Genomic DNA, 228,120 nt, shown 5'->3' with positions numbered 1-228,120 from the left:
TGCGGTCGCCGGCCTTGATCGATTCGCCGCCACCGATCACCACCGTACCCGCCGACGGTTCTTCGAGGCTGTTGAGGCAGCGGATGAAGGTCGATTTGCCCGAGCCGCTGGGGCCGATGATCACCACCACTTCGCCTTCGCCGACGTCCAGGTCCACGCCCTTGATCACCTCGTGCCTGTCGAAGCGCTTGTGCAGGCCGCGCACAGTCAGCATGGTGTTGCTCGCTGTGGCGTTCAGGGCTTGGGCGCTCATAGCCCGGCCCTGGCCCGAGTCAGGGTCTGCAGACGTAGATTGGCCGCGCTCAGACGCTCGCGCCTGGCCAGATTGGCATTACGTTCGGCGGCCAGGCGCTGGCCGGCGCGGGCCAGGCTTGGTTGCAGCGATGCCAGCGACGGCCCGCCCGCGGAGCTGCGGCCCTGCACGTTGGCGGTCGGGTCCAGGCAATCACGGACTTTGTCGGCCGGTAAATGCAAGGCGTGGCCCAGTTGTTCCAGCGCGCAGGCGTCCACCATGGCGGTGTCGATCTGATGCGCAGGCAGACCCGCGTCCATCGCCATGCGCACCGCGCCGCCAACCACATGATGGGCTTCACGAAACGACAGGTCGGCCTCGCGCACGATCAAGTCGGCAAGGCCGGTGGCCGTGGAGAAATCCTCACCGGCGCGCTTCACCGCCAGTTCGGCGTTCGGCGTGGCGGTCCGCAGTACCAGGTCGAGCAGTTTCAGACAGCGCAGGCTTTCGTCGGCCGCTTCCCAGAACCCGCGGGTTCCTTCGCGGTTGGCATCGCCGGTATGGGAAAAGTTGCTGCCCTTGATGGTGATGCTGGCTCCCATCAGCAGCCCGACGATATGTCCGGTGCGGCCCTTGAGGTATTCGAGCACCGTCGGATTCTTCTTTTGCGGCATGATGCTCGATGTGGCGGCAACACTGTCCGGGAAGTCGATCAGGCTGAATTCGTGGGTACTCCAGACGAAATAATCCTGGGCCACACGGCTCCAGAACACCGCCAGCAGGCTCAGGTGCGACAGGCTCTCGATCATGAAGTCCCGCGAGCCGACCGCGTCCAGCGCGTTGTCCAGGTAGCCGTCGAAACCGAGCAGTTCGGCGGTCCGCGCCCGGTCGATAGCAAACGGGGTTCCGGCGAAGGCTGCGGCGCCCAGCGGGCTCTGGTTCATGGACTCCAGCGTTTGGGTCAGACGCTTGCAATCACGTTCCAGTGCCTGTTCCACCGCCGAGAGGTAGTAGCCGTAAGTGATCGGCTGCGCCGGTTGCAGGTGGGTGTAGCCCGGCATCACGGTTTCAGCGAACATCTCGGCGTTATTCAGGGCGGTCTGGCGCACCTTGATCAGTTCGTCGATCAGGTCCATCAGCACTTCCCGGCAGCGCAGGCGGTCGACGGTGGCCAGAATGTCGTTGCGGCTGCGCCCGGTGTGCAGGCGCCCGCCGATGTCGGTGCCGATCTGCTCGATCAGGTGCGCTTCGTAGTTGAAATAGGCATCTTCGCGGGACGGGTCGAGGGTGACTTCACCCGGACCGGCCGCTTCCATGTCCAGCACGCCTTTGGCCAGTACCGTCGCATGCTCGTCGCGAATCAGGCCCTGCTCGGCGAGCATCACGATGTGCGCCTTGTTGATGTTGCCCAGGATGTCGAACCCTTCGGCAAAACCCTGCAGACGCGGCCGGTAGATGAACTCGTTGACTTCCGGGGCGGTGGTTTCCTTCAGGCGCCGGCTGACTTTGGATTCTTGCATGTTGAAACCTCTTCAGGAGTGGCACGCGTCACCGGGCGACCCAGGCGACGTTCGAGATAACGGCTGAGCCAGCTCAGCAACGAACAGATAACGAAGTACACCAGCAGCACCAGGCCGTAGACGGTGAACGCGGGGCTGACCCCGGTCATGACCGTGTCGCGCTCGATGATGATCTGGCCGACTTTGAGAAACTCGCTGACACCCACCAGCGCGCCCAGCGACGTAGCCTGCACCAGCATGGTCAACAGCCCGGTGTAGGCTGGAAGGATGGCGCGCATCGACTGCGGCGCAATCACGTAGAGGTAGATCTGCCAGGGCCGCAGCCCCAGCGCCCAGGCGCTTTTCCATTGATGGCGCGCCACCGATTCCAGGCCGCCGCGCACGATCTCGATGCCGTTGGCGCTGCCCCATAAGGTCAGGCCGGTGGTCACCGCGGCAAACGGACTCAGGTCCAGCCCCAGCATCGGTGCGCCGAAGAAGATGAAGAACACGTTGACGATCAGCGGGATCGAGCGAAACAGCTCGACATAGGCATGGATCGTCCACCACAGGAAGCGGTTCTTCACCGTCGCCAGCACCCCGAGCACCGTAGAGATCAGCGTGGTGAACAGCAGCACCACCAGCGCCAGGCGCAGGGTCATCCACAGGCCTTTGCACACGAAGGCCCAGTTTTCGATCAGGAAATTCATGCTTGCCTCACTGCCGGAATGGTCGTTGCAAATGAGCCGAGAGCCGGCCCGTCAACAGCGCCAGAATCCCCACCAGCACCAGGTACATCACGCAGATCGCGCTGAACATCTCGATGGCGCGGAAATCCGTGGCGATGCGATCCACCGCCACGAAGGTCAGCTCCGCCAGGCCGATAGCCTGCAGGTACGAGGAGTTCTTGAGCAGCGAGATCGAGGTGTTGAGCACCGCCGGCAGGCTGGTGCGGAACGCGATGGGCAAGGCCACCAGGCAGAAGTAATGCCTGGGTTTGAGGCTCAGCGCCTGACTGGCTTCGCGCATGCCGTGCTCCACGGTCGCCAGGCCGCCGCGCACATTCTCGATCTGATAGGCCCCGGCCCACAGCGACAGGCACATCACCCCGGACCAGAACAGCGACAGCTCCATGCCCACCGCCGGCAGGCCGTAGAAGATGAAGAACAACTGCACCAGGATCGGTGTGTTGCGGATCAGCTCCACGTACAGCACGACGATCTGCGAGATCACCGGCACTTTCATGACCCGCGCCGCGCCGCCGAGCACACCGATCAGCAGCGAGAAGACGATGGCCAGCACCGTCACCCGCAGCGTCATCAGCACGCCGTCGAGCAGCGCCGGCCACTGGGCCAGCAGATAGTTGAAGTCGAAGTCCATGAGTGACGCCCGGTCAGAGGGCTTCGGCAGGCTTGGGCTGCTCGAAGACGCTGATGTAGTAGCTCTGGATGTTTTGCGGCACGAACTGCTGGATCCAGACGCGGAACAGCTTTTCTTCGTGCATGCGCGCCACGGCGGCACTCAGGTAGTCGCGCCATTGCTCGTCGTTCTTGCGCACGCCGATGGCGGCATCGGAAATCTGGAACGGCTCGTTGAGCAAACGTGCGTCCTTATCGTTGTCGGCGACCACCACCAGGGTTGCGGCGTCGTGGGTGTAGGCGTCGGCGCGGCCCTGGCGGAACGTCTGCAAGGCATCGGCGGCACTGTTCATGCGCAGGGTCTTGACCTCGGGCATGTGGTCTTCGAACCACTTGGCCTGGACCGAGCCTTTCAGGGTGGCAAGGGTCTTGCCCTTGAGGTCGGCGATTTTCTTGATTTCGCTGTCCTTCTTCACCACCACGTCACTGGCGCCCCAGCGATACGGCGTGCTGAAGTCGATGACGCGCAGGCGCTCCGGGGTAACGCCGAGGGTGGCGATCAGCAAGTCGACCTTGCGACCGATCAGTTGCGGAACGCGGTTTTCAGCGGTGACGCAGGTGAACGACACCTTGTCCCTGGAACCCAGCGCCCACAGTGCGACCTGCCTGGCCATCTCCACTTCGACCCCGGCGAATTGCCCGCTGTTGTCCTGGAAACCGTAAGGCGGCTGGTCGCAACGCACACCGGCACGCAGCTGGCCGGCCTCTTTGATTGCATCGGGAACCGCAGGAAGCTCGGCCGCCTGGGCCTGGGCAAGACAGCCCACTGCCAGGCACGAGAAAGCCAGCGCACTACCAAGGTTTTTGATCGAAAACGACATGATGCCTCCTGGTTACATATGAGCATCGTCCAACGCGCATGCGCTGGCCGACACCATGGAATACAAGGGCAGAAATGAGATAAATCAGGCTGGGTGAAGACTGCTGCGCCAGGCCTGATGTGGCGGCGTTTTTTTATGCTTATGTCTGCCGTTTACTTGAGCTGCATCGCGTCCCGTCTTCGCGGTGACGTCGATGGAAAAGATTTATAAAGCTTCCAGTTCATGCAAACAAATGATAATTCATCAGTCACTCATACCAAATTGATATGGCCTTCCATGAACTTCAAACAAGTCGAAGCCTTCCGCGCGGTGATGCTCAGCGGCTCGATGACGGCGGCCGCCGAGTCGCTGCACACCTCACAACCCAACATCAGCCGACTTATCGCGCAGCTGGAGCGCAATACCGGTTTCAAGCTGTTCGAACGGGTCGCCGGGCGGCTGTTGCCCACCGATGAAGGCGCGGCGCTGTTCGAAGATGTCGAGCGCGCATTCATTGGCTTGCAGGGCCTGGAGAAATCAGCGCAGAACATCCGCCGGGGCGGCACCGGGCGGCTGCGGATCGGCGCGGTGCCTTCGCTGACCCTGACGATATTGCCCAGGGTCATCCAGCGCTTTCGCCAGCAGAACCCGGATGCCGCCATTTCGATCCACACCAACGATTCGCCCACCGTGGGGCACTGGGCGGCATCGCGGTTTTGCGACATCGGGCTGGCGTCTTATGTGGGCGAGGAAATGCCGGGGGTGACGACCCAGGTGATCTGCAACGTGCCGGGCGTATGTATATTCCCCAAGGGACATCGGTTGAGCGCGCTGAAATCGGTGACGGTGGAAGATCTAAAGGGTGAGGAATTCATATCCCTGTCGCAGAACGATGGCTCGCGGATTCGCATCGACCGCGCGTTTCCCGATGACAAGGCGTATCGCAAGATGAACCTGGAAACCCACCATGCCGCGACGGTCTGTTCGCTGGTGGCGTTGCAGCTGGGCGTGAGTATCGTGAGCCCGCTGGTGGCGGCCGAATACCTGCACACCGGAATCGAAACCCGGCCCTTCCACCCGCAGATCCGTTTCACGACCTACCTGCTGCTCCCCGCCGACCGGCCACAGAGTCTGTTGTCACAGCGGTTTGCAGCACTGATCCAGGAAATGCTGGCCGAAGCCGCCGCAAATCTGTAGGCGCCACCTTGGTTCGGGCGGCGATCCAACGAAGAGGCCGGTACAACCGAAGGGTTTCAGCGTCTCAGACACCGTCTTCGCCACCAAGGTGGCTCCTACAAAAAGCTACGTTTTTCAGCCTGCCGCGATGACGGTGATTTCCACCAACAGATCCGGCGCGGCCAGGCGTGACTCCACGGTGGCACGTGCCGGTGCGTGGCCGTCAGGTGCCCAGGCATCCCAGACCTCGTTCATGCCGGCGAAGTGGGCGTTGATATCCGACAACCACACCTGGGCACTCAGGATGCGGGTCTTGTCGAGGCCGGCCTTGGCCAGGAAATTGTCGATCTTCTCCAGCACCTGTGCGGTCTGACCCTTGATGTCCAGCGTGCGGTCGGTCGCAGTCTGGCCGCCCAGGAAGGTAAAGCCGTTGCACTGCACGACGCGGCTCATGCGCTGGTTGGTTTCGATACGGGTGATGTCCAGCATGGGAACTCCTCAATGTTGCGGGATGGATGCAGCGAAAATGGGCGGCGTCAGCGACGCCGGTTTGTCGAAACGGTCAACGGCGAAGGCGTCCAGAGAAATGTCCGAAGTCTCGCCGAGTATTTCCTGCGCCAGTCGTCGCCCGGTGCCCGGACCCATCTGGAAACCGCTGCCGCAAAAGCCGAACGAATAACTCAGGCTGGCGGCCTTGCGACTGGCGCCGATCACCGGCAGATCGTCGGCGGTAAAGGCTTCTACTCCGGCCCAGACGCGATTGACGCCCAAGTGTTTGAGATGCGGAAAGAGGTCGGTGACGGTGCGCGCGCTGGTGCCCAGCCGGGTCATGTCGACTTCGCCATGCCGCGCAGCAAAGTCCAGCGCGCCGATCAGCTTGCCGCCGATCACCACCGTGCCGTTGGCGAACTGCTTGAATGACAGCGAGCGTCCCGTGGCCCCGAGCACCGGGGTGCAGAACGGTGCCACGCGGTGGGTGACCATCAACATCAGGCCTTCGGGGTGAACCGGCACCGGCTCGCCGACCTGCGCCGCCAGTTCCCCGGCCCAGGCACCTGCGGTCACCACCAGGTGTTCGGCGCTGAACGCACCTTGCTCGGTATTGACCCGCCACCGTGTGCCAACCTGCTCCACACGCCGCGCCGCGCACCCTTCATGGACCCGGACACCAAGGCGTTGGGCCGCCAGGCGAAACGCGGTGACGGTCTTGTATGGCACCGCGTAGCCGTCGTCCTTGACCCAGATTCCGCCGACCACATGCCGCGCCACGGTAGGAATGATGTCGAAGACCTGCTCGCGGTCGACCAGCACTTCGTGACTGAAACCCAGGGCGTTGAGTTGTTCGACCCGCTGCCGGCATTCCTCCAGCTCGGCTGGCGTTTCCGCCAGTTTCAGCTGGCCGCTGGGCACGAAGCCGCCGTCGTCGCCCAGTACCTGCGGCAGTTGATGCCACAACTCGCGAGAAGACAGCGCCAAGGGAATTTCCGGGCTGTGTCGCCCCAGCGTGCGCACGCCCCCGGCATTGACCCCCGATGCGTGGCGACCGCAATAGTCGGCTTCCAGCACCGTCACCTCGACCCCGCGTTGAGCCAGGTGAAACGCGGTGCTCAGCCCGTGAATGCCGCCGCCTATCACCAGTACCTCGCCCTGGCGTCGGCGCACGTCATTCACCGGCCAGTTCCCCAAGGGTGATGGGTTTGATCGGCGGCCGAATCCGGTAGTAACCGACTTCCTGCGCCGATACGCCCCGTGCCTGGGCGATCAATTCGGTCACCGTCAGGCCGCACATCCGTCCCTGGCACGGCCCCATGCCGCAGCGTCCGAACGACTTGGCCTGGTTTGGCCCGCTGCAGCCCAGGGCGACAAAGCTGCGCAGATCTGCGGCGGTGACTTCTTCGCAACGGCAGACCATGACCTCATCCGCGGGAATGCGGTTTTCTTCCTTGGGCTGGTACAGCGCATCGAGAAATGGCCGGATACGCAGATTGCCGGCAAGCTTTGCCCGCAGCGGCCCGGCGTCGCGGTCACGCTGCGTGCGGTCGAGTGCGCCCAACTGCGCGGCGATGCCCAATGCCGACAGTTGCCCCTGCAAAGCGGCAGCCTGGGCACCGCCGATGCCGGCGCCATCGCCCGCCACATAAATCCCCGGCACGTCCAGTTCGCCCCACGGGTCGGCGACCGGACTGAAGCACAACTGATCAGCGTCCCATTCATGACGGGCGCGCAGTGACTGGCTGAACTGAATGTTCGGCACCACGCCCTGGTGCAGCAGCACACAGCGAGTGGCGATGCGCTGCGGTTTGCCGGATACCGTGAACGTCAGCGCCTGCGCGGCCTCCTCGCCTTCGATGGCCAGTTGCTCGGCACCGGTGTAATGGGCAATGCCCGCACTTCGCAGGCTGCGCATCAGATCCAGGCCCTTGCGCAGGTACGGCCAGGCGCGCAGTGCCGCGAGCAGATGCCGCCGCGCGCGCCAGTAGTCCTCGGCTCGGGTGGTATCCACCAGCGCCCTGATCGGCACACCGGCGCGCAAGTATTGCCAGCCGAGCAGGTACAGCAACGGCCCGCAGCCGGCCAGCACCACCGGCTCGCTGGGCGCCAGGCCGGAACTCTTGAGCAGGATCTGCGCGGCACCGGCGCTCATCACGCCCGGTAACGTCCAGCCGCGAATCGGGAACGGCCGCTCCATGGCGCCGGTTGCCAGCAGCACGACCTTGGCATCCAGGGTCTGCAAACGTCCATCGCGCAGGTAGCTGACCTGATGATCGCGCGTCACCTGCCACACCGAGGCGCCTTTTTCGTAATGCACGGTCGATGCTGCCAGCGCCTGGGCCAGCGCGTTGCCCTGGGCGTAATCCGGACCAAGCATGTCCCGGCGCGCCAACGGAGCCAAGGTGATGCCGCGATAGATCTGCCCACCGGGGCTGCCCTGCTCGTCCAGCAGCACCACTTTCAGGCCTTTGCCGGATAACGCCACCGCCGCGCTCATGCCGGCCGCACCGGCACCGATCACCACCACATCGGCTGTCTGCGGGTTCATGACTGCACCTCCAGGATCCGGACCGGGGTTGGCTGGAAGATCAGGTCGCGGGCGCCCTCCTGGGAGCGGACGCGCATGCCGTCGGTCACTTCGATCAGGCAGCTCTGGCGGTTGGGCACGCCGTCGATCTCCACCAGGCATTCGAAACACACGCCCATCATGCAATAAGGCGCCCGCGGCGCTTCGCTGACCGGCGTGGCGCGAAAGCGGCTGATGCCGGACATCAGCAGCGCCGCCGCGACGCTGATGCCCGCGGGCACGACCAGCGTTGCATCGTTGAAGGTCAGGCTCACCGTGCGCGTCGATGCGACTTCGCTGGCGACCGGTTGAAACAGCGGATCAGTGCGCATGGGAAAACACCTTGTCGGTTAGGAAACGCTCACCGGCAAACACCGCCAGCTCGTCAGGCCGGCTGCCGCCCAGGACCCACGGCGCAATGCGCAGCACATGAGCCGCGGCCAGGGTGACGCCGCTGTGGCAGGTGACCACGAAGGCGCCGGGGTGGGCGTCGGATTGCTGATAAATGGGAAAGCCGTCCGGGCTCATGACCCGTAACGCCGCCCAGGCACGTACCAGGCGCACGTCCTTGAGCAACGGAAAAGTCGCCACTCCGCGTCGGGCGATGGCTGCCAGCACGTGGGTGGATGTGCCGTCGTCGAAACCCACTTCTTCCATGGAATCACCAAACTGCACCGTGCCTTCGTCGGTCTGGCGCACGTTGATGGTCGGGTAGTCGAGGAACGGCCGCACCCGCTCGCTGATCAACACCTGGCCGCGATTCGGCGCGACCGGTGCGTGCAGGCCGACCTGTTTCGCCAGGCCGGGATTGCCGAGCCCCGCCGCCAGCACGATGCGCCCGGCCACGAACTGACGCGAACCTGCGCTGACACGAAACTCGCCCGGCCCGCAATCGATGCGTTCGACCTGGACACCGCCGAACAGACGCGCGCCTTTGGCCTGGGCCGAACCGTGCAGCGCTCGCAACAGCTTGAGCGGATTGACGTGCCCGTCCTGCGGCGTGTAGCTGGCGCCGACCACCGAAGGGCCAATCAGCGGCAGGCGCGCCTTGAGTTCAGCGGCGTCGAGCATCTCGAACGGATAGTTGCCGACCGCATCCTGCAAGGTCTGCAATCGGGTCTGGCGTTCCAGCAGCTCTTCATCGCTGAAGCACATGTGGAAGCCGCCGGGCTGACGCAGCTGCACGTCCACCCCGCTGTCGGCCAGCAGCGCCTCGGCCAGGCTTGGCCAGCGGGTCGCCGAAGAGCGGGTCCAGCGCGAGTAGTCCGGCAGGTCATGGCCTTTGCCCTGCACCCAGACCAGCCCGAAATTGCCCCGCGAAGCGCGGAAGGCATCGTCGCCCTGATCCAGAACTACCGTGTCGGCGCCGCTGCGCGCCAGCCCGTAAGCCACGGCGGTGCCGACCAGCCCGCCGCCGATCACGATGACGTCGCAGTGGATGACTGTGTGCGAATCCCGGTTCATTTGCCTTCCCCGATCAAAACCCGATCCAGGCCGACCATGCGGTCGAGAATCAGCATCAGCAGCAAGGTCCCGACAATCAGCACCGTGGACACGGCAGTGATCAGCGGGTCGATGGTCTGGGAAATCTGGTTGTACATCGCCACTGGCAACGTGGTGGTGCCCGGTGTGGCGACGAACACGGTCATGGTCAGCTCGTCGAAACTCTGGATGAACGCTAGCATCCAGCCGCCGATCACCCCGGTACGGATGCGCGGCAGCACCACGCGGTAGAACGCTGTCCAGCGACTGGCGCCCAGGGACAGCGCGGCCTGTTCGACATCGCGTTCAAGGCCGATGGCCGAGGCCAGGGTCAGGCGCAAGGCATATGGCAGGACGATGATCACGTGGGTCAGGGTCAGCGCCCAGAACGAGCCGCCGATCTGCGCCAGGGAAAAGAAGCGCAGGAATGCGATCCCCAATACCACCGACGGAATCATCAGCGGCGACAGCAGAAAACCGGTGAGTGCGCCACGGCCGGGGAAGTCATAGCGACTGATCGCCAGCGCCGCGGGGATCGCCAGCAACGCCGCAATGGTCGCCGAGGCCAGGCCGAGTTTGATCGACAGGGTAAAGGCGTCGAGCATTTCCCGGTTATCCAGCAGCGCCTCGAACCAGCGCAGCGAAAGGCCGTCGGTGGGCAGCGACAGATAGCCCTTGTCGGTGAAGGCCATGGCCATGACCACCACCAGCGGCGCGACGATGAAGGTCACGAACGCGATGTGATACAGCAGCGAGAAAAATCCGTTCTTGTGCATGGCGGCTCACTCGAAGACTTGCTTGAAGCGGCGCTCGGCCAGCTTGCTGCAACCCAGGATGATGATCAGGTTGGCCACCAGCAGCAGCACGGCGATCGCCGCGCCGAGGGGCCAGTTGAGGGTGCCGAGGAATTCGTCGTAGGCGGCGGTAGCGACCACTTTCAAGCGTCGTCCGCCAATGATTGCCGGAGTTGCGAAAGCTGACGCGGCCAGCGCAAAGACGATGATCGAGCCGGACAGAATGCCGGGCATGATCTGCGGCAGGATGATCCGCCGGAACACCGTCAGCCGCGACGCGCCCAGAGACAGTCCGGCCCACTCCACTTGCAGGTCCAGGCGTTGCAGCGTGGCCCAGACCGCGATGACCATGAACGGCACCAGCACGTGGGTCAGGGCGATCACCACGCCAAGCTGGGTGAACAGCATTTTGACCGGCTGGTCGGTGATGCCCAGCGCCTGCAAGGCGTCGTTGATCAGGCCGTTATTGCCCAGCAGAATCGCCCAGCCCAGGGTGCGCACCACCACTGAAATCAGCAAAGGGCCGAGCACCACCAGCAGAAACAACGAACGCCAGCGCGGCGCCATACGAGCGATGATGATGGTTTCCGGCACGCCGAGCAGCACGCACAACACCGTGACCGCCAGGGCCATGCCGCCAGTGCGCAGGAAGATCTGGTGAAAGTAATCGTCCTTGAACACTTCGATGTAGTTGCTGAAGCTGTACACCGGCACCACGCCCTCGGTGTCGCTGAACAGGTTGAGCGACAGCACGCCGGTCAGCAGCAAAGGCGCCAGCAACAGCGCGATAAACACCAGCAGCGCCGGACCGCTCAGCAGCCAGGGCGCCGCACCGACGTGTTCGGCGTCATACCTGGCCATGGGCGACCTCCCGGTCCAGCAGGCGCAGATCGTCGTCGAGCCAGTCCAGACCGACTTCGCTGCCTTCATCCGGCGGCGGCACGCCGAGATTGGGCTGGGTCATGTGCACCAGCCCCAGGTGGCTTTCCACGGCGATCAACCACAGGTTGCCGAGGAACACGCGCAAGCGGATGCGCCCGCTCAGTCGACCGGCGCCGGCTTCGGTAAGGCGGATTTTCTCGGGCCGAATGTAGACGTTGACCTCATTGCCCTGGGTGCGGTCTTCATGGGGCACATGCAGCATCGTGCCGCTGACCTGCACGTGGCAGCAGCGTGCATTGCGCAACTGCACGGCACCGGCGAAGGCGTTGGTCTTGCCCAGGAACGCTGAAGCAAACGGCGAGTGCGGCCGCTCGTAGGCCTCGAACGGCGTATCGATCTGCACGATCCGGCCCTTGTGCATCACCGCAATGCGGTCGCTCATGGTCATGGCTTCGACCTGATCGTGGGTCACCAGAATGGTGGTGATGCCCAGCTCACGCTGGATCGCCCGCAGTTCGATGTGCATCTCCTCGCGCAGCTTGGCGTCAAGGTTGGACATGGGTTCATCGAGCAACAACAGATTGGGGCGGATCGCCAGTGCCCGGGCAATCGCCACCCGCTGCCGCTGGCCGCCGGACAGCGCCTTGGGGTAGCGCTCGCCCAGGCCGCCGAGGCGCACCAGGGCCAGCGCTTCCTCAACCCGCTTGCCGCGCTCGGCCCTGGCCACGCCACGCATTTCCAGGCCAAAGCTGATGTTCTGCGCCACGGTCATGTGTGGAAACAGCGCGTAGCTCTGGAACACGATGCCCAGGCCCCGCTGTTCAGGACGGACATGGGTAATGTCGCGCCCGTCCAGGACGATGCGCCCTTCGGTAGGCTGGACGAAGCCGGCGATCGATTGCAGGGTGGTGGTCTTGCCGCAGCCTGAAGGCCCGAGCAAGGCGACGAATTCGCCGTGCCGGACCTCCAGGTCCAGGCCGTCAATCGCCTTGAAACTGCCGTAGCTCTTGACGAGGCCTTCGAGTGTGAGAAATGCCATGGGCTTGCCACGCAGGCACAGGCCTGCGTCTCCTGAAGGGTTTCGGGAAGGTTCGCAACCGAGGTTCAGCGGGTGTTCTAACGCTCGACCGTGCGATTCCAGCGTGTCGTCCACTCACTGCGCTGCTGATTGATCGTGTCCCAATCGACCTTGATCAAGGCGTTGACCTTCTCCGGCCCATACGGCATGCGGGCGGCGACTTCCGGGGTCAGGGTGACGGTCTGGTTGACCGGCGCGAAGCCGTTCTGACTGGCCTGGATGGCCTGGACTTCCGGCGACAACACGTACTGGATGAACGCCTGGGACAGTTCGGACTGCGCGTTGGGCGTAACGCCGCAGGCCGCGACCTGCAGGGCGATCCCGCCTTCTTTCGGGTAGATGAACTTCAGCGGAAAACCGGTGCCTTGCAAGGCCACGGCGCGGCCGCTGCCATAAACGGCCATGACCACATCGCCGTTCTGCATCATCCCGTCCATCTCACCGGGCGCCGACACCCAGGCCAGCACGTTCGGGCCGATTTCATCCTTGAGCGCCTTGAAGCCAGGGTCGATGTTCTTCTCGCCACCGCCGCGCAGGCGGGCCATTTCCACCAGGGTGTGCAGGCCATAGGTGTTGGTCACCGGCGGCATGCCGAGCAATTGCTTGTAGCGCGGGTCGGTCAGGTTTTCCCAGGAATCGGGCGGCGCCCAGCCACGCTTCTTGAAAGCTTCTTCGTTGTAGCCGATGCCGGTCGCCACCACGCCGATACCGGTGGCCTCAGGGCTGAGTCGCGCCAGCGGGTACAGATCCTTGTAGACCGGTGCGTCAGCAAGCTTTTCGCACAGGCCCATCTGCAACGCCTGGTACATCGGACCGTCGTCCATCATCGCCACGTTGATCTGCTGGCGGCCCTTCTGCGCCTGGAGCTTGGCCAGGGTTTCGGTGGAGTTTCCGGCGACATAGATGACTTTGACGTTGTGCTGTTTTTCGAAGGCGGGAATGACCCTGGTCTTGTACATCTGCTCGGTGGAACCGCCCACACCTGCAACATACAGGGTGGTCTCGGCAAACACGGTGCCGCAGCTCAACCCGGCGAGGGTGACAGCAACAGTGGCGATGCGGGTCAGCGGGCGAAACGGCTGTGGGGCTGGGGATGCGTTCAGACTGTTCACAGACTATCTCCGAAGTGCGTAGGGGCAGATCGAACAATGCGTCAGTGGCTTCGACGAGGCCGAAGTCATGCATGCACGGTGCATGCTCCCGGAAATCCATCCCGGGCTGCGCATCTTGACGTGCGCTGGGCTTGCTGGATTCGAGTATTGCGATAGCGCGTCCATATGGTCAAATACGGATATCCGGGTTAGCTATTCATATTCGACATGGAGTGACGTGATGAACCTCAGGCAGATCGAAGCGTTTCGCAGTGTGATGCGGCTAGGCTCCATGACCGCGGCGGCCGAGGTGCTGTACACCTCGCAACCCAATGTCAGCCGGCTGATTTCCCAGCTGGAATTGAGCACCGGGCTGACGCTGTTCAAGCGCGCCGGGGTGCGACTGATCCCGACCCAGGAAGGCCAGGCGTTCTTCCAGGAAGTGGAGCGCGCGTTCGTGGGCCTGGACAGCCTCAAGCTTTCGGCCAAGAACATTCGCAACCTCGGCACCGGGCGTCTGCGAGTGGCGGCGGTGCCGTCCACCGGTTTGAGCCTGATTCCCAGGGCGCTCAAGGCTTTTACCGAAACCAGGCCGGAGCTTACGGTGTCGTTGCATGTGAACTCGTCGCAAACCGTCGAGCAGTGGGTCAAATCGCAGTTCTGCGACATTGGCATCGTGGTTCATCCAGGCGACGCCGGCGGCCAGCAGGTCGAATTGCTGGCCGAAATTGCGGCGGTGTGCGTCGTGCCGGCCGGGCATCGCCTGGCATCGCATTCGCACATCACATTCGGCGATCTGGAGGGCGAAGCGTTCGTCTCCCTGTGCCACGGCGACGGCACGCGCTCCCTGGTGGACGGGCTGTTCGAACAGGCCGGGGTCGAACGGGTCATGGCCGTCGAAGCCCAGTACAGTGCGATCAACTGTGAAATGGTGGCGCTGGGCATGGGCATTACCCTCGCCCATCCACTGGTGGCCAACGATTACCTGCACCGCGAGCTGGTGGTCCTGCCGTTTCGCCCGGACATCCTGCTGCCGACCTACGTCATCTGGCCCACGGCCCAGACCCGAACCCGCCTGGCTGAAGAATTCGTGGAGACCTTGAAGGGGTTTTATCGGCAGGCGTTTGCCCAGAAACACCACTGAAACCCTGGAGGGCAGCTTGCTGATCAAGGGCGGCTGTCCAGGCTTCGCCAGCACGCTGGCTGCTACAGATCACGGTTCGTCGCAAACCGGTACGGGCCAGCCGGCTTGTGAAGGCGGCCCTCAGGGTTTCGCTCCCGCCGAACCCACGTTAAGGTGGGACCCGGATGCCCACAAGGAATACCCCCATGTCCGTACGTCGCGATGCTGTCTGCTCACCGCCCCAAGGCACCGGCTTCGTTCGCGTGCGTGGCGCCCGGGAACACAATCTCAAGAACGTCGACGTCGACATACCCCGCGATGCCCTGGTGGTGTTCACCGGCGTGTCCGGGTCCGGCAAATCGTCGCTGGCCTTTTCCACGCTGTACGCTGAAGCCCAGCGGCGCTACTTCGAATCCGTCGCGCCTTATGCCAGGCGCCTGATCGACCAGGTGGGCGTGCCGGATGTGGATGCCATCGAGGGTCTGCCGCCGGCCGTGGCCCTGCAACAGCAGCGCGGCAGCCCCAGCGCCCGGTCTTCGGTGGGCAGCGTGACCACCTTGTCCAGTCTGATCCGCATGCTCTATTCCCGTGCCGGCAGCTACCCGGCCGAGCAGCCGATGCTCTACGCCGAGGACTTTTCGCCCAACACCCCGCAAGGCGCTTGCCCGGCATGCCACGGGCTTGGCCGGGTCTATGAAGTCACTGAAGCGTCCATGGTGCCCGACCCCTCGCTGACCATCCGCGAACGTGCCGTGGCCGCCTGGCCGATGGCGTGGCAAGGTCAGAACCTGCGCGACATTCTGGTGACCCTGGGTTATGACGTTGACACCCCGTGGCGCGACCTGCCGAAAAAGCAGCGCGACTGGATTCTGTTCACCGAGGAAACGCCCACCGTTCCGGTCTATGCCGGGCTCACCCCGGCCCAGACCCGCACCGCCCTCAAGCGCAAGCTCGAACCCAGCTACCAGGGCACGTTCAGCGGCGCGCGGCGTTACCTGATGCACACCTTCATGCATTCCCAGAGCGCCCAGATGCGCAAACGCGTTGCCCAATACATGCGTGCCAGCGCCTGTCCGGTGTGTGACGGCAAACGGCTCAAGCGTGAAGCACTGACCGTGACCTTCGCAGGCCTGGATATCGCCGAGCTGTCGCACATGCCACTGCTGGAGCTGGCGCAGGTCCTCAAGGCCGTGGCCGACCCCGCTTATCTGGAGCAGCCGGAGGAAACCAGCCAGGTTCTGAGCCACGATCAGACCCGCCAAGCGCGTCAGCAGCGTGCCGCCAAAGGCGAGAATCCACACAGTGGCGGGCCGGACGCCCGGCATACGCCAAACCTGTCGGTCGAAAAACGCCTGGCCGCGCAACGCATCGCCAGCGAATTGCTGGAGCGAATCGTGACCCTGATTGACCTGGGCCTCGGTTACCTGGCCCTGGAGCGCAGCACGCCGACCCTGTCCTCCGGGGAGCTGCAACGCCTGCGCCTGGCGACGCAGCTCAACTCGCAATTGTTCGGCGTGATCTACGTGCTGGACGAACCGTCGGCAGGCCTGCACCCGGCTGACAGCGAGGCGTTGTACGGCGCGTTGCAGCGCCTCAAGGCGGCGGGCAATTCGGTATTCGTGGTCGAGCATGATCTGGACACCATGCGGCGTGCCGACTGGCTGATCGATGTCGGTCCGGACGCCGGCGAGCAAGGCGGCCACATCCTGTACAGCGGCCCGCCGGCAGGTCTGGAGCAGGTCGCCCAATCCCGCACCCGCGCCTATCTCTATGCCGAACAGCGTCAGGCCGCCCGTGCTGCGCGCCAGGCCACGGACTGGTTGCGTCTGGACGGCGTCACCCGCAATAACCTCGACAACCTCAGCGCGGCCTTTCCCATCGGCTGCTTCACGGCGGTGACCGGGATTTCCGGCTCGGGCAAATCCAGCCTGATCAGCCAGGCGCTGCTGGATCTGGTGGGCGACCATCTGGGCCAGCCCACCCAGGCGGTAGACAGTGACGAACCGAGCCTGGAAGACGAGCCGGTCCAGGCCAGCGGCGGGCACATCAGCGCGGGGCTGGAACATATCAAGCGGCTGGTGCAGGTCGACCAGAAGCCCATCGGTCGCACGCCGCGTTCCAACCTGGCGACCTACACCGGGCTGTTCGACCACGTGCGCAAGCTGTTTGCCGCCACCGAGCAGGCAAAACAACTGGGTTTCGATGCCGGACGGTTTTCCTTCAATGTCGCCAAGGGCCGCTGCGAGACCTGCGAAGGTGAGGGGTTCGTCAGCGTGGAATTGTTATTCATGCCCAGCGTGTACGCGCCCTGCCCCAAATGCCACGGTGCCCGCTACAACCCCGAGACCCTGGCCGTGACCTGGCAGGAGCTGAACATCGCCCAGGTGCTGCAACTGACCGTGAATGAAGCGTTCGAGGTTTTTGCCGAGCAACCGGCCGCACGACGCGCATTGCACGTATTGAAGGACATCGGGCTGGGCTACCTGCGACTGGGGCAGCCCGCCACCGAGCTGTCCGGCGGCGAAGCGCAGCGGATCAAGCTGGCGACTGAATTGCAGCGCCTGGCCCGCGGCGCGACCCTGTATGTGCTGGACGAACCCACCAACGGCCTGCATCCGCAGGACGTGGATCGCCTGCTGGTGCAGCTCAATCGCCTGGTGGACGGCGGCCATACCGTGGTAGTGGTCGAGCACGATATGCGCGTGGTGGCGCAGAGCGACTGGGTAATCGACATCGGCCCTGGAGCCGGGACCGCCGGTGGCAAGGTGGTGATCAGCGGAACGCCGCAGACCGTCGCGGCCTGCGATGAAAGCCGGACTGCCGAGTTTCTGGCCCGGGCGCTGTAACGAGCCAGTTCCATAGCCGCAGCCAGCCGGCTCCAGCCGCTACCGGTGCTGCCGCTCCGTAGCGGCCCGCACCGCCAGTACATAGCGAACAGGCACCACCGCAGCGGCGGCAGGAAAGGCCGCGGCGATGATATAAGCTTCAAGGCTGTTGCAGGCACCCAGCGCGGTCAGCAGGTAAATGCCACAGGCAAATATCGCCACAGGAATCATCCCGAGCAGCGCGGAAACCGCCCCCTTGCCACGTTCGCTGGAAAATAGCGTAAGCCGGTACAGCGTAGCGTTGCAGATGCCCACGCCGAAGGCGTACAGGGCAAGACCAGCGGCCAGCGCGATAATGTGGCCGGTGATCAGCGTCATGATCAGCGCCAGGCCCAACCCGCCGATCACCCACCTTATTCCCATGGACAACAGGCACTCAATGCTCATGGTCTGCGCCGCTTTGTTTAGCACCACACTGCCCAGGATCATCCCGCCGAAGACCGGCAGTTGCCAAAGTGCGTATTGGCCAGTGCTCAAGTCAAGCTGGTGGATCAGCAACACCGGGGACAATGCTATCCAGGCCAACAGCGGGAGCCCGATCAGACCCAGCGCGATGCTCCCCGCCATGAACGCGCGGTTGTTCAACAGCCCGCCGTAAATGCGCAGCAGCTCAGCCATGCGCAACGCGTGCGGTTGCAGTCGGGTGCCATCCCGGCGCAGCACGCCGATGGTTTCAGGCATCCATCGATAGAGGCCGAGCCAGACCAGCGCGCCCGACGCCGCGATCACGATGAACAGCGTCCGCCAGGAAATGACGGACAGCAACGCGGTGCCCAGTAATGGACCGAGCAGCGGAGAAAGCAATCCGATGGTCGAGAAAATGGCAAAGAGCCGCACCGAACCGGTTTCGCTGAAGCTCTCTTGCAGCGCCGGGTAACCCACCGCAATCACGAAACCCATCCCTATCCCCTGAACAAAGCGCAAGGCAATGAACTGGTCGATATTCACCACCGAGGCGCTGAGCAGGCTGGCGATAATGAACACCGCGCAGCCAATCAACATCAGGGGACGCCGACCGAAACGGTCTGACAACGGGCCGATGAGCCACTGAAATGCAACACCGCCCATGAGGTAGGCATTCAGCGACCAGGGTACGTAATGCACCTGGGCCTCAAGGTTCGCGATAACGGTCAACATGCCGGGCATCACCATATCGCTGCCGGCATAAACCAACAGTTCGAACAGCGAAAGCATCAGGCAGAACAGCAAGGCGTGGCGCGCGGAAATGAACAGCAATGAACGGGGCATCAGTGAGTCCTTGTGCGATGCAGGTCAGATGCACGGACCTGACAACAGGCGCTCGTCCTTGAGCGCGGCAAACCTTACCGCTCAGACAAGGCACGACTCCACTGCCGGTTTGTCACCGCATCTTTCCGCTCGCAAGCTCGCACGCACGCAAAACACTCCCTGCCCCCACAAGAGACCCAAAGATTTTTCGTAGCCGGTCAGGTGAAGAACCCGATGCAAGCAAAGCGGTCTGCCTAGCGCGCCAGTGCGTTTCGGATCACTTCCCGCAGGCCGCGTTCGGTAAAGGGCTTCTGGATCACGGTGCAGTCATTGAGGCCCAAAACGTCGGTGTCGGCATAGCCGGTCACGAAGATCACCGGCAGTGCCGGGTTGGCGTCATTCAGCAAGGAGGCCAGTTCGCCGCCGGTCATGCCCGGCATGGCGTAATCGGTGAGCACCAGATCCACGTCCGGCGTCAGGACGTCCAGCGCCTCCACGCCACTGGCGGCCTGGATCACAGTGAGCCCGAAGGATTCCAGAAGCGTCGCGGTCAGGCCGCGTACCGCATCGTCATCATCCACCAACAGGATTTTCGATCCGTCCACGTCCCGCGGCTCGTGAGCCTGGGGCGGCTCTTCGATCGCCGCGTTCTCGTCACTGCTGACCCTGGGCAAATAGACGCTGACAGTGGTGCCGACGCCCAGCGCCGTCTCGATCCTGACGCCGCCGCCGGATTGCTTGGCGAAACCGAACACCTGCGCCAGGCCCAGCCCCGAGCCGTGGCCCACCTGTTTGGTCGTGAAGAACGGTTCGAAGACCTTTTGCAGGATCTCGTCGCTCATGCCGCTGCCGGAGTCGGCCATGGAAAACACCACATAGCTTCCGGGGTCCGGGTCTTCGGGGCGGGTCGGAGCCGTGGTGACCACTTCGTTGCTGGTTTGCAGCTTCAACGAACCGTTGCCCTGGGCCATGGCGTCCCGCGCGTTGATGGCCAGGTTGAGGATGATCATTTCCGTCTGGGTCGGGTCCGCCGAAGCGGTCCACAGATCCTGCGCCAGCGAGGTCTCGACCCATATCGTGGCGCCGAGTGCCTTGAACAGCAGGCCCTGCATGCCAAGAATCGTCGCGTTCAAGTCCACCGGGCGCGGTTGCAGGCGCTGGCGCCTGGAGAACGAAAGCAACTGGGCCGTCAGCCGGGCGCCCCGCTCGCCCGCTTCCTTGATGTTGTTCAGCCTGGCCGGCAGCTTGTCGAAGTTGCCACGATCCGTGTCCCGGGCCGCGAGGGTCGAGCTGGTCAGGATGACGGTCAGCAGGTTGTTGAAGTCATGGGCGACGCCCGCCGTCAGCTGGCCGACCACTTCCAGGCGCTGCATCTGCTGCAAGGTTGCCTCGACACGCTCGCGCTCGTCCATCTGCTCGCGCAGCCTGCGGTTGGTGGAAGCCAGTTCCTCGACCACGGCCCGTTCTTCGGTGATGTCTCGCACGGCGGCATACATCAGGCCGTTTTCCGGAACGATGGTCCAGGACAACCAACGGTACTCGCCGCTGGCGTGGCGCATGCGGTTGACGAATCGGGTCGAGACATTGCCCTCGGCAATGCTGCGGGTTTCCTTGATCGTGGCCTCCAGATCGGCCGGATGGATCAGCTCCCACAAGCGCAGCCCGCTGATTTTTTCCCGCGACCAGCCCAGCGCGGCTTCCCACGCGGGGTTGAAGTTGATGGGCGTCATGTCGAAACGCAGCACACCCAGCAATTCCCGGGACAGTTCCCAGGTCCGGTCCCGTTCGCGGGTGCGTTGCTCGACACGTTCGCCCAGGGTTTCGGTCAGTTCGACCAGTTCCTGGGTCGCGACCTTGCGCTCGCTGATGTCCTGCAGAACGCCGCTGAACCTCACGCACCGGCCATCCTTGAACAGCGAGCGACCATTGGAATTGAGCCAGCGGACCCGGTTGCCCGGCAGGATCACCCGGTACTCGGCATTGAACCCTGACTCCTCGGCCATCGCCTGGTCGATCTTGCGCTGCAACAATTCCCGGTCATCCGGATGGCAACGCTCCACCACATCGCCCATGGACACGAACCCCGTGGGCGGCAGCTGGTACAGCTCCCGACAGCGCTCGTCCCAGAAGACTTCGCCGGTCCGCAGGTTGAATTCCCACACGCCCATTTCCGCAGCTTCGATGGCCAGCCGTGCGCGAACCTCGACTTCTTCCAGGGCGGTTTCCGCGGCACGGCGTTTTTCGCGCTCGCGAACTTCAAGCACCGCCCGCATGACCGCCTTGGGCAGCACCTTGAGGTTTTGCTTGAGCACATAGTCCACGGCGCCCAGGCGCATGGTTTCGACGGCCTGTTGCTCGCCGAACATGCCGGACAGGAAGATGAACGGGGTCTGAGGCGCGACCTGTTTCGCCACCTCCAGCACCTGCACCCCCGACGAGGACGGCAGCAGCACGTCACACACGATCGCATCGAAGCTCTGCGCCAGCAACGCACTGCGCGCATTATCGTGGTCGTAGACCACGACCGGATCGATCAGCAGCCCGCTGGACTCCAGCGTCAGCAGCGTCAGCTCGACGTCGTGGGCGCTGTCCTCGACCAGCAGCAGCTTGACGGTGGCAAGCGGCGTATCGATAGCCGGTTCGGTTGCAGACATGGGCAGGCTCAAACCTTGGGTCGGCGCGGCACGCGCATCGATCCGGACGGCGGCTCGTTGAGCAAGGCCCAGAACACTCCCAGGTCGGAGATCGCACTGACGAACTCCTTGAATTGCACGGGCTTGACCACGTAGGCATTGACGCCCAACTGATAGGCCCGATCCAGATCCGGTTCTTCACGGGACGAGGTCAGCATGACCACGGGAATACTGCGCAGCTGCTCGGTCTCGCGGATCTTCTCCAGTACCTGCAGGCCGTCGACCTTGGGCAGTTTGAGGTCGAGCAGCAGCACGGCCGGATTGCCTTCATCGCGGTCCGAGAACTGATTCCTGCGCAACAGATAATCCAGCGCTTCGGAGCCATCGCGGACCACTACGATATCGTTTGCCAGGTTGCTGCGCTCCAGCGCGATCAGCGCCAGTTCCAGGTCATTGGGGTTGTCTTCTACCAAGAGTATTGGCTTTAGCATGGGAATCTCGTATCAATGGTTCGGCCGAAGCGCTCGCTTGGGCAGTGAAAGGTAAAATGTAGCGCCGCTACCCACGACGCCCTCGGCCCAGACCGTGCCGCCGTGGCGCTCGATGATCCGCCGCACGTTGGCAAGGCCGATCCCGGTGCCTTCGAATTCGTCCATGCGGTGCAGCCGCTGGAATACGCCGAACAGCTTGTCGACATACTGCATGTCGAAACCCACGCCGTTATCCCGAACGCTGATGACGGTATCGGCCTCACGCTCCTGGACGCCGACCTCGATGGTCGCCACAGGCTGCTTACGGGTGTACTTGATGGCATTGGCAATCAGGTTGCGCATGGCCAGGTGCAGAAAAGCCGGGTCTGCTACGACAACCGGCAGCGAGTGAAAGGTCCATTCGATCTGGCGTCCTTCGTAATCCGGGCGCATTTCCAGCTGGATGGAGGCCACCATGGCGGACAGGTTCACATCCGAAAAGCGCATCGCGCTGCGGCCCATCTGCGAGAAACTCAGCAGGTTGTCAACCAGGGTGCCGGCAAACTTTGCCGAATCTTCGATGGTGCCGAGGAAGCGCAAACCCCGTTCGGACAGGTTCGAACCCTCCATTTCACCCAGCAGCTCGGCGTAACCGGCGATATGACGCAACGGCGCGCGCAGGTCATGGGAGACGCTGTAGGAAAACGCTTCCAGTTCCTTGTTCGAGCGCTCCAGGTCTTCAGACAGCTGGGCCAGTTCTTCGGCCTTGCGCAGCACGATGCCCAGAATCGCCAGGCGCAACTCCTGGACGCCATCGATCTCGCTGACGCTCCACGGCGTGGAAAAGCCTTCGACCACCTGCTGCCACTGCTCGAAACTCTGCCTGGGGCTCAGCGAGCCGCTTTGGCCGATGCTCTTGTCGGGGCGGCCCGCCCAGTTGACGATCTGCGATTGCGCCGGCTTGAACCACACCAGGTAATGAGGATGGATCTCGGAAATAGAGACCGCCAGCACGCCACTGGCGACCCCGCTCAAGGCGGCCAGTGGCGGGATATCGCGGCTGATGTTGTCGCTGTGAAACAGGTCCTCGTGGCGCTGGGTCAGCCAGGCGGCCAGCGCCATCACCTGAGGTTTGGGCGGCGTATTGCCGTGCAGCTCGCAACCGGAACCGGACACCACTGCCGCCCCCGCCGCGCCCACGAAATGGACGAAGACATCGGGCATGGCGCGTACGCCCAGCAGCACGCTGTCGTGATCGGCGATGGCCCCCAGCAGTTGCACGATGCGTTGCCGGATTTCCAGCATCCGCTCGTTGCGCAGGTGCGTTTCGCGGCTTTCGACCTGAAGCGACAACACGCGCCCCAGCAGTTCACAGGCCGAACGGATGTGGAAACGCACCGAGCGTGGCGCGTTATGGTGGCAGGAAATCAACCCCCACAAGGCGCCGTTGACCACGATGGACACCGACATGGACGCCAGCGTCTGCATGTTGCGCATGTACTGCAGGTGCACCGGCGACACGCTGCGCAACGCCGAGAAACTGAGATCCAGCGGTTGCCCGGTCAGCGGGTTGCTGGACGGCACCAGGCGCGCCGGCTCGTAAGTGGCATCTTCGATGACCCGGATACGGTTCAGGCAGTACAGCTCCCGTGCCTGGGCGGGAATGTCCGAGGCGGGAAAACACAGGCCCTTGTAGCTGGGATAGCCCTCATCGACCAGCTCGGCATTGACCAGCCCGTTGCCCTCATTGTCGAAGCGATAAGACTTGACCCTGCCGAACCCGGTCAGCCGCTTGAGCACACGCACCGCACGTTCGCACAACTGGTCGACCGATTCCGCTTCGGAAGCGCCGCTGATGAACGAGCGCAGCACCGGATACAGGCTGGTGCCTGAAATCGAGACGGCATCGGGGCGCTGGAACTCGGCGATGAGCATCCGGTCATGCCGGTGCAGCATCATCGGAATCGATTCTGCTGCCCGCTCGCCGATCAGGAAAGTGATATCCCCTACGTGATAGGGGTGGGTCTGGTCCTCATCCAGGCCGTCGAACTGCTCGATGACGTCCGCAGCCCTGGCCACCACCGCATCCAGGGGCGCGCCCAACAGCGCGTCACTGTCGACACCAAGCCACTGCGGCAGATTCTCGCTGATCTGCCGGATCACCAGCCCCGGCTCTTCCACCACCAGCATGAAGCCCTGCGGCTGAATGCTGCCGGGCGTGCGAATCGGCTCACGCGCGCAGTTGTCCAGCGCGGCTTGGAAGGCGTCGGGCGTTGCGGGGGTAGTCAAGGTATCCCTCCAGAAAAGTGTGGGCGAAAGTCGGAGGTCGGCGAACGCTATCAAGGTCGCGATAAAAAATCCGCACACACAGTATCAAATTTGCTTGCCGGACTTGGGAAAACTTTCACAAGACTTGTACAGCGCGTCGTAGCGAAACTGTACAGCTGAGATAAGAAACAGGCAGATAAGTTTCCCGCCGCATCTTTGAAGTGTCTGGATACAACCGCAACGGTCGTGCCAGGAAGTCGATGGAATTGTTGAACCCGGCCCGCGGACTAAAGGTTATCCGTTCGGCCTGCTCCCAAAGCCTGGCCGTGAGTAGGCGACAAGGAGTATCTGCGTGCCGAGCAAGCATGAATCGCAATCGACCGTTACCACCTGCATGCAGTGCGCATTCCTCGGTGTGCTCGTGGTACTGGGCTGGAATCCGGCTGACCGCAGTACCTGGCTGATGGAAAACAGCCTGGTGGCCGTTGGCGCCTGCGCAGTCTGGATCACTCGGCATCGGTTCTACTGGTCACCGCGTTCATGGGCACTGGCGCTGCTGTTTCTCTGCCTGCACCAGATCGGCACGCACTACACCTACCCCAAGGTGCCTTACAACGCGGCCTTCGCCGACCTAACCGGCCTCGACATCGACCGGCTGTGCGGCTGGACCCGCAATCAGTACGACCGTTTCGTGCACCTGTGCTACGGACTGCTCACCGCCCTGCCCATCCGCGAAATCGTCACCACCCAATGCCGTTTGAAAGGCGCCTGGGCGTCCTTGATCGCGTGGTCGTTCGTCCTGTCCACGTCAATGCTGTACGAACTGATGGAATGGGTCGGCGGTCAGTACATCGGTGGCGGCAATTCATCCTTCGTCGGCGCTCAGAACGATTTCTGGGATGCGCAAAAAGACATGGCCGTCGCGGCGGCCGGCGGGCTGTTGGTGCTCGTCTTTCGCGGCCACGCGATCTGGAATCGTGCGTTGCTCGCCGCCCGCAACTGACACAGGTGGCAGGCAAGCGCCACTTCCTCTTACGCAAAAGGCCCGCAGAGAACACAATGGCCTCCTTGTCAGAGGAGACCGATATGACACTCGATCAGATCACCATGCCCGATGCCGTGCGCTCACAGGTGAGCAGCATCCTCATCGAAATTGCCGAGGCCGAGGGCGTGCTTGAGTTGTCACGCCTGGGCGGCATCAGCGAAGGGTTCTGCATGGGCCTGGGCTGCTGTGGCGCGATGGCCGCGGCCGACGTCGATGCACTGGAAATGCTCTTCACTCAGGCCATCGGCCGAAGGATGGCGGATCTGCGTCACGCCTGAGGGCTGGGCCTCAGCTGGACGACAGCTTCATCATCACCAGCCCGCTGACGATCAGCACCGCAGCGACAATCCGCAGCGCATTGACCGGTTCGCCCAGTACCGTGATGCCGACCACGAATGCCCCTACCGCTCCGATGCCCGTCCAGATGGTGTATGCCGTACCCAGCGGCAGGCTTTTCATCGCCACCGCCAGCAAGCCGAAACTGGCGAGCATTGCCACCAGCGTGATGATCGAGGGCGTCAGTTTGCTGAAACCTTCCGAGCTTTTCATGGTGAACGCCCAGACCACTTCCAATACGCCTGCCAGCAACAGATAAACCCAAGCCATGCTCGGTTCTCCCGGTCAAAGAACCGGGCCGTCCCGGAAAGTGATGCCCATGATGGGTGAGGTCGTCCTCAAAGCGGCACAACGGCATTGCACCGTAGGCCGTGCGCGGTGTTCTCCTGAAACCGCGAGAAGGAGGATAGAACGAAAACCGCCGATCACCAAACCGAACCTTTGGGCGCCCTGCGGCACCCAATGGCTGCGACCGGACTTACCGCAGATCGAAGCGGTCCAGGTTCATGACCTTGGTCCACACCGCGACGAAGTCCTTGACGAACTTCTCCTGAGCGTCATCACTGGCATATACCTCGGCAATCGCCCGCAATTGCGCGTGGGAGCCGAACACCAGGTCAACCCGGGTGCCGGTCCATTTCAGCGCCCCGCTGGCACGATCCCGGCCTTCGAACTCGGCCTTGGCATCGGAAACAGGTTTCCACTCCACCCCCATGTCCAGCAGGTTGACGAAGAAGTCGTTGGTCAACTGGCCGGGACGCTCGGTGAACACGCCATGCTGACTGCCGCCATAGTTGGCGCCGAGCACGCGCAAACCGGCCAGCAGCACGCTCATTTGCGGCGCGGTCAGGGTCAGGAGCTGCGCTCTGTCCACCAGCAGCGCTTCTGCGCTGGGTTTGAGCTGGCCGCGCAGGTAGTTCCTGAACCCGTCGGCCATCGGTTCCAGCACCGAAAACGCCTCCACATCGGTCTGTTCCTGCGAGGCATCGGTGCGGCCCGGACTGAAAGGCACCTTGACCGGTTGCCCGGCATCCTGGGCGGCCTTTTCCACACCGACGCAACCGGCCAGGACGATCAGATCGGCGAGGCTGATTTTCTTGCCGGTGCCTGAAGCGTTGAAATCGTTCTGGATGGCCTCGAGTTTACTCAGCACCACGCCCATTTCTTCCGGCTGGTTCACCTGCCAGAACTTTTGTGGCGCCAGGCGAACCCGCGCGCCGTTGGCCCCGCCACGCTTGTCGGAACCGCGGAAGGTCGAAGCCGCGGCCCAGGCCGTGCTGACCAGCTGCGACACCGAAAGCCCCGAGGCCAGGATGTGACCTCGCAGCGTCGCCACTTCGATATCGCCCACCAGCGGGTGATCGACCTCGGGCAACGGGTCTTGCCAGATAAGCTCCTCGTCCGGCATTTCCGGCCCCAGGTAACGGGACAACGGCCCCATATCGCGGTGGGTGAGTTTGAACCAGGCGCGGGAGAAGGCATCGGCCAGTTCCTCAGGGTTGTCCTTGAAGCGCCGGGCAATTTTCTCGTAGGTGGGATCGAAGCGCAGCGCCAGGTCCGAGGTGAGCATGCTCGGCTGGTGGCGCTTGGTGGGGTCATGGGCATCGGGTACGGTACCGGCGCCGCCGTTGTTGGTCGGCCGCCATTGATGCGCGCCGGCCGGGCTCTTGGACAGCTCCCACTCGAAATTGAACAGGTTTTGCAGGTAGTCATTGCTCCAGCGGGTGGGCGTGGACGTCCAGGTCACTTCCAGACCGCTGGTGATGGTGTCGGGGCCCTTGCCGGTGCCGTGGCTGTTGCGCCAGCCAAAGCCCTGCTCTTCCAGGCCCGCCGCTTCCGGCTCGGCGCCGACGGCGGTGGCCGGACCCGCCCCGTGAGTCTTGCCGAAGGCGTGGCCGCCGGCGATCAATGCCACGGTTTCTTCATCGTTCATGGCCATGCGGCCGAAGGTCTCGCGGATGTCCTTGGCCGACGCCACCGGATCGGGGTTGCCTTCAGGGCCTTCCGGATTCACGTAGATCAAGCCCATCTGGACTGCCGCCAGCGGGTTTTCCAGCTCACGGCCCGGCGCTTCGTTACGGCTTTCTTCGCTGCCGTGCAACTGCGGCTCTGCCACCAGAGGACCCTGGCCACTCTTACCGTAGCGCGAGTCGCCGCCCAGCCAGGTGGTTTCCGAACCCCAGTACACGTCTTCGTCCGGTTCCCACACATCCGGGCGACCGCCGGAAAATCCGAAGGTCTTGAAGCCCATGCTTTCCAGGGCCACGTTGCCGGTGAGGATAATCAGGTCGGCCCAGGAAATCTTGCTGCCGTACTTCTGCTTGACCGGCCAGATCAGGCGGCGCGCCTTGTCGAGGCTGACGTTGTCCGGCCAGCTGTTGAGCGGTGCGAACCGCTGTTGACCGGCGCCCGCGCCGCCGCGGCCGTCGAAAATCCGGTAGGTGCCGGCGCTGTGCCAGGCCATGCGAATGAACAATGGCCCGTAGTGACCGAAGTCAGCCGGCCACCAGTCCTGAGAATCGGTCATGAGTTCGCGCAGGTCTTGCTTGACGGCCTCGAAGTCCAGGCTCTTGTAGGCTTGGGCATAATCGAAATCCGGCCCCATGGGGTTGGACAACGACGAATGCTGATGCAGGATCCTGAGGTTCAGTTGCTTGGGCCACCAGTCGCGATTGGAAGTACCGCCCCCGGCTGCATGCTGGAACGGACATTTTGATTCGTCTGCCATGATAGGTCTCTCTTGTCATGTTCATCAGGACACGCCGGCCTGCGCCGGGCCGGTATGGAAAAGCACGAAAGTGACGGGCAGGATGCCAGGCCGGGATGACCTTGCGATGACGAATCGGTGTCTGACTCAGGGGTACGCCCAACGCACTCGCGCACTTGCTCGTGCAAGCGTAGCCAAAGATGCACCGGCGTCTAATAACGTGAGTATTGCGCGGCGATAGGCAACGGCTATGGTCGGCAATCCCGTTGCGCACGAAAACGCCGGGGCGACGCGGCAGTCTTGAGAACTGCGGCGTCGGCCCGGCGGTTATGTGGCTGACTAATCAGGGACGCTGGTACGCCCCGGATGGTCGGGCTTACTGATTACGCGTGACGCGCCATACCGTGTTGGCCAGGTCGTCGGCGATGATCAATGCCCCCTTCGGGTCGACCGTCACGCCCACCGGGCGCCCGCGGGTCTTGCCGTCGCTGCCGCGGAAACCGGTGGCGAAATCAATCGGCTCGCCCGCCGGCTTGCCATTGCTGAACGGCACGAAGATCACCTTGTAACCCACCGGATTGGGCCGGTTCCAGCTGCCGTGCTCGCCGACGAACACGCCGTTGGCGAACTTGTCGCCCATGGCCGGGATGGAGAAGTCCACGCCCAGCGCCGCAACGTGAGAGCCCAGGCTGTAATCGGGCTTGATCGCCGAGGCAACCTTGGCCGGATTCTGCGGTTGCGCGCGCGGGTCGACGTGCTGGCCCCAATAGCTGTAGGGCCAGCCGTAGAAACCGCCCTCCTTCACCGAGGTCAGGTAGTCCGGCACCAGATCCGGCCCCAGTTCGTCACGCTCGTTGACCACGGTCCACAGCTGCCCGGTTTCCGGCTGAATGGTCAGCGCTGTCGGGTTGCGCAGGCCGGTGGCGTAAGGCTTGTGCGCGCCGGTCTGGGCGTCGATCTGCCAGACCATGGCCCGATCGATCTCGACCTCCATGCCGCGCTCGGTCACGTTGCTGTTCGAGCCGATGCCGACATAGAGGAAGCGGCCGTCCGGGCTGATGGTCAGCGCCTTGGTCCAGTGGTGGTTGATGGCCGACGGCAGGTCGGTGAGCTTGGTCGGCTCGCCGCTGGCCTTGGTCTGGCCGTCCTGATAATCGAAGCGAACCAGAGCGTCCTGATTGGCCACGTACAGCTTGCCGTCAGCGAAAGCCAGGCCATACGGCGCGTTGAGGTTCTCGGCGAAGACGGTCTTCATCTCGTAGGTGCCGTCACCGTCCGCATCGCGCAGCAGGGTCAGGCGATTACCGCCCTTGACCTGAGTGTTGCCCTTGGCCTTGATGACGCTGGCAATCACATCCTTGGGTTTTAGCTTGGCAGCGCTGCCGCCACGGCCTTCCGCGACCAGAATGTCACCGTTGGGCAGCACCAGGGTCTGGCGTGGAATTCTCAGGTCGGACGCAATCGGGGTGATGCTGAAACCTTCCGGCACCGTGGGTTTCTGGTCGCCCCAGGCCACCGGCTCGGCAATCTTCATGCTCGGCAGAATCGTGCGCTGCTGTTCCGGCATTTTCGGATCAGGCCCCAGGGCCTGGGTACTTTCCCCGTCGGCACCACAAGCGCTCAACAACAGGGCCATGCTCAGGGCGGACAAAGCGATTTGAGGTCTCATTGCGCACCTCCCGAACGAAGGTTGGTCAAGCCGGTCCACGCCGCCACAGTGGCCAGCGCGGTGACGATCACCGACAGAATCAACCCTGACGGCATGGCGGCCCAGGCATCCTTGGCATGTTCGAAGGCATTGAACAGGCCCAGCACCCAGGTGACCAGCAACAGCAGGAAATACGCGACGGGGCGACCTGCCTTGCGATCCGCACGGATCAGGTTGACCAGGGCAAACAGCAACGCCAGGCCGCAAAAGAGCAACCCGCCGGCAATCAACCACGAGGCAAAGTTGCTCCACTGGATTTGAAAGGTTTGATAGTAGGCAATGTCACTCAGCAGACCGCCGAGAAACAATGGCACGGTCCCGGCCAGCAAGATGGCATGTAACGGACCTGGCGTGATTCGGTAATGGGGATGGTCGGTAACAGTCACGGCGACTCCTTAACATTCGACGGCTCTGGACTGATGTTCAGGGCAGATGCGCTGGTCCATCAGACTCGCGCTGCTTGCGCATAGGAAGGGAGCCTGTCGCCGTCTCGTTAGTTCCCCGCCAGAGGCGCGGTAAATGTTTTAAAAGATTAAGCACTCGACAGTGAATCCACAGACGCTCGCGAAGAACGGGCTGTGTCGCCTCGTGATCCCGTTGCAGGCCGCCAGCGGTAGCCTGGCCTGCCCGGCGCGTCTTCTCTTGAAAACGCTGGCACGAATCGGGCCTGAGACGCACTGTTTCATGAGACTTACAACGCCCTCATCCCGCCGTGCACCTTCGGTATAGCCCCCAGCCAGCGCACTTCAGCGGTTCTCCAAGGCGTGCCTGGGTCATCGATAAATCCAGTATGACCACAGCAATATGCCAAGTAATTGGCGTTATTTAAAACTCCTTGAAAACCGTCAAAAAGTCTACTAACCCTACATCCCGGGGGCAGTAGAGCGGTGAACGGATGGATCTTATGAAGGATGATTGGGATGCAATTGACGCGACGGAGTGTCCTTGCCGGGTTGGCCGTGACCAGCGCCCTGGTGCCTGCCGCTTATTTCGGAGCGCGCAAGGTCAGCAGTTACCTCGAAAAATTCGACGGGACACCGCCGCCGGCTCAGGTCGAGCAGGCCGGCCGTGACACTCGGCGCCTGAGCGGGCGCCTGAGCGGCATCTGGACACTGAAGATCGCCGGCAATGCCGCAGCCATCTTCGGCCTGCCCGCCGCAGGACTGGAATTGCTCCTGGACACCGTGGAGCGCGGCCGGGCGCTGCGCGGCTTCATTGACACGCCGGAAAATCTGCGCGCAGCGCCATTGCCGCGTTACAAGGTGGTGGGTGATCTGATGGACGCCACGCCGGCCTTGATCCGCTGGCGGCTCATGGACCGTGACTCGGTGCGCTATGCGCCGGTCTACGAATTCACGGTCATGCTCGATGACAGCCATGCCCTGCACCTTGAATCGGGGCTGGATGTACTCACCGGGCATATCCAGTTCATCGATTCGCAGCACGGGCTGATCGGCCCAAGGCTCGATGTGGTGATGCTCAAACACGCCACGCCCACCGCCCGCCAGCGCATCGAGCTCAGCCCGCAGCTCCAGGCGTGGGCGACGGCTCCGGAAAACCGCTTGTACCACCAGCTCTGGCATGCGTCCCGGGACCGATGGCACGAGCTGTCGGAGTCGCGCCGCGATGCCCTGCGGGGGCTGGGCTGGCAACCGGGGCCTTTGGGCCAGGAACGTCACGCCCGTGGGCGCAACATGGACCGCAACGGTGCCGGCGTGGATTTTTTCTTCATGCACCGTCACATGATGACCATCGCCCGCGCCCTGAATGCCCCGCCCGCCTGGCGGCACTTCCCGCTTCCGCAGCCGGCCGTCGAGCAGGACCGGGCAGGTTTCGTACGCTACTTCGAAAACGCCGACGGGTTTTCAGTGCCCCCGATGTGGCTCAGCCCTTCCGACGAGTTCTTTACCGAAGGCACCGAGCTGCTCAAAACCCCCGAAGCCTTTCACGCCAATTTCCAGATGTGGGATTCGCGCTATCGCGACGCCGACTACCTGTCACGCCTGACCCTGGGGCAATTCGGCTCGGAAATGGAGCTGGGCCTGCACGACTGGCTGCACATTCGCTGGGCCAGCGTCCCCCGCGACCCGAGCGACGGGGCTGCGGTTCCGGCCGGCCGCAAACCCGTAGACTTCTCCCAACGCTGGTTCAGTCCGGAATACGACTGCCTGGTCGATGCCCTGTCCTCTCACGTCAACCCGCTGTTCTGGTGTTTCCACGGCTGGATGGACGACCGCGTGGAGGACTGGTTCGACGCTCACCAGCGCGCGCATCCAGGCCAGGTGGTAAGACGCCGTCTCTATGATGTGGAATGGTTCGAGGCCGGACCCTGGGTCGAGGTGGCTGAACCCTGGATGGGGCCACCGACCCACGGCTGTTTTTCCCAGCCAGGCTCCAATGGCATCAAGCCAATGGAAGCGGACATCGAGTTGATGAAGCTGGCGCTGGACATCGCCTGCAATACCGACGAACCGACTGACGCCCTGAACAAGGTCCCGCACCGACCGGCGTATGCGCGCAACCTGCCGATGCGCGGGCGACAGGAGCTCTAGCGGGACGAGAATGACGCGGCTGGCTGCAGACGACGCACCGGCCTGTTCGCCGGCACGCCGGCGCCTGCACACGCCTCGCCATGAGCGCCTGCATTATCAGTGGCGCAAGGCGCCGGACATTCCGGCGAGGCCGGGTATGAATCGATCAGCTCTCGGCCGCGACAGTCGAATCCTGATCAGCCGCGGCCGCCAGCTTCAACCGGTCAGCTTTGCTGATGTAGCGGGTCTTGCTCTTGGGTGCCAGTTTGGCGCTGGCCTTTTTGGCCTTGGCTTTGAAGAGTTGCTGGAGCTTTTTCTGGCGATTCATGGCGTTTTACCGGGGTTGAAATGAGGCGAATGATATCAGCTGGACTGCTTGCCCGCTGAAGCGGTGCTGGCCGTTTTCAGTTTCGACTCCGGCCTATACCGCATCCACCAGAAGCAGCCGTCCATCCCGGCCCAGCTGATAGCGCTGCAGATCCCCCGCCACCAACAGCTGCCCGCGGTAATGCCCGAGTGCCTCCTCGCAAATGTCGTCAATCGACGGGCTGCGCCGAGGATTGTCCTGGTAGCGGGCGCTGAAGTGGGTCAGGGCCAGGTTGGGTATTCCGGCGGTTTCGGCGAACTGTGCCACGGCTGCGGCGGTGCTGTGGCCATGGCTGGAACCAGCGCGTTCGACGACAGGCTGGGTGAAGGTCGCCTCATGCACCAATACGTCCGCGCCCTTCGCAACCTCGGCCAGTAACTCGGGGCGATCATTGTCGCCGCAGAGGATGATGCGTCGCCCCGGCCGCGAGGGCCGCAGGTAATCATTGGCATTGAGCAAGCGCCCATCGTGTTCCACATCACGTCCCTTGGCGAGATTGCCCCACAGTGGGCCGCGAGGAATACCGTCAGCCTGGAGGCGTTCCATGTCCAGTCGTGGATCGGGATTGATCTCGGCGAAAACATAGCCGTAACTGGGCACGCGATGTGACAGCTCGATGGTACTCACCTCGACCACGTCATTACGCCAACTGCCGACGGTTTCCAGTGCATGCAAAACCAGCTCGAAAGGCAGGTACGTCTCGCTCACCGCCAGGCTCTGGCGAACCCAGGCATGCAGCGCGACGGGCAGAATGAGGTCCAGGGGTTCGCGCCGTCCGGACATACCGGCGCTGGCGAGCAGTCCCGGCAGGCCGAAGCAGTGGTCACCGTGCACATGGGTGATGAAGATCGCGCGCAGCTCACTGACCGACAGCGACGTGCGCAGCAGCTGATGCTGGGTGCCTTCGCCGCAGTCCACCAGATACCAGCGTTTGCCGGACGCTTCAATGACGGCCGTGGCGCTGACATTGCGGGCTTTGGTGGGCACGCCGGACGACGTGCCGAGAAACTGCAGGAACATAAGCGGGCCTCAGGGGCAAAAGCGGCATTCTACCGTTCTTGCCGGTCGCCGCCGACTGTGCGAAACAGCGCGCGTCGGCACCGACGAACAGGTGCAGGCAACTGGAGCGGTCCCTTCGCCACCGAGGTGGCTGCTACGTGTACAGCGTACGCCGCGAGTGCACAGGAGCCAGCTTGCTGGCGAAGGGGTTATACAAAATCGGTCGTCTCTTTCAAGACACCGCTCGGCGCACCGCGTCTTCCACGACTTCTCCCGCCTCCGCCGCCGCGTCGGTTTCCCGCTCGTGGTCCATCACCGCTTGCGCCAGGTCTTCGGTCAGCCGCAGTTCGACCCCGACCGGCGACATTTGCGCGGCAGCAGTGAACGGTGCCGCCGTTACCGGTTCGGTGCGTTGCGTGCGGCGCCACAGGAACAGGAACACCAGACAGACATTGAGCGCGGCCATGGCCCAGAACAGACCGCCCTCACCCACTTTGGTCATCAATGGCGAAATCATCAGCGGACTGATGGCAGAACCCAGCGAGTTGATCAGCAGCAACCCCTGGATCATCCGCACGATGGCACCGGACGGCGCACTGTCGGCGGCGTGGCTGACCGCCACCGGGTAGACCGCGAACACCCCGCCGCCGAGCAGGAACAACGCGACGATCAGCAGCGGCGAAGACGGCGGCAGCATGAGGATGACCAGCGACAACAGCGCACAGGCGATGCCCAGCACCACCAGCACCATTTGCCGGTCCTGGTGGTCCGACCAACGTCCGACCGGGTACTGCAAGAGCATCGCGCCGAGAATCACCGCCGCCATCATGTGACCGACTTCGGTCACATCCATCCCGACTCGTTGCAGGTACAGCGGCAGCAACGTGTAAATCGCGGCGATGGCGATACCCGAACCGAAACAGCCCACCACACCGGTGGGCGTCACCCGCAGCAGCTGCATGGGCATCAGCGGCTCGGCACGTTCGACGATGGGCGTCGCACGCGGGATCATCACGATGGGCAACAGCGACAACGACGCCAGGATCGCCGCGATCATGAACGGCACCGTGCCGCCCGCCTCGGCGATCGCACCCAGCTTGGCCTGGCCGATGAAACCGGCGCCGTACAGGGCGATCATGTACAGGGCCAGCAGACGACCACGGATCTTGGGGTCGGCGGCCATCAGCAGCCAGCTCTCCACCACCAGAAACACGCCGACCATGGCCCAGCCGTTGATCAGGCGCAGGGCAAACCAGGTCCAGGGATCGGACGACAGCCCCTGAAACAGAATCGTCGTGGCGATCAGCGCCGCGAAACAGCTGTAGGCCCGGATATGCCCGATCCGCACGATCAGGCGGTCGTTGAAGATCGAACCCAGGGTCAGGCCGATGAAGTAGGCAGAGGACACGATACCGACCATCGTGGCCGACTCACCCAGGCTGTCGAGCCGCAGCGTGGTCAACGACGACAGCATTCCGTTGCCGATACTGATGATGAACAGCCCAAGTAACGGCGCCAGCGCCATGGCCAGCAATTGCACAGACATAAAGACCTCAAAACCTCAAAGCTCGATAGAAAACAGAAGTGACGGTGCAGGCGGGCTGCCCATTGATGACGCACCATCGCCTCACACCAGAGTCACGCGCGAGGGCGCGTCTGCGATGGACGGGAAGGCTGCATGAACGGGGATGTCTGGTTCGGCTGAGTGGCAGGCGAGGATCAGGGCACGCTGGGCGTCATTCTTGCCGCGGCCTGAGGGGCGGCGACAAGGCGCGCATATTAGCGACACAGCGCTGCAAGTTGAAGAGACGGCAGTCGGAATAAAAGGGGATTTTACAAATCGGCTTCCAGACACGCTCGGCCTTCGATGGCGGGCTCTGGACAGGCATTGCAACCGCATACGGCGCGATATCCATCCATACGACCATTGGCGTTGATTTACAGCAAGCTTTTGAATGGCTTTTCTGTTCCAATCCACACCGCCAGCCCGCCGGAAAGGCGCATCAACGCTCGTTCCGGAATGCCCCACGCCCTTTTTGAAACCCGAATGTCCGACATGGAGTCCAGGATCGTGGCACCACTCGATGCACTGCGCACCCAGCTACAGCAAGCTGAATCCGTCCTCAAGACGCTGGACACGGAGCTGGCAGGGATTACCTGCGATCCTGCCGAACCGCGCAGCATCAAACTGGCGATCAGTCAGATCATCGAAGCCATCGACACTCGATTCGAGCATTTCAAGTCCAACCCTGTATTAGGGCCGTTGGCAGAAAAGCTGAAGGCGCAATACGTGGAAAACATCCGCTCACAGGTGGCCGAGGCTGCCGCCTCGCAAAGGTGACGCCATCGGTCGTCGGTTGACCTATCGCCCGGCACCAGCGGCGGCGCCCTCGCCCACACATTCTTTGAGCAAGGTCCTGATCGGGCCACGTACCTTGCGTTTTTCCAGATCCTCGGCGCTGAACCAGCGGCAATCCTCGATCTCGTTGCATGGCCGCGCAACCTGCTGACCCGTGCGGCGCGCCTCGAAGAGAAAGTGGATGACGCGCTCTTCCTGATACTGAGCCACGTAGGACAGCTGATCGAAGGTCATGCCGGTTTCTTCGGCCATTTCGCGAATCGCGGCCTGCAACGGCGTTTCACCGGTTTCCACACGGCCACCGGGCAGATTCCATTTGGCGTTGCGCTTGCGCACGAAGAGAATCTCGCGCTCATCGCGGCAAATCACCGTCGCCCGTCTTTTGAGACCGGTCTGTTTCGAGCTCACTGACTCCATTGCCCCCATGTTCGATGCCTCTGGCCTGCTTACGCTTGAAAGACCAGGCACCATGGATACTCTCGACCCATGGTGCGCCCCCTGGGTGTCGATATGATGACCGTCCGCGCCACGGCGAAGTTCAGCGCGATGGCCTGGTGATGAACGATATCGGGGAGATGGACGGAATCTTGAGGGCGCTCGCGGGGAGGCCAGCGCCTGGATTGGGTAATAAGCGGCGTCCCGCAGGCTTCAGGCCCTCTCTGCAAACCGGCCCGCCGAGTTTTTCAGCAGGCTTGCCGGGCTGCTGCTTCGGCCGCCGCCTGGTACTGGCGACGCGAGGCTTCGATGGTTTCTCTATGCCGCTCAGCCCATAGCCAGACACCGCAGAATGCTTCACCCAGGCTCATGCCCATTTCAGTCAGGCGGTATTCGACCTTGGGCGGCACCACCGGATACACCGTGCGGGTCAGCAAACCGTCGGCTTCCATCTGCCGCACAGTCTTGGTCAGCATTTTCTGGCTGACATTGCCGACCTGCGCCGCCAACTGGGTAAAGCGCAGGCAACCCTGCTCGGCCAGTGCTTCAATCACCAGCATGGTCCACTTGTCCGCGATCCGACCGATGATTTCGCGCACCAGCGCTTCGAGCTCAGGATCAACGGCGTGCGCGCCATGGGGCCATTGCGGGTCGCGTCTGGCAGGTTGCAACGGGTCAGGCATGTTCATGGTTTCCTTGCGGTAAGTAGTGCACTTTTGCGCGCCTACTTCCCGCAAGCGCTCGACGCCCCTATCGTAGATCAGGTCAGCCCGAACCGGGCAAGTCTCTCTCAACCAGTGGAGCTCGATATGCATATCACAGGTAACACACTGTTGGTCACCGGCGGCGGCAGCGGCATCGGCCGCGCCCTGGCCGAGGCATTTCTGGCGGCCGGCAATCAGGTCATCATCGCCGGGCGACGCGAGGCGTTATTGAAGGAAGTCTGCGAGGCCAATCCCGGCATGCAGCATGCGGTACTGGACATCAGCGACGCCGAAGATACCCAGCGAGCAGCCGCCGCGCTATTGGCGGACTATCCTGGGCTGAACGCAGTCATCCACAGCGCCGGGATCATGCGCAACGAACGCCTGACAACCGGGCCGTCTGCGCTGGACGAAACCGTGGCGACCAACCTCCTGGGGCCGATTCGCCTGGATGGTTTGCTGCTGCCGCATTTCCTGAAACAGCCCCATGCGGCGATTGTCACTGTGTCATCCGGCCTGGCCTTCGTGCCGCTGGCGATGAACCCGACGTACTGCGCCACCAAGGCGGCGGTGCACTCCTACAGCCAGTCGTTGCGCTATCAGCTCAAGGACACCTCGGTCAAAGTCCACGAACTGGCGCCGCCCTACGTGCAGACCAGCCTGATGGGCGAGCGGCAGGCCAACGATCCCCACGCCATGCCGCTCAAGGAGTTCATCGACGAAGTCATGGCAATTCTCCGTAGCTCGCCGGATGCCGAGGAGATTCTGGTGGAGCGGGTCAAGCCGCTGCGCTATGCCGAAGCGAAGGGGGATTACGCGGCGTTCTTCAAAAGCTTCAACGATCAGATGGCAGCCGCGCGGGCCGGTGAGTAGAGCCGGACACCGGGCCGGCTGTGGAAGACATGCGGAGCGTCGAGGAACACTCCGCATGGCCGGCCTGGTGCAGCGCGGTCAGGCCCTGACCCGCTCCAGTTGCCGCTCGATCATGTACTTGGTTGCCAGCCGCCGTTCCTTGAGAAGCCGGATACCATCGTCGTCGATATTGCCCGCCGAGATGGACTCCGCCGCCAGTACCTGATTGTCGATGTCGACGTAGGCGTCCAGCAGACGGTCCAGTTCAGGATCATGCTGACGACGTTGTTGCACGATTTCTCGAGGGTAATGCAGATCCTGATACAGATCATGGGAAACAGGCATGGGCGTTCTCCTTTCGTACGCGGAATGCTGAAGTCACCTGTTTAGAGCGGTCCGGAGCAGTTCGGTTGATGCCGGATCAGCATGGATCGACGAACGGTCATCCGTCCGTCGAAAATGCGCGGGCGTTCAGACGCGTTGCCAGTGCTCGGGGCCGACAAAAAATGCGCGGGCGTTGCTCTCAAGCCTCTCCAGGTGATAACCGCCTTCCTGAACGATCACCGTCGGCAGCGCCAGGCTGCGAATCCTTTCACCCAGCCGTGCGAAACCTTCACGGGTGACGGCGACTTTGGTCTGCGGGTCCAGCTCGTAGATGTCGAAACCCAGTGACAGGACCAGCACCTCGGCACCGAACGCCCTGACCGCCGCAAGCGCCTGTTCCAGCTTGTCCATGAACACCGCCTCGCTGGAGCCGTGGGGCATGGGCAGATTGACGTTGAAGCCCTCGCCTGCGCCTGCGCCGCGCTCTTGCTCAAAACCGGCCACGCCGGGATAGAAGTTGGTCGGGTCGCCGTGGATCGAGACATACAACACGTCGTCACGGTCGTAGAAAATTTCCTGAATACCCTGACCATGGTGCATGTCGGTATCCAGCACCGCGACGCGCTGGTATCGCTCGCGCAGTACCTGAGCAGCCACCGCCGCGTTGTTGAGGTAGCAGAACCCGCCGGCCGCTTCATATCGAGCATGGTGGCCGGGCGGACGGCACAGTGCGTAGGCCGCCGGTTCGCCGTCCAGCACCGCTCTGGCTGCGGCCACTGCGCTTTGCGCCGACCAGTACGCCGAACGCCAGGTCAGCGCGCCGACCGGGCAACTGCCGTCGGCCAGATAGCGGCCTGCCTGGGCGAGAATCCCGCGCAAGGCATTGGGTTCGCGCACGAAAATGTTCGACATGACCTCCTCGCCCCAGTCTTCGGGCACTTCCTTCCAGCGTCGATGGGCTTCTTCGAGAAAGGTCAGATAGGCCGCGCCGTGCACCGCCAGCAGCGGTTCGAGCCCGTGATCGGCAGGCTGGGCGACATCGAAGCCCAGGTTCTTCGCGGCGATCAGCAGATTCTGCGCCCGCTCGGGCACTTCCTGCGGCGTGCGCATCTGCCCACGGGAGTAATAGCTGCGCGGATGGTGCAGGAGTTGTTCGGGATGAAAAAAGCTGCGCATCGGGATTTTCCTTATTCAGACCGGCCGGCACGCGCCAGCACGGCATTGAGCAATACGTCGGTGCCCTGACGCACGTCGTCAGGCAGGGCATCTTCGGCTTCGTTGTGGCTCAGACCGCCTACGCACGGGATAAACACCATGGCCGTGGGGCAGAACCGCGCCAAATGGATCGCGTCGTGCCCGGCACCGCTGACGATGGACTGATGGGCATAACCCAGTGCCTCCACGGCCTGTTGCACGTGGCCGACGCATTCGGCATCGAACGGTGTGGCCGGGCTGATCCAGTGCGGCGCAATGCCCACGTTCAGACCGCGCTGGGCGGCAATGTCCTGCAAACGCAGGCGCACCTGCTGTTCCATTGCCTCGATGGCGTCATCGTGGTGGTGACGCAAATCCACGGTGAACTTCACCACGCCGGGAATGGTGTTGCGCGATGACTTGGCAATATCCAGTTCGCCGACCGTGGTCAGGCCTTGCGGGGCAAAATCGGCTGCCAGGGTTTCCAGCGCCTGAATCATTTGCGCGGCGCCGTACAGCGCATCCCTGCGCAGCGCCATGGGCGTGGTGCCGGCATGGGCAGCCATGCCTTCGACCTGCACGTCCAGCCAGCGGATCGCCTGGCCGCCGGTCACCACGCCGATGCTGTTGCCGTTGTCTTCCAGGATCGGACCTTGCTCGATGTGCGCCTCGAAATAGGCATCCACCGGCACGCCCAAAGCCCGGTCGCCGTCGTAGCCGGTACGGGCCAGCGCCTGAGCGACACTGATCCCGTCGGCATCCGTGGCTGCCAGGCCTTTTTCCAACGCCATGGCGCCGGTGAACACCGCCGAGCCGAGCATCGCCGGTGTGAAGCGCGCGCCCTCCTCGTTGGTCCATACCGCCACTTCCAGCGGTTTGCGGGTCTTGATTCCCAGATCGTCAAGGCGCCGCAGCACTTCAAGCCCTGCCAGCACGCCGTAGACGCCGTCGAACCGCCCGCCTTCGGGCTGGGTGTCCAGATGGCTGCCCATCATCACCGGCGCGGCATTGGCCTGGGTTCCGGCGCGGCGGGCGAACAGGTTGCCGATGGCATCGACACTAAGCGTCAGGCCTGCTTCCCGGCACCAGCCTGCGAACAGCTGGCGCCCGGCCTTGTCCTCTTCGCCAAGCGCCAGGCGGCAACTGCCACCCCGAGCGGTGGCGCCGACTTCGGCCATGTCCATCAGACTTGCCCACAGGCGGTCCGCATTGATTGTCAGCATCGCGATGTCTCCTCGATTCAGGACTGAGGTGCCATTTCCAGGCGGTTGGCGTCGGCATGGCGGCGCGCGAGGATCATCACGCAGACCAGCGAAAGCCCCGAGATCACGCTGTAGAACACCGCCATCGGCCACCACTGCCCGACGTACTGATGCGCCAGCCAGGTGCCGATCAACGGTGTCAAGCCGCCGGCCAGTGCGCCGCAGACCTGATACGCCAGCGAGATCGCGGTGTAGCGCACGCGGGTCTCGAACATGCTGCTGACGTAGCCGGCGATCACCGCGTAGAAGGACGCCATACACACCACCGCCAAGGCGATGCCGACGATGATCAACGGTGCCTCACCGCTGCTCACCAGCACGAACATCGGGTACGGCGAAGCCATGGCCAGCAACGACACCACGCACAGGAACCGGGTAGCGCCGACTTTCTCGGCGATCCACGCGGCCACCGGCTGAATGCAGAACTGAATGATGGCGACGACGAACAGACACTCCAGAATCAGCGAGCGCGGCAGGCTCAACTGTTGGGTGGTGTAGGCGATCATGAAGGTGTTGGTGAAATACACACCGGCAATGCCCAGCGTATTGGCGCCGATGCACAACAGCAGCGGCCGCCAGGAGGACTTGAGCACTTCCAGTACCGGCGCCTGCTCTTTCTTGACGGACTTGGCGCGGGTCTTGTCGGCCAGTTCCTTCTCAGCCAGAAACTCCGGCGACTCGCTGACACCCAGACGAATCGCCAACCCGACCACCAACAACAACGCGCTGGCCAGGAACGGCAGACGCCAACCCCAGCTCATCAGGTCTTCCTCGGGTAGCCGCGTGACGGCACTGAACGCCAGCAAGGACAGGATCAATCCCGCCGGGCTGCCCAGTTGTGCGAACGAAGCGAAGAAATTACGCCGGCCCTTGGGCGCATGCTCGCCGGCCATCAATACTGCGCCGCCCCACTCGCCGCCCACCGCGATGCCTTGCACGATACGCAACAGAATCAGCAACACCGGAGCGGCGGCGCCGATCTGCGCGTAGGTCGGCAGCAAGCCGATGCAGACGGTGACCACGCCCATCATGATCAGGGTAATGACCAGGGATTTCTTGCGACCGATGCGATCACCGATATGGCCGAACACTACACCGCCCAACGGCCGGGCGAAGAACCCCACTGCGAAGGTGCCGAACGCGGCCATGGTGCTGAACAGTTTGTCGTCGGAGGGAAAGAACAGCTGGCCGAACACCAGCGCCGCAGCGGTGGCATAGATATAAAAGTCGTACCACTCGATCATCGTACCGATGAACGCGGCAGCCGCAGCACGGCGTGGCTGAGGCGAAGCGGTTGGCTTCATGGGTCAGGCTCCTTTGAAGGGTGTCTGACAACGACTGCGCTCGCAACGTTGTCACACCGCCTTCGTCTTTGGGTTTGTTGTTTTGGCAGGAGAAAAAGGGTGTCGCACGACGCGCTCTGACGGCGCTGGTCGGTGACGAGATTTATCGTCTCGGGGCTATGATTAGTCAAATTTCTATTTATTATTCCGACTATAAATGCTGCTTATTATTCGAGACTTGCCATGCCCGACCTTCGCCGCGACGCTCATCCGCTGCTCAATGACCGCCTGGACTGGAACCTGCTGCGCACCTTTCGCGTCATCGGCCAGGAACTGAGCATCAGCCGTGCCGCCGCGCGTTTGCACGTTACCCAGCCGGCGATCAGCCAGGCCCTGCGGCGTCTGGAAGAACAACTGGGCTGCCAGTTGATCGCGAGACGCGGACCGCGCTTCGACCTGACCGAAGCCGGCGAGCAGATCTTCGCCATCGCCGGCGAGATGTACGGCCAGGTGTCGCAACTGGGCAGCGCGCTGCAGCAGCCCGGCGACGAAGTGATCGGCAAGGTGCGCCTGCTGATGATCAGCCGCATTTTCTCCGACCGGTTCGATGAGTTTCTGGCCGACTTTCACCGCCGGCATCCTCGCGTGGACCTGGAAATCGACGTGATGCGCAGCTCGGACATCGTCAGCGCCCTGCTGGAAAAGACCGCCACCCTGGGCCTGAGCCTCAATCGCCGCCCGCAACCGCGACTGGAGCAACGCCTGTTTCTGCGCCAGCGCTATGCGTTCTATTGCGGCCGCCATCACTCACTGTTCGGCCGCAGCAATCTGAGCGACACCGACCTGCAATCGGAGAACTTCGTCAGCTTCACCAGCGACCAGATCGGCGGCATGCTCTCGCCGCTGACCATCTTCCGTGACCAGCAAGGCTTCAGCGGACGCATCGTCGCGTCTTCACCCAGCCTTGAAGAGGTGCGGCGGCTGGTGATCGCCGGTTTCGGCCTGGGCTGCCTGCCGGAACACGTGGTGGCCGACGACGTTGCCAATGGCCTGCTCTGGCGCCTGCCGCCGGATGACGGGATCGCCGATGTCGACATCCACCTGCTGTGGAACCGCGAGCAGAAACTGAGCCGCGCCGAACGGGTGTTTATCGAGAACCTGGAACAGCGCCTGGCCCAGAATTAGCCGCCGCTCAGACTGAATAATTTTGTCCGCACCGAGCACTCCAGATAAGCTTGAGCGCTGATTCAGTTCCCCGTATCGCGTTACAGCGGATGAGAAAAACCTTATGAGCACCTCTTTCCAGCGACAGCCTGCCCTTCCATTCCAATGCGTCGCGGCCATTTTCGGGACACCAGCATGATCGAGGTCACGGAAGTTTCCATCGCCCGACTGCGTGCTGCGCTGGAGTCCGGCGAAACCACCGCCGTTGAACTGGTGCAGGCATATCTGGCACGAATCGACGCCTACGACACGCCCGACACCGCGACGGCGCTGAACGCCGTGGTGGTGCGTAATCCTGCTGCGCTCGACGAAGCGCTGGCCTCCGATGCGCGTCGCGCACTCGGCAAACCGCTGGGACCTCTGGACGGCATTCCCTATACCGCCAAAGACAGCTATCTGGTGACCGGTCTTACGGCCGCGTCGGGCAGCCCGGCGTTCGTCAATCTGGTTGCCCAGCGTGATGCGTTCACCATCAGTCGGCTGCGCGCCGCCGGTGCCATCTGCCTGGGCAAGACCAACATGCCGCCCATGGCCAACGGCGGCATGCAGCGCGGTGTGTATGGCCGTGCGGAAAGCCCGTACAACGCCGGTTACCTGACCGCGCCGTTCGCCTCCGGCTCGTCGAATGGCGCCGGAACCGCCACTGCCGCCAGTTTTGCCGCGTTCGGCATGGCCGAGGAAACCTGGTCCAGCGGCCGAGGCCCGGCGTCGAACAATGGATTGTGCGCCTACACCCCGTCGCGTGGGGTGATCTCGGTGCGCGGCAACTGGCCGCTGACCCCGACCATGGACGTGGTCGTGCCCTACGCCCGCAGCATGGCGGATCTGCTGGAAGTGCTGGATGTCATCGTCGCCGAGGATCCCGACACTCGCGGCGACCTCTGGCGCATGCAGCCCTGGGTGCCGCTCCCCAGTGTCGCCTCGGTGCGCCCGGCGTCCTACGCCGAGCTGGTCGCCGTCCCGCACGACCTGGCCGGCAAGCGCTTCGGCGTGCCGCGCATGTTCATCAACGCCGATCCCGAAGCAGGCACCGCCGAGAAACCGGGCATCGGCGGCCCGACCGGGCAGCGCATACACACTCGCGCTTCGGTGATCGACCTTTGGCAGCAAGCCCGACAAGCACTTGAGGCCGCAGGCGCGCAGGTGATTGAAGTGGATTTCCCGCTGGTGTCGAACTGCGAAGGCGACCGGCCGGGCGCGCCTACGGTTTTCTCGCGCGGGCTGGTGTCCAAAGAGTTTCTCCATGACGAACTGTGGGGCCTGTCGGCCTGGGCGTTCGACGACTTCCTGCGCGCTAACAACGACCCGGCGCTGCATCGCCTGGTCGACGTCGACGGCGCGCAGATCTTCCCTCACGACCCCGGCACCCTGCCCAATCGTGAAGACGAGCTGGCGGCCGGCATGGACGAATACGTGCGCATGGCCGAGCGTGGCATCCCGGCCTGGAACCAGATCCCGACTCTGGCCGATGGCCTGCGCGGGCTGGAGCAGACGCGTCGGATCGACCTGGAAGACTGGATGGAAAACCTGGGTCTGGATGCCGTTCTGTTTCCGACCGTGGCTGACGTAGGGCCGGCGGACGCCGACGTCAACCCGGTGTCTGCCGATATCGCCTGGAGCAATGGTGTGTGGGTCGCCAACGGCAACCTTGCCATTCGCCACCTGGGCGTGCCGACGGTGACCGTGCCCATGGGGGTGATGGCGGATATCGGCATGCCGGTCGGGCTGACGTTTGCCGGGCGCGCCTATGACGACTCGAATCTGCTGCGCTTCGGCTCGGCGTTCGAGTCCCTGGGCAACAAACGTGTCATCCCGCCGCGTACCCCGCCGTTGTCGTCCAGCGGCGAGAGCTGATGTGAAGAGAAAAGCCGACCTGCCTGTGAAGACCTGCGTGGTCTGCGGGCTGCCTTTCAGTTGGCGCAAGAAATGGGCGCGCTGCTGGGACGAAGTCCGCTATTGCTCGGAGCGTTGCCGTCGGCACAAGGCTGTGTGCCGCGGCGCTACTCCGGTGCAAGCGCCAGAACGCTAATCGTAGAACGGCTCCACCAGCGTTCGGCTGCCCACGAAAAAGCTGTCTGCCACCAGGCGCAGCGGTTGCAGGTCCATATCGCTGGCCTTGTCGGTGATCAGTTGCTGGAAGTGGCGATACACCGCTGCGTACTCGCCCTCTTCGGACACCGCCTGCTGGACGCCGTCGATGCTCAACAGCGCGCCGCCGTTGTCCAGACGCAGCACGCCTTCGGCACAGCGAATCTCGATGCTCCACAGCTCATCCTGACCGTGGTCGAAATCAAACCCGGCGTGCACCGTGAGCCGCTGCGCGTCGGACATTTCAATGTCGGCGGCGATCGGCGACTGGCAATTATCGGGAACCCGCAGTGCGGCGGACTTCACGAACAGCGGGAGCGGCAGCAGATGGGTGATGATGGACAAGGCGTTGATGCCGGGATCGAACACCCCCAGGCCGCCGGGTTGCCAGATCCAGGCCTGACCGGGGTGCCACTTGCGCACGTCTTCCTTCCAGTCGATCTGCACGCTTTGCACAGTGCGGCTGCCTAGCCAGTCGCGCGCCGCCGCGATGCCTGGCGCGTAACGCGAATGCCAGGCGAACAACCCGCTGACGCCTTGCTTGCCTGCCTGATCCACCAAGGCCATGGCTTCGCCCAGCGTGGCGCATGGCGGCTTTTCCACCAGCACGTGCTTACCGGCAGCCAGCGCCTCTTGCACCAGAGCGAATCGACCTTGGGGTGGTGTACAGAACGCAACGGCGTCGACCTGCGGACCGTTTTCCAGCAGCTCTTTCAATGACCGAAAATTCTCGACGTCGGCACAGGGCTGGCCTTGGGTGGCGACGGATATCAGTTTGAAAGCGGGGTTGGCGAGGATCGCCGGAACGTGCTGGTCCTGGGCAATCTTGCCGTAGCCCACCAGACCGAGACGGATCGGTTGCATCTGTGACTCCTGTTTATTGTATTTGTGTAGGGGCAGCAGCGACCTACTCTAGCAATAAACAGCAACCTCGTGGGAGCGGACCGGGCGGCGCTCCGCTTGTCCGCGAAGGGGAGCTTTGCGGGCAGTGTTCATGCCGCGGCGTTGCGGTGGATGTTCTGCTTTTACTGCCGCTGCGCGCCAGATCGCGACCAAGGTTGCTCCTACAGTGATCGTGGCGATCTACCGCGCGGCGCTCCAAACTTCCCGACTGGCCGCGAACCCGCGCTGCAGGTCGTTGGTCAAAGCCCGCGCGTCGTCCAGACCGATGTGCAGCCGCACCGCGGCGCGACGTCACCTATTACCTGTGGGTCCGCCGCAATGCGGTCAACCCACTGGTGCAACGGGCCTATGAACTGATTCGCGCCAGGCAGGGGCTGTAGTGGCGGCCTGGCGGGCTGCTCCGGGATCGATCAGGGGATCAGTTTTCGCGCCCGCATGTCGTCCAGATGCGCCAGCAGAACCTCGTCGGAGCGCAGGGTCATGGCATCGAAGCCGGCCTGACGAGCCTTGGTGACGTCGAAAAACGCATCTTTCTCGACATGAAAAATGAAGTCACCAAATGAGCCCAAGGCGATCTGGTCGGTATCGGCCTGGGCCAGCCCTTCTCGCTGTGCCAGACCGCTCCACACCGGCTGCAACGCCTTGATTCGCTGCTGCAGGGAAATGGGCTGTGGCTCGCCGACTTCCAGGCCGAACCACTGGGCCAGTTTCGGCCACACATGACTCCAGCGAAACACGTCGCCGTTGGTGAGGTTGAACGCGCCGTCGGCGTCAGTCTGCGCGGCCCACACTGCGGCCTGGCCGATGAGCCCCGCGGCCGTGACGTTGACCACGGCATTGCGGTAGGCCTGCTCCGGGCCGGGAAACTGCATGGCGGTACCGGTTTCCCGGCACAGCGCACCGTACACCCCAATCAGGTTCCCCAGGTTCATGGCCGACCCCAGTGAATGGCCGATGACGATGTCCGGGCGCAAGGCGGTCCATTTCACTCCTTCTTTTTCCAGCGACCTAGCGAAGTCTTCATGTCGAAAATACAGATTGGGCGGAAAATGCCGGCTGTCATCCTCCCGCGCCGGCGTCTTGTAAACGCCCAGTTGGGCGCCGTACACCTTGCCGCCCTGAATGAAGGTGATCCGCTCCAGATCGGCTCCCGCCTTGCGCACCGCCCCGACGAGGTTCTCGAACATGGCGGCGTTTTCATCCGCTTCTACACCTGGATCCGGGTTGGGCTTGAGCGCACTGTAGAACAGATGGGTCACGCCCTTGAGGCTGTCACGGGCGCTGTCGAGGCTGCCGGGTGCAAGCAGATCGGCCACCAGATGCGGGCAGTCGCCAGGCGGGGTTGCAGCTCGCCCCACGGTAGTGATCCGCCACCCGGCGTGGGTGAAACTGTCGAGTACCGAGCGACCGATCACGCCGCTGGCGCCTGCAATGAGTACGTGTTTTTCAGACATGTGCCGTCCTCCATTCAAGTTCGCAGTGAACCTAGACAGACAGCAACCGGTGGGCTTTGTCCATTCTTTCGCCACGCCCGCCCACAGACAGTACCGTTCGTCCGTCAATGGAAACCATTGGATCCCACTTCGCCCAAAAAATCAGGACCTGACGTGAGCCTGATGTGAAGGAGAGCAGCATGACTCAAAAGCACGACACCCTGACCACCCGCCAGGGGCACCCCGTGACCGACAACCAGAGCCTGCGCAGCGTGGGAGAACGCGGCCCGGGCACCCTGGAAAACTACCAGTTCATCGAGAAGATCACCCACTTCGACCGCGAGCGTATCCCCGAGCGCGTGGTGCATGCGCGCGGCACCGCCGCCCATGGGTACTTTGAACCCTATGGCACGATCGGCGACGAGCCGGCCAGCAAATACACCCGGGCCAAGGTGCTGACCAAAACCGGGGTCAGGACACCGATCTTTCTCCGCTTCTCCACCGTGATCGGCGCCAAGGAGTCACCCGAGACCGCTCGCGACCCACGTGGCTTTGCCATCAAGTTCTATACCGAAGACGGCAACTGGGATCTGGTCGGCAATAACCTGAAGGTGTTCTTCATTCGTGACGCCATCAAGTTTCCTGACATGATCCACGCCTTCAAGCCCGATCCGGTGACCAACCGCCAGGAGCCCTGGCGGTTCTATGACTTCGTACAGCACCATCCCGAAGCGCTGCATATGGTCACCTGGGTGAAAAGCCCTTGGGGTATTCCGGCCAGTTACCGGGAAATGCAGGGTTCCAGCGTCAACACCTACAAGCTGGTAAACGAGGACGGTGTGGCCGTGTTGTGCAAATTCTCGTTCGAGCCCAAGCAAGGCGTGCGCAACTTGACCAGCGAGCAGGCCGCGCAGATCCAGATGCATGACATCGGACACGCCACCAAAGACCTGTATGAAGCCATCGACCGCGGCGATTTCCCGGAATGGGAAATGTGCGTGCAGGTGATGTCGGACGATGCCCATGACGAGCTGCCGTTCGACCCGCTGGACGACACCAAACGCTGGCCCGAGGATCAGTTCCCGTTGCTGCCGGTAGGCCGCATCGTACTCGACCGCAACCCGTCCAACGTGTTTGCCGAAACCGAACAATCAGCGTTCGGCACCGGGGTGCTGGTGGACGGCATCGACTTCTCGGACGACAAGATGCTGCAGGGCCGCACCCTGTCCTATTCCGATACCCAGCGTTATCGCGTGGGACCTAACTACCTGCAACTGCCCATCAATGCACCGAAATGCCCTTACGCGACCAACCAGCGCGACGGCCAGATGACCTACAAGGTGGACGGTGCCGGCGAGAACCCCCACGTCAATTACGAGCCCAGCTCTGAAGGCGGTCTGCATGAAGCACCGCGCAACGGCCCCGATTACAAGCAATGGGTGGAAGGTCACGTGGGCCGCTACCAGACCAGCAAGACCGCAGCGGACTATCAGCAGACCGGGGAGCGCTATCGCACGTTCGAAGACTGGGAACGTGAAGACCTGATCGCCAATATCGTCGGCGACCTCAAGCAGTGCCCGGAGAACATCCAGTTGCGGATGATCTGGCACTTCTGGCATTGCGATCCGGACTACGGTCAGCGGCTCGCGCAGGGTGTCGGTGTCGATCTGGAGAAGGCCAAGGCCCTGCCGCCGCTGCCCAACCGTCCGGCACCGGGTCAGGACCGCCCTGCCCCCACACTGGTTGACGGCCAGCGGGAAGCTGCGGACAAATCAACGCCCACGCAGCGAGCGTGACCTCCTGACCCAACGCGGCATCGACGATGTCCGGCCGCTGCGCCGGGCATCGTCAACTCATATTGCCAACGCCTGCTGGACTGCTGCCGAGTGCTTTCCGGCAACGTGGCCCTGACCTCAGAACCCCGCCGCGTGCCCATCCCGACGGCTGTCGCTGGCCGCCACGTAGCCGTGGTCGGCGTCGTCGGACAGCTTCCAGATGAACTGGCCCGAGCCAAAATCCATGTACGGGTCCTCCACCGATTTCAATCGATGGCCTTTTTCCGCCAGGCCCTGTACTGCCGCGGTGTTCATGCTGGCTTCCAGGTCCACCGAGAAATCCTGATTCACTTTCCAGCGTGGCGCATCGCACGCCGCCTGGGGTTGCTGCTGGTAATCGAGCATGCGCACCAGGGTCTGGACGTGGCCTTGCGGCTGCATATCACCGCCCATCACGCCGAAGCTCATCTGTGGCACGCCGTTCTTGGTGAGGAACGCCGGGATGATGGTGTGGAACGGCTTCTTGCCCGGCGCCACGACATTGGCCGAGGCCGGATCGCTGGAGAAACCGGCGCCGCGATTCTGCAAACTGATGCCGTAACCGGGCACCACGATGCCGGAACCGAAGCCCATGTAGTTGGACTGAATGAACGAGACCATCATGCCGTCCTCGTCGGCGGCGCTCAGGTACACGGTGCCGCCGGATCTGGGCATGCCGAAGCCAGGATGGCTGGCCCTGGACGGGTCGATCAGTCTGGCGCGGCTGGCCAGATACGCAGGGTCAAGCATCTGCTCGGGCGTCACGTCCATGCTGGTTGGATCGGCCACATAACGGTACACATCAGCGAAGGCCAGCTTCATGGCTTCGATCTGCAAGTGCTGGGACTGCGCGCTATCCACTGGCAGGCTCGCGAGGTCGAAATGCTCCAGCATGCCGAGGGCGATCAATGCTGCGATGCCCTGCCCGTTCGGTGGAATCTCGTGTACGTCGTGGCCGCGATAGCGCTGGGAAATCGGCTTGACCCACTCCGGCTGATAGCTGCGCAAATCATCCAGCGTCAGTGAACCGCCGGTGGCTTTGGCGTAATGGGTTATCGCCTCGGCGATCTCGCCTTCGTAATAGGCCCGCCCACCTTGCTGCCCCAACAGACGCAGGGTGCGCGCGGCGTCCTTGAATTTGAACAGCTCGCCGGTCTTCGGCGCTCGGCCGCCGGGCATGAAGGTATCGGCAAACCCCGGCTGATCGTGCAGTGCAGGAATGGCCGCGGCCCATTTGTGGGCGACAATGGGCGCCAGGGTGATGCCGCGTTCGGCGATCTCGGCAGCCGGTTCCAGCACGTCGGCAAACGGCAGCTTGCCGAAGCGTTCGTGCAACGCGGCCCAACCAGCGACGGCGCCCGGCACGGTGACCGCGTCCCAGCCGCGCACCGGGCGTTTCACATGGCCGTTGCCGTCTTCACCGTAACGCTTGCGGAAGTGATTCAGGTCCCAGGCTTTGGGTGCGTGCCCGGAGGCGTTCAGGCCGTGCAACTGCTTGCCGTCCCAGAGGATGGCAAAGGCATCGCTGCCCAGCCCGCACGACACCGGCTCGACCACCGTCAATGTCGCGGCGGCGGCAATCGCTGCGTCAACGGCGTTGCCGCCGGCCAGCAGGATGCGCACGCCGGCCTGAGCGGCAATCGGATGGGAGGTGGACACTACGTTGCGCGCAAACAACGGGATACGCGTAGTGGGATAAGGGTTTTGCCAGTTGAAAGACATGAAATGCTCCATTAACGCTTGCTTTGACGAGCCGCTCCGGGCTCCCAGAAAATGACCCGGCGTTGCAACCAGCGTACCGTCTGCGCACCGCACAGCCCGATCAACGCCAGCAGCACCACGCCGGAAAACATGGTCGACAGGCTCATGCTCACCGAGCTTGAGGCGATCATGTAGCCCAGCCCGCGCTGCGCAGACAGGAACTCACCCACCACGGCACCGATCAGCGCCAGGGACACGCCGATCTGCAATCCGGCAAAGATTTCTCCCGCCGCCGAGGGCAGCTTGACGTGGATCAGCAGGTACAACCGCGACGCCGAGAAGGCGCGACACGCATCCAGCAGTTCGGGATCGGTACGGCGAATGCCGTTGACGGTATTGACGAACAGTGGAAAGAAACACACCAGCGCGACCAGCACGATCTTGGACGCCAGCCCGAAGCCGAACCACACCAGAATGATCGGCCCCAACGCGACCTTCGGCGTGGCTTGCAGGCCGATCAACAGCGGATAGACAAAGCGCTCGAACGTCTGCGATTCGGCCAGCAACGCTCCCAGCCCAATGGCCAGCACGCAACCGATCAGATAGCCGCTGAGCATCTCGGTCACGGTCGCGCCGATATGCGGCCACAGCGTGCCGCTGGCAAAACCGTCGGCCAGGGCATCAAACACGGCCATGGGTGGCGGCAGTACGTAATCCGGAATCTGGAGCAGCACCACGGCCGCCTGCCAGATGGCAACCAGCACCGCCAGGCTGATCAGCGGATACAGCACAGAGTGCAGTCTATTCATGGGTAAAGTGCCTGCGCAGGTGGTGGCAAAGCGCCGTGAACTCGGGGTCGGCCAGGGTTCCCAGGGTGCGCGGCCGCGGTAGCGCAATGGGCAGCTCATCGATGATCCGCCCCGGTCGCGGCGACATCACCAGCACCCGGTCGGCCAGGAACACCGCTTCCTGGATGCTGTGGGTGATGAACAACACCGATTTGCGCTGCTGGCTCCAGATGCGTTGCAGCTCCAGGGTCAGCAGTTCGCGTGACAACGCATCCAGCGCGGCGAACGGCTCATCCATCAGCAGCAGGTCCGGATCGTGCAGCAGCATGCGGGCGATGCCGACGCGTTGCTGCATGCCGCCGGACAGTTCGAACGGGTAGTCGTTGGCAAACGCCGCCAGGCCCACCAGTTCCAGCAGTTGCATCGCACGCTCCACAGCCGGCCGGCGCTCCAGGCCTAAAGTCCGGGCCGGCAGCAACACGTTGTCCAGCACGGTTTTCCAAGGCAGCAGATTGGGTTTCTGGAACACCACGCCGGTTTCCGGGCTAGGGCCTGCAACGCCTTTGCCCGCCAGTTCGATCTGCCCACTGGACGCCGCGAGCAAGCCCGCCGCCAGCTTGAGCACCGTGGATTTGCCGCAACCGGAAGGCCCGAGCAGCGCGACGAATTCACCGGGAGCGATGCTCAGGTCCACGTCAGCCAGGGCCTGGATTTCCCCGCGGCGAGTGGCGTAGGTCAGGCCCACGTCACGCAGTGCCAGCGCGGCACTCATGACTGCGCTCCCTTGGCGTCCACGGCGGCAGCCAGAAAATCCAAGACGCGGGCCCAACTGTGGCGGTTGGCGGCGGCATTGGCGGCCGGCGTTCCACCGCCGCTGATCATCACGCCGGCCACCGGATGGCGCCTGGCGATCTGGGTGGTCGGCACATAGGGCAAGCCGATGGCATGGCCAGCCCCTTCGTTGCGCACATGCTCCACCGGCCAGGGATGATTGCCTTCAGACAGGTCGGCCGCGATGCGCGCGCTGTACTCGGTGGACGGCCAGAAGCCGTCGTCGGTGCCGGAAATCAACAGCAGCGGCCCGTTGATCTGTTCCACCGCAATACGTGCCGCCGCAACGAACTCTGCCCCACGCTCCACGTTGCTGAACGCCGGCGCCTGGCGAATCGCCGCGCCAGGCGCCGGCGGTTGATCGAACCAGCGCCAGTCAGCAAAGGGGTTGTCGCGCCAGACATTGCGCAGCGCCCGACCTTGCCAGGTCCACGCGTCGGCATCCCGCGGCTGATCGGGACGCCCCGCGCGCAAGGTGCCATGCACCACTGCACTGGGCACATAGCCGATCACCGCCGACACCCGCTCGGGAAAAGTGGCACCCAGAATCAACGCCAGTTCGCCGCCCCGGGACAACCCGGCCACGGCAATGAAACCGTGCCTGGGCGCCAGGGTTCGCGCAACCCAGTGCAGCGCCGTCTGGAAATATTCCAGCGGCGTATCGGAAATGTGGTCGGCCAGGCCCGGCGCCTTGAAATAGGCCAGCGCAAAGCCGATGTAGCCATGGGCCGCATACAGCGCGGCGCGTTGCTCCGGCGTGCCGCCGCCCGAGCCGTTGAGAACGATCACCACCGGATGCGGGCCTTCGCCAGCAGGCAGGAACAACAGGCCGGACAAACCGTCGTCCGTCACCTGACGCCAGGTCACGCCCGGCGCCAGAAAGCGTTGGGTAAAGGCACCCGACGCCGTGTTGCTTTCGGCATCCTGAAGCTCGACGTCGAAGGTCAGCGGCGCAATGCCCTCGCTGAGCGCGGGCGTTACCGGCGGCGCCAGCTGCTGCAACGCCCAGACCGGCGCCATCGGCTCCGACTCGCTCCAGTCGCCGGAGTGTGGCCGCTGAGCGTCGACATCCAGCTGTCCGTCGTGGCCGATCTCGTAGCGCGCCTGGCTGCGCCAGTGACTGCCGTCCGGATGCGCCAGGCGGGTGACGAGGGTCGCCGGCCCCGTTGCCAGACCATTGGCCGTGATCCGCCGCGGCTGATCGATCAGACCGTCCGGCAGGTCGATGGTCAGGCGGATGCTCATTTGGCGGCCTCCGCACGCTTGCGCAGTGCCGCCTGGTCGAAATCACTGAACGACGCCACGAATTCGTTGGAGAAGATCTGCTCCACCGGCACCTCGGCGGTGGGAAACTCGCCGGCCTCGGCCATGGCTGCAATGGCCTTCTTGATCACATCCAGGTCGTATTCGCCGGGAATCCGGGCGCTGCCGTCAGGCCGATACAGAGTTCGTTGCAGGCGTCGTTCCAGCAGCGTTCTGGCATCCGCCAGGCCTTTGCCTTCGGCATCCGCCGGTTTGCTTTCCGGATGCTGACGCCAGAACGCCTGCACGCAGAAGGTCGGATTGGCTTCACAGACCCGCTGCGCCTCGGTGTAGGCGCGGCCGAAGCGGCGGATCAGGTCCGGGTTGTCGCGGAAGGTGTCCTGATGGGCGACAAAGCCGTTGCCGGGGTTTTCCTGGAATACCGCCGGGTAGGCGATGCGCCGGATCGCGGTGCCGGACAGTTCCAGCATGTCGTCCCAGCTGTTGTTGAAGTTCAGCGCGTCCACCTGCTTGTTGCGCAGCGCCTGGAACCCCGCGCCCAGTGCGCCGACGGCCACGAACTCGACATTCTCGCCCGGCTTCAGACCGGCGACTTTCAGCGCGGCGCGACTGTTGGGCAGAGTGCCCCAGGTCAGCGCGCCAACGCCGATCTTCTTGTCTTTCAAGTCCGCCAGGGTCTTGATCGGCGAATCGGCCAGCACTGCGTATTCCAGGGTCTGGCTCGGTACGCCGTTGTAGAAATAGCGCACCGGCAGCGGGTTCTTGCCGTTGAAGTAGCTGGAAATGACTGGCTCGGCGACCGGAAAACCGAAGGTCACGCGCTTGCTGGCGACCTGGGGCAACAAGGCGCCGGCGCCCTGAAACACCACCACCTCGACCGACAGGCCCTGGTCCTTGAACAGCCCCAGTTCCTGGGCGGCGGCATACGGCGCGCCGTCGTGCACGGCGGGCGGGATCGCCAACGCGACCGTGACCTCGTCCAGCGCATAGGCCGAACCTGCGCATGACAATGTAAAAGCAGCGCACGCCAGTGCAAGCGGCGACAAACGGGTAAGGCGCATAGACAGATCCTTGAATGATGGGTGATCAGGAATTAACGGGCTGACGTGCTTGTTCCGCGCCCGCCTGTTGCAGACGCCGATGAGCGTCGGCCAGCAAGGCGGGCCTATCGATCTTGTTGGTGGTAGCCAGCGGCAGCGCGTCGACCAACCACACGCGCCTGGGATGCTGGTACGCCGGCGCGTGTTCAAGGGTGAAGGCCTTGATCTGCGCTTCGCTGGCTTCAGCGCCGTCACGCAGCACCACGAACGCCATGGGTTTGAAGCCCTTGATCTCGTCTTCCACCGGCACGACGCAGGCCTGTTGAATGGCCGGGTGGCGTTCCAGCAGCTTTTCGATTTCGCCGGGATAGATGTTCTCGCCACCGCTGACGAACATGTCATCGCGGCGCCCGACAAAGGTGTAGAAACCGTTTTCGTCACGGCGAAACACATCACCGGTCACGTAGAAACCATCGGCGGTGAACGGCGTGCGCAGATCGGGGCGGTTGTGGTAACCGGACATCAAACCGGGGCTTTTCAGCTCCAGCACGCCTTCGCTGCTCTCTTGCCCGGCTTCGTCACGCAGACGCAACTGCACTTGCGGATGGGCATAGCCCACTGACAACGGCGGATTCGGCAAGCCATCCGGATGCGCGCCGAACACCACCGGGCCGCCTTCGGTGGTGCCATAGGCGTTGATTACCCGGGCGTTGGGCAGCAACCGATGGATCTGTTCAAGCAGGCTGGCGCTGACCGGTGCCGAGCCCATCCTGACCACGCGCACCGAACTCAGGTCGGCGTTTGCCAGACGCTCGCGTTCGCGCAGCATCATGGCAATCATCGGCGGCACGGCGGTCAGCCAGGTGCAGCGGTAGCGCTTGATCGCGTCGATGTAGCTGGAGGCGGTGAATTGCGGCAGCAGCAAGGCCGTTGCGCCGCTGGCCAGTGTCAGCAGCGCCAGTGCCAGGGCATTCATGTGATACAGCGGCGCGGCGATCAGTGCCCGCTCCTGCTCCAGGGAGGTCGCCAGCAAGCGGGTGCGCACCACCCACAAGTGGGCGGCATGGCTGAGCAATACGCCCTTGGGTTGGCCCGTCGAACCGGAGGTATAAAGCATCATTGCCGGTTCATCGGCCTTGGGCTGGAAGGCGTCGAAAGGACCTGGATCGATGAACTGATCCAGCCCATCTTCAGTGCGGCGCACCAGCGATACCTGCGGCAGGTTCGCCGGGCAGGACGACGCACGGTCCGGATCGCAGAACACCAGGCGTGCGCCGCTGTCGGCCACGACATATTCGATCAATGCATCGGGAAAACGGTAGTTGAGCGGCACCGCCACCAGCCCGGCGCGCATGATGCCCAACACCACGGCGATGAACTCCACGGAGTTGGCGGCCAGCAATGCGATGCGCTCGCCCTGGGCATAGCCGCGAGCACTCAAGGCTCGGGCCACGGCGTTGGCGAGTTGGTCCAGCTCGTCGAAACGGTAGCCGCACGCCAGGCTATCGGCATCCAGGCCGATGAACGCCAGGCGCTCGCTCGGGCTGTGCGCGCCGATCACCTCGCCCAGATTACGAACAGCGTTATTCATGGGATGAACTCAAGCAAGGTGTCGAACGTCGCAATGGCAACCGTGACGCGCGAGGACTCGGCCCGATGCGCCAGACCCATGCGCGCTGCGCGTTGTGCCAGATCTTTGAGGTCCGCGCCACGCAACGTGATGGCGGCGAAGCGTTCGAAACGGGGTGTGAAGCCCTGAGCCAGATCGCCGAAGCGCTGATCCAGGGTGGCGACATCAATCACATCGAGCTGAAAACGCTCATCGAAAACCCCGAGTCGGGCGTACTGCTCGCAGGTCTGCTGCGGGTTTTCGCTGACGATGGTCAGGCCGCTGACCGCCGTGGCGCCGTTGGCATGGCCGAGCCACTCTGGTCGCCAGACCAGCTCGGGTGTTTCGTGATGACAGAAGTAGACCCGCCCGGCCGCGAACTGCCCCGGCACCAGGCGTACCGTGCCGAAGCGAGCTTCTTCGTTCGCACCGTCGATCTCGACAGGCCGCGAGAAATGTTGCACCGGCTGGACCAGAAAACCCTGGCGCACCAGTTCGGCATGGGTGGCTTTCGGGTCAGCGCTGGCCAGCACCAGACCGTCGATCCCCTGCGGGCTGTCGAGCACTTCCTGACGCAGTCTGTCGGTGCCCAGCGGCAGCCCGATCAACTCCAGGTACCCATCGGCAAACATCATCAGGTGGTTGATCGAACCCAGGGAATGATGCCCGCGCGGCGTCAGGGTAAAGCCCAGCGCGGTGAACAGCGCCGCAGCGGCATCCGTGTCGAAGCGAGTGTTTATGACCAGATGGTCCAGTGCGGCGCTCATGGCTCAGGCCTTCGCTACAGGTGTCGAGTACAGGCCGCGGCCGCTGGCCACCAGGTTGCCTTCGGTGTCGAACACCTGGGCTTCGGCCACCGAGAACTGCTTGCCGGACTTGATCACTTTGCCGGTGGCGCGCAGGTCGCCCTTGGCGGCGCGGTGGTAATCGACACGCAGGTCGATGGTCGGCACGCCCTTGCCGGTTTTCGAGACCAGCGCCCAGTCGGCCGTCAGGTCGACCAGTGCCGCGAGAATGCCGCCATGGGTGTAGCCGCCATCCACGTTGACCACCCATTCTTCGCGCCACTTGGCGCTGAGTTCGATGCTGCCCTCGCCCACCTCGAGTACCTGCAGGCCCAGCCACTGGTGGTATGGGCCTTTGAGCAGACGTGCCTGGATATCTTCAGCGGTTGGCAGTGTGTTGTCGGTCATGGTGTGTTCCTTCAGAGCGAATGGGGTCGGTAATCCTGCGCACCGGCTTGCGGAACGCAGGCGCAAAAGGCGCAGGCGTGGCGTCAGGGTTTGACGACCACCTTGCCCAGCACTTCGCGGTCGCGAATCAGCGCCAGGCCTTCGGCGGCCTGTTCCAGCGGCAGCACGCGGTCGATGATCGGGTCGATCCTGCCTTCGGCGATCAGGTCGAGCAGGCCGACCAGGTTGTCCTCGTAGAAGCTGTTCGAGCCCTTGATGTTCAGCTCGAAGCTCCACACGTAACGCAGGTCTTCCTTGGGGTCGTGGCCTGCCGTCGCGCCGCAGACCAGCAAAGTGCCGCCGCGCTTGATGCACTTGAGCGACGGCAGCCAGGTGTCGCCACCGGTGAAATTGATGACCACATCCACGCCGCCTTCGTGGGTGCGACGCTGCGGCTTGCCGTATTGGCCGATGGCCCATTTGGAGAAATCGGTATCGCGGTAGTTGATGACATGATCGGCACCCAGCTCCTTGAGGCGCGCGGCCTTTTCGTCACTGCCGGCGCAGGCGATGACTTCGGCACCCAGCAGTTTGGCGAGCACGATGCACGCGGTGCCGACGCCGCCGCTGGCACCCAGGATCAGCACCCGGTCGCCGGCCTTGACCGTGTTGTGGGTGATGAGCATGCGATGCGCGGTGCCATAGGCCACCGGCAATGCCGCTGCCTGTTCGAAGCTGACCGCCTCGGGCAGGCGGATCAACTGACGGGCATCGACCAGCGCGTACTCGGCCATGCCGCCGTCGACCATTTCGCCCATCAGGCCGACATCCGGCTTGAGCGGATTGATCAAAACCCGCTCCCCGACTTCCCAGCCCTCCACGCCCTCACCGATCTCGCTGATGGTGCCTGCCAGATCCAGGCCAATGACCACCGGCAGCGGCACCTTGATGCCCGGCATGCCTTTGACGGTAAACACGTCGTGGTAATTGAACGACGAGGCACCTACGCGGATCAGCACATGCCCGGTGGCGACTGCCGGGACCGGCTTGTCGGAGACCACCTGCAACCGGTCAAGGTCGCCGTGTTCGTTGAGTACCAGGGCTTTCATGGTTTTGCTCACAGTCGTTGTCTCCGTGATTACTTGAGGGTTTTCGATTGGATGTAGGGTTGGGTGACGAACAGGTCCGGCTTGAGCTCGCCTTTGATCAGGCCGCCCTTGGCGAACACTTCATGCTCACGACGCAGGGTTTGCAGATCCTGAGGCTCGAACGCCAGACGGTTCATGGCGTTCCACTGGCCGACGTAAACCCGGGCGTCGTTTTCCGGGAGGTTTGCGCTTTTCTTGAGGATGGAGACCACTTCGTCGGGGTGGGCATCGCCCCACGCCAGGGTGTCGCGCAGCGCGGCGATGACTTTGGTCACCGTTTCGGGATGGGCGTCGACCAGCCTGGCGCTGACCGCGCCGACGCCGATGTACGGCACCGCTTCGGACTGGGTGAGGGTTTTCCACTCATCTGCAAAGCTGCCCAGGCGCTTGAGCTTGAGCTCGTCGCCCAGCTGGGCGATGGTCACTGAACGCAACGCTGCGCCGTCGACCTGCTTCTGCGCCAGGAACTGCGCCAGACGCGCTTCGTTGCCGCCCACCAGCGAGAAATCGTTGACGCCGATGCCGTGGTTACCTTCCAGCACCGCGCTGGCGATCACCGCCACCGAGGAACCGGCGGGCGACATGCCTATTTTTTTACCCTTGAGTTCGCTGATCGAGTTGATCGGCGAATCGGCCGGCACCACGAACTGCACATCCGCCGGTTGGGTCGCGGCGAAAATTCTGATCGGCACGCCTTCCGCCGCCGAGCTGAACACCCCGGCCAGTGGCGCGCCGAAGGCCAGGTCGATGGAGTCCGCGGCCAGTGCCCGAATCGGCGCATTCACGTCCGGGAAATGGAAAAATTCGGCTTCGATGCCACGCTTGGCCAGGAAGTCCTTGGCTTCCAGCACCGAGCCGTAGCCCAGGCTGACGCCGCTGGTCCAGTAGCCGATCCGGACTTTCTCCGCCGCCTGGGCAGCCAGGGGCAACAAAGCGGTCGCAGCCAACGCGGCGACGGCAATCAATTTACGCATGAGGGCAGAACCTTTAGTGGTGTGTGACGGGGTTTAGAGGCTGGGTTCAGGAACTGTGAGGTTTCCAGCGGAACAAACGGCGCTCCAGGGGTTTGAGCACCCCGGCTTCGAGCAGCAACATCAAGGCGACCAGCAAAACGGTCCAGGCGAACACCTGATCGCTTTGCACCAGATCCGCCGCCTGCCGCAGGCGATAGCCGATGCCGTCGGACGCGCCAAGGGTTTCGGCGACCAGTGACACCCGCCAACCGAAACCGAAAGCCAGGCGTGCACCGGAAAAGAAATACGGCAGGATGCTGGGCAGGGAAATCTTCAGCAGGATCTGCAACCGCGACATGCGGAACGACCGAGCCAGTTCCACGTATTGCCGCTCCACGGCCTGGGCGCCCTGCCAGACATTGGTCAGCACCAGCGGCATGGCAGTCATGAACACCACAAATACGGTGGTGGCGTCGGAAATGCCGAACCAGATAATGGCGAAGATCGCCCAGATCGCTGACGACACGGTGTTGAACACCGCCAGCATAGGCTCGAAAAACCGCGCCAATACGCGGCTGGTGCCCAATGCCAGCCCCAGCGGCGTACCAATCGCCACCGCCAGCAGGAAGCCGCTGAACACCCGGCCCATGGTTGCGCCAATATCGTGGAGGAACGTCTGGCTATGAATCAGTCCGTCTAGCGCCGTGAGCACTTTTTGCGGGCCGGGCAATACAAATGACGGCACCTTTCCAGCGGCGTACCACCAGAGCACGGCGAAAAACGCGACCAGTGCGAGTCGTTGCAGGGCCAGGCTGGAAAAACGTTTGGCGGTTTCCATCTCACACCTCCAGGCGCAGCTGGCGAATCTGCTCGGTCACTGCTGCATCGGTCGGGATGCGCGGTCGCGACAGACCCGGTTGCTTGACGGCACGGATGCGTCCGGGACGGGGTTCGAGAACGACGACCCGGTCCGCCAGCACCACGGCCTCCTCCACGTCGTGAGTGACGAATATGACGGTCATGCCGGTCAACGCCTGCAGGCGCAGCAGCTCTTCATGCATCTGGCTGCGGGTGTGCGGGTCGAGTTTGGAAAACGGTTCGTCCATCAACAGGATGGCGGGCTGCACCACCAGGCTGCGCGCCAGGGCAACGCGACTGCGCATGCCACCGGAAAGCTGGTGCGGCCAGGCGTTGGCAAAATCGGCAAGGCCCACCAGTTGCACAACCTGCGCGACCCGCTGCTCACGCTCGCGCTTGCCCAGCGAGGTCGCCTCAAGCCCGAACGCCACGTTGGCCTTGACGCTGCGCCACGGCAGCAGACGGTCTTCCTGGAACATGTAGGCGATGCGTTGCCAGTCGCGAAATTGTCCGGCCGGTTCGCCGTCGATGGCCAACGAGCCACGGTCGGCACGCAGCAGGCCGGAGATGATGTTGAGCAAGGTGCTTTTGCCGCAGCCCGAGGTGCCCAGCAGCGCAATGATTTCGCCTTGCGCCGCGTCGAAACTGATATCGCGCAGCACTTCAAGGCCGTCGAAATGCTTGCCGATACCGCTCAGGCTGATGGCCGCCACGGCGGATTTCACGTCCAGCGTGGCCTGGACCTGCAACGCGGCATTCATCGTCCGAACCTCGCGGCCAGCAACGGCAACGACGCGCCGGCTTCACTGAGGCTGGCGTAGACTTTTTCCAGGGTCATGGCCTGGAACGTTTCGATATGGCGCCGGGCGATCAGCTCGGCGCGCTTGCAGTCGCCCTCTTCGAATGCCGCGATCAGTGCGTTGTGGTCGTGCTTGATCTCGGGCTTGGTGCCCTGCACGTTGAAACCCAACGCCACCAGCCGGCTCATTTCATCCATCAGGCTGGACAAGGTGCGCAGCAGCCGTTCGTTGCCGGTGGCCCGGGCGATTTCCAGGTGGAACGCCTTGTTGGCGTCCATGAACACATCGATCTGATCCGGCAGCGGCACCCGATGCCGAACCCGGCAGGCCGCTTCCAGTTCTTTCAAGCGAGCGATGTCGACCCGGCCGGTGGCCAGCCTGGCGGCCAGCGGCTCCAGCTGCACACGCAGAGTGAAAACCTCTTCGACGTCTTTAACGGTGACCGACGCGACCTGATAACCCTTGCGTGGGCGAGACGTCACGAGGTGCTCGTGGGAAAGCCGGGTCAGCGCGATCCGGCAGCTGCTCTTGCCGATCTGGTAGGTTTCCATCAGCCCCGGCTCGGTGATGTTCACCCCCGGCATCAACCGGCACGAGAGAATGTCACGACGTATACGTGCATACGCCGAATCTCCCTGACTGGCAGCATCGAAAACAGTGCCTTGAGCGGCATCGGACATGAGCATCGCGGCCTCGCGGAAAGAGTGTGGGCAGCTCACAGAGGCTGTCTGTGGGGCTTACCGATGGCCGCTAAGCTAGAACAAATGTTCTTGAACTCGAACGATTTGTTTCCGATATGCATATGCCATCCGCGCATAACGTAAGCGGCCCAGACGGCAATTCAGTGATAAAGGATTCGGGCGACGCATGTACTCGGGCGGGCCGCTCTCTGGAGAAGCCCGCATGCCGGCGAAGAGGCCTGTAAGCGTCACTTAGGCAATTTTTTATTCTTTTTCAAACACGCGTCATATACCCGCAGCCCGCGTCAATCAATACCCGTGGAACTTTGTGCCTATGCGTCGATAAGTCACAGGTGGCACTTCGTCACATGCTGTATCAAGTTGTACGATCACACGCCGATAGGGTCAGACAAACCACCCTACAAAAAGTGATACGTCGCATGAATTTGACCGTGAAAACCAAGCTGCTATGCCTCGCCATTGTCCCCGCGCTGTTATTCGCTCTGATTCTTAGCGGCGTAGCCTCGTGGATGTTGCAAAGCAGCGCCGATCAGGAAATGCAGGAAACCCGCGCCAAGCTGGTGGAGCGCAATCGGCAAGTGCTGGAAAACTACGTGCAAGTTGCCTACACCGCCATCAAGGGGCTGCATGACGCGTCGGCTACCGGCGACATGGCCGCGCGGGACCAGGCCATCGAACTGCTCAAACCCATGAAGTACGGCGAAGACGGTTACTTCTTCGGCTACGACACCAAGGGCGTGCGCACCTTCCGTGGCGACAGCCCGGCCGGTGTCGGCAAGAGCTTCTGGGACACCCGCGACCCGGATGGTTCGTACCACTACCAGACCTTTGTCGAAGTGGCGAAAAACGGTAAGCACTACGTCGACTACATGGCGCCCAAGCCCGGCGACGAAGCGGTGCAGGTCCCCAAACTGGGTTACACCCTGTATCTGGACAAATGGGACATGGTGCTGGGTAGCGCCATCAACATGGACGACATCGATGCCACGATGGCCCTGGAACAGCAAGCCGTAGCGAGCCGCACTCGCGCCATCCTGCTCAGCGTGTTCGCGGTCACTGTTGTGCTGTTGCTGATCACCGCCGTCGCTGGTGTGTTGACCGCCAACGGCATCGTGCGCCCACTGCGGGTTCTCAAGACCAACCTGGATGACATCGCAGCCGGCGACGGCGATCTGACCCACCGCCTGAAAGTGACCAGCCGCGATGAGCTGGGTGACCTTGCCACCTCCTTCAACCGGTTCGTCGACAAGATCCACTCCATGGTGCGCCAGGTTGCGCACATGACCACCGAACTCGGCGGCCTCGTCGAGCAGGCGACGCAGCAGACGTTGCGCTCGGAACAGGCCATGCAACGTCAGCGCGACGAGACCGATCAGGTCGCGACCGCGATTCACGAAATGTCCGCCGCCGCCCAGGAAGTTGCCCTCAGTGCCCAGCGCGCTGCCGAGGCCGCTGCGGAAACCGATCAGCAAGGCCAGGCCGCCCGCAAGGTGGTTGCCAGCAACATCACCGGTATGGATTCGCTGGTCAGCGACATTCGCCGGAGCGGTACCAGCCTCGATAGCCTGCAACAGGATGTGCGCTCCATCGTGTCGGTGCTCGATGTGATTCGTTCGATTGCCGAACAGACCAACCTGCTGGCGCTCAACGCGGCCATCGAAGCGGCACGCGCCGGTGAAGCCGGGCGTGGTTTTGCGGTCGTGGCCGATGAAGTCCGCGCTCTGGCCAGCCGCACACAGCAGAGCACTCAGGAAATACAGGGCATGATCAGCCGCCTTGAAACCGGCACCCATGCTTCGGTCGAGGCCATGCGCCGCTCCACTGAAGCCGGTGAAGGCGCCAACCAGCAGACCAACAAGGTCGGCGTGTCGCTGGATTCCATTTCCGAACTGATCGGCACCATCAACGCGATGAATGCGCAAATTGCCAGTGCCGCTGAAGAGCAGACTTCGGTATCCGAAGAGATCAACCGCAGCGTCACCCAGATCGCGACCGCCGTGGAAAATCTCGCCGATGAAACCGAGCAAAGCGCGCGAACCATGCGTGACGTTTCGACCCTGGGTGGCAACCTCAGCGCCTTGGTGGGTCAGTTCAAAATCTGATGAATCGTTTCACCTTGCCGCCTCGATAGTATCGGGCGGCAATTTCTGTTTTAGTTACATCCGGTTACTTAGCTTGCTCATGATTAGCTCGCAACCTATTGCTCTTTGTTCGCTGGAACATCGGCACTCCATAACAAGAAACCAGGCACTAAAAAAATAACCAGGCACACCCGTGTTCAGTCTCAGGAGTATTGAAAGATGTTCGAGGACGACCTTTCTTCGGCGCGTCGCGATTTTCTTCGCAAGTCGCTGACCCTTATCCCCGTTGTAACCCTGGCCAGTACCGGCCTGACCTCCGCAGCCTTCGCCCAGACACCCGCCACCGATGCCGTCAAGGACGCACCCGGCGCAGCCGCGCGCCCTGCAGGCGACTACAAGCCGAGCTTTTTCACCGCCCAGGAATGGGCGTTCGTCGTTGCGGCCTGTGATCGGCTGATCCCGTCCGACCACGTCGGGCCGGGCGCGGTCGAGCTTGGCGTGCCGGAATTTCTCGACCGGCACATGCAGTCGCCTTATGCCCACGGCGCCATCTGGTACATGCAGGGTCCGTTTCTGGAAGCTGCGCCCGAATTCGGCTATCAGGGTCGCCTGAATCTTCGCGAAACCCTGCGCGTCGGGATCAAGGCCGTCGATGCCAGCTGCAAGAAGAACTTCTCCGGCAAGGTGTTCGCCGAGCTTTCCCCGGCACAGCAGGAAGACCTGCTCAAGGCCGCCGAGGGCGGCAAGCTGGCGCTGGAAGACATCTCCTCGAAGCTGTTTTTCACCAACCTGCTCAATGAAGTTCGCAACGGTTACTTCGCCGATCCTTCCCACGGCGGCAACAAGAACATGGGCGCCTGGAAGATGATCGGTTATCCCGGCATGCGCGCCGATTACATGGACTGGATCACGGTGCGCGACAAGCCCTATCCAATCGGGCCGGTGGATCTTGCCGGACGCAGGGGTTGAGCATGGCGAACGTCAAACCGAAAGTAGATGCTGTCATTGTCGGCATGGGCTGGACCGGCGCGATCATGGCCAAGGAACTCACCGACGCAGGCCTGCACGTGGTGGTACTGGAGCGTGGCGCGGACCGCGACACCCAGCCCGATTTCGCCTACCCCAAAGTGGTCGACGAGCTGGAAGGTTCGGTGCATCGCCGCTATCTGCAAAGCCTGTCCCAGGAAACCGTGACAGCGCGACACAACCTGACCTCCACCGCCGTGCCTTATCGGCAGATGGGCTCGTTCAAGCCCGGCACCGGCGTTGGCGGTGCGGGCAGTCACTGGTCAGGCTGCCACTTCCGTGCCCTGCCGGAAGACTTCAAGCTGCGCAGCAACATCGAGCAACGCTACGGCGCCAAGTTCATTCCTTCGGACATGAGCATCCAGGACTTCCCGGTCACCTACGAAGAACTGGAACCGCATTTCGATCACTTCGAATACGTCTGCGGTACCTCCGGCAAGGCTGGCGTGATCAACGGTCTGAAGCAGCCCGGCGGCAACCCGTTCGAAGGCTCGCGCTCGCGGGAATTCGCGCTGGGACCAAACCCCAATTACCTGGGTGCGGAAATGTTCTACGGCGCGGCCCGGGAAATGGGCTGGGACCCGTATCCGATCCCTGCGTCCAACGCATCGGCGCCCTACGTCAACCCTTACGGTTGCCAGATGGGACCGTGCAACGCCTGCGGTTTCTGTAGCGACTACGGCTGCCTTAACTATTCCAAGGCCAGCCCGAACATCAGCATTCTGCCGGTCCTGCGCCCGCGCAAGAATTTCGAGTTGCGCACCAACGCTCAGGTGCTCAAGGTCAATCTGGACAGCGACGGCAAGAAAGCCACCGGCGTTACTTACCTTGACGCTCAGGGTAGCGAAGTCGAACAACAGGCCGACCTGGTCCTGCTGTGTGCATTCTCGCTGTACAACGTGCATCTGATGCTCCTGTCAGGCATCGGCAAGCCTTACGATCCGCACACCGGCGAAGGCACCATCGGCCGCAACTATTCCTACCAGAACCTCAATCGCGTGGTGCTGTTCTTCAACAAGGATGTGCAGGCCAACGGCTTCATCGGTATCGGCGGCTCCGGCACCACGATGGACAACCTCAACGGCAACCAGCTGGACAACGCCAAGGCCGGTTTCGTCGGCGGCGGCATCATCTGGGCGCGCCAGCCAGGTTCGGGCCCGGTGCGCGGGATCAACGTACCGCCCGGCACACCGGCATGGGGCACGGCCTGGAAGCAGGCGGCGAGCGACTCGTTCCGGCACTCGTTCTACTTCGAAGTCCAGGGTGCCTGCATGTCTTACAAGCAGCATTACCTGAGCCTCGATCCGACCTACAAGGACGGCTTCGGTCGACCGTTGTTGCGCATGAACTTCGACTGGCACGACAACGAGATCAAGGCATCGCAGTACCTGGTGGGCAAGGCGATGGAGATGTCGAAGATTCTCAATCCGGTGGCCATGTCCGGCGACGCCAAGAAGCCGGGCGAGCACTACAACATCACCAGATACCAGAGTACCCATACCTGCGGCGGCGCGATCATGGGCAGCGACTCGAAAACCTCGGCGTTGAACCGTTATCTGCAATCGTGGGACGTGCACAACGTATTTGCCATCGGCGCGAACGCGTTTCCGCAGAACAACGGCTACAACCCGACCGGCATGGTGGGTGCGCTGGCGTACTGGTCTGCCAGGGCCATTCGCGAGCAGTACCTGAAAAACCCCGGCCCGCTGGTTCAGGCATAAGGAGAAGACCATGAAAAAGCTTTTCCTGACCCTGATTGCGGTCGGCGTGGTGGTGTTCGTCGGTCTGCTAACGTTCGCCCTGTGGCCGACCTCCACCCCGGCCCTGACGGAATCCGCCAACGTCGATCAGGCGCTGGTCGACAGAGGCCGCTACCTGGCGGACGCCGGCGACTGTACCGCCTGCCATACCGCCAAGGGAGGCAAGCCGTTTGCCGGCGGCCTGCCGATTGCGTCACCGATCGGCGAGCTGTACAGCAGCAACATCACCCCGGACAAGGAGACCGGGATCGGCAACTACTCGCTGGCCGACTTTGATCGTGCGGTCCGCCACGGCATCGCCGCCAACGGCACCAGCCTGTACCCGGCCATGCCCTACCCGGCTTACGCGCGCACCAGCGATGACGACATACGCGCGCTGTACGCCTACTTCATGCGCGGCGTGGAACCGGTGAAAGCCGAAAACCGTGCCAACGACGTGCCCTGGCCGTTGTCGATGCGCTGGCCGCTGGCGATCTGGCGCAAGACCTTTGCGCCGACACCGCAAGCGGTCGCGTTCGATGCCGGTTCCTATGGAGACCCGCAAGTGGCTCGCGGCGCGTATCTGGTTCAGGGTCTTGGCCACTGTGGCAGTTGCCACACGCCTCGGGCAGTGACCTTGCAGGAAAAAGCGCTGGATGAATCCGGTGCCGAGTTCCTGTCCGGCGGGCCGGTGATCGATGGCTGGCTGGCGGTCAATCTGCGCGGCAATGCGGCCGACGGCCTGGGCAGCTGGAGCGCCGACGATATCGTCGCCACCCTGCGCAGCGGTCGCAGCACCACCCACGCCGTATTGGGTGGTGCGATGAACGATGTGGTGGTTCACAGCACCCAGCACCTGAACGATGAAGACCTGCACGCCGTGGCGGCGTACCTGAAAACCCTGAAGCCCAATGCCCGGGAAGTGTCAGCGTTCAAGGCCGATCCGACCACCGCCAAGGCCCTGGCCGAAGGTCGTGAAGACGATCGTGGTGCCGAGCTGTACATCGACAACTGCGCCGCCTGCCACCGGACCAACGGCCAAGGCTATGAGCGGGTGTTCCCGAAAATCGCCGGCAACTCGTCGGTGCTCTCGGAAGATCCGGTGTCGATGATTCGTCTGGTACTGGCCGGCAGCAAGTTACCGTCAACCGCAGCCGCTCCGTCGCAGCTGGGCATGCCCGGCTTCGCCTGGCGCATGTCGGATGAAGAAGTGGCCCAGCTGCTGACCTTCATCCGCAACAGCTGGGGCAACAAGGCCCCGGCGGTCACGGCCCGACAGGTCAAGGAACTGCGCGCGACCCTGCCGCAGGAATCGCCGGCCGTGAGCCGTACCGATATCGCCAAGCCTTAAGGAAACGGTGGGCCACGCAGGCTGTCGGGTGACCGACAGCCTGTTTTTTTGCCTGAAGGTTTAGCGCCGCGGCATGTCTGTGAAGGAGTTCTGGCTGTGGGCTCTTGCCGGGTCCCAGACCAGGCCCATGTCCACGTCCATGGCTGGAATCGGCCAAGAGGGTCACTCCTCGCCCGGAAAACAGGCTAGTCAGGCAAGCGTTGACCGAGTGGGATGTGCGATGACCGGTACTCAACGGCAGGACGAGGATGCTCAGCCTTTGCAAACGCCGGCGGCCGCAGGATCGTCGGGCACGAACGAGTCCGGCGCGCCTGGCTTCAAGACCACGTACCCGCGACGCCAGGGCTGGTCGTCGACCAGTTTCCAGCGGTGGCCGGAACCGGTGTTGTCTTCGGCCACCAGTACTTCACCGGGGTGCAGGGTAAATGTTTCGCCGGTGCGGGTCGCGAAATCCAGGGTGCCGGAGAGTGTAATGACGTACTGCGGTTCAGGGTCCTTGTGCCAGTCATAAGCGGCGTGCGCGGGGGTCTGTTTGAAGTGCACCGCCGTCACGTCGTTGCGCATCTTCTGGTTGATGGTGCCTTGCAACACATGGGAATTATCGTCTGCGCCGGTGCACAACTTGAATGCCTTGATTACATCCGCCGCCGGCGTGGCTGCCTGGGCGCAACCGAAGGTCGCAAGACTGACCGCAAGCACGGCGGCGCTTCGCAGCGTCAGGTCGCACAGGCTCTGCAGGGCAGGATGTCGCGGCGAAGGTCTTTTCTGATGCATTGAACAGGTTTCCTCGAGCAAAGGCGGGATGGACGTTAATTGCGCAGGCATGTTCCCTGCCGGACCGGCCTGCGACAATTAACAAATGTTTCACCCGCAACCACCGTGCTAGAGCGGTCCGGGCCACATCCGCCCTGCTCCCGGACCGCAAAGGTGCCGGGAGAACGAGGCGCCGACCCACTTAGTAACGCTGATAGCCCGAACCGAATTCCTTGCGGTTTTCAGCGACCACCACGCGACCGGTCGATTGGCTGTCGAACGGTGTGACGCGTGGGTTCGACGCCACCTTGCTGTCGGACGCCACCGTGCTGCTGACGGCCGCGACAGGACGTTGCGGCGTGGGGTCAGCACTGGCGAACGCTGCTGTGGGTGCCAGGATCGAGAAGGCCAGGGCCAATGCGAGAGATGCTTTCATGATTGATTACTCCAGTGAGTCGGGGTTGAACCGTTGGGTTGGAGCCACTGTATGGCGACGGGCCGCCTGTGAAAAACCACTGCGATGCATCCTGAATATCGACATCGCTGATAGTGCCGAGCGGCGTCTCTGTTACGCGGCTTGCATGTCGCCCGGCCAGCGCTAGGCGTGACGTTGGCCGAAGATTCGCAGTCAGGCATCAGGGCAATATCAGGCATCGCTCGAATATGTTTATTCCATTTGAGTATTTAAAGCGCATCACTTATATCGCTAAAGTCGTTAGCTGTGTGATGCGCATGAGGCGCGTCCTGGTCGATTACGGAGCACGCTATGTTCAGGGAACGTTTGGGTTTACCCAGATTTGGGCGATTCAGCGCAGCGGCGCTTTTGGCCGTGAGCGTCGCGGCGGCCAGCCTGGTCGCGCCGGGCGATGCCAAGGCTGAGGGGCAACTGCGGATAGCTGAACAGTTCGGTGTGGTTTACCTGTTGCTTAACGTCGCCCGCGACCAGCAACTGATCGAAAAGCATGGCAAACAGGCCGGCATCGATATCAAGGTGGACTGGACGCAACTGTCCGGGGGTTCAGCGGTCAACGATGCGCTGCTCAGCGGCGCGGTGGACATCGCCGGCGCGGGCGTCGGGCCGCTGCTGACCATCTGGGACCGTACGCATGGGCGGCAGAACGTCAAGGCGGTGGCCTCGCTGGGGAATTTCCCCTATTACCTGGTGAGCAACAATCCGAACGTCAAAACCATTGCCGACTTCACCGAGAAGGACCGCATTGCGGTGCCGGCGGTGGGCGTGTCGGTGCAATCGCGCTATCTGCAACTGGCGTCGGCCAGACTGTGGGGTGATGCGCAATATGCGCGGCTGGACAAGTACACCATCAACCTGCCCCATCCGGACGCCAGTTCCGCGATCCGTTCCGGCGGCACCGAACTGACCGGCCACTTCTCCAACCCGCCGTTTCAGGAGCAGGAACTGGAGAACAAGAACGTACACGTGGTGCTCAGTTCCTATGACGTGCTGGGCCCCAACTCCCCGACCCTGCTGTTCGCGACGGAAAGGTTTCGCGAAGACAACCCCAAGACCTACCAGGCCTTCATCGAAGCGCTGGTTGAAGCCTCGGAATATATCCAGCGGGATAAAGCGGGAGCCGCGGACACCTATATTCGCGTGACGCGCTCCAGCATCGACCGCGCACAGTTGACCAAAATCATCGACAACCCGCAGTTCGAGTTCACCATCAACCCGAAAAACACCTACCCATTGGCCGAGTTTCTGCACAGGGTCGGAGCGATAAAGAACAAGCCGGCCTCATGGAAAGATTACTTCTTCCAGGACAGCAGACTGCTGGAAGGCAGTTGACCGACTGCGGCCCGGTCAGCCGACGGGCGCCGCTTCTCTCTCCGCAATCTGCATGAGGCGTGCTTCGTCCTGTTGAAAGACATGGATCATGCGCCGCACGGCGTCGGCATCGACAGAGTTGCCTGCCATGTCGAGCCTGTCGGCGATTCGGGAAAGTTCGACCGCAGACCATTTAAGGTCTGCGCTGATTCCCCTGAGATCGCGGCGGTCTTGAATAGTCGTGGCGTCTGTTGTCATCGCGATCCGGGTCTCTTGCTGCAAAAAAAGATGGCTGTATATCCATACAGCCGGCGAATGTACCCTACCGCTTCCTCCGGTTCAAGCGTGGAACGCCCAGACGCAGGCGCCTGCCGGCTTCGTCTGGCCCGGCACAAATGCCCCGCACCCATGGAACGAGCCGCTGCCGCCATCGTCCAACGCAACGTGACCCGCAGCGGGCAGCACAATCCATGAGCAACGCCGCCCTGCCGCGCAGGCCACGACAATCCCTTCAAGACCCTCACACTTACTGCATGCCGGGTAAAGCTAATGACAGACGCCGTCGATCCTCACGTCACTGCGCTTTCCCCTGACTGGAAAAGAACCGCGGTCGCATCCCCCATCGGCGACAGCGAGATGGCGCTGCGCATCCGCGACCTGGACTGGACAGCGACGCCGTTGGGCCACTTCAGCACGTGGCCGCCGGCGCTGTTTACCCTCGTCGAGATCATCCTGGGTTCGAGCCAGCCCATGTTCGTGGTCTGGGGGCCGGCACATACGCTGTTCTACAACGATGCCTATGTCGCGATCCTGGCCTCCAAGCACCCGGCCGCGCTGGGGCGCTCGTTTCTGGATGTCTGGGATGAAATACGTGCGGATCTGATCCCGATCGTGAACATGGCCTACGACGGCAAAGCGGTCAGCATGGATGACATCACCTTGATGATGCAGCGCAAGGGGTATGCCGAAGAAACGCACTTCACCTTTTCCTACACGCCAGCGCGAGGCAGTGACGGCCTGGTCCAGGGTTTCTTCTGCGCCTGTATGGAAATCACCGCGCAGGTGATGGCCAAGCGCGCCCAGCAACACGCCGAAGAGGCGCTGCGCCGCCTCAACGAAACGCTGGAGCAACAGGTTCAGCTGCGCACATCCGAGCTGAACCGCTTGTGGACAACGTCGCCCGACCTGTTGCTGGTGCTGGATTTCGAAGGCGTGTTCCTGCGGGTCAATCCGGCCTGGACAACCTTGCTCGGCTACCTGCCGGAAGAACTGATCGGCCACCACGTCAATGAGTTCGTGCTGCCGGACGATCACGACCAGACCGTGGACGCCTACACCCTGGCGGCCGCGGGCGGTCTGCCGCGGCTGATCAATCGCTATCGCCACAAGAACGGTGGCGTGCGCTGGATTTCCTGGGTGGCCGCCCCGGCCGACGACGTCACCTTCGCCACGGGGCGCGATATCACTCTGGAAAACGAACAGGCAGCGGCCCTCAAACAGGCCGAGGAAGCCTTGCGCCAATCGCAGAAGCTGGAAGCCATCGGCCAGCTGACCGGCGGCGTGGCTCACGATTTCAATAATCTGCTGACGGTCATCAAGTCGTCCGCCGACATGCTCAAACGGCCGGACCTTCCCGATGCGCGGCGCCTGCGCTACATCTCGGCGATTTCCGACACCGTCGACCGGGCGGCGAAGCTCACCGCACAGCTGTTGGCCTTTGCCAGACGCCAGGCCCTGCAACCTGAAGTGTTCGCGGCCTGCGACAGCGTACGGGCGCTGTCCAGCATGATGGAAACGCTGACCGGCCCGCTGATCGAGATCGTCACCGAACTTCCGGAAGAGCCCTGCTTCGTCACCGCGGACCCCAGCCAGTTCGATACGGCACTGGTCAACATGGCGGTCAATGCCCGGGATGCCGTCAAGGGTCAGGGCCGGGTCACGATCCGCATAGAAGCCGCGGAACAGATGCCGGGTATCCGGGCGCATGCGCCTGTCACCGGTTCCTTCGTGGCGATTTCCATCACCGACAACGGCGGCGGTATCCTGAAGGAACACCTGGACAAGATCTTCGAACCGTTCTTCACCACCAAGAGCGTCGGCCAGGGCACCGGGCTGGGGCTTTCCCAGGTCTTCGGCTTTGCCAAGCAGTCGGGCGGCGAGGTCATGGTGCGCAGCACGCCCGGTGAAGGCAGCACGTTCACGCTGTACCTGCCGCGCGCCGAGAAACCACTGCAGCTTCCGGACGCCGAGAAACTGGAACCTTTGGTGGACGGGCACGGCACCTGCGTGCTGGTGGTGGAAGACAATGTGGAAGTTGGCGCCTTTGCTGTTCAGTCACTGACCGATCTGGGTTATTTGCCGGTGCTGGCCAACAATGCCAAAGAAGCGTTGGCCGAGTTGGCCACCGATGCCGACCGCTTCGACGTGGTGTTCACGGACGTGGTGATGCCCGGCATGAACGGCATCGACCTGGCGCATCTGATCCGGGAACATCACCATGACCTGCCCGTACTGCTGGCTTCCGGTTACAGCCATGTCCTGGCCAAGAACGGCACCTACGGTTTCGAGTTGCTGCACAAACCCTATTCGATCGAGCAGCTATCGCGCCTGTTGCGCAAGCTGGCCACCTGGCAGCGTCGCAAACGCATCCTTGGCCAATGAAGCGCGATCGGGTGCGGCGGCGTCATCTGGCGACGCCGCTGGCTCGATGAGGCAGAACAGGTCCTGAAATCGCGGGACGGCGGCGCGTCGATGGCAATGCGCTCGTAGTCCTGGGATAGCACCACGGGCAAACGACGCGGTTTGTTGATCCTGAATCTCGCCCCGAACCGGGACAGCGGGTCGGCCAGCTCGGCGCGGGCGGTGAGCAGATGCCGGTTGTCGAAGCGAGTCGGCCATCGCCACCCGTCGCCGTCCGCCGCTGGCCGTTCGGTTGTCACCAATGCGTCACATTTTCTCTCTAGCGTCCATGGTTTGAACCCTGCGCACCTGCCGGTATTGCTGTCCGGTGGGCAGAGGTCCGCGCCGGCAATCGTCCTCACGTTGGAGAATGGTCTTGGAAATCGACATCTTCAGAGAATTGCTGGTCCCGGTCATCGGCGGCCTGGGCATTTTCCTGCTCGGGCTGGAGTTCATGTCCGATGGGATCAATAACCTGGCGGCCAATCGCATGCGCGCCTGGCTCGCGAAGCTGGCCGGCACTCCGGTGAAGGGGCTGGCCGCCGGGACCATGATCACCGGCGTGCTGCAATCGAGTACCGCCATGACGGTGATGGTGGTCGGCCTGGTCAACGCCGGCGTGGTGGGGTTGCGACCGGCGATCAGCGTGATCATGGGTGCCAACATCGGCACCACGCTGGGCAACGGCCTGATCGCCATGCCGCTGGGGCCGTTGGGGCTGATTTCCGCGGGCCTGTTCGCGTTGGTCTATGTGTTCGGCAAAAGCGAGCGGACGCGCAACATCGCCCTGGCCGTGATCGGCTTTTCGCTGATTTTCTACGGGCTGAACCTGCTGACCGGCGGCCTGAAACCCTTGCGCAACCTGCCCGAGGTGATGACCGCGATCTCCAGCCTGCAGGCCGACAGCTTCGGCGGCCTGGCGATCTGCGTGCTGACCGCGGCGGGCATCACGGCAATGATCCACTCGTCCTCGGCAACCATCGGCATCGTCATGGGCCTTGGGGCGGCGGGCATTCTGGACTGGCAGACCGCCGTGGCCTTTTCCCTGGGTGCCGACCTTGGCACGACGGTTACCTCCTGGATGGCGTCGCTCAATCTGTCGAAAAACGCCAAGCGCGCGGCCTATGCGCACATCTCGTTCAACTTCATCGGCGTGGCCGTGATGTTTCCGCTGTTCTTCCTGTCGGTGGACGTACTGCAATGGACCATGAGCCTGTTCGGCATGGAGGTCGGAAAATCGGTGATGGTCGACGGCAAGGAGACCTTTCCGCTGGTGCCGGTAGCGGTCGGCCTGTATTCCATCGGCTTCAACATTTTCAATACGGCGCTGATGTTCCCGTTCATCGGGGTGTTCGACCGTGTCCTGTCGCGTATCGGCGCTGGCAGGAGCAGCGAGCAAGACTACGCGGTGCCGCGCTACCTGGATCGCGGGGCGCTGCGCGATGTGAACACAGGCGTTGCGGCGGTGAGCCAGGAGCTGGCGCGCTACACCCAGGGCGCCAGCCTGCTGCTGGCGGCGGCAAGGGGCCAGGCCGACGCGTTGAAGAATGTGGCCGAGCATGAGCAGGCACTCGATACCCTCAGTCAGGAAATCCGCGCCTACACTGCGCAGATGTTCAACAACGATTTGAGCGCGCACGAGACCCATCTGCTGGCGAGCCTGATCGAGGAGCAAGACTTCAGCGCCAGCCTGACCGAAACCCTGTCGCAAATCACCCGACGCATCGAACGTCAGCTGTTTTCCGCAAACGGCCAGGCCATTGTCACGGCGATCCTCGACATCGTGGAACCGGCGGTGAAAAACGGCCCTCAGGGCACCTACCTACCCCACGCCTACACCGGTCAGATCGCCGAGCTGCGTGAGCGCTGCCTGCAAACCGAGCAGAAACTGGGCTGGGACGAACGGGGCGCGATCCTGACACTGCTGGGCAGTGCGGAGCGTGCCTTGAACCTGGTGCAGCGCATCACCGACGAGCGCCGGACAGTGTCCCGCGAACTGGGTCAGACCGAACCGAACCAGGCCGCCGACCATCCGCCCGCCGGCCTGCTCGCCAAACCCGTCTGAGGTCGGCCATGGACCTGTTTTGCGCACAACCGGTTACCCGTCGTCGCCTGCTGCAACTGGCTGGCGTCGGCCTGCTGGGCGGCTTCGCCTTGTCGAGGGCCGTGGCGCAGGATGCATTCGGCCAGGCGTTGCTCAGAGGCGCAGGCTCCACGTTCGTTCTGCCGTTGGTCGAACAATGGCTCAGGCTCTACCGGGGCGGCACGTCAGGCGTCGCGTTCCAGGCAGGCAATGCCGGGCTCGACGACGATGCGCTGGGCCGCGCCGCCCTGGACTACGAGGCCATCGGCTCGCAGGCGGGCCTGCTGCGCCTGCAGGCCAAGGCTGTGGATTTCGCGTTCAGCGAGTTGCCCCTGTCGGCTGCAGAACTCACCCGACTTGAACTGATCCAGATGCCCGTCGTGGTGGGTGGTGTCGCCATCGCCACCCACCTGCCGCGGTTCAAGGACAATCTGCGGCTGGACGGCCCGACGCTGGCAGCCATCCTGCGTGGCGATATCGTTCGCTGGAATCATGCAAGCATTGCTGCGCTCAATCCGAATGTTGCACTGCCCGATCAGACCATCATGCCGATCCACCGCGCAGACGGTTCAGGCACCACTCACACCTTGACCCGCTACCTCGCCACTCAAGACCCCGAATGGCCGGTTGCGATAGGCGTGGACGCGGTGGTTCGCTGGCCGGTCGGCAAAGCCGTGCGCGGCAGCGGCGCAATGGCGCAAACCCTGGCTTCGACACCGGGCAGCATCGGCTACCTCGACGCCGTACAGGCCCAAGCCGCAGGTCTGGGTATCGTTCAACTGAAGAACGGCACCGGACACTTCGTAAAGCCAGACCCCGGTTCCATCGAAGCCGCCATTCAGGCGGTGCCCTGGCAGGCCGGCCAGGACGCCCAGCCGCAGTTCATCAACGCTCCCGGCGCGGCCAGCTACCCGGTGGTCGCCACTGTTCTTGCGGTGCTGAACAGACGAGCCATCTCCAGGCAAGATCGCCGCGCCCGCGCGTTTCTGGCCTGGGCGCTGACCAATGGACAGCATAGCGCTCGCGATCTGGGCTACGTGCCACTGCCCGCTTCTCTGGCGCAGCAGGTTCGTGAGCTGCTGGTGACCTCGGTGCAAAGCCCGCGCTCGCCCTGAGTCAGCCCAGCTGCTGGGCCAGGAACCTGGTCAGCGATCTGGACGGTGCGGGTTCCGACAGGCATCGCCCGGCATTGCGGCCCGTAGACCTGTGGGTTACCGTCAACGGCGATCAGGCGAAACTTGGGCATTCAGGGAGACTCAATGGCAGTTCCGGCACGCATTCGGCCCCATCTCATGGGCATGCTTCTGATGGGTTCGGTCGGGTTGGTGTTCGCCGCTCACGACACGCTTTCCAAGACGCTGATCATGTCGCTGCCGGTGATATTCGTCGCCTGGGTCAGGTACCTGATTCACAGCTGCATCATCAGCACGGTGATTCTGGCCGGCAAACAGCGGGCGCTGCCCAAGACCCGGCGCCCATGGCTGCATGTCTGTCGTGCGCTGTGCCTGCTGGCGGACAGCCTCACGTTCATGTACGGCCTGACCCACGTGCCTCTCGCGGAGTCCACCGCGCTGGTGTTCCTGGCACCTGCCTTCGTCACGCTCCTGTCGCCGCTGGTATTCGGCACGCGAATCGACCGGTCGCAGTGGTTGCCGGTAATCATCGGTTTCGTCGGTGTGCTGGTGATCATCAATCCCCAGGGTCAGGGGTTCACGCCATGGCTGCTGTTCCCGCTCGCTACTGCATTCTTCTTCGCGCTGTACCAGATTCTCACGCAACTGGCGGGCGAAACGGACAGCCCTTCCACCAGCAGTTTTTACGTCGGGGTTTTCTCCACGCTGATCCTGACTGTGTCCGTCCCGTTTTACTGGGCGCAGGCCAGCACGATCCAGTGGGGTCAGTTAGTCGTTCTGGGTAGTCTGGGGCTTGCGGCGCATTTTCTGATTTCGAAGTCCTACAGCTACGCGTCCTCAGCGGTGCTGGCACCGCTGGGCTATTTACAAATCGTCTTTGCGACGCTGTTCGGGATCGTTGTGTTCAGCGACTATCCACCAGCCTCGTCGGTGATCGGCATCGCGCTGGTGCTGCTGAGCGGGTTTCTCGTGTACGCCAGACGAAACCCGGAGCTGAGCGCTGGAACGGCCGGCGGCTGAAGCCTCGCCTCCCACCCGCGCTCACCCTCCGTGCACCGCCTGCGCCGGACACATGCTCCGGCGGGTGCCGGCCTCAGTCGCTTTCCGGCCACTGGTCGTCGGGAATGTCGTAGATATCGCCGTGCGGCACGCCGTCTATCTCGTATTGGGTCAGGTAGTCGCCCAACAGGCTGCCGAACTTGTCCTGGCTCGCCTGTTTCTTGCCCTCCTCGATCAGGCCGGGCAGCAGCAGGGCAAAACCGGCCACCACGCCGGCCGTCATGCCCAGAATCCCGGAGATCGGCGCGAGCGCAGCGCGAATGGCGGTTCTGCCGAGCACACCGGCAGCACCTTCGGCGGCAGAGGAAAGCCCCGCCAAAGCCCCGATGGAGCCGGACGTGATGCTGAACCCACCGGCGACCGTTTCACCTTTGCGGATCGACTGCACGCCGTCGAAAATGCCGTAGGCCCCTGCCACGATACCGGCCAGACCACCGACACCCTTGGCGCCGTCTTCGAGGGTGCTGAGGGTGTCGGTCACCGATTTGGCCGGGTTAGTGAAAAACTGTTTCTGCTGCTCCGTGAGTTTGGCGCCGGCATCCTTCACGTAGGTCTTGAGGTTCTTGGTGCCGCCCTCGGTCAGCAGCGTGGCGCTGAGCACCGAGCCGGTGGTGATATCGACAATGGCGCGTTCAGTCAGCTTGCCGCCGCTCTGCGCACCCTTGGCGATGGTGACACCGGACATGAAGATACCGCTGACGCCGTGCAGCACGCCGCGGTCGGACAGGTCCTTGAGGTCCGGGCTCAGCCAGTCGGATTTCAGTTCCGCCAGGGACTTGGTGCCCTGGCGCAGCACGTCCCAGCTGCCGCGCACGCCCGCAAGCACTTGGTCAGCGGTGGCCACGGTACCGTCCGGGTTGGTCAGCAGTTCGGGGTTGGTCTTGAGGACCTCCTCGATCATCTTTTTGACTTTTTCCTCGTCCAGCTGATCGCCGCCGTCGATACCCAGCGCAGCCTTGAGATCATCGAAGGAACCGTCTTTCATGGCGTTGTCTTTCGCGACACGGCTGAAGTTGTCGCTCAGTTGCGTGTCGAATCCGGCGGTGAACTCCGGGTCCAGCGCGGCGTTGTAGAGCGCCACTTCGCCGGAATAGGTGGCGACTGCTTCCTCGTAACTGCCGGTCTTCATCAGTTCTTCCAGCCGCGAACCCGAGGCCAGAGAGTCCTTGTAGTAATCCTTGAGCGCCCCGGCATGGGAAGAATCGCCGAGCGCTTTCTGGATTTCGCCCAGGTCGTCGATGCCCAGCGCCTCCTGCTGCAACTTGGCGGTCGAGAAAAACTCCGACAGCGCGGCGGTCTGGTCGGTCTTGCCGTCCTTGGTATGGGTTTCCCAGATCTTGTCCAGCGCAGCCCCGGACAGGCTGTCGTCATAATTCTTCTGCACCGCATCCTTGAGCGCCGGATTGCCTTCGAACAGCGTGCTCATCTGGCTGGAGGTGCTTTCGTTAAGGAACTTCACCACTTCCGGATCGCCCTGCAACCGGGCAATGTGGTCGTTGACGTCCTGAAGCAGTTTTTCAGGGTCCGGATGCCCCTGGACGCGGTTGGCAATGCTGACCTTGCCGTAGTCATCACTCCACATCCCGGCGCCTGCGCCGTCGATGATCAATTGCTGGGCCTTGAGCAGATCCTGCAGGACAGCTGCCCGCTCTTCGACGGTGTAGTTCTGGGGATTGTCGAAAACATCCTTGCCCAGCTTGCTGGTGTCCACGCTGGAAGTGGCATTGTTGTTGGCGACCTTGTTAAGGAACAGGATCGCATCGGCGGCCGTCTTCGGGTTATGGGTCTTGACCGAGTTGTTGATGTCGTCCTTGCTCAGTTTGCCGTCCGGAGCGTCCTTGAGCGGGTTTTTGCCGGTCTCCAGTACCGAGAATGCACCCGGCTGCAGCCAGAAGGTGATGGCCTGCTTGAGTTCATCGCTGATGCCGGTGTTTTCGTCGAGGAATTTCTGCAAGGCCTCACGGGTCAGGTGTTTGCCGCTGTCGGTGCTTTTACTGATGATGTCGAAGTTTTCGCTCAACAGCGCGCCATTCTTGGCGATCTCCCTGGACGCCGCGTCGGCATCCGGGTTGGCTTTCAGGAAATCCTTATAGACGCCGGTATCTTCGGCCTTGAACGCGACCGGGCGCAGCCAGGCGTTCAGGTCGTTGTTGCTGATCTTGCCGTCGGCCTTGTTGTCGTGGGCCTTGGTGTCCAGATGATCGAAGAAGCCTTTGTTGTCGAGCAGGAACTGCGCAGCGTCCCGCTCCTCGGCGCTGCGGTTCTCGTCAGCGGCAAATTTGCGCAGGTCCTTGTCACTGACGATGCTGTCCTTGCCGTTCCAGTCGTCCCACTTTTCGCGGATCGTTTCGATGTTCTCGCGGTGTTCTTCGTAGAACGCCTGCTGGTACGCAGGCTGCTGCTTGGCGTCAAGGACAGCCTTGTCAAAGCTGTTGCCGGCGTCGGCCGTCGGCGAGTGGCTGTCCTGAGTAGGGGCATTGATGCGCATGATCGTCCTCTGAAGTCGCTAACGCAGGCAAAGCGTTATGGCCGACCACTATCGGCGCTGGGCGTGACAGGGACGTGACATAGAGGATTTTCCAGCCACCTGCGCAAAAGGCGCCCATGGTCTTTTCCCCTCTAAGCTAATTCCACAAAGATATTGGAAAGCTGTTTTTTATAACGTGAAAATCATTCGCTCCTTAACCGCGAGCGTCGTCCGCGCCGTCATCCCTAATCCAAGAAGAATCCGACATGGCTAAAAGAACCTTCGTTTACCCGCTGCTCTCGGCGTTGGCGCTCACTGTATCGGCCTTCACTGCTCAGGCGGCTTCGCTGACCGTCGGCTATCAGACCGGCATCGATCCGAGCAAGGTGGCCCAGGCCGATGGCGCCTATGAACAGGCCATCGGCGAGAAAATCGACTGGCGGCGTTTCAACAGCGGCCCGGAAGTGGTAACCGCGATTGCCTCCGGCGATGTGCAGATCGGTAACCTGGGCTCCAGCCCGCTTGCCGCCGCCGCGTCGCGCAAGCTGCCTATCGTGGCGTTCATCGTCTCGGCGCAGATCAAGTCTGCTGAAGCACTGGTGGTGCGTAATGGCTCCGGAATCGAAAACCCACAGGACCTGGTCGGCAAAACCATCGCCACCCCATTCGTTTCAACCTCCCACTACAGCTTGCTGGGCGCACTGAAGCATTGGGGCCTGGAAGGCAAGGTCAAGGTGGTCAACCTGCAACCGGCGGAAATCGCCGCCGCCTGGAAACGCGGAGATATCGATGGCGCCTTCGTGTGGTCGCCAGCCCTTGGCGAAATCCGCAAAAGCGGCAAGACCCTCACCGATGCCGCCGAAGTCGGCCAATGGGGCGCGCCGACTTTCGAAGTCTGGGTAGCACGCAAGGATTACGCCGAGAAGCATCCTGAAGTGATCGCCAAATTCGCCAAGGTCACGCTCAATGCATACGCCGATTACGCCGCCAACAAAAGCAGCTGGACCGTCGAATCGGACCAGGTGAAGAAGATCGCCAGGCTCACCGGCTCCAATGTCGCCGATGTGCCGGATCTGCTGGCAGGCTCTGATTACCCGGATGCCAAGGCGCAGCAGAGTTCGACCTTGTTGCAGGCCGGCACGGCCAAGGATATCGCCGCCACTGCGGGCTTTCTCAAGGAACAGGGCAAGGTCGAAAGCGTGCTTCCCGACTACAGCGCCTACGTCAGCGACAAGTTCATCGCCAACTGATTTCTGCACCGGGGAGCCGACATGGCCCAGCTAAAACTCGACCGGATCACCGCCCATTACCCCGGCGCGCCTGAGCCGGTGCTGGCGGACATTTCCCTGACTCTGGGGCCTGAGCAATTGCTGGTGGCCCTCGGGCCTTCCGGGAGCGGCAAGACCAGTTTGTTGAACCTGATCGCCGGGTTCGTGCCCCCGGTCAGCGGGCGCATCACCCTGGATGGCGTTGCGGTCAACGGGCCCGGAGCAGATCGCGGCGTGGTGTTTCAGGACGACGCGTTGCTGCCTTGGCAAAACGTGCTGGCCAACGTCGGATTCGGTCTTGAACTGGCGGGCCAGCCACGCCCGGTACGCGAAGCCCGGGCCCGCGCCCTGCTCGAACTGGTGGACCTTGCCGGTTTTGAGCAACGGCATATCTGGCAGTTGTCGGGTGGGCAAAAGCAGCGTGTCGGCCTGGCTCGTGCGTTGGCGGCCGATCCTCGGTTGCTGCTGATGGATGAGCCCTTCGGCGCGCTGGATGCCTTTACCCGAGAGCAGATGCAGGAGCTGTTGTTGCAGATATGGCAACGCACCCACAAGCCGATTTTCCTGATCACCCATGACATCGAAGAGGCGGTATTTCTGGCCTCCGACCTGATTCTGCTAGCGCCCTCGCCCGGCCGGATCGACGAGCATCTGCATCTGGATTTCGGCAAGCGTTATGCCGCCGGAGAACCGGCCCGGGCAATCAAGTCCGACCCGCACTTCATTGAAACCCGCGAGCATGTGTTGCAGCGGGTGTTCTCCCAACGAAGCGCGACTGCGCGCGAGGAACGGGCATGAGCAGCGTCGAAATAACCCAGCCTGACCTTATCCGCACTGAGGCAGTATCTGTTGCGGCGCCACGCCATGCCCTCAGCACCCGACTGATCAGCATCCTGACGTTCCTGGCGCTGCTGACACTCTGGTGGGCGGTGACCGCCGTCGAGTGGATCGAGCCATTGTTCCTGCCGCCACCTTCGGCCGTGCTGCAAAAAGCCTGGCTGCTGGCCACCCAGGGCTATATGGAATCGACCCTCTGGGAGCACCTGGCCGCCAGCCTTCAGCGAATCGGCCTGGCGCTGGTGGGTGCGGTGCTGACGGCCATTCCGGTAGGCATCGCCATCGGCCATAACCGCATCGCCCGAGGCATTCTCGACCCGCTCATCGAGTTCTACCGCCCTATTCCACCGCTGGCCTATCTGCCACTGATCGTGATCTGGTGCGGCATCGGCGAGCTGTCCAAAGTGCTGCTGATTTACCTGGCTATTTTCGCCCCAATTGCCATCGCCACGGCCACCGGCGTGCGCACGGTCGACCCGACGAAACTGCGAGCGGCACAGTCGCTTGGCGCGACACGCGGGCAACTGATCCGCCACGTCATCCTGCCCAGCGCCCTGCCCGACATCCTGACCGGTGTACGCATCGGCCTTGGCGTCGGCTGGTCGACCCTGGTCGCTGCGGAATTGATCGCAGCCACCAGCGGCCTGGGTTTCATGGTCCAGTCTGCCGCGCAGTTTCTGGTCACCGACGTGGTGGTGCTGGGCATTTTCGTGATTGCCCTGATCGCGTTCAGCATGGAAATGGGCCTGCGCGCACTGCAACGAAAACTGGTTCCCTGGCACGGCCAGAGCCACTGATACGAGATTTCCCATGAGCCTGCACATCACACCCGTCAGCCCGGCACTGGGCGCACGCGTCAGCGGCATCGACCTGTCCGCCCCGCTCGACGCACGCCAGCGTGACGAACTGGAACAAGCGCTGCTGCAATACCAGGTGCTGTTCTTTCGCGACCAACCGCTCAGCCCTCAGGAACATGCGCGCCTGGCCTCGTACTTCGGCGACCTGCATATTCACCCGATCTACCCCAACGTGGCGCAGCAACCCGAGATACTGGTGCTGGACACGGCGGTCACCGACGTTCGCGACAACGCGCTGTGGCACACCGACGTGACCTTCCTGCCGGCCCCGGCCATGGCCGCGATCCTCAGCGCTCGCCACGTGCCGAGCTACGGCGGCGACACGCTGTGGGCCAGCAGCTCGGCGGCCTACGACGCGCTTTCCGAACCGCTCAAACGCTTGCTGGACGGGCTGACCGCCACCCACGACATCACCAAGTCATTCCCGATCGAACGATTCAGCGCCACGGCCGAAGACCTGCAACGCTACGACCAGGCCAAACGCCGCAATCCTCCGCAAAGCCACCCGGTGATCCGCACGCATCCAGCCACCGAGCGCAAATCGCTATTCGTCAACGAAGGCTTCACCACCCGCATCAACGAACTGTCAGCTGCGGAAAGCGACGCAATTCTGCGCCTGCTGTTCAGCCATTCCACCCAACCGCAGTTCACCGTGCGCTGGCAGTGGGAAAAGGACGACGTGGCCTTCTGGGACAATCGCGTGACTCAGCACTTCGCCATCGACGACTACCGCCCGCAACGGCGCATCATGCATCGCGCGACGGTGTTGGGGGATGTGCCGGTTTGAAGTCGCCATGATCCTTGCTGGAGCCAGCAGGGAGCCAAGCGGTCAAACATCACTGCCGCTTCGCGCCAGATCGCCAGCAAGCTGGCTCCCACAAACTTTCAGTGCGCTGACGATAGCGGTCATTCATGTCCTACCGCAGCGCTGTATACAGCACCGTCCCACCTATCAATGACCGCAGCAAATCCTGTGGGAGCCAGCTTGCTGGCGGAAGCGGTTTTGTAAACGTTGAAACAGTCACACCACCTGCGTGCTCATTCCGCAGCCCGGTGGTACACCAGCGTGTCGCACACCCCGAACTTCGCTGAAACGCGATCACCCTTGATCACTTCCAGGCACTCAAACCCTGCCGATTCGGCCAGTCGCTGGCTTGCAATGTTCGCCGACGACACGGTGAGGCGAAGTGGCTGTCCTGCCAGCTCCGATACCAGCGCATTCAGCGTTTCTTTCATCAGACCGGTGTTGGCGTGGGCCTGATTCGCCCAATAACCGATTCCGATACTCCCCGCTTCATCGAGCAACGGCCTGAGTCCGATACAGCCGACCAGTGCCGGGTTTTCGCCCTGTTGCAGGAGAAAGTATTTCTTCTCGCCGGCGTCGGCCGCGAAATCCTGTGTCGCACGCCGAAGCGTCTCGTGGCTGTCCTCCAGGCTCCAGTGAGGTTTGCTCCAGCCGAGAAAATCACTGTGCAGCTCAAAGCTGGCGTTCAGTGCATCCGCCAGTTTTTCAGCCAGCGCCACATCGGGAGCAACCAGCTTTACCCGAGCGGTTTCCAAAGCTGTGGGGAATATCGGTTGCTGCTGAACCGTCTGCACCCAGGCAAACCCTTCGCTCTCAGCAGGCAGCTCCAGCAAGCCAAATACGCTATTCAATGCATCCTCCGGCACTCGCTTGTCAGCGCTGCGCCGTGCATTACGAGAGAGCGCCAACGCAAGCGGCGCCTTGATAAAGATGCCAATGACCGGAAAATCGTACTCCCGGACAATAGCCAGCAACTGTTCCCGATGACGCCTCGCAGGCAATGCCGCGTCGAACACGATTGCCCGGCTGCCCAGCCTGCCGTAGTTCTCGGACACCCATCGCGACTTCCCCGCACCTTGCACACCCATCACCACATACACATGAGTGCCAGGCCGCGCAGTCGACAGCTCACTCCGCAAGCGCGCATAAGCAAGCTCCCACGCCTGACGATTGCGCTCAGGCGTGAACTCCCGGCCGAACTCGGTTTCAAGGTAATCATCGGGGTTGATGACCACGGGCAATTCGTCCGGATGATCAGCGCGACCCTTATGCAGCAGATTGACGTCCGGAACATCTTCACGAGCCCCCTGATCCTTCCACCCTGCACGCTCATAGAAACGCCACGCAGAAAGATTGCTCGGGCTCGCGGACAGCCTCAACGATTGACACCCCTGCCCACTCAGAAATGCCCAGGCGTAGGCTTCCAGCAACACACCCAATCCCTGCCCGCGCGCGCTGGGGACCAGATAGAACAGGTTTACGTAACCCACTGTCGGGTTAGTCGCCACCCGACCCATTTCGATCTGGCCAATGATTTTTTCATCGCGCCAGACGTGCACCACGCAGCCCGGAAGATCATTGGCCTTCTGCTTGAGCCAAATGACATAACGGTCTGCACCTTTGCCGTCGCTCGCGTGAAAACGCTCTGCCGAGCCGAAGGCGCAAACGTTCGCATCGATGCCGAACCGTACGCAGACATCAAGGTGCATTTCCAGATCGACAGGCCTGAACGCCAGAGCTGAAGTGTGGGAGGTTTCCGTCATGGAGTAGGGCTTCCTGTTTACGGGGAGTATTCGTACAGAGGAGGAATCATGAAGGCTGCCGCACACACGTCTAGCACAGTTCATGCCGTACGGATTACATGCCGCTGTTCATCGGTTTACTGATGAAATCAGCGGACACCGCTCTGCTCCGTGCAGGAATAATGTCGATTTGCTGAAGTGTTGTTGCAGCCGCAACACTTCAACTTTACGCAGAGTGCAGCCCGGCTCAAACAACAAAGCCCAGCATTTGCCGGGCTTCTTAGGTGCGCTGGCATCAAGGCCAGGATCGAAAACGCTGATAGCCAAACCGGACTCCTTGCGGTTCTCGGCAACGATCACGGTGCCCGACGATGTGCGGTCGAAGGGCGAAGCGAATTTCGAGTCGATGACTGCGGCGCTGTGAGCGGTGACGACAGCAGGTTGCATTACTTTTCCGGGCTGGCAAAAACGGCGGTGGCGTCATGAATATCGATGCCATTGATACCGGTTCTACGATAGCTCTGGGTTGCGCATGACGCGGCCTCCAGGCGTTTCAGCTCTCCGTGCGAGCGAAAGAAAACCTACCTTTTCAAAAAAACGCTGTGAACACAGCGGCCCTTGGATATAAGCTTATTGTTATACTATAACATCCATATCAGGTCCGACCATGCCCCTTCCTGCGCTTCGCCCGCCGCAATCCCTGGTGAAAAACCGTCTGCTGCCCTACGCACTATGCGTCAGCGGACTAAGCGCCTCCGGCGGACTTTATGGTCAGGTGCCTGAGCAGAAGGCGCCGGTGGAACTGTCTGCGGTGGAGGTTTCCGGCCAGCGCTCAGGCCGCACGACACCTGACAAGCGTTCGGTCGTGAGCACCGATCCGACCGCGCTGCCGGCGTCAGTCACCACCGTCGATGCCGAGCAAATCAGCACCATCAACGTGGGCCGTGATATCTCCAATATCTTCCGGCGTGTGCCTGGCGTGGTTGCCAACAACATCGATCAGGGCGACACCGGAAACGGCTTTCGTATGCGTGGCTTTGCCACTCAAGGCACCCATGGCGCGGACACTGCCGTTTATGTCGACGGTGTGCCGCAGAACATGCCGTCCAGCCAGGGCGGTGCTGGCCATGGCCCGGTGTTTCTGGAGTGGTTGACGCCGGAAATGATCGGCCATCTGAACGTGGTCAAGGGGCCGATTTCTGCGCTCTACGGCGACCAGAACCGTGCCGGCGCCGTCGATATCCAGACGGCCAATGCCCGGGACGTTCAGTCCAGCATCGGCCTGGATATTTCCAGTTTCAAAGGCCGCCGCAGCAACCTGGTCTTGAGCGGTGAAGCCCAGGGCGTCGAATCGCTGCTGGTTGCCGATGTGTACCGTACCGACGGCTACCGTAACGCCACGCGTACCGAACGGGAAAACCTGTTCTGGAAGCTGTCCACTGTGCATGACGACGCCCGCTACAGCGTGCGACTCAACCATTACCGGTCGGAGTCAGCCGGTGCGGGCTACCTGTCGCTGCCGGCCATGGAAGCGGGCCTGAGCCGACGCGCCACGCAGTTCAATAACCCTGGGTTTGGCGACGCGAAACGCACATCTCTGGTGTTCAACAGGGCGCCGGCCGAAGGGGAAGCGGGACTTTACGGGACGTTCTACGCCGAAGATTTCGAGCGCACCCGCGCAATCGCCACCAGCGCCACGTTGCACACCGTCGGCAAGGACGACCGCACGATTTTCGGCGGGCGGATCGCCAATAACCTTGTGTTCGGCGACACGGCGGCATTGTTCGTCGGCGCCGATATGCGGCGGGACAACGGCGATGCGCTGCGCCAGCAGTACCGCGACAAAGCGCCGACCCAGAACTACATCAACGCTTTCGACATGGATCTGCTGACTTACGGCGTATTCGCCCAAGGGCAGTATCGAATCATCGACAGCGTCAAGTTGCTGGCCGGCATTCGTTACGACCGCTTCGATTACGACATCGAGAACATCAAATATCCTGCGGCTACGACTCACTACAGCCGTTCGGTTACCACCCCCAAATACGGCATTGTCTGGAGTCCGCTGCCCAGCCTCGATGTGTTTGCCAACGTCGCCCAGGGCTACCGCTCCCCGGCCGCCGAGCAGATCAGTTCCGGCTCATCCAGCGCCGTGCCGCTGGGTGGCTCGGGCGGCGCGGTGAATGGTGACATCGGCGCAACCAAAGTCCGTTCATACGATGCGGGCTTCACGGTGCGGCCGACCGATGATCTGAGCGCATCGGCGACGCTGTTCTACACCCTCAACGAAGATGAAATCGTCCAGACAGCGCCGCAGGTGTATGAACAAGTCGGCGACACCACGCGCAAGGGCTTGGATCTGGATGTCAGCTACCGCCTGAATCAGCAATACAGCGTTTACGCCAGTTACGGTCGTCTGCTCAAAGCCGAAGTCAATAATCCACCGGTCAACACCGGCTCAAAACTGTCGGTGCCGGAGCATACCTACAAGGTCGGTGCACAATACAAGGATCAACTGGGCGCGGGACAACTGACCCTGAACCTGGACGCCTACCATCTGGACGGTATTGCGTACTACACAGGTACCCCGCAAACCCGTGAAAGGGAAATGCCGCTGTACACCCGCTACGACCTGAAAGCGACCTACGACTACGACCGCTATCAAGTGTCGATGTATGGCATTTTCCAACCCCATCGCTATGGCAGTGAAGTCGCCTATGGCACCAGTACCGGCTTGCTGGTTTCGCCCCAACCGGCATCGCAGTTTGGTGCGTCGGTGCGTTATTACTTCTAGAAACGGCCGCACTCGCAGTACGCAGCACCTGTACGAAACGTTTGACGCAAGGGCACTAAGCTCATTCCTATTAATTATTTAGGGATTGTTTTTTAGATCATTAAGATCGTCGGTGAATCCCCTTCCTTTCGCCAGACAGTGAGCGTGCCATGCCCAGACATTTTGCAATCCCGACCGCCACGCTACGTCGCACGGCGTTGGCCGGCCTGGCTGTCGCCCTGACCTTCTCGTTCGCTCTGACGGCCCAGGCTCGGGAAACGGTACGCATCGGCTACCAGAAATCCTCGACCCTGATCACACTTTTGAAAACCCAGGGGACGCTGGAAAAGGCACTGGCGCAGTCGAACATCGATGTCAGCTGGCATGAATTTGCCAGTGGCCTGCCTTTGCTGGAAGCCTTGAACGTCGGCAATGTCGATATCAGCGCTGACGTCGCCGATACGGTACCCATCTTTGCCCAGGCGGCGCAGGCCAGGCTGACCTACTTTGCACAGGAGGCGGCCTCGCCATCCGCCCAGGCTATAGTGGTGCGCAAGGATTCGCCGTTGCAGCAATTGTCGGATCTGAAGGGCAAGAAAATTGCCGTTACCAAGGCAGCCGGGTCGCACTACCTGCTGATCGCGGCGCTGCACAAAGGCGGCCTGGCGTTTAACGATATCGAGCCTGCTTATCTGTCTCCTGCCGATGCCCGGGCGGCCTTCGAGAACAACAAGGTCGACGCCTGGGTTACCTGGGAACCTTTTCTCACCGGCGTGCAGCGTCAGTTGCCGACCCGCACCCTGGCCGACGGCACCGGGCTTGCGAGTTACAAGCGCTACTACCTGACCAGCACCACCTACGCCAAGGCGAACCCTGAAGTGCTCAAGCTGATTTACGAACAGTTGGGCAAGGCAGGTGCCTGGGTGAAAAGCCACCCGACTGAAGCGGCCAAAGTGCTGGGGCCATTGTGGGGCAACCTGGATGTAGCCACCGTGGAAAGCGCCAATGCCCACCGCAGCTACCAGATACAGCTGGTCAAGGGCGACGAGCTGGGCGAACAACAGAAAATTGCCGATGCCTTCTTTGCAGCAGGCCTGTTGCCCAGAGCCGTGGATGCCAAAGACGTCGAAATCTGGCAACCCTGACCCTTAGCGTTCGCAAGCAGGCCACATCCCGCAGATCCAGTACGACGCGCTGCACAAGCCACCGGGGCGGCGATCCGTCTTGCTGGCGACCATCGAGCCATCGCCGCCAGCCCCGTCGATCACAGCACGCCTTCAACCATTGGCGACGCGTCGCACCACGTTCGGCTCAACCGCCGGAACCTGCGCGCCGCCCTCCACTTCAACCCCAAGCAATTCGAGCAGGCGTGCGCGGATCTGCTGGAACCCTTGCTGACCGGTGTCCCGGGTGCGGGGCAGATCGATCGACAGCTGTTCGGCAACCTTGCCGTTGGCCAGGACAATGACCCGGTCGGCAAGCAGGATCGCTTCGTCCACATCGTGGGTCACCAGCAGCACCGCCGGCGCGTGTTTACGCCATAACTCGATGATCAGCCGATGCATGCGGATGCGGGTCAATGCGTCGAGGGCCGCGAAAGGCTCATCGAGCAGCAACAACTTGGGCTCGCGTACCAGACCGCGAGCCAGGGCCACGCGCTGCGCTTCGCCACCGGACAGCGTGGCCGGATAGGCATCGAGCCGATGGGCCAGCCCCACTTCGGTCAAGGCTTGCACTGCACGCGCCTTGGCATCGGGAATGCGCAAACCCAGGATCACGTTCTTCCAGGCGCGCTTCCACGGCATCAACCGCGGCTCCTGAAACACGGCCGCCCGCGCCACAGGTACTTGCAGTTGCCCGCTGTCAATGCTGTCGAGCCCGGCCAGGCTGCGCAGCAGAGTGGTCTTGCCCGAACCGCTGGCGCCCAGCAACGCGACAAACTCCCCCGGCGCGATGTCCAGATCCAGGCCGTCGATGACGCGCTGCTCGCCGAACTGGCGGACCACATTGCGCAGCTGCACGGGATTGGGCGCTTCGGCAACATTGATGGTCGACATATCAATTCCTCACAAAGGATGGGCGCCAGGCCAGAGCGAAACGCTCCAGGGTGCGGATCAGTCCGTCGATCAGCAAACCCAGAACGCTGTAGATCAGCAGGCAGATAACGATCACGTCGGTGCGCATGAAGTCCCGGGCGTCACTGGCCAGAAAGCCGATCCCGGCGGTGGTGTTGATCTGCTCGACGAACACCAGCGCCAGCCAGGAAATCCCCAGGGAATAGCGCAGCCCGACGAAGAACGAAGGCATGGCGCCGGGCAGAATCACGTGCCAGATAAGCTCGCGGCGATTCAGCCCCAGGGTATTGGCCGCCTCGATCAGCTTGGGATCGATATTGCGAATGCCGGCGAACAGGTTGAGGTACACGGGAAAGGTCGTGCCGGTCACGATCAGGGCGATCTTGGTGAACTCGCCGATGCCGAACCAGAGGATGAACAAGGGCACCAGTGCCAGCGAGGGAATGGTGCGCAGCATTTGCATCGGCGAATCGAGGATCACCTCACCGCGCTTGGATAAGCCAGTGATCAGCGCCGCGACCACGCCGATACCGACACCGATGCCCAACCCGACCAGCGCTCGCTGCAACGACACCCAGAGGTGCGTGCCCAGTTCGCCGGAAATGATCATGGCCCACAACGTGCCGCCAATCTGCGAAGGCGCTGCTATCACACGCTGCGGAATCAGGCCGCCTTGCGAGGCCAGTTCCCACAGTAACAACAGGGCTACCGGGCTGAGCAAGCGCAGGACAGCGTCGGGGATGCGCCCGTTACGCCGCGCTGCCGAACCGCCAGCGGGACGTGCGGGTTTATCGATGGAAAACGTGCCTGCAAGGCTGGCGTTGTCGAGAGACTTTTCGCTCATTCAGGCTTCCTTCCTCAAACAGACGATGGCTGAAAGCGCCATCGATGAACTGCGCCTTCATGCTATTCGCATAAAAAAACCCAGTGAAATTCTATTTGGGCATAAACTAATATGATAAATGATCAGTAATATCCTATTTCAGATCAGTGATTTGCATAATCTTATGGCTTCGGCCGACACTGAAATCCCTGACAGGCCTCACGAGAAATGCACAGAATGAATACATATAAATCGGGATAATTCATTTATTTGATAATAACCATAGAATGAATCGGCATTTCACACCGACTTCCGCTGCGCCTACTTTGGACAGCTCAGACCGACCCCCTGCCAGGTGGAGGCTTTCATCCCGTCCAGACAACGACAAGGAACTCTTCCATGAGCATTGAATTCATCGGCTACATTGGCGGCCATCACGCTTCGGAAATCCACCCACGCAGCGGCCCGGTCCTGCAACCCGATTACGTTGAGAAAGTCGCCCACGCCCATGAAGAAGCCGGGTTCGACCGGGCCCTGATTGCCTTCCACTCCAACAGTCCGGACAGCACGCTGATTGCCTCGCATGCTGCCGGCGTGACCAAAAAGCTCAAGTTCCTGATCGCCCACCGTCCTGGCTTCGCCGCTCCGACGCTGGCCGCTCGCCAGTTCACCACTCTGGACATTTTCAACGGCGGGCGCACTGCCGTGCACATCATTACCGGCGGCGATGATCGCGAATTGCGGGCCGATGGCAGTTATCTCTCCAAGGACGAGCGTTACGCGCGCACTGATGAATACCTTGATGTCGTGCGCCAGGAATGGACCAGCGAAAAGCCCTTCGATTATCAGGGCAAGTATTACCAGGTCGAGGGCGCGCATTCGGCCGTGAAGTCCCTGCAACAGCCTCACATTCCGCTGTACTTCGGCGGCTCGTCGCAAGCCGCCATCGAAGTGGCAGGCAAGCATGCCGATGTCTACGCGCTGTGGGGCGAGACCTACGAGCAAGTGCGGGATGTGGTGAACCGCGTGCGGGCCGAAGCCGCCAGGCACGGTCGCCGCGTGCGTTTCAGCCTGTCGCTGCGACCGATTCTGGCCGACACCGAAGCCCAGGCCTGGGAGCGTGCCGAGCGTATCCTGCAACAGGCCACGGCACTGGCCGAGGGCAATGGCTTTGTGCGGCGCGAACCGCCCAATGAAGGATCGCGCCGTCTGCTCGCCGCCGCTGCGCAAGGTTCACGTCTGGACAAGCGACTGTGGACCGGCATCGCGGGCTTGCTGGGTGCGCAAGGCAATTCAACGTCACTGGTTGGAACGCCAGAGCAGGTCGCCGAAGCGCTGCTCGACTATTACGACCTGGGCATCACCACCTTCCTGATCCGTGGCTTTGACCCGCTGGACGATGCCATCGACTACGGCAAGCGCCTGATCCCCTTGACTCGAAAACTGGTGGCGGAACGCGAGCGGCAGGCGGCGGGAAAAGTCGCCTGAGCCGGCCAGCGCGGTAAAGGGGTGGCCTGGCGGCAAACCCCTTTTTCGAACGCGCTAGGCGGCGCGCCCGACCTTTTGCAGCGAGGCGGCCACCAGCCGGCCGAATGCATCCACCGGGGCCTGCATATTGCCGAGAAAGCGTGGGTAGATCAGCCACAGGTCCATGACCGGCTTGAAATCCTTGAGCGGCACCACCGCCAGCTGTTCGAAATGGATGCTGCGCTCCAGCAACGGGCGCGGCACCAGCCCCAGGCCGACGCCCTCGGCCACCAGCCCTAGTTGGAGTTCGGTGCCGAACGTTTCCAGATTGACCCGCATGCCCAGCCCCTGTTCCGACAACGCGCGCTGCAGTCCGGCCCGGAAGCCGCAGCCGTCCGGATTCAAAACCCAGCCATTGTGGTAGACATCGGCCAGCTTGCACGGCCGCTTGGGCATCTGCTCCCTGGCACATACCACCAACAGTTCCATCTTGCCGATGGACTCACCGACGATGTTGTCCGGGAAGATCTTGCCCGCCGGGAACAGCGCTGCGGCTGCGTCCAGTTCCCCGCGCTCTATATTGCCCACCAACTGGCTGCCCCAACCTGTCGCGACCTGAGCGCGCAGTTCCGGGTATCCGACGCGCAATTGCTTGAGGGCATCGAGCAGCACCACATCGCCGATGGTTTGCGGAACGCCCAGGCGCAGCACGCCGGTGGGCGGAGCGTCGGTGGCCACCAGTTCACGCAGCGCATCCATTTCCCGCAGGATCAGACGGCACTGTTCATACACCCGCGTGCCGATCAGGGTCGGGCGCAGCGGCTTGGTGTTGCGGTCGAACAATTCCACGCCCAGCGCCTGTTCGAAGTTCTGCACTCGTCGCGTGATGGCCGGCTGAGTCAGTTGCAGCGACTCGGCGGCATGGCTGATGGACTGGCAGCGAATCACCTCAACGAAGGCATCGATATCATCAATTTTCATTTGGTCCGCACATAGATAGCAGTCGATAAGATGTTCAAAAAGCATAGATTCATTGCTGCGGGCCGAACAGCACACTCCGCGACTGATAACAATAAAGCCTGTCAACGTCAGCTTTAAATGCTTTTGAGCTATAAGCTAATCATTAATAGATAGCATATTAACTGAAATCATTATGCTTAAATACCGTGACAAACATGACCCTCGCAAAACGGACACACCATGACCAACGCCCCACATCCGGAGAGACTCAGAGCATTCATCGGCGCGCTGGCGGAACTCATCGACAGCGCGCCTCGGGAAGACGATCTGTTGCGCCAGGGCAGCGAACTGCTGGCCCGGCTGGTCCGCCACGACGACTGGTTGCCGGACGAATGCGCCCGCCCGGACCCGCAGCGTTACCAGCAATATCTCCTGCATGCCGATTCACGGCAGCGTTTCAGCGTGGTCAGTTTCGTCTGGGGCCCAGGGCAGAGTACGCCGATCCACGACCATCGCGTCTGGGGCTTGATCGGCATGTTGCGTGGCAAGGAAAACGCACAGGGTTTCAAACGTGCAGCGGACGGTGCCCTGATCGCCGGCGGCAGCCCGGTGCAATTGCAGCCCGGTCAGGTCGAGGCAGTATCGCCCACAGTCGGCGACATTCATCAAGTCAGCAACGCGTTCGACGACCAGGTTTCCATCAGCATTCATGTCTACGGCGCCAATATCGGTGCCGTGCGCCGCGCGGTCTACCAGGCCGACGGCAGCGAAAAACTGTTTATTTCCGGCTATTCCAACGCCTTTCTCCCCAACATCTGGGACCTGTCTAAAGAGAGCCAAGCCTTATGAGCAACGAACCGACTCGCTCCTTCGCCGAGATCCGCCAGGCTCTGCTGAACCATGAAGAGGTGGCGCTGGTGGATGTGCGTGAAGAAGCGCCTTTTGCGCAGGGCCATCCGCTGTTTGCGGCCAACATTCCGCTCTCGAAACTGGAGCTTGAGGTGTATTCACGTATTCCCCGACTCGAGACAGCCGTAACCGTCTACGACGACGGTGAAGGCCTGGCGAGCATCGCCGTGCAGCGCTTCCATGAGCTGGGTTACGTCAACGTCGGCTTGCTGGAAGGCGGCCTGCAAGGTTGGCGCGATGCCGGTGGCGAGCTGTTCATCGACGTCAATGTGCCGAGCAAGGCGTTCGGCGAGCTGGTGGAGAGTGAACGCCACACCCCTTCCCTGGCCGCCGACGAAGTCCAGGCGCTGCTCGACAGCCACGCCGACGTCGTGGTGCTCGACGCGCGGCGTTTCGACGAGTACCAGACCATGAGCATCCCCACCAGCATCAGCGTGCCCGGCGCGGAACTGGTGTTGCGCGCCCGTGAACTGGCGCCCGATCCGGCCACTCGCATCATCGTCAACTGCGCAGGTCGCACACGCAGCATCATCGGCACCCAGTCGTTGATCAATTCCGGAATCGCCAACCCGGTGTCGGCGTTGCGCAACGGCACCATCGGCTGGACCCTGGCCGGTCAGAAGTTGCACCACGACCAGGCACGCCGGTTTGCCGCGACCGGAGAAATCAATCGCCAGATCGCCAGCCGTGATGCTCGCGGCGTCGCCGACAGGGCGCGCGTGGGCCGTGCCACCCTGGCCAATCTGCAAGGCTGGCAGCAGGAAACCACCCGCACCACTTACCTGTTCGATGTACGTACCCCTGAAGAATTCGAGGCCGGCCACCTGCCCGCTGCCCGTTCGACGCCCGGCGGCCAGTTGGTGCAGGAAACCGATCATTTCGCCAGTGTGCGCGGCGCGCGCCTGGTGTTGGTGGATGATGACGGTGTGCGCGCCAACATGTCAGCCTCGTGGCTCGCGCAACTGGGTTGGGAGGTGTACGTGCTGGACGACGTCGAGCCTTCACACTTCAGCGAGAAAGGCGCCTGGCAGGCACCGGTGCCGACACCTCTCCAGGCCGAAGAGATCAGCCCCCAGACGTTGGCCGACTGGTTGAAACAGGGGGATAGCGCAGTGCTGGACTTCACCACCAGCGCCAACTACGTCAAGCGCCACATTCCCGGAGCCCATTGGGTCTTGCGTGCCCAGTTGCGCGACGCCGTTGCCCGCGTTCCTGCCGCGCAACGCTATGTGCTGACCTGCGGCAGCAGTCAGTTAGCGCGCTTGGCGGTTGCTGAAGTCCAAGCCCTGACCGACAAGCCGGTGTTCCTGCTCAAGGGCGGCACCGCCAGCTGGATCGCGGCGCAACTGCCGCTGAAAGACGGTGAAAGCCATCTGGCCTCACCGCGTATCGACCGCTATCGCCGACCTTATGAAGGCACCGATGCCCCTCGCGAAGCCATGCAGGCCTACCTGGACTGGGAGTTCGGCCTGGTGGAGCAACTGGCCCGGGACGGCACCCATGGTTTTTACGTGATCTGACTCATCGCGCCCTGTGTGGCAAAAGTACAGGGCGCATCCACTGACCAACCGACCCCTCTCCAGGCGGAGGCTGAACCCACACGCGAGAGGAAACCCACCATGTCGACACTCCTGCAATACGTCCTGTATCCCCTGCACATCATCTATCTGAAATCTGCCATTGGCATCGAACGGTATCGCCTGCAACGTCTGCTGAACGCTCATAACGACCTCACGGCTCAAGTGAAACGCGCCCACCCGGCCTGATTCGCTTCGCCAACACACAACTTTCAGCAAACCTCGCATTTCGCGCCCCGTCGCGAAGGGTTTGCCTGTGCCTGCAATCTTTCAGGAAGTCGCGTCATGAGCTCAGTCAAATACAATTCCTACGCCGTCGCCGCCCTCAGCCTGCTGGCCGCCAGCATCCAGGCCCATGCGGAAACCGCCGATCCGGACCAGACCCTGAACACCGTAGTGGTCACCGGAAATCGCGGCAGCCAGCCGCGCACCGTGACCGACAGCCCTTCGCCCATCGATGTGATCAGCGCCGAGCAGCTACAGGCCAGCGGCAAGGTCGGGCTCAAGGAACTGCTGGCCCGCCTGCTGCCATCGTTCAATCTGCCGGCCATCAACGGCGGCGGCACCTCCTGGTCGGTTCGCGGCGTGACCATGCGCGGGTTGTCGGGCGACCAGGTGCTGGTGCTGGTCAACGGCAAGCGGCGGCACAACACCGCGCTGATCAACAACCTGGCGCGCATCGGCACGGCGGCGGTGCCGGTCAACCTCGACCTGATTCCGGTTTCCGCCATCGATCATATCGAGGTGCTGCGTGACGGCGCGTCGGCGCAATACGGCTCCGATGCCATCGCCGGAGTAATCAATATCATCCTCAAGGAAAACGACTCTGGCGGCAGCGCCGAGACCTCGTTCGGACGCTACGGCAGTGGTGACGGCGACACAGTCCATCAAACCGTCAATTACGGCCTGCCCCTGCCCAACGACGGCTTCGCCAATCTGTCACTGGACCTCAAAGGCCAGGAACCCTTCGACCGCACCGGCAGCGCCACCGGCAACCTGTATTCGTCGCCCGGCTTCCCCGACAGCCGTGACCAGACCGTTGACCGCCACGGCTGGAATCCCAGTTACGGGCTGGGTCGTGAAAAGGTCAGCAACGCCAGCTACAACCTGGAACTGCCCATCCATGACGACCTGACCTTCTATTCCTTTTCCACCGCCAGCTACATGGAAACCACCAAAGTCACCGGCAACTACCGACCCAACGAAATCAACTCCCTGGCCGGCGACCCCAACACGCCCTACCCCGATGGCATTCACGCCCAGCGCCGCAATCGCACCAAGGACTTTCAGATCGCGGGCGGCTTCAAGGGCGAAGTCGGAGGCTGGAACTACGATGCCAGTTCAACCTGGGGCCAGGACGACTCGACACTCAATGCCAGCAATACCCTCAACCCTTCATGGGGACCGACCAGCCCGACCTCGTTTCATCTCGCCTCGCAGCAGTTCGATCAGTGGACCAACAACCTGGACTTCAACCGCGGCTTCGACATCGGCCTCAAGAACCCGCTGCAAACCGCCGTCGGTGTCGAATATCGGTGGGAGAAATATCAGATCGAGCCGGGCGACTACGCGTCCTATACGCCCGGCACCTACGTGATTCCCGGCGGACCCTTTGCAGGCAGAACGCCGCTTCCCGGCCTTGCCTCCTATAACGGCACCAGCCCTGCGGATGCCGGCCAGATCAGCCGCAGCAACGTCGCCGGTTATGTCGATCTGGGCCTGGACCTGACCGATCACTGGTACGTCGGCGCGGCCGCTCGTTACGAGCGCTACACGCAGGACATCGGCAGCACCTGGAGCGGTAAATTCTCGACCCGCTACACAATCACCGACGCCTTCGCCCTGCGCGGCACGATCAACAACGGGTTTCGGGCGCCATCGCTGGCCCAGACGATTTACGCCTCGTCGACCTTCACCTCTGGCGGCGTGGTCAACGGCCAGCAGGTGTCGGTGCCGGTCAAGGTGCTGCCGGTGGACACCGCCGAGGCGCAGGCCCTGGGTGCGGAAAAGCTCAAGCCGGAAATATCCCTCAACTACAGCGTCGGCTTTACCTACGAGCCGACGCCCAACTATCGGCTGACCACCGATCTGTATCAGATAGGCATCCGCGACCGCATCGTGTCTACCAGTCTGCTGGGCGGACCTGCGGTGTCTGAAGTGCTGGCGGCCAACGGTTTGTCACCGGATCTCTACGCCCAGTACTACACCAACGCCGTGGATACCCGGACGCGCGGCGTCGACATCATCAACGAGTATCGCCAGCAACTGGACGAGTACGGTCAGGTCCGCTGGAGCCTGGCCTACAACTGGAACCAGACCAGAATCGAAAAACTCCACGCCACCCCGCCGGCACTGAGCGGCCTGGGCGCAGGCTATCAATTGTTCGACCGGCGCCTGCAAAAAGACCTGACCGTCGCCACCCCGCAATCGAAGCTGATCCTGGGCGCCAACTGGAGGGTCAGCGATTACAACGTAAACGTGGCGCTGACCCGCTTCGGCAGCTACGTCGAAGGCGACAACAACCCGGTCAACGACCGCAAGTTCAGCGCCAAGTGGATCACAGACGTGGACGCCGCCTATGACCTCACCGAGCACCTGACCGTGGCACTGGGCGCCAACAACCTGTTCGACGTCTACCCGGACAAGAACGGCATTCAGGACTGGGCCGGTGGCTACAAGTACGGCCAGTTCTCGCCGTTCGGGTTCGGCGGTGCCTATTACTACACCCGCCTGGCGTACAACTTCTGAATAGAAATGGATGCACCAACTTGATAATCAGTCATCGCTTCAATCAGTTTTTTTCATAATTAACTTATAGCTATAAAGACTTTCACAGTCGGTTTTTATAGGAATAGCTTTGGATACTGCTGTTCACGTCATCACGATAAAAGGATTTCACCATGCCGACTCACCGACTGCCCTTCAAACGCCTGTTGTTGGGCGCCGTACTTTCTCTGGGTCTGGGCGCCGTCGCCCAGGCCGCCGATCTTGAGCCGTTGCGGGTGGCCAATCAGAAATCGTCGATCAAGGTCCTGCTCAGCGTATCGGGCGAGCTGAAAGACGTGCCCTACGATATCCAGTTCTCCGAGTTCCCGGCCGCCGCGCCGCTGGGTGAAGCGTTGAATGCCGGAGCGGTAGATATCGGTGCGCTGGGCGATGCGCCGTATGTGTTCGCTTTGGGAGCCGGTGCGCCGATCAAGGTCGTGAGTATCGTACATGCCGAAGGGCGCTACACGACGGCACTGCTGGCACCCAAGGATTCGCCGCTGAACAGCGCCGCCGACCTCAAGGGCAAACGCATCGTTACCACCCGCGGCTCCATCGGCCATTTCCTGGCGATCAAAGCCTTGCGCAGCGCCGGCCTGACCACTTCGGATGTGAAGTTCATCTACCTGCTGCCGAGCGAATCGCGCATTCTGCTGGACAACGGAAGCGCCGACGCCTGGTCGACCTGGGACCCGTACACCACCATCTCCACCACGCAGAGTCAGGCCAAGGTGCTGGCCAGCGGCGAGAACTTGCTGACCAATCATCTTTACCTGGCCGCCACCAGCAAGGCCATCAGCGGCAAGCGCCAGCAACTGGAAGACTTCATCGCCAGAGTGGATCGCGCCTACCGCTGGACCAACGCGCACCCCGAGGAATACGCCGCCGCCCAGGCCAAGGTCACCGGCCTGCCGCTGGAGGTGCATATTGCAGTCGCCAAGGGCACGCACATGGAACCGGTGCAGATCGACGACGAGGTCATCAGCGGCCTGCAGACCACCGCCGACATCTATAAGGAAGAAGGGATTCTCACCAAGCGCATCGACGTCTCGCAGGGCTTCGATGAGAGCTTCAATGCCAGGCGCGCCCAGCTCAGCCAGGCATCCCGCTAACTGACGCAGAACTTGAACGAGCGAACAGCGCCTGACGCTGCTCGCTCAATCAGCGTCTTACTCGGCCTCGAACGCCACCGCACGTTTACGCCGCAGCACGGGAAGCACCATCAGGAAGATCAGCGCAGCGGTTGCGCACAGCAGCGCCAGGGAGATGGGCCGCTCGATGAACACGGAAAACTGGCCACGGGAAATCAACAGCGCACGACGCAGGTTTTCTTCCATCAACGGCCCCAGCACGAACCCCAGCAACAACGGTGCCGGGCCCAGCCGCAGCTTGCCGAACAGGTAACCGGCAATACCGAACACCAGCATCTGCCAGAGATCGAAAATCGAGTTCTGCACCGAGAACACGCCGATCGCGCAAAACACCAGAATCGCCGGATACATCAGGCGATAAGGCACTTTGAGCAGCTTCACCCACAGGCCGAGCATCGGCAGGTTCAGGGCCAACAGCATCAGGTTGCCGATCCACATCGAGACGATCAGCCCCCAGAACAGATCCGGGTTCTGGCTGATGACCATAGGGCCGGGCTGAATATTGTGAATCAGCATGGCGCCGATCATCATGGCCATGACCGCATTGGACGGAATGCCCAGCGTCAGCAACGGCACGAACGAGGTCTGGGCCGCCGCATTGTTGGCCGACTCAGGCCCCGCCACACCTTCCAGCGCGCCATGGCCGAAGGTTTCCGGATGGGGCGAAACCTTCTTCTCCAGGGCATAGGATGAAAACGATGCCAATGCCGCGCCGCCGCCCGGCAATATGCCAAGAAACGCACCCAGCGCCGTGCCCCTGAGCACCGGCGCCACCATCCGCCGGAAGTCGTCCTTGCTCGGCCAGAGCTGATCGAGCCCTTGGGTGACCGCCTGACGGACTTCCTTGTCTTCCAGGTTGCGCACGATTTCCGCGACTCCGAACAGGCCCATCGCCAGGCATACGAAGTTCAGCCCATCGACCAGCTCCAACTGACCGAACGTATAGCGCGCGACACCTGAATTCACGTCGGTGCCGACCATGCCCAGCAGCAGCCCGACCAGAATCATGCCGACGGCTTGATAGACCGATCCGGTGGCCAGCACTACCGCGCCGATCAAGCCGAAGACCATCAGCGAGAAGTAATCGGCCGGGCCGAAATCCATGGCCACTTCGGTCAGCGGGCCGGCAAACGCGGCCAACAGCAAAGTGCCCACCGTGCCGGCAAAGAAAGACCCGAGCGCAGCCGTCGCCAGCGCCAGACCAGCTTTGCCCTTGCGCGCCATCTGGTGCCCATCCAGAGTCGTCACCACGGACGAGGACTCTCCCGGCAGGTTGACCAGAATGGCCGTGGTCGAGCCACCATACTGGGCGCCGTAATAGATGCCGGCCAGCATGATCAGCGCGCTGGTCGGTTCAAGGGAATAGGTCGCCGGCAGCAACATGGCGATGGTCGCCACAGGCCCCAGGCCCGGCAGCACACCGATCAATGTGCCCAGCAGGCAGCCGATGAAGGCGTAAAGCAGGTTATCCAGCGTCAGAGCGGTAGAAAAACCCAGCGCCAGATGAGTGAGCAAATCCATGAAGTATCAACCGAAGAAAGTGGGCCACAGAGGCATGGGCAGGCCAAGGCCGACGACGAAAACCAGCGCGCAGAACACGCTGATGACAGCGGCGCTGGACACACTGCCGCGCCAGCTGAACTGATCGCTGGCCTGACTGCTCACCAGCACCAGCACGATGCTTGCGATCACCAGCCCGGCGTGGGGCAGCAGAAAGGCAAACAGGCCCAGCGCACCCAACACCCAGCACAGCGGTTTCCACGCCCAGCGTTCCAGATGTTGTGCGGGCCGATGACGAGCCCAGGCGCGGACGATGGCGCCGACACCCAGCCCGCCCAGACCGATGCCCAGCCAGAACGGAAAGAAGCCTGCGCCCATCCCTGCCGGCGTACCCAGGCCGTAGCCGTAGGCACCCCAGGCAAACGCAGCACCCAGCAGCAGATAAAGCAGCCCGACGGTGAAATCGATCTGTTGACGAGGCGCACTCATTGCCGCTGCCCCCAGCGGCGATGGGCCGGACGCGGCAATCCGAGATGGTCGCGCAAGGTCGTGCCGCTGTATTCCTCACGAAACAGGCCGCGCTGACGCAGGATCGGCAGCACGCCGTCCACGAACAACTCCAGCCCTTCGGGAAAGTGCGAAGGCATCAGGTTGAAGCCGTCGGCGGCCTCGCCCTCAAACCAGGCGATCATTTCCTCAGCGACCTGCGAGGGCGTGCCCACCAGAATCTTGTGACCGCGCGCCCCGGCCACCAGATTGCAGATCTGGCGCAGGGTGAGCCCGTCGCGATGGCTCATGTCCAGCAGCAATCTGGCACGGCTTTTCATGTTCTGCGGCAACGGCAGGTCGGGCAGCGGTTGGTCGAGATCGAAGCCGGCGAGATCCTGACCCAGACGTTCACCCACCAACTTCAGGGAGGTGCTGATATCCGTCCACTGTTGCAGGCGCTCGAAGCTGGCCCGCGCCTCGGCGGGTGTGGCACCGATGATCGGCATGACGCCCGGCATTACCAGGCAGTGATGGGGATCGCGACCAAAACCTGTGACCTGCTTTTTCAGATCCCGGTAGAACTGTTGCGCGGTCTCGATATCCTGTTGGGCGGTAAACACCACCTCGGCGATACGCGCCGCCAGGCTCACGCCCGGACCGCTGGAACCGGCCTGAATCAGCACCGGGTGGCCTTGCGGACTGCGGGTGAGATTCAACGGGCCGTCGATGGAAAAATGCTTGCCCTTGTGATCGAGGCGACGCATTTTTTCGGTGTCGAGAAAGACCCCGTTTTCGGCATCGCGTACATAGGCGTCGTCCTCGAAGCTGTCCCACAAGCCACGCACCACATCGACGAATTCCTGTGCCACTTCATAACGCAATTCGTGATCGGGATGAGTCGCACGGGAAAAGTTCGCCGCGCTGTCATAGCCGGTGGTGACCACGTTCCAGGCTGCACGGCCCTGGGAAATATGATCCAGCGTGCCGAACTGGCGCGCCACGGTGTAGGGCTCGCCGTAGGTGGTCGAAGCCGTCGCGGCCAGGCCGATACGTCCGGTGACCGCCGCGAGCGAACCGAGCAGGGTCAGCGGCTCGAAACGCACGATCATCGACGGGTGTTCCTGGGCGTTGGTGACCAGCTTGTCGCCGAAGAACACCATGTCCAGCCGCGCGCGCTCGGCGGCCAGAGTCAGGTTCTTGATCAGCGCAAAATTCTCACTGCCGCTTTGCGCGCCAGGGTAGCGCCAGCCGCTGGCGTGGTGACCGGCAGCCTGGATGAACAGGCCCAGACGCATGTGTTGAAGTGTTTGGCTCATAAGGGTCTCAATGATGTGTAACGGGTGCGGCCAGTGCGTTGAGCAACTGTTGCAATGATTGGGCGTCGTCAAGGTTGGCGATGGCGCTGAGCACTGCAGCGCCTCGCACGGCGCTGCCTGCGGCGGCGAGCAGTTTTTCTTCAGGATTGCCTGAACGCGGCGCATCGGCCCGAAGGCTCAGGTGCTCGCCGTCGCTGCCGAACACCTCAACCACGGAAAACCGGGCGAACGGCGGCTGGGTGATCGAGGCGGCTTGCTCATCGGTCACCACCCTCACCCGCGCCATTAGCCCAGCGACTTCGGCATCGACATCACCGGTCGCAAACGCGGGCGCATCCAGATGCCCATGCACCAGCGCGTAAGCGACCACATACTCGACACTGAAGCGGCCCGCCTGACGGGTTGGCGGCAGTTCACGAGCCAACGGCGTGGTAAGGCCGGGCGGAAAGGTCACCGTGATATGGGTGATAGTTGATGGACTGATTCGGTACTCTGCGCGCAACATCAGTGCGGCGTCAGCAGCGTGGTGTGTCGCCGCGCACGAGGCATACCGCTTGAAGATCAAGCCTGGACTGAGGATCTGCCAGTTGCCGCCCCTCTCCAGAAGCTTTTCCGGCGAGGACTGAGCAAAGCCGTACACCTCAAGAAAGCCGCCGCGCCAGGCCAGACTTTCTGCGGCGCCGCCGAGCCCGGCTTCGGCCAGCAGCGCACTGCTCAAGCCGTTGCGTGCAGCCAGACCGGCGTGCAATGGCTTGGCCGAACTGCCGAACTGCAGGCGCAGGCCACTGGACTGAGTTACCGCCAGGCCGATGGCAATTGCAAGCTCTTGCTCAGACAACCCGATCAACCAACCGCAGGCCGCTGCCGTGGCAATCGTGCCGAGGGTCGCGGTGTTGTGAAAACCGGCCTCGTAATGGGCGCCGCCGACGGCAAGGCCCAGACGCCCCATGGCCTCTACGCCTACCGCGTATGCGCTGAGCAGTTTGTGCCCGCTGATGCCTCGGGTCTGGGCGAGTGCCAGCAATGCCGGCAGCAGAACCGTACTGGGATGGCCGCGAACGCTGCGCTGTACATCGTCGTAATCCAGCGCGTGTCCGCTGTAGCCGTTGATCAATGCCGCACTCAATGCATCCAGCGCCTGCCCACGGGCGATGACGGTCGCGGCGCCGGCAGCGGGCGCGAATGCGGCCACCACCTTGTCGATCGCCGGGTCGGCGGCACCGCCAAGAGCGCACGCCAGATAGTCGGTCAACCCACGGCGGGCGGCGTCGATCACCTGTGCAGACCCGCCAGGCTTCAGGCTCAGCAGATGCCGGGCCCAGGCCAGGGTTAATGAAGATGGTGTCTCTCGCACACGGCCTCCCGATCTAACCTTAGACGAAAATGTTATAAACATTACTTATTCAACAATGTTTTTATAATAAATAACTTTTATCTTAATCGTCTACCAGGATTGCGAGACCACGTATGCATTTGCTGAAAAGAATCACCGCCGCCGCGCTTATTTCACTCACCGCCACGACGGCCTGGGCGCAGTACCCGGACAAACCCATCACCTATGTAGTGCCCTACACGCCGGGCGGCACCAACGACAACATCGCGCGGATCATCGCCCGTCATCTGAGCGAGAAACTCGGCCAACCGATAGTCGTGGAAAACAGGCCTGGCGCGGCAGGAACCCTGGGCGCGGCACACGTTGCCCATGCACCCGCAGACGGATACACCTTGTTCAATGCTTCGATTGGTAACCTGGCCATCGCCCCGCAACTGGTGGCGGTGCAGTTCGACCCGGTCAAGGACCTGACACCGGTGGCTCATCTGGCGGGCTCGCGTTCGGTCATCGCGGTGAATCCCAAGCTGCCGATCAAATCGATTGCCGAGTTGGTGGCGTACGCCAAGGCGCATCCCGGCGAGCTCACCTACGGCACATCAGGCAACGGCACGCCCGGCCATATCTCGACTGAATACCTGAAATTGCTGGCCGGCATCGATATGGTCCACGTGCCGTACAAAGGCAGCGCCCAGGCATTGACCGATGCCACTGCCGGGCACATCGATCTGGTGAGCGATCCGCTGGCCAACAGCTTTGTGCAGGCTGGAAAACTGCGCGGTCTGGCGTTCTTCGGCACCGATGAAGCGCCGGATCTTCCGGGCATCCCGGCGCTGACCGAAACCTACCCGCAATGGAAATTCTCCGGCGCGTTCCTGGCCATGGCGCCGAGCGGGACACCACCTGACGTGCTGGAGACCATCCGCAAGGCGTTTGATGAAGTGCTGGCCGAACCGTCGACCATCAGCGAATTGAAAGCGTTGGGCATGGCACCGCAACGCCTGACGACGGAGCAAAGTGAAGCGGTGATCAAGAGCACCTATGACCTGAGTAAGCAGATCATTGCGCAGGCTCATATCAAGGCGGATTGAGTCGGTGCCGCTGCCTGGAGTGCTTTGCTCCAGGCAGCGTTTTTCCGCCTAGCGCAACGCAGCTCGTGAACCTTCCAGGAGTTCAAACAGCTCATCCATCAAGGCTAGAAGCGCTTCCACACGCCCCGCAACCACCTCTTTTTCTTTCTTGTGCCATCCCAGCAAGACACCCTGAAGCACGCAGCGCAGCGAGATATTGCCCGTTGTATCGACGCGAGCCAGAACCTCCAGAATGGGACTGCCACTGGTGCCACTGAAAGACGGAGGGTTGGCGCGTTTCTGGTCGGTATCAACCGCGCTTTTCTTATCGAAGCGAAAGCCAAGCGGGTTGGCTATGTGGCTTTGAGCCTTTGGCACCTGGATCATTTCGGTAAAGCTGGTCCCATGGCTGTTGATGGCATGTTTGCCCAGTCGCGGATAGATCCCGTTTTTCGATCCGGGATAGCCGACAGTGATCCAGCAGCCGATGGACTCATAGTTTTCCCAGGTATCGTCGAGAACGATCGTGTTGAGGCTGGGCAAACCGGTGTCCGCCAGCCATTGCGGCTCCAGCGGAGCAATAGCCAGGTCGTTGTCATTACAGACCAGAAAAGGCAGACCGCTGAGCATGATCGCCTTGCCCTTGAGGTTGGTCGCCAGCAATCGCTTGGTGTCCAGGCCTTTGAGGACGTGGGCGGCCGTCACCAGAAAAGTCATTTGGCGGTAGGTCGCCAGAAAGCCGGTCCCAACAGTTGAGCATCGCCGGTGGACGATCCGGCAGGGCTCAGGTTTTCTACAAAAATCGGCGCCGTGCATTCCTTCCACTTTGCAATCAAAGCATCTACGACAGGCAACCAGTTGTTTTCATCGAACGGCATTGAGGTCGGCATTGCGGGTCCTGAAAAACGAGAGGATTAGTAAATGTAACCGCCAATGGGGGCAGCTTGGTGCTGGAACCGCTTTTCGCGCATGACTACTCACGAATCGTGTTGTACACGAACACTTCCAGGCCATTGATGCAGTTTCCATAAGGAATATTCTGTAGCAATCCTCACCGTGATTTTGCGCAACAACAAGAGCGCAGCCGCTATGAACAGCCCTCGGACCCTTTACCAGAAACACATCGACAGCCACACCGTCTGTACCCTGGATGATCAGGGACACGTGCTGATCTACATCGACCGCCAGGTTGCCAACGAGTACACCAGCCCTCAGGCGTTCAGCGGCTTGCGCGAAGCGGGTCGCAGCGTGTGGCGCCCGTCGGCCACCTTGCCGTAGTCGATCACGTGAATCCGGCAGCGCCTGCTCGCACGGCGCAAATGCCGGATGCGGGCGGTGCGCTGCAAGTGTCGTACTTCCAGGAGAACTGCCGCGATTTCGGAATCGAGCTGTTTGACGTTCAGGACAAGCGCCAGGGCATCGAGCATGTGGTTGCGCCTGAGCAAGGTTTCATTCTGCCCGGCATGGTGGTCGCGGCCGGCGACAGCCATACCACGACTTATGGTGCGCTCGGTGCATTCGGGTTCGGCATCGGCACCTCGGTGATCGAACACCTGCTCGCCACCCAGACGCTGGTCTACAAACGTCTGAAAACCATGCGCGTCACGGTAACGGGCCGGCTGGGCACGCGCGTGACGTCCAAGGACATCATCATGGCGCTGATCGAGAAAATTGGTGCTTCAGGTGCTACCGGTTACGCCATCGAATTTACCGGACCGGCCATCTCCGCGTTGAGTGTCGAAGCGCGGATGACCATCTGCAACATGGCCGTGGAAGCTGGTGCGCGAGCTCGCTCCAGGCGATCGTTGCGCCTCCAGCACCAACCGCAATTTCGAGGGGCGTCAGGGCGCGGCCGCTCGCACGCATCTGATGAGTCCTGCGATGGTCGCTGCGGCCGCAATCCGTGGTCGCCTGACCGACGTTCGTTTGATCACTGGACGCGTAAGCCATGCAACCGTTTGATATCGTCACCGGAAAAGCGGCTCCCCTTCTCGCGTCGAACATTGACACCGACGTGATCATGCCCAAGCAGTTCCTCAAAGGCATTGACCGCGCCGGCCTGGACAAAGGTGTTTTCTTTGACCTGCGGTTTCTGGAGTCAGGTGCGCCCGATCCACAATTCGTCTTGAACCAGCCCGCCTGGGAAGGCGCGAATTTTCTGGTGGTCGGCCCGAATTTCGGCTGCGGCTCCAGCCGTGAACACGCCCTCTGGGGCCTCAAGCAGCTGGGGAACCGGGCATTGATAGGCGGATACACCGCCCAGACGTTCGCGCTCTGGCTGTAAACGCTGAGGACCTGCACCAGTTCTCCGCTGTCGAGCATGGGTTTCACGTCCCACAACGAACGCAGAATTATTCCGGAACCTGCCAGTGCCCAGCGCAAGACGATCTCGCCATTGTTGGACGACAACGGCCCGCTGACCCTGACCGATTCCTCAACGCCCTCCTTCGTCAGATTCCAGATCCCGACGGCATAGTTACGCTCTTTGAGCACCAGACAATCATGCTTCGCCAGGTCGTCCAGATTCTCGGGAATGCCCCGCCGTTCGAGGTAGTCAGGTGTTGCACACAGCACCCGGTGATTGCTGACCAGTTTCTTTCCCATCAATTGATCGGGTAAGTCGTCACCCTCCTGGATTTCCAGATCGAACCCTTCGTTGACGATATCGCCAACCCGGTCAAAAACGTCCAGGCGAATTTCCGGTTTGGGACAGCGCCGCGACAGCAGGGTAATCGCCGGTGCAACGTGATTGCGGCCAAAACCGAACGAGCTACAGATGTGCAGGCTGCCACGCAACTGCTGTCGGGCGTCCGTCAGCTCGCTGATGAAATCGTCCATGTCGCCCAAAAATCGCGCAGCCCAGACCCGCACCCCCGCGCCATCAACGGTCAGCGCCACGCGCCGGGTGGTCCGGTGCAGCAACCGGGCACCGAGGGTCGCCTCAAGGATCGAGACGCGCTTGCTGATGTAGGCCGGCGAATACCCCAGCTCTTGCGCCGCATGGTTGAAACCATTTTTACGAATGACCGCCAAGAAAACCCTCAGGTCATCCGGCAGCACCAATGAACGTGCATTTGAACACAGCCGTAGCAATGGGCCGGAGGTATCGGGGTGGATGGGAGCTTGCTGGAACGTCCATCACCATTGCAGGACAGACATATCGCCGACCATAAAAAAGCGGGAGTCGAAAACTCCCGCTTTAGTCAGGTACCGCCGGTTCTTCAGCGTTAGAAATCGACCGATGCGCTGACCGAGAAGGTACGCGGGGCGCCGAGGACCAGGTAGTTGGAATCTGGGTAGCCACCGACGGATGCCCAATAGTCGCGACCTGTCACGTTGTCGAGACGCGCCCGCAAGGTCACATCGCGCTCTTCCACTTTGAAGCCGTAGCGCGCGCCGAGATCCACGCGAGTCCACGAAGGGATCTCAAGGTTGTTCTCGTTATTGGCGTACTGGCTGCCGGTGTAGATAACACGGCTATTCAAGCTCAGACCATTGACTCCCGGCACATCCCATTCAGCACCGACATTGGCCTGAACCTTCGGCACACCGATCGGTTCGTTGCCATCGTTTGTACCGTCCTGGGTTTTGGTCAACTCTGCATCAAGCAATGTCACACCACCCAACAGGCGAATGTTCTGGGCGGGCTGACCGAAAACGGAAAGCTCGATACCGCGGTTACGTTGTTCGCCGCCTTCCTTGAATACCTGATTTTCGGTGATGCCCACCGGCTTCTCAGTCTGGAATACCGCCAAGCTGCCGCCCAAGACGCCGCCGTCATACTTCAAGCCGATCTCGGTCTGTTTGGCAACGTAGGGTGCCAACGACTGCCCTCTGTTGATCGTGTCTTGTCCCGCCGTGTCACCTTTGGTCAACCCCTCGATGTAGTTCGCATAAACAGAGAGCTCACTGTTCAACTGGTAAACGATGCCTGCGACCGGCGTAGTCTCGTACTGCTTGTACTGCGAGTTACGATTACCGGTGTCGTAATCGTATCCGGTCATGTCCAAACCTTGGCGACGAGCACCCAGAGTGACCAGTAGCTTGTCGTCGAAGAAGCCGAGTGTGTCAGCAATCGCGAGGCTTTGGGTGTGGGTCCGTGCTGTAATCTTGGGGTCTGACATAGAGCCGCCGAAGTTTTCGTTCTCCGGTTTAGCGGTGTCATATGGGTTGTAAAGATCAACGTCAAATCCGGCATAGTCGCTCGCCGCATACGCGTTTCGATCTTTGGTGTCGAACATGGATCCTGAAACTACCCACTCATGGGATATCGGACCGGTCTGAAGGTTGAAACGCATACCGACCTCGCCGGTCGTTACAGTTTCTTCCCGGTAATTGTCGAAACGATAAGCGTAGGTCTGACCAGAAGACCTTGTTCGAGGATTAGCCAGACTGTTCTTCTCTTCACCCTTGCGCATGCCGACTGCGGCCCACGTCGTCAGCGCATCAGAAAGATCGTATTCAGCACGGAACGTCCCGAACGTCTGCTTCTCTTTCGAGTAGGTCCAGGACTGACCGTAGTTCTTGTCCGCATCCGGCGCGCTGGGAATACGTCCGTCAGGGGTAACGCTCGGCAATGGGTTATCGATGAAGTGATACTGATGGCCGATATCGGCGGACAACCGCAGACGATCCCCTTGGTAATCTAGGCCCAGCGCGAACATTTCCAGGGTACGGTCCTGGTCTTCTACCGACGTTTCGCCATCGCGCTTGGCCATGTTCAAGCGGACACCGAAACGATCTTCTTCGCCAAAACGACGCGACACGTCGGCTGCGACGGTGCCGAAACCATTGTTCTCCGCACCGACGGTGAGCCGGGTCAGAGGTTCGTTGCCGGCACGCTTGGGCAGGATGTTGATGGCGCCGCCGATGCCGGTGCCGCCCGGTGCTGCGCCATTGAGAAATGCGTTGGCCCCGCGGAACACTTCCACACGTTCGATGAACTCCGACGCCACGTACTGGCGAGGCAACAGCCCGTAAAGGCCGTTGTAGGAGATGTCATCGGAATACAGCGGGAAACCCCGCACCACGTACAGCTCCTGGAAGTTGCCGAAGCCGCGGGCGATACGAACCGAAGGATCATTCTGCAGGATGTCCGCCACGCTGTGCGCCTGCTGATCCTGAATCAGCTGGTTGGTGTAGGACGTGGACGTGAATGGCGTTTCCATGTAGTCCTTGTTGCCAAGAATGCCGACCCGCCCGCCGCGCGCCACCTGCCCGCCTTCGAACTCCGGCACAAGACCCTCTTTCGAAGCGTCGGCACTTGCAGAGATCGCCGTCTCTCCCAGTTCCATCGTCGCGCCCTGGCTTGCGCCGGTGTCGGCCGGCTGCGTCTCCTGCACGGGAAGCTCTATGGCTGTTTGCGCATAAACGGCTGCCGAGGAAAAGCTGGCCATGAGGCAAATCGGCAGCCAGACGGAGTTCAGTGCGGCCTTGCGTGGAAAAAGTGGGATAGACATGAGCAATCCTGCTGATCGTGAGGGGATGAGCGCTTAATCGTAAGGGTGTGGGCCAAGCCGCGGCATTATAGCGAATGCGAATCCTTCTCTGTAGCAATTTGAACAATCAGCAGAAAAAAAGGTCGGCTGCGGGATCACAACCGAACAATCCGCGTGCGGTGCTGCATACTGCCGGCCCAGCCAGCACCCGACCTTTACCCGGACGTCACATGACACCCAACGCAGAACGCTATAACCCCTCCACCGACTATGCCGACAAGCTGATTGCGCGCATCGGTCAGACACCTTCGTGGATCGCCAAGCGCATCGGCGTGACTGACAAGCGAATTCGCTACATTCTCGATGGGGAAAGGACCGTCAAAGGTGAAACCACGCCGATCCAGATGACCTACACAGAGCAGTTCGCCCTTGAATGCCTTGCCGCAGAGGCCAAGGCGCGTCAGAAATAGCCGCTCGCCGACGGGCAAGAGGCAGCACCGGCTGTTTCGATCCAGCCCGGACAGCCTTCCGTCGGGCAAATGCTTCCCACATTGACATATCGGTAAATCTCGATATTCTCAGCGTATGGAATTGATCGAAATATTCAAAGCTCTCTCGAACCGTACTCGCCTGGATATCTTGAAAGGCTTGAAGGATCCCGCAAAGAACTTTCCGGCCCAGGACGAAGGCGACGTGCTCACGGTGGGCGTCTGCGTCAGCAGTATTCAGGAAGGTATCGGGCTGTCGCAGTCAACGGTGTCTGGCTATCTGGCCACTCTGCAACGAGTGGGCCTGGTGGAAGTCACCCGCGTCGGTCAGTGGACTTACTACAAACGCAATGAAGCAACCATCCGTGCGCTGGCCGAGATCATAGGGAAAGAGCTGTAATTTTTTACCGCATGATATCGAGATATCTCGATATCCCTTTTCGTCGATATGAGGATTCAAAAATGAAAGCGATGGTACTCAAATCATTTGGCCGGCCGGAATCGTTCGAGCTGCGCGAGGTGCCAAAGCCTGTGCCGCAAGCGGGGCAAGTCCTGGTCCGGGTCTACGCGACTTCCATCAACCCGTTGGATTACCAGGTGCGACGCGGTGACTATTCCGATCTGGTGCAACTGCCGGCGATTACCGGACACGATGTATCGGGCGTTGTCGAGGAAGTGGGCCCAGGCGTAACAGCCTTCGTGCCCGGAGACGAAGTCTGGTACACACCGCAGATATTCGACGGCCCCGGAAGCTACGCCGAATACCACGTGGCGGCCGAAAGCATCATCGGGAAGAAGCCGGCCTCGCTCAGTCATCTCGAGGCGGCCAGTCTGAGTCTGGTGGGCGGGACGGCCTGGGAAGCATTGATCGTGCGCGCGGCGCTGCGGGTGGGTGAAAGCATACTGATCCACGGCGGCGCGGGTGGCGTCGGTCATGTGGCGATCCAGCTGGCAAAAGCCATGGGAGCCCGGGTGTTCACGACCGTGCGCCAGGCCAATGCCGAGTTCGCACGCAGCATGGGGGCCGATGTGGTGATCGACTACGAAAAAGAGGATTACCTCGACGCCATCATGCGGGAGACGGCCGGCCGCGGAGTGGATGTGGTGTTCGACACCATCGGCGGCGATACCTTGTCGCGCAGCCCTGAGGCGCTGGCACAGCTTGGCCGCGTCGTGACCATCGTGGACATTGCACAGCCGCAAAACCTGGTCCACGCCTGGGGCAAGAACGCGAGCTATCACTTCGTGTTCACCCGGCAGAACCGCGGCAAGCTCGATGAATTGAGCGCATCGGTAGCGCTGGGTCAGCTGCGGCCACACGTAGGTGCGGTCTATTCGCTCGCCGACATCGCCCTCGCCCACGCTCGGCTGGAGAGTCGCAACAACGGGGTTCAAGGAAAAATCGCGATTGCGGTCGAGTCATCGCTCCTCCCGTAGGCGCCTGTTTTCAATCGGTCAACACAACTGCGAGGCACGCCATGATTTATGAGATTGCTCTACTCCCGATTCACCAAGAACGCACTGAGATGTTCAGACAAGCATTTGCCGAGGTTGCGCCTTTGCTTACCCGTGCGAAGGGCTACCGCGGCCATGTACTCGCTCAGGGGATTGAAACTCCCGAGCAATTCAATCTGATCGTACGATGGCAATCACTCGAGGATCACACGCCGGGTTTTGAAGAAAGTGAAGACCATCGAGTGTTCATGATGGGCCTGGAGGCGTTTTTTTCGGAGGAACCGACGGTCTACCATGTCGAGGGGCCTGCCTGGCCGACCGGCGCGGATGAAGATTCGAACAGCCCCGTTGGCCTGGGCGCCTGGTAGCGGGAAGCGGGCAGCTGGTCAGGCACGCAGTGACCGGCTACCCTGCAGCCGGCCCGGCCATCCCTTGTTCCATGGGGATTCGAGAGCGGGCTGTGGTCGGATCGTGTCAACTTCCTGAAGCCGGCGCCGGTTCTTTAAGTAGAATGGCAGCGCCTGCACGCCCGTTCGCCCCCACGAACGGCTTCGCATTCTGCACGGGTTCAGCAATGATGCGTCGCGGCGGCCTGGGCCACCGCGATAGGGATCTCGTCGGCCGCTTAACGCCAAGAAGGAAAGAGAAAGAGAATGCAGCAAGCCACGCTGAACCGTTTCTACATCGGGTTACTCGCCCTACTGCTGCTGTGCGTCACCTTGCCGGCCATCGCGCAGCCAACCCCTTCTACGCCAGCCAATGGTTCCAGCAGCCAGCCGGCGGAGGTTGAAGAAGCGAGTCTGGAGGACCTCAATCAGCAGCTGGACCAGATCCGCCAAAAAGTCACGGTCAACGCCAATGACGACCTGCTGTCGAACCTGCGCCAGGCGGCGTTGCAGGTGCAGAAACAGGCCGACGGTCTTATCGCCCGGCAAGCCGCTGACATCGAACAGCTGAACGACCAGCTCAATATTCTCGGGCCGGTGCAACCTGACGAGGCGCCCGGCCTGACCAGTCAACGCAAAGCCCTGACGGCTCAGAAAAACGCGCTGGTCAATGATGAGCGCCAGACCAATGCGCTGAGCCAGTCGGCCCGAGATCTGGCGATCCAGATCTTCAGTCTGCGTCGCAGCCTTTTTGACTCGCAAATCAGCACGCGCACGGCCAGTCCGCTCAGCTCCGCGTTCTGGTCCACGCTGATCCGCCCTACCGACGATGACCTGGGCCGTCTGCAAGGGCTGCTGGTCGATGTGCGAGCGGTCTTCGACAGCGTACTGGCACCGGGCAAACGCACCCTGTTCCTCACCATCCTGACCGGTGCGTTGTTGATATGGATCGTTGGCCGACGCCTGCTGGAAAGCTTGCTGATACGGGCGATGGTCCGCTGGCTCCCGGAAGGTCGCCTGCGCCGCAGCGCCCTGGCGCTGGCCGTCGGGTTATCGACCATCCTTACCATCACCGCAGCCACCTCCTTGCTGCGCTGGGGGGTGGAAAGCAATGCAGTGCTGAGCAATGACGTGCTCAATCTGCTCGATCAATTGCAGACACTGATCACCTTCTGCGCCTTTATCGTGGGCCTGGGCCGCGCACTGTTGATGCTGCCCCATCCTTCCTGGCGTCTGCCACAGATTCCAGACCAGATCGCCACCGCCATGGGCCGTTTCCCTGTCGTGCTGGCGCTGGCCCTGATGATCATCGGTACGCAGGAACGCATCAACAGCGTAATCGCCAGCAGTCTGGCGCTTACGGTGGCGGTCAATGGGCTGACGGCACTGGCCGTTTCGCTGGTATTTTTCTTCGCCCTGGTGCGCTACCGCCGCATTCGCCGCAAGTACGAACTGCAAAGACCGGCGGGCTTCGCCGGGCTGATTCCATTCGTGATCGCGGTCTGGGTAGGACTGAGTCTTCTGGCCTTGCTCAGCGGTTACCTGACCCTGGCGTATTTTCTGGCCGTGAAGCTGCTCTGGATGAGCGTGGTGGCATCCACCGCTTATCTGTTGATTGCCTGCTTTGGCGACGTCTGCGAAACCCTCCTGTCGCCCAGGCAACCCGGCGGCTTGGCACTGGGTTCGGCGTTGGGTCTGTCGGCACGGCACCAGGCCCAGGCCAGCACGATACTGGCCGGTATCGGCCGTACCCTGTTGTTGCTTACGGCGGTGCTGCTCGCGTTCATGCCCTCGGGTTCCAGCCCGGGTGAGCTGCTGCAGAGCTTTATCCAGCTCGACTTCACCAACAAATCCCTGGGCAACCTGAATATCGTACCCGGCGACATCCTGCTGGCACTGGCGTGCCTGGTCATCGGCCTGCTGAGCGTTCGGGTGCTCAAGGACTGGTTCGGACAGCGGCTGCTGCCTGAAACCACCATGGATGCCGGCATGCAGGCGTCCCTTGTGACCTTGATCGGTTATATCGGGTTTGTGCTGGTGGTGGGCGTGGTGATGTCCACGCTGCACATCAGCCTGACCAACCTGACCTGGGTCGTCAGTGCGCTGTCGGTGGGGATCGGTTTCGGCCTGCAAGCCATTGTGCAGAACTTCATCTCCGGCCTGATCCTGCTGACCGAACGTCCGGTCAAAGTCGGGGACTGGGTCAGTCTGGCCGGGGTCGAGGGCGATATCCGCCGGATCAACGTGCGCGCCACGGAAATCCAGATGTCCGACCGCTCCACGGTGATCGTCCCGAACTCGCAGTTCATCACACAGAACGTGCGCAACGTGACCATGGGCAATGCGTTGGGCGTGGTGGGCATTACCCTGACCCTGCCGCTGGAAACCGATGTCCTGCAGATACGCGAACTGCTGTTGCAGGCCTTTGCCGAGCACGAAGCCGTGCTCGACGCGCCGGCGCCGTCGGTGACGTTCAAGGATCTGACCAACAACGGCCTGATCATCAGCGCCAGTGGTTATGTCAACAGCCCACGCTCGGTGGGCGGCGCGCGAAGCGACCTGCTGTTTACCGTGCTCGGACGGCTGCGCGAACTGGGCATAGCCCTGTCTGCACCGCAAAGCATGGTGCTGATCAACGAAGGCCTGGCGAAAGACACTCCACAGGAATGACGGGCTGCCCAAGGCATCAATGAAGAACCGGTGGCAGCGCAACGCCAGGTGCTGGCGGATCAGGTGGCAACGGCGCCGGCAAAGTGCGGTGACTGACCGAAATATTCGATCAACAGCTCAGTGAAGACCCGGATTTTCAGGGCCGGATGCTGGGCTTGGGGCCGGACCAGATACGCACCCGCCGGCGGCGGCGGGTAATTCGTCATGATCGGCACCAGCGCCCCGGACACCACGCTGTCGTAGGTGAGGCAATCGGGCAGGTATGCGATGCCCACTCCCGCGACCGCAGCGGCGACCAGCGCGATGCCGTTGTCGGCCATGAAACGTCCTTGCGGACGAACCGAGACGACTTTATCGCCATCCATGAACTGCCAGGCTTCCGTTCCCTTCATCAGCGCCTGGTGGTCTGGGATTTGTTCCGGTCTATCAGGTGCGCCATGCTCGCTGATGTAACCCGCACTGGCGACCAGCTTGCCATTGATCGGGCCGATGCATCGTGCGATCAGGTTGGAATCCTGAAGGTAGCCCACCCGTATCGCACAGTCATACCCCTCCGCAATCAGGTCGACGAAGCGATCGCTGTAGCAGGTCTGGATCTGAAGCTGCGGATGGCGTCGGGCCATTTCCGCCAGGATCGGCGCGAAATGAGTCGGTCCGAAAGACAGCGGCGCGGCCACCCGCAAGCGACCTCGCAAAGCGCCCGCGGGCAGGATCGCTTCCCTGGCGACGTCCATTTCGGTGCAAATTCTCGCCGCATGGTCACGGAAGGTGGCTCCCGCTTCGGTCAGCGCCGCGCCGCGGGTGGAGCGCGCCAGCAGCTGCACGCCAAGCTGCTTTTCCAGACGCACAAGCCTGCGGCTCACGATGGACTTGGAGAGCCCGAGCCGCACCGCTGCGGGCGAAACACCCCCGGCGTCGGCCACTTCCACGAAAGTCTGCAGCGCTTCAATATCCACTTCGGCGTTCCTCATTTCGCGACACAGCTAAGCACCAGATGCTACTACCGGAACGAAAACCGGAACAGCACAGTATGGACTTCAAACAGCGCGGCACGCTGCTTGAAACCCATCCACCCATAAACACAAAGGTGCTTTGATGACTTTTCGCAACGGCCTCGCCTCGCTTCTCCGCCCGGAAGATTCGGTACTCGTTCTGATCGACCACCAGCCCTACCAGCTCACCAACCTGAACAGCCACGAACCGCAGATGGTGGTCAACAACGCCACAGCGTTGGCAAAAGCGGCCAAGGCGTTCAACGTGCCCACCCTCCTGACCAGTGTCATCGCCGAGCGTGGCGGTTTCATCTTCCCGCAGATCACCGACGTGTTCCCGGACCAGGAGGTCATTGACCGGACTTACATCAACACCTGGGAAGACCGCAAGGTAGTGGATGCGGTGAAAGCGACAGGGCGCAAGCAGTTGATCATCGCCGGGCTTTGGACCGAAATCTGTGTAGCCATGCCCGTGATACAAGCCCTCGGCGAAGGCTGGGACGTGACAGTCATCACCGACGCGTCGGGCGCCGTTTCCGTCGAGGCCCATCAGGTCGCGATCCAGCGCATGATCGCCGCGGGCGCGAACATGATGACCTGGCTGGCCCTGGCAGCGGAATGGCAGCGCGACTGGGCTCGCGCCGACACCGCAGCCGCACTGACCGAAGTCCTCCAGCAGCATGCCGCCGGTAGTGGTATCGCGTATTTGTGGGAGCAGCAGTTGTTGAACACACCGGTCCCCTCGCCCGCTGCGTGACCCGATTGGGGGTGAAGCCACGTCGGGACATCGAGCTGGCAGCCTGTTTCGTCAGCGGACCTTCACCCCCTCCTTGGGCACCTGACCACAGTGAACGCCCGGCAAACCTGCTATCGCCACAAGGCAGGTTCGTGGGACGGGCCCGCTTTGGCGGGAAGACGCACCCACCACCGAAGAAAACAGCGAAATGCATACCCGCAACAGCATCAGGCAATTGAGTATTGACCCGGCCGGCCTGTAGACTCCGCGCTTTTTTGCCCGGACCTCAACATGCAACCAGCCATTTCCACTGCCAAGCCAGCCGCCCCTGACAGTGAGCTGATTTACGGCCTCGACGACCGTCCGCGCCCGATGGTGGCGTTCTTTGCCGCGCTGCAGCATCTGCTGGCGATCATCGTGCCGATTGTCACGCCTGCCCTGCTCATCTGCCAGGCGCTGGGGGTTTCGCCTCGCGATACGAACATGATCGTGTCCTTGAGCCTGGTGGTTTCCGGCATCGCCACGTATGTGCAATGCCGCCGTTTCGGTCCGCTGGGTGCCGGGCTGTTAATCGTCCAGGGCACCAGCTTCAACTTCGTCGGCCCGCTGATCGCCGGCGGCGCGCTGATGGTCAAACAAGGCACGCCCGTGGAAGCGGTGATGGCCGCGATCTTCGGCGTGGTGATCGCCGGCTCGTTCATCGAGATCGGCATCTCGCGCATCCTGCCTTTCGTCAAGAAGCTGATCACGCCGCTGGTGACCGGCATCGTGGTGCTGATGATCGGCCTGACGCTGATCAAGGTCGGCCTGATCAGCATGGGTGGCGGCTACGGCGCCATGGCCAACGGCACCTTCGCCAACGGCGAGAACCTGTTGTTGTCGGGTGTGGTGCTGGCGGTGATCGTGGTGCTCAACCGCATACCGCTGGTGTGGATGCGCAGCTGTGCGATTGTCATCGCGCTTCTGGTCGGTTACGCCCTGGCCGGTTACCTGGATCGCCTGGACTTTACTGGCATGCACCAGGCCGCGCTGTTCCAGGTGCCCACTCCCCTGCACTTCGGGCTGGGTTTTTCCTGGAGCCTGTTCATCCCGATGCTGGTGATTTACCTGGTGACGTCCCTGGAAGCCATCGGTGATGTGACCGCCACCAGCAAGGTGTCGCGCCAGCCGGTGGAAGGTCCGCTGTGGATGCAAAGGATCAAGGGCGGCGTGCTGGTCAACGGCGTCAACTCGTTGCTGGCCGGCGTGTTCAATACCTTCCCCAGCTCGATCTTCGCCCAGAACAACGGCGTCATTCAGCTGACCGGCATTGCCAGCCGCCGCATCGGTGGCTGGATCGCGTTGATGCTGGTGGTGCTCGGCCTGTTCCCGTCGGTGGCCGGGGTGATTCAGGCCGTGCCGGAACCGGTACTGGGCGGCGCGGCAATGGTGATGTTCGGCGCCGTGGCGGCCTCGGGTATCAATATCCTGGCCGGCATCGACCTGGATCGCCGCGCCCTGCTGATCATCGCCGTGTCCCTGGCGTTGGGCCTGGGCGTGGCTCAGGTTCCCGAGTTTCTCGCCCACATGCCGGCCGCGCTGCGCAATGTGCTGGAATCCGGCGTTGCCACCGGCGGCATCTGCGCCCTGGTGCTGAACTGGTTCCTGCCGCAGCATAAGTGATCGGCCTGCCTGTCTAGGGCTTGCTCTTTTTCCTGGCGATCGCTTTCATGCGCGCGGTCGCCTTTTGCACCGTCGCCATCTTTTCCGGCCGCTTCATGCCGCGCCATTTGCGGATTTCTTCCCGGGTTCGCCCGCAGCTTACGCACAGCTCGCTGTTGAGCTGGCACAGCGAAACGCACGGGTTTTCAATGTCCTTTGCCATGCCTGCCACCTGAACGTTGCCGTGAGCTCAGGCGCAGATCCCAGTCGCCACCATGGGCGGCCTTGCAGCGTTCCTCGGAATCGGATTCCACGTGCCGCGTGATATCCGCAACGGTTATCCCGACGTCCTCGAACGCGGCCAGCGTGAAGTCATGCATGCGCGAGCAGTCCGGGCCGGAGATGGCGGCGCTCCTGTTCTTCTCAGTGTCGAAGACCCAGGTGACGACAAGGCTGTCCGGGAAGCGCTGGTAATCCACACGGTGGGTCAACCAATCAAAGCCGACGATGCCGCTCTTGGCCGACTCGCAGGCCCAGGTCAGCGCGCGCGCCAACTCGCGCTCAATGCCGGCGTGTGTTCGTTTCGATGAGTTCATGAATCCTGTTTCCCGATGGCATGGCCAAGCCTGAACCCTTTGTGCCTGGGTATCCATCCATAAACGCCCATCAGTGGCGAGCAGGCAGACGACGCTTGAGCCTGTCCCGAGGCTTGCGGGCCTGCTGCAAGGTCTTGAAGCGTTCCCAGACCTCGTGTTTCCAGAGCATGGCCGACGCAATGTTCTCCTGGGCCAGCATGATCACTCCTTCCCCGGCGTCCGAGTAGTCGGTAGTCATTTCCACCTGCAGGGTCGCCTCATCGCGGTAGCCGCTCAGGAACGGGACCAACAGAAAATGCTGGTCCACGCCTTGCGCCTCGCTGGCCTGACCGATGCCGATAACGCTGCCGACGTAGACTTTCCTGTCCGCCATGGTGAACAAGTATTTGCGTTTGGGATGCAGGATCGAGGTCATCAGCAGTTCCAGGCGCGGATTACTCGCGGCAAACCGGGACAGCAAGAGGGTATCGAGTTCGGCACGGGTGTGGAGGTTGTAAGCCCGCTTGAGGCGCCAGACGGCAAACGCGGTCCAGGCTTTGGGGACAACCAGGCAAAGCGCGGTGGCCTGGACGAAAAACGCGCCGATGTCGGCCTTGGCGGGCGAAGTCAGCTCATGGGCGACCAGCCAGTCTTCAACAGGTGCCAGATAGTCCAGCGACAGGACATGACCGCCCAGAGCCTCGGGCAAGGCGAAGGTGACAAGCCGTAGCGGCAGAAGAAGCGCGCTGAGTGCCGACGCGATCAGAAAACAGAAAATGCCTTCGCGGGCGACCAGCAGGTAAAGCAGCTGGCCTTCGTAGCGGTGAAAACTGAGGGCAATGCGGGGATGGTTGATGCAGATCCAGTAGCCACTTACGAGAAACGGTAACAGCAGAAGAATGCCCATTTATGCGCTCAGCAGACGGCGTGCCTCTTTACGCTCTTGAATGAAATCCTCGGTCACCACCTCTGAGGGTGCGATAGAAACGCGGCCTTCGACCACATCCAGGCTTTTCAGCTTCCGGATCGATTCGGAAATTTCGCGGTCCTTGTCGCTCATGCCCTGCCCGGGCTTGCCAAACAGGATATTCAGGATTCTGGTCATGACGTTCTCGCGGTTGCGCCACGCAGGTGTGGACAAACAGATGGAAGCTATATAGCACAGCCCCACCGGGTAGACAATTCGAGGCGCCGGGCCGAACGCCGTTGCACAGGCGTGTGGCGGGTCGAGGATTCGCAGGCCCATTCCGTGAAGCCATCCCGGCATACAGGCCGTTATGCCGACGAGGCCGTGGAACGAAGCCACCGACCCGCGAGTCGGAACAGCAACATCTTCGTCCAGGTAATCCGGCTCATGCCCTTTCGATCCGCTGCGTTTTCCATGGTCCTGGCACTGGCCGTCAGCCCGACAACCCATGCCGATGAGCCGTTGCGGCTGGAGAAACTCAGCCGTTGCGGCGATCTGCTGGAGGCGAGCCAGCAGGACTGGTGTCTCTCCGTGCGCGGCATGGCGGCCGCCACGCCTACTCTGTCGCTGGGTGGCAAGACGCTTGCGGCATCGACCGTCCAGCGCGACGGAGACCGCTTGCGCGTTCGATTGAACAGCCATGATTATCAGAGCGGTCCGCTGTTGCTCCACGACGGCGAGCGCAGCAGCAATGCGGCCTGGCTGACGCTGCGCAACAGCCATGTGCTGGCCGCAGGTCCCGCCGAAGTGGCAAAGAACATGGACGGCCTGACCACCTACGTCGACCTGGTCAGTGTGCTGATCGAGGAGGACCGCGAGGGCCGCGCCGAGGCCGAGCGGCTGGCGAGCAAGTACGGGGCGAAAGTGGTCGGCAGCATCGCTCCTCTGAACCTTTATCAGCTGCGTCTGCCGGCGACCGACCTCCTGCAGCGCGATGCGCTGGTGCTGCGCCTGGGGGCAGAGACCGGCGTGGACGCCGTGGTCATCGAGGAATCTGCCGCGGAAAAGTCCGAGGAAACCGCCGCCTTCCACAAAGAACCCGGCAAACCGGCACCGGACTCGGATGAGTGGGCGGCGAACCGGTTTCTCGATGCGGTGAATTACTATCGGCGGCGGATTCCGGCGCAGCAGGCGCCGATCCACCCCGTGCCGGTGCGGATCGGTCTGATCGAGCGCGAGGTGGACTTCGACACCCCGGACTTTGCCGAATACCTGGGTGACTGCGCGGCGCCCCGCACCTGCGTATACGCCCGGGATGCGCAAAAACCGGACGGCCACGGCACGACCGTGGCCGGCATTCTCGCGGCGAGCTGGGACAACGGCGGCAACACGGGATTCCTGCGCGGCCTGTCGAAAGCGGCCGGCGGCTTCGAGGTCATCGTTGAACGTAACTCCGATGCCGGCATTACCGCCAACATCGCAGCCTCGGTGAACCTGGTGGAGGACGGCGTGCGCGTGCTCAACTGGAGCTGGGGAATCCACCGGGTCGGCGCGAAGAATGTCGACGGCGATGAAGTGGATTCATTGCTGCGCTCCGGCATTGCCATGGGCGGCTATGAGGAGCTGCTTGAAGAGTTTTTCCTGTGGCTGCGCCAGGAGCATCCGGATGTGGTGGTGATCAACTCGGCGGGCAATGGGTCTTCGTTTTCCGGCACCGACGAATACCGCTTGCCCTCCTCGTTCATCACCGATCAGCTGCTGGTGGTCGGCGGACATCAGCGCAGCGAACGCCAAGGCATCGCGGTAGACGACCCGGCCTACGCGACCAAGCGCAGTTCTTCGAACATCGACATGCGCGTGGACATCACCGCCGCGGCCTGCGTTCACGCCTCGACCCCGACGCGGGATCAGGCCGGCGCGGTGCATTGCGGCACGTCCTACGCCACGCCCATGGTCACCGGCATCGTGGCGGCGATGTTGTCGGTCAGCCCGGCCCTGACCCCGGAACAGTTGCGCATGCTGCTGCGTCGCAGTGCCATGACCATCGGTGAAAATTACGACTTCGAACCGATGGACGCGGAAGATCTCACCGCGCCCATCCTGCCCTCGGAGCGCAACCATCAGCTCAACGACAAGGACGTCGGGCGTTCGGCTCGGCTGGACATGCACAAAGCCCTGGACCTGGCGGTGCAGAGTCGCCAGCGCGTGCGCTGAACCGGCTCAGTTCAACAACGCCAGCTCGCTCTGCTTGATGTTGGCGATAGGACCAAGGATCGAGCTGTCGAATGCCCGCAGGGCACGCCGGCTCTCCAGCGCCTGAGGCAGGTCAGGATTGCTCAGGGCGCCCCGTCCGACGGAAATCAGATCGGCGCCGTCGGCCAGCGCTTCGGCAGCCCGATCCTGCTCATGGAGGCTGCCATTGGCAATAAGCGTGACATCCGGGGCGTATTGCCGTGCCAAGGCCACGAGACTGCGCTGCGTGCCCTCGAAAGCCGGTTGCCATGCCTGAAATTCAGTGACGTGGATGAAGTCCGCGCCGACGTCCTGCAGCGCTTTGAAAATGACCTGGGCATCGCTTTCGCGACCCGGCCACTTAGGGGTGAAATCATTGACTTTGCCCTGGGATATCCGGATACCCACTGGCACGTGCGCCCCCACGGCGGCCTTCACAGCTTTGACGACTGCAGCCAACAGCGCGACCCGATTCGCGACGTCACCGCCCCATTGATCGGTGCGCAGATTGGTGTGCGCGGTCAGGAACTGGTCCAACAGATAGCCATTGGCGCCGTGAATTTCGATGCCGTCGAATTTCGCAACGCGAACGGCCCGAATCGCAGCCGCCACGAAGCCCTGGATGACCTCTTCGATTTCCTGAGCGGTAATCTCGACCGGCATGGCATAGGCGCCCTCGCCGTAGTACACCGCCATCTGCTGGCCCACCGGCTGGACGGCCGATGGTGCAACGGTGCGGGAGCGGAAACGATTGCCCTGGCTCAAGGCACCGGCATGCATGAGCTGCGCGAACACACGGGCGCCGTGAGCGTGCAACTGCTCATTGATGGCGGCCCAAGCCTGCGCCTGCTCCTGATCCGCCAGCCCTGCCTGATGCGCATAGCCTTGTGAGAACGCCTTGTCGGTGTACAGGCCTTCGGTGGTAATCAGGCCAAAGCCGCCCTTGGCGAACCTCAGGTAGTAGTCAGCCATGGTCGCGGTGGCTACGCCCTCTTCGGTGGCCGTCACTCGCGTCATCGGTGCTACGGCCAGGCGGTTGCGCAACGAGGCGCCCTTGATATCATGCGGCGATAAAATACCGGTCTCGAAGTCAGTCATGGAAAGCTCACTAAATGATGACGGATCGCAAGAGTGCGCCGAATGGGTCAATCCTAGGCAACTCTCTGACGTAGACCAAGGTGCATAGGCGTGAAGGCGCCTTAACGGAAAAGGATAAAGTGTGCTGATCTCCGACCTCAGGATCTTCCAGGCGGTGGCGACAGTCGAGAGTCTGTCGGCGGCGGCCCGGCAGCTGGATATCACGCCGATGCAGGTGTCACGGCGAATCGCGGCCCTGGAAGAAGAGCTGGGCGTGCGCCTGTTCCATCGCACCACCCGCTCCGTGTCGCTGACCGCTGAAGGCGAAGCTTTCATGCCCTACGCCAATACCATGACCGAGGCCGAGGACAGCGCCCGTGGTGAGCTGAGCCCATCGCCGGTCAACGCGGCAGGCGTCCTGCGAATGACAGCGCCCAGCGTGTTCGGACAAAGCATCGTCCTGCCCATGTTGTCGCGCCTGCTTGAAAGTCATCCGGAGCTGAGCGTCGATCTGGACCTCTCCGACCGGGTGGTCGATATCGTTGGCCAGGGACTGGATCTTGCCTTGCGAGTGGCGCCTCTGGTCGACTCAGAACTGGTCGCCAAAAAAGTCACCGCCAACCCGCGCCTGATCTGTGCCTCTGCAGGCTACCTGGAACGGTATGGGCGACCGTCCTGTCTCGCTGACCTTGCGCCCCACCACTGCATCCTGCTGGAAGCGGTTCCACGGTGGCCGCTGATCGTCGACGGCAAGCTGCAGCGCAAGCGGTTGCAAGGACGCGTGACCACTACCAGCGTCGATGCGGTAAGGGCCGCCGCAGTCCAGGGGCTGGGGCTGGCCATGCTCACGTACTGGGATGTTTTTCAGCAGCTGCGTGACGGTTCGCTGGTGCAAGTCACACTGCAGGATGCGCACATGGAAGAACTCTCGGTATGGGCCGTCACACCCACCCGTCGATATGTTCCCACTCGGGTAAAGGTCTTTCTTGAAGCACTGGAGGCCGAGCTGGAAAGCATCCGGCGGATCGGACCCTAGCGGCCCGGCCTGGCTTGCACCGTAAGGTTTACGGCTTGTCGACCACCACCCTGACCCGGTGACAATCAGTCGGCCCCAGCGCCTGACCATCGCGAGCGCGAACGGCAATGGGCATCAGCGGTTGCCCGGATGCGTTGTCCAGCAGCACCGAGCGCGTCTCGTGGGCAGCGAACAGGAAACGCTCGCCCCACTGCCGCAGGCTGACCACGATCGGAAAGATTTCCCGCCCCTTGTCCGTCAGGACGTATTCCTTGTACGCGCTGCCATCAGATGCGGGCTGAACGTCGAACACCCCGACCTCGACCAGCGTTTTCAAGCGTGAGGCCAGGATATTCCTGGCAACCCCGAGGCTCTTCTGGAATTCGCTGAAGCGGCGGATATCGTCGAATGCGTCGCGGATGATCATCAGCGACCAGCGATCGCCGATGGCCTCCAGCGCTCTGGCCACCGGGCATTCATTTCGTAGCAGGGCAGCGTCGTCGATCATCAGGGTTCTCCATTCAGGAACGTGGGTCTGCCTGACCGCACGTACGGGTAAATTCTGGTTGCAATTTGAAACAAGATTAGCCAAGAATTGAGGCGGTTTCTAATTGCAACCAGTTTACCGCCATGGATGTGCTGATGACAGCCAAGACCGATCCACCCGCTGCGTCCCCCGCCGAACGGCGCTTGCTCTCCCACGACCCGCATCCGGGTGAACCTTGGGAGCAATCGCAGCCTGGCCTTTCGCCCGCCCTTGCGCTGCTGTTCTCGATCAGCTGTGCCTTGGCGGTCGCCAACGTTTATTTCGCCCAGCCCTTGCTCGACTCGATGGCGCAAAGTCTGGGCGTGGCCTCGGCAACGATCGGTGTCGTGGTGACCGCGACCCAGCTGGGTTACGCGCTGGGCTTGCTGTTCATCGTGCCGCTGGGTGACCTGATCAATCGTAAACGCCTGATCGTCAGCCAGCTGTTGCTGTCGGCGCTTGCCCTGGCGGCTGTCGGCGCCTCGCAGCAATGGCTGGCCCTGCTTGGGGCCATGATCATGGTGGGTTTGATGGCCGTGGTCGTCCAGGTACTGGTGGCCTATGCCGCCGCGCTCGCCACGCCGTCACAGCGCGGGCAAGCGGTGGGCACGGTGACCAGCGGCATCGTTATCGGGATTCTGCTGGCCCGCTTCACCTCCGGGCTGATAGCGGACCTGGCAGGCTGGCGGGCGGTGTACTTTCTGTCCGCAGGCCTGATGCTCGCCGTCGCCGCCGTGCTGTGGCGTTCGGTGCCCGATACCCGGTCACCGCAACGCGCGACCTCCTATCCGCAACTGATCCGGTCACTGTTCATGTTGTTCGTCACCGAGCCTGTCTTGCGGGTCCGAGGGGGGCTGGCCTTGCTGAGCTTCGCTGCGTTTTCGGTGCTCTGGACGTCAATGGTGCTGCCGCTAAGCGCCCCGCCTCTGTCGCTGTCGCACACCGCCATCGGCCTGTTCGGGCTGGCCGGCATCGCCGGCGCGCTGGCGGCCACGCGGGCCGGACGCTGGGCCGATCAGGGGCATGGGCAACGCGTCACCGGTCTCTCACTGGGCTTGCTGACGCTGTCCTGGCTGCCTGTCGGGTTTGCCGAAACATCGCTGCTCGCGCTGGCGTGCGGCGTGATCCTGCTGGATTTTGCCGTGCAGGCCGTACACGTCAGCAACCAGAGCCTGATCCTGGCCGCGCGGCCTGACGCGCAGAGCCGCATGGTCGGCGCCTATATGTGTTTCTACTCCATCGGTAGCGCTTCAGGCGCCGTGGCCGCCACTCAGGTGTATGCGCTGTGGGGATGGACAGCCGTCAGCCTGTTGGGCGCGTCAATCAGTGCCGCTGCTTTGCTGTTGTGGATTTTGACAACGGATCACTCACCAGCCCTTCAAGGAAGATCGTCATGAAAACTCGCCATCTGTTGCTTGCCGTGGTGATTACCGCGCTGTGGGGCCTGAATTTTTCGGTGATCAAGCTGGGACTCGCCACGGTCGACCCGTTCATTCTCGCCGGCATCCGCTTCACCCTCTGCGCGCTGCCGGCGATCTTCTTCATTCCCAAGCCGGCTGTGCCTTGGCGCTACATCATCGGCTACGGCCTGGTGTTCGGCATCGGCCTGTGGGGTGTGGTCAACCTCGGCATTCAATCGGGTCTGTCGGCCGGCATTGCCTCGCTGGTCTTGCAGTTCAGCGCCTTCTTCAGCATTGCGCTGGGCGCCTTGATCTGCAAAGAAAAGATTTCCCGTTATCAGGTCGCAGGCATCGGCATTGCGTTGTGCGGCTTGTGGAGCATTCTCTGCATCGTCGATGGAACAGTGACCACGGCCGGGCTGCTGTTGGTGCTGGCCGGAGCCGTCGCCTGGAGTGTGGCCAACGTGATCATCAAGGGCGCCGGAACCCTGCAGGTGTTTGCCTTTCTAGTGTGGTCGAGCGCGTTTGCGCCCATTCCGCTGTTCGCCCTTGATTACGTGGTCAACGGTGCGACGGGTTACCACACTTTGTTGACCCGGCTGGACTACCGGACCGTGTTGTCGATGCTGTTCCAGGCCTACCCCAACACGCTGTTTGGCTACTGGGTCTGGAATTCGCTGATGAAACGCTATCCGGTGTCCACAGTGGCACCGTTGTCGTTGCTGGTGCCGGTATTCGGGCTGCTGGGTTCGGTCATCATTTTCAACGAACACCTGTCACTGCCCAAGCTCGCGGCGGTGAGCCTGATCGTGTCGGGCCTTGCGGTCGGGCTGTATGGGCAACGCATCGTCGAAACGTTGTTCAAACGTGGCGCGCCGGCACCGCGCGGCCACGTTGAGTAAAACTCATGAACCAGCGAGCGCCGGCAGCCCACGAGGACCGTGGAGGATCACCCGGGTACCCCCGGACGCCGAAGCCTGGATACAGAGCGTGAATGCGTGCAGCCGAACGATGGCTGCCACCAGTGACAGCCCCAGACCATGGCCGGGTTGCAGTCGACCGGCATCGCCACGGTACAGGCGGCGCAACACCTGTTCGCGCTCAGCCTCGGGGATGCCCGGTCCGTCATCAGTCACTTCGATACACAAGGCATCGTCGCGCAGGCAGGCATTGAGGCTGATGTGCCCACCCGCCGGGGTGAACTTGATGGCGTTGTCGAGCAGGTTGATCAGCGCTTCAAACATCAAGGCTTGATCGCCCCGCAGGACGGGCAGATCCGCCGCTAGCTCCAAGGTGAAAACCTGCTGCTTTTCCTGGGCCATGGGTTCATAGAATTCATGGGCCTGGGCAAGCAGATCCCCAGGCTGGAACGACGCGAATGCCAAGCGGCGCCGTGTGTCCTCCAGCTCGGAAATCCTCAGCAGGCCTTGAAAGCGCAACATGATGGCTTCGCTCTCTTGCAGCGCAAGGTCCAGAGTCATGGCGTGGGCGTCGGTCAGCGGCAACTGTTGCAACTGGTACAACCGGGCGCGCAGGCGGGTCAAGGGCGTGCGCAAGTCATGGGCAATGCCATCGCAGACGCTTTTGACTTCATGCAGCAGACGCTCGATGTGTTCGAGCATGGTATTGACCGCGCTGGCGAGCATGTCCAGTTCGTCCCGCGCCGATGAAAGCGGCAGGCGCTCGCGCAGGTTGCCAGCGACGATGCGTTCGGTACTGCGCTGCAACCGCTCCACTCTGCGCAACGGTCTGCGGCGCAGCAACCGCCAGCCAATCAGGCCCGGCACCAGGGTAAGCGACAAGCCCCAGAACAACGCCTGGCCGATGATCCCGGCCACGGCGGAAATCGACCCGCCATCACGCGCCAGCACCAGGATTCGTCCATCCTGGCGGCGCTGCAGAAAGGCGTGGCTGCTGCGGGTTTCGCCATGGGAACCGGCCATCCGCAAGCCGCGCTTGAGGTAATGCACACGCCCGTCGTCGGGCAGGCTGGCCCTGAGTTTCAGGAGATTGCCGGCAAGGTAGTGACCGTCGGCCTGGAAAACCCCATAGGCGTCGATGCCGGGGATCGAGTAGAACTCGCTGCCCTGCAGCTCGTCGATCAGGTGGGCATCGTCGATCCTTGCGTAGTAATGAGCGCGCTGCATCAGCGTGCGCTCGGCGACCGTGCCCAGGTATTCGGCGATTTTCCAGTACAGCACGCCGGTAAATACCGCTCCCCAGGCCACGAAAAACAGCGCATATAGCCCGATCAGGCGGCTGCTGCTGGAGCGCCAGCGGTCAGTCTTGCGTGGCAAGCACATACCCCGATCCGCGAAGGGTGCGAATCAACGGTGCGCCCTGCCCCTCGATCTTCTTGCGCAGACGCCCCATATGCACATCGATGATGTTGGTGCCGGGATCGAAGTGATAACCCCAGACTTCCTCGAACAGCATGGTTCGCGTCACTTGTTGACCGGCATGGCGCATCAGGTAAGTGAGCAATTTGAATTCGGTCGGCAGCAGGGCGATGCCTAGGCCGGACCGAGTCACAGTGCCCTCTATGAGGTCGAGCACCAAGGTGCCCACGCTCAGCTGATGGACCTGGGCCTGGTTCGCCGGGCGCCGCAGCAAGACTTCCAGGCGTGCGACCATCTCGACCATGGAAAACGGCTTGGTCAGGTAATCGTCACCGCCGCAGCGCAACCCTCTGACTCGTTCGTCCACGTCCGACAGCGCGCTGATCATCAACACCGGGGTGCGAATGTTCAGGCTGCGCAAGGTGCTGACGATGGTCAGTCCGTCGAAATCCGGAAGCATCCGGTCGAGGGTAATCGCGTCATAGCTGCCGGCAATCGCCATCGCCAGCCCGTCGCGGCCGGTGCCCGCCTGATCCACTTTGAACCCATGTGCGGACAGTTCAGCCGCGATGGAGTGTGCGGTCACCTCATCATCTTCGATGACCAGCGCCTGATTCATGCTTGTCTCCGCAGCTTCACGCAAGGATATGTCGAGGACCGGGCAGCCTAGGGACTTGGCCGGGGCGGGTAAATTAAATTTTTATTAATGGGCGGTCATTTTGTCATTCCACGTATCGCGCTTAGTGTCGTTGCTTTCCCGTGCGAGTGATTCCCATGCTACGACTGCTTACCCCCCTGGCCCTTTCCTGTGCCCTGTTCGGTGCCCTGCCCGCCCATGCCGCTGAAGCGGCACCTGCCACGCTCACGGTGCTCAGCTCAGGCGGCATCATGGGGGCCGTTCGCAACATAGCCCCCGAGTACGAAAAAGCCACCGGCGTGAAGCTCAAGATCGAAGCTTCACCCTCCATGGGCACGACACCGCAGGCGATCCCCAACCGCCTGGCACGCCATGAACCGGCCGATGTCGTACTGATGGTGGGTTCGGCGCTGGACAAGCTGATCGCCCAGGGCCAGGCCGACAAGGCCAGCCGGGTTGACCTGGGGGAATCGTACATCGCCATGGCGGTGCGCAAGGGTGAGCCCAAACCGGATATTTCCACCATGGAGGCGTTGCGCAAGACGCTGCTGGCCGGCAAATCCATTGCATACTCCGATAGCGCCAGCGGCGTTTATCTGTCACGCATCCTGTTCCCCAAAATGGACCTGGGTGCCGACTTCACCGCCAAGGCGCGGATGATACCTGCCGAACCGGTCGGCGCCGTGGTCGCCCGCAACGAAGCGCAGCTCGGCTTCCAGCAGTTGAGTGAGCTCAAGCCGGTTCCCGGCATCGACATCGTGGGCTTGATCCCCGACCAGGCGCAGGAAATGACGCTCTACTCCGGCGCCGTCACCACGAGCAGCAAGCAGGCTCAAGCGGCCCGGGCCTTGCTGAAATATATGGCATCCAGGGAAGCGGCGCCGGCCATTGAAGACAGCGGCCTCAAACCGGTAGCCACCAAGTAAAACGCTTTGGTCGCACCACCTGCCCAGGACACTCACCACGTATTGGGCAGGTCGATCAGTTCCGGGTTGCGTGGTGGTCACCACAGCGCAATGTCGTAAGTGATGTAGATCCGGTTACTGTCGCGCCCTCGCGCGTAATCCGAGCGGTAGACATAGTTGCGCAGTTTCACGCCCAGCCCTTTGAACGTCCCGCCCTGCAGCACATATGCCAGCTCCACGTCGCGCTCCCACTCACTCAGGTGCGCGTTGCCGGATTTGCCGTTTTCGCCGCTCAGGTATCGGCTGGATACGGTCAGCCCCGGCACACCCAGGCGGGCAAAATCATAGGCGTGGCTGAGCATCCAGGTACGTTCATCCTCTTCGATGAACTTGCCGATGCCCACGTTACTGAACGAATACACCGTCGCGCCACTGATGTAAGGCAAACCTGCATCGCCACGCAGGACCTGATAGCCAGCGCCGAAGGTGTGCCCGGCCAGTCCATAGGTCAGCTGACCGCTGAACATGTCATTGTCGATCTTCCCGGCTCGGCCCTGCCCCGCGTCCTGGCTGTGAAACCAGCGCAGGTCGCTGGTGAGCACGCCTGCGCCCAAGGCTAGATCGTGCTGAATAGAGGCAAACTGCTGGCGGTAAAAGTCGTCGAGTTCGCCATGGAAGAAACCAAGCCGTAGGTTCTTGCCCCATTTGTAATCGCCGCCCACATACGAGAAATCCGAACCCTCACCGCTAAATCCATCGGGAATGATCGAGCGGCTTTCGGTCGAGTCGCGCAGCTTGAAGCGGTCCAGACGCCCTGCGGTCAGCGTGAGGTTTTCGATATCGGAACTGGTCAGCTGCGAGCCGCGATAGGTCTGGGGAACCAGTCGCGCGTCGTTGTAGACCAGCACCGGGGTTTTGGGCAGCAAAGTGCCGACCTTCAGTGTGGTCTTGGCCAGGCGCGCCTTGGCAGTCACCCCCAGGCTGGAGAACTCGTCCGCACCCCGACCATCGTCGTGCACCGGCAGCAGGCCGGTTCCGCTGCGCCCTTTGCCGGAGTCCAGCTTGAAGCCGGCCAGGCCCAGCATGTCCAGCCCGATGCCCACGGTGCCTTGAGTAAAACCTGACTGATAGTCGAGCAAAAAGCCCTGAGCCCACTCGGTACGCTCACTCTTCGCCGTAGCGGCTGCCCGAGGACTGAGGCCGTTCTCGTCGCGGAAATTTTCGTTGAAATACACGTTGCGCACTTGCAGCTTCACCTTGCTGTCATCGATGAAACCCGCTGCGCTCACCCCCATGCAAGGCACAAGACCCAACCACGGCATCACCGCCAAACGCATTACCAATCTGCTCATACTCGATACTCATTATTGTTATTGGGGATGCAGCGATCCGCGCGCCCGACGTCGGGCGCGTACAGTCACGTCAGAGAGGAGGAAAAGTCAGACGAACAGCGTCAGCGCGCCCGTCAACAGCGCCAGCGCCGTCACCACCAGCGAAGTGAGCACTGCCCATTTCAGGGTGGCTTTCTGGAAATCGCCGATGTCGCGGTCGATCATGCCGATCAGCAACAGCGTCGAGGCCACCAGCGGGCTCATCAGATGCACCGGCTGCCCCAGAATCGAGGCCCGGGCGATTTCCAGCGGGCTGATGCCGTACGCGGCGGCAGCATTGGCCAGGATCGGAACCACGCCGAAGTAGTACGCATCGTTGGAGAGCACGAACGTGAGCGGCATGCTGGTAAGTGCCACAACCAGTGGAAACAGGTGGCCCCACTGCGGCGGAATCCAGTCCACCAGGGTTTGCGCCAGCGCGTCGACCATTTTGGTGCCCGAGAAAATCCCGGCGAATACCCCGGCGGCAAACACCAGCAGCACGACGGTCATGGCATTGCCGGAATGCGCCAGAATGCGTTCTTTCTGAATATCCAGTTGCGGATAGTTGATCATCAACGCAAGCACGAAACCGATCAGAAACAGAATCGCCGAATGCATCAGGCCCATCACCAGCGCGATCATCACCGCGATGACCAGCATCAGGTTCACATAGGCCAGTCGCGGGCGCTTATACGGCGTATCGCCCAGAATCGCTTCGATGTAACAGTCTCCGCCGCCGCTCTTCAGCTCTATGTTGCCGATACGTTTGCGCTCGGACCGACCCAGCAGAAAAGCGGTGAACACCACCCACGCCGCGCCGCCGATCATGGTCGGCAGCAGCGGAATGAAGTACTCGCCGGCGTCCAGACCCAACGCCGCGATGGCCCGAGTGGCAGGACCGCCCCAGGGCGTCATGCCGCTCATGATGCTCAACGAGAGCATCGACACGATGCCGAGAATCATCGGGTTCATGCCGATGCGCTTGTACAGCGGCAACATCGCGGCGCAGGTGATCATGTAGGTGGTGGTGCCGTCGCCATCCAGCGCGACGGTCAGCGACAGCAGTGCGGTGCCCACCGCGATCTTCATGGGGTCGCCGTTGACGCGCTTGAGGATCTTGCGGATCAGCGGGTCGAACAGCCCCGAATCGATCATCAGGCCGAAGAACAGGATCGCGAACAGCAGCAAGGCCGCAGAGGGCGCGACCATCTTCAGGCCGTCGAGCATCATCTTTCCGGTAGTGCCACCGAAGCCGCCGATCACGGCGAAGACGATAGGAACGACGGTCAACGCGACAATCGGAGACAAGCGCTTGGACATGATCAGGTAGGTAAATACCACGACCATGGCTAAACCGAGGAAGGCAAGCATACGGGGACTCTCTTGTTGTTATGGATGGACGCGCGGGCGCGGCCTGGCCTGCCGGACGTCGTATGGTGCGACGCCTGGCCGGCTCAAGTCACTGGCAATCTTTGAATCGAGGGTCAGCTGCGCTCGGCAGCCGGGGACGTGTTATTCCAGTTCAGCGCATCCTGCGCCGACGCGACGGGCTTGCCATTGAGTCGCTGGAGCAGTACGCGCTTGTCGCAGGCGTCTTCCGACAGGGAGATCACCACCGTCGCCACGGCATTACTGGCCAGGCTGGTCAGCGCCCGCGCTTCGGACATGAACCGATCGATGCCGATCAGCAAAGCCAGGCCGGCCAGCGGAATGTCGTGAATCACCGTGAGGGTTGAAGCCAGGGCCACGAAGCCACTGCCGGTGACGCCCGCCGCCCCCTTGGACGAAAGCAGCATGATCGCCAGCATGGTCAGGGTCTGCGTCACACCCAATTCGATGTTACAGGCCTGGGCAATGAACACGGCCGCCAGCGACAGATAGATGGCAGTGCCGTCCAGGTTGAACGAGTAACCGGTGGGCAGCACCAGCCCGACCACGCCTTTCTTGCACCCCAGGTCCTGAAGCTTTTCCAGCATACGCGGCATCACCGGCTCGGTTGACGAGGTGCCGAGTACGACCAGAAATTCCTCGCGAAAATACTTCAGCAGTTTCCACAGGCTGAACCCATGCGCGCGGCAGATGCCGCCCAGCACAATGAAGACGAAGAAGCCGCAGGCGATGTAAAGGGTCATGATCAACTTGGCCAGCGATCCCAGCGAGGTAACGCCGTACTGACCGACCGTGAATGCCAGCGCACCGAACGCACCGACCGGCGCGAAACGCATCAGGTAGGCGAAGATCTTGAACACCATCTGCGACGCGGATTCCAGCACGGTGAGCACCGGCTTGCCTTTTTCGCCCAGGGACGACAGCGCGAATCCCGACAACACTGCGATAAACAGTACCGGCAGCACTTCTCCCTTGCTGAAAGCCCCGATGAAGGTCTCCGGAATGATGTGCATGAAGAAATCCACGACGGTCAGCTTGGCGGCGGACTCGGTGTACTGACTCAAGCCTGCGGTACTGAGCCTGGCCGGATCGATGTTCATGCCGACACCCGGCTGCAGCACATGAACCGCAACCAGGCCGATCATCAGGCTGATCACGGTCAGGACGAAGAACAGCAGCAGGGTCTTGCTCATCAGACGCCCGAGTGAGCGCTTGTCGCTCATGCCCGCGATGCCGGTAACGATGGTGCAGAACACCACCGGCGCGATCATCATCTTGATCAGCTTGATAAAGGCGTCACCCAGCGGCTTGAGGGCGATAGCCTGCTCAGCCCAGAAATGACCGACCACAACGCCCAGCACAACGGCGCAGATGATCTGGAAGTAGAGCGATTTCGCGATTTTCATGAGGCATCACCCATTATTGGAGTTGTTCTGATGCGTAAGACCCTTAGGGCATGACACGTTGTTGCACAGTGTTCAGCCGGCCAGCCGCTGCGCAGCCGGTGCGTAGACCATTCCCGAGAACAGCCGCCTGGCGGTACGCACCACCGAGGCGCGAATGGTCTGCCCGTCCTCACCGACGTAGCTCAGCGCCACCTCAATGGAGCCGCTGGGATGCTCGATCCGCACCTGCGACAAGCGCGGTTCGCCGGCACTTCCCAGCAACTGCGCCACCACCGTCCCGGCACTGACGCAAGCCGTCGCGATGCCGATCGAACCGGTAATGGCCAACGCCTTGTGGCATGAGTGAGGCATGAAGTAGCGTACCTGCACCGTACCTCCCGCATCGGGGCGCGACACGAGCACCGGTTTGGGAATCACCTTGTCACTGACATCGCCCAGGCCCATGGCCAGCCCCGCCCGCAAGCGCAGCAGCTCCAGCTGACACAGGAACTCCTTGTCCGCATCCAGTTCGGCTGGCGTCTCATCGCCGCGCTTGCCCAGCAGGGAAGCTTCCACGATTACCATCGGCATGGCCATATCGATACAGGTCACTGGAATGCCTGCAAAGAAGTCGGTCTGCTGCCCGGTCGGGAACAACTTCCCGGTCTTGCTGCCGGCTGCATCAAGGAATGTGAGCTGAACGGGGGCCGCCGATCCGGGTACGCCGTCGATACGGGTCTGTCCTTCGTAGCTGACCTGTCCACCCGGGGTATGGACGTCCGCGCAGACAAAGGTACCGGTGTTCAGGTTGCGGATGCGCACCTGAGTGAGGTTGCCGGTGGCCGGAACAAGCCCCTGCTCCACCGCGAACGGCCCCACTGCGCAGAGCATGTTGCCGCAATTGGGCGCGGTGTCGACTCTGCGTTGCGAGACCATGACCTGCACGAACAGATAATCGACATCCGCGTCGGCGTGGGTTGAAGGGCTGACGATGGCGACCTTGCTGGTCTGAGGGCTGCCGCCGCCGATGCCGTCGATTTCCAGCTCGTGACCGGAGCCCATGATCGCCAGCAGCAGCTCGTCGCGTTCAGCGATCACGTCAGGCAGATCGCTGGCAAGGAAGACCGGCCCCTTGGAGGTGCCGCCGCGCATCAGTACGCATGGGATGGGTTGCATAATGTTCGACTCTTGTTGATCAATTGAGCTAATTGATGTGTTGGAAGCAAGAGTCACATGGATTTTTGAGCTTATCCAATGCAAAGATCGTAGCTATTATTCCACTTGAAGCAATAATTCAACGCGTGACGGGTCGTCGCCTTCCTCGAATAAAAAAGGTAAGAACATGGAATATGAGCTGCAAGATATTCGATCATTCGTGAAAATCGCCGAACTGGGCAGTTTTCACGAGGCCGCCGAAGTGCTGCATATCTCCCAACCGGCGCTCACGCGCAGAATCAAGAAACTCGAACAGGGTCTGGGAACGCCGCTACTCGACCGCACGACGCGGCGGGTCAGCCTGACCAGTGTCGGACGCGATTTCTTCCCTAAGGCACGCCGTCTGCTGGATGACTTCGAAGACTCGATCCTCAATATTCGGGAGCTGGCCGAACGGCAAATCGGCCAGGTCACCCTCGCTTGTATTCCCACGGCCGCGTTCTACTTTCTGCCCAGTGTGATCCGCCTGTACAACGAGCGTTACCCGAAGATTCGTATCCGCCTGCTGGACCTGAGTGCCAACGAAGGGCTGGAAGCGGTGCTGCGCGGCGAGGCTGACTTCGGCATCAACATGATGAGCGGGCAGCACCCGGATATCGAATTTCTGCCGCTGGTCAAGGAGCCGTTCGTTCTCGCCTGCCGGCGCGATCATGAGCTGGCGACACGCAAGTCCGTCGCCTGGGAGGAATTGTCTGAGTACCGCCTCATCGGCGTGGGGCGCCTGAGCGGTAACCGGATGATCCTCGATCACGCCCTGGGCGGGCTGAGCTGGCGCCCCAAATGGTTTTATGAGGTGCAGCACCTTTCAACCTCTCTGGGTATGGTCGAAGCCGGGCTGGGCATCTCGGCGATGCCGAGCCTGGCCATGCCGGCACAAGGGCACCCGACGCTGGTCAGCGTGCCGCTGACCGATCCGGTGGTCGACAGGACCCTGGGACTGGTGTCGCGGCGTGGCGCTTCACTCTCTCCAGCGGCCGAAAAATTCGTGGCGATGCTGCTCGAACAGTGGCCGCAGTAAACCTGCAACCCCGCCGACGTCGACGCCCCTCGGTCTCTTGGCCTGTCGACAAGGGATGAACAAGGGCGCCGAAGTCGACGCGCTAGGTGTCACCCAGGAACGCGGGCTGTTATCGTCAATGCGCGGGTGAGCGCCCGGCTGGCCGTCGATCCGGATGTCGACACCCAATCCCAGGCAGCACGGTGCCTGCCCGTTCCGACCGCCACTCCCTCAGGAAAGCACTGCACATGGTTCTGCACATCAACACCCCGCTCATCGAATCTCGCCCGCTGAGTTCGTCCGCCGGACGCGCCGTCTGGCTGAAGCTCGAAGCCCTTCAACCCTGCGGCTCTTTCAAGCTGCGCGGCGTCGGCCATGCCTGCGAGATCCACCATGCCCGCGGCGCGAAGCGATTCATTTCTTCGTCAGGCGGCAACGCCGGACTTGCGGTGGCGTATGCCGGTCGCCGGCTTGAAGTGCCGGTAACGGTGGTCGTCCCGGAGACCACGACCGAACGGGCGAAAGAGCTGCTGGCGCTGGAAGGTGCCGAAGTGATCGTGCATGGCAGCTCATGGCAGGAAGCCAACGAGCTGGCCTTGACGCTGACGACCCAGAGCGATGCCTTCATCCATCCGTTCGACGATCCGCTGTTGTGGACCGGCCACGCGAGCCTGATCGACGAGGTGGCTCAGGCCGGTATCAAACCCGATGCCGTGGTGCTTTCAGTCGGCGGCGGTGGGTTGCTGTGCGGCGTGGTGGAAGGCCTGCACCGCAATAACTGGCATGATGTGCCGGTGATCGCGGTGGAGACTCAAGGCGCGGCCTCGTTTCGGGCCGCCGCAGAGGCCGGCGCGCCGGTAGAACTGGAGCGCATCAGTTCCATCGCCACGTCCCTGGGTGCAAAACGTGTCTGCGACCAGGCTTCCCGCTACCACGACATTCATCCGATCGAAAGCGTGATCGTCTCCGACCGTGAGGCCCTGGACGCCTGCGAGCGCTTTCTGCTCGATCATCGAGTGTTGGTCGAACCGGCGTGCGGCGCTGCACTTTCCCTGGCTTACCAGCCGCAGGCGCTCGGGACCTACCGCAACGTGCTGATGGTCGTGTGCGGCGGTGCTACGGCCACCCTTGCGCAGATCCGGCAATGGTCCAGCCAGCTCTGAGAAAGCCGCGCCTGCTGATTTGCGCAAGGTCGGCAGGCTCCGAACTTCGCCGCAGGCAGGCCGTCTAGATGGCGACACCACGTCCTTGCGCAACACGGGCAAACGGCGCGAAAACTGCTCGACGTCACCTCAAGGAGAATGGTTTGGACGCTGATCGACTGCTGGACCCGACCTATGATTTTTTCCGGGACGAGCCGGAGAGCGACTGGACCCTGACCGGGCTGCCGGCAATCCGGACTCGCATCGAGGCCACCTTCCCGACCCCGGAACACAGCCGTTGCGAACAGCATTGGAGCGGAAACGCGTCCGGCGATGCCAAGGTCAGGCTCTGCGTCTATCGTCCCGAGGCGAACGAGGCGGCGACCACACCGGCGATTCTTTATGTCCACGGCGGTGGATTCGTGCTCGGGCGTCCGGAAATGCTCGACGACTATCTGGCGCAGTTGGCCCGACAGCTGAACGCCACGATCATCGCGGTCGATTACCGCCTGGCGCCGGAGCACCCCTTTCCCTTGCCCCTCGAGGATTGCTACAGCGCGCTTGCCTGGATCTGGGCCAATGCCGGGCGATTCAATCTGGACACCCGAAGGGTCGTGGTCATGGGCCACAGCGCGGGCGGCGGCCTGGCGGCGGCGCTGACGATCCTGGCCCGCGACAGGGGCCGCTATGGTGTCCGCGGCCTGGTGCTGATCTACCCCATGCTCGATCACCGCACCGGCTCGGCCGAAGAGGTGCAGCCCAACCCCAGCACCGGAACCTTCAGCTGGTCGCGGGAAGCGAACCAATTCTGCTGGGCATGCATGCAGGGTGAGTACCGCATCGATGACGAGCGCGCGGGATATTTCTCGCCCTCCCGAGCCGCGAATCTCGCCGCAATGCCTCCGACTTTCCTCAGTACCGGCGCCCTCGATCTGTTCCTGGAAGAGGACGTGGCCTTTGCGCTCAGGCTTTCCCGTGCCGGGGTTGCGGTGGAATTGCATGTCTATCCCGGCGTGCCGCACATGTTCGATCAACACCCCGGCGCCCTGACCGATCAGGCGAACCTGGATACCGTGCGGGCGCTTGAAAAGATGCTGGCACCCTCGGCCGACCCGTCTTGAGCGCTATCAGGAAATCAGGCCCAGAGTCATTCCCTTCAAGGTGGCCGCCGCTCGGGTCGAGCATTCCAGCTTGCGAAAGATGCTTTCCATGTGGGTTCGCACCGTGCTGGGGCTGATGTCCAGGCGCTGCGCCGCCTGTTTGTTGCTCGCCCCCCGGCTGATCTCCAGAAGGATGTGACGTTCACGGGTGGTGAGCAGCGTGCTTTTCGGCTGCGGCAGTCGGCGTTCACCCCGCGCCGCCGCAGTCACCGCCTCGCAGACGTCACCGTCGAACAGCCCGCGGCTTGCGTCCTGCCTGAGCAGCCGCACCGCCTCCGATTCGGTATGGGCCGCCCGCCATGGCCGGGCGCTTCGCAATGCTACCCAGGCCACGGCGGTGGCGAGCAAGCGCGACTCGGCGCCCAGCGCATCGCCCTGCGCGCCGCGAAAGTAGCCGCTGCCGTCGAGCCGCTCGTAGGCATGTGCGGCGATCTCGCCCGGCGTGGCCAGTTCGGCGATCTGGCGCACCGCCTGTCGTGTCCAGTACGGAACCAGATGAACCCGTTCCGCGGCGCCATAGGGCAACGGCCCTTCGGTGTTCCACAGGTGATTGGACACCGCCGCCCGCCCCAGACCATGAATCAGCGCAGCCTTGCCGATATCCGTCAGCATCGGCTCCGGCAAACCCCACAAGCGAGCGGCTTGCACGGCCACCTGCGCCACTTGCCTGGAATGCCCCGTGAGCCACGGCAGTTTCAGGTCGATCACATCTGCCACCAGGGTCAGCGAAACAGCGCGCTGGCTCCGGGTGTCGTTCATCTCGTCGGCGCCGCTGTGCAGCTCTGCCAGCCACGCCTTGGCATTGCGCATCAGCAACCCGGAAAGCGCCGCCGGGTACCGTCGATCGGACTGCTCACCGATCCAGCGCAGCGCCGCATCCACGCCATGGGCGCGGCTGAGAATGTCCAGGTCGCCGGCCAGCACGACCTGGTACGCCACTTCCGGGATGTGCTCGTGGGTCACGCCCAATGGCCGGCCATTGCCGTCATAGGTTTCAAAGACCCGGCACAACCCTGACTCGACCGCTGGGCCCAGCTCCAGGGTTTTCGTGACTTCTCCTGCCACCTCGCAATGCACGACGGCCAGCGGCGTCGCCTGGTGCACCGCTGTCATGGCATCGACATCCAGAGTCTGGTCGAGCATGGCGCGACGGCCGTCGACGTCGTCACCCAGCAGTTGCGCGAATCCCTCGGCATTGGCGGTACAACCGGACCAGCGCAGTAACGCCACCTGCTCCGCCACCTGCACATGCTCGCCCTCGCCATGCCCGGCGTGCGCCAGGCGCCGGGCGAGCCTGGCGACTCGCCGGGAATGCCCAAGCGGCTGCCCCATGCTCAGATCGCCCACCTGGGAGATCGCTTCCAGGGCTGCGCCCAGGGAAATGTCGAATTGCGTGTTTTCCATGAAATCGTTCCAGGGTCGGACAAATGACCGATACACGCCGGTCAGGCCCGTCAGCAGAATTGAGCCACCTACAGAGGAGCTCACCCAATGAAAACATTCAAATCGCCAGTCGTTACTGCCGCCTTCGCCCTGGCTGCCAGCCTGGTTGCCGCTACCACTCAGGCGGCGGACACCCTGCCGTCGGTGGTCATCGTACACGGCGCCTTCGCCGATGGCTCCGACTGGGCCAAGGTCGTGCCATTGCTCCAGGCCCAGGGGGTTCGGGTTACGGTAGTCCAGAATCCGCTCACGTCCCTGGCCGATGATGTGGCCGCTACCCAGCGTGTGCTGAACAACCAGCCCGGCAAAGTGGTGCTGGTGGGGCATTCCTGGGGCGGCACCGTGATCAGCCAGGCGGGCAACCAGGACAACGTGGGCGGCCTGGTATACGTCGCGGCCTTCGCACCCGAGGCCGGCCAGGCCAGTGGCGAACAAGGCAAGGGCGCACCCACGCCGCCCGGCCTGAGCCAGATCAAGGCGGACGGCAACGGCTTTCTCTATCTGACCCCCGAAGGCATGGCCACGGACTTCGCCCAGGACCTGCCTGCCGCGCAGACCGCCGTGATGACCGCGACCCAAGGCCCGATCAAGGCATCGGCATTCGAGGACAGAACCTCGGTCGCCGCATGGAAGACCAAGCCTTCCTGGTACTTGCTCGCCAGCGAGGACCGCATGATTCACCCCGACGTCCAGCGTGCTTCCGCCAAGCGCATCGGCGCCAGACTGACCGAGCTGCGCACCAGCCACGTGCCGCAACAGTCACAGCCAGCCGAGGTTGCCCAGGTGATCCTCAAGGCAGTGCGGAGCGTCGGCAAGCAGTGATCGCGACGCCGCCTCGCCTCTTCTGGAATTTCATCTTGTGCATTGCAGCGGACTGACCATGAATCATCGACTTGATCAACATTACGACTTCATCATTTGCGGTGCAGGCACGACGGGCTGCGTGGTCGCGGCTCGTCTGGCCGACCAGCCGAACATACGCGTACTGCTGATCGAGGCAGGGACCGGGTGCACGACCCCTGAAGTCACTGACCCGGCGCAATGGCCGTCGAATCTGGGCTCGGAGCGCGACTGGGCCTTCGCAGGGCAACCGGCTGCGTCCCTGAACAACCGTCGCCTGGCCCTGAGCATGGGCAAAGGCCTGGGTGGCGGCTCGGCCATCAACGTGATGGTCTGGGCTCGCGGGCATCAATCGGACTGGGATCATTTCGCCGAAGAATCCGGCGACGCCGCCTGGAACTACGCGTCGGCGCTGGGCTACTACCGTCGGATCGAAAACTGGCAAGGTCGTCCGGACGCAGGGCGTCGCGGCGTGAATGGCCCCGCTTACGTAGCACAACCCGCCGAGCCTCGCCCGCTGGCCCTGGCAACCCTGGAATCAGCCGGCCGACTGGGCGTGCCCCGTTTTGACAGCCCCAATGGCGAGATGATGGAAGGCCCCGGCGGCGCGGCAATCGCCGACCTGTGCATCAAACACGGCAAGCGCGAGTCCGTGTACGACGCCTACGTCGTGCCTCGCCTCCATTTGCCGAATCTCACCGTTGTGACCGGTGCCGTGGTGGCTCGCGTACTGTTCGACGGCACCCAGGCAACGGGGGTCGAGGTGCTGATCGGTGACCAGCGGCAGCGGTTCCATGCCGCCGGTGAAGTGATTCTGTCTCTGGGCGCGGTGAACACACCCAAGGTGCTGATGCAGTCTGGAATCGGCCCGGAAGACGAGTTGCGCAGCCACGATATCCCGCTCATCAGCCCTCTGCCGGGTGTCGGGCAGAATCATCAGGATCACGTGGCGTTCGGCTGTACCTGGGAATATCGGCTACCTCAGCCGATTGGCGGTAGTGGCTGCGAAGCCACGCTGTACTGGAAAAGCGATGCACGCCTGCAAGCACCAGACCTGCTGCTCTGTCAGTTGCAGTTTGCAGTGCCCTCGCCCCCCGAGGTCGAGGTCGCGACCCCGGAGCATGGCTGGACGATGTTCGCCGGCCTGGCCAGGCCAGGCAGTCGCGGGCGCTTGCGGCTGTCAGGCGCCGGTGTCATGGACAACATGCTCATCGAGCCCAATACATTGAGCACCTCGCAAGACATGACCGCCGCGCTGGCATCGATCGAGCTGTGCAGAGCGCTGGGCAACGACCGCGCATTCGACGGCCTCGTAAAGCGAGAGGTCGTGCCCCGGCAGCGGGATCGGCGGGCGATGGAGCAATTCGCCCGCAACTCGGCCGTCACTTACTGGCATCAATGCGGCACCGCGAAAATGGGCCGGGATTCCGCATCGGTGGTCGACCACCAGCTGAAGGTGTATGGCATCGAGCGGTTGCGGGTCGCGGATGCTTCGATCATGCCGCGCATCACCGTCGGCAACACGATGGCGCCGTGTGTGGTCATCGGCGAGCGCGCAGCGGATCTGATCCTCGCCGCCCATGGGCTGACGAGCTGACTGGTGGGCAGCGGCAGTACCCAGGCCACGGCCCAGGGATCAGCGCTGCAACACACCGATACGTGACAGCAGCTCGTCGCGGTCCACGTAACAGCCCTGGAAATGCCGTTTACCGGTGGTCGGGTCGAACGCATCCCGGGCGTGCAATGCCCGGCGATTGTCGAAGCACCACATCTGCCCGGCTTCGAGCCGCTGACGGAAGCGAAAGCGGTCTTCGCGGGTCATTTCGATGAAGCGGCGGTAAGCGCGGTACAGCGGCAACATCCGGTCAACAGACGTACTGAACGGGCCGCGCAGGAAGTTGGCCATCCGGATCTCGGTGACCTCGCCGTGCTCATCCACCGCGATGACCGGCGCGCGACAGCGGTAGTCGGTGGTCCGGCCCTTGTTGCGGAACTCGACCGGTGTCTGGCTGAGCATCGCGAACGCCTGTGGGTCTTCCCGGCGCAGGGTTCGGGCAATTTCGAATCCGTCGACGAAGGTACTGCTGCCGCCAACAGCATCGTTGACCAGGCAATGGAGAAACTGCAGGCCCGGTTGCAGTTCGCGGGTGGGCAGGTCGCTATGCAAAGGCAGATTGAAGGCCGTGTACGCATTGCTGTCGGCATCCGGCCTGGATTGCACGTCGAACAGCACGCCAAAGTTCGACTCGCGGATGAACGAGATACGCCGGGCCACCGCCGCCAATGAGCCTGGCTGCAGCGGCATGCCGTTGACCAGGCTCAAGCCGGTGTCACGCAGCGCCAGCAGCCAGCGCAACAGCGCGCCGTCGTCATTCATGAGGTCCGGGTAATCGAACGTTGGCACCTGCAATGTCGCGTTCCAGTGCTTAGCCTTCGGCTGGCTTGCGGCCTGCTCTGCGAGTGAGCGGTCGTCGTAGGCATGGGCGCGCAGCCAGCCGGCGTGGTAGTGGCTGGCATGCCCGTCTTCCCAGATGACCGCCAGGTTGCCATCCGCAGTGACCGTGACCACCGACGCCTTGAGGTCGAACGGCACGTCGGCGATTTCGAACACCTGCTCCCGGGTCACCCCATAAACGCACTCGGCGCACGGACAATTGTCCCGCAGCCACAGGCAGTGATACGCGCTGCTGCGGCCGTCCTTCCAGATCACATCGACCCGGTCGTCGTTCGATGCAGCGCCGGCAACGGGACTGATGACCGCGTAGGTTCGGTAGTCGGCAATGACGGTCATGGTGTGCTCCCTGTTTATCATGCGGTTTGTGCGGCTGGATGATCGCCGCTCCTGGCTGCGGGTCGTGCCGCGACCGGCCGGCACACCCGGCCCCGCTGACCGTGAACAGCGACCTGCGCCGAGCCAGACCCGACACCGCTTCACGATTTGCGACTGGATCGGCGTGACGCCATGGTGCCGCTCCCATCTGCGTGCTACAAACGAGTTCTCGGCACTCATGCATAAGCTCTCGTTATGAATTTTCTTGGTAAGTCCCTGCCTCCCCTGTCGACTTTGCTGCCCTTCGAAGCAGCCGCCCGGCTTGGAAGTTTTTCCCGGGCCGCGGATGAACTGCACATCACCCAGGCGGCCGTCAGCCGGCAGATGCGCATCCTGGAAAGCAACATCGGCCGGCCACTGTTCACCCGTCGCAACCGGGCCGTGTTTCTCACGGAGACAGGCCAGGAGCTGGCCCGGACGGTCCAGAACGCGCTGCGTTCGATCGCTTCCTGTTCCAGCGAGCTGCGCAGCGGTGCGCGCAAGAACGAGGTGATCCTGCTGTGTCAGCTTTGCGAGGCGTTTCACTGGCTGATGCCCAGGCTGTCGAGCTTTCACCACGCGTATCCGGAAATCGAATTGAAAGTCGCCACCTCGACCAAGGCGCTCACTGAGTTCGAAGGATATTTCGATGTGGCGCTGCAAAGCACCGGTCGCGACCATGGCAATCACCCGCTCGCCTTCACCGCCTCCGACGAGGTGTTTCCGGTATGCAGCCCGGCGTATCTGGGCGATGCAGACCATCCGCTGGAGATCAAGGCGCTGAGCAAGCGCACCTTGCTGCATTACCACGCCAATCCGCCTCACTTGCTTGAGTGGGGCACCTGGCTCACCGCCCACGGCATCACGCTGCCTGCACACCACAAGGGAATTGCCTTCGACAGTTATTCCCTGATGCTGCAGGCGGCCATCGAAGGGCATGGGATCGCGATGGGCTGGCAGCGAACCGCCGCCAGACTGATCGACAGCGGTCTATTGATGCGGCCATGCAAGGAAAGCATCCTGCTGCCGGAGGCGATTTCGGTGTATCGCCGCGAAGGGCAATCGCTGCACGCCGAAACAGAGACGCTGGTGGAATGGCTGCGGGCGCAACTCGACGCCCAGCCTTAAAACGCCCAGGCCGGTCGCAGAACGCCAGGCACCTGCTGTGCCTGGCTGACTGGCGAGGATCGCTGGCGGTCAGTTCGCCGGGCTGCCGTCGAACCGTGTGACCCCTTGCAGCCAGCGCTTGCGGTCCGCCGGATGGTCTTTCAACCAGGCCTTGGCCACCTTGGCGGAATCTTCGTGGGCCAGCAGCGGTTCCATCATCCGGCTCTCGTCATCCACGGTAAACGTCAGGTTGTTCAGCAGCCGGTCAACGTTGGGACAACGCTTGCCCAGGTCCGGATCGGTCACGGTCCAGACGGTCGCCTTGCCTTCGTTCGGACCTAGCGCGTCCTCGCTGCCCGACAGGTATTTCATTTGGTAGTGCAGGTTCATCGGGTGCGGCGCCCAGCCGAAGAACACCACCGCGTCATTGCGGCGCACCGCCCGGGTCACTGCCGACAGCATGCCGGCCTCACTCGACTCCACCAACTGAAAATCGCCAAGATTGAACTGATTCTTGTCGATCATCGCCTGGATCATCTTGTTGATGCCTGAACCCGGCTCGATGCCATAGAGCTTGCCGCCCAGATCGGCCTTGAACCGGGCGATGTCGGCGAAAGTCTTGAGCCCCTTGTCGTACAGGTAGTCGGGGACGGCCAGGGTTGCGCGGGCGTCGTCGAGGCTGGGGGCCGGCAGGATCCTGACCTGCCCGGCATCGACGAAGGGCTTGATATTGCCGGTCATCAGCGGCTTCCAGTAGCCCAGGTAGAAATCGAGGCGCTTGTCACGGATGCCGGCAAAAATGATCTGCTGGGAGGCGCTGGTGACCTTGGTCGTATAGCCCAGTTCTTCGAACAGCGCCTTGGCGATGGCGGTGGTCGCCACCACGTCCGTCCAGTTGACCGCACCGATGTCGAGGGTTTTGCAGCCGGGTTCGTCCTGAGCAAGCACGGCGGCGACCGGAACGAGGCTCAAGGTGCCGGCGAGTAACAGCGTGGTGATTGTGTTTGACATTGCATTTCCTCTGGCTGATGGCAGGTACAGGGAGAATGGAGTTAATTGTTATTGTTCATTTGCCAACATCAATGCGTGCCCGGTGGCTGCATGCCGGACCCGGCAACCTCCATGCTGCCGTGCGCCCGGCCCGGACGTCCTACCCTTTGTCGGGCAACCGCAAGACACGACCGCACCACTGCGGCCTTGGCAGATCCCGATGCAGCTCGGCAAACTGCGCCACGCGCCGCGCAACCGCCTCGGCAAAGGGCGCGGACCTCGGCCCTGCCATGTCCATGTGCAGCAGCATCTGCTCACTGGCGGCCAGCAGTTCATCGCTGCCTTCCCGGTACAGCGAACAATAGAGATGCACCCGTTTCCGATCGTGGCCCAGCACGCGGGAATGCACACGCACCTCATCGCCCGCCGTGGCCTGCGCCAGGTAATTGATATGGGCTTCGAGGGTGAACAGCGAATGGCCGCTGTCGCTGCGGCCCTGCTCGTCCAGGCCGATCCGGTCCATGAAGCCATCGACGGCATAGCTGAAGATCAGCATGTAGAACGCGTCACGCAGGTGCTGGTTGTAGTCGGTCCATTCGGCCAGCACCTGGCCGCGGTAAGTCACATCGGGTTCAGTCATCTGCGTTCAACCCATGTTGCAGCCCGGCGGCCTTGACCGCGGCGATGACGCCCAGCAGCGCATCGTCACGGTAGCGTTCCAGCTGGGCGATGCTGTGTTGACCCAATTGCGCGGTGGTGCCGTCCACGACATCGTCGATCAGCTTGTCGGTCAGTTCAGGCGCCTGCAGATAGGTCCATGGCAACTGTAGCGCGGGACCGAACTGTTGCATGAAATGCCGCATGCCGGCATCGCCCCCGGCCAGGGTGTAGGTCAGGAAACTGCCCATGAAGGACCAGCGCAGCCCGGCGCCAAAACGGATGGCATCGTCGATCTCGCCGGTGGTCGCCACGCCATCGTTGACCAGGTGCAGCGCTTCGCGCCACAGCGCTTCGAGCAGGCGGTCGGCAATGAACCCCGGCACTTCCTTGCGCACATGCAGCGGCCGCATGCCGAGGCTGCGGTAAACCTGCTGCGCGGCATCGAGCGCCTCGGCGGTGGTCGCGTGGTTGCCGACCACTTCCACCAGCGGCAACAGGTACACCGGGTTGAACGGATGACCGACGATACAGCGCTCGGGATGGATGGCCTGGGCGTAGAACTCGCTGGGCAGCAACCCCGATGTACTGGAGGCGATCAGCGCATCGGGCCTGGCCGCCGCACTGATCTTGCGGTGCAGTTCCAGCTTCAGGTCCAGGCGTTCCGGCGCGCTCTCCTGGATGAAGTCGGCACCGGCCACGCAAGCCTCAAGGGTATCGGCCATGCGCAGCCGATCCGGGGACGCACCCGGCGCCAGGCCTTGCTTGCGCAACGCCGGCCACGCATTGGCGACACGTTGGCGCAGCGCGGCTTCGGCACCCGGTGCCGGGTCCCACGCTACCACATCCAGCCCATGGGCCAGGGCTCGCGCAACCCAGCCACTGCCGATCACGCCACTGCCCAGCGCTGCGAAGGTCTTGATCTCGGTAAGGTAAGCCATGCATCAGCCCTCAGTGGCGTGCAGCCAGGTTCATTTTGGCTCGGCCTTCGGCCGGCGTGAGGATGCGCCCGCCCAGGCGCGCAATGATTTCGCCGACCCGCTCGACCAGTTGTCCGTTGCTGGCCAGCACACCTTTGTCCAGGTACAGATTGTCTTCCAGACCGACCCGCACATTGCCGCCCAGCAGCATGGCCTGGGCAGCCATGGGCATTTGCATACGGCCGATACCGAATCCGGCCCAGGTCGCACCGGCGGGCAGGTTGTCGACCATGGCTTTCATGGTAGTGGTATCCGCCGGCGCACCCCATGGAATGCCCAGACACAGCTGGAACAGCGGGTCGTGCAGCAGCCCTTCCTTGATCATCTGCTTGCTGAACCAGAGGTGGCCGGTGTCGAAGATCTCCAGCTCCGCCTTGACCCCCAGTTCAGTGATCCGTTTGGCGCCCGCGCGCAACTGGGCCGGCGTGGACACGTAGATGCTGTTGCCGTCGCCGAAATTCAGGGTCCCGCAATCCAGGGTGCAGATTTCCGGCAACAGCGCTTCCACATGCGCCAGACGCTCCAGCGGGCCGACCAGATCAGTGCCTGGGCCGAACGCCATGGGCGTTTCTCCGGGGCCGATTTCCAGGTCGCCGCCCATGCCGGCAGTGAGGTTGACGATCACGTCGGTGCCGCTGTCGCGGATGCGCTCCATCAGTTCACGATACAGCGAGACGCCGCGGCTGAACCTGCCGGTTTCCGGGTCGCGAACATGACAATGCACCACGGTTGCACCTGCCTTGGCGGCTTCGACGGCGGCCGCAGCGATTTCGGCCGGGGTAACGGGGACATAGCGGCTTTTGGCGGTCGTGTCACCGGCGCCGGTCAAGGCGCAGGTCACGATGATCTCGTGGTTCATGGGTAACGCTCCTGGTCGTCATGGCACTCATGCGATGTTGCCTGGAAGCATGGTGCCGCTGCCGTAGCGGCGCTACAAATGAGATCTCTGCACCGATGCATAAGCGTTGGTTATGCATCGGGCAACGCCGCCCGGCGCCGGGCAGCGAGTGGATCACCCGCCATTCAATTGCCCTGATTGCAGTTCTGATTGATGGCGCGATAGTCCACGGCGTGGGTCATGCCGGCGGAGTCCAGGTAGGTCAGCCGGGCGTTCACCACGCCACAGTCCGCTGAGGTCCCTTCCTTGATCGACAGCACTTTGGCGATATCCAGATGGTCGCCGTACATGTAGCTGTGCGGTTTGACGCTGTCCTGCGCGTTGGCGGCCAGGCTGCCGAGGCTCAAAACGGCAAACAGCGAAGCGAGGCTGAGATTCTTCCAGTTCATGAGGATTCTCCGGGCGTTCAATGATTGAAGTAGCGAGCGGCTCCAGGCCGTCTCGATGGGGTTCATTGAACGCGTCGCAGGTATCTCGCATGTGTCGAAAACCGGTGAAAAAAGAAACGTTCTGTATCTGCTCCAGGCCCAGATACAAAACGATACATGCGCGCTGGAAGCGGGCCCCAGCCTTGTGAGACGCTGCTGGCCGACTTCGCGAGGGGTCGCCGAACGCGAAACGAAACAACGGCCCGGAGCCGGAACCAGGGGTGAGTCGAATGGAACACGTGGATCACATTCTCATCGTCGACGATGACCGTGAAATCAGGGAGCTGGTGGGCAACTATCTGCAGAAGAACGGCCTGCGGACCACCGTCGTGGCCGACGGGCGACAGATGCGCGCCTTGCTGGAGTCGACCACGGTGGACTTGATCGTGCTGGACATCATGATGCCTGGCGACGACGGGCTGATCCTGTGTCGCGAGCTGCGCGCGGGAAAACACAAGGCCACGCCAATCCTGATGCTGACCGCGCGCAACGACGAGACGGATCGCATCATCGGCCTGGAAATGGGCGCCGACGATTACCTGGTCAAGCCGTTCGTGGCCCGGGAACTGCTGGCCCGGATCAACGCCGTGCTGCGCCGCACCCGCATGTTGCCGCCCAACCTGATCGTCAGTGAAGCCGGTCGGCTGCTGGCCTTCGGCAAGTGGCGACTGGATACCACGGCCCGCCACCTGCTGGATGCCGAGGGCACCATCGTCACCTTGAGCGGCGGTGAGTACCGGCTGCTTCGGGTGTTTCTCGACCATCCCCAGCGCGTTCTGAACCGTGATCAACTGCTCAACCTGACCCAGGGCCGCGATGCGGATCTGTTCGACCGCTCCATCGACCTGCTCGTCAGTCGCCTGCGCCAGCGTCTGCTGGACGACGCCCGCGCGCCGGCCTACATCAAGACCGTGCGCAACGAGGGCTATGTGTTCACCTACCCGGTGGAAATTCTCGGGGAGTCATCATGACCCTGCTCCGCTGGCCGCGCACGCTGGCGTCGCGGCTGTCGCTGATCTTTCTGGTGAGCCTGGTCATCGCTCACGGCCTTTCTTTCGGCTTGCAGTCCTACGAGCGTTATCAAAGTGCAATGACCCTGATGCTCGACAATCTGGAGCAGGATCTTGCAACCTCGGTGGCGGTGCTGGAGCGTCTGCCGGCGGACGAGCGCCCGGCCTGGCTGCCGCGCTTCGAGCACCCCAATTATCGCTACCAGCTCGACGCAGGCCAGCCGGGGCCGCCGATGGACATGGACGCGGCGCCCACTTCGGTGGCCACCATGCAGGCCACCCTGGGGCATGATTACGCCCTCGCCTTTACCGATGTGCCCGACGTACGCCCGCATTATCAGGTGCATCTGCGCCTCAAGGACGGCAGCCCGTTGACCATCGATGTGCGCCCCTCGATCACGCCGTTGTCCCCCTGGTTGCCGTTGGTACTGGTCGTGCAACTGCTGACCCTGTTTGCCTGTACCTGGCTGGCGGTGCGCACGGCTATCCGCCCGCTGACCCGGCTCTCCGATGCAGTGGACCGGCTCGACCCGAACGGCCAGGGAGAACGGCTTGAAGAAGACGGGCCTATGGAAGTGATTCATGCCGCCGTCGCCTTCAACACTCTTCAGGAGCGGATCGCGGCCCACGTCAAGGAACGCATGCAGTTGCTGGCGGCCATTTCCCATGACTTGCAGACGCCGATCACGCGCATGAAACTGCGCGCCGAATTCATGGACGACTCGGCCGAGAAGGACAAGCTGTGTAACGACCTCAGCGAGATGCAGCATCTGGTCCAGGAAGGCGTGGCCTATGCGCGAAGCATGGCCGGCTCCAGCGAGCCTGGCCGCAAGGTGGACTTGGCTTCGTTCCTGCAGAGCCTGGTGTTCGATTACCTCGACACGGGCAAAGAGCTGGTGTTTCACGACCATGGCTGCGTGGCCATCGAAACCCGGCCCCACGCACTGCGCCGGGTGATGGTCAACCTGGTGGACAACGCGCTGAAGTTCGGCGCCGAGGTCGAGATCAGCGCTGGCCCCCAGGCGGACGGCGGGATGCTGATCCAGGTGCTGGACCGTGGCCCCGGCATTGCGGAGCACCAGTTGGCCGAAGTGGTCAAGCCGTTCTATCGCGTCGAAGGCTCACGCAATCGTGAAACCGGAGGCGCGGGGTTGGGGCTGGCGATCTCCCACCAACTGACACTGACGCTGCAAGGCACGCTGCGGCTGCTGAATCGCGAGGGCGGCGGCCTGTGCGCGGAACTGTCGCTGCCGGCAAGGCTGACGACGCTGACCAGAAAGCTGACCGACAACAACCCGAGCGATCGCTCCCACCCCTAGCCCTGCACCGGCTTTCAGCGCCTGGTTGCGCAGTTGAATCAGGCCGGCTGCTGCGTTTGTATCGCCGTGTATCTGCAGGCACCGGAGACACTTGCAGCATTAATCGGGCGCTTGCGCGACACATCCGCGATACCTGCCGGCAGTTCAATGGACGCCATCGAGGGCTGTTTGCCTCGGTCCATTCCATTGAACACAGGTAGCCCCTCATGTTGCTCATCGCCTTCCTGGGCGGAATCGTGACGATTCTCAGCCCGTGCATCCTTCCGGTTATCCCGTTTCTGTTCGCGCGTGCCGACCGCTCGGCCGCGTCGATAGTCCTCACCTTGCTCGGCCTGAGCCTGACCTTTGCCGCAGTGTCCAGCCTGGCGGTGCTCAGCAGCGACTGGGTGGTGACCGCCAACGGCATCGGCCGGCAGCTGGCCGTGGCAGTGCTGGCGCTGTTCGCCGTCTCGCTGCTGTCGGCCAGGCTCGGCAACTGGCTGATGCAGCCCGTGGCGGCGCTGGGCAATCGCCTGGACCCCGCCATCCGAAAACTGTCCGGACCGGCCGCGTCGTTGCTGATCGGCGTTGCGACCGGGCTGCTCTGGGCACCGTGCGCCGGGCCGGTGCTGGGCATCATCCTGACCGGGGCGATGCTTCAGGGGCCGGGCACCGAAACCAGCCTGCTTTTGCTGGCTTACGGGCTGGGCAGCGCGCTGTCGCTGGGTGTGGTGATGTTCGCCGGGCGCGGCCTGGTAGCGCGTCTGAAACTGTCATTGCCTGTAATCGCCTGGCTGCGCCGCGGCGCCGGCGTTGCGGCACTGGCGGCGGCCGTGGTGATCGGCAGCGGGTCGCAGAACCGGCTGCTGGCCGGCACCTCCTCCCAAGGCGCGGCGGCGGTTGAGCAAGCGCTGCTGAATGGCGTGCCGAAGCTCGTGGATTATCGGGTGGGCGGCGTGAAGGCGGCGAACGCTGCCGAACTGAGCGACAAAGGATCGATGCCTTCTTTGTCCGGCGCAGTGGCGTGGTTGAACTCACCGGCTCTAAGCGATGAGGCACTGCGCGGCAAGGTGGTACTGGTGGACTTCTGGACCTTCGACTGCATCAACTGCCAGCGCAGCATTCCCCATGTCAGAGAGTGGGCGAACAAATACAGCAAGGACGGCCTGGTGGTGATCGGTGTGCATACGCCGGAATATCCGTTCGAGCGAGTCGTCGACAGCGTGCGCGAGAACGTCGTGAAACTGGGGCTGACCTATCCGATCGCCATCGACAACGATTACGCGATCTGGCGCGCCTTCGGTAACCGTTACTGGCCCGCGCACTACATCATCGACGCCAACGGGCGGGTCCGTTACACCCACTTCGGCGAAGGCCGCTACGACACCCAGGAACAAATCATCCGCCAGCTGCTGGATGAAGCGAAGAATCAGGGCTGATCACGCTGCGTGCAGCTTTCGCCCGGTTAACCGGGCATAAAAACGCCCAGCCGTGGCTGGGCGTCCATTCAGCGACCGGCCTAGGCGGCCAGGCCGGCGCGGGTCATTTTCTTGGACTCGGCCTTCATTGCTTCCATCTGCGCGCCCAGTTCATCGAGCTTCGCTTTCCCGAGCAGCTTGTTGGCCTGGGGAAACATTTCCGATTCTTCCTCTTCGATGTGATGTTCCAGCAATTCCTTGACCACTTTCACGCGGCCGGCAAATTCCGGGGTCGCCGGGTCGGTGTTCTTCAGGTCAGGCAGTACCAGCGAATCGACCGTGCGGTGCTCTTCCTTGGCCTCGTAGTACATGATGTCCTGCTCCTTGGAACCTGCCTCCTTGAAGGCCGGATAGAGAATCTCTTCCTCCAGCCGGGTGTGGAGCGTAATTTCCATCTCCAGCTTGTTGAGCAGGTCAGTGCGTTTTTTCACCCCGCGCTCGGTGGACTCGCTCAGTTGGGTCAGGATGGCTTTGACACGTTCGTGGTCTGCCTTGAGAAGCTCGATAGCGTTCATTTGTTTTCCTCCAGGATCACGGTCAGCGGACGGGTCTAGATGCCTGTCCTGCGGGTAACACTTGGGATATTGCAGGCCACGTGCCAACGGACCGTTTTGCGATTTTCCAGGCTGTTCAAGCACTTACGAACCGTAGATCACGAGAGGATCGGGCGTTTTGCACGAGTCCACGCAAACGAATAGTGCAGAAAATATGAACGGCACCGCCGATCTGCACATGGCTCGTCAGGGGTTATCGCGCGGGACGTCCACAGCTGTCCGCGCTGCCTTGCCCCTCGAGCCAGGCGCAGAACGTCAGCACTGCGGTGTCAGCCAGCTTTCCGTTTGGAATATAGGCGCAGTAGCTACGCGACGTGAGCCGCGGCCCGGTGAACGGCGTCAACAGGCGCCCGGCCTGCAGGTCGGCGGCAACCAGGGCCAGTGGGCCCATGGCGATACCCAGACCGTCGATGGCAGCCTGCAGGGTCAGGTAGAAATGATCGAACACTACGCCGGCGGCGGGCTTCAAGGTGGGCATAGCGACGCTCGCCAGCCAGTCCGGCCAGAGCCTGGGCAGGCTCGAGGTGTGCAGCAGCGTGTGGCGCCTCAGGTCATCGGGTTCGCGCAGGGGCAGCCGCTCCAGCAATGCCGGGCTGCACACCGGCAATCGCTCTTCACGGAGGAAGACTCGGGTCGAGTAGCCATACAGCGTGTCCGGCCCGCCGCGGATGACCAGGTCGTAGACCTCACTGAGACTTTCCACCGGCTGGTTGGACGTGTGCACCTGTACGTCGATGCCCGGATGGGCGGCGCGGAATGCCTCCAGCCTCGGCACCAGCCAGCGCAAGGTAAACGTCGCCAGTGCATTGACCACCAGCGTGCGCGGGGCCGGGTCAGGAAAGCCGAAGCGGGCCGTCGCCAGGGCGATCTGTTCGAGCAGCGGACCGATCTGCGCCAGATAAGCCCTGGCCGCTGGAGTCAGAACCACGCGACGGTTGTGCCGTTCGAATAATGGAGCGCCGAGCCAGTCTTCCAGCAGCCGGACGCTCTGGCTGATCGCCCCGGACGTCACGTGCAGTTCTGTCGCGGCTTCCTTGAAGCTGGACAAGCGACCGGCGGCCTCGAAGGCGCGCAGTGCATTGAGTGGAGGCAGTTGTGGGCTCATTCGCAATAGCTGCTCTAACGTGAGCGGGCAATTTATCTGGTTTGTCAGCCGGTACCAAGATAGATATTTTGCTGACCTGTTCTCGACGCCGGACGGGTCCACCGCTCCGGGCACTTACTCGCTGATCGCGACCTGGAAAAAAGCCATGCTCAGTTACGCCGGTGGTCTCGTTCTTCTCGCTGCCATGCTCCACGCAGGCTGGAACGCCCTGCTGCACGGCAACCGCGACCGCCACTTGTCCATGGCCTGGATGAGCATCCTGATCGCGGCGGTGGCCACGGTCGCCGTGCTGCTCCTGCCTCTGCCGGCAGCCGGAGCCTGGCCATACATCATTGCCTCCGGGCTGGTGCATATCGTCTACAACATCAGCCTGGTGCGCTCCTACCACCGCAGCGACCTGGCAGTGGCTTACTCCATCGCCCGAGGCTCGTCGCCGTTGCTGGTCACGCTTGGCGCGGCGCTGTTCGCCAACGAAACGCTCAGCCCGGTGCACGCCTTGGGAATCGCCCTGATTTCGGGCGGCATTCTGTCCCTCGCCCTGCTCGACCGGCACGTCACCCGCGCGGGTGTGCTGGCAGCGCTCACCACCGGCGTGCTGATTGCGCTCTACACCGTGATCGATGGCATCGGCGTACGGCAATCCGGCGACCAGGCGCTGGCCTACACCGCGTGGATGTTCCTGTCCTACTGGACGATGCCGCTGCTGTTCGTGGCGAGCCGTGGGTGCAGCACCCTGACCGCCTCACTGAAAACCCACCCCGCCGCCGTCGGCACCTCGATCATCGGTGGCCTGGTGTCCATTGCGGCCTATGGCATCGTGATCTGGGCCATGCAGTCGGGCGCCATGGGCGGCGTATCGGCGCTGCGCGAGACCAGCGTCGTGTTTGCGGCGCTGATCGGCAGGATGTTCCTGGGTCAGGAAATGAGTGCCAGACGCTGGGCCGTCTGTGGTCTGGTGGCGACAGGCGCGGTGTGTCTGGGGCTTTAGTGGATGGTTGATGGTCTCGTCCGCAAGGCAACCTTGTTCAGGTCCCAACCAAGTACCAGGCCAGAGCGTTTTGCACATTGTCCACTTGCCCTGGCAGCGGTTCCGCTGTGGCTATGGGCGGTGCAATGCCTACCGACCCAGCACCTCAAGCGCTGCCACCAGCGCCTGCATGTCCGACACGCGGGTATTGAGGCCGGGCGTGATGCGGATACATGGCCCGCAGGCAGATCCCTGGCGGGCCACGGTGAACAGATTGAAATCCTTCAATAACCGCTCGACGCCCGCTTGCTGGTCCATCGTGCCGGTAAACCGGAACGCGGTCAGGCCGCAATACAGCCGTGGGTCGTCCGGGGTCAGGACTTCAATCCCCGACAGCTTGCGCGCCTCCCCGACCCAAAGGTCGCGCAGGTAACGCAGACGCGCGCCCTTTGCGGCCCAACCGCCCACCGCCCGATGTTCAGCGAAAACCGCGGGCAGGCTCATCAGCGCCGGGACGTTAGGCGTGCCGTAGGGTGCCAGGCAGCGGATGTCGTCACTCGCGTAACTCTGGTTACCCATTTCAGGATCGAAATCCTGCAAGCGCTCCCGGCGAACATGAATCACGCCCAGGCTCAACGGTGCGCCAATCCATTTCTGCAAATTGAAGGCTGCGAAGTCGATGCCGATATCGGCCAGGTCCACTTCCAGCTGGCCCAGGGAGTGGGCGCCGTCGAAAATCACGTCGATGCCGCGGGCCTTGGCGGCGTGAGCGATGGCCTTGACCGGCATCACCAGACCGGTGCGATGGGTCACGTGGGTCAACGCCATGAGCTTGAGTCGGGGATGTGCGCTGAAAGCGTCGGTGTATGCCTGTATCAAGGCATCCCAGGTAGCCGGGTGCTGGTGACTGATCACGATGACTTCGACACCGCGTGCCTTGTGCAACCAGTGGAACGCGTCCTGTACCGAGTGGTAATCAAGGTCGCTGATCAGCACCTGGTCGCCCGGCTGCAAACGGTTGTAGTTGCGGATCAGGGAATGCAGCGCTTCCGTGGCGCTGCGGGCGAACGCCAGTTCCTCGGCCGGCAAGCCCATCAGTTCCGCCAACTGGCGGCGAATGTCCAGGGCCTGGTGCTTGTCGAACTGCCCGCGCACCTGCACGGCGTTACTGCGGTTGACCTGCTCGATGGCGCTTTCGTAGGCCTGCACCACGTCCTGGCTCATGCGCCCGAAATAGCCGTTGTCCAGATTGATCGGTCCGTCATCACGGGGATAGCGAGCGGCGACTTCATTCCAGTACGCCTCATCGGAGGCCAGAGGGACGGGGCTTTGCGCGATGCTGGACATGACGACTCGCTTAGCAGAGAGGAGCCCAGAGCATCGCCTTGAAATGAGACAGTGGCAAGCAGTGGATGCGGACGGGACGCTTTCCAGCGCTGACAACACCGACGCACACCACCACGCAGGCTTCTCCATTCAGGACAGCGGGCAGTGTCCACGCTGAAAAGTGTTAATCCCGATCCGGATAAATTCGCAGCGTCAGGACTTTGAAGCTACGCTTGCCTCGCGACGTCCCACCGATGTTGCATTCCCTTGCCAGACACCGCCAGGTTAGTGAGCCTGAGGGTGCTATCGGCCTATTGAACCCTCCTCTCCCAGTGTGTCGGCCAGCGGCCGCATTGTCGGTGCGAGCGGAGTCACTCACTTGACAGCAGTGAGGACTACTATCATGGGCTACGCGACATTTTCGGACCATCAAGTCAAGGCACTGGTCGACACCATCAACACACAAGGCTTCGCCGTGCTGCCGGACTGGGCCACCGCCGAAGAGTTGTCTGAACTGCGGAAAATGGTTGCCCTGGCTGTCAGCAATGCGGGCAACAGTTATGTGGCGCTGAACGGCAGCCAGGCCGTAGCCGGTTCACGGCTGCACGATTGGGGAACATCGCCGGAGTTCCTGCAGTTGTGCCAACGGGTAGTTGCGCAAGGTACCGGAGAACGCCCTGTCGAACTCAAGCTGCATCAGGTGCTGCGCTGCCTCATCGGCGACCGGGGCCAGCGTGAATCGCTGATATTCCACTACGACTCGTTTGTCCTGACGGCGATCATGCCGGTGTGCATGCCTGAGAAAACTGCACCCGGCGATTTGGTCATGCTGCCCAATCACCGACCAATACGTCGCAGTTACATCCGCAACCTGCTGGACAAGCTGTGGGTTGACAACCGCTGGACCCAGCGCCGCCTTGTGGGACGTCACGCACGACACGCCGAGGGTTTCACCCGCGTACAGATGCAGCCGGGCCATATGTATCTTTTCTGGGGATATCGCTCGCTCCACGCCAACCTGCCGGCTGATCCAAGCCTGATTCGTGCCACAGCGGTGTTTCACTACCAGAATGTCCATGGCGACAGGCCACTGGTGCGTCGGCTTCGCGCCTTGCTTCAACATTAGGGGTTCATGCGCCCGAAACCGGTTCGCCCGTCATCACGCCGACAGCGGGCGGCGACTTCATTCCAGTACGCTCCGTTACAGGCCGAAGGAACAGGGTGCTGCGCAGGTGCCGGGCATGTCGACTCACGTGGGATAAGGAGCCAGGGCATCGCCTCGAGTCAGATTGCGGGCAAGCCCTGGCCCCGTATCGACGCGTTCAAAACCTCGCCGCGTATCAGGACAACCACAAATCCTGGATACGCTGGTCGAGCTGTTCCCAATCCGCCATGCCCAGCACCCGGGTCGTGTTGAGCCCACGCAGATAGCCCCGTAGCTGATTGGCCGATGCGCGCAGGTCTTCGGGCGACGCTGCGGCCTGCGTCAAGGCGTGCTCGTAGCCGTCGAGATAGTCAGTGACGCGCTCCCTGAACTCAGGCAGCACCGCATCGAGGATCAGATCAAAGGTTCGCTGTTTCTGAGTGGTTGGCACGCTATCCCCCGGGAATTCGTCAAGGCCCGCGACGGACCGCTCGGACTTGAGTGTAGCCATCATTGCGTCTGGAGCCGAGCCCGTCCGCTTGCGGCCCGGCGCGGCGCCGCTGAAGATGGATGGCAGGCCGGTCAACGGGCTGCACCGCGATCTGGAAAGAATGCTCGTAACGGACTAGACGACTGGTCTAATGGCTGTTACGTTAGCCACACCTTCACCAGGCGAAGGGACTTGGACTGCAAGCGATGCGCTAGATTTTCACCATTTTGTAGACGACCGGTCTACGTGGCTGTTTCCATTTTCCGTTACTGACCCACTAAGGAATGCACAATGAAAATTCTGATAGTCCTGACTTCCCACGACACCCTTGGCAACACCGGCCGTAAAACCGGTTTCTGGCTGGAGGAACTGGCCGCGCCCTACTACGCATTCCTGGCCGCCGGGGCGCAGGTTGTCCTGGCGTCGCCCCAGGGCGGCCAGCCGCCTCTCGATCCAAAAAGCAATGAACCCGCGTTTCAGACCGATCTGACCCGCCGCTTCGAAGCGGATGCCGAAGCGAACGCCAGACTGGCGGCCACCGTGCGCCTGGACAGCGTCTCTCAAGCGGATTACGACGCCGTCTTTTACCCAGGCGGTCATGGTCCGCTATGGGACTTGGCCGAAGATGAGCATTCGATCCGGTTGATTCAGTCGTTCCTGGCCGCCGACAAGCCGGCAGCCCTGGTCTGCCATGCACCGGGCGTTCTTCGTCATGTAAAGAATCCCGACGGCACACCGCTGGTGGAAAGCAAGCAGGTCACCGGTTTTGCCAACAGCGAAGAAGAGGCCGTGGGCCTGACCGACGTAGTGCCGTTCCTGGTCGAGGACGAGCTCAAGGCCAAGGGCGGTCTGTATTCGAAAGGCGAAGACTGGAGTTCCTACGTGGTCAGCGATGGGTTGCTGATTACCGGGCAAAACCCAGGCTCTTCAACGGAGGCGGCGCAGGCGCTGGTGAAAAAACTCGGCCATGTCGCTGGGTGAATGAACCGTAGAGGTCGGTAAGTGCCGGTATCGAAGGTTGTGGACATCAACCAGGTTCTGAGCCGGCCGTGTCTCGAGTGGCTGCGGGCGCAGCGCACACCGCGTGTGCCGTTACGCCCGCTGGCCGGGTTGACCTGAAACCTGGCATGCGCTTACGGGGAGTCGAAGCTTTTAGACGACCCACCTGGCTATTGCTAACATGCCACGCGTTACAACGCTTCCGGCTGATGACAGTAGCCGGCCATGACAACCTGTATTGCCTGGCAAACCCGTTTTCTCGACTGTGAACCGATTGATATGAGTGCATCCACGAAATTCAAAACCTCCGACGTTCGTTCGCAGATTCTCAATGTCGGCCAGCGCATCATGGCGGCCAAGGGTTACTCGGCAGTCGGCCTGAACGAAATTCTTGCCACCGCGGGCGTGCCCAAAGGGTCTTTCTACCATTACTTCGGTTCCAAGGACGCTTTCGGCGAGGCGCTGCTGGAAAGCTATTTCGAGGACTACCTGGCCGAACTGGACCGAACGCTCAGCCAGCCGGGAATGACCATGGCCGAACGTCTGATGGACTACTGGCGTCTGTGGCAGGAAACCCAGTCCTTTGAAGACTGCCAAGGCAAATGCCTGGCAGTGAAACTGGGCGTTGAAGTTGCCGACCTCTCGGAAAGCATGCGCTCGGTGCTCAAACGCGGCACTTCCGGGATCACCAACAGAATCGGGCAGGCCGTCGAAGCCGGTGTCGCGGAAGGATCGTTCGCCATCGATCAGGAGCCGCAATCCGTGGCGCAAAGCCTCTACCAGCTCTGGGTCGGAGCCAGCGTGATGGTCAAGATCACACGCAGCCTGCAACCGTTCGAGACGGCCATGCACAGCACCCGCCGCCTGCTGAATGTGGCGCGCTGACAGCAGGTGCGACAGATGGACAGGCGGCAATGGCTATACGCGTAAAACAGGCTTTTCTGTGAACATCACGGTTCCAGGTCGTCCACCGCTTGAGAGGCTTCACTCATGGATCACAGATTACGTGTTCTATTTGTCTGCACCACCAATGCAGCGCTCTCCCAAATGGCCGAAGCACTGCTGCGCCATGCCGATCCCGAACACTTCGAGGCCTACAGCGCAGGCATCGCACCCACGGCAATCGACCCCAGGGCACTGGCCGCGCTGCAGGAAATCGACATCGACGACCCGGCCTTGCGCAGCAAATCCGTCGATGAGTTCACCGGCGTTCCGTTCGACTACATCATCACCCTGAGTGAAGACCCGGCGCAGACGTTCCCGGTACTCAACGATGTATCGGAGGTTCTGGCCTGGCACTTCGAAGATCCGGTGACCAGCGAAAAGTCCAACCCCTTTCGCAACGCTCGCATCGAAATCAGTGAGCGCGTGAAGATCTTCGTGCTGGTGAAACTCAAGAAGACCTGACAACGCCCGCACGCCGATGAGTGTCTGGACATGACATGAGTGCAGTCCTGGACCGTGAATGCCACTCGGCCTGCCACCGGTGCGCGGCCTTATGGCATACGCAGAATCAGGCCTTGGCAATCTCCGGCGCCAGCAGCCATTCGGCGCTGTCGTTCCAGACGTCCATGCGGGTGATCTTGCCGTCACGCACCTCGAAGCGGTCCAGGTAGCGATTGCCCGAGAAACTGCGGCCGTCCGGCCATTCGCCGAACAAGGTGCCGTTGGAATACACCACGACGTGGTCGCCACGGTCCATCCAGTCGAAATTGCCCAACTGTTTCTTGACCCACGCATAGCGCGCACCGTTGAAGGCGGTGATGGCTTTGGGATCGGGCATGGCGCGTGCGCCGGTGAACGTGATTTTCACGTCGTCGCTCATGAACGTCGCGGCCCGAACCGGGTCCGGTGCCATGGACGCCTCCAGAAAATTGCTAACAATCTGCACGCCTTCATTTATTTCAGACATTGATAAAGCCCTTTAATCAGGAAAATCCGGTGGCTTGAAAGTGCCTCCACATGGTGCGATCCGCTTCAAACTGGCGCGTTATTCAGCCGCCAGATCGCGTAAAAACAGCGGTTTCAACGGAAGCGGTGACTGGCATCTTACTTGCTAGCAATAAATGTGCAACTGCTAGCAATCAGGAGAATTCACTATGGCCTTCCGGCTTCCAAACCTGCAACGTCTGCTATTCCCCGTGGCTGCGGCAGTCACGCTCAACATGGCCATGTTCGGTGGCGCGCAAGCGGCCGAGCCGCCTATCAAGGTCGGTCTGGTGGCGGCCCTTTCGGGTCAGTCGGCCAAATCCGGCGAGGCCCTGACCCGCGGCCTGACCATGGCGATCAATGAAGTCAACGCCAAGGGCGGCGTGCTGGGACGTCCGCTGGAGCTGGTGCGCCGCGACGACGAAAGCAACCCGTCCAAGGGCATGCTCGCCGCGCGCGAACTGATCCAGCGGGAAAAAGTCACCGTGCTGTTCGGTGGTCTGGATACGCCGGTTTCCCTGGCCATCGTGCCGCTGGCCAACCAGATGAAAATCCCGTTCATGGGCATCTGGGCGGCAGGCACCAAGATCACCGAAAACGGCGCGGCGGATAATTACGTGTTCCGGGTCTCGGCCGTCGACGAACGCGTGGACGAGGCGCTGGTGAAATACGGCGTCGACAACGGCATGAGCAAGCCGGGAATGATCCTGATCAATAACCCGTGGGGCGAATCCAACGAGGCGGGCTTCAAGCGTGCCCTGGAAAAACGCGGCCTGGCCAACGCCGGCGTCGAACGCATTCAGGACAGCGATCTGGACGTGGTGCCGCAACTGACCCGCTTGAAAAACGCAGGTGCCGACACCCTGCTGATGGTCGGCAACGTGGGGCCTTCGGCGCAGGTCGTCAAATCCCTGGACCGCATGGGCTGGGATGTGCCGGTGGTTTCTCACTGGGGTCCGGCCGGTGGTCGCTTCGGCGAGCTGGCGGGTCCGAACGCTTCCCGGGTGCACTTCATCCAGACCTACGTATTCACCGAGCACAACAGCGCCAAGGGCGATGCCCTGCTGGCCGCGTTGAAAACGGCATACCCGCAGATCAAGAGCCTGGCCGACGTCACTCCGGCAGTCGGCATTGCCAACGCCTATGACGCGCTGCACCTCACCGTGCAAGCCATCGAAAAAGCCGGCAGTACCGAAGGCAAGGCGGTACGTGACGGCTTCTACGCAATCAGCGACTACGACGGCCTGATCAAGCACTACAAGCAGCCGTTCACCGCGACGCAGCATGACGCGCTGGGGCCGGACGATTACATCTTCACGCATTTCGTCAACGACCAGATCGTACCGCTCAAGCAAAAGGACTAAGCCATGTTCACCGCCGCCATTATCACGGGCCTGGGCCTGGGCAGCATGTACGCACTGCTGGCGCTGGGTTTTCACCTGACCTACGTCGTCTCGCGCACCGTCAACTTTGCCCAGGGCAGCGCCATGATGGTCGGCGCGGTGCTGGGTTATACGTGCTGCATCACCTGGGGCTGGTCGTTATGGCTGGCCCTGCCACTGACGCTGATCCTCTGCGCGCTGTATGGCCTGGCGATCGAACGCTGGCTGGTGCGGCCCTTCCACAGTCGCGGCTCCCAGGCCTGGCTGATGGCAACCGTGGCGGGCGGCATTCTGGTGGACAACCTGGCACTGTTTACCTTCGGCAAGGAGCCTCGTCAGTTCGAGAGCAGCCTGTTGAACCTGAACCTCGAGCTGCTCGGCAGCAGCGTCGGCGCCTTGCAGCTGCTGATTCCGCTGGCCGGCGCGGCCGTTGCACTGGCGTTGTACCTGGTGCGGCGTTATACCCGGCTGGGCAAGGTGCTTGAGGCCTGCGTGCAGAATCCTCGCGCGGCGATGCTGATGGGCATCAACGTCAATCGCGTCGTCGCCATCGCCTTTGCCGTGTCCACCGTGTTTGCGGCGGTGGCCGGCTTGCTGATTGCGCCGCTGTTCAGCGTCAATGCGGAGATGGGCATGCTGTTCGGCCTCAAAGCGTTTGCGGTGGCCATTCTAGGCGGCATCGGCAGCGCCGGCGGTGTGTTTGCCGCCGGGCTGCTGTTCGGGCTGGCCGAGGCGCTGATCACCTTGTACTTCGGTTCCGCCTTCACCCAGATATTCACGTTTGCGCTGGTCATCCTGGCGCTGGCGATTCGTCCCAACGGTCTGTTCGGCAGCCAGGCACTGGTCAAAGTATGAAAAACCTCAAAACCCTGGCCGCTCCGGCGTTCATCGCCCTGCTCGCGGTGCTCTGCGGCGGTCTGGCGTTCACCCTCGACAGTTACTCATTGCTGGTTTTCACCCTGTGCGCCCTGGCTGCGGTAGTCGGTGTCGGCCTGAATATCCTGATCGGCCTGAGCGGGCAGATTTCCTTCGGCCACATCGCGTTCTACGCCATCGGCGCCTATGTCTCGGCACTGTTGACCATGGCCGGCTGGCCGTTGTGGCTGGCGCTGCCAATAGCCGGTGTGGTTTGCGGTCTGACCGGTGCGCTGCTGGCGATCCCCGCGCTTCGGGTCAGCGGGCCATATCTGGCGATGATCACCATCGCCTTTGCGTTCGTGGTGCATCACAGCCTGATCGAATGGCGGGATGTCACCGGAGGCTCCAACGGCTTGATGGGCATTCCGCTGCCGGAATTCGCCGGCCTCGATCCGGCGATCCTGCTGGCGCTGTCGGCCGCCGGGTTGATGATCGGCGCGCTGCTGTTTTATCGGCGCCTGAGCCACAGCGGTTGGGGCAAGGCCCTGCGCGCCGTGAAAGCCTCGGAAATCGCGGCTCGCTCGCTGGGCTTCAATCCGGTCATCAGCAAAACCCTGGCGTTTGCCTTGTCGGCGGCCCTGACCGGTCTGGCAGGCGGCTTGCTCGCGCCGTTGCTGATGTTCATCAACCCGGAATCCTTTCCGTTTTCGCAATCGATCCTGTTCGTGCTGGCGGTGATCGTCGGCGGCAGCGGCAGGCTGTTCGGGCCGCTGATCGGCGCGCTGCTGATCGTGCTGGTGCCTGAACTGCTGTCGGATTTCGCCGAATATCGCTTGCTGATCTTTTCCGTGCTTCTGCTGGTGGTGCTGTGGATCGCGCCCAACGGCCTGCTGGGCGCCCTCGCCCGGCGCTGGGTCAAACCGGAGCACCTGTTGCCGCCGACACATATCGATCAGCAACGTATCGCCGCTCATCTGCGCAGCCGTGGCCCGGTTTCGGGGCTGCGGGTGACCAACATCGGCATTCGCTTCGGCGGTGTGCAAGCCGCGCAAGGCGTCAGCCTGCATGCCCCAGCCGGCAGCATCACCAGCATCATCGGCCCCAATGGCGCGGGAAAAACCACAGTGCTGAATATGATCAGCGGCTTCTACGCGCCGGACAGCGGCCAGATCGAGCTGCAACAGCCGCTGGCCGGGCTGCCGGCCTGGCGAAGCGCCCGGGCCGGGATCGCCCGCACGTACCAGACCACCCTGCTGTTCGGCGAAATGTCGGTGCTCGACAACCTGCTGGTGGCGATGCAGAAAGGTCGCCTGGGGCTGCCGTTCAGCCTTGCGTCCGACGCACAGCGCAGCCTGGCACTGGATCTGCTGGCACTGGTGGGCTATCGCGGCGAAGTGAACATCGCCGCCGAGGATTTGCCCCATGTGGACCGCCGCCTGGTGGAAATCGCCCGCGCCCTGGCAACCGCACCTGCGGTGTTGTTGCTGGACGAACCGGCAGCCGGTCTCAGTCGGCGCGATACCGATGCGCTGGCAGTGCTGCTGCGCAAACTGGCGGATTTCGGCCTGACGGTGATCCTGGTCGAACACGACATGGCGCTGGTGATGGCGGTGTCCGAGCACCTGCTGGTGCTGGATGCCGGCAAACCGATTGCGTCCGGTCCTCCGGCGCAAATACGCCAGAATCCGCAGGTGATCGCCGCGTATCTGGGCGGCACCGACTATCAGGCCACACCCCGCGCCCACAACTGGGACGGCAGCCGCGATGCGCGTTTGTACGTCAAGGATCTGGTCATCGACTACGGTGCGTCGGCGGTGGTCGACAAGGTCAATCTGCTGGTCAACCCCGGCGAACTGGTGGCTATTCTGGGCGCCAACGGCGCGGGCAAATCGAGCATCCTGCAATGCCTGGCCGGGCTGCATCGGGCCAGCGGCGGCAGCATCCTGCTGAATAACGAAAACATCGAACAGGCCAGCGCCAGCACGATCGCAGCCAAAGGCCTGGCGCTGGTGCCCGAAGGCCGTCAGGTGTTTCCTTACCTGAGCGTGCGCGACAATTTGTTGCTCGGCGGTTATTCGCGCGGCGAGGCTTTTGATGCCGCCGCTGAAATCGAGGCGATCCTGCAGCGCTTCCCACGTCTGCGCGACCGCATCGACAACCCGGCCGGGCTGCTTTCCGGCGGCGAGCAGCAGATGGTCGCGGTGGGTCGCGGCCTGATGGCCAAGCCGACGATCCTGTTGCTCGACGAGCCCTCGCTGGGCTTGTCGCCGGCCATGATCGGCGAGCTGTACGACGCGCTGGCCGCGCTGCGCGACGAGGGTGTGACCATCCTGCTGGTCGATCAGATGGCCAACCTGGCGCTGCAAGTGGCGGATCGCGCATATGTGCTGGAAACCGGGCGCATCGTCAAAGCCGCCAGCGCTGCCGAACTGCGCAACGACACCGAACTGGCAGCGGCTTACCTGGGTGAAGGAGTCAGCGTATGAGCGCCTTGAAGATCATCAATGCAAGGCTGGGCGACGACCATCGCCAGCGCGAGCTGTACGTTGAGAGCGGCTATTTCGTCAGCGCCTTCAGCCCGGCCACGCATCAGTGGAAAACTCTTGATCTGCATGGTCAGCTGATCATGCCGGGGCTGGTCGAAACTCACATCCATCTGGACAAGGCCTGCATCATGCAGCGTTGCCAGCTCAAGGAAGGTACGCTGGCCGAAGCGGTGGCGCAGACCCGGGCGGCCAAAGCCGGGTTCACCGAAGATGACGTGTATCGGCGCGGCGCCCAGGTGCTGGACAAGGCGATTTTGCAAGGCACGACGCACATGCGCACCCACGTCGAGCTGGACCCACAGATCGGCCTGACCGGTTTCAATGCGATCCGCCGCTTGCAGGCGGATTATGGCTGGGCGATCAGTCTGGAAATCTGTGTATTTCCACAGGAGGGAATGCTCAACAATCCAGGGACCGAGGCGCTGCTGTGTCAGGCCCTGGAGAGCGGCGCGACGGTGCTCGGCGGCTGCCCGTACATGGACAGCGACCCGCTCGGGCAGATCCGGCGCCTGTTCGAACTGGCGGCACGCTTCGACTGCGACCTTGACCTGCACCTGGATTTCGATCTGAACCCCGAAGGCATGACAGTCATGGAAGTCGCACGCTGCACGCAACTGCACGGCTGGGGCGGACGCGTGACCATCGGCCATGTGACCAAGCTGTCGACCCTGGCCAAAGAACCGTTGACGGAACTGGCGCTGCTTCTGGCCCAGGTCGGGGTACAGGTGACGTGCCTGCCCAGCACCGATCTGTTTCTGATGGGCCGCGAAGCGTTTCACAACAAACCCCGCGGGCTGGCGCCATTGGCGCATTTGCATGCCTGCGGCGTGACTTGTTCGGTGTCGACCAACAACGTCGGCAACCCGTTCACGCCCTACGGCGACGCCTCGCTGATCCGCCAGGCCAACCTGTTTGCCAACGTCAGCCAGATGGGCACCGAGCCTGAGCTGCTGCAATGCCTGGCGTGGGTCTCCAGCGAATCGGCACGCCTGCTGAGATTGCCGGATTACGGCCTGTCGCCTGGGTGTCGTGCCGATTTCATCGTATTCGACGCCCATTCCCCGGCGGCGGTGGTCGCCGAGCTGAGCGCACCGCTGATGGGGTTCAAGGCCGGACGGCAAACGTTCAGTCGCCCGGCAGGCACGTTGCTGAAACCGTAATTGCCGAATAAACCCCGGTTCTGTACGCGCCGGCATGTTGCCAAAGCCTGGCAACCGCTATCGCCCAGGGATTTGCGGCGTGCCTGCTTACGGTAGGAGCAAGCCTGCTCGCGATCCGGCGCGCAGCGGCGGCAACGATGTCGGGTATTGCCAGCACCCCCGCTTTCGCCAGCAAGCTGGCTCCCACAAAAGCTCGACGGACGCCGCGATTATGTGGGAGCGACCTTGGTCGCGATCTGGCGCGCAGCGGCAGCAACATCGCACCTCCGCACCAGATCTGTCGCCTGAAAACACCGCCTTCGCCAGCCAGCTGGCCCTTACAGCTGGCGGCTTTCTAGCTTTAATCGCTTAGCGCCTGCTTGAGGTTGAATTCTTCTGGCGCTCTCTCTTCCAGGGCCAGTTGCGCTTCCAGTTCGTCGAGATGTTCCAGCATCACTGCCACGGCCTTGTCGGTATCGCCTTGTTCGAGCGCGGTGACGATTTGCTGGTGTTCATCGGACGCGCAGGACGGCACGTCATTGCGCTGGTACAGCGCCACAATCAATGAACTGCGCACCATCAGGTTGGAGAGGATATCGCTGAGCACGGCGTTGCCACTGATTTCCCCCAACAGCAGATGAAACTGGCTCAGCTCCCGGACGATGGCCCGTCGGTCTGTGTCGCTGGTGGCCTTGCGCTCGTTGTTCATATGGCTGGCTATGCGCTGGCGGTGTTTGCGCATCAGGGCCGGGGTGATGGCCTCGACGATCGCCCGTTCAATGGCGCGACGCGCGCTGAAGATATCCCGCGCTTCCTTGGCGGTGGGCTGGGCAACCATGGCGCCGCGATTGGCTTCGATGGTCACCACTTTCTGCATCGCCAGCCGCTGCAGCGCTACCTGCACATGATTGCGGTTGGCCTGCAGGGTTTCGACTATGTGGGCCTCGACCAGGCGCGTACCGGGCGGCAGGCGATGCTGGGCGATAGCCTTGAACAGCGCATCGGCAATGCGTTGCACTTCAAGCTGTTTGGCGGTGACAGTGCTCAACCCCATCCTTTCCTCTGTTGTCCTGAAAGCCTCATGCCAGCCCGCAAGGCTGCGGGTGACGGACAATCGGCGGCATTATCCGCCAGCGGCCCGCACCCGGCAAATAACCGGTTCAGCCCTCAGCCTGCCTGACCAAGTCCGGTGCCCTCGCCTCGCGGGTCATGCATGGCACTGCGCCGGCCCTCGGCATCGATGGCGATGATCCCGGCGTGGCCGGTCATCGGGCTGCGGGCCGCAATGATTTCCACCTCATGTCCCAGCGTCGCCAAGCCTTCAATGGCGGCAGCGTTCATGTCGCCCTCCAGTTTGAGGTTGTCCGTGCTGTCGAAGAAGCTGCGACCCAACAGAAAGCGCGGAGTCAGCAGCGCCTGGTCGATCGGCTGCTGATAGTCGATCAATTGGGTCGCCAGAACCATCTGGGTCTGCGGCTGACCATCGCCCCCTTGCGTGCCGAAGAACCAGCGCCGGCCGTCGTCAGCCAGGTAACAGGACGGGTTGAGCGTATGCGCCGGGCGCTTGCCGGGTGCCCAGCCGTTGATGTGCTTCCGGTCGGCATTGAAACCTGCCGCGCGGTTCTGCCACAGCACGCCGGTGTCACCGAGCAGGCAGCCCGAACCAAAATCGTGGAACAGGCTCTGGATCAGGCAGGCGGTGCGGCCCTGGGCATCGGTTGCGGCCATCCAGACCGTATCGGCCGGACGTCCCGGCTCGTTCCACGGCGCCGCTCGCTGGTCGTCGATGGCATCGGAATACGCGCGGATCTGCGCGTCTTCGAGGCTGGCGGAAAAGTCCCAGGGGTTGCTCGCAGGATCGCACAACTGTGCATTGCGCCGCAGCAGGCCCTGTTTGATGGCTTCCACCAGGTAGTGATAGTAAAGCGCACTGCCGTTACCCACCTGCGCCAGCGGCTTGTGCTGCAAGGCGGCCATGGCCTGCAGCGTATACAGACCCTGGCACGGCGGCGCGACATTGAACAGCCGGCCCTGCCGGTAACGCACCGAAATCGGTGCAGTTTCGTGCGCCTGGGTGGCAGCCAGGTCGGCTGTGGTCAGGCCGCAACCGAGTTGATCGAAGGCGGCGCCGAAAGCCTGGGCCAGCTCGCCCGTGTAGAAGTCCCCGACCCCGTGTTTCGCCAGATGACGCAGGGTGTTGGCCAGTTGCGGCTGGCGCAGCATGTCGCCCTCACGTAGCCAGCGTCCGTCGGTCTTGCACAGCCGGTGCAGGTCCGGCAGCTGCTCGATAAGTGGCTGACGCAAGGTCTGCCAGAACAGCTGCGACTGTGAAACCGGCACCCCGGCATCCGCCACGCTGGCGGCATCTTCCAACAGATCAGCCCAGCCCAGCCTTGAGCCCCACTCGTGGCGACTGATATTGGCCGCAGTCTGCCAGCTCGCCATGGCACCCGCGGTACTGGCGACCGAAGCCGGACCGCGCACGCTGATGGCTCCACCCTCAGGCAGACGCTGGCCGGCCTGGCCGATCCCCACGATGGTGCGTACCTTGCTGTCGTGGATCATCCATAGCGCATCGCCGCCCAGCCCGGTCATGTGTGGGAACACGGCGGCCAGCATGGCACTGGCCGCCAGCATCGCATCAATGGCCGTGCCGCCCGCGTCGAGAACCCGCATCCCGGCGGCACTGGCCTGGGCATGGGGCGTACAAATCACAGCACGATTGGAGGTAGCGATCATGGTTCGGGGCCTTATCTTTGCTAGCTATCTATAAATTGATTGTTAGCAAAGCAATAAATATGCCTCCGACGCCGCCCCGGATCATCCAGGCCGTCAATGGCCTGGAAAGCCGACCCGCCTCGCGACCCAGGACCTGGTTGTCATCCCAGGCACCGCGTCACATGTTTCACCGTCTGGTACGCCGCCAGCCCCCAGGGGCCCAACTCGCGCCCGATGCCGCTTGCCTTGGTTCCACCCCAGGAGGTTTCCACGAACACCGCCTGGATCGAGTTGATCCATACATGGCCGACTTCCAGCGCATCGGCTACGCGCTCGGCGCGGGCTATATCGCGGCTGGCCACGGTGGCAACCAGCCCGAAGCGGCTGTCGTTGGCCAGATCGACAGCCTCCTGTTCGGTGCTGAAGCGTCGGGTGCAGAGCACCGGGCCGAAGATTTCTTCGGTCCACAACCGGCTGCCGGTCGGCACGTCGCGGTACAGCGTCGGGCTGACGAACCAGCCATCGCGCGCCAGTGCCGCGCCGCCGGTCAGGCACTGCAAGCCTTCGGCCTGCGCTATCGCAAAATACTCACGCACCTTGTGCCACTGGGCTTCGCTGGTCAGCGGCCCCATGTCGACGTCTTCGGTCAGCGGATTACCGACCCGCAACGCCGCGAATGCCTCCTGCAGACGCGGGAGCAACTCTTCGGCAATCCCGTCCTGAATCAGCAACCGCGAGGTGGCCGAGCACATCTGTCCGGCGTTCCAGCAGATACCGGCGACGATCCATTCCACCGCCTGATCCGGATCGCAATCGTCAAATACGATAAACGCCGACTTGCCGCCCAGTTCCAGGGTCACCGGACGGCAATACGCCGCGGCACTGCGCATCACCTGGCCGCCCACACCGTTGCTGCCGGTGAACGACAGCTTGTCCAGACCTGGATGGTTGCTCAGCGCGGCACCGGTGTCCGCCTTGCCGTTGACGATATTCAGCACGCCTGCGGGTAAGCGCAGGCTGTCAGCGATCTGCCCGTAAGCCTGCTCGATCAGCGGCGTGATTTGCGAAGGTTTGAGTACCACCGTGCAGCCGGCCGCCAGCGCTGGAGCGAGTTTCCAGGCGCTGGTGACCAGCGGGAAATTCCACGGCACGATCAGCCCGACCACGCCCACCGGTTCCAGGCGCGTGCGGGAGGTGAAGCCGGACGCCGCCAATTCGACGTCGCGGTGTGTGGACTGGGTTTCGACCAGTCGGGCGTAATAGCTGAAGGTCGCTATGGCGTCGTCCAGATCCACCTCGGCTTCATGCCGGGGCTTGCCGTTATTGCGCATCTGCAAGGCGAGCAGTTCTTCGCGGCGCCGGCCGAGTTGTTCGGCAAAACCGCGCAAGAGCGCGGCGCGTTCAGCGACCGGCGTGGCTTTCCAGGCCGGCAGCGCGGCGCGGGCGGCGCTGACCGCCTGGTCGACCTGGGCACTGCTGGCCGCGATCAGCTCGGCAAAGGGTTCGCCCAGAGCGGGGTCGCACACGGTCAGGACATCACTGCCCTCGCCTGCCAGCCAGACGCCGTTGATGTAATGCGGGGTATTCATTGTGTGGCTCCATCATGAATCAGGGTGCAAACGGGGGCGCCTGGTTGATTTCGATAATCAGCGGCCGGTCATGCGGCGCTTCGCGCAGCAGCGCTTGCAGGTGCGCATGATCCCGGGCGCGTTCGGCGACACAACCGAACCCGCGCGCTATCGCCAGAAAATCCGGGGTGTAGATATCCACGCCCAGCGGCGTGATATCCCGGCGTTCCATGTAGCGCTTGATCTCGCCATAACCCTGGTTATTCCACAGCAGCACGATGATCCCGAGCTGCGCTTCTACCGCGCTGGCCAGCTCCGGCAAGGTGAACTGAATACCGCCATCGCCCATCAGGCTGATCACCGGGCGCGAAGGCTCGGCCAGTTTCGCACCCAGCGCCGCAGGCAAGCCGTAGCCCAGTGTGCCGTAGCCGGTGGAAGCGTTGAACCAGCGGCGCGGGCCGTTCAACTCGACCAGGTGATTGCCGCTGTACACGGTCTGCGTCGAATCGCCGACGAAGCGCGCCTCGGGCAAGACCTCAAGCACGCAGTCGAACAACTGGCGGTAATGCGCCCAGCCGCTGAAATCCTCGGCCAGTTGCCTGCGCACCGCCGCAGCCCGCTGCGCACCACGGCTTTCGATATGCGCGTCGCGCGGCGGCAGTTCGGCAAGCAGGGCGCGTATCGCCTGCGCAGCATCGCTGAGAATCGCCAGGCGCGGCGCCTGGTTGCGGGTCAGCTGTTCGGCGTCGATATCGATGCGAATCAAATCGCCGCCGATCTTGAAGTTGCCGTCGAATACTACGTCGTAATCGGTCTCGCCCAGTTCGGTACCGATGGCCAGCACCACATCGGCGTCCAGCGCCAGTTGCCGCACCGGCATCAGGGACTGGTTGCTGCCCAGCAACAGCGGGTGGTCAGCGGGCAACAGGCCCTTGGCGTTGATGGTCAAGGCGGTGGGTGCGTCCAGCCGGCTCGCCAGCTCGCGCACCTCGGCCATGGCCGCTACGCAGCCGCCGCCCAGCAGCAACAAGGGACGTTGCGCCCCGCGCAAAAGCGCGGCGGCTTCGGTAATCGCCACAGGGTCCGGTCCCGGCCGGGCGATGACACTGCGCGGCAGCAGCGCCAAGTGCGCGGCGCTGGCGGTGATGATGTCCAGCGGCAGCTCGATGTGCACCGGGCGCGGACGCTGGCTGTCGAACACCGCAAAGGCGCGCGCCAGGACAGTGGGCAGTTCATCGACGCTCATCAGCGTATGGCTGAAAGCGCTGACCCCGGCGACCATCGCCCGCTGGTCAGGCAATTCATGCAAATAGCCGTTGCCCAGGCCCAGGCGGGTGCGTTCGTTGACGCTGGAAATCACCAGCATCGGAATCGAGTCGGCATAGGCCTGACCCATCGCTGTGAGGATATTGGTCATGCCGGGGCCGGTAATGATGAAACACACCCCCGGCCGACCGCTGACCCGCGCATAGCCGTCGGCCATGAAGCCGGCACCCTGTTCGTGGCGCGGCGTGATATGGCGGATGCCGCTGCCCGGCAGGCCGCGATACAGCTCCACGGTGTGCACGCCGGGAATGCCGAACACGGTATCGATGCCCCAGGCCTGCAGTTGCTTGACGAGAAATTCTCCACAGGTGGTCATGCTGCGCGCTCCTCTTCCAGACCGATAAAGCGCCGGACCCGCGGATCCCCGTCGAAGCGAATCGCGGCGGGCGACGCGTCGGTCACCACGTGGCCGTTTTCCATGAACACAATGCGGTCGGAGATCGACAACGCGAAATCCATCTCGTGGGTGACGATCAGCATGGTCATGCCTTCGGCGGCCAGGTCGCGGATGACGTTAAGCACTTCCCCCACCAGCTCCGGGTCGAGCGCCGAGGTCGGTTCGTCGAACAGCATGATGTCCGGTTCCATGGCCAGGGCGCGGGCAATCGCCACGCGCTGTTGCTGACCACCGGACAACTGATGCGGGTACTTGTCGGCATGGGCCAGCAGCCCTACGCGATCCAGCAAGGCATGGCCCCGGCGGCGCAGTTCATCGGTGCCGGCCAGGCCGTGGTAACGCGGCGCGAGGATGACGTTATCGAGAATGGTGCGATGCGGGAACAGGTTGAAGTTCTGGAACACCATGCCGATGCGCCCGATGCCCTGGCGGATCACCGCCGAATCGGTGCGCTTGCCGGCCTTGATGTAGTCCTTGCCGAACAGCACGATCTCGCCGCGATCGATGCTTTCCAGGCTGTTGATGGTGCGGATCAGCGAGGTCTTGCCCGAACCGGACGGGCCGATGATGGTAATGACCTCGCCGGGCTTGACGCTCAGTTCGATGCCCTTGAGCACTTCATGGTTGCCGTAGCACTTGTGAATATCGCGCAGCCTCAACGCGTCAGGTTGCCCGGCCGGCGACTCGCCACGCGGCTTGCCTGCAACCGCCGGCAGGCGCAGGGCTTCGGCCTGCGAGGCATCGAGGGTCTGCGCGGTTTTGCGCGACAGGTCCAGATGACGCTCGGCCCACTGCAACAGCCAGCCGAACAGGGTGACGATCAGCACGTAATACACGGCCACCGCCGCCAGGGTTTCCAATACCAGGAAGTTTTGCGCGTACATGCGCTGGCCGACCAGCAGCAACTCACTGAGGGAGATGACCGACACCAGTGAGGTGAGTTTGACGATGGTCACGTACTCGTTGGTCAAAGTCGGCAGTGAAATGCGGATCGCCTGCGGAATGATCACCAGCCGTTGCGCGCCCAGCCCGCGAATGCCCAGCGCCTTGGCCGCCTCGCGCTGCCCTTTGAGCACCGACAGCAGGCCGCCGCGGTGGATCTCGGCCATGTACGCGGTTTCAGTCAGCACCAGCGCGATCAGGCCGGAATAGAACGGCTGTGAAAGCACGCTGCCGGTGGCCGGAAACAGCTGCGGCAGGTTGTAGACAAACACCAGCAGCACCAGCAACGGGATGCTGCGAAACAGCCAGATGTACAGGCTCGCCGGTACACGCAGCCAGGCATGGGTCGACAGTTTGGCACTGGCCAGCAGAAAACCTAGCGCCAGCCCCAGAGTCCAGGACAGCGTGCTGAGCTGAACCACGGTCAGACAGGCTTGCCAGAATGCCTGGACGGAAAACAGCGAGAAAAAATAGGCCCATTCGAATGCCATGATGACCTCGGTGCAGCAGATGGGTGGCGAAGGCCTGCAGGGCGCTGCGTCGTCGACACAGCGCCGTCATGCGTCAGATACAGGCCCCCAAGCCTTGGGGGTTATGCCGGTTCCAGGTTGTACTTCTTCAGCACCTCGCGGTACTCGCTGCTCTTTTTGTAGGTCTCGACCACACTGCGCAGCTTTTCGAGCAGTTCGGCGTTGCCGCGCTTCACATAGATACCGAGCGTCTGCGGATAGAGGGATTTTTCAGAACTGATCACGATCCGGCCACGAGCCTTGTCGACGATCATTTTCGCGGCGGCGGAAATTTCCAGATGCGCCTGGATATTGCCCGACATCAGCGCCTGGGAGGCTTCGGCGGTGGTCGGGAATTCGCTGATGGCGATCTCGCCTTTGTTCTGTCTGGCGCAGTAATCGGCCGACACGGCCTTGAGCTGGTTGATCCAGTTGGTGCCCTGCTGCAGACCGACTTTCAGGCCGCACAGATCCTCGGGCTGCTGCGGTTTGGCGGCGCTGTCACTGCGCACCATGATCGACGCGCCCACTTGCGCATACGGAATCGCCTCGGCCTGCCTGGTGCGTTCTTCGGTGATGTACATGCCGGAAATGATGGTGTCGAAGCGGTTGGCATTAAGGCCCAGGATCAGGTTCGGGAAACGGGTGTCGACGAACTCCACCTTCAAGTCGCCCAGCTGTTTGGCCAGCGCAGTCGAGACTTCCGGGTCGAAGCCCACCACCTTGTCGCCGTCGTAAGACTCGAACGGCGGATAGGAAATCTCCATGCCGACCTTCAGCGTACCGGGTGTGGCAGTAGGTGCCGCCTGGACGCTGCCGGCGAACAGGGCTGCGCCGATGATCAGGGGAGCGGCAAGGCGCGAAAACGGGGTGCTTGGCATAGTCGTCATTCCAGATTGAGGGGAAAGGCAGGTCACGAAGTCACGCTCTGGTTTTTCAGGTGCCCGAAGCTTGAAGGCTTTCTGGCGTGCTGCGGCAGGGCCAGCTGCCCGTCCGCCACACGCTGGCGAAGGTATTGATAGGTCTGCAGGGCCTGAGCCCACATATGCTCGCCGATAGTGATCGGCGCATAGCTCTGCTGGCTGTCCGCGAACTGCGGCAACGGTTTGATCTGAGTGTGGTAGTCGCAGGCGTAGAACAGCGGAAACGAATAGCGCTCCTGCTTGACCTTGCGCACCCGGTGGGCGGTAGCGACAAACGCGCCGGCGGTCATCACCTCCAGCATGTCGCCGATATTGACCACGAAAGCGTCCTGCAAAGGCGGCGCGTCGATCCACTCACCCTGCTCGTTCATCACCTCCAGCCCCGGCTGGTCCGCCTTGAGAATGGTGAAGCACTCGTAATCGGTGTGCGCGCCGATGCCGGGTGCGTCGTGCGCGTCGCCGTCGAACGGGTAATGGATCAGGCGCAGCTTGGACGGCGGAAAACAGGCCATGTCATCGAACGCGTGTTCATCCAGCCCCAGCGCCAGGGCGAAGCCGCGAAACAGCTGGTGCCCCAGAGCAAACACCGCCTGATAATAGGCCTGCACCGCCGTCTGAAAGCCCGGCAAGGCCGGCCAGTGGTTCGGCCCCAGCAGCGGCGTACCGGCCAGCACCAGTGGGTGGTCGGCGGGCACCTCGAAACCGATATCGAACGCTTCTTTGTGATCCGGCTTGCCGGTGCCGTACACCTCCTCGCCTTCGGGCACGAAACCCTTGTGGCTCTGGGAGGCGCCGATGTAGTGCTGCATTTTGGCGTCCAGCGGCTGGGCGAAATAGTGCTCGGCGGCGTGGTGCAGATCGTCGATCAATTGCGGCGCGATGCCATGGCCGGTGATGTACAGGAAGCCCACATGCCGGGCCGCCTCGCCAAGCGCCAGGGCCACCGCCTGGCGGTCTTCCAGACGTTCGCTGAACAGGCCGTGGATATCGACCACGGGAATGCGGGTGAAAGCAGCACGTTCACTCATGGCAGCAGGCTCTCTGGGCGTTTGGAAAAAACGGTGAAATGTTCGCGCTCGGTGCGGCCCATCCAGGCATTGAGGCCCCATAGATCAGCCACCGGCACATCGGTGAACGGCAAGTGATGCAGGTAACCATCCGGCCCGAACTCAGGGGTCAGCGTGGTGCCAGCAAAACCTCGGGCCTGTTGCGAGCGCCAGATCGCTTCCCAGTGCCGCTGATGAAAGGCCAGCGCGGCGGCGTATTCCGGGGCGCCGGGGTGCGGCACCTGCGGACCCTGGTCGTAACCGACCCGGGCCTGGATGTGGTGCACGCGCTCGACAAAGGCGCCGAGGTCGTCCGCCGGGTCATCGAGCAACCGCTCGCAGGTCACCACCCAATGGCTGATGTCGCTGGTGAAGCGCATCGCCGGCAGCTGTTCGATCAGTTGCAGGGTCAGCCACGGATTGAATAGCGACCGGGCTCGATGGGTTTCGAAGCTGCAGGTCAGGCCGCTGCGAGCGGCGATTTCCAGCGCCTCGCCGAAGAAATCCACCTGCTGCGCCAGCGGCCAGCGGTCGTTGCCGGCGAGCACGTTGACGAAGCGCGGCTGCAGCTCTGCAGCCCGTTGCAGCTTGCGGGCAAAGTCCGCCAGGTGCTCGGCGGGCGTCGCCGACTGCACGGGCAGTACCGCGCTGGATGTGAACAGAATGGCAATGTAGGGCAACCGGTTATCGCGCAGAAAGGTCGCCAGCGCCGCACGTTCGGCGGCGTCCTCGGGAACCCGGGCTTCAAAGCCGTCGAAGCCCGCAGCGCGCGCCTCGTTCAACGCCTGTTGCCATGTGCCGCGGTAGCCCCACAGCGTGCGAAAAAGTTCCAGTTTCATGGGCACACCTCAGCGGCAGTATCGGCATGGGCGTAGCGCGGGCTACACATGGGCGGCGGCCGACTGAGGGACGTTGCTCATGGCCTTGCGGCCGAGCATCGGGTGCGCGCCTTTGGGGCCGTACACCGCAGCAGGCTCCGGAAAGGTGCGCAGCAACGTCAGGTACAGCAGCGCCGCCAGGCCAAGGGTGATCGGCAGGCTGATGTCGATGCCGCCGGCCAGTTCGCCAAGCGGCCCGACGAACTGCCCCGGCAGATTGACAAAGCACAGGCCCACCGCCGCACTCGGAATCCATGCACCCAGGCCGCGCCAGTTCCAGCCATGGTGGAACCAGTAACGCCCGCCACGCTCGCCGCGGGTGAACACTTGCAGGTCATCGGCGTGATAAAAGCCGCGACGGCTGACCAGGCCCAGGATCATCACCACCATCCATGGGCTGGTGCAGGTGATGATCAGCACCGCGAAGGTCGATACGCTCTGCACCAGGTTGAAGGTAAAGCGGCCGATGAAGATAAAGGCAATCGCCGCCACACCGATCAACAGCGTGGCGCCGGCGCGGCTGAGCAGGCGTGGGAACATGCTCGACATATCCAGCCCGGTGCCGTACAGCGCGGTGGTGCCGGTGGACAGGCCGCCGATCACCGCAATCAGGCACACCGGCAGGAAGAACCAGCCGGGCGAAATCGCCAGCAGGCCGCCCACGTAATTAGCGCTCTCGATGTACTGCGGCGCCTGGGTCGCGACCAGAGTCGCGGTGCACAGCCCGAACAGAAACGGAATCAGGGTGCCGGCCTGGGCGGCCATTACCGCCAGCATGATGCGGGTCTTGGAAGTGTCACGCGGGATGTAGCGCGACCAGTCGCCGAGAAAGGCGCCGAACGACACCGGGTTGCTCATCGAAAGCAGTGCCGCACCGATGAACGCTGCCCAGAAGCCGGGTTGTTGCAGATTGAGGCTGCCGGCATAACCAGCATCGAACGAGCCGGAAAACGCCAGGATGCCCAGCAGGAACAGCAGGCTCGACGCCCACACTGCAATCTTGTTGACCCACAGCATGAAGCGAAAACCGAAGATGCAGACCACCAGCACCAGCACCGCAAACAGCCCGTAGGCCAGCCCCAGGCTGAGGTCGGTTTCCGGCAGGCCTACCAGGCGCCGGGCGCCGCCCACCAGCGCATCGCCGGAGCTCCACACCGACAGGGAAAAGAACGCCACCGCCGTCAGCAGCGACAGGAACGAGCCGATGATGCGCCCATGCACGCCGAAATGCGCACCGGACGACACCGCATTGTTGGTGCCGTTGATGGCGCCGAACACTCCCATCGGCGCCAGGATCAACGCGCCGACCGTGACGCCGAGAATGATCGCCCAGACTCCGGCCTGGAACGACAGGCCGAACAGCACCGGAAAACTGCCCAGCACTGCGGTGGCGAAGGTGTTGGCGCCGCCGAAGATCAGGCGGAACAGATCGATAGGGGATGCGTGGCGTTGACTGTCGGGTATCTGCTCGACACCAAAGGTTTCAATACGGGTTTCAATGCGGGTTTCAATACGCGTCGAATGACTCATGTGTTGCTCCAGCGCCTGTCACGGTTGTTGTAAGGCCAGCGCAGGCACGCTGACCCTTTATGGCCGCCCGTTGACCCCGGGCGGAGGGCTGAATCTCATTGTTATAGTGTCGCTATCGATCCATCAGCCTCGCATCAGAGGCGTATCAGCCCGGCACCTCCGACAAATGTTCATGCCAGGCCAGCCAGCGCGTGCCGTCGAAGCGGAACACGATTGTCTCGCGCTCCTTGAGCCGCAATTCTTCGCTTCCGACCCGCACGTGGGTCGCCACATCATGGGTAAAAATCGCGACATCGCCCTGCACGTTGACCCAGGCGTTGCTCGACTCGCAACCCAGCACGGCAAAGCCGTCGGCCTGCCACTGCTGCCACAGCGCCGCGTATGCAGCCCGCGAATTCAAAGGCTCCGGCAAGGTGTGAAACACGAAACTGGCGTCCTCACTGAAACAGTCGAAGTAGCGCGCCGTGTCATTGCCGGCGAAGGCGCTCACCAGATCCGCCGCCGCCTGGAGCACCTGCGTTTCGCGGCCGTGGGCGGCAGCGTTCATCGACGCACCACGCCCGGCAGTACACACAACATTTCGTACAGCAGGTTGGCGCCCAGCAGCGAGGTGTTACCGGTGGTGTCATACGGCGGCGACACCTCGACCAGGTCGCAACCGATCAGGTCCAGCCCCTGGCAGCCGCGGATGATCTCCAGCGCCTGAATCGTGGTCAGCCCGCCCACTTCCGGCGTGCCGGTGCCCGGTGCCCAAGCAGGATCGATGCCATCGATATCGAACGACAGGTACACCGGTCCACCGCCGACCTTGTCCCGTACTTCGGCCATCAGAGGGGTCAGTGACTTGTGCCAGCATTCCTCGGCCTGCACCACCCGGAAGCCCTGTTTGCGGCTCCAGTTGAAGTCCTCGCAGGTATAGCCCTGGGCACGCAGGCCGATCTGGACCACGCGGTCGCTGTCGAGCAAGCCTTCTTCCTGGGCGCGGCGGAATGTGGTGCCGTGGGCGATCTTCTCGCCGAACATGTGATCGTTGACGTCGGCATGGGCATCGATGTGCACCAGCCCGACCTTGCCGTGCTTCTTGTGAATGGCGCGCAGGATCGGCAGCGTCAGGGTGTGGTCGCCGCCCAGGGTCAGTGGCACGATGCCGTGGCCCAGAATCCGGTCGTATTCCTGCTCGATGATGCGCACCGCGTCGAGCAGGTTGAAGGTATTGATCGGCACATCGCCGATGTCCGCCACGTTCAGCGAGTCGAACGGTGCGGCACCGGTGGCCATGTTGTAGGGCCGGATCATCACCGACTCGGCGCGGATCTGCCGTGGTCCGAAACGAGTGCCGGAGCGCAACGAGGTGCCGATGTCCAGAGGAATGCCGACAAACGCGGCATCCAGCCGTTCGAGTTCTTCAGGAGCCTGCACATGGGGCAAACGCAGCATGGTGGCGATACCGCCAAACCGAGGCATCTCGTTGCCGCCCAAGGGCTGGTGGAAAGTCTTGTCCACGGGGTGGCCTCACCTTGATGTCATTGAAGTGCCCCGATTCTGGTGTCGCTGCGCAGCCGGAAGAATCGCTGCCGACAAATAATCAGTTCAGAGATTTCTAAACCAAGCGCGGATACACTGCTCGCCCTGCGCGCTACTCCGGAGCCTCTCGCAATGTCTTCTGTTTTGCCCGATATCAAACTGCTGCGCATCTTCGCCTGCGTAGCCCGCCATCGAGGGTTTGCCGCCGCGCAGCAGGAACTCAATCTCTCCACGTCTGCCATCAGCACCTACATGAGCCAGCTGGAAACCCAGCTGGGCCTGGTGCTCTGCCATCGCGGCCGCGGCGGCTTCAGCCTGACCAGCAAAGGCGAACTGTTTCACCAGGAAACCCTGCGCCTGCTTGCCGAGCTGGAAGGTTTCGAGCGCTACAGCGCCGCGCTCAAGGGCGAACTGCGCGGCACGCTCAACCTCGGCGTGCTGGATTCCACCGTCAGCGATCCGGCCTTGCCGCTGGCCGACGTGATCGGCGCGTACAGCAAGGAGCACCCCGCCGTGCACCTGCACCTTTCGGTGCTCAGCCCTGCGCAACTGCAACTGGGCGTGCAGGAAAACCGCCTGGACCTGGCCATCGGCGCCTTCTCCGTGCGCATGAACGGCCTGATGTACCAGGCGCTGTATCGCGAACAGCACTGGCTGTATTGCAGCGACCGCCACGAACTGTTCGATCAGAAACGTATCCCTGCGCAAGTCATCACCCAACAGCGCATGGTCGGCCGCGGCTACTGGAGCCAGGCGGAACTGGCGCGGCATGGCTTCAAGCACAGTGCGGCGACCGTCGAATCGATGGAAGCGCAACTGATCCTGGTGCTGTCCGGAGCGTATATCGGCTACCTGCCGGAACATTACGCGCAGTTCTGGGTGGACCAGAAACGGCTGAAAGTGTTGCTGCCGGCCACCTTCGGCTACCAGGCACCGTTTTCACTGGCGCTGCGACGCGGGCGCTCGCGGGAGCCGTTGATCCAGAGTTTCCGGGATCGGCTCAAGGGCTGGTTTGACGCAGGTTGACGGCAGGGTTCAGCGGCGCGGGAGGTTCATCGGCAAGCGGCGCGCCGCCGCCCGCCATCGGCAGGTCCGTCAGGCCAGCAGCGCTTTGAGATGCAGAACGGCACTCTCCGGCGTGGTCAGCACCGGCCCCTTGAAGACCGAGCGCACCTCACTCGCCGCCTGAGTCATGGAAAACTGAGCAAAGCAGACCACGTCGTAACCGGTCAGGGCCGCGGCCGTTTCGCGGATGATCCGGTTGTGCTCCACTGCGTCGCCGCGCTTCAACGCCTGCAGAGCCCCTTCGCACAGAACCGGAGTAACGTCGACGGACTTGCCCACTGACGCTGCATGGGCAGTGAAATCGTCCAGTATCGGCCCGACCGCCGGAATGAACGTGGTCAGCGCCGCAATCCGGGAGCCAAGCGATACCGCCTCGGCCACCATGGCTTCGTTCGGCTTCAAGACCGGTTTGGCGTACCGCTGGCGGCAGACTTCCATCGCATCGGTGAAAGCCGAGCAGGTATAGAGCACCGCATCGGCGTCGGCGGCAAACGCGTAGGCGGCCAGATCGTGGATACGACGCCTGAGGCTGTCGGTCAGGCCTCCAGCAGCGGCAATGTCGATCGACAGTGAGTCATCCCACAGATTCATGAGCCGCGCCTCAGGCCACAGGGACCGGAACGCGTCGTTGATCGGTGAGATGGAGACGTCAGTGGCATGAATCAGGAAGATGCGCGGCTGTCCGGCCATGATGTTCATTACTCCGTATTCAGGTTAAAGGCCCAGGCGGCACTTACCGCCATCATCGGGCCCTGCGATGAATCACTGCGCCTCAACCGGCCCATTGAGAATCACCACCCCGTCGGCGTCGCCGTACAGCCAGTCACCGTTGGCGATGGTTTGCCCGGCAAAGGTCACCGCCACGCCGATCTGCCCTTCCGAGCGCTTGACCGATTTGCGCGGCGACACTCCCAGTGCCTTGATGGCAACAGGCAGCTGTCCGAGCACTTCGCGATCCCGAACGTAGCCGTAGATCAACAGCCCTGCCCAGCCGTTCAGGACCAGGTCCTGGGCCAGATGGTCGCCGAACAACGCGCAACGATCACTGCCCCCACCATCCACGACCAGCACCTTGCCCACGCCGGATTCGGCGCTCAGTTCCTTGATGCGTGAATTGTCTTCGAAGCATTTGACGGTGACCGCTTCTCCACAGAAGTCCCGCCTGCCGCCAAGATCCTGAAACAGTGGCGCAAGCACTCGCGCCTTGTCGCCATGGTCATCACACAGATCGGTGGTTTTGAAAGACATAATTGCTCCTGGCTGAAAAATGGTTCGGCGTTTGAAGGAAAACAAAAGGTTGCACAATATGGATATTGGTGCAATAAAATGCAATCTGTCAGGACGGGTACTGTTCACTTCATTACGACAGATGATCCGATCGCCTGCTGCCCCCTTACCGGACGCGCTGACAATATTGTATTTCGTAACACTGATATACATAACAATCCTGGGCAGTCTGATGGCCTGCCTCAGCTTCGAATAAAAAGTTAGGAGAGTGTGATGCGTATTCTTGTTCTTCCCTGCGATGGTATCGGTCCGGAAATCGTCGAATCTTCGATGTCAGTCCTGCATGCCGTAAACGATAAGTTCAGCCTGGGCCTGACGTTCGATTACGACGACGTCGGCTTCAAAAGCCTTGAGAAATACGGCACGACCCTGCGCGACGAGATTCTGGAAAAGGCCAAGACCTACGACGGCGTCATTCTGGGCACCCAGTCCCACGCCGACTACCCGGTGCCTGAGAAAGGTGGCCGCAACGTCTCCGCCGGTTTCCGAATCGGCCTGGACCTGTACGCCAACGTCCGCCCGGCACGCACCCGTCCGTTCCTGACTTCGAACATGAAAGAAGGCAAGACCATGGACCTGGTCATCATGCGTGAAGCCACCGAAGGCTTTTACCCGGACCGCAACATGAGCCGAGGCTGGGGCGAAGTGATGCCCAGCCCGGACATGGCTCTGTCGACCCGCAAGATCACCCGCCACTGCAGCGAACGTATTGCACGCCGTGCCTTCGAGCTGGCGATGAAGCGCAACAAGAAAGTGACCGCGATCCACAAAGCCAACAGCTTCCACATGACCGATGGGCTGTTTCTTGAAGCTGTGCGCCACGTCGCCAAGGACTTCCCCGAAGTTCAGCTCGACGATCTGCTGGTCGACGCCTCGACCGCACACCTGGTGCGCAGCCCAGAGCGCTTCGACGTCCTGGTGGCGACCAACTTCTACGGCGACATCATCAGCGACCTGGCCAGCGAGCTGTCTGGCAGCCTTGGTCTTGCCGGCTCGATCATGGCCAGCGACGTGCATTGCGCGGCACAGGCACAACACGGTTCGGCCCCGGACATTGCCGGCAAGGACATCGCCAATCCGGTCTCGATGATTCTTTCCGTCGCCATGCTGTTGCAGTGGATGGGCGAGCAGCGCGGCAACTCCAACCTGCAAGCGGCGGCTGCCGAGATGGACCGGGCGGTGGACGTGGTGCTGGAAAGCCCGGAAAACCGCACCCCGGACCTGGGCGGCAAACTGGGTACCAAAGCCTTCGGTGAAGAAGTCGCCAAGGTCATCCTCGGTTGATCCAGGCGGGGGCAACACGTCTGTGTTGCTCCTGCCGGCTGCATACAGGCATCTCCCTACCCACAATAATTCAACGCTCATGCATCGCGACAAGCGGTCGCGGTGACCGGAGCGGGAGGTATCACAGTGACTCACTTGTTGCTGGGCTGCATTGCGGACGACTTTACCGGCGGCACCGATCTGGCCAGTACCCTGGTGCGCGGCGGCATGCGCACCCTGCAAGTCATCGGCATTCCCCACGAACCGATTCCGGATGACATAGACGCGGTGGTGGTCGCCCTCAAGACCCGCACCTTGCCCGCCGCCGAGGCGGTCAGCGAATCGCTGCAGGCCCTGGAATGGCTGAAAGGGATCGGCTGTCGGCAGTACTTCTTCAAATATTGCTCGACATTCGATTCCACGCCCCAAGGCAATATCGGTCCGGTGGCCGACGCCATGATGGCGTCGCTGGGCATCGACTTTGCCATCGCCTGCCCTGCCTTTCCCGAGAACAAACGCACGGTGTACCAGGGACACCTGTTCGTGGGCGACGTCTTGCTCAGCGAATCAGGCATGCGTCATCACCCGCTGACACCCATGACCGACTCCAATCTGGTCAAGGTGCTCCAGCAGCAGACCGACAAAAAGGTCGGGCTGGTGCCCCACAGCGCCGTGTCCAATGGCAACGGCCTGCTGAAGAAAACCCTGGCGCAGGTCAAGGATTCCGGCTGCGGCTATGCCATTGTCGATGCGGTGACCGACGACGATCTGCGCGCGATATCGGTGGTCATTCAGGATCACCTGCTGGTCACCGGCGGGTCCGGCGTTGCCCTGGGCCTACCCGACAACTTCGGTCGCAAAGGCTTGCTGGTGGGTAGCGAAGCAGCGTCGGTATTGCCGGCGGTGGGTGGTTTGAGCGCGGTGCTGTCCGGCAGCTGTTCGGTGGCGACCAACGCACAAGTGGCGCACTGGCAGGCCGGCAGGCCGGCTTTCCGGATCGACCCGCTCTCGCTCGCCAGGGGTGAGGATCAGGTCGCTGCGGCACTGGCGTGGGCGGCCGGCATCATCGAACACGAACCTGTGCTGATTTACGCCAGTGCGCTACCGGAAACGGTAAAGGCTGCGCAGGATCTGCTGGGCGTGGAGGCTGCCGGGGAAATGGTCGAAGAGGCCCTCTCGCGCATCGCTGCCGGACTGGTCGAGCTGGGTGTCAGAAAACTGGTGGTCGCCGGTGGCGAAACCTCGGGCGCGGTGGTCAAGGCGCTTAACGTAGAGGCGCTGCGAATCGGTCCGCCCATTGATCCAGGCGTGCCGTGGACGGTGAGCCTCCGGGACACGCCAATCGCCCTGGCGTTGAAGTCCGGCAACTTCGGAACGGTCGATTTCTTTGAAAAGGCCTTGGACCTGATCCAGTAAGCCGCAAGGACTGTCATCCATGAACTGACGGTTGCATGACCTGGGCGCGAGGCAGCCACTTTCCCGCTCAGGCCTTTTCGATGGGGTGCCGATCATCAAGCCGCAAGCGCAGGATCGGCGATTTCTGCGCGAATGACCCGCTCAGATGCTGCTTCATGAGCTCGGCGGCTTGCAGGTTGTTGCCCTGCTCGACCAGCTCGATCATCTGGATATGTTCGGCGCATTGCTTGAAAAAGCGCTGGCGGTCGATCATTGACCGATACTCCAGCAGCCGGCGCATATTGTTCATCTGCTTGAGAATCATCAGGTACAGCGGGTTTCCGGAGAGCTTGATGAACTGTTCATGGAACCGGATACCGTTCCTCAGCAACACATCCGCCGGCAACGTATCGATACCGCCGTCGAGCATGTCCTGTTGTTCTTTCTTCAGGCGACGCAGGATATCCAGGTCGCGTCGGTACGTGGGTTCGAGCAGTGCCGCAGGCTCGATGAGCGATCTGACCTTATAGATCTGCTCCAGGGTCTCCGGGGTCTTCGCCACCTCCAGAAAGCGCCACCCGTAGCCTGGCTTGGGTTCAACCCAGCCGACCTTGGCCGCCCGATTGAGCATGTCGATTACCTGAGCCCTGGTCAGGTGGTAGCGGTTGCGCAGGAAGTGTTCGGTCACTTCCTGCGGGATCAGGTTGTTCAGCCAGTCCTCGGAAAGCTGGTAATACGCCCGTGGCTCCTCAAGTGATTGCACTTCATCACTGACTGGCAGCGCCTCGTGGCTGCGATCCAGGACGAAGAAACCGCGGTTGGCGTGCTGCTCCAGATAACCGTCGCTGGCCAGCATGAGCAAGGCCTCGCGGGCGGGCGAGCGGGACACCCTGAACACGTCGGCCACTTTCTGGGCGCTCAGGTGTGCACCTGCTTCAAGTTCCGTGGCATGAATTTTCTGACGGAGTTCAGCAACGATTCTCTGTACTAAAGCACTTGCAGCCATTCTCGACTCACTGGCGTGTTGAACGGGACGATGAACCCTCGCTGGCGTGGCCAGTGCAGCGCAGTATACGGCCAGACAGCAAGGCCTGGCGCGATGGGGTTGTTGTCAGCCGCTCAGTGCGCTTGCTGGGTAACGGCGGGCGTGTCCGAAGGCGTCTTGTTGTTGACGCGCATGAACAGGGTCATCAAAAAGCCGGCCAGCAGCAGCGCGCTTAAAAACAGCAGCCCATTGGCCGCGCTGTGGCTGTCGCCCTTGACCATGCCAATCAAGGAAGGCCCCACGAAGCCTCCCAGGTTGCCGATGGAGTTGATCACGGCAATGGACACCGCCGCTGTGGTCCGGTCAAGGAACAAAGTCGGCAGCGCCCAGAAGGGAGACTTGAAGCTGTACAGGCCGGACAAGGCGACGCAGATCATGGCCATGGCCACATAGGGATTGCCCAGCACCCCAGCCCCGACCAATCCCAGCGTGGCAATCAGCAACGGAATGGCCGAGTGCAGCTTGCGCTCGTTGCGCTTGTCCGAGCTGCGTGACCAGAGAATCATCGCCGCGGTTGCGACGATGTACGGCAGCATGGCGATCAAACCGATCTGGGTGTGGGTCAGCGACTCGGAAAAGCTCTTGATGATCTGCGGCATCCAGTAACCGACGCCCAGGCTGCCGCATTGATAGACGAAATAGATGAACGACAGGTACAACACCTTGGGGTTGGTCATCGTTTTGTAGACGCTCAGGCTCTTCACGTTCTTGCGGCTCTGCCGGTCGCGCTCCAGTTCGGCCACCAGCCAGTCACGTTCCTCTGGCTTGAGCCACCTGGCCTGCTCGGGTTTGTCGGTCAGATAGAAGTAGCATGCCACGCCCAGGAACACGGCCGGGATGCCTTCGAGAAACAGCATCCAGCGCCAGCCGCTCCAGTTGAACCAGCTGATGTTGTCCATGATCCAGGTGCTCATCGGCGCGCCAATGATGTAACTCACCGGAATGGCCGCGGTGAACAGGGCCACGGTGGTGGCCAGCTCTTTGGAGCGGAACCAGAACGTCAGGTAGACGATGATGCCAGGAAAGAAGCCCGCCTCGGCCACACCCAGGAAAAACCGCAGTACATACAGCTGGTTGGCGGTCTGGGCGAAGGCAGTCGCCGCAGCGATAGCGCCCCAGGTCACCAGAATCCGGGCGATCCAGACACGCGCGCCGAATTTGTTGAGCATTACGTTGCTCGGCACTTCGAACAGGAAGTAACCGATAAAGAAGATCCCGGAAATGAAGCCGAACGCTTCGCTGGTCAGCGCCAGCTCTTTGTTCATTTGCAGCGCGGCATACCCGATATTGGCGCGGTCCAGGTAGGACACGATGTAGAGCAGGAACACGAACGGAATGATCCGGAGCGTGACCTTGCGGACAATGGCGGTTTCTTCAGGCGTATTATTGTTTTTCATGGCGACCTCACTGCAAGCAAGCCAGTGCCTGCTCACGCATGTGTTATGAATCCAGCGTTATTCAGGCAGAAAACACCATGCACACCGGGCTTCCGGTGGAAACGGTGAAACCTGTCCTGCTCATCCTTCCTGTCTGTGGGTCCAGCGCCAGCGATACGATGCTGTCGCTGTCTTCGTTGAGCGCAAAAATGAATCGACCATTGGGGGTCAAAGTGAAATAGCGTGGGGTTTTCCCATCGGTGGGCATGAATGCGACCGGGCTCAGCAAGCCCGTTGCCGGGTCGATGGCAAACGCGGCGATGCTGTCGAAGCCGCGGTTGGACGCGTAAACAAACCGACCGCTGCGGTCCACTTCGATTTCCGAGGCGCGGCTGTTGCCGGTGAACGTCGCGGGCAATGAAGACACCACCTGAAGCGGTGTCAGCGAACCGTCCTGGGCGTCGAAGCCGTAGGTAGTCACCGTCGAGTCCAGCTCGTTGATGACATAGGCAAACGGTGCATGGGGATGCAAGGCCAGATGCCGCGGCCCCGATCCTTCACGAGCGGCGGCAAAGGGCTGATCGGCCGGAAACAATCGGCCGTTGTCGAACCGGAAGCTGAACACCCGATCCAGCCCTTTGTCGGGCACCAGCACGAACTGGCCGGAATGATCAAAGGGGTTGAAGTGCGGCTTGGGGAACGGTTGTTCGATCCGATGCGGACCGACCGGACCTTCCAGAGCGAGCAATTGCCTGACTGCCCCCAGACGCCCGTCCTTGCCGACATCCATCACGGCCAGGGTGCCGCTGATATGGTTGGACACCACCAGAAACCGCTCGGTGGGGTCCAGCGCCAGGTGTACCGGGTTTTGGCCTTCACAGCTTTGCCGATTCAGGACACTCAGCAGGCCGGTGGTTCTATCGACGCTGAATGCGCTGACCTCGCTCTGGTCCCCATGAACCGTATAGAGCCGGTCGCCCGCCTTGTTGAGCGCCAGAAAGGACGGATTGACCAGTTCGCTGACCACCTGGATCGGCGCCAGCGAGCCATGTTCCTGATCGACCCGGTAAACGGTAATGCCATCGCCGCGAGCGTTGCGCTCACGGGTGGTTCGTGACCCGACATAGGCGTACATGAGGGTATCTCCCGGTAGCGGAAAGCATCGTTGGCGAAACGGCCCGGAGTCTGCCGCGACGCTCGGGCATCGCGGCAGGTGTGGTTATCGGGGCGCGGTACGCTTGACCACCTTGCGGATCACGAAGGGCAGCACGCCGCCGTTGGTGAGGTAGCGAATTTCCTGCAGGGAATCGATCCGGGCAAACAGCGGCACCTGATCCAGTTCGCCGTTGCTGCGCCGGACCGTCATCGACACCGGGTTGTTGCCCACCACCAGGTCGTCCAGTCCGGCGAAATCGAAGTGTTCGCTGCCGTCCAGCTTGAGGTCTGCGACCCGCTGCCCTGGGGCGAACTGCAAGGGCAGCACCCCCATGCCAATCAGGTTGCTACGATGGATCCGCTCGACGCTGCTCGCCACCACGGCTTTGACGCCCAGCAACGCCTGAGCCTTGGCCGCCCAGTCACGGCTTGACCCCGCCCCGTAGTTGATACCGGCGAACACCACCATGGGAATCTGCTCGCGAATGTAGCTCTGTGCGGCCTGGAACAACGGCAGGCACTCGCTATGATCGGCGTTCCAGGCCCAGACACCCGGTCCCGGCTGCTTGTCGCCCAGCAGCAGGTTTTTAACCGAGCGATTTGTGAAGGCACCGCGCACCATGACTTCGTGATTGCTGCGCCGCGTGGAGTACTGGTTGAGATCCTGTGGGTCCTCGCCGCGCTCCAACAGCCATTGCCCTGCCAGGCTGTCGGCCGGAATCGCGCCGGCGGGCGATATATGGTCAGTGGTGACGTTGTCGCCGACCACCATCAGCGCCCGTGCGCCGTTGATTGCCAGCGAATCCTTCGGTTCGGCCTTGATGTCGGCCAGGTACTGCGGGCGGCGCAGATAGGTCGACTCCGGGCTCCACGGAAACTGCACGCTGCCCACCGCCGACAGCGCCTGCCATTGATGAGTGCCGTCCCAGACCGTGGCCAGACGTTGCTGGAAGAATTCAGGCTTGAGCACCCTGAGCACCTGAGCCGCGATGTCCGCATCGCTGGGCATCACATCGCGCAGGTAAACCGGGTTGCCTTGCTGATCCTCGCCCAGCGGCTGGGATTCGAGATCGGTGTCGATGGTCCCGACGATGGCGTAGGCCACGCAGAGCGCCGGAGACGCCAGGTAACCGGCCTGCAGCTTCGGATTGACCCGCCCTTCGAAATTGCGGTTGCCGGACAGGACGACGACGCCTTTGAGGCCCTGATCGGCAAACACCTCGACGTGTTCTTCGAGCTTGCCGGAGTTGCCGATGCAGGTCATGCAACCGAAACCGGCCAGGTCGAAGCCCAATGCCGAGAAATCCTCCAGCAGATTGGCTTCAGCCAGATAGTCTGCGACCACCTGTGAACCTGGAGACAGGGAGGTCTTGACCCAGGGCTTGCGTTTCAAGCCCAAGGCTCGGGCATTGCGGGCCAGCAGGCCGGCCTGGATCATCTGTGACGGATTGGCGGTATTGGTGCAACTGGTGATGGCTGACATCACCACCGCGCCGTGGGTGATGGGTTCGCCGAAGCTGGGCTCGAAGAAGCGCTGTTCGACCGGACCGGCGATCAGATTGCCACCGCCCAATACGCCATCGCGGAATGACGCCGCGGCGTTGGCCAGACTCTGCCGCTGATGCGGTTGATGAGGGCCGGCCACGCTCGGCTCGATACTCGCCAGGTCCAGATCGATCAGCTCATCGAACTGCGGCTCGGCGTGCTCGTCGCGGCGCCACAGCGGTTGAGCGCTCATGTACGCCACGACCTTACGGCGCAGCTGTTGCGAACGCCCGGTCAACTCCAGGTATTTCAGGGTGTCGCCGTCGAACGGGAAGAACACCACCGTCGCACCGTACTCCGGCGCCATGTTCGACACCGTGCCGCGTGCCGCCCAGCTCAGGGTAGATAAACCCGGCCCGGTGAACTCCACGAACTTGCCGACCACCGAGCGCTTGCGCAGGATCTGCGCCACATGCAGGGACAGGTCGGTCGCCGTCACGCCCGGGCGCATGGTGTTGGTGACCCGAATACCGACCACCTTCGGAAAACTGATCGGCACCGGCTCGCCGACCATCGCCGCCTGCCCTTCAAGGCCCCCGACGCCCCAGCCCAGCACGCCGATGGCATTGATCATCGGCGTATGGCTGTCGGTGGCGACCATGTCATCGGGGTGGAGCATGCGCCGGCCGTCGTCGGTCGGGCTTTCCCAGACCACTTGCGCCAGCGCTTCCATGTTCATCTGGTGGATGATGCCGGTGCCGGGCGGAATGACCCCGAAATTGTCCAGGCTCTTCTGCGCCCACTTGATGAAGCGGTAGCGTTCGCTATTGCGGCGAAAGTCGATATTCAGGTTTTCTTCCACGGCATCCGCTTCGGCGTAATGCTCGACGATCACCGAATGGTCGATGGTCAGCACGGCCGGAATCAGCGGGTTCATGGATTTGGGATCGCCCCCCAGTTCCGCCACCACATCACGCATCCCGGCGAAATCGGCCAGCGCGGGCAGGCAGGTGGTGTCGTGGAACATCAAGCGGTTGGGCTGGAACGGCACTTCGCAGTCGGGGCCTTCACCCAGCGCCCTGGCCAGTACCGAAGGCAGCGCCTCAGGGGTGCAGCGGGCGACGTTCTCCAGCAGGATACGGATCGAGTACGGAAGTTTCGCTATCTGCGCCGGGGTCAACATCTTGTGCAAGTCGACATAGGCGAACTGCTCACCCTCGACTTCCAGAGTGTTCAGCAGGTCGGTTGCAATCTCGGTCATGACGGCATCGCTCATTTTTATAATGTCCACGGTGTAGATCGAGGGCTGACTCACTCACCGCTGATGGGCGAATAGTAGGGGTCGTGGCCCAGGATGAAAATTGATGTATTGCCAAGCCTGCGTTCTCCAAACGAGAACGCTCCAACGCTCAGGCATCGGCGTGTTTCAGGTTGTCGATCAGGGTTTTCAAGGTCGGCGACGCGGCCTCGTATTTACGAAATACCAGCTGCAATGAGCGTTGCGCCCAGGGTTCATCGAGGGTGACAGCCGACAGTTTCAGGCTGCGCAGATACGGCTGTAGCACCGTGCGCGGCAGAATCGCCAGACCCAGTCCGCTGGCAACCATGCGGCACATGCACTCGAAACTGCTGATCCGGATTCTCGGTTTCAGCACCTTGCCCAGCTTGTCGGCCTCGCGGGTCAACAGCCTGTGCACGGAGCTTTCCAGATGCGGGCCGATGAATTCATGCTCCAGCACTTGGCTGAAGCCGATGCGTTTTTCACAACCCAGGGGATGATCCTGAGGCACCAGCAGGGTCAGCTCATCACGCCGGTAAGGCTGGGTTTCCAGACCCTGCGCCGGCGTCTGCTCGGCAATGATGCCCAGATCGGCACGGCCATCGGCGACGGCCCGAACCACCGCCGACCCTACCCGCTCTTCGATATCGAACTTGATCTGCGGATAGGTCGCGACAAACCGGGCGATATCGCCCGGCAGGAATTGCGAAAGCGCAGAGGTGATGGCGTGAATACGCACATGCCCCTTGACGCCGGCAGCGTAGTCGCCCAACTCGTTATCCAGGCTGGCCAGGGTCTGTCTGATCTGGCGCGCGTAAAACAGCATGGACTGGCCCGCCGGAGTCAGATCCACCCCGCGAGCGTTGCGCACCAGCAGGTCGGACCCGGCCTGGGCTTCCAGTTCGGTGATGCGCTTGCTGACGGCCGACACCGCCAGATGCTTGAGCCGAGCCGCGCGGGTCAGATTCCGCTCCTCGGCCACCGTGATGAAAATGTCCAGGCTGGTCAGCTCGTATCGCATGGCGGTTCCTCTTGGCCGGCGACATTAACCGTGAGCAAAACCATATGCCGGGCAAAGGCATTTTGTACGCCAATGTAACGCAATACAATATTATTTTCAGGAACGACCGGTCGCCATGGCGACTCGTGGCGGGTGCGTCAGGGGGAAGGGTGTAAAAGGATCGACCTGCCAGCCGGCAGGCCACGGCGACTCAAGCGTCAGCATTGTTACGCATGCGCTTCTCGGCCTCTTCGCGAGCCTCTTTGTCGGTCTTCTGCCGACCGGCGATATCCAGGTGATGGCGCAGGAAGCCGGCAGCCGCTTCGCATTTGCCGCTTTCGATCAAGTCCAGCAGCTGGATATGCTCGTGACACTGGGTCACCAGGCGCTGGCGGTCCACGTTGGCCTTGTAGCTCATGAACCGCCGCAGCTGATTCTGACGACGGATCGCCTCGAGGAAAAAGGTATTGCCGGAACACCTGACAATCAGCTCATGCAGCTGGGAGTTGATATGGAACAGTTGCGACCTGGACAGCTTGAAGATATCGCCATCAAGCAACTGCTGCTGCAGCGCCCTGGCCTTGGCGAATGCCGCCTTGTCGACCTTGTAACCGGGTTCCAGAACCGCAGCCGGCTCAATCGCCATGCGAAACCGGTAGCTCTGGATGTGGGCGCTGGAGTCATGCAGGAAGGCGTTGATTTCCCAGCCCTGCCCCGGCTTGCGCTCGATCATCGCTTCGTTGGCCAGGCGATTGAGCACCTTCATCAGCTGACCGCGAGGCACGTCGTACTTGCGAATCAACTCCGCCTCGAAGAATGTCTTGGGAATGTCCCCGCTCAGCACATCGTCGACGACACGCAGATAGAAATCCTCGAACGGGTCAGCACCCATCGGCAGCTTGCCGATCTCGATGCCCCGGGCGTCGCAGGTCAGGAAATACCCGCGGTTTTGCTCGCGCCTGGCAATACCCAGTTCTTCCAGCAAGGCGAAACAACGGCGAATCGGCGAGCGGGAAACCCCCAACTCCTTGGCAAATGCTTCTTCGCGCAGCGGATCACCACTGCGCATGGAGCGCGCACGGGCCATATCGACGATTTTGGGCGCCAGTTGCTCGGCCAGATCCGATTTGATCCGAAGCTTGGAATGGCCCTCTGCAGGGGCTGGGGCTACGCCGATAGAATCCATGATCGCTCGTGAAGATGAGGGTTGATGCGCAAGGGCCGACTGCATCGTCGGCCCCGCCAAAATACCACAGCTCTTGTGCCGAGACATCCGGGCAGCCCATGCCTGACCGGTTACGGGAACATCGAAAAGGCTCCCGTGACCGCCATCGCCCCCATGATCAGGAAGGACAAGGCAAATGCCCATTTCATGGTGTACTTCTGGTGGTCGCTGAATTCAACCCCGGCCAGACCACACAACAGATAGGTGGACGCCACCAGCGGACTGAGCAGATGCACGGGAGAGCCAATCAGCGAAGCGCGGCCGATTTCGGCATGGGAGATGCCATACGCTTCCGCCGCCTTGGCCAGCACCGGCAGCACACCGTAGTAGAAGGCATCGTTGGACATGAAGAACGTGCCCGGGATACTTGCCAAAGCCGTGATCGGCGCCATGTAAGGACCCCAGTTGTCCGGCAGCATCGCCAGAAAGCTGGCTGACATCGCATTGACCATGCCGGTGCCCGACAGGATGCCGGCCAGAATCCCGGCCGCCAGGAAGATCGCAATCTGGTTCAAGGCGGTAGGCGCGTGCGCCGCAATGCGCCGACGCTGATCGGCCATGTGCGGATAGTTGATGACCAGTCCGACCGAGAACGCCACCATGAACAGGATCGCCAGCGGCAGCCATTCCATGACCAACCCTGCCATGAGTGAGATGGTCAGCACTGCGTTGAGCCAGAACATCTTCGGACGACGCAGTTCGGCGTCTTCCTCGGACATCGCCGGCAGCCCGGCGGCGTCATCGTCGAAGGAAGCGGCGTAGCCGTCATCCGGCAGGCTCAGTTTGCCCAGGCGCATGCGCTCGCGAACGCCGATGAACCAGGCCAGCGCCATGACCCCGAGAAAGCCGATGACCATGGCCGGAATGATCGGCTGGAACAGATCCGACGTCTCAACCTGCAACGACGCCGCAGCCCGCGCCAAAGGCCCGCCCCACGGCAGCAGGTTGGTGACACTGGCGGCCAGGATGATCACGCACGTCATGGCCAGCAGATTCAGCTTCAGCCGTTTGAACAGCGGCAACATGGCCGTCACGGTAATCATGTAGGTGGTGGAACCATCGCCATCGAGCGAGACCATGCCGGCCAGCAACGTGGTGAACACCACCGCCTTGACCGGATCCCCCTTGATGATCTTCAGGAACGCACGGATCACCGGGTCGAACAGACCGGTGTCGAACATCATCCCGAAATACAGGATGGCGAACATCACCATGATCGCCGTGGGTGCGACCTTCTTCAGGCCGTCGATCATCATGTCGTCCATCTCGGCACCGAAGCCGCCAATGAGGGCGAAGATAATCGGAACAATGGTCAGAGCAACCAGAGGCGACAAGCGCTTGGTCATGATCAGCGCCATGAAGGTTACGATCATGCCGTAACCGAGAATTGACAGCATCTGTATTTCCTCGACTTGAAATGCATTTGTTTTTATGGTCAGCGCCGGGCGCTGTTCGAGAATTACATGCAGAACACGCAGGCCGGCCGGACAGCACCGACCCGCCGAGCCGGATCAACTCATGTGCAGGCCGCCATTGATGGAGAAGTCCGCGCCATTGGCGTATCCGGATTCCTCGGAGGCCAGCCATGAGCAGATCGAGGCGATTTCCTCGGGGTTGCCCAGGCGCCGGGTCGGCACTTCACGGATCAAGCGATCCATGGCGTCGACGGTGGTAATGGCCTTGAGTTTGGGGGTGGCGATATAGCCTGGGGAGACGGTGTTGACGGTGACGCCCCGCGACCCGACTTCCCGGGCCAGCGCGCGGGTAAAGCCACGGATGGCGGATTTGGCGGTGGAATAATTGACCTGGCCGACCTGACCCAGCTGGGCGTTGACCGAGGAGATATTGATCACCCTGCCCCAGCCGCGGCTGACCATGCCGTCGATGACCTGCTTGGTCACATTGAACAACGAATTGAGATTGGTATCGATCACCGTCTGCCAGTCGCCGGGCTGCATATCGCGAAAGGTCACGTTGCGCGCGGTACCGGCGTTGTTGACCAGCACATCAATGGGGCCGACATCCTTGAGAATCTTCTTGAAGGCGATCTGGCACGAATCCCAGTCCACCACATTGCCCTCGGACGCGATGAAGTTGTACCCCAGTTTTTTCTGCTCGGCGAGCCAGGCGGTCCGCAGCGGCGAGTTGGGCCCACAGCCCACGACCACGGTGAAGCCGTCCTTGGCCAGGCGCTGACAGACTGCGGTTCCAAGCCCCCCCATACCAGCGGTGACGTAAGCGATGCGTTTAGTCATATGGAGCACTCCGTTTGTTTTTGTAGGGGAGTTTCGGACGGCCATCGCGGGCCTGACGCCTACTAAACGCTAATCAGGATTGTTTTGCAAGACTACGACGTACAATCTAAGGCGCATCCTGTTTCACCATCATCCAGGCGCGGTGCGACCGCACCTGGGGTTCTACGACAGCAATTTATCCGTGCTGCAGGCTTGCCATGACCCGTCACTGACCAGGAACGCTGACCTCAGCCTGGCCGGTAGCGTCCAGCGCCCGACGCACGAATCCGCTGGCCTTGTGGCGTTCGACAAACTCGCGGACAAAGGCCGCACCGGCTGTGCACTGGCGTGGCACCGCCATGGCCTGGCGAATGGAGGTGAAGGTACCTTCGAGGACGCGATAATCCGGATGGGTCGCAGCGAATGTATCCAGAGGCTGGCGAACGCCCGCAGCGGCGTCGAGCTTTTCATCGAGGAACAGCTCGACCGCGCCGGCGGAGGTTTGCGCCCGATGCAGCTGGGCGTGCTGCAAGGTCCGGGACAAGTACAGGTCGTAGGCCGCGCCCTTTCCAACCGCCAGTTTCAAGCCGGGCTGGTCAAGGTCTTCCACGTTGACGAAGCCGGAATCGGCCTTGACCAGATAGGTTCCCTCGATGGCCACGTAGGGCTCGCTAAAGGCGACCTGCTCGGCCCGCACCGGCTCGATAGCCAGGAAAGCAACGTTCCAGACGTTCTGCCCCAACGCCGCAAACACTTTGCCCGCTGCATCGAATGTGACCATCTCAAGGGCCACCCCAAGCTCTGCTGCAAAGGCCTTGGCCAGTTCAACGGACACACCCTGCGGGCTACCGTCGGCCGCCTGTTGGGCAAGCACCGGATTGCCGAAGTTGATTGCCGCACGGAGGATTCCGCCGGGTGCCAGATCAGCCAGGACCGCAGGGGACAGTTCGCTCATGATTCGCTCCAGTTCGTGAGCCCGGGCAACCGCCTGGGCCGTAAGGTAATGGCAAGGTCAACGCACAAGGTGCGTACCGCACGCGCAGCTAATAGACCTCATCCACCAATGGTTTTCAAGGTAACGTAATACAATCTAGCGCGCGGCAGACAGTTCGTCAGCTGGGCTCAAGGTTGCGAAAACATCTGGGCGCCCCAAGACTCCGGCCCGCACCAAGCAGTCAGCCTGCGGAGAATACAAAAAAGCCGCCTTTGAACGTCAGTTATATGGCGCCAATTCCGCTCCACCTCTACCAAACATCGAAATCCGACAAATTCCCGACATACGGCAATAACTTTCCTATTTTGCAGGGTCATAGCTCCATGCTCGCCGATTGGATATTGGCACGCAGCGTGATCCCAGCCCGAAATCGGAGATAAGTGCATGATTTTCAACGTCAAAAATTTTGGCGCCAAAGGAGATGGCGTCACTGACGACACGGCGGCCATTCAGCAAGCCATCGATGCGGCGGCAGCCGCCGGCGGAGGACAGGTTTACGTCCCGCCCGGCACTTACATTGTCAGCGGCGGCGAGGAACCGTCCGACGGCTGCCTGATGCTCAAGAGCAATGTCTACATGTACGGCGACGGAATGGGCGTCTCGAACATCAAGGTGGCTGACGGCTCGGACACGAAAATCACCGGCATCATCCGCTCCGCCTACGGCGAAGAAACTCACGATTTCGGGCTGAGCAATCTGACCCTCGACGGCAACCGGGACAACACCACCGGCAAGATCGACGGCTGGTTCAACGGCTATATCCCGGGCCAGGAAGGCTACGACTCCAACGTCACCCTGGACGGCGTGGAGATCAAGGACTGCTCGGGCTACGGTTTCGACCCGCACGAACAGACCGTGAACATGGTCATCAAGAACAGCGTGTCCCACGGCAATGGCCTGGACGGGTTCGTTGCCGACTTTCTCAGCGACAGCAGCTTCGAAAACAACATCGCCTACGACAATGATCGTCACGGGTTCAACGTCGTCACCAGCACTCACGATTTCACCCTCAGCAATAACGTGGCCTATGGCAACGGCGGTGGCGGGATCGTCGTGCAGCGCGGCAGCGAGAACATCCCGTCGCCGAGCAACATCACCATCACCGGCGGCGAGGTCTACGGCAACGGCGCGGAAGGCATCCTGATCAAGCTGTCCAGCGACGTCACCGTCAGCGGCGTGAACATCCACGACAACGCCAGCGCCGGCGTGCGCATCTACGGCAGCACCGATGTGGATGTCACCAACAACACCCTGAGCAACAACGCGCTGGGTGGCGCGGTGCCGGAAATCATCATTCAGTCCTACGACGACACCAATGGTGTGTCGGGCAAGTATTTCAACGGCAGTGACAACACCATCCAGGGCAATACCATCACCGGCAGTGCACAATCGACCTATGGCGTCGCCGAGCGCAATGAAGACGGCACCGACCGCAACGCGATCATCGGCAACACCATCAGCCACACCAGCAAGGGCGACACGCTGGTGTATGGCGACGGCAGCTACGTCAGCGCGACAGTGCCGGTGGTGGCCGTGCCAGGCACCGACGGCAATGACACCCTGCAAGGCAGCGATGCCAACGAAATCTTCTACGGCGCTGCGGGCAATGACCGCATCAACGGCGGCGCGGGCGATGACATCCTGGTCGGCGGCGCTGGCGTGGATAACCTCACCGGCGGTGCGGGCGCGGACATTTTCCGCTTCAGCAGCCAGTCCGACAGTTACCGCACCGCCACCACCAGCTTCGACGACACCATCACCGACTTCGACGTGACCCAGGACAGGATCGATTTGGCGGACCTGGGCTTCACCGGGCTGGGCAATGGCCGCGGCGGCACCTTGCAGGTCAGCTACAGCGCCAGCAACGACCGCACCTACATCAAGGATTACGACGCCGACGCCAGTGGCAATCGCTTCGAATTGATCCTCTCCGGTAACCTGGTCAGCCAACTTACCGCCGACCACTTCATCTTCAACCGCACCGTCACCGGCACCGCCGGCAATGACTCGCTGCAAGGCACCGAGGCGGCCGACATCTTGCTCGGCCTTGACGGCAGCGACAGCCTGGCGGGCGGCGGTGGTGACGACCGACTCGACGGCGGTGCCGGACAGGACACCCTGACCGGTGGCGCAGGTGCCGACACGTTCGTGTTCTCCAGCCGCACCGACAGCTACCGCAATTACGACGCAGGCGGCGCGAACCTGGGCGACCTGATCACCGATTTCGACGTCACGGCCGACAAGATCGACCTGTCGGCGCTGGGCTTCACTGGCCTGGCCGACGGCAATAACAACACGGTCTATGCGGTGCTCAACGAGGCCGGCACCAAGACCTACATCAAATCGTTGACCGCCGATGCCGACGGTAACCGCTTCGAAGTGGCGCTGGACGGCAACTATCTGGACAAGCTGACCAGCGCCAACTTCGTGTTCGCCACGGCCCCGACAGTCAACCAGGCACCGGTGGTGGCCAATCCGTTGCTGGACCAGAACGCCACGGAAAACACCCCGTTCAGTTATGTCGTGCCCGGCACCAGCTTCACCGATCCGGATAACGACACCCTGAGCTACACCGCCTCCCTTGCCGACGGCAGCGCCCTGCCCGACTGGCTGACCTTCGACGCCGCCACCCGCACGTTCAGCGGCACCCCAAGTGACAGCGCATCGGGCACCTACGCGATCAGGATCACCGCGACCGACGCCAGCAATGCCAGCGTCAGTGACAATTTCACCCTTGCCGTGCAGGACGTATCTACCGCACCGGGCGTTATCAACGGCACGCCGAACAACGATAACCTGACCGGCACCGCCGGCAACGAGCAGATGTTCGGCGGCGCGGGCAATGACACCCTCGATGGCGGCGACGGCAACGACATCCTTATCGGTGGTGCCGGCGCGGATAAGCTGACCGGCGGCACCGGGGCGGACGTGTTTCGCTTCAGCTCCAAGCTCGACAGCTACCGCACCGCGACCGCCAGCGGCGCCGACCAGATCCTCGACTTCGATGTGTCCGCCGACCGAATCGACCTCTCGACCCTGGGCTACAGCGGCCTGGGCAACGGCCTCAACGGCACGCTGCAGGTGACCTATAACGCGGGCAACAATCGCACCTACATCAAGGACAACGTGGCGGACGCCAACGGCAACCGGTTCGAGATCGCGCTGGCGGGCAATCTGGCCGGCACCCTCAACGCCAGTCATTTCGTCTTTGCCGACCAGACCATGCCGAGCAACGTTGCGCCGGTGGTGGTGATTCCGCTGCTGGACCAGAACGCCACCGAAAGCTCGCCTTTCACCTACACCGTGGCCAGCAACAGCTTTTACGACGGCAACAACGATTCGCTGGTCTACAGCGCGACCCTCGACGATGGCAGCGCCCTGCCCGACTGGCTGAGCTTCGACAGCACCAGCATGACCTTCAGCGGCACGCCGACCAGCACCGCGTCGGGCAGCTACACCGTGCTGATCGAAGCCACCGACCCATCGGGGGCGTCGGTCAGTGATCGATTCGCCCTGGTCGTGGCGGATGCACCAGACAGCACCATTACCGGCACCGACAACCCCGAGACTCTGTCCGGCACCCTCGGCGCAGACCTGATCCTGGGCCTTGGCGGCAACGACACCATCCGGGCCGGTGCCGGAGCGGACATCATCGACGGCGGCGCCGGACGCGACTCGCTGTATGGCGGCGACGGCGCCGACACATTCCGCTACACCAACGTGCAGGACAGCTATCGGGACTACGACGCCGGCGGCGCGACGGCCACCGACACGATCTACGACTTCACCCACGGTGAGGACAAGATCGACGTATCGGCCCTGGGCTTCCTCGGCCTGGGCGACGGCAGCAACGGCACCCTTTACCTGAGCCTGAACGCGGCCGGCGACAAGACCTACATCAAATCCAGCCAGGCGGACGCCGACGGCAATCGCTTCGAGATTGCCCTGAGCGGCAATTACCTGAACACCCTGACCGCCGACGATTTCGTCTTCGGCCAGCGCGCGCAGCAGGACATCCTCTTCCTGCCGACCCTGGGCCAGTCCAATGCGCGCCTGCTGCGCATGACCGAGGACGATAACCAGTCCGGCACCTCGGCGCTGGTCGACGGCTTGAGCAAATACACCACGTATGACGTGCGCAGCCAGTTCAACGACGCCGATGGCAACGGCATCGACATCGCGGTGGGCGGCAGCACCGTCAACGGCATGTCGACCCTGGGCGCTGAAGAGCTGAAGCTGTGCTGGTGGCTGACCGACACCAACCAGCCGGGACCGGCTCTGCTGCGCGCCGTGGCGTTGTTGCAGGACCAGCTCGGCGAACTCAAGTCAATCGACAACGTGACCATGGGCATCATCTGGGGCCAGGGCGAAGAAGCGGCGCAGGAAATCGCCCGCGCTTCGGACAAGGAAGCCGCCGCAGCGTCGTACAAGGCCGCGACGCTCGCCGTGTTCGACTACCTGCATGCGCAGCTCGGCGACTTCAATGTGTACATGATGGAAACCGGTCATTACGACCAGGACGCCGCCCGCGCTCGAGGCTTCTCGGAAGAAAAGATCGCCGGCATCGTCGAGGGTGTCGGCTACGTCCGCGCTACCCAGGAGGCGATTGCCGCCGAACGCGATGACGTCAAGCTTGCGGTGGACTACACCGACCTGCCGTTGCGCCACGAAGTCGACCCGCTGGTGTATCCGGATGACGTCTGGCACTTGCATGAGGAATCGGCGGAAATCGTCGGGCAACGTCTGGCCGACTACATCGCTGACGACCTGGGTTTCCAGGGCGACCCGACGGACAACAACAGTGTCCAGGCCATCTTTGACAACGCCCAGAACGAAGGCGGCATGATTTTCGGCACCGACCAGGCCGACACCCTGGTGGGAACCTCCGGCAACGACACGCTGGATGGCGATCTGGGCGCGGACAACATGAGCGGCGGCGACGGCAACGACATCTACATCGTCGACAACGCGTTCGACAGCGTGACTGAAAGCAACGACTCCCCTTCGCAGATCGATACGGTGCAATCCTCGGTCAGCTGGACCCTGGGCGCGAATCTGGAGAACCTGGTGTTGTCCGGTGTCTCGGCCATTGCCGGTAACGGCAACGAGCTGCGCAACTTCATCACCGGCAACGCGGCGGCCAACGTGCTGAACGGCGCGGGCGGTGCCGACAGCATGAGCGGGGGCAACGGCAACGATACCTATTTCGTCGACAACAGTGGCGACAGCGTGATCGAAACCAATGCCGATCGGGTCGCCGGCGGCGTCGACAGTGTCTACAGCAGTCTGGCCACCTACACCTTGGCCAACAACGTCGAGAACCTGTACATCAACACCAGCGATGCGGCCAACGGTATCGGCAACGCGCTGGACAACGTGCTGTTCGCCGGCGCCGGGAACAACGTGCTGGACGGCCGCGACGGCAATGACACCGTGTCCTTCGCCCGGGCCCTGGCCGGGATCACCGCCACCCTCTCGACGTCGGCTCAACAGGACACCGTTGGTTCCGGCCTGGATACGTTGAAGAACTTCGAGAACCTGACCGGCAGCGGCTTTGCAGACAGCTTGACCGGCAACAGCGGCGCCAACGTGCTCAACGGCGGCGCGGGTAACGACACACTGGTCGGCGGTTCGGGCAATGATCGATTGATCGGCGGTGAAGGAACGGATTACCTCACCGGCGGCACCGGCGCCGACAGCTACGTATTCGGTTCCCTGGCGGAAATGGGCGTGGGTGAACTGCGGGACGTGATCAGCGGTTTCAAGAGCGCCGACGGCGACCTGCTCGACTTCAGCGGCCTGGATGCCAATCCGCTGACCACGGGGATGGACGCGTTCCGCTTCATCGGCAGCGATGCCTTCGACGCCACGGACGCCACCGGCCAGCTGCGCTTCGCCGACGGGATTCTCTACGGCAGCGTCAATGCCGATGCGACGCCTGACTTCGAAATCCAGCTGGTGGGCGTCAAGGAGCTGCACGCCAGCGACTTCGCCGCCTGACTGATCTTGTAAAAGCACAACGGCCTCCATTGGAGGCCGTTTTTTTTTGCCGTTCAGCAGCGCGCTTGGCTGCCAAGAGACTTACGCGGTTTGCGTGATAGAACAGGCCGTACGCCCAGGCTTGGGGCCGCGCCCGGGCTCAGCTCAGAACAGGCTCTGCACTTTCTCCAGCACTGCTCGATTCATCTGCCCGGTGTGGGTATGCAGGCTGACGTAACTCTGCAGCATGTCCAGCTTGGTGTTGAGCAGATCGCGACGCGCCTGGAACACCCGTTGCTGGGCATCGAGGATATCCACGGTGGAGCGCACCCCGCCTTGAAAGCCTTTTTCGGTCGAAGTCAGCGCCCGCTGATTGGACGCCACCGCACGCTGCATGGCCTGGCTCTTGGTAAATCCGGCCACCACGCCCAGGTAATCGGTTTCGATGTCTTCGGCCAGTTGCTGACGCTGCACGTCGTAGTCGGACTGCGCGCCGGCCAGTTGCGCCTCGGCCTTGGCGACCGACGCACGCACCGAGCCGCCCCGGTACAGCGGAATGTCCAGCTGCACGCCCACATAGTAAGTGTCCTGACGCGGATCGAGTTCCTGATACTGACGGGTCTCGCGGCGGGTCAGTTGCGTGGTCAACGACAGAGTCGGATAGTGCCCGGCACGCTGGGTGTCGGCCTGGGCCTCGGCCACTTTCACCGCAGCCAGGCGTGCCGCCAACTCCGGGCTGGCCTCGCGGGCCACGGCTGTCCAGTAAGACAAATCCTGCTCCGGCGCAATGGGTCCGCCGGCGTCGACCTCTTCACGCATGGGCTGAATGTCCTGCACCGCCACCTTGGTGCGCCCGGCCAGCGCACGCAACGCGGCCATCCGCCGGGCCTGGGCTTCGGCTTCCTGCGCTTCGACCAGATCGAGCCGGGCCTGGGCCTCATCGATATCGGTGATTGCACCCTGCCCGGCCTGATAAAGCTTTTTGCTCTGGGTGACCAGGCCGGCGATGGCCGACTTCTGCTGGCCGATCAACTTGATTTCGTTTTCCGCCCGAGCGACGTCGAAGTAGCTTTTGGCGACCCGATCAAACAGGCTCTGGCTGGCGACATCGAACTGCCCGACGCCCAGGGCGCCACGGGCCTTGCCTTCCTGATACGCGGCCCAGCGTGCCTTGTCGTACAGCGGCTGCTGCGCGGCAAGAGTTACGTTGTTGGCTTGATAGTCGTTGCTGTTGACGTAGCCGGTATCATCGCCGCCGTCGGTGCGCCCGCCGCTGCCGTAGCGCGAGCTGAGCGATACCTGCGGATACAGGCCGCCGCGGCCTATATCTGCTTCATGCCGGGAGGCGTCATAAGCGTGGGTGGCCGACTGCAAGGTCGGGTCGTTGGCCCGCGACGCGTCATAGGCCGCAGTCAGGCTCAAGCCCGCTCCGGCTGCCAATACCTGAGCGCAACCCGCCCAGCCCACACAAAGGCCCATGAACAATTGCTGGCCGTAGCGATTGCGATGCGTCATGTCATTCTTCTTTGAAAGCGGCGATCAGGCGTTCGCGCAGGGGTTTCATCAAATAGTTCATCAGCGTGCGTTCGCCGGTGACCACCGTGACATCGGCCAGCATGCCGGGGCGCACCAGCAGACCGGCGTCGTGCAGCGCAACCACGGTCTCGGCCGGAATGTCGACCTTGGCGGAAAAGTACGGCTGATGGGTCTGCTCATCGATCAACTGATCGGCTGACACCGTCCTGACCGTTCCGGTCACCGTGGGCGTATCGACCCGTTGCAGCGCGGTGAAATGCACATGCACCGGCAGGCCGGGCCGCAGCTTGTTGGCCATCAGCGGTTCGAAGCGGGCGGTGATCGCCATCGGCGCATCCAGCGGCACCACCTGCATCAGCGTCTGGCCCGCCTGGGCGACGCCGCCTTCGGTGTGGATACTCAGGTCCATGACCTGCCCGGCCACCGGGGCGCGAATGGCGCCGTTGTCGACTTCGAATTGCAGGGCGCGAATCTGATCGGCGAAGCCTGCCGCTTCAGCGGACACTTCACTGAGCTGGGTTTCCGCGTCACGGCGGAATTCCTGCCGGGTTTGCAGGATCTTCAGGCGGCTTTCATTGATGGCCTGGCGGGTCTTGCCCACGTCACCGATACCCGATGCAATTTGCCCGGCCAGCTGCGCAGCGTTGCGCTCGGCTTCGAACAACTTGTTGCGCGGCACGTATCCTTCCCGCGCCAGATCCCGCAGGCCCACCAGTTCCTGCTGCTGAAACTGCATCTGTGCATCGTAATTGCGCTTCACGCCTTCGTAGCCACGCAGTTGCTGCTGCAGGGATTGCACCTCGTGTTCGAGGATCTGCACCCGACTGCCCAGCTCGGCGCGGCGGGTCTGGAACAGCTGGCTCTGCAAAGCCATGGCCGCCTTGACCCGCGGCTCATCGGCTCGTTCCAGCAACTCGACAGGCCACTGGATGGTCGGCTCGCCCAAGCGTTCGGCGATCAGCCGCGCTTCTACGCTGCGGTCGTTGAGCAGCTTGCCCAACGTGACGTCCAGCTGCGACTGCGCCTGCAGGGTATTGAGCTGCACCAGCAACTGCCCTTGAGTGACCCGGTCGCCGTCGTTGACGAACATTTTCTCGACCACTCCGCCGACCCGCGATTGCACTGCCTTGCGCTCGCCGGCCACGACCACCGTGCCGCTGCCGATCACGCCCTGGTCCAGCGGTGCCAGGCACGCCCACAGCAGAAATGCGCCGAAAGCGACCACCAGAAAGCCGACGCCATAGCGCGCCGCGCTGCCGGCGTCGGTGCTGGCTTGCGGTAATGCGTCGGGACTGCGCACGTTCAAGCGAGGCTCGCTGCGCACCTCACGGCTCGGGGTTACGTCACGCATTGTTCCCGGCCTCCCGGACAACAGGCGTTCTGGCGGCGGGCGCCAGCGCCTTGAGCACGGCATCCCGCGGCCCGAAAGCCTGTTGGGCGCCGTCCTTGAGCAGCAGAATGTGGTCGGCGACGGCCAGCACGCTGGGTCGATGGGTAATCAACACCACCGTGCTGCCGGCCGCCTTGAGCGTGGAGATGGCCTGGATCAGCGCCAGCTCGCCGGCTTCGTCGAGGTTGGAATTGGGTTCATCGAGCACGATCAGCGACGGGTTGCCATACAGCGCCCGGGCCAGACCGAGACGCTGTTTTTGCCCGCCGGACAGGCCCAGGCCACCGGGACCGAGCAGCGTGTCGTAACCCTTGGGGAAACGCAGAATCATCTCGTGAATCCCGGCATGGCGGCTGGCGGTGATGATTTTCTCAGCGTCCTGTTCGCCAAAGCGGGCGATGTTGTCGGCCACGCTGCCGTCGAACAGCTCGATGTCCTGCGGCAAATAACCCAGATGCGGGCCCAGCGCGTCGTGGGTCCACTGGCTTATCTCGGCATCGTCCAGGCGCACCGAGCCTCCCATCGGCGGCCAGACCCCGACCATTGCTCGGGCCAGGGTCGATTTGCCGCTGGCGCTGGCGCCGATCACGGCGAGCACTTCGCCTTTGTTCAGCGCCAGGTTGATACCGCGCAGGCTCGGCTGGGTCGCACCGGGCGGCCCGGCATAGAGTTGTTCGAGGCGCAGCGCGCCGCTGGGCGGCGGCAGTGGCATGCGCAGCGGCTCGCGAGGGTGCTGGTGCAGCAGTTGGCTCAGGCGCTGATAGCTCTGGCGCCCGGAAGTGAATTGTTTCCATGAACCGATGGCGATCTCCACCGGCGCCAACGCCCGGCCCAGCAACAGCGACATGGCAATCATCATGCCTGCAGACAGTTGCCCTTCCAGCACCAGCAAGGCGCCCAGCCCCAGCGACAACGACTGGCCGGAAATACGCACGAAGCGCGTGGCGGAAGTGATACGCGCGCTGCGGTCGCTGGCGTGGGCCTGGGCAGCGATGATCCGCTGTTGCATCAGGCTCCAGCGGTCCCGCAGCGGGCCAAGCATGCCCAGCGCCTGGATAACCTCGGCGTTGTGCAGGGTGCTGTTGACGTAGCCGGCCGATTGCACGCCCAGCCGGTTGGCCTCGCCGAGTCGCGTGCGGGTCGCCAGCTCGCCCCATAGTGCCAGGCCGACCAGAATCAGCGCGAGCACCAGGGTGAGCACGCCGAACCACGGATGAAAAATGAAGGCCACCAGCAGGAAAATCGGCAGCCACGGCGCATCGAGCAGCGCGATCAGCCCTTGCCCGGTAATCAACTGGCGCAGGCTGGCGAGATCGCTGAGCACTTGTGCCGGGTTGGCATTGTGCTCGCGCAGGCTGCGGGCAAACGCGGCATCGAAAATGCGCTCGCCCAACGCATCATCCAGGCCGGCGCTCATGCGGATCATCACCTGCCCGCGCACCCACTCGATCAACCCGCTGAACAGGAACAGTCCCATTGCAATCAGGGTGAGCATCAACAGCGTGGTTTCATTGCGGCTGGTCAGCACGCGGTCGTAGACCTGCATCATGTACAGCGAGGGAACCAGCACCAACAGGTTGATCACCCCGCTGAACAACGCCAGCGCCCAGAACACCCGGCGGTAGGCAAGCAGCGCTGCATCAATGTCATGACGAGGATCGAGGAGAAAGCGCATAGAGTGTCAGCCGGTAAGAAATAGGTCAGTGCTGGTCGCATTCCGTGCGCCGGGTACCCGGATGATGCTCGCCCGGCGGAAAGGCCCCGCCGAATCGCTTCACGCGTGTCAAATGCCCTCAATCCAGAGCGCGAGGATGTGACAGCATTTCGCCACATAAGTGCCGAAGCCACGAACTTTTCGTCTCTCGTTGCAGGGTCTGATGGGTAGTGCTTGACGGACGGCAGACTGGAGTTGTCCGGGGATTACGGGCACCGCCAGCGCACTGGCGGATGTCCAGAGATGAAGCGCCTTGAATCGTCGCAGACGGATCGCCTGAATGGTCCGGCATGCCCGGACTGCCCCGACACATGCATCAGATGACTGATCGATCAGCGCCCAGCAGCTTTTTGACTTCGGCAATGACCAGGTCGACGTTGAAGGGCTTGGCCAATACAACATCGAATAAATCCGATCGCTGCATGCCGATGTGGGCCTGCGCCCCGCTCATCAGGATGATCGGCAAATGATTGACCGCAGGCAGGGCGCGGACGGCGGTGGCGAATTCCAGGCCGTCCATGACCGGCATCATGAAATCGGTAATGATCAAGGCGGGGCGTTCTCGGTCCAGAACATCGAGCCCTTTTTGACCGTTACTGGCCTTCACGACCATGAACCCTTCATCCTCAAGCGCGTAGCCCAGGATATCAGCGATCAAATACTCGTCGTCTACGACCAGAATGGTGGTCATGTTAATTCAATCCGCTTGAAGGCTTAAGATATCGAACCGGAAGTTGACTCAGTGGGGACTGACGGTTCATGTCTTAAAGCCTTCTTCAGAAAAACATCTTGATCTCGGATAACGACCTCATATCGTGAGGGGTCGTAGGAGCTATCTCGCACTTTAAGAATGGAAAGCGTCCTGCTTAGTTCAGTGTGATTCTCGGAGAACCGCATCAGCATCAGGTTATCGACGATGCTGGACAGGTCAGAGTTCGGTGCACTGACCTCGGAGCCAAATAAATCGCGCATTTCCCAAGACGCAAACACCGTCACGCCCCTGGATCGCAGCTCGTTCATCAATGCGCTGAAGAAGTCCGTGATCCGCGCCGGATTGGTCGAGACTCGCGTCATACCGCTAAGGCTGTCGATGAACAGGCGCTTGATGCCTTTCGCTTCGACGATGCTCAGCAGTCTGCCGCCCAGGCCGTCGAGCAGACCTTCGGTGGTGGGCTGCCAGGCGATACTCAACGCGCCGCTTTCTTCCATGCCTTTGATATCGATACCCAGTGACAGCCCTTTCAGATGCAAGCGCTGCGGGCTTTCATAAAAGCCGAAGTGCAGGCCCGGAGCGTCCACCGTCGACTGGGCCAGAAATTTGAGACCCAGCGTCGTCTTGCCGATTCCGGAAGGCCCCATGACCAGAGACACACTGGAACTGTGCAGGCCGCCGCCCAAGATACCGTCCAGTGATCCAATGCCACTGGCGATGCGGGTCATGTCAGCGCTGTCGGGACAGGACGGGTGGCTGTACAGACTTTCCAGCCGCGGGTAAACCACCAGGCCCTGGTCGGTAATTTCACACTCGTGCAGACCGGTCATTGCTCCGCTGCCACGCGTTTTACGCAACTGGATGCGGCGCACCGAGCGCGTGCCGTAGAGTTCCTCGCCCATCTCGATCACGCCATCGACCATCGTGTGTTCAGGGCTGCCGTCGTCGAGTCGGGAGCTGGTCAGAAACAGCACGGTGCAACCGGCGAACGCAGCGTGTCCCTGCAACTCCGAGATGAACTTCTTGGTGTCGATGGGCGAATCGGCTTTGGAGCGCGCATTGAGTAAGCCGTCCACCACCAGCACCGTGGCTTTCTGACGGCTTATTTCGCGCCGCAGCAGTTTCACTACTTCGTCCAGACCTTCGTTTTCCAGGGTATCAAACGCGCTGACGAACTGGATTTCGGCGCCGACTCTGGAAGAGTCGAAAAAACTCAGGGTGGAAAGGAATTGGAAAAGACGGTCATGGGACTCGGCCAGCAACGTGGCGACCAGAACCCGCCCACCGTTGTTGGCATGATAAAACCCCAGCTGATTGGCGAGGATCGTCTTGCCGGACCCAGGGCGCCCCTGGATGATGTACGAAGCGCCTGCGACCAAGCCGCCCTTGAGCAGAGCGTCGAGCCCTTCTATTCCACTTTGAAGGCGTTTTAGCTTTTCCACAATGCGACCCTGATCTGAAAACAGGCTGTTTAAAGCCCAATGACCGGGAATGCTAACGCCATTTTCACTCTGGGGCCATTCAGACCTGAAGCCGGAGGCGGTCAGTGCATCGTGCACTACAGGGTTTCAGCGGCCCAGCCACCGTTCACGACTCAGGATCGATTGCAGGTCACGTCTGCAAGTTCGCAACGATGGCAGGCCTGAGGATTCTGAATGCACGGCGGCGAATCGAACTACACATTGAGTTGATTCAGCGCTTCCCGAAGCTCTGAATTGTTACCGCCCAGGGCACTGGTGGCAATGGCAGCATTGCGAAGTAGAATCGCCGCCGCGTGCTGAATATGTTCTTTCGAGAGCCGATCCGAAGGTCCGGAAAGTGTCAGCGCGCCTTTCAGCTCGGTACCTACCGCGAAGACCGGGACTGACACCGCCGTCGTCTCCGGGTCACGCTCACCGAACGAGCACGCCCAGCACCGCTCCCGGACGTCTGCCAGCGCTGCATCGCCCTGACGGGAGAAGGCCCGAAGGATCTTTCCGGACGCGCCTGCATGCAAAGGAAAACGCGCCCCTTCGAGCACGGAAACCCGCACGGCTCGCTTGGGTTCCACGCGAAACAGCACCACCCGACTGCCGTTTTCCAGCACGTAGAAAGAGGACGTTTCGCCGCTCTCCTCGGAGATCGATTCCAGCAGTGGATGGATGATATCGCGCAAGCGGAAGGAGGCCTGGTACAGCTGGGACAAGCGAAGCGGCTCTGGCCCCACCGAATAAGTGCCATCGCCCAGGCGCCGCACAAATCCTGCTTTTTCCAGCGAGGCAATCAAGCGCAGGATCGTGCTTTTGTACAGGCCGGTGCGGCGTGCCAGTTCCGCAAGGCTCAGGGACTCGTGGCCGATATCGAAAGCGCCGAGGATCGCGAAGGCACGGTCCACGGCGGCGACGCCTCCCTCGGCTGCACTGGCCTGGGCCGCAGGAGAGTTATCAGGTTCGGTATTCATGGTCACTCATAGGTTGGGTTCCGCTGGCGCAGCGCAGCATCCTGGTCTGCGCTCACGTCGCGGATATTTTCAGTCCGAGTAACATACACTTTCGGTCCCGAGTGCCGCCAGTGCATCAGTCTTTCGCGCAGCAAGAAACACAAGCAAGCCACCGGGCGGCGGGGATGATCGCCGGCAACGGTGGAATCCAGGCTGGGGTTAGCGCACGACACCGCGCCCGCGCAGGGCATCGATGTCCTGCGCGCCGTAACCCATCTCCTTGAGCAGCTCTTCGGAATGACTGCCTAGAGCCGGAACATTGAGGCGCGCGTCGAAACGCTGTCCATTCATCTCGAATGGCAGCATTGGCACTTTCACAGGATCGCCGTTATCCAGAACAAGCTGTGCCATGCCTCCAGAAGTATTCAAATGAACGTCGTCGAACAAATCCTGGGGACGCTGAATAGGTGAGAACGGCAAGCCGGCCTGCTCGCACATGTCCATGACCGCTTGCTTGTCCAACTGGGCAAGTCGCTCTCGGACCAGGGGAAGGATCCTGGCCCTTGCGTGCACTCGCTGAGTATTTTTCGCAAGCTCCGGGTCCCGACCCAGTGCCTCGAAACCAAAGGCCTGGCAGAAACTCAGCCATTGGCTGTCGCTGACCACCCCCATGAACACCTGCTCACCGTCACCGGTGTCGAAGACATCATAGATAGCCCATGCCGAGAGGCGGCTGGGCATCGGCGCCGCCGGCTTGCCGGTGGTTGCCATTTGCATCATGTGCTGACCGACCAGAAACGCGGAGTTCTCGAACAGTCCGGTCTGCACGAATTGCCCTTCGCCGGTTGCCTGCCGTTGCCACAGGGCTGCAAGGATCGAGATGGCACTGAACATGCCGCCCATTACATCATTGACCGAAGCACCCGCGCGCAAGGGACGCCCTTCGGGACCTGTCATGTAGGCCAGACCCGTCATCATCTGCACGACTTCATCCAGGGCCGTACGGTGTTCATACGGCCCGGGAAGAAAGCCCTTCATGGAGCTATAGATAATGTCCGGCTTGATGGCTTTGATCTGTTCATAACCCAGGCCGAGTTTCTCCATGGCCCCAGGCCGGAAATTTTCGGTGACCACGTCAGCACTCTCGATCAGCTTGCGTACCGCAGCCATGCCCTCCTGCGTCTTGATATCGACGGCGAAGCTTTTCTTGTTGCGGTTGTAAGTCATCCAGTAGCCGGCGCCCGAACCTGTCAGGCGGCGAGTGTTGTCGCCCTCAGGTGTGGGTTCGACCTTGATCACCTCGGCGCCCAGATCCGCCAGGACCAGGCCGCACGTCGGCCCCATGACCATGTGCACGAATTCGACCACGCGTATGCCCGCCAAGGGCAAGGCCTGAAGCTTTGCATTGTGCGGGCTCATCGTACACCCTCTGCATAGTGAAAATTCTTGCCGACACCCGCATCAGGGATGAACCCGTAAAGAGGCTCGCCGGGAAGGCCTTTTTTCAGCCATTCCCGCGCGGCCACAAGCCTGGCGATATCGACGCCCGTGCGAAGCCCCATCGATTCGAGCAAATACACCAGATCCTCGGTCACGATATTGCCCGACGCACCAGGCGCATATGGACAACCGCCGAGTCCCCCCTGAGAGGCATCTATCGTCGTGACCCCGACCTCCAGCGCGGCAACCACATTCGCCAGTCCTTGACCTCGGGTGTTGTGAAAGTGAGCACTGCCGGCCTTTGCACCGATTTCACCGCGAAGACGCGTGAACACACGGCGAACCTGTGCCGGATTGGCGTAGCCGACGGTATCTGCCAACCCGACTTCATCCACGCCCAGCTCCACCATGGTCAGCGCCATGCGGATCACGTCGTCTTCAGGAACCTCCCCCTGAAGGGTGCAACCAAACACCGTCGACAGGCCGGACTCGATTTCCACATGGGGGTACTGCTCGTTCCGAAGCGCGATCACCGCGCGCACCTCTTCGTAAACCTGCTCGTGGGTCTTGCGGATATTGGCGATTGAGTGCGGCTCGCTGACTGAGATCGGCAGGGTGATCTTCTGCACGCCCGCAGTAAAAGCGGCCTGCGCACCTTTGAGATTGGGCACCAGCGCAGTGACGAATACCTCGGGGCGCTGACGCATGTGCCGGACCAATTGCGCTGCATCCGCCATTTGCGGAAGCAGCTTTGGGGAAACGAAGGAGCCGATTTCGATTTCCCGCAGCCCGGCGTCCGCAAGGGCAGTGAGCCACTGAAGTTTGAGGGCCGTTGGCATCGTGGCCTTGACGCTCTGTAAACCGTCCCTGGGGCCAACCTCACTGATCAGAATATCGATGTTGTTTTTATGGTTCATCGCCAGTTCCTGAATGCAAAAAACATAAGTTCTGTTAGATAGAACATCGTTCTGATTAAAAGAATGAGCGTGGCGATGGCAGGCTGTCAACGCCTCTGGTCGAAATCGCATGCATCCAAAGAATTTGAGGCCGCTTTCAGCTTGATGGCAAAACAACACGCGCAGTCGATAGGTCATTCCCCTGTTGACAGCGGTGCAAATTCCGCAGACATTTGTTCTGTCAGATCGCATTACGTTCTGTCAGATAGAACAATAACAACATGGCGCGAAGTGTCAGCACCTCCAGAATCAGTGAGCACTGCCTTCGCCCCAGTCAGGAGGTGATCCTTTGATCCCATACACCCCTCCCTTTGATGTGTGCGCCTGCCCACACGCTCGCACGCTCATTTACCTGGCATCGGGCGCAAGGCTCAGCAAGCGTCTCCTGACCACTGACTCGAAAAGCGACGCGCTGCCGGTCGCGGAACCTGAACAGACCGAGCCGCGCATGTGCTCTGCCGGCTGAATCCATGAAGCCTTGAAACGGTGCGCCTGGCGCACGGGTTTCGTTCGGCCGGAAAAAAGCGGGCGTTGACTTCCCGCACCCGACAAAATCAATAAAAAGGGGCACCCATGTTGATCTTCCTGAGTTACGCCATGATCGCCTGCTTCATGTATCTGATCATGAGCAAGCGTCTGTCGCCGCTGGTGGCGTTGCTGCTGGTTCCCATCGCTTTCGGCTGCCTGGGCGGCTTCGCTACACAGCTGGGCGGCATGATGTTCGATGGGGTGAAGATGCTTGCCCCCACAGGCATCATGCTCACCTTCGCCATTCTGTACTTCTGCATGATGACCGACGCCGGGTTGTTCAACCCGCTGATCAAACTGCTGCTTCGCCTGGTCAAGGGCGATCCTCGCAAGATCGTCGTGGGCACAGCGGTGCTCGGATTGTGCGTGGGGCTGGATGGCGATGGCGCTACGACCTATATCATTGCCACCGCCGCTTTCCTGCCGCTGTACCGCTTGACCGGCATTCGCTTGCAGGTCATGGCAACCGTGCTGCTGATGGCCATCGGGGTGATGAACATCCTGCCTTGGGCGGGCCCTTTCTCACGCGCCGCCAGTGCCATGCACGTGGACATCACGGCACTGTTCTTCGAGATGATTCCGATCATGGTCGCGGGCGGTGTATGGGTCATCTTGGCCGCCTGGTGCCTGGGGCGCATGGAGTATCGCCGCCTGGGCCTGGTGAGTGTGAGCGAAGACGAAGTGCTTGAGGGCTACGCACACATACGCCTGAACGACCCACGCTTTGTGTTCAATCTGGTGCTCACCGGCGCTCTGATCACCTGCATGATGCTCAGCCTGATGCCGCTGCCGATTCTGTTCATGATCGCATTCGGCCTGGCGTGCCTGGTCAATTTCCCCACTTTGCAGCAGCAAAAGGAAGTCATCGCACGGCATGCCGACAACGTCCTGGCCGTGACGCTTCTGATATTCGCGGCAGGCGTCTTCGTCGGCATCATGGGCGGCACCGGAATGATCAAGGCCATCTCGGAAAACCTGGTCACCATCCTGCCGCAGCAGTCTGGCCACTACATGTCGGTGATTACCGCACTGTTGAGCATGCCTTTCACCTATGTACTGACCAACGATGCGTTCTATTTTGGCGTGTTGCCGATCCTGGCCGAAACGGCCGCCCACTATGGGATCGACCGTCAGGAGATGGCCGTTGCCTCCCTCATCGGTCAGCCCGTGCATTTGCTCAGCCCGTTGGTTGCTTCGACTTATCTGCTGTGTGGGCTGCTGGATATCGATTACGGTGACAACCAACGCGTTTCACTGAAATGGACGGTTGGAACGGTGCTCGTGATGTTGGTAGCCGCCATAGGGGTGGGCGCGATCACCGTTCTCAACTGATAGAACAGGAACGCAGAAGCGTAGATCCGCAGGGCCGAACCGGAACCGCGTTGTCCCCCTCGCCAGCCGCCAGGCGCCAGACGCCGAGGCGGCGGAGCGCGCCATGCAAGCCTCCGAACAGGCGCAAATGAATCCGCCGGGCGTTGGCCCGTGCCACGATTCTCCTCTCAGGCGCTTGCCCTGACCGTCCGGTCCTGAAAAGGATTCGCAGCGTCTATAACGCGCCTCATCGATGGCACTGATGATGACTATCAAAAGCCCCGCCTGTCTGATCGCCGGAAGCGCCCTCTATAATCGCCTCCCCTTTTTCTCCGCTCCTGCGCCTGCCTACAGGCGACCATTCCCTTCGGAACTCCGCATTATGCCCAACACCCCCCAAGCCATTGATGGCCTCCCCGAACATAATCAACAAAGCGTCAAACAGCAGTGGCTGGCGATTCTCTCGGTCGCCGTGGGTGCCTTCGCGCTGGTGACCAGTGAGTTTCTCCCGGTGGGCGTGCTCAACGATGTCGCCAGCGACCTGGGCATCAGCGCAGGCCACGCCGGTCTGATGGTGACCCTGCCCGGCATCATGGCTGCCCTCGCCGCTCCCTTGCTGTCTGTAGGCATCGGCGCCATGGACCGTCGCTATCTGCTGATCGGCCTGACGCTGATCATGATCATCGCCAACTCGGTGGTGGCGTATGCCAGTGACTTCAACCTGCTGCTGTTCGGCCGCGTGCTGCTGGGCATCAGTATCGGCGGTTTTTGGGCGACGGCGATTGCTCTCAGCGGCCGCCTGGCCCCCAAGGGCGTGGGCGTCGCTCAGGCCACCTCGATCATCATGGTCGGCGTGACCTTGGCGACCGTGCTGGGCGTGCCCGTCGGCACCTGGCTCAGTGGCCTGATGGGCTGGCGCATGACCTTCCTGGTCACCGCGCTGGTGGGCATTCCGGTGCTATTGGCGCAGATCTTTCTGCTGCCGCGGCTCAACCCGGACAAGGCCATTCGCATCAGTGACTTGCCGGCCCTGTTTATCAACCCGCAAGCTCGGGTCGGGTTGATCGCCGTCTTGCTGATCGGCCTGGCGCACTTCGCCGCCTACACCTATGTCGCGCCGTTCTTCAAGGAAAGTGCCGGCTTCGATGGGCCGACCATTGGTTCGCTACTGTTGCTCTATGGCGTGGCTGGAGTGATCGGTAATATTTTCGCCGGCTTCGCGGCCAACCGCAGTGTGCGTCACACCTTGCTGCTGGTCGCGCTGATGATCGGCATCAGCACCGCCCTGTTCCCCCACTTCGCTACCGGCATGACCGGCGCAGCGATGCTGATCGCACTCTGGGGCTTCGCTTTCGGTGCCTTCCCGGCCTGCGCGAGTATCTGGATGTTTGTCGTAGCGCCCAAGGATGTCGAGCGCGGGATGCCGCTGTTCGTCGCCTTGTTCCAGGTGATCATTGCATTGGGTTCGTTCTTTGGCGGGCAGATCGTCGACCAATTGGGCAGCTCAGTGCTGTTGAGCCTGGCCACGGCGCTGGTGGGGTGCGGCTTTGTCACGGTGCTTGTGCTGGGCCGCAACGTCAGCAACAACCTGGCGGCCCAGCCCGGCTGACCGAGTCGATGAGGCTTGCGCCGTGAAATTGCCGGCGGCAGTTACCATGTGCCAGGTCCGGGTTGCGCCGCAGTGAGAGGCACTTCCTGCCGAGTGTAATGAGGTCCACGGCACACTGAGTGTGTGCTCGGCGACCCCTCTCGGCCCGGCCGCTGCCATGCAAACTCGAGGATAAATCCAGTCGCCTTTACGGCGACTTTTTCCTGATGCGCGCTGCCGCGTGCCTATCGACGAGTGTCCGCCTCCTCGGCCGGATAAAACTCGCCTTCCCTTCCGGTCTTTTCCAGCTGTTCGCGGACCATCTTCTCTACGCTGGCCACTGCGGCCTGATCGTCAGGGTTGACCAGTTGCAAGCACAAGCGCCGGGCATTCTGATCATGAGTGCCCTCGCTGAGCATTTCGTGGGTAAAGACTTGTTCGCCACGCCACAGGCACAACTGGGTATGAGTCCCACCGAGCCATATCTCGTTGATGGGTCCCAGGTCGGTGGTAGCCAGTTGGTCCACGGTGATCGTCTTGTCCATTGCACTGTACCTTTTCATTGAGTCGATACAGCTCAGACGTACAAGCGCAGCGCGTCGTTCCCGGTATCTCGCCAATGGTCGAGGACTCCGGGTCGAGGATGCAGCACAGCGGACCGTTCGAGACTGGAAACCGGTGCGCTGAGCGGTTGATGTCCCCAGACTGTTTATCTTCATGACCGATCAGGCCGACTGCGCAGCGCGTATGGTCACGCCTTCATGGATCAGTGCTTCCCGTATGGCCCGAGCGAAGGCTGCAGCTCCAGGTTGATCGCCATGAATGCAGAGCGTGTCGGGACGCACCGGCACCCTGGTGCCGTCAAGCGCAAGCACATACCCTTCACGCAGCATGCACAGCACCTGGGCGACCGCCTGATCGGCATCGGTGATCATCGCGCCGGCATGGCCGCGCGGGGTCAATGAGCCATCCGCCTGGTAGGTGCGGTCGCCGAACACTTCGTGACGCACCGCCAGGCCCGCTGCTTCGGCGGCCCGGGTCAGTGCGCTGTTGGCCAGTCCATAGAGGTACAGCGCCGGGTCGAAATCCCTGACAGCTTCACAGATGGCTTGGGCCAGCACGGGATCGGCAGCCGCCTGGTTATACAACGCACCGTGGGGTTTGACGTGTTGCAGCCTGATGCCCTGCGCCGCGACGAACGCGCTCAACGCGCCCACCTGATACAACACGCACTCATAGACCTCGTCAGGGCTCAGGTTCATCTTGCGACGACCCAATCCCTGCAAATCCGGAAAGCCTGGGTGCGCACCCACCGCCACGCCTTTGTCTACCGCTGCCGCCACTGTATTGCGCATGATCCGCGGATCACCGGCGTGGAAGCCGCAGGCGATATTGGCCGAGGTAATCTGCGCCAGCACCGCCTCGTCATCACCCATGCGATACAGACCGAATCCCTCGCCCAGGTCGCTGTTCAAATCGATTTCAGGCATGTGTGCACTCCAGTTGCGTGAGCAGTCGCGCGCGCTGTACGGCCAGCAGTTGGGCGTGCTCCAGGGTTGTCAGTTCGAACACAACCTTTTCGCCGGGCAGGCGCTGGGCCAGCAGCGGCAGGTCGACGCTGATGACATTTGCGATCCGTGGGTAGCCGCCGGTGGTCTGGCGATCCGCCATGAGTATGATCGGCTGGCCGCTGGGCGGGACCTGGACGGTGCCGAAGGTGACGGCTTCGGAGAGCAGTTCCAAAGGCGCTTCGAGTTCCAGGGCGGCGCCTTGCAAGCGATACCCCATGCGCTCTGAATCATGGCCGATGCTGTACGGACCGTTGAGCAGGTGATGCCGCGCCTGATCCGTGAACGCCAGCCACTCACCACCTGCAATGACCCGGATCGGCGCGTCGGCCTCCCGTTCAATGGCCCGCGTCAACGGCTTGGGCAGCACGATCCTGGGCGGGTTGCGGAAACTGGAAGCCACCCCCAGCCGGTCACCTGCGACCAGGGCTCTGCCCAGCACACCTTCATAAGCGCCGCGGCGGTAAGTGCTGACGCTGCCGAGCACCGGTTGGACCGTGAAACCGCCCGCGACAGCGAGATAAGCGCGTGCGCCGTTCTTGCGCGTGCCGAACGCCAGGACCGAGCCGGGTCGAACCCGGACAGCCGTCTCGGGTGGCAGCGGCTGGCCATCGAGCGTTGCGCCCAGATCAGCGCCGGCGATGGCAATGAGTGTGCCGGCATCGAAGCGCAGGGTCGGTCCCTGGAGTGTCATTTCCAGAGTGCCGCAATCGAGCCTGTTGCCCACCTGCAGGTTCGCCAGCTTATGCGCCAGAGCATCCATCGGACCGTTCACCGGCACGCCGATGTGCTGATAACCGGTGCGTCCGACATCCTGAAACGTGGTGCAGAACCCCGGCTTTAGCACTTCAAGGGTCATGAAAAGCGCTCCTCGTTCAGGATCGACGCAAAGGTCGAGGCTTCGATGGGCACGAAGCGGACCTTGTCTCCGTTCTGCAGCAGGCAGGGTTCTTGCCGGCGAGCGTCAAACAGGGTCAGCGGCGTACGGCCGATCAGGTTCCAGCCACCTGGCAGTTCCAGCGGGTAGATCACTGACTGCCGATTGGCCAGTCCGATGCTGCCGGCAGCCACCTTGGTTCGCGGGGTGGCCTTGCGCGGCGGGGCCAGTGAAGCGTCGAGCACACCGATGTAGGGATGGCCAGGCGCAAAGCCCACCATCAGTACATCCAGCCACTGGCCGGTATGCAGCTCGATCACCGCTTCAGGCGCAATGCCCAGGGAAGTCGCGACCTCTTCAAGGTCAGGACCGTGCTCGCCGCCGTAGCACACAGGAATCTCGATGAGCCGGGGGGCATCGGCTTCGGCAGTCGCGGCCTTGCGCATCACCGCTGCAAGCTGGTCCGCCAGTGCCGCGTAGGGGCTCTGCCCCTCCGTGTGGGTGACGTGTTCCGGTCGGTAATGCACACCCACGCAGACCATTGCGGGCACGATATCGGTGATGCCGACCAGCTCACCGCGCAGCACCGCTTCATTGAGGTGCCTGGCGCAGCGCGCCGCCTGGCGGTTGGCTTCCGGGCTCAGCACCTGGGCGAATGTCAGTATCAGGCAGCTGTCCCCGGCCGGGGACATGGCCCACGTCTCGGCACACGCACTGCCAAGGGGGGCTTGGCGTTGCAACATGTTTATCTCTCTTACCGGCGTGCCGGGTTACCGCTGCAACTGCTGGCCTGCGGTTTCATTCAGGAACAACAGGGATACCAGGCTCAAGGCGGCAGCTCCTGCAAGGAAGTAGCCGGGCATCAGCAGGTCGCCCGTGATCCCGATCAACGCCGAAGACATGTAGGGAGCCAATCCGCCGCCCAGGATCGCGCCCAGGTTAATGGCGATGGCCATGCCGGTATAACGGACGCGGGTCGGGAACTGCTCGGCGTAGGTGGGGTAGCCCACCGACTGGACGATCGGCATCGGCAGCGTGGCAACCAGCAGCGCCAGCGCGGCGATCCAGATCGACGCACCGTTCATCACCATCATCATCGGCACCACCAACAGGATGTAGCCACTGAAACCGATGGCAAGGGTGCGCCGTCGCCCCAGACGGTCGGAAACCGCGCCCCAGAATGGCATCATCGCCGCGACGATGAAGCTGATGCTGGCGATGACCCAGTAAACGTGGGCTTTCTCGAATTTCAGGTACGTGGTCAGGTAGATGTTCATGAACACGATGCCGATGAAGTAGCCCACGTTCTGCCCGAACGCCAGGATCACCACGCGCACCACCTTGCCCAAATGCTTGCTCATGACCTCACGCACCGGTGCCGAGGGCGGCTTTTCCTTCTCCAGGAATGCCTGGTACTCCGGGGTTTCCTCGACGTTGTGGCGCATCTTGCAGGAAAGGATCACCAGCGGCACGCACAGGAAGAACGGTATCCGCCAGCCCCATGCCTGCAGGGCCTCGGGACTCAGCAGCAAGGTGACCACGCCGCACACGCAAGCTGCCGTGCCGCCGCCGATGGCAACGCCTACCGGGGTGAACGAACCGAAAAACCCTCGTCGATGGGCAGGCGCGGACTCGGCAACGAACGCCGCTGCACCGACCACCTCGGCGCCTGCGAAAAAGCCTTGGGCCAGACGGATCAGAACCAGCAGGATGGGCGCGATGATGCCCGCCTGGGCCGCCGTGGGCAGGAATCCGATCAGCGCGGTGGACACGCCCATGCCGATAACCGTCGTCAACAGTACGCCGCGGCGGCCGATGCGGTCACCCAGACGACCCAGGATGATTCCGCCCAGCGGCCTGGTGAGAAATGCACTGCCGAATACCGCAAGTGAAGCCAGCAAAGCGGCGGCAGGGTTATCGCCGGGAAAGAACAACGGCGCAATGATCGCGGCCATGTAGCCGTATACACCAAACTCGTAGTATTCGACGGCGGTGCCGGTAGAGGCCGCAATCGCAGCGCGGCGACTCACGGATCGGCTGTCAGAGGCGGTGGAAGCATGATCGGAAGCAGCAGCAGACGAAACGTCTGCGCCACCAGGGGCTAATACGCGAGACATAGATCACCATTCACAGAACCAACGGATTGTTAGTAAAGCGGTCAGTGCCGCCTGTTTTTATGTGCTTGCCGGTCAGGACAAGCCGGTTGTGATGGGCAGTAGCAAGAAGGCGTAGCAATTGGGCATTTCTTATTGAGGTCGTCGCGGCAAGGGGGAATCACCTCAATGCCGCGTCGTTGATCACTTGGCGAACAGCAGGCTCATGTCCTTGAAGGCCTTGAATTCCAGAGCGTTACCACACGGATCGAACAGGAACATGGTGGCCTGCTCGCCCACCTGCCCTTTGAACCGGACATAAGGTTCGATCACGAACCTGGTTCCGCGGGCTTGCAGGCGTTCAGCCAGGGCTTCCCATTCATCCCAGTTGAGGATGATGCCGAAGTGCGGAACCGGAACGTCGTGGCCGTCGACCGGATTGGTGTGAACCGATTCCTGGCTCGCCGTCTTGGGATGTTCGTGGATGACCAACTGATGGCCATAGAAGTCGAAGTCGACCCAGTTCGAGGATGAGCGGCCTTCGGCCAGGCCGAACAGATCACCGTAGAAAGTGCGGGCGGCAGGCAGGTCGTAAACGGGGATCGCGAGATGGAAAGGAGAAAGGCTCATCGTAGGCTCCGGTTTTTTCGTGTTATGGGACGCTTCAGACAGAGCGGACCTGATGTCCGGCCAACTGCCTCTGGCCCCATCATAGGGGTGGCTTAAAAACAAAAAAAACAATATATTTTTTGATGATCAACAAAGGAAATCTATGAATGATCCGTGAGCTCAAGACCCTGATCGCTGTCGCCCGGGAAGGCACATTTGCCGCCGCAGCGCAGAAGATCGGCCTGACCCAGGCCGCCGTGAGCGCGCAGATCGCCCGACTGGAAGCCGAGCTTGGCATGGAGCTGTTCGACCGGACGGGACGCACTGCCCACCTCAACGCCGTGGGTTACCAGACCCTGCAGCAGGCACATGAGCTGATCCGGATGTACAACGAACTCGGCTCCCCGGCCCCTGAAACCCAGACCCCGCAGCTGGTCACCATGGGCGCGATTGCCTCGATACAGCGCATGCTGCTGCCCAGCGCCCTGGCCAGGTTCCACCAGCAATGGCCCAACTTCCGCACGCGAATCCTGCCTGGCCTGTCCATGCAACTGCTTGACCAAGTGGACGCCGGCGAGGTCGATCTGGCAGTAATCATTCGCCCGGCCTACTCGCTGCCCAGCGACCTGAAATGGGTTGCGCTGGCCAGCGAGCCCTACCGCCTGCTGGTGCCGCAGGACACACAAGGTGACGACTGGCCGGAACTGATGGCTTCGCAACAGTTCATCCGCTATGACCGAACATCATTCGGCGGGCGCCAGGTCGACCGGTTCTTGCGCAAGATGCATATCACGCCCCGTCAGGTCAGCGAGCTGGATGAACTTGAAGCCATCGTCAAGCTAGTGGCCCATGGAGTGGGCGTGGCGCTGGTGCCGGAAACGCTAGGTCAAGGGGCATGGCCCGACGGGGTACGCGCTCTGGATCTGCGCGAGCACACGTTTTATCGAGAAATCGGCCTGGTCTACCACCCCAGGCGGAACACCCATGAGCCGGTCATGATTCTTGCCGGGCAGATCGAAGACCTTGCCCGGCAAGTTGCCCAGCGCGAATAACAGCGCCGCAAGGTACGAACCCCAGGAGGCACCGTAACGGCCCGCGTGGCGCCGCAGCGCCGTTGTCGGCCTCGATTTGCGGGGCGTTTGTGCAATTGCTTGTCCGGCCCACCCGGTCAGTCGAATAACGTGCAAAAATTCATTTCTGTCATTCGGCCCGAGACATCCCATGAGTTTTAAAAGCCCCGAGCATTCATCACTTACCTTTCTCTCGGGTGGCGGAGAAATGGGGGCGCTCATTCGGGCCCACGACTGGATATCCACGCCTTTAGGTGCGCCGGAGACCTGGCCGCAATCGCTCAGATCCGCCATCGGGATTTGCCTTCACTCCAGCTTCCCTACCGCGATCTACTGGGGAGGTGATCTGTGCCTTCTTTACAACGACGCATGGCGCTCGGTAGCGGGAGAACGGCATCCAGCAGCGCTGGGGCGAACCGGCAGATCGGTCTGGGCAGATATCTGGAATGTGGTCGGCCCGCAACTGGAGGCGGTGACCCAGTCTGCGCAGGGATTTTCCGCTTTCGATCAGTTGTTGCTGATGGAGCGCCAGGGCCATATCTGCGAGACCTACTGGAACTACAGTCTGACCCCGATTCTGGGAGAGGCCGGTGTCGTTGCCGGCGTGTTCAACCAGGGCCATGAGACGACAGATCGTGTCCTGAGTGACCGCAAGCGTGAAGCCGATTCGCTACGCCAGCGTCGCATGTTCGAGCAGGCTCCAGGGTTCATCACCATCCTCGGCGGCCCCAACCATACCTTTGAATTTGTAAATGAAGCCTACAAGCGCCTTTTCGGCGACCGGGACTTCGTCGGCAAGACCATTTACGAAGCATTCCCGGAACTGGGCGGCCAGGGTTATTACGACTGGCTCGATCAAGTCTTCATCACCGGCCAACGATTCGCCTCACAAAGCACGCCCATTCGGCTGGTTGACGAACATGGTGTCGCCGAAGAGCGCTTCCTCGATTTCATCTACGAACCTCTGTTGGATGAATCCGGCAAAGTGACCGGCATCTTCTGCGAAGGCTTTGATGTCACAGAGGCGCATTTGTCACGCTCGGCCCTGGAAGCCAGTGAGGCGGCGTTGCGTGAAGAAAGTCGTAACCTGGAAACGCTGAACCGGGTGAATGCCGAACTGGCTGGCGATCTCGATCTGGAGCGGCTCATCCAGACCGTGACGGATGCCGGGATAGATGTGACGGGCGCAAAATATGGAGGCTATGCCCAGAACGTGGCCGACGAAGCCGGGCAAAGGCTTCATCTGTTTACTTTGTCAGGGGCCGAACGAGGTGACTTCGCCCGGCTATCCACACCCCCCGCAACGCCCTTGTTCAGCCAGACATTCAGCGACAGCGGCGTCGTTCGGGCCGACGACATCCTGATGGATTCGCGTTATGACACCTCCGTCCCTTACTGCGGGCTTGCGCTGGGCCACCTGCCTATCAGGAGCTATCTGGCAGTGTCGGTGGTCTCGCGATCAGGCTCGGCACTCGGCGGGCTTTTTTACGGCCACCCGGAACCTGGGCAATTCACGCCCCGGCACGAGAAACTGATATCGGCGCTGGCCTCGCAGGCGGCGATAGCAATCGACAATGCCCGCCTTTTCCAAGACGTGAAGAACGCTAATGAAACGCTTGAGCAACGGGTAGAAGCCCGCTCCCTGGAACTGAATGCCGCGCACGCCGCGCTGCGCCAGTCCCAGAAGATGGAGGCCGTGGGTCAATTGACCGGCGGCATCGCTCACGACTTCAACAATTTGCTGGCGGGCATCATCGGTAGCCTGGAGATGATCGAGCGACGTGTTGTCAGTAATCGTACCGACGGGCTTGAACGATACGTTGGCGCAGCCCGTGACTCCGCCCAGCGTGCGGCGGTGTTGACGCAACGCCTGTTGGCTTTTTCCCGCCGGCAGACCCTTGATCCCAAACCCATCGACGTCAATCAGCTCGTCTACGGAATGCAAGAGCTGATCACGCGCACGGTCGGGCCTTCGATCAGCCTGGAAGTGGTGGGCGAAATCGGGCTGTGGCCCACCCGAAGCGACGGCGTGCAGCTGGAAAGCGCTCTGTTGAACCTGGCCATCAACGCCAGGGATGCCCTGCCCGATGGTGGGCGTATCGTGATCCAGACGTCCAACCATGCGGCGGGCAACACGCCGGAAAATGCCAAGGAGAGCGAAGGCGATTTCGTGTGCATTGCCGTATCGGACAATGGAACGGGTATCGCACCGGAGATCATCGAAAGGATCTTTGACCCCTTTTTCACCACCAAGCCACTGGGCCAAGGGACGGGGCTGGGTCTGTCCATGATCCACGGTTTCGTGCATCAGTCCGGTGGCTTTGTGCAGGCGGATTCCACCGTCGGAATCGGCACCAAGATCGCCCTCTATTTGCCGCGATACCTGGGTGCGATGGACCAGGAGACGGGAACCGAAGCTGATGGGGCAAACCGCTGCGTCGGTCGAGAAACCATTCTGGTGATCGACGATGAACCGACGTTACGCATGCTCATGAGCGAAGTGCTGCGCGAGGAAGGCTATACCGTTATCGAGGCGCCGGACGGGCCCTGCGGTCTGGAGCTGCTGCGCGCCAGGCCGAGCATAGAGTTGCTCATAACCGACGTAGGCTTGCCGGGAAGCATGAACGGACGACAGGTCGCAGACGCAGCCCGAGTAATGATCCCGGCGCTCAAGGTCATATTCGTGACCGGTTATGCCGAAACGGCAGTGACCCGCAACGGTTATTTGGAGAATGGCATGGCGGTCATCACCAAGCCGTTCGCCATGGCGCAACTGACGCTCCAGGCACGCGAGCTGCTGGATGCCGTCCTGCCGGACGAGGCGCGCGGCCAGGACGATCATCAACGTCACTGACGCGGGCCGGTCGAGGAAGTTTTAGCCCAGGCGTCATCGGGGTGGCGTCGGCACCGTCCAATGTTCGAGACTGTGCCAACGGCGCGACGACGCTTTTCTTCTGCCGAATTTACGGTCGAGCACCCGGCTTTCGCTCATGCGGCTCGTCCACAGCCACAGCCTTGTCACGTAGACAGCCCGACCGTGCCCATTGCGGCGAATTCAACCTCTATTTGCCTGCCGGCCCCGGCCCAGTAGATACCGGTCCAGCTGCCGGTCGCCACCAGATCCCCGGCACGCAACGGGGTTCCCAATGCCGCAGCGTGTCGCGCAAGCCAGGGTAGCGAGGTCAGCGGGTCGGTGAACGGATGGCCGCCGGCACTGGCCAACACGGTTTTTCCTCCCTCCCGAAGTTCGACCCGCTGGCCTGCCCAGTCCGGCAGCTGCGCCAGGGTTTGC

The 228,120-nt window shown here is 62.2% G+C and carries 198 protein-coding genes and 5 pseudogenes (2 of these 203 running past the window's edge); 78 read left to right on the top strand and 125 right to left on the bottom strand.

Annotated features, from left to right (window positions below):
• The 5 genes in view from EGJ27_RS01265 to EGJ27_RS01245 are tightly spaced (at most 35 nt apart) and all read right to left on the bottom strand, a layout consistent with a single transcriptional unit that may run on beyond the window.
• On the bottom strand, positions 1-214 hold the start of the coding sequence (locus EGJ27_RS01265) for an amino acid ABC transporter ATP-binding protein (protein ID WP_125829424.1). The gene continues 518 nt to the left of window position 1, outside the view; 214 of the gene's 732 nt are visible here — the first part of the coding sequence; the start codon lies at positions 212-214; its stop codon lies off the left edge, out of view.
• 35 nt (positions 215-249) lie between these two features.
• Entirely contained in the window at positions 250-1,752 is a 1,503-nt protein-coding gene (gene argH, locus EGJ27_RS01260) for an argininosuccinate lyase (protein WP_125828902.1), read from the bottom strand.
• On the bottom strand, positions 1,722-2,441 hold the full coding sequence (locus EGJ27_RS01255; RefSeq protein ID WP_125828901.1) for an amino acid ABC transporter permease: 720 nt from the start codon (positions 2,439-2,441) through the stop codon (positions 1,722-1,724). Before EGJ27_RS01255 ends, argH begins: the two co-directional genes overlap by 31 nt.
• A gap of 7 nt (positions 2,442-2,448) precedes the next feature.
• Positions 2,449-3,111, bottom strand: a complete 663-nt coding sequence (locus tag EGJ27_RS01250) for an amino acid ABC transporter permease (protein ID WP_125828900.1) — start codon at positions 3,109-3,111, stop codon at positions 2,449-2,451.
• 13 nt (positions 3,112-3,124) lie between these two features.
• Positions 3,125-3,970 (bottom strand): transporter substrate-binding domain-containing protein, encoded by an 846-nt coding sequence (locus tag EGJ27_RS01245; RefSeq protein ID WP_125828899.1) that lies wholly within the window; start codon positions 3,968-3,970, stop codon positions 3,125-3,127.
• A 276-nt stretch (positions 3,971-4,246) separates the two neighbouring features.
• Here EGJ27_RS01245 and EGJ27_RS01240 point away from each other — a divergent pair, with 276 nt between their 5' ends.
• On the top strand, positions 4,247-5,146 hold the full coding sequence (locus EGJ27_RS01240) for a LysR substrate-binding domain-containing protein (RefSeq protein ID WP_125828898.1): 900 nt from the start codon (positions 4,247-4,249) through the stop codon (positions 5,144-5,146).
• Positions 5,147-5,260: 114 nt separating this feature from the next.
• Here the strand turns inward: EGJ27_RS01240 and EGJ27_RS01235 are convergent, their stop codons facing one another.
• The 9 genes from EGJ27_RS01235 to EGJ27_RS01195 form a co-directional block, all read right to left on the bottom strand.
• Entirely contained in the window at positions 5,261-5,611 is a 351-nt protein-coding gene (locus EGJ27_RS01235) for a RidA family protein (RefSeq protein ID WP_371920829.1), read from the bottom strand.
• Positions 5,612-5,623: 12 nt separating this feature from the next.
• Positions 5,624-6,796, bottom strand: coding sequence for an FAD-binding oxidoreductase (locus EGJ27_RS01230; protein WP_125828896.1), 1,173 nt, complete (start codon positions 6,794-6,796; stop codon positions 5,624-5,626).
• Positions 6,789-8,165 carry an NAD(P)/FAD-dependent oxidoreductase gene (locus EGJ27_RS01225; RefSeq protein ID WP_125828895.1) on the bottom strand — a complete coding sequence of 459 codons (1,377 nt, stop codon included), beginning with the start codon at positions 8,163-8,165 and terminating at the stop codon, positions 6,789-6,791. Before EGJ27_RS01225 ends, EGJ27_RS01230 begins: the two co-directional genes overlap by 8 nt.
• Positions 8,162-8,515, bottom strand: a complete 354-nt coding sequence (locus tag EGJ27_RS01220; RefSeq protein WP_125828894.1) for a (2Fe-2S)-binding protein — start codon at positions 8,513-8,515, stop codon at positions 8,162-8,164. Before EGJ27_RS01220 ends, EGJ27_RS01225 begins: the two co-directional genes overlap by 4 nt.
• Positions 8,505-9,647, bottom strand: a complete 1,143-nt coding sequence (locus tag EGJ27_RS01215; protein WP_125828893.1) for an FAD-binding oxidoreductase — start codon at positions 9,645-9,647, stop codon at positions 8,505-8,507. The genes EGJ27_RS01220 and EGJ27_RS01215 overlap by 11 nt, the downstream gene beginning before the upstream one ends.
• Positions 9,644-10,441, bottom strand: coding sequence for an ABC transporter permease (locus EGJ27_RS01210; RefSeq protein ID WP_125828892.1), 798 nt, complete (start codon positions 10,439-10,441; stop codon positions 9,644-9,646). Before EGJ27_RS01210 ends, EGJ27_RS01215 begins: the two co-directional genes overlap by 4 nt.
• 6 nt (positions 10,442-10,447) lie before the next feature.
• Positions 10,448-11,320 carry an ABC transporter permease gene (locus EGJ27_RS01205; protein ID WP_125828891.1) on the bottom strand — a complete coding sequence of 291 codons (873 nt, stop codon included), beginning with the start codon at positions 11,318-11,320 and terminating at the stop codon, positions 10,448-10,450.
• A complete protein-coding gene (locus EGJ27_RS01200; RefSeq protein WP_125828890.1) occupies positions 11,307-12,380 on the bottom strand; it encodes an ABC transporter ATP-binding protein in 1,074 nt (357 codons plus the stop codon). The genes EGJ27_RS01205 and EGJ27_RS01200 overlap by 14 nt, the downstream gene beginning before the upstream one ends.
• A gap of 77 nt (positions 12,381-12,457) precedes the next feature.
• Positions 12,458-13,531: an ABC transporter substrate-binding protein gene (locus EGJ27_RS01195; protein ID WP_256672610.1), complete on the bottom strand. Its 1,074-nt coding sequence runs from the start codon at positions 13,529-13,531 to the stop codon at positions 12,458-12,460.
• 220 nt (positions 13,532-13,751) lie between these two features.
• Between EGJ27_RS01195 and EGJ27_RS01190 the strand changes: the two genes are divergently transcribed.
• Together EGJ27_RS01190 and EGJ27_RS01185 are read left to right on the top strand one after the other, a co-directional pair.
• Positions 13,752-14,654 (top strand): LysR substrate-binding domain-containing protein, encoded by a 903-nt coding sequence (locus tag EGJ27_RS01190; protein WP_125828889.1) that lies wholly within the window; start codon positions 13,752-13,754, stop codon positions 14,652-14,654.
• 164 nt (positions 14,655-14,818) lie between these two features.
• Positions 14,819-17,479: an excinuclease ABC subunit A gene (locus tag EGJ27_RS01185; protein WP_371920822.1), complete on the top strand. Its 2,661-nt coding sequence runs from the start codon at positions 14,819-14,821 to the stop codon at positions 17,477-17,479.
• A gap of 39 nt (positions 17,480-17,518) precedes the next feature.
• On the opposite strand, the gene EGJ27_RS01180 is transcribed toward EGJ27_RS01185, so the two are convergent.
• The 4 genes from EGJ27_RS01180 to EGJ27_RS01165 form a co-directional block, all read right to left on the bottom strand.
• A complete protein-coding gene (locus tag EGJ27_RS01180; RefSeq protein ID WP_125828887.1) occupies positions 17,519-18,766 on the bottom strand; it encodes an MFS transporter in 1,248 nt (415 codons plus the stop codon).
• A gap of 233 nt (positions 18,767-18,999) precedes the next feature.
• Positions 19,000-21,399: a hybrid sensor histidine kinase/response regulator gene (locus tag EGJ27_RS01175; protein ID WP_125828885.1), complete on the bottom strand. Its 2,400-nt coding sequence runs from the start codon at positions 21,397-21,399 to the stop codon at positions 19,000-19,002.
• An 8-nt stretch (positions 21,400-21,407) separates the two neighbouring features.
• On the bottom strand, positions 21,408-21,869 hold the full coding sequence (locus EGJ27_RS01170) for a response regulator (protein ID WP_125828883.1): 462 nt from the start codon (positions 21,867-21,869) through the stop codon (positions 21,408-21,410).
• A 12-nt stretch (positions 21,870-21,881) separates the two neighbouring features.
• Positions 21,882-24,137 carry an ATP-binding protein gene (locus EGJ27_RS01165; protein ID WP_256672608.1) on the bottom strand — a complete coding sequence of 752 codons (2,256 nt, stop codon included), beginning with the start codon at positions 24,135-24,137 and terminating at the stop codon, positions 21,882-21,884.
• Between the two features lie 331 nt (positions 24,138-24,468).
• Between EGJ27_RS01165 and EGJ27_RS01160 the strand changes: the two genes are divergently transcribed.
• On the top strand, positions 24,469-25,119 hold the full coding sequence (locus EGJ27_RS01160) for a DUF2238 domain-containing protein (RefSeq protein WP_125828881.1): 651 nt from the start codon (positions 24,469-24,471) through the stop codon (positions 25,117-25,119).
• Positions 25,120-25,202: 83 nt separating this feature from the next.
• Positions 25,203-25,439 (top strand): hypothetical protein, encoded by a 237-nt coding sequence (locus tag EGJ27_RS01155; RefSeq protein ID WP_125828879.1) that lies wholly within the window; start codon positions 25,203-25,205, stop codon positions 25,437-25,439.
• 10 nt (positions 25,440-25,449) lie between these two features.
• Here EGJ27_RS01155 and sugE read toward each other — a convergent pair whose 3' ends face one another.
• From sugE to EGJ27_RS01135, 4 genes are all read right to left on the bottom strand, one after another.
• Positions 25,450-25,767 carry a quaternary ammonium compound efflux SMR transporter SugE gene (sugE, locus tag EGJ27_RS01150; RefSeq protein WP_125828877.1) on the bottom strand — a complete coding sequence of 106 codons (318 nt, stop codon included), beginning with the start codon at positions 25,765-25,767 and terminating at the stop codon, positions 25,450-25,452.
• A 208-nt stretch (positions 25,768-25,975) separates the two neighbouring features.
• Positions 25,976-28,225: a catalase/peroxidase HPI gene (katG, locus tag EGJ27_RS01145; protein ID WP_125828875.1), complete on the bottom strand. Its 2,250-nt coding sequence runs from the start codon at positions 28,223-28,225 to the stop codon at positions 25,976-25,978.
• A 355-nt stretch (positions 28,226-28,580) separates the two neighbouring features.
• On the bottom strand, positions 28,581-29,873 hold the full coding sequence (locus tag EGJ27_RS01140) for a sorbosone dehydrogenase family protein (protein WP_125828873.1): 1,293 nt from the start codon (positions 29,871-29,873) through the stop codon (positions 28,581-28,583).
• A complete protein-coding gene (locus EGJ27_RS01135; protein WP_125828871.1) occupies positions 29,870-30,298 on the bottom strand; it encodes a DUF2231 domain-containing protein in 429 nt (142 codons plus the stop codon). Before EGJ27_RS01135 ends, EGJ27_RS01140 begins: the two co-directional genes overlap by 4 nt.
• A gap of 534 nt (positions 30,299-30,832) precedes the next feature.
• Between EGJ27_RS01135 and EGJ27_RS01130 the strand changes: the two genes are divergently transcribed.
• On the top strand, positions 30,833-32,464 hold the full coding sequence (locus tag EGJ27_RS01130) for a PvdJ/PvdD/PvdP-like protein (protein ID WP_125828870.1): 1,632 nt from the start codon (positions 30,833-30,835) through the stop codon (positions 32,462-32,464).
• Between the two features lie 145 nt (positions 32,465-32,609).
• Here EGJ27_RS01130 and EGJ27_RS01125 read toward each other — a convergent pair whose 3' ends face one another.
• From EGJ27_RS01125 to EGJ27_RS01115, 3 genes are all read right to left on the bottom strand, one after another.
• Positions 32,610-32,771 carry a DUF2986 domain-containing protein gene (locus EGJ27_RS01125; protein WP_125828868.1) on the bottom strand — a complete coding sequence of 54 codons (162 nt, stop codon included), beginning with the start codon at positions 32,769-32,771 and terminating at the stop codon, positions 32,610-32,612.
• Between the two features lie 93 nt (positions 32,772-32,864).
• Complete coding sequence (locus EGJ27_RS01120; RefSeq protein WP_125828866.1) at positions 32,865-33,830, bottom strand: ribonuclease Z; 966 nt, start codon at positions 33,828-33,830, stop codon at positions 32,865-32,867.
• A 211-nt stretch (positions 33,831-34,041) separates the two neighbouring features.
• Positions 34,042-35,355, bottom strand: coding sequence for an MFS transporter (locus EGJ27_RS01115; protein WP_125828864.1), 1,314 nt, complete (start codon positions 35,353-35,355; stop codon positions 34,042-34,044).
• A gap of 387 nt (positions 35,356-35,742) precedes the next feature.
• Between EGJ27_RS01115 and EGJ27_RS01110 the strand changes: the two genes are divergently transcribed.
• Complete coding sequence (locus EGJ27_RS01110) at positions 35,743-36,150, top strand: hypothetical protein (RefSeq protein ID WP_125828862.1); 408 nt, start codon at positions 35,743-35,745, stop codon at positions 36,148-36,150.
• Between the two features lie 21 nt (positions 36,151-36,171).
• Here EGJ27_RS01110 and EGJ27_RS01105 read toward each other — a convergent pair whose 3' ends face one another.
• Together EGJ27_RS01105 and EGJ27_RS01100 are read right to left on the bottom strand one after the other, a co-directional pair.
• Positions 36,172-36,585 (bottom strand): NUDIX hydrolase, encoded by a 414-nt coding sequence (locus EGJ27_RS01105; protein WP_256672607.1) that lies wholly within the window; start codon positions 36,583-36,585, stop codon positions 36,172-36,174.
• Between the two features lie 266 nt (positions 36,586-36,851).
• Entirely contained in the window at positions 36,852-37,286 is a 435-nt protein-coding gene (locus tag EGJ27_RS01100; protein ID WP_125828859.1) for a helix-turn-helix domain-containing protein, read from the bottom strand.
• 126 nt (positions 37,287-37,412) lie between these two features.
• Here EGJ27_RS01100 and EGJ27_RS01095 point away from each other — a divergent pair, with 126 nt between their 5' ends.
• Positions 37,413-38,180 (top strand): SDR family oxidoreductase, encoded by a 768-nt coding sequence (locus EGJ27_RS01095; protein ID WP_125828857.1) that lies wholly within the window; start codon positions 37,413-37,415, stop codon positions 38,178-38,180.
• Between the two features lie 78 nt (positions 38,181-38,258).
• Here the strand turns inward: EGJ27_RS01095 and EGJ27_RS01090 are convergent, their stop codons facing one another.
• From EGJ27_RS01090 to EGJ27_RS01075, 4 genes are all read right to left on the bottom strand, one after another.
• A complete protein-coding gene (locus EGJ27_RS01090) occupies positions 38,259-38,504 on the bottom strand; it encodes a hypothetical protein (RefSeq protein ID WP_125828855.1) in 246 nt (81 codons plus the stop codon).
• A gap of 126 nt (positions 38,505-38,630) precedes the next feature.
• A complete protein-coding gene (locus EGJ27_RS01085) occupies positions 38,631-39,659 on the bottom strand; it encodes a histone deacetylase family protein (RefSeq protein ID WP_125828854.1) in 1,029 nt (342 codons plus the stop codon).
• Positions 39,660-39,670: 11 nt separating this feature from the next.
• Positions 39,671-40,900, bottom strand: coding sequence for a Zn-dependent hydrolase (locus EGJ27_RS01080; protein WP_125828852.1), 1,230 nt, complete (start codon positions 40,898-40,900; stop codon positions 39,671-39,673).
• A gap of 17 nt (positions 40,901-40,917) precedes the next feature.
• The gene (locus tag EGJ27_RS01075) at positions 40,918-42,243 is read right to left on the bottom strand and encodes an MFS transporter (protein ID WP_125828851.1); all 1,326 of its coding nucleotides are present in this window, start codon (positions 42,241-42,243) and stop codon (positions 40,918-40,920) included.
• Positions 42,244-42,465: 222 nt separating this feature from the next.
• Here EGJ27_RS01075 and EGJ27_RS01070 point away from each other — a divergent pair, with 222 nt between their 5' ends.
• The 3 genes from EGJ27_RS01070 (at position 42,466) to EGJ27_RS01060 (ending at position 45,475) form a co-directional block, all read left to right on the top strand.
• Positions 42,466-43,407, top strand: a complete 942-nt coding sequence (locus tag EGJ27_RS01070; protein ID WP_125828849.1) for a LysR family transcriptional regulator — start codon at positions 42,466-42,468, stop codon at positions 43,405-43,407.
• Positions 43,408-43,581: 174 nt separating this feature from the next.
• A complete protein-coding gene (locus EGJ27_RS01065) occupies positions 43,582-45,300 on the top strand; it encodes an amidase (protein ID WP_125828847.1) in 1,719 nt (572 codons plus the stop codon).
• A 1-nt stretch (position 45,301) separates the two neighbouring features.
• Entirely contained in the window at positions 45,302-45,475 is a 174-nt protein-coding gene (locus tag EGJ27_RS01060) for a DUF2256 domain-containing protein (RefSeq protein WP_125828846.1), read from the top strand.
• Here the strand turns inward: EGJ27_RS01060 and EGJ27_RS01055 are convergent.
• A complete protein-coding gene (locus tag EGJ27_RS01055; protein WP_125828844.1) occupies positions 45,472-46,398 on the bottom strand; it encodes a Gfo/Idh/MocA family protein in 927 nt (308 codons plus the stop codon). The two genes, EGJ27_RS01060 and EGJ27_RS01055, sit on opposite strands and share 4 nt — an antisense overlap.
• Positions 46,399-46,724: 326 nt before the next feature.
• Here EGJ27_RS01055 and EGJ27_RS24990 point away from each other — a divergent pair.
• Positions 46,725-46,817, top strand: a pseudogene (locus EGJ27_RS24990) (LysR family transcriptional regulator); the annotation flags it as partial.
• Between the two features lie 30 nt (positions 46,818-46,847).
• Here the strand turns inward: EGJ27_RS24990 and EGJ27_RS01045 are convergent.
• Entirely contained in the window at positions 46,848-47,891 is a 1,044-nt protein-coding gene (locus EGJ27_RS01045; protein WP_125828842.1) for an SDR family oxidoreductase, read from the bottom strand.
• A gap of 179 nt (positions 47,892-48,070) precedes the next feature.
• Here EGJ27_RS01045 and EGJ27_RS01040 point away from each other — a divergent pair, with 179 nt between their 5' ends.
• Positions 48,071-49,666 carry a catalase gene (locus EGJ27_RS01040; protein WP_125828840.1) on the top strand — a complete coding sequence of 532 codons (1,596 nt, stop codon included), beginning with the start codon at positions 48,071-48,073 and terminating at the stop codon, positions 49,664-49,666.
• A gap of 117 nt (positions 49,667-49,783) precedes the next feature.
• Here EGJ27_RS01040 and EGJ27_RS01035 read toward each other — a convergent pair whose 3' ends face one another.
• The 13 genes from EGJ27_RS01035 to EGJ27_RS00975 all read right to left on the bottom strand — a co-directional run bounded on the left by EGJ27_RS01035 (position 49,784) and on the right by EGJ27_RS00975 (position 62,533).
• Positions 49,784-51,406, bottom strand: a complete 1,623-nt coding sequence (locus EGJ27_RS01035; protein ID WP_125828838.1) for a gamma-glutamyltransferase family protein — start codon at positions 51,404-51,406, stop codon at positions 49,784-49,786.
• 11 nt (positions 51,407-51,417) lie between these two features.
• Positions 51,418-52,194: an ABC transporter permease gene (locus EGJ27_RS01030; protein WP_125828836.1), complete on the bottom strand. Its 777-nt coding sequence runs from the start codon at positions 52,192-52,194 to the stop codon at positions 51,418-51,420.
• A complete protein-coding gene (locus tag EGJ27_RS01025; RefSeq protein ID WP_125828834.1) occupies positions 52,187-52,945 on the bottom strand; it encodes an ABC transporter ATP-binding protein in 759 nt (252 codons plus the stop codon). The genes EGJ27_RS01030 and EGJ27_RS01025 overlap by 8 nt, the downstream gene beginning before the upstream one ends.
• The gene (locus EGJ27_RS01020) at positions 52,942-54,249 is read right to left on the bottom strand and encodes an acyl-CoA thioester hydrolase/BAAT C-terminal domain-containing protein (protein ID WP_125828832.1); all 1,308 of its coding nucleotides are present in this window, start codon (positions 54,247-54,249) and stop codon (positions 52,942-52,944) included. Before EGJ27_RS01020 ends, EGJ27_RS01025 begins: the two co-directional genes overlap by 4 nt.
• Positions 54,246-55,328 (bottom strand): ABC transporter substrate-binding protein, encoded by a 1,083-nt coding sequence (locus EGJ27_RS01015; RefSeq protein WP_125828830.1) that lies wholly within the window; start codon positions 55,326-55,328, stop codon positions 54,246-54,248. The genes EGJ27_RS01020 and EGJ27_RS01015 overlap by 4 nt, the downstream gene beginning before the upstream one ends.
• A 25-nt stretch (positions 55,329-55,353) precedes the next feature.
• Entirely contained in the window at positions 55,354-56,898 is a 1,545-nt protein-coding gene (locus tag EGJ27_RS01010; protein WP_125828829.1) for a class I adenylate-forming enzyme family protein, read from the bottom strand.
• Positions 56,895-57,683 carry a VOC family protein gene (locus tag EGJ27_RS01005; RefSeq protein ID WP_125828827.1) on the bottom strand — a complete coding sequence of 263 codons (789 nt, stop codon included), beginning with the start codon at positions 57,681-57,683 and terminating at the stop codon, positions 56,895-56,897. The genes EGJ27_RS01010 and EGJ27_RS01005 overlap by 4 nt, the downstream gene beginning before the upstream one ends.
• Before the next feature lie 3 nt (positions 57,684-57,686).
• Complete coding sequence (locus EGJ27_RS01000) at positions 57,687-58,109, bottom strand: PaaI family thioesterase (RefSeq protein ID WP_125828825.1); 423 nt, start codon at positions 58,107-58,109, stop codon at positions 57,687-57,689.
• Between the two features lie 83 nt (positions 58,110-58,192).
• The gene (locus EGJ27_RS00995; RefSeq protein ID WP_177522898.1) at positions 58,193-59,197 is read right to left on the bottom strand and encodes a zinc-binding dehydrogenase; all 1,005 of its coding nucleotides are present in this window, start codon (positions 59,195-59,197) and stop codon (positions 58,193-58,195) included.
• A gap of 29 nt (positions 59,198-59,226) precedes the next feature.
• A complete protein-coding gene (locus tag EGJ27_RS00990) occupies positions 59,227-60,210 on the bottom strand; it encodes an ABC transporter substrate-binding protein (RefSeq protein ID WP_125828821.1) in 984 nt (327 codons plus the stop codon).
• A 46-nt stretch (positions 60,211-60,256) separates the two neighbouring features.
• Complete coding sequence (locus EGJ27_RS00985) at positions 60,257-61,027, bottom strand: ABC transporter permease (protein WP_125828820.1); 771 nt, start codon at positions 61,025-61,027, stop codon at positions 60,257-60,259.
• Between the two features lies 1 nt (position 61,028).
• On the bottom strand, positions 61,029-61,808 hold the full coding sequence (locus EGJ27_RS00980) for an ABC transporter ATP-binding protein (RefSeq protein ID WP_125828818.1): 780 nt from the start codon (positions 61,806-61,808) through the stop codon (positions 61,029-61,031).
• Entirely contained in the window at positions 61,805-62,533 is a 729-nt protein-coding gene (locus EGJ27_RS00975) for a GntR family transcriptional regulator (protein WP_218568041.1), read from the bottom strand. The genes EGJ27_RS00980 and EGJ27_RS00975 overlap by 4 nt, the downstream gene beginning before the upstream one ends.
• Positions 62,534-62,895: 362 nt before the next feature.
• On the opposite strand from EGJ27_RS00975, the pseudogene EGJ27_RS25260 reads away from it, so the two are divergent.
• From EGJ27_RS25260 to EGJ27_RS00955, 5 genes and pseudogenes are all read left to right on the top strand, one after another.
• Positions 62,896-63,792, top strand: a pseudogene (locus EGJ27_RS25260) (cache domain-containing protein); the annotation flags it as partial.
• A 15-nt stretch (positions 63,793-63,807) separates the two neighbouring features.
• Complete coding sequence (locus tag EGJ27_RS25255) at positions 63,808-64,650, top strand: methyl-accepting chemotaxis protein (protein WP_371920828.1); 843 nt, start codon at positions 63,808-63,810, stop codon at positions 64,648-64,650.
• 198 nt (positions 64,651-64,848) lie between these two features.
• The gene (locus EGJ27_RS00965; protein ID WP_125828814.1) at positions 64,849-65,598 is read left to right on the top strand and encodes a gluconate 2-dehydrogenase subunit 3 family protein; all 750 of its coding nucleotides are present in this window, start codon (positions 64,849-64,851) and stop codon (positions 65,596-65,598) included.
• 2 nt (positions 65,599-65,600) lie between these two features.
• Complete coding sequence (locus EGJ27_RS00960; RefSeq protein ID WP_125828812.1) at positions 65,601-67,376, top strand: GMC family oxidoreductase; 1,776 nt, start codon at positions 65,601-65,603, stop codon at positions 67,374-67,376.
• A gap of 10 nt (positions 67,377-67,386) precedes the next feature.
• Complete coding sequence (locus EGJ27_RS00955; RefSeq protein WP_125828810.1) at positions 67,387-68,745, top strand: cytochrome c; 1,359 nt, start codon at positions 67,387-67,389, stop codon at positions 68,743-68,745.
• Between the two features lie 252 nt (positions 68,746-68,997).
• Here EGJ27_RS00955 and EGJ27_RS00950 read toward each other — a convergent pair whose 3' ends face one another.
• Positions 68,998-69,519 (bottom strand): hypothetical protein, encoded by a 522-nt coding sequence (locus tag EGJ27_RS00950; RefSeq protein WP_125828809.1) that lies wholly within the window; start codon positions 69,517-69,519, stop codon positions 68,998-69,000.
• Between the two features lie 181 nt (positions 69,520-69,700).
• Positions 69,701-69,934 carry a hypothetical protein gene (locus EGJ27_RS00945; RefSeq protein WP_125828807.1) on the bottom strand — a complete coding sequence of 78 codons (234 nt, stop codon included), beginning with the start codon at positions 69,932-69,934 and terminating at the stop codon, positions 69,701-69,703.
• 330 nt (positions 69,935-70,264) lie between these two features.
• Here EGJ27_RS00945 and EGJ27_RS00940 point away from each other — a divergent pair, with 330 nt between their 5' ends.
• Positions 70,265-71,302, top strand: coding sequence for an ABC transporter substrate-binding protein (locus EGJ27_RS00940; protein WP_125828806.1), 1,038 nt, complete (start codon positions 70,265-70,267; stop codon positions 71,300-71,302).
• A gap of 15 nt (positions 71,303-71,317) precedes the next feature.
• On the opposite strand, the gene EGJ27_RS00935 is transcribed toward EGJ27_RS00940, so the two are convergent.
• Complete coding sequence (locus EGJ27_RS00935) at positions 71,318-71,539, bottom strand: hypothetical protein (RefSeq protein ID WP_125828804.1); 222 nt, start codon at positions 71,537-71,539, stop codon at positions 71,318-71,320.
• Between the two features lie 291 nt (positions 71,540-71,830).
• On the opposite strand from EGJ27_RS00935, the gene EGJ27_RS00930 reads away from it, so the two are divergent.
• The 4 genes from EGJ27_RS00930 to EGJ27_RS00915 all read left to right on the top strand — a co-directional run bounded on the left by EGJ27_RS00930 (position 71,831) and on the right by EGJ27_RS00915 (position 78,196).
• Complete coding sequence (locus EGJ27_RS00930) at positions 71,831-73,942, top strand: PAS domain-containing sensor histidine kinase (protein WP_218568040.1); 2,112 nt, start codon at positions 71,831-71,833, stop codon at positions 73,940-73,942.
• Between the two features lie 394 nt (positions 73,943-74,336).
• Positions 74,337-76,025, top strand: a complete 1,689-nt coding sequence (locus tag EGJ27_RS00925; protein ID WP_125828802.1) for a Na/Pi cotransporter family protein — start codon at positions 74,337-74,339, stop codon at positions 76,023-76,025.
• Between the two features lie 8 nt (positions 76,026-76,033).
• Positions 76,034-77,158 carry a phosphate ABC transporter substrate-binding protein PstS gene (pstS, locus tag EGJ27_RS00920; protein ID WP_125828800.1) on the top strand — a complete coding sequence of 375 codons (1,125 nt, stop codon included), beginning with the start codon at positions 76,034-76,036 and terminating at the stop codon, positions 77,156-77,158.
• A 144-nt stretch (positions 77,159-77,302) separates the two neighbouring features.
• Positions 77,303-78,196: a DMT family transporter gene (locus EGJ27_RS00915; RefSeq protein WP_125828798.1), complete on the top strand. Its 894-nt coding sequence runs from the start codon at positions 77,303-77,305 to the stop codon at positions 78,194-78,196.
• 73 nt (positions 78,197-78,269) lie between these two features.
• Here the strand turns inward: EGJ27_RS00915 and EGJ27_RS00910 are convergent, their stop codons facing one another.
• Positions 78,270-80,723 carry a type III effector HrpK domain-containing protein gene (locus EGJ27_RS00910; RefSeq protein WP_125828796.1) on the bottom strand — a complete coding sequence of 818 codons (2,454 nt, stop codon included), beginning with the start codon at positions 80,721-80,723 and terminating at the stop codon, positions 78,270-78,272.
• A gap of 245 nt (positions 80,724-80,968) precedes the next feature.
• Between EGJ27_RS00910 and tauA the strand changes: the two genes are divergently transcribed.
• Genes tauA through tauD form a run of 4 tightly spaced genes read left to right on the top strand, consistent with a single transcriptional unit; the run spans position 80,969 to position 84,451 of the window.
• On the top strand, positions 80,969-81,952 hold the full coding sequence (gene tauA / locus EGJ27_RS00905; protein WP_125828795.1) for a taurine ABC transporter substrate-binding protein: 984 nt from the start codon (positions 80,969-80,971) through the stop codon (positions 81,950-81,952).
• 21 nt (positions 81,953-81,973) lie between these two features.
• A complete protein-coding gene (gene tauB, locus EGJ27_RS00900) occupies positions 81,974-82,768 on the top strand; it encodes a taurine ABC transporter ATP-binding subunit (RefSeq protein ID WP_125828793.1) in 795 nt (264 codons plus the stop codon).
• The gene (gene tauC / locus EGJ27_RS00895; protein ID WP_256672605.1) at positions 82,765-83,604 is read left to right on the top strand and encodes a taurine ABC transporter permease TauC; all 840 of its coding nucleotides are present in this window, start codon (positions 82,765-82,767) and stop codon (positions 83,602-83,604) included. The genes tauB and tauC overlap by 4 nt, the downstream gene beginning before the upstream one ends.
• Positions 83,605-83,617: 13 nt before the next feature.
• A complete protein-coding gene (tauD, locus tag EGJ27_RS00890) occupies positions 83,618-84,451 on the top strand; it encodes a taurine dioxygenase (RefSeq protein WP_125828791.1) in 834 nt (277 codons plus the stop codon).
• Positions 84,452-84,702: 251 nt separating this feature from the next.
• Here the strand turns inward: tauD and EGJ27_RS00885 are convergent, their stop codons facing one another.
• A complete protein-coding gene (locus EGJ27_RS00885) occupies positions 84,703-86,232 on the bottom strand; it encodes a GNAT family N-acetyltransferase (RefSeq protein ID WP_158619310.1) in 1,530 nt (509 codons plus the stop codon).
• Positions 86,233-86,340: 108 nt separating this feature from the next.
• Positions 86,341-86,658, bottom strand: a complete 318-nt coding sequence (locus EGJ27_RS00880) for a hypothetical protein (RefSeq protein WP_125828788.1) — start codon at positions 86,656-86,658, stop codon at positions 86,341-86,343.
• Positions 86,659-86,878: 220 nt separating this feature from the next.
• On the opposite strand from EGJ27_RS00880, the gene EGJ27_RS00875 reads away from it, so the two are divergent.
• Both EGJ27_RS00875 and EGJ27_RS00870 read left to right on the top strand, forming a co-directional pair.
• A complete protein-coding gene (locus EGJ27_RS00875) occupies positions 86,879-89,005 on the top strand; it encodes a TonB-dependent receptor (protein WP_125828786.1) in 2,127 nt (708 codons plus the stop codon).
• Positions 89,006-89,154: 149 nt separating this feature from the next.
• Entirely contained in the window at positions 89,155-90,129 is a 975-nt protein-coding gene (locus tag EGJ27_RS00870) for an aliphatic sulfonate ABC transporter substrate-binding protein (RefSeq protein WP_125828783.1), read from the top strand.
• A 132-nt stretch (positions 90,130-90,261) separates the two neighbouring features.
• Here EGJ27_RS00870 and EGJ27_RS00865 read toward each other — a convergent pair whose 3' ends face one another.
• Complete coding sequence (locus tag EGJ27_RS00865; protein WP_125828782.1) at positions 90,262-91,041, bottom strand: ABC transporter ATP-binding protein; 780 nt, start codon at positions 91,039-91,041, stop codon at positions 90,262-90,264.
• A gap of 1 nt (position 91,042) precedes the next feature.
• Positions 91,043-91,903, bottom strand: coding sequence for an ABC transporter permease (locus tag EGJ27_RS00860; protein WP_125828780.1), 861 nt, complete (start codon positions 91,901-91,903; stop codon positions 91,043-91,045).
• Between the two features lie 378 nt (positions 91,904-92,281).
• On the opposite strand from EGJ27_RS00860, the gene EGJ27_RS00855 reads away from it, so the two are divergent.
• Complete coding sequence (locus tag EGJ27_RS00855; protein WP_125828778.1) at positions 92,282-93,370, top strand: LLM class flavin-dependent oxidoreductase; 1,089 nt, start codon at positions 92,282-92,284, stop codon at positions 93,368-93,370.
• A gap of 54 nt (positions 93,371-93,424) precedes the next feature.
• Here the strand turns inward: EGJ27_RS00855 and EGJ27_RS00850 are convergent, their stop codons facing one another.
• Positions 93,425-94,330, bottom strand: coding sequence for a LysR family transcriptional regulator (locus EGJ27_RS00850; RefSeq protein WP_125828776.1), 906 nt, complete (start codon positions 94,328-94,330; stop codon positions 93,425-93,427).
• 219 nt (positions 94,331-94,549) lie between these two features.
• On the opposite strand from EGJ27_RS00850, the gene EGJ27_RS00845 reads away from it, so the two are divergent.
• The 5 genes from EGJ27_RS00845 (at position 94,550) to EGJ27_RS00830 (ending at position 100,673) form a co-directional block, all read left to right on the top strand.
• Positions 94,550-95,158 carry a cysteine dioxygenase gene (locus EGJ27_RS00845; protein ID WP_125828774.1) on the top strand — a complete coding sequence of 203 codons (609 nt, stop codon included), beginning with the start codon at positions 94,550-94,552 and terminating at the stop codon, positions 95,156-95,158.
• On the top strand, positions 95,155-96,738 hold the full coding sequence (locus tag EGJ27_RS00840; protein WP_125828772.1) for a rhodanese-related sulfurtransferase: 1,584 nt from the start codon (positions 95,155-95,157) through the stop codon (positions 96,736-96,738). Before EGJ27_RS00845 ends, EGJ27_RS00840 begins: the two co-directional genes overlap by 4 nt.
• Before the next feature lie 99 nt (positions 96,739-96,837).
• Entirely contained in the window at positions 96,838-96,984 is a 147-nt protein-coding gene (locus EGJ27_RS24745; RefSeq protein WP_158619308.1) for a hypothetical protein, read from the top strand.
• A gap of 96 nt (positions 96,985-97,080) precedes the next feature.
• Positions 97,081-99,543 (top strand): TonB-dependent siderophore receptor, encoded by a 2,463-nt coding sequence (locus EGJ27_RS00835; protein ID WP_125828770.1) that lies wholly within the window; start codon positions 97,081-97,083, stop codon positions 99,541-99,543.
• A 152-nt stretch (positions 99,544-99,695) separates the two neighbouring features.
• Positions 99,696-100,673, top strand: a complete 978-nt coding sequence (locus tag EGJ27_RS00830; protein WP_125828768.1) for an ABC transporter substrate-binding protein — start codon at positions 99,696-99,698, stop codon at positions 100,671-100,673.
• 57 nt (positions 100,674-100,730) lie between these two features.
• On the opposite strand, the gene EGJ27_RS00825 is transcribed toward EGJ27_RS00830, so the two are convergent.
• From EGJ27_RS00825 to EGJ27_RS00810, 4 genes are read right to left on the bottom strand one after another with little or no spacing between them, the layout of a single operon-like run.
• Positions 100,731-102,233 (bottom strand): tripartite tricarboxylate transporter permease, encoded by a 1,503-nt coding sequence (locus tag EGJ27_RS00825; protein ID WP_125828766.1) that lies wholly within the window; start codon positions 102,231-102,233, stop codon positions 100,731-100,733.
• Between the two features lie 6 nt (positions 102,234-102,239).
• A complete protein-coding gene (locus EGJ27_RS00820; protein ID WP_125828764.1) occupies positions 102,240-102,701 on the bottom strand; it encodes a tripartite tricarboxylate transporter TctB family protein in 462 nt (153 codons plus the stop codon).
• Complete coding sequence (locus tag EGJ27_RS00815) at positions 102,698-104,017, bottom strand: LLM class flavin-dependent oxidoreductase (RefSeq protein WP_125828762.1); 1,320 nt, start codon at positions 104,015-104,017, stop codon at positions 102,698-102,700. The genes EGJ27_RS00820 and EGJ27_RS00815 overlap by 4 nt, the downstream gene beginning before the upstream one ends.
• A gap of 7 nt (positions 104,018-104,024) precedes the next feature.
• A complete protein-coding gene (locus EGJ27_RS00810) occupies positions 104,025-105,371 on the bottom strand; it encodes an MmgE/PrpD family protein (RefSeq protein ID WP_158619306.1) in 1,347 nt (448 codons plus the stop codon).
• A gap of 113 nt (positions 105,372-105,484) precedes the next feature.
• On the opposite strand from EGJ27_RS00810, the gene EGJ27_RS00805 reads away from it, so the two are divergent.
• Positions 105,485-106,438: a tripartite tricarboxylate transporter substrate binding protein gene (locus tag EGJ27_RS00805; RefSeq protein WP_125828758.1), complete on the top strand. Its 954-nt coding sequence runs from the start codon at positions 105,485-105,487 to the stop codon at positions 106,436-106,438.
• Between the two features lie 48 nt (positions 106,439-106,486).
• On the opposite strand, the gene EGJ27_RS00800 is transcribed toward EGJ27_RS00805, so the two are convergent.
• Together EGJ27_RS00800 and EGJ27_RS24740 are read right to left on the bottom strand one after the other, a co-directional pair.
• Entirely contained in the window at positions 106,487-107,134 is a 648-nt protein-coding gene (locus tag EGJ27_RS00800) for a hypothetical protein (protein ID WP_125828757.1), read from the bottom strand.
• Complete coding sequence (locus EGJ27_RS24740) at positions 107,131-107,307, bottom strand: hypothetical protein (RefSeq protein ID WP_158619304.1); 177 nt, start codon at positions 107,305-107,307, stop codon at positions 107,131-107,133. The genes EGJ27_RS00800 and EGJ27_RS24740 overlap by 4 nt, the downstream gene beginning before the upstream one ends.
• Before the next feature lie 199 nt (positions 107,308-107,506).
• Between EGJ27_RS24740 and EGJ27_RS25250 the strand changes: the two genes are divergently transcribed.
• From EGJ27_RS25250 to leuD, 4 genes and pseudogenes are all read left to right on the top strand, one after another.
• Positions 107,507-107,695: a hypothetical protein gene (locus EGJ27_RS25250; RefSeq protein ID WP_371920821.1), complete on the top strand. Its 189-nt coding sequence runs from the start codon at positions 107,507-107,509 to the stop codon at positions 107,693-107,695.
• Positions 107,668-108,147: pseudogene (locus tag EGJ27_RS25245) on the top strand (aconitase family protein); the annotation flags it as partial. The gene EGJ27_RS25250 and the pseudogene EGJ27_RS25245, both read left to right, overlap by 28 nt.
• Positions 108,148-108,196: 49 nt before the next feature.
• Complete coding sequence (locus tag EGJ27_RS25240) at positions 108,197-108,379, top strand: aconitase family protein (RefSeq protein ID WP_371920827.1); 183 nt, start codon at positions 108,197-108,199, stop codon at positions 108,377-108,379.
• A pseudogene (gene leuD / locus EGJ27_RS00790) lies at positions 108,366-108,686 on the top strand (3-isopropylmalate dehydratase small subunit); the annotation flags it as partial. The gene EGJ27_RS25240 and the pseudogene leuD, both read left to right, overlap by 14 nt.
• On the opposite strand, the pseudogene EGJ27_RS00785 reads toward leuD, so the two are convergent.
• Positions 108,665-109,501, bottom strand: a pseudogene (locus EGJ27_RS00785) (LysR substrate-binding domain-containing protein); the annotation flags it as partial. The pseudogenes leuD and EGJ27_RS00785 sit on opposite strands and share 22 nt — an antisense overlap.
• A gap of 143 nt (positions 109,502-109,644) precedes the next feature.
• On the bottom strand, positions 109,645-111,876 hold the full coding sequence (locus EGJ27_RS00780; RefSeq protein WP_125828756.1) for a TonB-dependent siderophore receptor: 2,232 nt from the start codon (positions 111,874-111,876) through the stop codon (positions 109,645-109,647).
• Positions 111,877-112,085: 209 nt separating this feature from the next.
• On the opposite strand from EGJ27_RS00780, the gene EGJ27_RS00775 reads away from it, so the two are divergent.
• The 5 genes from EGJ27_RS00775 (at position 112,086) to EGJ27_RS00755 (ending at position 116,854) form a co-directional block, all read left to right on the top strand.
• Positions 112,086-112,325 carry a hypothetical protein gene (locus tag EGJ27_RS00775; protein WP_125828754.1) on the top strand — a complete coding sequence of 80 codons (240 nt, stop codon included), beginning with the start codon at positions 112,086-112,088 and terminating at the stop codon, positions 112,323-112,325.
• Positions 112,326-112,440: 115 nt separating this feature from the next.
• Positions 112,441-112,743, top strand: coding sequence for a helix-turn-helix transcriptional regulator (locus tag EGJ27_RS00770; RefSeq protein ID WP_125828752.1), 303 nt, complete (start codon positions 112,441-112,443; stop codon positions 112,741-112,743).
• A gap of 62 nt (positions 112,744-112,805) precedes the next feature.
• Positions 112,806-113,780: a zinc-dependent alcohol dehydrogenase family protein gene (locus tag EGJ27_RS00765; protein ID WP_125828750.1), complete on the top strand. Its 975-nt coding sequence runs from the start codon at positions 112,806-112,808 to the stop codon at positions 113,778-113,780.
• Between the two features lie 41 nt (positions 113,781-113,821).
• Positions 113,822-114,166 carry an antibiotic biosynthesis monooxygenase gene (locus tag EGJ27_RS00760; protein WP_125828748.1) on the top strand — a complete coding sequence of 115 codons (345 nt, stop codon included), beginning with the start codon at positions 113,822-113,824 and terminating at the stop codon, positions 114,164-114,166.
• A gap of 285 nt (positions 114,167-114,451) precedes the next feature.
• Positions 114,452-116,854, top strand: a complete 2,403-nt coding sequence (locus EGJ27_RS00755) for a DUF3772 domain-containing protein (protein ID WP_125828746.1) — start codon at positions 114,452-114,454, stop codon at positions 116,852-116,854.
• Between the two features lie 59 nt (positions 116,855-116,913).
• Here the strand turns inward: EGJ27_RS00755 and EGJ27_RS00750 are convergent, their stop codons facing one another.
• Positions 116,914-117,810, bottom strand: a complete 897-nt coding sequence (locus tag EGJ27_RS00750; RefSeq protein ID WP_125828744.1) for a LysR family transcriptional regulator — start codon at positions 117,808-117,810, stop codon at positions 116,914-116,916.
• Between the two features lie 139 nt (positions 117,811-117,949).
• Here EGJ27_RS00750 and EGJ27_RS00745 point away from each other — a divergent pair, with 139 nt between their 5' ends.
• On the top strand, positions 117,950-118,603 hold the full coding sequence (locus EGJ27_RS00745; protein ID WP_125828742.1) for a hydrolase: 654 nt from the start codon (positions 117,950-117,952) through the stop codon (positions 118,601-118,603).
• Between the two features lie 270 nt (positions 118,604-118,873).
• On the top strand, positions 118,874-120,244 hold the full coding sequence (locus EGJ27_RS00740; RefSeq protein ID WP_125828740.1) for a uracil-xanthine permease family protein: 1,371 nt from the start codon (positions 118,874-118,876) through the stop codon (positions 120,242-120,244).
• Between the two features lie 13 nt (positions 120,245-120,257).
• On the opposite strand, the gene EGJ27_RS00735 is transcribed toward EGJ27_RS00740, so the two are convergent.
• From EGJ27_RS00735 to EGJ27_RS00720, 4 genes are all read right to left on the bottom strand, one after another.
• Entirely contained in the window at positions 120,258-120,446 is a 189-nt protein-coding gene (locus EGJ27_RS00735) for a DUF1289 domain-containing protein (protein WP_125828738.1), read from the bottom strand.
• Positions 120,430-120,819: a hypothetical protein gene (locus tag EGJ27_RS00730; RefSeq protein WP_125828736.1), complete on the bottom strand. Its 390-nt coding sequence runs from the start codon at positions 120,817-120,819 to the stop codon at positions 120,430-120,432. The genes EGJ27_RS00735 and EGJ27_RS00730 overlap by 17 nt, the downstream gene beginning before the upstream one ends.
• A 70-nt stretch (positions 120,820-120,889) precedes the next feature.
• The gene (locus EGJ27_RS00725; protein ID WP_125828735.1) at positions 120,890-121,705 is read right to left on the bottom strand and encodes a hypothetical protein; all 816 of its coding nucleotides are present in this window, start codon (positions 121,703-121,705) and stop codon (positions 120,890-120,892) included.
• A complete protein-coding gene (locus EGJ27_RS00720) occupies positions 121,706-121,903 on the bottom strand; it encodes a hypothetical protein (protein WP_125828734.1) in 198 nt (65 codons plus the stop codon).
• Positions 121,904-122,152: 249 nt separating this feature from the next.
• Between EGJ27_RS00720 and EGJ27_RS00715 the strand changes: the two genes are divergently transcribed.
• Positions 122,153-123,919: a S8/S53 family peptidase gene (locus EGJ27_RS00715; protein WP_125828732.1), complete on the top strand. Its 1,767-nt coding sequence runs from the start codon at positions 122,153-122,155 to the stop codon at positions 123,917-123,919.
• A gap of 6 nt (positions 123,920-123,925) precedes the next feature.
• Here EGJ27_RS00715 and EGJ27_RS00710 read toward each other — a convergent pair whose 3' ends face one another.
• The gene (locus tag EGJ27_RS00710) at positions 123,926-125,035 is read right to left on the bottom strand and encodes an NADH:flavin oxidoreductase (RefSeq protein ID WP_125828730.1); all 1,110 of its coding nucleotides are present in this window, start codon (positions 125,033-125,035) and stop codon (positions 123,926-123,928) included.
• Positions 125,036-125,156: 121 nt separating this feature from the next.
• Here EGJ27_RS00710 and EGJ27_RS00705 point away from each other — a divergent pair, with 121 nt between their 5' ends.
• Positions 125,157-126,050 carry a LysR family transcriptional regulator gene (locus EGJ27_RS00705; RefSeq protein ID WP_125828728.1) on the top strand — a complete coding sequence of 298 codons (894 nt, stop codon included), beginning with the start codon at positions 125,157-125,159 and terminating at the stop codon, positions 126,048-126,050.
• Between the two features lie 28 nt (positions 126,051-126,078).
• Here EGJ27_RS00705 and EGJ27_RS00700 read toward each other — a convergent pair whose 3' ends face one another.
• Entirely contained in the window at positions 126,079-126,537 is a 459-nt protein-coding gene (locus EGJ27_RS00700) for a helix-turn-helix domain-containing protein (RefSeq protein WP_125828726.1), read from the bottom strand.
• A 134-nt stretch (positions 126,538-126,671) separates the two neighbouring features.
• Here EGJ27_RS00700 and EGJ27_RS00695 point away from each other — a divergent pair, with 134 nt between their 5' ends.
• Positions 126,672-127,952, top strand: a complete 1,281-nt coding sequence (locus tag EGJ27_RS00695) for an MFS transporter (protein WP_125828724.1) — start codon at positions 126,672-126,674, stop codon at positions 127,950-127,952.
• Complete coding sequence (locus EGJ27_RS00690; protein WP_125828722.1) at positions 127,949-128,857, top strand: EamA family transporter; 909 nt, start codon at positions 127,949-127,951, stop codon at positions 128,855-128,857. Before EGJ27_RS00695 ends, EGJ27_RS00690 begins: the two co-directional genes overlap by 4 nt.
• Positions 128,858-128,860: 3 nt before the next feature.
• Here the strand turns inward: EGJ27_RS00690 and EGJ27_RS00685 are convergent, their stop codons facing one another.
• Together EGJ27_RS00685 and EGJ27_RS00680 are read right to left on the bottom strand one after the other, a co-directional pair.
• A complete protein-coding gene (locus EGJ27_RS00685) occupies positions 128,861-130,258 on the bottom strand; it encodes a HAMP domain-containing sensor histidine kinase (RefSeq protein WP_125828720.1) in 1,398 nt (465 codons plus the stop codon).
• Entirely contained in the window at positions 130,236-130,913 is a 678-nt protein-coding gene (locus EGJ27_RS00680) for a response regulator transcription factor (RefSeq protein WP_125828718.1), read from the bottom strand. The genes EGJ27_RS00685 and EGJ27_RS00680 overlap by 23 nt, the downstream gene beginning before the upstream one ends.
• A 155-nt stretch (positions 130,914-131,068) precedes the next feature.
• Here EGJ27_RS00680 and EGJ27_RS00675 point away from each other — a divergent pair, with 155 nt between their 5' ends.
• The gene (locus EGJ27_RS00675) at positions 131,069-131,857 is read left to right on the top strand and encodes a substrate-binding domain-containing protein (RefSeq protein ID WP_125828716.1); all 789 of its coding nucleotides are present in this window, start codon (positions 131,069-131,071) and stop codon (positions 131,855-131,857) included.
• Between the two features lie 77 nt (positions 131,858-131,934).
• Here EGJ27_RS00675 and EGJ27_RS00670 read toward each other — a convergent pair whose 3' ends face one another.
• From EGJ27_RS00670 to EGJ27_RS00655, 4 genes are all read right to left on the bottom strand, one after another.
• Positions 131,935-133,188, bottom strand: coding sequence for an OprD family porin (locus EGJ27_RS00670; RefSeq protein WP_125828714.1), 1,254 nt, complete (start codon positions 133,186-133,188; stop codon positions 131,935-131,937).
• A gap of 87 nt (positions 133,189-133,275) precedes the next feature.
• The gene (locus EGJ27_RS00665; protein ID WP_125828712.1) at positions 133,276-134,580 is read right to left on the bottom strand and encodes a CitMHS family transporter; all 1,305 of its coding nucleotides are present in this window, start codon (positions 134,578-134,580) and stop codon (positions 133,276-133,278) included.
• Between the two features lie 113 nt (positions 134,581-134,693).
• Entirely contained in the window at positions 134,694-136,004 is a 1,311-nt protein-coding gene (gene dctA / locus EGJ27_RS00660; RefSeq protein WP_125828710.1) for a C4-dicarboxylate transporter DctA, read from the bottom strand.
• Positions 136,005-136,076: 72 nt separating this feature from the next.
• Positions 136,077-137,159 (bottom strand): 4-oxalomesaconate tautomerase, encoded by a 1,083-nt coding sequence (locus EGJ27_RS00655; RefSeq protein WP_125828709.1) that lies wholly within the window; start codon positions 137,157-137,159, stop codon positions 136,077-136,079.
• Positions 137,160-137,325: 166 nt separating this feature from the next.
• On the opposite strand from EGJ27_RS00655, the gene EGJ27_RS00650 reads away from it, so the two are divergent.
• The 3 genes from EGJ27_RS00650 to EGJ27_RS00640 all read left to right on the top strand — a co-directional run bounded on the left by EGJ27_RS00650 (position 137,326) and on the right by EGJ27_RS00640 (position 140,458).
• Positions 137,326-138,216 carry a LysR family transcriptional regulator gene (locus EGJ27_RS00650; protein ID WP_125828708.1) on the top strand — a complete coding sequence of 297 codons (891 nt, stop codon included), beginning with the start codon at positions 137,326-137,328 and terminating at the stop codon, positions 138,214-138,216.
• 227 nt (positions 138,217-138,443) lie between these two features.
• Positions 138,444-139,358: a pyridoxal-phosphate dependent enzyme gene (locus EGJ27_RS00645; protein WP_125828707.1), complete on the top strand. Its 915-nt coding sequence runs from the start codon at positions 138,444-138,446 to the stop codon at positions 139,356-139,358.
• Positions 139,359-139,501: 143 nt separating this feature from the next.
• Complete coding sequence (locus EGJ27_RS00640; RefSeq protein ID WP_125828705.1) at positions 139,502-140,458, top strand: alpha/beta hydrolase; 957 nt, start codon at positions 139,502-139,504, stop codon at positions 140,456-140,458.
• A 6-nt stretch (positions 140,459-140,464) separates the two neighbouring features.
• On the opposite strand, the gene EGJ27_RS00635 is transcribed toward EGJ27_RS00640, so the two are convergent.
• Positions 140,465-141,901: an HD domain-containing phosphohydrolase gene (locus EGJ27_RS00635; RefSeq protein ID WP_125828703.1), complete on the bottom strand. Its 1,437-nt coding sequence runs from the start codon at positions 141,899-141,901 to the stop codon at positions 140,465-140,467.
• Positions 141,902-141,988: 87 nt separating this feature from the next.
• On the opposite strand from EGJ27_RS00635, the gene EGJ27_RS00630 reads away from it, so the two are divergent.
• Together EGJ27_RS00630 and EGJ27_RS00625 are read left to right on the top strand one after the other, a co-directional pair.
• Entirely contained in the window at positions 141,989-142,762 is a 774-nt protein-coding gene (locus tag EGJ27_RS00630) for an alpha/beta fold hydrolase (protein ID WP_125828701.1), read from the top strand.
• A gap of 58 nt (positions 142,763-142,820) precedes the next feature.
• Positions 142,821-144,377 (top strand): GMC family oxidoreductase, encoded by a 1,557-nt coding sequence (locus EGJ27_RS00625; protein WP_125828699.1) that lies wholly within the window; start codon positions 142,821-142,823, stop codon positions 144,375-144,377.
• 39 nt (positions 144,378-144,416) lie between these two features.
• Here EGJ27_RS00625 and EGJ27_RS00620 read toward each other — a convergent pair whose 3' ends face one another.
• The gene (locus EGJ27_RS00620) at positions 144,417-145,571 is read right to left on the bottom strand and encodes a gamma-butyrobetaine dioxygenase (protein WP_125828696.1); all 1,155 of its coding nucleotides are present in this window, start codon (positions 145,569-145,571) and stop codon (positions 144,417-144,419) included.
• Between the two features lie 234 nt (positions 145,572-145,805).
• Here EGJ27_RS00620 and EGJ27_RS00615 point away from each other — a divergent pair, with 234 nt between their 5' ends.
• Positions 145,806-146,717 (top strand): LysR substrate-binding domain-containing protein, encoded by a 912-nt coding sequence (locus tag EGJ27_RS00615; RefSeq protein ID WP_125828695.1) that lies wholly within the window; start codon positions 145,806-145,808, stop codon positions 146,715-146,717.
• A gap of 69 nt (positions 146,718-146,786) precedes the next feature.
• On the opposite strand, the gene choX is transcribed toward EGJ27_RS00615, so the two are convergent.
• The 5 genes from choX to EGJ27_RS00590 all read right to left on the bottom strand — a co-directional run bounded on the left by choX (position 146,787) and on the right by EGJ27_RS00590 (position 150,610).
• Entirely contained in the window at positions 146,787-147,707 is a 921-nt protein-coding gene (gene choX / locus EGJ27_RS00610) for a choline ABC transporter substrate-binding protein (RefSeq protein ID WP_125828693.1), read from the bottom strand.
• Positions 147,708-147,846: 139 nt separating this feature from the next.
• A complete protein-coding gene (locus EGJ27_RS00605) occupies positions 147,847-148,326 on the bottom strand; it encodes a thioesterase family protein (protein WP_125828691.1) in 480 nt (159 codons plus the stop codon).
• Positions 148,319-149,284, bottom strand: coding sequence for an L-carnitine dehydrogenase (locus tag EGJ27_RS00600; RefSeq protein WP_125828689.1), 966 nt, complete (start codon positions 149,282-149,284; stop codon positions 148,319-148,321). The genes EGJ27_RS00605 and EGJ27_RS00600 overlap by 8 nt, the downstream gene beginning before the upstream one ends.
• A gap of 10 nt (positions 149,285-149,294) precedes the next feature.
• Positions 149,295-150,182: a 3-keto-5-aminohexanoate cleavage protein gene (locus EGJ27_RS00595; protein ID WP_125828687.1), complete on the bottom strand. Its 888-nt coding sequence runs from the start codon at positions 150,180-150,182 to the stop codon at positions 149,295-149,297.
• A gap of 164 nt (positions 150,183-150,346) precedes the next feature.
• Positions 150,347-150,610: a DUF2790 domain-containing protein gene (locus EGJ27_RS00590; RefSeq protein ID WP_125828686.1), complete on the bottom strand. Its 264-nt coding sequence runs from the start codon at positions 150,608-150,610 to the stop codon at positions 150,347-150,349.
• Positions 150,611-150,879: 269 nt separating this feature from the next.
• Here EGJ27_RS00590 and EGJ27_RS00585 point away from each other — a divergent pair, with 269 nt between their 5' ends.
• The 3 genes from EGJ27_RS00585 to EGJ27_RS00575 all read left to right on the top strand — a co-directional run bounded on the left by EGJ27_RS00585 (position 150,880) and on the right by EGJ27_RS00575 (position 154,396).
• A complete protein-coding gene (locus EGJ27_RS00585) occupies positions 150,880-151,620 on the top strand; it encodes a response regulator (RefSeq protein WP_125828685.1) in 741 nt (246 codons plus the stop codon).
• The gene (locus tag EGJ27_RS00580) at positions 151,617-152,978 is read left to right on the top strand and encodes a HAMP domain-containing sensor histidine kinase (RefSeq protein WP_125828684.1); all 1,362 of its coding nucleotides are present in this window, start codon (positions 151,617-151,619) and stop codon (positions 152,976-152,978) included. The genes EGJ27_RS00585 and EGJ27_RS00580 overlap by 4 nt, the downstream gene beginning before the upstream one ends.
• Positions 152,979-153,184: 206 nt before the next feature.
• Positions 153,185-154,396, top strand: coding sequence for a cytochrome c biogenesis protein DipZ (locus EGJ27_RS00575; protein WP_125828683.1), 1,212 nt, complete (start codon positions 153,185-153,187; stop codon positions 154,394-154,396).
• An 80-nt stretch (positions 154,397-154,476) separates the two neighbouring features.
• Here the strand turns inward: EGJ27_RS00575 and EGJ27_RS00570 are convergent, their stop codons facing one another.
• Complete coding sequence (locus tag EGJ27_RS00570; protein WP_125828682.1) at positions 154,477-154,950, bottom strand: hemerythrin domain-containing protein; 474 nt, start codon at positions 154,948-154,950, stop codon at positions 154,477-154,479.
• A 232-nt stretch (positions 154,951-155,182) separates the two neighbouring features.
• Entirely contained in the window at positions 155,183-156,094 is a 912-nt protein-coding gene (gcvA, locus tag EGJ27_RS00565) for a transcriptional regulator GcvA (RefSeq protein WP_125828681.1), read from the bottom strand.
• 145 nt (positions 156,095-156,239) lie between these two features.
• On the opposite strand from gcvA, the gene EGJ27_RS00560 reads away from it, so the two are divergent.
• Positions 156,240-157,082: an EamA family transporter gene (locus EGJ27_RS00560; protein WP_125828680.1), complete on the top strand. Its 843-nt coding sequence runs from the start codon at positions 156,240-156,242 to the stop codon at positions 157,080-157,082.
• Between the two features lie 129 nt (positions 157,083-157,211).
• Here EGJ27_RS00560 and EGJ27_RS00555 read toward each other — a convergent pair whose 3' ends face one another.
• Entirely contained in the window at positions 157,212-158,408 is a 1,197-nt protein-coding gene (locus EGJ27_RS00555; protein ID WP_125828679.1) for an aminotransferase class V-fold PLP-dependent enzyme, read from the bottom strand.
• A gap of 382 nt (positions 158,409-158,790) precedes the next feature.
• On the opposite strand from EGJ27_RS00555, the gene EGJ27_RS00550 reads away from it, so the two are divergent.
• Complete coding sequence (locus EGJ27_RS00550) at positions 158,791-159,513, top strand: hypothetical protein (RefSeq protein WP_125828678.1); 723 nt, start codon at positions 158,791-158,793, stop codon at positions 159,511-159,513.
• 214 nt (positions 159,514-159,727) lie between these two features.
• Here EGJ27_RS00550 and EGJ27_RS00545 read toward each other — a convergent pair whose 3' ends face one another.
• Positions 159,728-159,982, bottom strand: coding sequence for a hypothetical protein (locus EGJ27_RS00545; protein WP_125828677.1), 255 nt, complete (start codon positions 159,980-159,982; stop codon positions 159,728-159,730).
• Between the two features lie 330 nt (positions 159,983-160,312).
• Here EGJ27_RS00545 and EGJ27_RS00540 point away from each other — a divergent pair, with 330 nt between their 5' ends.
• From EGJ27_RS00540 to EGJ27_RS00530, 3 genes are all read left to right on the top strand, one after another.
• A complete protein-coding gene (locus tag EGJ27_RS00540) occupies positions 160,313-161,002 on the top strand; it encodes a type 1 glutamine amidotransferase domain-containing protein (RefSeq protein ID WP_125828676.1) in 690 nt (229 codons plus the stop codon).
• Between the two features lie 297 nt (positions 161,003-161,299).
• Entirely contained in the window at positions 161,300-161,905 is a 606-nt protein-coding gene (locus tag EGJ27_RS00535) for a TetR/AcrR family transcriptional regulator (RefSeq protein WP_125828675.1), read from the top strand.
• 105 nt (positions 161,906-162,010) lie between these two features.
• The gene (locus EGJ27_RS00530; RefSeq protein WP_125828674.1) at positions 162,011-162,427 is read left to right on the top strand and encodes an arsenate reductase ArsC; all 417 of its coding nucleotides are present in this window, start codon (positions 162,011-162,013) and stop codon (positions 162,425-162,427) included.
• A gap of 106 nt (positions 162,428-162,533) precedes the next feature.
• Here the strand turns inward: EGJ27_RS00530 and EGJ27_RS00525 are convergent, their stop codons facing one another.
• Positions 162,534-162,932 carry a nuclear transport factor 2 family protein gene (locus EGJ27_RS00525; RefSeq protein ID WP_125828673.1) on the bottom strand — a complete coding sequence of 133 codons (399 nt, stop codon included), beginning with the start codon at positions 162,930-162,932 and terminating at the stop codon, positions 162,534-162,536.
• Positions 162,933-163,119: 187 nt separating this feature from the next.
• Here EGJ27_RS00525 and EGJ27_RS00520 point away from each other — a divergent pair, with 187 nt between their 5' ends.
• From EGJ27_RS00520 to EGJ27_RS00505, 4 genes are read left to right on the top strand one after another with little or no spacing between them, the layout of a single operon-like run.
• Complete coding sequence (locus EGJ27_RS00520; RefSeq protein WP_125828672.1) at positions 163,120-164,313, top strand: ABC transporter substrate-binding protein; 1,194 nt, start codon at positions 163,120-163,122, stop codon at positions 164,311-164,313.
• 3 nt (positions 164,314-164,316) lie between these two features.
• The gene (locus EGJ27_RS00515; RefSeq protein WP_125828671.1) at positions 164,317-165,186 is read left to right on the top strand and encodes a branched-chain amino acid ABC transporter permease; all 870 of its coding nucleotides are present in this window, start codon (positions 164,317-164,319) and stop codon (positions 165,184-165,186) included.
• A complete protein-coding gene (locus tag EGJ27_RS00510) occupies positions 165,183-167,675 on the top strand; it encodes an ATP-binding cassette domain-containing protein (protein ID WP_125828670.1) in 2,493 nt (830 codons plus the stop codon). The genes EGJ27_RS00515 and EGJ27_RS00510 overlap by 4 nt, the downstream gene beginning before the upstream one ends.
• Positions 167,672-168,895 (top strand): amidohydrolase family protein, encoded by a 1,224-nt coding sequence (locus EGJ27_RS00505; RefSeq protein ID WP_125828669.1) that lies wholly within the window; start codon positions 167,672-167,674, stop codon positions 168,893-168,895. The genes EGJ27_RS00510 and EGJ27_RS00505 overlap by 4 nt, the downstream gene beginning before the upstream one ends.
• A 340-nt stretch (positions 168,896-169,235) precedes the next feature.
• Here the strand turns inward: EGJ27_RS00505 and EGJ27_RS00500 are convergent, their stop codons facing one another.
• From EGJ27_RS00500 to speB, 11 genes are all read right to left on the bottom strand, one after another.
• Positions 169,236-169,928, bottom strand: a complete 693-nt coding sequence (locus EGJ27_RS00500) for a GntR family transcriptional regulator (RefSeq protein WP_125828668.1) — start codon at positions 169,926-169,928, stop codon at positions 169,236-169,238.
• 113 nt (positions 169,929-170,041) lie between these two features.
• Positions 170,042-171,613 (bottom strand): gamma-glutamyltransferase family protein, encoded by a 1,572-nt coding sequence (locus tag EGJ27_RS00495; RefSeq protein WP_125828667.1) that lies wholly within the window; start codon positions 171,611-171,613, stop codon positions 170,042-170,044.
• Positions 171,614-171,753: 140 nt separating this feature from the next.
• Positions 171,754-173,181: an aldehyde dehydrogenase family protein gene (locus EGJ27_RS00490; RefSeq protein WP_125828666.1), complete on the bottom strand. Its 1,428-nt coding sequence runs from the start codon at positions 173,179-173,181 to the stop codon at positions 171,754-171,756.
• Between the two features lie 19 nt (positions 173,182-173,200).
• Entirely contained in the window at positions 173,201-174,802 is a 1,602-nt protein-coding gene (locus tag EGJ27_RS00485; protein WP_125828665.1) for a 5-guanidino-2-oxopentanoate decarboxylase, read from the bottom strand.
• On the bottom strand, positions 174,799-176,316 hold the full coding sequence (locus EGJ27_RS00480; protein WP_125828664.1) for an amino acid ABC transporter permease/ATP-binding protein: 1,518 nt from the start codon (positions 176,314-176,316) through the stop codon (positions 174,799-174,801). The genes EGJ27_RS00485 and EGJ27_RS00480 overlap by 4 nt, the downstream gene beginning before the upstream one ends.
• Before the next feature lie 101 nt (positions 176,317-176,417).
• Positions 176,418-177,215 carry a transporter substrate-binding domain-containing protein gene (locus EGJ27_RS00475; protein WP_125828663.1) on the bottom strand — a complete coding sequence of 266 codons (798 nt, stop codon included), beginning with the start codon at positions 177,213-177,215 and terminating at the stop codon, positions 176,418-176,420.
• Between the two features lie 32 nt (positions 177,216-177,247).
• Positions 177,248-178,285, bottom strand: a complete 1,038-nt coding sequence (locus EGJ27_RS00470) for an isopenicillin N synthase family oxygenase (RefSeq protein WP_125828662.1) — start codon at positions 178,283-178,285, stop codon at positions 177,248-177,250.
• On the bottom strand, positions 178,282-179,142 hold the full coding sequence (locus EGJ27_RS00465; RefSeq protein WP_125828661.1) for a sugar phosphate isomerase/epimerase: 861 nt from the start codon (positions 179,140-179,142) through the stop codon (positions 178,282-178,284). The genes EGJ27_RS00470 and EGJ27_RS00465 overlap by 4 nt, the downstream gene beginning before the upstream one ends.
• Positions 179,143-179,184: 42 nt before the next feature.
• The gene (locus EGJ27_RS00460) at positions 179,185-180,711 is read right to left on the bottom strand and encodes a cytosine permease (RefSeq protein ID WP_125828660.1); all 1,527 of its coding nucleotides are present in this window, start codon (positions 180,709-180,711) and stop codon (positions 179,185-179,187) included.
• A gap of 145 nt (positions 180,712-180,856) precedes the next feature.
• The gene (locus EGJ27_RS00455) at positions 180,857-181,258 is read right to left on the bottom strand and encodes a nuclear transport factor 2 family protein (RefSeq protein WP_125828659.1); all 402 of its coding nucleotides are present in this window, start codon (positions 181,256-181,258) and stop codon (positions 180,857-180,859) included.
• Positions 181,255-182,214, bottom strand: a complete 960-nt coding sequence (speB, locus tag EGJ27_RS00450; protein WP_125828658.1) for an agmatinase — start codon at positions 182,212-182,214, stop codon at positions 181,255-181,257. Before speB ends, EGJ27_RS00455 begins: the two co-directional genes overlap by 4 nt.
• 153 nt (positions 182,215-182,367) lie before the next feature.
• On the opposite strand from speB, the gene EGJ27_RS00445 reads away from it, so the two are divergent.
• Positions 182,368-183,261 (top strand): LysR family transcriptional regulator, encoded by an 894-nt coding sequence (locus EGJ27_RS00445; protein ID WP_125828657.1) that lies wholly within the window; start codon positions 182,368-182,370, stop codon positions 183,259-183,261.
• Positions 183,262-183,330: 69 nt separating this feature from the next.
• Here the strand turns inward: EGJ27_RS00445 and EGJ27_RS00440 are convergent, their stop codons facing one another.
• Together EGJ27_RS00440 and rraA are read right to left on the bottom strand one after the other, a co-directional pair.
• Complete coding sequence (locus EGJ27_RS00440) at positions 183,331-183,990, bottom strand: aspartate/glutamate racemase family protein (protein ID WP_125828656.1); 660 nt, start codon at positions 183,988-183,990, stop codon at positions 183,331-183,333.
• A gap of 72 nt (positions 183,991-184,062) precedes the next feature.
• Entirely contained in the window at positions 184,063-184,548 is a 486-nt protein-coding gene (rraA, locus tag EGJ27_RS00435; RefSeq protein ID WP_125828655.1) for a ribonuclease E activity regulator RraA, read from the bottom strand.
• 252 nt (positions 184,549-184,800) lie between these two features.
• On the opposite strand from rraA, the gene EGJ27_RS00430 reads away from it, so the two are divergent.
• On the top strand, positions 184,801-185,871 hold the full coding sequence (locus EGJ27_RS00430; protein WP_125828654.1) for an isocitrate/isopropylmalate dehydrogenase family protein: 1,071 nt from the start codon (positions 184,801-184,803) through the stop codon (positions 185,869-185,871).
• Positions 185,872-185,997: 126 nt separating this feature from the next.
• Positions 185,998-187,266, top strand: coding sequence for a 3-oxo-tetronate kinase (gene otnK / locus EGJ27_RS00425; RefSeq protein ID WP_125828653.1), 1,269 nt, complete (start codon positions 185,998-186,000; stop codon positions 187,264-187,266).
• A 67-nt stretch (positions 187,267-187,333) separates the two neighbouring features.
• Here otnK and EGJ27_RS00420 read toward each other — a convergent pair whose 3' ends face one another.
• The 9 genes from EGJ27_RS00420 to EGJ27_RS00380 form a co-directional block, all read right to left on the bottom strand.
• Positions 187,334-188,251, bottom strand: a complete 918-nt coding sequence (locus EGJ27_RS00420) for a GntR family transcriptional regulator (RefSeq protein ID WP_125828652.1) — start codon at positions 188,249-188,251, stop codon at positions 187,334-187,336.
• Between the two features lie 113 nt (positions 188,252-188,364).
• Entirely contained in the window at positions 188,365-189,687 is a 1,323-nt protein-coding gene (locus EGJ27_RS00415; protein ID WP_125828651.1) for an MFS transporter, read from the bottom strand.
• Positions 189,688-189,748: 61 nt separating this feature from the next.
• The gene (locus EGJ27_RS00410; RefSeq protein ID WP_125828650.1) at positions 189,749-190,801 is read right to left on the bottom strand and encodes a beta-propeller fold lactonase family protein; all 1,053 of its coding nucleotides are present in this window, start codon (positions 190,799-190,801) and stop codon (positions 189,749-189,751) included.
• Positions 190,802-190,885: 84 nt separating this feature from the next.
• Positions 190,886-193,567 (bottom strand): aconitate hydratase AcnA, encoded by a 2,682-nt coding sequence (gene acnA, locus EGJ27_RS00405; protein ID WP_125828649.1) that lies wholly within the window; start codon positions 193,565-193,567, stop codon positions 190,886-190,888.
• A gap of 148 nt (positions 193,568-193,715) precedes the next feature.
• Entirely contained in the window at positions 193,716-194,606 is an 891-nt protein-coding gene (locus EGJ27_RS00400; RefSeq protein ID WP_125828648.1) for a LysR family transcriptional regulator, read from the bottom strand.
• A gap of 190 nt (positions 194,607-194,796) precedes the next feature.
• Entirely contained in the window at positions 194,797-195,771 is a 975-nt protein-coding gene (locus EGJ27_RS00395) for a GntR family transcriptional regulator (RefSeq protein WP_125828647.1), read from the bottom strand.
• A 110-nt stretch (positions 195,772-195,881) separates the two neighbouring features.
• Entirely contained in the window at positions 195,882-197,207 is a 1,326-nt protein-coding gene (locus EGJ27_RS00390; protein WP_125828646.1) for a CitMHS family transporter, read from the bottom strand.
• A 114-nt stretch (positions 197,208-197,321) separates the two neighbouring features.
• Entirely contained in the window at positions 197,322-198,065 is a 744-nt protein-coding gene (gene phbB / locus EGJ27_RS00385; RefSeq protein ID WP_125828645.1) for an acetoacetyl-CoA reductase, read from the bottom strand.
• 205 nt (positions 198,066-198,270) lie between these two features.
• Entirely contained in the window at positions 198,271-198,999 is a 729-nt protein-coding gene (locus EGJ27_RS00380; RefSeq protein WP_125828644.1) for an ABC transporter substrate-binding protein, read from the bottom strand.
• Between the two features lie 423 nt (positions 199,000-199,422).
• On the opposite strand from EGJ27_RS00380, the gene EGJ27_RS00375 reads away from it, so the two are divergent.
• Complete coding sequence (locus EGJ27_RS00375; protein WP_125828643.1) at positions 199,423-205,038, top strand: putative Ig domain-containing protein; 5,616 nt, start codon at positions 199,423-199,425, stop codon at positions 205,036-205,038.
• A 144-nt stretch (positions 205,039-205,182) separates the two neighbouring features.
• On the opposite strand, the gene EGJ27_RS00370 is transcribed toward EGJ27_RS00375, so the two are convergent.
• The 8 genes from EGJ27_RS00370 to EGJ27_RS00335 form a co-directional block, all read right to left on the bottom strand.
• Positions 205,183-206,532, bottom strand: coding sequence for a TolC family outer membrane protein (locus EGJ27_RS00370; protein WP_125828642.1), 1,350 nt, complete (start codon positions 206,530-206,532; stop codon positions 205,183-205,185).
• A gap of 1 nt (position 206,533) precedes the next feature.
• On the bottom strand, positions 206,534-207,904 hold the full coding sequence (locus EGJ27_RS00365) for an HlyD family type I secretion periplasmic adaptor subunit (protein WP_125828641.1): 1,371 nt from the start codon (positions 207,902-207,904) through the stop codon (positions 206,534-206,536).
• Positions 207,897-209,618, bottom strand: coding sequence for a type I secretion system permease/ATPase (locus tag EGJ27_RS00360; RefSeq protein WP_125828640.1), 1,722 nt, complete (start codon positions 209,616-209,618; stop codon positions 207,897-207,899). Before EGJ27_RS00360 ends, EGJ27_RS00365 begins: the two co-directional genes overlap by 8 nt.
• A 355-nt stretch (positions 209,619-209,973) precedes the next feature.
• Positions 209,974-210,348 carry a response regulator gene (locus EGJ27_RS00355; protein ID WP_125828639.1) on the bottom strand — a complete coding sequence of 125 codons (375 nt, stop codon included), beginning with the start codon at positions 210,346-210,348 and terminating at the stop codon, positions 209,974-209,976.
• Positions 210,349-210,371: 23 nt separating this feature from the next.
• Complete coding sequence (locus EGJ27_RS00350; RefSeq protein WP_177522922.1) at positions 210,372-211,814, bottom strand: ATPase domain-containing protein; 1,443 nt, start codon at positions 211,812-211,814, stop codon at positions 210,372-210,374.
• 230 nt (positions 211,815-212,044) lie between these two features.
• Complete coding sequence (locus EGJ27_RS00345) at positions 212,045-212,809, bottom strand: IclR family transcriptional regulator (RefSeq protein ID WP_125828638.1); 765 nt, start codon at positions 212,807-212,809, stop codon at positions 212,045-212,047.
• A 198-nt stretch (positions 212,810-213,007) separates the two neighbouring features.
• Positions 213,008-214,207, bottom strand: coding sequence for a CaiB/BaiF CoA-transferase family protein (locus tag EGJ27_RS00340; RefSeq protein ID WP_125828637.1), 1,200 nt, complete (start codon positions 214,205-214,207; stop codon positions 213,008-213,010).
• On the bottom strand, positions 214,204-215,145 hold the full coding sequence (locus EGJ27_RS00335) for a hydroxymethylglutaryl-CoA lyase (protein WP_125828636.1): 942 nt from the start codon (positions 215,143-215,145) through the stop codon (positions 214,204-214,206). Before EGJ27_RS00335 ends, EGJ27_RS00340 begins: the two co-directional genes overlap by 4 nt.
• A 612-nt stretch (positions 215,146-215,757) precedes the next feature.
• On the opposite strand from EGJ27_RS00335, the gene EGJ27_RS00330 reads away from it, so the two are divergent.
• Positions 215,758-217,044, top strand: coding sequence for a CitMHS family transporter (locus EGJ27_RS00330; RefSeq protein ID WP_125828635.1), 1,287 nt, complete (start codon positions 215,758-215,760; stop codon positions 217,042-217,044).
• A 361-nt stretch (positions 217,045-217,405) separates the two neighbouring features.
• On the top strand, positions 217,406-218,632 hold the full coding sequence (locus EGJ27_RS00325) for an MFS transporter (RefSeq protein ID WP_125828634.1): 1,227 nt from the start codon (positions 217,406-217,408) through the stop codon (positions 218,630-218,632).
• Between the two features lie 224 nt (positions 218,633-218,856).
• Here the strand turns inward: EGJ27_RS00325 and EGJ27_RS00320 are convergent, their stop codons facing one another.
• The 6 genes from EGJ27_RS00320 to EGJ27_RS00295 form a co-directional block, all read right to left on the bottom strand.
• Positions 218,857-219,156 carry a hypothetical protein gene (locus tag EGJ27_RS00320; protein ID WP_125828633.1) on the bottom strand — a complete coding sequence of 100 codons (300 nt, stop codon included), beginning with the start codon at positions 219,154-219,156 and terminating at the stop codon, positions 218,857-218,859.
• Between the two features lie 180 nt (positions 219,157-219,336).
• The gene (locus tag EGJ27_RS00315) at positions 219,337-220,101 is read right to left on the bottom strand and encodes a LamB/YcsF family protein (protein ID WP_125828632.1); all 765 of its coding nucleotides are present in this window, start codon (positions 220,099-220,101) and stop codon (positions 219,337-219,339) included.
• Complete coding sequence (locus EGJ27_RS00310) at positions 220,094-221,038, bottom strand: biotin-dependent carboxyltransferase family protein (RefSeq protein ID WP_125828631.1); 945 nt, start codon at positions 221,036-221,038, stop codon at positions 220,094-220,096. The genes EGJ27_RS00315 and EGJ27_RS00310 overlap by 8 nt, the downstream gene beginning before the upstream one ends.
• On the bottom strand, positions 221,035-221,799 hold the full coding sequence (pxpB, locus tag EGJ27_RS00305; protein WP_125828630.1) for a 5-oxoprolinase subunit PxpB: 765 nt from the start codon (positions 221,797-221,799) through the stop codon (positions 221,035-221,037). The genes EGJ27_RS00310 and pxpB overlap by 4 nt, the downstream gene beginning before the upstream one ends.
• Before the next feature lie 27 nt (positions 221,800-221,826).
• Complete coding sequence (locus tag EGJ27_RS00300) at positions 221,827-223,086, bottom strand: MFS transporter (protein WP_256672590.1); 1,260 nt, start codon at positions 223,084-223,086, stop codon at positions 221,827-221,829.
• A 267-nt stretch (positions 223,087-223,353) separates the two neighbouring features.
• Positions 223,354-223,779, bottom strand: coding sequence for a VOC family protein (locus tag EGJ27_RS00295; RefSeq protein WP_125828628.1), 426 nt, complete (start codon positions 223,777-223,779; stop codon positions 223,354-223,356).
• Between the two features lie 146 nt (positions 223,780-223,925).
• On the opposite strand from EGJ27_RS00295, the gene EGJ27_RS00290 reads away from it, so the two are divergent.
• Both EGJ27_RS00290 and EGJ27_RS00285 read left to right on the top strand, forming a co-directional pair.
• Complete coding sequence (locus EGJ27_RS00290) at positions 223,926-224,810, top strand: LysR family transcriptional regulator (protein WP_125828627.1); 885 nt, start codon at positions 223,926-223,928, stop codon at positions 224,808-224,810.
• Positions 224,811-224,979: 169 nt separating this feature from the next.
• Positions 224,980-227,682 carry an ATP-binding protein gene (locus tag EGJ27_RS00285; protein WP_125828626.1) on the top strand — a complete coding sequence of 901 codons (2,703 nt, stop codon included), beginning with the start codon at positions 224,980-224,982 and terminating at the stop codon, positions 227,680-227,682.
• 164 nt (positions 227,683-227,846) lie between these two features.
• On the opposite strand, the gene EGJ27_RS00280 is transcribed toward EGJ27_RS00285, so the two are convergent.
• Positions 227,847-228,120, bottom strand: partial view of a fumarylacetoacetate hydrolase family protein gene (locus EGJ27_RS00280; RefSeq protein ID WP_125828625.1) — the 3' end only. 473 nt of this gene lie beyond the right edge of the window; the window shows 274 of its 747 coding nt (coding positions 474-747); its start codon lies beyond the right edge, outside the window; its stop codon occupies positions 227,847-227,849.

Source organism: Pseudomonas sp. v388 (genome assembly GCF_003935425.1).
Classification (GTDB): domain Bacteria; phylum Pseudomonadota; class Gammaproteobacteria; order Pseudomonadales; family Pseudomonadaceae; genus Aquipseudomonas.
The sequence above is the reverse complement of the archived record's forward strand: the minus strand, read 5'-3'. Positions and strand labels throughout refer to the sequence as shown.

What these genes read in the sequence shown, in the direction of transcription:
- EGJ27_RS00315 (WP_125828632.1), bottom strand. Translation starts at nt 220,101, where the DNA reads ATGCCTGAAATCGATTTGAACAGCGACCTGGGCGAGGGATTCGGTCTG.
- choX (WP_125828693.1), bottom strand. Translation starts at nt 147,707, where the DNA reads ATGTCAAACACAATCACCACGCTGTTACTCGCCGGCACCTTGAGCCTC.
- EGJ27_RS01065 (WP_125828847.1), top strand. Translation starts at nt 43,582, where the DNA reads ATGATCGAGGTCACGGAAGTTTCCATCGCCCGACTGCGTGCTGCGCTG.
- EGJ27_RS00680 (WP_125828718.1), bottom strand. Translation starts at nt 130,913, where the DNA reads ATGAATCAGGCGCTGGTCATCGAAGATGATGAGGTGACCGCACACTCC.
- EGJ27_RS01000 (WP_125828825.1), bottom strand. Translation starts at nt 58,109, where the DNA reads ATGACCGACAACACACTGCCAACCGCTGAAGATATCCAGGCACGTCTG.
- sugE (WP_125828877.1), bottom strand. Translation starts at nt 25,767, where the DNA reads ATGGCTTGGGTTTATCTGTTGCTGGCAGGCGTATTGGAAGTGGTCTGG.
- EGJ27_RS01155 (WP_125828879.1), top strand. Translation starts at nt 25,203, where the DNA reads ATGACACTCGATCAGATCACCATGCCCGATGCCGTGCGCTCACAGGTG.
- tauD (WP_125828791.1), top strand. Translation starts at nt 83,618, where the DNA reads ATGAGCCTGCACATCACACCCGTCAGCCCGGCACTGGGCGCACGCGTC.
- rraA (WP_125828655.1), bottom strand. Translation starts at nt 184,548, where the DNA reads ATGTCTTTCAAAACCACCGATCTGTGTGATGACCATGGCGACAAGGCG.
- EGJ27_RS00950 (WP_125828809.1), bottom strand. Translation starts at nt 69,519, where the DNA reads ATGCATCAGAAAAGACCTTCGCCGCGACATCCTGCCCTGCAGAGCCTG.
- EGJ27_RS00585 (WP_125828685.1), top strand. Translation starts at nt 150,880, where the DNA reads ATGGAACACGTGGATCACATTCTCATCGTCGACGATGACCGTGAAATC.
- EGJ27_RS00780 (WP_125828756.1), bottom strand. Translation starts at nt 111,876, where the DNA reads ATGTCTATCCCACTTTTTCCACGCAAGGCCGCACTGAACTCCGTCTGG.
- EGJ27_RS00465 (WP_125828661.1), bottom strand. Translation starts at nt 179,142, where the DNA reads ATGAAACTGGAACTTTTTCGCACGCTGTGGGGCTACCGCGGCACATGG.
- EGJ27_RS00985 (WP_125828820.1), bottom strand. Translation starts at nt 61,027, where the DNA reads ATGGAAACCGCCAAACGTTTTTCCAGCCTGGCCCTGCAACGACTCGCA.
- EGJ27_RS01240 (WP_125828898.1), top strand. Translation starts at nt 4,247, where the DNA reads ATGAACTTCAAACAAGTCGAAGCCTTCCGCGCGGTGATGCTCAGCGGC.
- EGJ27_RS00285 (WP_125828626.1), top strand. Translation starts at nt 224,980, where the DNA reads ATGAGTTTTAAAAGCCCCGAGCATTCATCACTTACCTTTCTCTCGGGT.
- EGJ27_RS00345 (WP_125828638.1), bottom strand. Translation starts at nt 212,809, where the DNA reads ATGAATACCGAACCTGATAACTCTCCTGCGGCCCAGGCCAGTGCAGCC.
- EGJ27_RS00975 (WP_218568041.1), bottom strand. Translation starts at nt 62,533, where the DNA reads ATGCTCATGTCCGATGCCGCTCAAGGCACTGTTTTCGATGCTGCCAGT.
- EGJ27_RS00775 (WP_125828754.1), top strand. Translation starts at nt 112,086, where the DNA reads ATGACACCCAACGCAGAACGCTATAACCCCTCCACCGACTATGCCGAC.
- EGJ27_RS00375 (WP_125828643.1), top strand. Translation starts at nt 199,423, where the DNA reads ATGATTTTCAACGTCAAAAATTTTGGCGCCAAAGGAGATGGCGTCACT.
- EGJ27_RS00470 (WP_125828662.1), bottom strand. Translation starts at nt 178,285, where the DNA reads ATGAGTGAACGTGCTGCTTTCACCCGCATTCCCGTGGTCGATATCCAC.
- EGJ27_RS00360 (WP_125828640.1), bottom strand. Translation starts at nt 209,618, where the DNA reads ATGCGCTTTCTCCTCGATCCTCGTCATGACATTGATGCAGCGCTGCTT.
- EGJ27_RS00530 (WP_125828674.1), top strand. Translation starts at nt 162,011, where the DNA reads ATGGATCACAGATTACGTGTTCTATTTGTCTGCACCACCAATGCAGCG.
- EGJ27_RS00415 (WP_125828651.1), bottom strand. Translation starts at nt 189,687, where the DNA reads ATGAAAAACAATAATACGCCTGAAGAAACCGCCATTGTCCGCAAGGTC.
- EGJ27_RS01175 (WP_125828885.1), bottom strand. Translation starts at nt 21,399, where the DNA reads ATGTCTGCAACCGAACCGGCTATCGATACGCCGCTTGCCACCGTCAAG.
- EGJ27_RS00855 (WP_125828778.1), top strand. Translation starts at nt 92,282, where the DNA reads ATGAGCATTGAATTCATCGGCTACATTGGCGGCCATCACGCTTCGGAA.
- EGJ27_RS01010 (WP_125828829.1), bottom strand. Translation starts at nt 56,898, where the DNA reads ATGAATAACGCTGTTCGTAATCTGGGCGAGGTGATCGGCGCGCACAGC.
- acnA (WP_125828649.1), bottom strand. Translation starts at nt 193,567, where the DNA reads ATGACCGAGATTGCAACCGACCTGCTGAACACTCTGGAAGTCGAGGGT.
- EGJ27_RS00715 (WP_125828732.1), top strand. Translation starts at nt 122,153, where the DNA reads ATGCCCTTTCGATCCGCTGCGTTTTCCATGGTCCTGGCACTGGCCGTC.
- EGJ27_RS00820 (WP_125828764.1), bottom strand. Translation starts at nt 102,701, where the DNA reads ATGAGTGCGCCTCGTCAACAGATCGATTTCACCGTCGGGCTGCTTTAT.
- EGJ27_RS00630 (WP_125828701.1), top strand. Translation starts at nt 141,989, where the DNA reads ATGAAAACATTCAAATCGCCAGTCGTTACTGCCGCCTTCGCCCTGGCT.
- EGJ27_RS00690 (WP_125828722.1), top strand. Translation starts at nt 127,949, where the DNA reads ATGAAAACTCGCCATCTGTTGCTTGCCGTGGTGATTACCGCGCTGTGG.
- EGJ27_RS00995 (WP_177522898.1), bottom strand. Translation starts at nt 59,197, where the DNA reads ATGAAAGCCCTGGTACTCAACGAACACGGCGACCTTGACCGGTTGCAG.
- tauB (WP_125828793.1), top strand. Translation starts at nt 81,974, where the DNA reads ATGGCCCAGCTAAAACTCGACCGGATCACCGCCCATTACCCCGGCGCG.
- EGJ27_RS00505 (WP_125828669.1), top strand. Translation starts at nt 167,672, where the DNA reads ATGAGCGCCTTGAAGATCATCAATGCAAGGCTGGGCGACGACCATCGC.
- EGJ27_RS00735 (WP_125828738.1), bottom strand. Translation starts at nt 120,446, where the DNA reads ATGGCAAAGGACATTGAAAACCCGTGCGTTTCGCTGTGCCAGCTCAAC.
- EGJ27_RS01250 (WP_125828900.1), bottom strand. Translation starts at nt 3,111, where the DNA reads ATGGACTTCGACTTCAACTATCTGCTGGCCCAGTGGCCGGCGCTGCTC.
- EGJ27_RS01085 (WP_125828854.1), bottom strand. Translation starts at nt 39,659, where the DNA reads ATGCGCAGCTTTTTTCATCCCGAACAACTCCTGCACCATCCGCGCAGC.
- EGJ27_RS01125 (WP_125828868.1), bottom strand. Translation starts at nt 32,771, where the DNA reads ATGAATCGCCAGAAAAAGCTCCAGCAACTCTTCAAAGCCAAGGCCAAA.
- EGJ27_RS00930 (WP_218568040.1), top strand. Translation starts at nt 71,831, where the DNA reads ATGACAGACGCCGTCGATCCTCACGTCACTGCGCTTTCCCCTGACTGG.
- EGJ27_RS00635 (WP_125828703.1), bottom strand. Translation starts at nt 141,901, where the DNA reads ATGGAAAACACGCAATTCGACATTTCCCTGGGCGCAGCCCTGGAAGCG.
- EGJ27_RS01120 (WP_125828866.1), bottom strand. Translation starts at nt 33,830, where the DNA reads ATGTTCCTGCAGTTTCTCGGCACGTCGTCCGGCGTGCCCACCAAAGCC.
- EGJ27_RS00400 (WP_125828648.1), bottom strand. Translation starts at nt 194,606, where the DNA reads ATGCGATACGAGCTGACCAGCCTGGACATTTTCATCACGGTGGCCGAG.
- EGJ27_RS00825 (WP_125828766.1), bottom strand. Translation starts at nt 102,233, where the DNA reads ATGGATTTGCTCACTCATCTGGCGCTGGGTTTTTCTACCGCTCTGACG.
- EGJ27_RS00550 (WP_125828678.1), top strand. Translation starts at nt 158,791, where the DNA reads ATGGGCTACGCGACATTTTCGGACCATCAAGTCAAGGCACTGGTCGAC.
- pstS (WP_125828800.1), top strand. Translation starts at nt 76,034, where the DNA reads ATGGACCTGTTTTGCGCACAACCGGTTACCCGTCGTCGCCTGCTGCAA.
- EGJ27_RS01215 (WP_125828893.1), bottom strand. Translation starts at nt 9,647, where the DNA reads ATGAACCGGGATTCGCACACAGTCATCCACTGCGACGTCATCGTGATC.
- EGJ27_RS00370 (WP_125828642.1), bottom strand. Translation starts at nt 206,532, where the DNA reads ATGACGCATCGCAATCGCTACGGCCAGCAATTGTTCATGGGCCTTTGT.
- EGJ27_RS00600 (WP_125828689.1), bottom strand. Translation starts at nt 149,284, where the DNA reads ATGGCTTACCTTACCGAGATCAAGACCTTCGCAGCGCTGGGCAGTGGC.
- EGJ27_RS01090 (WP_125828855.1), bottom strand. Translation starts at nt 38,504, where the DNA reads ATGCCTGTTTCCCATGATCTGTATCAGGATCTGCATTACCCTCGAGAA.
- gcvA (WP_125828681.1), bottom strand. Translation starts at nt 156,094, where the DNA reads ATGAGCCCACAACTGCCTCCACTCAATGCACTGCGCGCCTTCGAGGCC.
- EGJ27_RS00605 (WP_125828691.1), bottom strand. Translation starts at nt 148,326, where the DNA reads ATGACTGAACCCGATGTGACTTACCGCGGCCAGGTGCTGGCCGAATGG.
- EGJ27_RS00700 (WP_125828726.1), bottom strand. Translation starts at nt 126,537, where the DNA reads ATGATCGACGACGCTGCCCTGCTACGAAATGAATGCCCGGTGGCCAGA.
- EGJ27_RS00615 (WP_125828695.1), top strand. Translation starts at nt 145,806, where the DNA reads ATGAATTTTCTTGGTAAGTCCCTGCCTCCCCTGTCGACTTTGCTGCCC.
- EGJ27_RS00365 (WP_125828641.1), bottom strand. Translation starts at nt 207,904, where the DNA reads ATGCGTGACGTAACCCCGAGCCGTGAGGTGCGCAGCGAGCCTCGCTTG.
- EGJ27_RS00480 (WP_125828664.1), bottom strand. Translation starts at nt 176,316, where the DNA reads ATGGCATTCGAATGGGCCTATTTTTTCTCGCTGTTTTCCGTCCAGGCA.
- EGJ27_RS00845 (WP_125828774.1), top strand. Translation starts at nt 94,550, where the DNA reads ATGACCAACGCCCCACATCCGGAGAGACTCAGAGCATTCATCGGCGCG.
- EGJ27_RS01100 (WP_125828859.1), bottom strand. Translation starts at nt 37,286, where the DNA reads ATGCCTGACCCGTTGCAACCTGCCAGACGCGACCCGCAATGGCCCCAT.
- EGJ27_RS00580 (WP_125828684.1), top strand. Translation starts at nt 151,617, where the DNA reads ATGACCCTGCTCCGCTGGCCGCGCACGCTGGCGTCGCGGCTGTCGCTG.
- EGJ27_RS00650 (WP_125828708.1), top strand. Translation starts at nt 137,326, where the DNA reads ATGGAATATGAGCTGCAAGATATTCGATCATTCGTGAAAATCGCCGAA.
- EGJ27_RS00980 (WP_125828818.1), bottom strand. Translation starts at nt 61,808, where the DNA reads ATGAATGCCGCGTTGCAGGTCCAGGCCACGCTGGACGTGAAATCCGCC.
- EGJ27_RS01055 (WP_125828844.1), bottom strand. Translation starts at nt 46,398, where the DNA reads ATGCAACCGATCCGTCTCGGTCTGGTGGGCTACGGCAAGATTGCCCAG.
- EGJ27_RS01035 (WP_125828838.1), bottom strand. Translation starts at nt 51,406, where the DNA reads ATGTCTTTCAACTGGCAAAACCCTTATCCCACTACGCGTATCCCGTTG.
- EGJ27_RS00445 (WP_125828657.1), top strand. Translation starts at nt 182,368, where the DNA reads ATGTCTTCTGTTTTGCCCGATATCAAACTGCTGCGCATCTTCGCCTGC.
- EGJ27_RS00590 (WP_125828686.1), bottom strand. Translation starts at nt 150,610, where the DNA reads ATGAACTGGAAGAATCTCAGCCTCGCTTCGCTGTTTGCCGTTTTGAGC.
- EGJ27_RS01070 (WP_125828849.1), top strand. Translation starts at nt 42,466, where the DNA reads ATGCCCGACCTTCGCCGCGACGCTCATCCGCTGCTCAATGACCGCCTG.
- EGJ27_RS00835 (WP_125828770.1), top strand. Translation starts at nt 97,081, where the DNA reads ATGAGCTCAGTCAAATACAATTCCTACGCCGTCGCCGCCCTCAGCCTG.
- phbB (WP_125828645.1), bottom strand. Translation starts at nt 198,065, where the DNA reads ATGACTAAACGCATCGCTTACGTCACCGCTGGTATGGGGGGGCTTGGA.
- EGJ27_RS00740 (WP_125828740.1), top strand. Translation starts at nt 118,874, where the DNA reads ATGCAACCAGCCATTTCCACTGCCAAGCCAGCCGCCCCTGACAGTGAG.
- EGJ27_RS00535 (WP_125828675.1), top strand. Translation starts at nt 161,300, where the DNA reads ATGAGTGCATCCACGAAATTCAAAACCTCCGACGTTCGTTCGCAGATT.
- EGJ27_RS00395 (WP_125828647.1), bottom strand. Translation starts at nt 195,771, where the DNA reads ATGGATTCTATCGGCGTAGCCCCAGCCCCTGCAGAGGGCCATTCCAAG.
- EGJ27_RS00710 (WP_125828730.1), bottom strand. Translation starts at nt 125,035, where the DNA reads ATGACTGACTTCGAGACCGGTATTTTATCGCCGCATGATATCAAGGGC.
- EGJ27_RS00915 (WP_125828798.1), top strand. Translation starts at nt 77,303, where the DNA reads ATGGCAGTTCCGGCACGCATTCGGCCCCATCTCATGGGCATGCTTCTG.
- EGJ27_RS00860 (WP_125828780.1), bottom strand. Translation starts at nt 91,903, where the DNA reads ATGAGCGAAAAGTCTCTCGACAACGCCAGCCTTGCAGGCACGTTTTCC.
- EGJ27_RS00730 (WP_125828736.1), bottom strand. Translation starts at nt 120,819, where the DNA reads ATGAACTCATCGAAACGAACACACGCCGGCATTGAGCGCGAGTTGGCG.
- EGJ27_RS01255 (WP_125828901.1), bottom strand. Translation starts at nt 2,441, where the DNA reads ATGAATTTCCTGATCGAAAACTGGGCCTTCGTGTGCAAAGGCCTGTGG.
- pxpB (WP_125828630.1), bottom strand. Translation starts at nt 221,799, where the DNA reads ATGTTGCAACGCCAAGCCCCCCTTGGCAGTGCGTGTGCCGAGACGTGG.
- tauA (WP_125828795.1), top strand. Translation starts at nt 80,969, where the DNA reads ATGGCTAAAAGAACCTTCGTTTACCCGCTGCTCTCGGCGTTGGCGCTC.
- EGJ27_RS00675 (WP_125828716.1), top strand. Translation starts at nt 131,069, where the DNA reads ATGCTACGACTGCTTACCCCCCTGGCCCTTTCCTGTGCCCTGTTCGGT.
- EGJ27_RS00520 (WP_125828672.1), top strand. Translation starts at nt 163,120, where the DNA reads ATGGCCTTCCGGCTTCCAAACCTGCAACGTCTGCTATTCCCCGTGGCT.
- EGJ27_RS01105 (WP_256672607.1), bottom strand. Translation starts at nt 36,585, where the DNA reads ATGGAGTCAGTGAGCTCGAAACAGACCGGTCTCAAAAGACGGGCGACG.
- EGJ27_RS00990 (WP_125828821.1), bottom strand. Translation starts at nt 60,210, where the DNA reads ATGCGTAAATTGATTGCCGTCGCCGCGTTGGCTGCGACCGCTTTGTTG.
- EGJ27_RS00765 (WP_125828750.1), top strand. Translation starts at nt 112,806, where the DNA reads ATGAAAGCGATGGTACTCAAATCATTTGGCCGGCCGGAATCGTTCGAG.
- EGJ27_RS00525 (WP_125828673.1), bottom strand. Translation starts at nt 162,932, where the DNA reads ATGTCTGAAATAAATGAAGGCGTGCAGATTGTTAGCAATTTTCTGGAG.
- EGJ27_RS00755 (WP_125828746.1), top strand. Translation starts at nt 114,452, where the DNA reads ATGCAGCAAGCCACGCTGAACCGTTTCTACATCGGGTTACTCGCCCTA.
- EGJ27_RS01115 (WP_125828864.1), bottom strand. Translation starts at nt 35,355, where the DNA reads ATGTCTGTGCAATTGCTGGCCATGGCGCTGGCGCCGTTACTTGGGCTG.
- EGJ27_RS00720 (WP_125828734.1), bottom strand. Translation starts at nt 121,903, where the DNA reads ATGACCAGAATCCTGAATATCCTGTTTGGCAAGCCCGGGCAGGGCATG.
- EGJ27_RS00320 (WP_125828633.1), bottom strand. Translation starts at nt 219,156, where the DNA reads ATGGACAAGACGATCACCGTGGACCAACTGGCTACCACCGACCTGGGA.
- EGJ27_RS00665 (WP_125828712.1), bottom strand. Translation starts at nt 134,580, where the DNA reads ATGCTTGCCTTCCTCGGTTTAGCCATGGTCGTGGTATTTACCTACCTG.
- EGJ27_RS00460 (WP_125828660.1), bottom strand. Translation starts at nt 180,711, where the DNA reads ATGAGTCATTCGACGCGTATTGAAACCCGCATTGAAACCCGTATTGAA.
- EGJ27_RS00885 (WP_158619310.1), bottom strand. Translation starts at nt 86,232, where the DNA reads ATGACGGAAACCTCCCACACTTCAGCTCTGGCGTTCAGGCCTGTCGAT.
- EGJ27_RS00955 (WP_125828810.1), top strand. Translation starts at nt 67,387, where the DNA reads ATGAAAAAGCTTTTCCTGACCCTGATTGCGGTCGGCGTGGTGGTGTTC.
- EGJ27_RS00670 (WP_125828714.1), bottom strand. Translation starts at nt 133,188, where the DNA reads ATGAGCAGATTGGTAATGCGTTTGGCGGTGATGCCGTGGTTGGGTCTT.
- EGJ27_RS00745 (WP_125828742.1), top strand. Translation starts at nt 117,950, where the DNA reads ATGACTTTTCGCAACGGCCTCGCCTCGCTTCTCCGCCCGGAAGATTCG.
- EGJ27_RS00540 (WP_125828676.1), top strand. Translation starts at nt 160,313, where the DNA reads ATGAAAATTCTGATAGTCCTGACTTCCCACGACACCCTTGGCAACACC.
- EGJ27_RS00830 (WP_125828768.1), top strand. Translation starts at nt 99,696, where the DNA reads ATGCCGACTCACCGACTGCCCTTCAAACGCCTGTTGTTGGGCGCCGTA.
- EGJ27_RS00870 (WP_125828783.1), top strand. Translation starts at nt 89,155, where the DNA reads ATGCCCAGACATTTTGCAATCCCGACCGCCACGCTACGTCGCACGGCG.
- EGJ27_RS00410 (WP_125828650.1), bottom strand. Translation starts at nt 190,801, where the DNA reads ATGTACGCCTATGTCGGGTCACGAACCACCCGTGAGCGCAACGCTCGC.
- EGJ27_RS00290 (WP_125828627.1), top strand. Translation starts at nt 223,926, where the DNA reads ATGATCCGTGAGCTCAAGACCCTGATCGCTGTCGCCCGGGAAGGCACA.
- EGJ27_RS00380 (WP_125828644.1), bottom strand. Translation starts at nt 198,999, where the DNA reads ATGAGCGAACTGTCCCCTGCGGTCCTGGCTGATCTGGCACCCGGCGGA.
- EGJ27_RS00965 (WP_125828814.1), top strand. Translation starts at nt 64,849, where the DNA reads ATGTTCGAGGACGACCTTTCTTCGGCGCGTCGCGATTTTCTTCGCAAG.
- EGJ27_RS00805 (WP_125828758.1), top strand. Translation starts at nt 105,485, where the DNA reads ATGCATTTGCTGAAAAGAATCACCGCCGCCGCGCTTATTTCACTCACC.
- EGJ27_RS00440 (WP_125828656.1), bottom strand. Translation starts at nt 183,990, where the DNA reads ATGGCCGGACAGCCGCGCATCTTCCTGATTCATGCCACTGACGTCTCC.
- EGJ27_RS24740 (WP_158619304.1), bottom strand. Translation starts at nt 107,307, where the DNA reads ATGCCGACCTCAATGCCGTTCGATGAAAACAACTGGTTGCCTGTCGTA.
- EGJ27_RS00485 (WP_125828665.1), bottom strand. Translation starts at nt 174,802, where the DNA reads ATGACCACCTGTGGAGAATTTCTCGTCAAGCAACTGCAGGCCTGGGGC.
- EGJ27_RS00510 (WP_125828670.1), top strand. Translation starts at nt 165,183, where the DNA reads ATGAAAAACCTCAAAACCCTGGCCGCTCCGGCGTTCATCGCCCTGCTC.
- EGJ27_RS01095 (WP_125828857.1), top strand. Translation starts at nt 37,413, where the DNA reads ATGCATATCACAGGTAACACACTGTTGGTCACCGGCGGCGGCAGCGGC.
- EGJ27_RS00575 (WP_125828683.1), top strand. Translation starts at nt 153,185, where the DNA reads ATGTTGCTCATCGCCTTCCTGGGCGGAATCGTGACGATTCTCAGCCCG.
- EGJ27_RS01180 (WP_125828887.1), bottom strand. Translation starts at nt 18,766, where the DNA reads ATGCCCCGTTCATTGCTGTTCATTTCCGCGCGCCACGCCTTGCTGTTC.
- EGJ27_RS00960 (WP_125828812.1), top strand. Translation starts at nt 65,601, where the DNA reads ATGGCGAACGTCAAACCGAAAGTAGATGCTGTCATTGTCGGCATGGGC.
- EGJ27_RS01045 (WP_125828842.1), bottom strand. Translation starts at nt 47,891, where the DNA reads ATGTCTGAAAAACACGTACTCATTGCAGGCGCCAGCGGCGTGATCGGT.
- EGJ27_RS00875 (WP_125828786.1), top strand. Translation starts at nt 86,879, where the DNA reads ATGCCCCTTCCTGCGCTTCGCCCGCCGCAATCCCTGGTGAAAAACCGT.
- EGJ27_RS01245 (WP_125828899.1), bottom strand. Translation starts at nt 3,970, where the DNA reads ATGTCGTTTTCGATCAAAAACCTTGGTAGTGCGCTGGCTTTCTCGTGC.
- dctA (WP_125828710.1), bottom strand. Translation starts at nt 136,004, where the DNA reads ATGAAAATCGCGAAATCGCTCTACTTCCAGATCATCTGCGCCGTTGTG.
- EGJ27_RS00560 (WP_125828680.1), top strand. Translation starts at nt 156,240, where the DNA reads ATGCTCAGTTACGCCGGTGGTCTCGTTCTTCTCGCTGCCATGCTCCAC.
- EGJ27_RS01030 (WP_125828836.1), bottom strand. Translation starts at nt 52,194, where the DNA reads ATGAATAGACTGCACTCTGTGCTGTATCCGCTGATCAGCCTGGCGGTG.
- EGJ27_RS01210 (WP_125828892.1), bottom strand. Translation starts at nt 10,441, where the DNA reads ATGCACAAGAACGGATTTTTCTCGCTGCTGTATCACATCGCGTTCGTG.
- EGJ27_RS01020 (WP_125828832.1), bottom strand. Translation starts at nt 54,249, where the DNA reads ATGAGCATCCGCCTGACCATCGACCTGCCGGACGGTCTGATCGATCAG.
- EGJ27_RS00420 (WP_125828652.1), bottom strand. Translation starts at nt 188,251, where the DNA reads ATGGCTGCAAGTGCTTTAGTACAGAGAATCGTTGCTGAACTCCGTCAG.
- EGJ27_RS01200 (WP_125828890.1), bottom strand. Translation starts at nt 12,380, where the DNA reads ATGGCATTTCTCACACTCGAAGGCCTCGTCAAGAGCTACGGCAGTTTC.
- EGJ27_RS00335 (WP_125828636.1), bottom strand. Translation starts at nt 215,145, where the DNA reads ATGAACCATAAAAACAACATCGATATTCTGATCAGTGAGGTTGGCCCC.
- EGJ27_RS00625 (WP_125828699.1), top strand. Translation starts at nt 142,821, where the DNA reads ATGAATCATCGACTTGATCAACATTACGACTTCATCATTTGCGGTGCA.
- EGJ27_RS00770 (WP_125828752.1), top strand. Translation starts at nt 112,441, where the DNA reads ATGGAATTGATCGAAATATTCAAAGCTCTCTCGAACCGTACTCGCCTG.
- EGJ27_RS01075 (WP_125828851.1), bottom strand. Translation starts at nt 42,243, where the DNA reads ATGAAGCCAACCGCTTCGCCTCAGCCACGCCGTGCTGCGGCTGCCGCG.
- EGJ27_RS00325 (WP_125828634.1), top strand. Translation starts at nt 217,406, where the DNA reads ATGCCCAACACCCCCCAAGCCATTGATGGCCTCCCCGAACATAATCAA.
- EGJ27_RS00595 (WP_125828687.1), bottom strand. Translation starts at nt 150,182, where the DNA reads ATGAACCACGAGATCATCGTGACCTGCGCCTTGACCGGCGCCGGTGAC.
- EGJ27_RS00455 (WP_125828659.1), bottom strand. Translation starts at nt 181,258, where the DNA reads ATGAACGCTGCCGCCCACGGCCGCGAAACGCAGGTGCTCCAGGCGGCG.
- tauC (WP_256672605.1), top strand. Translation starts at nt 82,765, where the DNA reads ATGAGCAGCGTCGAAATAACCCAGCCTGACCTTATCCGCACTGAGGCA.
- EGJ27_RS00330 (WP_125828635.1), top strand. Translation starts at nt 215,758, where the DNA reads ATGTTGATCTTCCTGAGTTACGCCATGATCGCCTGCTTCATGTATCTG.
- EGJ27_RS01015 (WP_125828830.1), bottom strand. Translation starts at nt 55,328, where the DNA reads ATGCGCCTTACCCGTTTGTCGCCGCTTGCACTGGCGTGCGCTGCTTTT.
- EGJ27_RS01025 (WP_125828834.1), bottom strand. Translation starts at nt 52,945, where the DNA reads ATGAGTGCCGCGCTGGCACTGCGTGACGTGGGCCTGACCTACGCCACT.
- EGJ27_RS00865 (WP_125828782.1), bottom strand. Translation starts at nt 91,041, where the DNA reads ATGTCGACCATCAATGTTGCCGAAGCGCCCAATCCCGTGCAGCTGCGC.
- EGJ27_RS00500 (WP_125828668.1), bottom strand. Translation starts at nt 169,928, where the DNA reads ATGGGGTTGAGCACTGTCACCGCCAAACAGCTTGAAGTGCAACGCATT.
- EGJ27_RS01190 (WP_125828889.1), top strand. Translation starts at nt 13,752, where the DNA reads ATGAACCTCAGGCAGATCGAAGCGTTTCGCAGTGTGATGCGGCTAGGC.
- EGJ27_RS00490 (WP_125828666.1), bottom strand. Translation starts at nt 173,181, where the DNA reads ATGAATACCCCGCATTACATCAACGGCGTCTGGCTGGCAGGCGAGGGC.
- argH (WP_125828902.1), bottom strand. Translation starts at nt 1,752, where the DNA reads ATGCAAGAATCCAAAGTCAGCCGGCGCCTGAAGGAAACCACCGCCCCG.
- EGJ27_RS00850 (WP_125828776.1), bottom strand. Translation starts at nt 94,330, where the DNA reads ATGAAAATTGATGATATCGATGCCTTCGTTGAGGTGATTCGCTGCCAG.
- EGJ27_RS00645 (WP_125828707.1), top strand. Translation starts at nt 138,444, where the DNA reads ATGGTTCTGCACATCAACACCCCGCTCATCGAATCTCGCCCGCTGAGT.
- EGJ27_RS00340 (WP_125828637.1), bottom strand. Translation starts at nt 214,207, where the DNA reads ATGAGCCCGCACAATGCAAAGCTTCAGGCCTTGCCCTTGGCGGGCATA.
- EGJ27_RS00685 (WP_125828720.1), bottom strand. Translation starts at nt 130,258, where the DNA reads ATGTGCTTGCCACGCAAGACTGACCGCTGGCGCTCCAGCAGCAGCCGC.
- EGJ27_RS01205 (WP_125828891.1), bottom strand. Translation starts at nt 11,320, where the DNA reads ATGGCCAGGTATGACGCCGAACACGTCGGTGCGGCGCCCTGGCTGCTG.
- EGJ27_RS00840 (WP_125828772.1), top strand. Translation starts at nt 95,155, where the DNA reads ATGAGCAACGAACCGACTCGCTCCTTCGCCGAGATCCGCCAGGCTCTG.
- EGJ27_RS01005 (WP_125828827.1), bottom strand. Translation starts at nt 57,683, where the DNA reads ATGAGCGCCGCACTGGACCATCTGGTCATAAACACTCGCTTCGACACG.
- EGJ27_RS00310 (WP_125828631.1), bottom strand. Translation starts at nt 221,038, where the DNA reads ATGACCCTTGAAGTGCTAAAGCCGGGGTTCTGCACCACGTTTCAGGAT.
- EGJ27_RS01140 (WP_125828873.1), bottom strand. Translation starts at nt 29,873, where the DNA reads ATGAGACCTCAAATCGCTTTGTCCGCCCTGAGCATGGCCCTGTTGTTG.
- EGJ27_RS00815 (WP_125828762.1), bottom strand. Translation starts at nt 104,017, where the DNA reads ATGAGCCAAACACTTCAACACATGCGTCTGGGCCTGTTCATCCAGGCT.
- EGJ27_RS00695 (WP_125828724.1), top strand. Translation starts at nt 126,672, where the DNA reads ATGACAGCCAAGACCGATCCACCCGCTGCGTCCCCCGCCGAACGGCGC.
- EGJ27_RS00725 (WP_125828735.1), bottom strand. Translation starts at nt 121,705, where the DNA reads ATGGGCATTCTTCTGCTGTTACCGTTTCTCGTAAGTGGCTACTGGATC.
- EGJ27_RS24745 (WP_158619308.1), top strand. Translation starts at nt 96,838, where the DNA reads ATGTCGACACTCCTGCAATACGTCCTGTATCCCCTGCACATCATCTAT.
- EGJ27_RS01170 (WP_125828883.1), bottom strand. Translation starts at nt 21,869, where the DNA reads ATGCTAAAGCCAATACTCTTGGTAGAAGACAACCCCAATGACCTGGAA.
- EGJ27_RS00910 (WP_125828796.1), bottom strand. Translation starts at nt 80,723, where the DNA reads ATGCGCATCAATGCCCCTACTCAGGACAGCCACTCGCCGACGGCCGAC.
- EGJ27_RS00475 (WP_125828663.1), bottom strand. Translation starts at nt 177,215, where the DNA reads ATGCCAAGCACCCCGTTTTCGCGCCTTGCCGCTCCCCTGATCATCGGC.
- EGJ27_RS25255 (WP_371920828.1), top strand. Translation starts at nt 63,808, where the DNA reads ATGGTGCGCCAGGTTGCGCACATGACCACCGAACTCGGCGGCCTCGTC.
- EGJ27_RS00620 (WP_125828696.1), bottom strand. Translation starts at nt 145,571, where the DNA reads ATGACCGTCATTGCCGACTACCGAACCTACGCGGTCATCAGTCCCGTT.
- EGJ27_RS00945 (WP_125828807.1), bottom strand. Translation starts at nt 69,934, where the DNA reads ATGAAAGCATCTCTCGCATTGGCCCTGGCCTTCTCGATCCTGGCACCC.
- EGJ27_RS00555 (WP_125828679.1), bottom strand. Translation starts at nt 158,408, where the DNA reads ATGTCCAGCATCGCGCAAAGCCCCGTCCCTCTGGCCTCCGATGAGGCG.
- EGJ27_RS00935 (WP_125828804.1), bottom strand. Translation starts at nt 71,539, where the DNA reads ATGACAACAGACGCCACGACTATTCAAGACCGCCGCGATCTCAGGGGA.
- EGJ27_RS00355 (WP_125828639.1), bottom strand. Translation starts at nt 210,348, where the DNA reads ATGACCACCATTCTGGTCGTAGACGACGAGTATTTGATCGCTGATATC.
- EGJ27_RS01130 (WP_125828870.1), top strand. Translation starts at nt 30,833, where the DNA reads ATGCAATTGACGCGACGGAGTGTCCTTGCCGGGTTGGCCGTGACCAGC.
- EGJ27_RS01080 (WP_125828852.1), bottom strand. Translation starts at nt 40,900, where the DNA reads ATGCTGACAATCAATGCGGACCGCCTGTGGGCAAGTCTGATGGACATG.
- EGJ27_RS00655 (WP_125828709.1), bottom strand. Translation starts at nt 137,159, where the DNA reads ATGCAACCCATCCCATGCGTACTGATGCGCGGCGGCACCTCCAAGGGG.
- EGJ27_RS00760 (WP_125828748.1), top strand. Translation starts at nt 113,822, where the DNA reads ATGATTTATGAGATTGCTCTACTCCCGATTCACCAAGAACGCACTGAG.
- EGJ27_RS00495 (WP_125828667.1), bottom strand. Translation starts at nt 171,613, where the DNA reads ATGATCGCTACCTCCAATCGTGCTGTGATTTGTACGCCCCATGCCCAG.
- EGJ27_RS00880 (WP_125828788.1), bottom strand. Translation starts at nt 86,658, where the DNA reads ATGCAACCTGCTGTCGTCACCGCTCACAGCGCCGCAGTCATCGACTCG.
- EGJ27_RS00570 (WP_125828682.1), bottom strand. Translation starts at nt 154,950, where the DNA reads ATGAACGCTATCGAGCTTCTCAAGGCAGACCACGAACGTGTCAAAGCC.
- EGJ27_RS01185 (WP_371920822.1), top strand. Translation starts at nt 14,819, where the DNA reads ATGCCCACAAGGAATACCCCCATGTCCGTACGTCGCGATGCTGTCTGC.
- EGJ27_RS00430 (WP_125828654.1), top strand. Translation starts at nt 184,801, where the DNA reads ATGCGTATTCTTGTTCTTCCCTGCGATGGTATCGGTCCGGAAATCGTC.
- EGJ27_RS00295 (WP_125828628.1), bottom strand. Translation starts at nt 223,779, where the DNA reads ATGAGCCTTTCTCCTTTCCATCTCGCGATCCCCGTTTACGACCTGCCT.
- EGJ27_RS00515 (WP_125828671.1), top strand. Translation starts at nt 164,317, where the DNA reads ATGTTCACCGCCGCCATTATCACGGGCCTGGGCCTGGGCAGCATGTAC.
- EGJ27_RS25250 (WP_371920821.1), top strand. Translation starts at nt 107,507, where the DNA reads ATGAACAGCCCTCGGACCCTTTACCAGAAACACATCGACAGCCACACC.
- EGJ27_RS00940 (WP_125828806.1), top strand. Translation starts at nt 70,265, where the DNA reads ATGTTCAGGGAACGTTTGGGTTTACCCAGATTTGGGCGATTCAGCGCA.
- katG (WP_125828875.1), bottom strand. Translation starts at nt 28,225, where the DNA reads ATGGCAGACGAATCAAAATGTCCGTTCCAGCATGCAGCCGGGGGCGGT.
- EGJ27_RS00800 (WP_125828757.1), bottom strand. Translation starts at nt 107,134, where the DNA reads ATGACTTTTCTGGTGACGGCCGCCCACGTCCTCAAAGGCCTGGACACC.
- EGJ27_RS01220 (WP_125828894.1), bottom strand. Translation starts at nt 8,515, where the DNA reads ATGCGCACTGATCCGCTGTTTCAACCGGTCGCCAGCGAAGTCGCATCG.
- EGJ27_RS00390 (WP_125828646.1), bottom strand. Translation starts at nt 197,207, where the DNA reads ATGCTGTCAATTCTCGGTTACGGCATGATCGTAACCTTCATGGCGCTG.
- EGJ27_RS01225 (WP_125828895.1), bottom strand. Translation starts at nt 8,165, where the DNA reads ATGAACCCGCAGACAGCCGATGTGGTGGTGATCGGTGCCGGTGCGGCC.
- EGJ27_RS01040 (WP_125828840.1), top strand. Translation starts at nt 48,071, where the DNA reads ATGACTCAAAAGCACGACACCCTGACCACCCGCCAGGGGCACCCCGTG.